This window comes from Paenibacillus sp. sgz302190 (assembly GCF_059820445.1).
In genome coordinates this window covers 1-230,686 of sequence record NZ_JBZYAO010000002.1, presented here as the reverse complement: position 1 = coordinate 230,686, position 230,686 = coordinate 1, and the positions used below count along the sequence as shown (strand labels likewise).

Annotated in this window: 203 protein-coding genes, 1 tRNA gene and 14 pseudogenes (1 of these 218 cut by a window edge); 62 read left to right on the top strand and 156 right to left on the bottom strand. The window is 48.3% G+C overall.

Translation table 11 applies throughout. From position 1 onward, the window contains the following. The 3 genes and pseudogenes from AC6RNO_RS04555 to AC6RNO_RS04545 all read right to left on the bottom strand — a co-directional run. Window positions 1–14 carry the start of an ATP-binding protein gene (locus AC6RNO_RS04555; RefSeq protein ID WP_497104761.1) on the bottom strand. The gene continues 3,043 nt to the left of window position 1, outside the view, so the window shows 14 of its 3,057 coding nt (coding positions 1–14); its start codon is at window positions 12–14; its stop codon lies beyond the left edge, outside the window. A 228-nt stretch (window positions 15–242) separates the two neighbouring features. Continuing rightward, a complete protein-coding gene (gene desA, locus AC6RNO_RS04550) occupies window positions 243–1,253 on the bottom strand; it encodes a Delta(5) desaturase DesA (protein ID WP_497104760.1) in 1,011 nt (336 codons plus the stop codon). A 218-nt stretch (window positions 1,254–1,471) separates the two neighbouring features. Continuing rightward, window positions 1,472–1,567, bottom strand: a pseudogene (locus AC6RNO_RS04545) (FAD-binding protein); the annotation flags it as partial. A gap of 588 nt (window positions 1,568–2,155) precedes the next feature. On the opposite strand from AC6RNO_RS04545, the gene AC6RNO_RS04540 reads away from it, so the two are divergent. Then, window positions 2,156–5,365: a glycoside hydrolase family 38 N-terminal domain-containing protein gene (locus tag AC6RNO_RS04540; RefSeq protein WP_497104759.1), complete on the top strand. Its 3,210-nt coding sequence runs from the start codon at window positions 2,156–2,158 to the stop codon at window positions 5,363–5,365. Window positions 5,366–6,509: 1,144 nt separating this feature from the next. On the opposite strand, the gene AC6RNO_RS04535 is transcribed toward AC6RNO_RS04540, so the two are convergent. From AC6RNO_RS04535 to AC6RNO_RS04520, 4 genes are all read right to left on the bottom strand, one after another. Continuing rightward, entirely contained in the window at window positions 6,510–8,012 is a 1,503-nt protein-coding gene (locus AC6RNO_RS04535; RefSeq protein ID WP_497104758.1) for an extracellular solute-binding protein, read from the bottom strand. 31 nt (window positions 8,013–8,043) lie between these two features. Next, complete coding sequence (locus tag AC6RNO_RS04530) at window positions 8,044–8,922, bottom strand: ABC transporter permease subunit (RefSeq protein ID WP_497104757.1); 879 nt, start codon at window positions 8,920–8,922, stop codon at window positions 8,044–8,046. 19 nt (window positions 8,923–8,941) lie between these two features. Beyond that, window positions 8,942–9,844 (bottom strand): ABC transporter permease, encoded by a 903-nt coding sequence (locus tag AC6RNO_RS04525; protein ID WP_488435161.1) that lies wholly within the window; start codon window positions 9,842–9,844, stop codon window positions 8,942–8,944. A gap of 213 nt (window positions 9,845–10,057) precedes the next feature. Further along, window positions 10,058–11,638 (bottom strand): family 43 glycosylhydrolase, encoded by a 1,581-nt coding sequence (locus AC6RNO_RS04520; RefSeq protein ID WP_497104756.1) that lies wholly within the window; start codon window positions 11,636–11,638, stop codon window positions 10,058–10,060. 829 nt (window positions 11,639–12,467) lie between these two features. Between AC6RNO_RS04520 and AC6RNO_RS04515 the strand changes: the two genes are divergently transcribed. Next, window positions 12,468–13,190 (top strand): hypothetical protein, encoded by a 723-nt coding sequence (locus AC6RNO_RS04515; protein WP_497104755.1) that lies wholly within the window; start codon window positions 12,468–12,470, stop codon window positions 13,188–13,190. Window positions 13,191–13,265: 75 nt separating this feature from the next. Next, a complete protein-coding gene (locus AC6RNO_RS04510; protein WP_497104754.1) occupies window positions 13,266–13,604 on the top strand; it encodes a hypothetical protein in 339 nt (112 codons plus the stop codon). Window positions 13,605–14,031: 427 nt separating this feature from the next. On the opposite strand, the gene AC6RNO_RS04505 is transcribed toward AC6RNO_RS04510, so the two are convergent. The 3 genes from AC6RNO_RS04505 to AC6RNO_RS04495 all read right to left on the bottom strand — a co-directional run bounded on the left by AC6RNO_RS04505 (window position 14,032) and on the right by AC6RNO_RS04495 (window position 17,239). After that, the gene (locus AC6RNO_RS04505) at window positions 14,032–14,385 is read right to left on the bottom strand and encodes a transposase (protein WP_497104753.1); all 354 of its coding nucleotides are present in this window, start codon (window positions 14,383–14,385) and stop codon (window positions 14,032–14,034) included. Window positions 14,386–14,397: 12 nt separating this feature from the next. Continuing rightward, window positions 14,398–14,619 (bottom strand): transposase, encoded by a 222-nt coding sequence (locus AC6RNO_RS04500; protein WP_497104752.1) that lies wholly within the window; start codon window positions 14,617–14,619, stop codon window positions 14,398–14,400. A gap of 367 nt (window positions 14,620–14,986) precedes the next feature. Beyond that, window positions 14,987–17,239, bottom strand: coding sequence for a helix-turn-helix domain-containing protein (locus AC6RNO_RS04495; RefSeq protein ID WP_497104751.1), 2,253 nt, complete (start codon window positions 17,237–17,239; stop codon window positions 14,987–14,989). A 256-nt stretch (window positions 17,240–17,495) separates the two neighbouring features. Between AC6RNO_RS04495 and AC6RNO_RS04490 the strand changes: the two genes are divergently transcribed. From AC6RNO_RS04490 to AC6RNO_RS04475, 4 genes are all read left to right on the top strand, one after another. Next, window positions 17,496–18,797 carry a DUF6385 domain-containing protein gene (locus tag AC6RNO_RS04490; protein ID WP_497104750.1) on the top strand — a complete coding sequence of 434 codons (1,302 nt, stop codon included), beginning with the start codon at window positions 17,496–17,498 and terminating at the stop codon, window positions 18,795–18,797. Window positions 18,798–18,878: 81 nt separating this feature from the next. Beyond that, on the top strand, window positions 18,879–20,417 hold the full coding sequence (locus tag AC6RNO_RS04485; RefSeq protein WP_497104749.1) for a tetratricopeptide repeat protein: 1,539 nt from the start codon (window positions 18,879–18,881) through the stop codon (window positions 20,415–20,417). Continuing rightward, on the top strand, window positions 20,410–22,278 hold the full coding sequence (locus tag AC6RNO_RS04480; RefSeq protein ID WP_497104748.1) for a glycosyltransferase: 1,869 nt from the start codon (window positions 20,410–20,412) through the stop codon (window positions 22,276–22,278). The genes AC6RNO_RS04485 and AC6RNO_RS04480 overlap by 8 nt, the downstream gene beginning before the upstream one ends. 2 nt (window positions 22,279–22,280) lie before the next feature. Beyond that, on the top strand, window positions 22,281–24,149 hold the full coding sequence (locus AC6RNO_RS04475; RefSeq protein WP_497104747.1) for a glycosyltransferase: 1,869 nt from the start codon (window positions 22,281–22,283) through the stop codon (window positions 24,147–24,149). Window positions 24,150–24,195: 46 nt separating this feature from the next. Here AC6RNO_RS04475 and AC6RNO_RS04470 read toward each other — a convergent pair whose 3' ends face one another. From AC6RNO_RS04470 to AC6RNO_RS04425, 10 genes are all read right to left on the bottom strand, one after another. Then, complete coding sequence (locus tag AC6RNO_RS04470; protein WP_474682450.1) at window positions 24,196–24,525, bottom strand: DUF6385 domain-containing protein; 330 nt, start codon at window positions 24,523–24,525, stop codon at window positions 24,196–24,198. Between the two features lie 7 nt (window positions 24,526–24,532). Then, the gene (locus AC6RNO_RS04465; RefSeq protein WP_474682449.1) at window positions 24,533–24,685 is read right to left on the bottom strand and encodes a hypothetical protein; all 153 of its coding nucleotides are present in this window, start codon (window positions 24,683–24,685) and stop codon (window positions 24,533–24,535) included. 116 nt (window positions 24,686–24,801) lie between these two features. Beyond that, window positions 24,802–26,568, bottom strand: coding sequence for a methyl-accepting chemotaxis protein (locus AC6RNO_RS04460; RefSeq protein ID WP_497104746.1), 1,767 nt, complete (start codon window positions 26,566–26,568; stop codon window positions 24,802–24,804). Between the two features lie 120 nt (window positions 26,569–26,688). Next, the gene (locus tag AC6RNO_RS04455) at window positions 26,689–27,300 is read right to left on the bottom strand and encodes an alpha/beta hydrolase (protein ID WP_474682447.1); all 612 of its coding nucleotides are present in this window, start codon (window positions 27,298–27,300) and stop codon (window positions 26,689–26,691) included. Next, window positions 27,297–28,253 (bottom strand): VOC family protein, encoded by a 957-nt coding sequence (locus tag AC6RNO_RS04450; RefSeq protein ID WP_497104745.1) that lies wholly within the window; start codon window positions 28,251–28,253, stop codon window positions 27,297–27,299. The genes AC6RNO_RS04455 and AC6RNO_RS04450 overlap by 4 nt, the downstream gene beginning before the upstream one ends. A gap of 89 nt (window positions 28,254–28,342) precedes the next feature. After that, on the bottom strand, window positions 28,343–28,786 hold the full coding sequence (locus AC6RNO_RS04445) for a MarR family transcriptional regulator (RefSeq protein ID WP_497104744.1): 444 nt from the start codon (window positions 28,784–28,786) through the stop codon (window positions 28,343–28,345). 124 nt (window positions 28,787–28,910) lie between these two features. Next, complete coding sequence (locus AC6RNO_RS04440; protein WP_474682444.1) at window positions 28,911–29,543, bottom strand: hypothetical protein; 633 nt, start codon at window positions 29,541–29,543, stop codon at window positions 28,911–28,913. A gap of 108 nt (window positions 29,544–29,651) precedes the next feature. Continuing rightward, window positions 29,652–30,038, bottom strand: a complete 387-nt coding sequence (locus tag AC6RNO_RS04435; RefSeq protein WP_474682443.1) for a response regulator — start codon at window positions 30,036–30,038, stop codon at window positions 29,652–29,654. 23 nt (window positions 30,039–30,061) lie between these two features. Then, window positions 30,062–31,387: an ATP-binding protein gene (locus AC6RNO_RS04430; RefSeq protein ID WP_497104743.1), complete on the bottom strand. Its 1,326-nt coding sequence runs from the start codon at window positions 31,385–31,387 to the stop codon at window positions 30,062–30,064. 20 nt (window positions 31,388–31,407) lie between these two features. Then, window positions 31,408–32,448 carry an HD-GYP domain-containing protein gene (locus tag AC6RNO_RS04425; protein WP_474682441.1) on the bottom strand — a complete coding sequence of 347 codons (1,041 nt, stop codon included), beginning with the start codon at window positions 32,446–32,448 and terminating at the stop codon, window positions 31,408–31,410. A 969-nt stretch (window positions 32,449–33,417) separates the two neighbouring features. Here AC6RNO_RS04425 and AC6RNO_RS04420 point away from each other — a divergent pair. From AC6RNO_RS04420 to AC6RNO_RS04410, 3 genes are all read left to right on the top strand, one after another. Continuing rightward, window positions 33,418–33,957 carry an NAD(P)H-dependent oxidoreductase gene (locus AC6RNO_RS04420; protein WP_474682440.1) on the top strand — a complete coding sequence of 180 codons (540 nt, stop codon included), beginning with the start codon at window positions 33,418–33,420 and terminating at the stop codon, window positions 33,955–33,957. Between the two features lie 22 nt (window positions 33,958–33,979). After that, window positions 33,980–34,384, top strand: coding sequence for a hypothetical protein (locus tag AC6RNO_RS04415; RefSeq protein ID WP_497104742.1), 405 nt, complete (start codon window positions 33,980–33,982; stop codon window positions 34,382–34,384). Window positions 34,385–34,569: 185 nt separating this feature from the next. Beyond that, window positions 34,570–35,280 (top strand): gamma-glutamyl-gamma-aminobutyrate hydrolase family protein, encoded by a 711-nt coding sequence (locus tag AC6RNO_RS04410; protein WP_497104741.1) that lies wholly within the window; start codon window positions 34,570–34,572, stop codon window positions 35,278–35,280. A gap of 295 nt (window positions 35,281–35,575) precedes the next feature. Here AC6RNO_RS04410 and AC6RNO_RS04405 read toward each other — a convergent pair whose 3' ends face one another. From AC6RNO_RS04405 to AC6RNO_RS04360, 10 genes are all read right to left on the bottom strand, one after another. Then, a complete protein-coding gene (locus AC6RNO_RS04405) occupies window positions 35,576–36,334 on the bottom strand; it encodes a cyclase family protein (RefSeq protein ID WP_497104839.1) in 759 nt (252 codons plus the stop codon). Between the two features lie 582 nt (window positions 36,335–36,916). Continuing rightward, window positions 36,917–38,236: a glycoside hydrolase family 125 protein gene (locus tag AC6RNO_RS04400; protein WP_474682437.1), complete on the bottom strand. Its 1,320-nt coding sequence runs from the start codon at window positions 38,234–38,236 to the stop codon at window positions 36,917–36,919. 25 nt (window positions 38,237–38,261) lie between these two features. After that, a complete protein-coding gene (locus tag AC6RNO_RS04395; protein ID WP_497104740.1) occupies window positions 38,262–41,432 on the bottom strand; it encodes a glycoside hydrolase family 38 N-terminal domain-containing protein in 3,171 nt (1,056 codons plus the stop codon). A gap of 33 nt (window positions 41,433–41,465) precedes the next feature. After that, entirely contained in the window at window positions 41,466–42,383 is a 918-nt protein-coding gene (locus AC6RNO_RS04390; protein ID WP_497104739.1) for an ABC transporter permease subunit, read from the bottom strand. Between the two features lie 29 nt (window positions 42,384–42,412). Further along, window positions 42,413–43,345, bottom strand: a complete 933-nt coding sequence (locus tag AC6RNO_RS04385; protein ID WP_497104838.1) for an ABC transporter permease subunit — start codon at window positions 43,343–43,345, stop codon at window positions 42,413–42,415. A 112-nt stretch (window positions 43,346–43,457) separates the two neighbouring features. Further along, entirely contained in the window at window positions 43,458–44,978 is a 1,521-nt protein-coding gene (locus AC6RNO_RS04380) for an extracellular solute-binding protein (RefSeq protein ID WP_497104738.1), read from the bottom strand. Window positions 44,979–45,099: 121 nt separating this feature from the next. Then, window positions 45,100–46,620: a response regulator gene (locus tag AC6RNO_RS04375; RefSeq protein ID WP_474682433.1), complete on the bottom strand. Its 1,521-nt coding sequence runs from the start codon at window positions 46,618–46,620 to the stop codon at window positions 45,100–45,102. Further along, complete coding sequence (locus AC6RNO_RS04370; protein ID WP_497104737.1) at window positions 46,613–48,397, bottom strand: histidine kinase; 1,785 nt, start codon at window positions 48,395–48,397, stop codon at window positions 46,613–46,615. The genes AC6RNO_RS04375 and AC6RNO_RS04370 overlap by 8 nt, the downstream gene beginning before the upstream one ends. Window positions 48,398–48,531: 134 nt before the next feature. Beyond that, window positions 48,532–51,321, bottom strand: a complete 2,790-nt coding sequence (locus tag AC6RNO_RS04365; RefSeq protein WP_497104736.1) for an endo-beta-N-acetylglucosaminidase — start codon at window positions 51,319–51,321, stop codon at window positions 48,532–48,534. 561 nt (window positions 51,322–51,882) lie between these two features. Further along, the gene (locus AC6RNO_RS04360) at window positions 51,883–52,152 is read right to left on the bottom strand and encodes a hypothetical protein (RefSeq protein WP_497104735.1); all 270 of its coding nucleotides are present in this window, start codon (window positions 52,150–52,152) and stop codon (window positions 51,883–51,885) included. Between the two features lie 177 nt (window positions 52,153–52,329). Here AC6RNO_RS04360 and AC6RNO_RS04355 point away from each other — a divergent pair, with 177 nt between their 5' ends. After that, entirely contained in the window at window positions 52,330–53,379 is a 1,050-nt protein-coding gene (locus AC6RNO_RS04355) for an Atu2307/SP_0267 family LLM class monooxygenase (RefSeq protein ID WP_497104837.1), read from the top strand. A gap of 100 nt (window positions 53,380–53,479) precedes the next feature. Here AC6RNO_RS04355 and AC6RNO_RS04350 read toward each other — a convergent pair whose 3' ends face one another. From AC6RNO_RS04350 to AC6RNO_RS04335, 4 genes are read right to left on the bottom strand one after another with little or no spacing between them, the layout of a single operon-like run. After that, the gene (locus AC6RNO_RS04350) at window positions 53,480–54,631 is read right to left on the bottom strand and encodes a hypothetical protein (RefSeq protein WP_474682429.1); all 1,152 of its coding nucleotides are present in this window, start codon (window positions 54,629–54,631) and stop codon (window positions 53,480–53,482) included. Window positions 54,632–54,646: 15 nt separating this feature from the next. Then, the gene (locus tag AC6RNO_RS04345; protein WP_488435081.1) at window positions 54,647–55,273 is read right to left on the bottom strand and encodes a hypothetical protein; all 627 of its coding nucleotides are present in this window, start codon (window positions 55,271–55,273) and stop codon (window positions 54,647–54,649) included. 9 nt (window positions 55,274–55,282) lie between these two features. Beyond that, window positions 55,283–56,056, bottom strand: coding sequence for a hypothetical protein (locus AC6RNO_RS04340; RefSeq protein WP_474682427.1), 774 nt, complete (start codon window positions 56,054–56,056; stop codon window positions 55,283–55,285). A 7-nt stretch (window positions 56,057–56,063) separates the two neighbouring features. Further along, entirely contained in the window at window positions 56,064–57,221 is a 1,158-nt protein-coding gene (locus AC6RNO_RS04335; protein WP_497104734.1) for an SPFH domain-containing protein, read from the bottom strand. A gap of 426 nt (window positions 57,222–57,647) precedes the next feature. Here AC6RNO_RS04335 and AC6RNO_RS04330 point away from each other — a divergent pair, with 426 nt between their 5' ends. Beyond that, window positions 57,648–58,106, top strand: coding sequence for a MarR family winged helix-turn-helix transcriptional regulator (locus tag AC6RNO_RS04330; RefSeq protein ID WP_474682425.1), 459 nt, complete (start codon window positions 57,648–57,650; stop codon window positions 58,104–58,106). A gap of 100 nt (window positions 58,107–58,206) precedes the next feature. Continuing rightward, window positions 58,207–58,944: an NADPH-dependent oxidoreductase gene (locus tag AC6RNO_RS04325; protein WP_474682424.1), complete on the top strand. Its 738-nt coding sequence runs from the start codon at window positions 58,207–58,209 to the stop codon at window positions 58,942–58,944. Between the two features lie 689 nt (window positions 58,945–59,633). On the opposite strand, the pseudogene AC6RNO_RS04320 reads toward AC6RNO_RS04325, so the two are convergent. Further along, window positions 59,634–60,459: pseudogene (locus AC6RNO_RS04320) on the bottom strand (helix-turn-helix transcriptional regulator). A gap of 182 nt (window positions 60,460–60,641) precedes the next feature. Between AC6RNO_RS04320 and AC6RNO_RS04315 the strand changes: the two are divergent. The 6 genes and pseudogenes from AC6RNO_RS04315 to AC6RNO_RS04290 all read left to right on the top strand — a co-directional run bounded on the left by AC6RNO_RS04315 (window position 60,642) and on the right by AC6RNO_RS04290 (window position 67,341). Beyond that, the gene (locus AC6RNO_RS04315) at window positions 60,642–61,391 is read left to right on the top strand and encodes an SDR family oxidoreductase (protein ID WP_474682422.1); all 750 of its coding nucleotides are present in this window, start codon (window positions 60,642–60,644) and stop codon (window positions 61,389–61,391) included. 85 nt (window positions 61,392–61,476) lie between these two features. Further along, window positions 61,477–62,169 carry a response regulator transcription factor gene (locus AC6RNO_RS04310; RefSeq protein ID WP_474682421.1) on the top strand — a complete coding sequence of 231 codons (693 nt, stop codon included), beginning with the start codon at window positions 61,477–61,479 and terminating at the stop codon, window positions 62,167–62,169. Next, on the top strand, window positions 62,166–63,170 hold the full coding sequence (locus AC6RNO_RS04305; protein ID WP_474682420.1) for a sensor histidine kinase: 1,005 nt from the start codon (window positions 62,166–62,168) through the stop codon (window positions 63,168–63,170). Before AC6RNO_RS04310 ends, AC6RNO_RS04305 begins: the two co-directional genes overlap by 4 nt. A gap of 99 nt (window positions 63,171–63,269) precedes the next feature. Next, window positions 63,270–64,068 (top strand): annotated as a pseudogene (locus AC6RNO_RS04300) (ABC transporter ATP-binding protein). Beyond that, window positions 64,022–65,959 carry an FtsX-like permease family protein gene (locus AC6RNO_RS04295; protein WP_497104733.1) on the top strand — a complete coding sequence of 646 codons (1,938 nt, stop codon included), beginning with the start codon at window positions 64,022–64,024 and terminating at the stop codon, window positions 65,957–65,959. The pseudogene AC6RNO_RS04300 and the gene AC6RNO_RS04295 overlap by 47 nt, the downstream one beginning before the upstream one ends. Window positions 65,960–66,138: 179 nt before the next feature. Further along, window positions 66,139–67,341, top strand: a complete 1,203-nt coding sequence (locus tag AC6RNO_RS04290; protein WP_497104732.1) for an MFS transporter — start codon at window positions 66,139–66,141, stop codon at window positions 67,339–67,341. A 138-nt stretch (window positions 67,342–67,479) separates the two neighbouring features. Here the strand turns inward: AC6RNO_RS04290 and AC6RNO_RS04285 are convergent, their stop codons facing one another. From AC6RNO_RS04285 to AC6RNO_RS04265, 5 genes are all read right to left on the bottom strand, one after another. Then, complete coding sequence (locus tag AC6RNO_RS04285; protein WP_474682553.1) at window positions 67,480–67,821, bottom strand: zinc ribbon domain-containing protein YjdM; 342 nt, start codon at window positions 67,819–67,821, stop codon at window positions 67,480–67,482. 109 nt (window positions 67,822–67,930) lie between these two features. After that, window positions 67,931–69,178, bottom strand: coding sequence for an MFS transporter (locus AC6RNO_RS04280; RefSeq protein WP_497104731.1), 1,248 nt, complete (start codon window positions 69,176–69,178; stop codon window positions 67,931–67,933). 157 nt (window positions 69,179–69,335) lie between these two features. After that, window positions 69,336–69,809 carry a MarR family transcriptional regulator gene (locus tag AC6RNO_RS04275; protein WP_497104730.1) on the bottom strand — a complete coding sequence of 158 codons (474 nt, stop codon included), beginning with the start codon at window positions 69,807–69,809 and terminating at the stop codon, window positions 69,336–69,338. A gap of 176 nt (window positions 69,810–69,985) precedes the next feature. Continuing rightward, complete coding sequence (locus AC6RNO_RS04270; RefSeq protein ID WP_497104729.1) at window positions 69,986–71,545, bottom strand: malate:quinone oxidoreductase; 1,560 nt, start codon at window positions 71,543–71,545, stop codon at window positions 69,986–69,988. Window positions 71,546–71,768: 223 nt separating this feature from the next. Beyond that, window positions 71,769–72,338 carry an isochorismatase family protein gene (locus AC6RNO_RS04265; RefSeq protein ID WP_497104728.1) on the bottom strand — a complete coding sequence of 190 codons (570 nt, stop codon included), beginning with the start codon at window positions 72,336–72,338 and terminating at the stop codon, window positions 71,769–71,771. Window positions 72,339–72,670: 332 nt separating this feature from the next. Between AC6RNO_RS04265 and AC6RNO_RS04260 the strand changes: the two genes are divergently transcribed. Beyond that, the gene (locus AC6RNO_RS04260; RefSeq protein ID WP_497104727.1) at window positions 72,671–73,498 is read left to right on the top strand and encodes a peptidoglycan-binding protein; all 828 of its coding nucleotides are present in this window, start codon (window positions 72,671–72,673) and stop codon (window positions 73,496–73,498) included. Window positions 73,499–73,635: 137 nt separating this feature from the next. On the opposite strand, the gene AC6RNO_RS04255 is transcribed toward AC6RNO_RS04260, so the two are convergent. From AC6RNO_RS04255 to AC6RNO_RS04245, 3 genes are read right to left on the bottom strand one after another with little or no spacing between them, the layout of a single operon-like run. Next, on the bottom strand, window positions 73,636–74,037 hold the full coding sequence (locus AC6RNO_RS04255; protein WP_474682412.1) for an aspartyl protease family protein: 402 nt from the start codon (window positions 74,035–74,037) through the stop codon (window positions 73,636–73,638). Then, on the bottom strand, window positions 74,034–74,282 hold the full coding sequence (locus AC6RNO_RS04250; RefSeq protein WP_474682411.1) for a hypothetical protein: 249 nt from the start codon (window positions 74,280–74,282) through the stop codon (window positions 74,034–74,036). The genes AC6RNO_RS04255 and AC6RNO_RS04250 overlap by 4 nt, the downstream gene beginning before the upstream one ends. A gap of 46 nt (window positions 74,283–74,328) precedes the next feature. After that, the gene (locus tag AC6RNO_RS04245) at window positions 74,329–74,520 is read right to left on the bottom strand and encodes a hypothetical protein (protein WP_474682410.1); all 192 of its coding nucleotides are present in this window, start codon (window positions 74,518–74,520) and stop codon (window positions 74,329–74,331) included. A gap of 50 nt (window positions 74,521–74,570) precedes the next feature. On the opposite strand from AC6RNO_RS04245, the gene AC6RNO_RS04240 reads away from it, so the two are divergent. After that, complete coding sequence (locus tag AC6RNO_RS04240) at window positions 74,571–74,966, top strand: hypothetical protein (RefSeq protein WP_497104726.1); 396 nt, start codon at window positions 74,571–74,573, stop codon at window positions 74,964–74,966. A gap of 80 nt (window positions 74,967–75,046) precedes the next feature. On the opposite strand, the gene AC6RNO_RS04235 is transcribed toward AC6RNO_RS04240, so the two are convergent. Then, window positions 75,047–76,498: a serine hydrolase gene (locus tag AC6RNO_RS04235; protein ID WP_497104725.1), complete on the bottom strand. Its 1,452-nt coding sequence runs from the start codon at window positions 76,496–76,498 to the stop codon at window positions 75,047–75,049. Between the two features lie 100 nt (window positions 76,499–76,598). Here AC6RNO_RS04235 and AC6RNO_RS04230 point away from each other — a divergent pair, with 100 nt between their 5' ends. Beyond that, window positions 76,599–77,333, top strand: coding sequence for a TetR/AcrR family transcriptional regulator C-terminal domain-containing protein (locus AC6RNO_RS04230; protein ID WP_497104724.1), 735 nt, complete (start codon window positions 76,599–76,601; stop codon window positions 77,331–77,333). 102 nt (window positions 77,334–77,435) lie between these two features. Here AC6RNO_RS04230 and AC6RNO_RS04225 read toward each other — a convergent pair whose 3' ends face one another. Together AC6RNO_RS04225 and AC6RNO_RS04220 are read right to left on the bottom strand one after the other, a co-directional pair. Then, a complete protein-coding gene (locus tag AC6RNO_RS04225) occupies window positions 77,436–77,858 on the bottom strand; it encodes a VOC family protein (protein WP_474682406.1) in 423 nt (140 codons plus the stop codon). A gap of 2 nt (window positions 77,859–77,860) precedes the next feature. Beyond that, the gene (locus tag AC6RNO_RS04220; RefSeq protein ID WP_474682405.1) at window positions 77,861–78,235 is read right to left on the bottom strand and encodes a MerR family transcriptional regulator; all 375 of its coding nucleotides are present in this window, start codon (window positions 78,233–78,235) and stop codon (window positions 77,861–77,863) included. Window positions 78,236–78,337: 102 nt separating this feature from the next. On the opposite strand from AC6RNO_RS04220, the gene AC6RNO_RS04215 reads away from it, so the two are divergent. Beyond that, complete coding sequence (locus AC6RNO_RS04215; RefSeq protein ID WP_497104723.1) at window positions 78,338–79,219, top strand: NAD-dependent epimerase/dehydratase family protein; 882 nt, start codon at window positions 78,338–78,340, stop codon at window positions 79,217–79,219. Window positions 79,220–79,302: 83 nt separating this feature from the next. Here the strand turns inward: AC6RNO_RS04215 and AC6RNO_RS04210 are convergent, their stop codons facing one another. The 3 genes from AC6RNO_RS04210 to AC6RNO_RS04200 all read right to left on the bottom strand — a co-directional run bounded on the left by AC6RNO_RS04210 (window position 79,303) and on the right by AC6RNO_RS04200 (window position 81,859). After that, window positions 79,303–80,733: a M56 family metallopeptidase gene (locus AC6RNO_RS04210; protein ID WP_497104722.1), complete on the bottom strand. Its 1,431-nt coding sequence runs from the start codon at window positions 80,731–80,733 to the stop codon at window positions 79,303–79,305. Window positions 80,734–80,805: 72 nt separating this feature from the next. Next, the gene (locus AC6RNO_RS04205; RefSeq protein ID WP_474682552.1) at window positions 80,806–81,138 is read right to left on the bottom strand and encodes a BlaI/MecI/CopY family transcriptional regulator; all 333 of its coding nucleotides are present in this window, start codon (window positions 81,136–81,138) and stop codon (window positions 80,806–80,808) included. 205 nt (window positions 81,139–81,343) lie between these two features. Further along, on the bottom strand, window positions 81,344–81,859 hold the full coding sequence (locus AC6RNO_RS04200) for a MerR family transcriptional regulator (RefSeq protein WP_497104721.1): 516 nt from the start codon (window positions 81,857–81,859) through the stop codon (window positions 81,344–81,346). Window positions 81,860–82,038: 179 nt separating this feature from the next. Between AC6RNO_RS04200 and AC6RNO_RS04195 the strand changes: the two genes are divergently transcribed. Next, window positions 82,039–82,905: an SDR family NAD(P)-dependent oxidoreductase gene (locus AC6RNO_RS04195; protein WP_497104720.1), complete on the top strand. Its 867-nt coding sequence runs from the start codon at window positions 82,039–82,041 to the stop codon at window positions 82,903–82,905. 46 nt (window positions 82,906–82,951) lie between these two features. On the opposite strand, the gene AC6RNO_RS04190 is transcribed toward AC6RNO_RS04195, so the two are convergent. Together AC6RNO_RS04190 and AC6RNO_RS04185 are read right to left on the bottom strand one after the other, a co-directional pair. Continuing rightward, a complete protein-coding gene (locus AC6RNO_RS04190) occupies window positions 82,952–83,596 on the bottom strand; it encodes a response regulator transcription factor (protein ID WP_488435096.1) in 645 nt (214 codons plus the stop codon). A gap of 13 nt (window positions 83,597–83,609) precedes the next feature. Beyond that, window positions 83,610–85,781, bottom strand: coding sequence for an ATP-binding protein (locus tag AC6RNO_RS04185; RefSeq protein WP_497104719.1), 2,172 nt, complete (start codon window positions 85,779–85,781; stop codon window positions 83,610–83,612). 226 nt (window positions 85,782–86,007) lie between these two features. Here AC6RNO_RS04185 and AC6RNO_RS04180 point away from each other — a divergent pair, with 226 nt between their 5' ends. Further along, window positions 86,008–86,568, top strand: coding sequence for a hypothetical protein (locus AC6RNO_RS04180; RefSeq protein ID WP_497104718.1), 561 nt, complete (start codon window positions 86,008–86,010; stop codon window positions 86,566–86,568). 126 nt (window positions 86,569–86,694) lie between these two features. On the opposite strand, the gene AC6RNO_RS04175 is transcribed toward AC6RNO_RS04180, so the two are convergent. Both AC6RNO_RS04175 and AC6RNO_RS04170 read right to left on the bottom strand, forming a co-directional pair. Further along, complete coding sequence (locus tag AC6RNO_RS04175; protein ID WP_497104717.1) at window positions 86,695–87,993, bottom strand: MFS transporter; 1,299 nt, start codon at window positions 87,991–87,993, stop codon at window positions 86,695–86,697. Beyond that, complete coding sequence (locus tag AC6RNO_RS04170) at window positions 87,974–88,660, bottom strand: ArsR/SmtB family transcription factor (protein WP_474682396.1); 687 nt, start codon at window positions 88,658–88,660, stop codon at window positions 87,974–87,976. The genes AC6RNO_RS04175 and AC6RNO_RS04170 overlap by 20 nt, the downstream gene beginning before the upstream one ends. A gap of 288 nt (window positions 88,661–88,948) precedes the next feature. Between AC6RNO_RS04170 and AC6RNO_RS04165 the strand changes: the two genes are divergently transcribed. Next, complete coding sequence (locus AC6RNO_RS04165; RefSeq protein WP_497104716.1) at window positions 88,949–89,626, top strand: 4Fe-4S cluster-binding domain-containing protein; 678 nt, start codon at window positions 88,949–88,951, stop codon at window positions 89,624–89,626. Between the two features lie 14 nt (window positions 89,627–89,640). Beyond that, window positions 89,641–91,575 (top strand): anaerobic ribonucleoside-triphosphate reductase, encoded by a 1,935-nt coding sequence (gene nrdD / locus AC6RNO_RS04160; protein WP_497104715.1) that lies wholly within the window; start codon window positions 89,641–89,643, stop codon window positions 91,573–91,575. 416 nt (window positions 91,576–91,991) lie between these two features. Here nrdD and AC6RNO_RS04155 read toward each other — a convergent pair. Next, window positions 91,992–92,162: pseudogene (locus AC6RNO_RS04155) on the bottom strand (YciI family protein); the annotation flags it as partial. A gap of 421 nt (window positions 92,163–92,583) precedes the next feature. Between AC6RNO_RS04155 and AC6RNO_RS04150 the strand changes: the two are divergent. Together AC6RNO_RS04150 and AC6RNO_RS04145 are read left to right on the top strand one after the other, a co-directional pair. Next, complete coding sequence (locus tag AC6RNO_RS04150; RefSeq protein ID WP_474682393.1) at window positions 92,584–92,823, top strand: hypothetical protein; 240 nt, start codon at window positions 92,584–92,586, stop codon at window positions 92,821–92,823. A 75-nt stretch (window positions 92,824–92,898) separates the two neighbouring features. After that, window positions 92,899–94,318 (top strand): annotated as a pseudogene (locus AC6RNO_RS04145) (MDR family MFS transporter). A gap of 113 nt (window positions 94,319–94,431) precedes the next feature. Here AC6RNO_RS04145 and AC6RNO_RS04140 read toward each other — a convergent pair. Then, window positions 94,432–96,975: a winged helix-turn-helix domain-containing protein gene (locus tag AC6RNO_RS04140; protein ID WP_497104714.1), complete on the bottom strand. Its 2,544-nt coding sequence runs from the start codon at window positions 96,973–96,975 to the stop codon at window positions 94,432–94,434. 238 nt (window positions 96,976–97,213) lie between these two features. On the opposite strand from AC6RNO_RS04140, the gene AC6RNO_RS04135 reads away from it, so the two are divergent. Beyond that, window positions 97,214–97,603 carry a hypothetical protein gene (locus tag AC6RNO_RS04135; RefSeq protein WP_474682390.1) on the top strand — a complete coding sequence of 130 codons (390 nt, stop codon included), beginning with the start codon at window positions 97,214–97,216 and terminating at the stop codon, window positions 97,601–97,603. Window positions 97,604–97,673: 70 nt separating this feature from the next. After that, a pseudogene (locus tag AC6RNO_RS04130) lies at window positions 97,674–97,889 on the top strand (zinc-binding alcohol dehydrogenase family protein); the annotation flags it as partial. 395 nt (window positions 97,890–98,284) lie between these two features. Here AC6RNO_RS04130 and AC6RNO_RS04125 read toward each other — a convergent pair. The 3 genes from AC6RNO_RS04125 to AC6RNO_RS04115 form a co-directional block, all read right to left on the bottom strand. Beyond that, window positions 98,285–98,626 (bottom strand): helix-turn-helix domain-containing protein, encoded by a 342-nt coding sequence (locus AC6RNO_RS04125; RefSeq protein WP_497104713.1) that lies wholly within the window; start codon window positions 98,624–98,626, stop codon window positions 98,285–98,287. Window positions 98,627–99,713: 1,087 nt separating this feature from the next. Then, window positions 99,714–101,393 carry an AIPR family protein gene (locus AC6RNO_RS04120; protein ID WP_497104712.1) on the bottom strand — a complete coding sequence of 560 codons (1,680 nt, stop codon included), beginning with the start codon at window positions 101,391–101,393 and terminating at the stop codon, window positions 99,714–99,716. 352 nt (window positions 101,394–101,745) lie between these two features. Next, window positions 101,746–103,125, bottom strand: coding sequence for an aminotransferase class I/II-fold pyridoxal phosphate-dependent enzyme (locus AC6RNO_RS04115; protein ID WP_497104711.1), 1,380 nt, complete (start codon window positions 103,123–103,125; stop codon window positions 101,746–101,748). A 177-nt stretch (window positions 103,126–103,302) separates the two neighbouring features. Here AC6RNO_RS04115 and AC6RNO_RS04110 point away from each other — a divergent pair. Next, window positions 103,303–104,168: pseudogene (locus tag AC6RNO_RS04110) on the top strand (DMT family transporter). Window positions 104,169–104,328: 160 nt separating this feature from the next. On the opposite strand, the gene AC6RNO_RS04105 reads toward AC6RNO_RS04110, so the two are convergent. The 3 genes from AC6RNO_RS04105 to AC6RNO_RS04095 all read right to left on the bottom strand — a co-directional run bounded on the left by AC6RNO_RS04105 (window position 104,329) and on the right by AC6RNO_RS04095 (window position 107,936). Beyond that, complete coding sequence (locus tag AC6RNO_RS04105) at window positions 104,329–106,161, bottom strand: stalk domain-containing protein (RefSeq protein WP_497104710.1); 1,833 nt, start codon at window positions 106,159–106,161, stop codon at window positions 104,329–104,331. 311 nt (window positions 106,162–106,472) lie between these two features. After that, complete coding sequence (locus tag AC6RNO_RS04100; RefSeq protein WP_497104709.1) at window positions 106,473–106,931, bottom strand: MarR family transcriptional regulator; 459 nt, start codon at window positions 106,929–106,931, stop codon at window positions 106,473–106,475. Between the two features lie 324 nt (window positions 106,932–107,255). Further along, window positions 107,256–107,936: a TetR/AcrR family transcriptional regulator gene (locus AC6RNO_RS04095; protein ID WP_474682387.1), complete on the bottom strand. Its 681-nt coding sequence runs from the start codon at window positions 107,934–107,936 to the stop codon at window positions 107,256–107,258. A gap of 140 nt (window positions 107,937–108,076) precedes the next feature. Here AC6RNO_RS04095 and AC6RNO_RS04090 point away from each other — a divergent pair, with 140 nt between their 5' ends. Further along, entirely contained in the window at window positions 108,077–109,429 is a 1,353-nt protein-coding gene (locus tag AC6RNO_RS04090; RefSeq protein WP_497104836.1) for an MATE family efflux transporter, read from the top strand. Window positions 109,430–109,757: 328 nt separating this feature from the next. Here AC6RNO_RS04090 and AC6RNO_RS04085 read toward each other — a convergent pair whose 3' ends face one another. Next, complete coding sequence (locus AC6RNO_RS04085; protein ID WP_474682386.1) at window positions 109,758–110,399, bottom strand: DJ-1/PfpI family protein; 642 nt, start codon at window positions 110,397–110,399, stop codon at window positions 109,758–109,760. 191 nt (window positions 110,400–110,590) lie between these two features. Then, complete coding sequence (locus AC6RNO_RS04080) at window positions 110,591–111,184, bottom strand: TetR family transcriptional regulator C-terminal domain-containing protein (RefSeq protein WP_497104708.1); 594 nt, start codon at window positions 111,182–111,184, stop codon at window positions 110,591–110,593. A 78-nt stretch (window positions 111,185–111,262) separates the two neighbouring features. On the opposite strand from AC6RNO_RS04080, the gene AC6RNO_RS04075 reads away from it, so the two are divergent. Together AC6RNO_RS04075 and AC6RNO_RS04070 are read left to right on the top strand one after the other, a co-directional pair. Beyond that, complete coding sequence (locus AC6RNO_RS04075) at window positions 111,263–111,712, top strand: DUF2306 domain-containing protein (protein WP_488435106.1); 450 nt, start codon at window positions 111,263–111,265, stop codon at window positions 111,710–111,712. 212 nt (window positions 111,713–111,924) lie between these two features. After that, entirely contained in the window at window positions 111,925–112,041 is a 117-nt protein-coding gene (locus AC6RNO_RS04070; protein ID WP_488435107.1) for an NAD(P)H-binding protein, read from the top strand. A gap of 22 nt (window positions 112,042–112,063) precedes the next feature. Here the strand turns inward: AC6RNO_RS04070 and AC6RNO_RS04065 are convergent, their stop codons facing one another. The 12 genes and pseudogenes from AC6RNO_RS04065 to AC6RNO_RS04010 form a co-directional block, all read right to left on the bottom strand. Then, a complete protein-coding gene (locus tag AC6RNO_RS04065) occupies window positions 112,064–112,873 on the bottom strand; it encodes an SDR family NAD(P)-dependent oxidoreductase (RefSeq protein WP_497104707.1) in 810 nt (269 codons plus the stop codon). Then, complete coding sequence (locus AC6RNO_RS04060; RefSeq protein WP_497104706.1) at window positions 112,870–113,514, bottom strand: NAD(P)H-binding protein; 645 nt, start codon at window positions 113,512–113,514, stop codon at window positions 112,870–112,872. Before AC6RNO_RS04060 ends, AC6RNO_RS04065 begins: the two co-directional genes overlap by 4 nt. A gap of 112 nt (window positions 113,515–113,626) precedes the next feature. Next, window positions 113,627–114,646, bottom strand: coding sequence for a DJ-1/PfpI family protein (locus tag AC6RNO_RS04055; protein WP_497104705.1), 1,020 nt, complete (start codon window positions 114,644–114,646; stop codon window positions 113,627–113,629). Window positions 114,647–114,882: 236 nt separating this feature from the next. Next, window positions 114,883–117,918 carry a winged helix-turn-helix domain-containing protein gene (locus tag AC6RNO_RS04050; RefSeq protein ID WP_497104704.1) on the bottom strand — a complete coding sequence of 1,012 codons (3,036 nt, stop codon included), beginning with the start codon at window positions 117,916–117,918 and terminating at the stop codon, window positions 114,883–114,885. 5 nt (window positions 117,919–117,923) lie between these two features. Beyond that, window positions 117,924–119,150: a histidine kinase gene (locus AC6RNO_RS04045; RefSeq protein ID WP_497104703.1), complete on the bottom strand. Its 1,227-nt coding sequence runs from the start codon at window positions 119,148–119,150 to the stop codon at window positions 117,924–117,926. A gap of 350 nt (window positions 119,151–119,500) precedes the next feature. Continuing rightward, window positions 119,501–120,085: a TetR family C-terminal domain-containing protein gene (locus tag AC6RNO_RS04040; RefSeq protein ID WP_497104702.1), complete on the bottom strand. Its 585-nt coding sequence runs from the start codon at window positions 120,083–120,085 to the stop codon at window positions 119,501–119,503. Window positions 120,086–120,128: 43 nt separating this feature from the next. Beyond that, a complete protein-coding gene (locus tag AC6RNO_RS04035) occupies window positions 120,129–120,908 on the bottom strand; it encodes a DNA alkylation repair protein (RefSeq protein ID WP_497104701.1) in 780 nt (259 codons plus the stop codon). A 12-nt stretch (window positions 120,909–120,920) separates the two neighbouring features. Next, complete coding sequence (locus AC6RNO_RS04030; RefSeq protein ID WP_474682375.1) at window positions 120,921–121,349, bottom strand: VOC family protein; 429 nt, start codon at window positions 121,347–121,349, stop codon at window positions 120,921–120,923. Window positions 121,350–121,843: 494 nt separating this feature from the next. After that, entirely contained in the window at window positions 121,844–126,118 is a 4,275-nt protein-coding gene (locus AC6RNO_RS04025) for an S-layer homology domain-containing protein (RefSeq protein WP_497104700.1), read from the bottom strand. Window positions 126,119–126,539: 421 nt separating this feature from the next. Further along, entirely contained in the window at window positions 126,540–129,056 is a 2,517-nt protein-coding gene (locus AC6RNO_RS04020; RefSeq protein WP_497104699.1) for a winged helix-turn-helix domain-containing protein, read from the bottom strand. Between the two features lie 469 nt (window positions 129,057–129,525). Continuing rightward, window positions 129,526–129,634 (bottom strand): annotated as a pseudogene (locus tag AC6RNO_RS04015) (TetR/AcrR family transcriptional regulator); the annotation flags it as partial. A gap of 33 nt (window positions 129,635–129,667) precedes the next feature. Beyond that, on the bottom strand, window positions 129,668–130,015 hold the full coding sequence (locus tag AC6RNO_RS04010; RefSeq protein ID WP_474682372.1) for a winged helix-turn-helix transcriptional regulator: 348 nt from the start codon (window positions 130,013–130,015) through the stop codon (window positions 129,668–129,670). 158 nt (window positions 130,016–130,173) lie between these two features. Here AC6RNO_RS04010 and AC6RNO_RS04005 point away from each other — a divergent pair, with 158 nt between their 5' ends. Next, window positions 130,174–131,370, top strand: coding sequence for an MFS transporter (locus AC6RNO_RS04005; RefSeq protein ID WP_474682371.1), 1,197 nt, complete (start codon window positions 130,174–130,176; stop codon window positions 131,368–131,370). Between the two features lie 172 nt (window positions 131,371–131,542). Here the strand turns inward: AC6RNO_RS04005 and AC6RNO_RS04000 are convergent, their stop codons facing one another. The 8 genes from AC6RNO_RS04000 to AC6RNO_RS03965 form a co-directional block, all read right to left on the bottom strand. After that, window positions 131,543–133,819 carry a preprotein translocase subunit SecA gene (locus tag AC6RNO_RS04000; RefSeq protein ID WP_497104835.1) on the bottom strand — a complete coding sequence of 759 codons (2,277 nt, stop codon included), beginning with the start codon at window positions 133,817–133,819 and terminating at the stop codon, window positions 131,543–131,545. 57 nt (window positions 133,820–133,876) lie between these two features. Then, a complete protein-coding gene (locus tag AC6RNO_RS03995; RefSeq protein WP_488435118.1) occupies window positions 133,877–134,593 on the bottom strand; it encodes an ABC transporter permease in 717 nt (238 codons plus the stop codon). Then, complete coding sequence (locus tag AC6RNO_RS03990) at window positions 134,590–135,435, bottom strand: ATP-binding cassette domain-containing protein (protein ID WP_497104698.1); 846 nt, start codon at window positions 135,433–135,435, stop codon at window positions 134,590–134,592. Before AC6RNO_RS03990 ends, AC6RNO_RS03995 begins: the two co-directional genes overlap by 4 nt. 138 nt (window positions 135,436–135,573) lie before the next feature. After that, on the bottom strand, window positions 135,574–136,509 hold the full coding sequence (locus AC6RNO_RS03985; protein WP_497104697.1) for a LytTR family transcriptional regulator DNA-binding domain-containing protein: 936 nt from the start codon (window positions 136,507–136,509) through the stop codon (window positions 135,574–135,576). A 275-nt stretch (window positions 136,510–136,784) separates the two neighbouring features. Further along, entirely contained in the window at window positions 136,785–137,249 is a 465-nt protein-coding gene (locus AC6RNO_RS03980) for a DUF8821 family protein (RefSeq protein ID WP_474682367.1), read from the bottom strand. Window positions 137,250–137,306: 57 nt separating this feature from the next. Continuing rightward, entirely contained in the window at window positions 137,307–137,729 is a 423-nt protein-coding gene (locus AC6RNO_RS03975) for an SRPBCC family protein (RefSeq protein WP_474682366.1), read from the bottom strand. Next, window positions 137,726–138,055, bottom strand: a complete 330-nt coding sequence (locus AC6RNO_RS03970) for an ArsR/SmtB family transcription factor (protein WP_474682365.1) — start codon at window positions 138,053–138,055, stop codon at window positions 137,726–137,728. The genes AC6RNO_RS03975 and AC6RNO_RS03970 overlap by 4 nt, the downstream gene beginning before the upstream one ends. A gap of 408 nt (window positions 138,056–138,463) precedes the next feature. Continuing rightward, window positions 138,464–139,243, bottom strand: a complete 780-nt coding sequence (locus AC6RNO_RS03965) for a nuclear transport factor 2 family protein (RefSeq protein ID WP_497104696.1) — start codon at window positions 139,241–139,243, stop codon at window positions 138,464–138,466. A 195-nt stretch (window positions 139,244–139,438) separates the two neighbouring features. Here AC6RNO_RS03965 and AC6RNO_RS03960 point away from each other — a divergent pair, with 195 nt between their 5' ends. Continuing rightward, window positions 139,439–140,044 (top strand): TetR/AcrR family transcriptional regulator, encoded by a 606-nt coding sequence (locus AC6RNO_RS03960; RefSeq protein WP_474682363.1) that lies wholly within the window; start codon window positions 139,439–139,441, stop codon window positions 140,042–140,044. 405 nt (window positions 140,045–140,449) lie between these two features. Here the strand turns inward: AC6RNO_RS03960 and AC6RNO_RS03955 are convergent. Beyond that, a pseudogene (locus AC6RNO_RS03955) lies at window positions 140,450–140,629 on the bottom strand (DNA-3-methyladenine glycosylase); the annotation flags it as partial. Window positions 140,630–140,852: 223 nt separating this feature from the next. On the opposite strand from AC6RNO_RS03955, the gene AC6RNO_RS03950 reads away from it, so the two are divergent. Next, window positions 140,853–141,419: a DUF4062 domain-containing protein gene (locus AC6RNO_RS03950; protein ID WP_497104695.1), complete on the top strand. Its 567-nt coding sequence runs from the start codon at window positions 140,853–140,855 to the stop codon at window positions 141,417–141,419. Here the strand turns inward: AC6RNO_RS03950 and AC6RNO_RS03945 are convergent. From AC6RNO_RS03945 to AC6RNO_RS03925, 5 genes and pseudogenes are all read right to left on the bottom strand, one after another. Then, a pseudogene (locus AC6RNO_RS03945) lies at window positions 141,390–141,615 on the bottom strand (DUF8821 family protein); the annotation flags it as partial. The gene AC6RNO_RS03950 and the pseudogene AC6RNO_RS03945 overlap by 30 nt on opposite strands. Before the next feature lie 109 nt (window positions 141,616–141,724). Then, window positions 141,725–142,063 (bottom strand): DoxX family protein, encoded by a 339-nt coding sequence (locus tag AC6RNO_RS03940; RefSeq protein ID WP_497104694.1) that lies wholly within the window; start codon window positions 142,061–142,063, stop codon window positions 141,725–141,727. Window positions 142,064–142,110: 47 nt separating this feature from the next. Next, window positions 142,111–142,536 carry a MarR family winged helix-turn-helix transcriptional regulator gene (locus AC6RNO_RS03935; protein ID WP_474682354.1) on the bottom strand — a complete coding sequence of 142 codons (426 nt, stop codon included), beginning with the start codon at window positions 142,534–142,536 and terminating at the stop codon, window positions 142,111–142,113. Between the two features lie 168 nt (window positions 142,537–142,704). Beyond that, window positions 142,705–143,664: a DsbA family oxidoreductase gene (locus AC6RNO_RS03930; protein ID WP_474682353.1), complete on the bottom strand. Its 960-nt coding sequence runs from the start codon at window positions 143,662–143,664 to the stop codon at window positions 142,705–142,707. Window positions 143,665–143,761: 97 nt separating this feature from the next. Further along, window positions 143,762–144,174: pseudogene (locus tag AC6RNO_RS03925) on the bottom strand (NADPH-dependent FMN reductase). Between the two features lie 148 nt (window positions 144,175–144,322). On the opposite strand from AC6RNO_RS03925, the gene AC6RNO_RS03920 reads away from it, so the two are divergent. Beyond that, window positions 144,323–144,655 carry a winged helix-turn-helix transcriptional regulator gene (locus AC6RNO_RS03920; RefSeq protein WP_497104693.1) on the top strand — a complete coding sequence of 111 codons (333 nt, stop codon included), beginning with the start codon at window positions 144,323–144,325 and terminating at the stop codon, window positions 144,653–144,655. Window positions 144,656–144,985: 330 nt separating this feature from the next. Here the strand turns inward: AC6RNO_RS03920 and AC6RNO_RS03915 are convergent. The 3 genes and pseudogenes from AC6RNO_RS03915 to AC6RNO_RS03905 all read right to left on the bottom strand — a co-directional run. Then, a pseudogene (locus tag AC6RNO_RS03915) lies at window positions 144,986–145,141 on the bottom strand (IS66 family transposase); the annotation flags it as partial. A gap of 51 nt (window positions 145,142–145,192) precedes the next feature. Continuing rightward, window positions 145,193–145,495, bottom strand: a complete 303-nt coding sequence (locus AC6RNO_RS03910; protein WP_474682351.1) for a hypothetical protein — start codon at window positions 145,493–145,495, stop codon at window positions 145,193–145,195. A 425-nt stretch (window positions 145,496–145,920) separates the two neighbouring features. After that, the gene (locus AC6RNO_RS03905) at window positions 145,921–146,223 is read right to left on the bottom strand and encodes a hypothetical protein (protein ID WP_497104692.1); all 303 of its coding nucleotides are present in this window, start codon (window positions 146,221–146,223) and stop codon (window positions 145,921–145,923) included. A gap of 152 nt (window positions 146,224–146,375) precedes the next feature. Here AC6RNO_RS03905 and AC6RNO_RS03900 point away from each other — a divergent pair, with 152 nt between their 5' ends. Beyond that, a complete protein-coding gene (locus AC6RNO_RS03900) occupies window positions 146,376–146,549 on the top strand; it encodes an Arc family DNA-binding protein (RefSeq protein WP_497104691.1) in 174 nt (57 codons plus the stop codon). A 740-nt stretch (window positions 146,550–147,289) separates the two neighbouring features. Here AC6RNO_RS03900 and AC6RNO_RS03895 read toward each other — a convergent pair. From AC6RNO_RS03895 to AC6RNO_RS03880, 4 genes are all read right to left on the bottom strand, one after another. Continuing rightward, entirely contained in the window at window positions 147,290–147,760 is a 471-nt protein-coding gene (locus AC6RNO_RS03895; RefSeq protein WP_497104690.1) for a hypothetical protein, read from the bottom strand. A 17-nt stretch (window positions 147,761–147,777) separates the two neighbouring features. Further along, entirely contained in the window at window positions 147,778–148,170 is a 393-nt protein-coding gene (locus AC6RNO_RS03890; protein WP_497104689.1) for a hypothetical protein, read from the bottom strand. Window positions 148,171–148,194: 24 nt separating this feature from the next. Further along, window positions 148,195–149,172, bottom strand: a complete 978-nt coding sequence (locus AC6RNO_RS03885; RefSeq protein ID WP_497104688.1) for a hypothetical protein — start codon at window positions 149,170–149,172, stop codon at window positions 148,195–148,197. 243 nt (window positions 149,173–149,415) lie between these two features. Further along, window positions 149,416–149,724, bottom strand: a complete 309-nt coding sequence (locus AC6RNO_RS03880; protein WP_497104687.1) for a hypothetical protein — start codon at window positions 149,722–149,724, stop codon at window positions 149,416–149,418. Between the two features lie 145 nt (window positions 149,725–149,869). Between AC6RNO_RS03880 and AC6RNO_RS03875 the strand changes: the two genes are divergently transcribed. After that, entirely contained in the window at window positions 149,870–150,043 is a 174-nt protein-coding gene (locus AC6RNO_RS03875) for an Arc family DNA-binding protein (protein ID WP_497104686.1), read from the top strand. 311 nt (window positions 150,044–150,354) lie between these two features. Here AC6RNO_RS03875 and AC6RNO_RS03870 read toward each other — a convergent pair whose 3' ends face one another. From AC6RNO_RS03870 to AC6RNO_RS03860, 3 genes are read right to left on the bottom strand one after another with little or no spacing between them, the layout of a single operon-like run. Continuing rightward, a complete protein-coding gene (locus AC6RNO_RS03870) occupies window positions 150,355–153,438 on the bottom strand; it encodes a type I restriction endonuclease subunit R, EcoR124 family (RefSeq protein WP_497104685.1) in 3,084 nt (1,027 codons plus the stop codon). A gap of 17 nt (window positions 153,439–153,455) precedes the next feature. Continuing rightward, window positions 153,456–154,721 carry a restriction endonuclease subunit S gene (locus AC6RNO_RS03865; protein WP_497104684.1) on the bottom strand — a complete coding sequence of 422 codons (1,266 nt, stop codon included), beginning with the start codon at window positions 154,719–154,721 and terminating at the stop codon, window positions 153,456–153,458. Then, window positions 154,721–157,282 (bottom strand): type I restriction-modification system subunit M, encoded by a 2,562-nt coding sequence (locus tag AC6RNO_RS03860; RefSeq protein WP_497104683.1) that lies wholly within the window; start codon window positions 157,280–157,282, stop codon window positions 154,721–154,723. Before AC6RNO_RS03860 ends, AC6RNO_RS03865 begins: the two co-directional genes overlap by 1 nt. Before the next feature lie 671 nt (window positions 157,283–157,953). On the opposite strand from AC6RNO_RS03860, the gene AC6RNO_RS03855 reads away from it, so the two are divergent. Both AC6RNO_RS03855 and AC6RNO_RS03850 read left to right on the top strand, forming a co-directional pair. Further along, entirely contained in the window at window positions 157,954–158,226 is a 273-nt protein-coding gene (locus tag AC6RNO_RS03855; protein WP_497104682.1) for a hypothetical protein, read from the top strand. Window positions 158,227–158,301: 75 nt separating this feature from the next. Further along, complete coding sequence (locus AC6RNO_RS03850; RefSeq protein WP_497104681.1) at window positions 158,302–158,940, top strand: hypothetical protein; 639 nt, start codon at window positions 158,302–158,304, stop codon at window positions 158,938–158,940. 375 nt (window positions 158,941–159,315) lie between these two features. On the opposite strand, the gene AC6RNO_RS03845 is transcribed toward AC6RNO_RS03850, so the two are convergent. The 5 genes from AC6RNO_RS03845 to AC6RNO_RS03825 form a co-directional block, all read right to left on the bottom strand. Continuing rightward, window positions 159,316–159,594 (bottom strand): hypothetical protein, encoded by a 279-nt coding sequence (locus AC6RNO_RS03845; RefSeq protein WP_497104680.1) that lies wholly within the window; start codon window positions 159,592–159,594, stop codon window positions 159,316–159,318. 42 nt (window positions 159,595–159,636) lie between these two features. Further along, window positions 159,637–161,193 (bottom strand): tetratricopeptide repeat protein, encoded by a 1,557-nt coding sequence (locus AC6RNO_RS03840; protein WP_497104679.1) that lies wholly within the window; start codon window positions 161,191–161,193, stop codon window positions 159,637–159,639. Between the two features lie 180 nt (window positions 161,194–161,373). After that, window positions 161,374–161,730, bottom strand: a complete 357-nt coding sequence (locus AC6RNO_RS03835) for a GIY-YIG nuclease family protein (protein ID WP_497104678.1) — start codon at window positions 161,728–161,730, stop codon at window positions 161,374–161,376. A gap of 120 nt (window positions 161,731–161,850) precedes the next feature. Continuing rightward, complete coding sequence (locus AC6RNO_RS03830; protein WP_497104677.1) at window positions 161,851–163,152, bottom strand: DEAD/DEAH box helicase; 1,302 nt, start codon at window positions 163,150–163,152, stop codon at window positions 161,851–161,853. 906 nt (window positions 163,153–164,058) lie between these two features. Next, window positions 164,059–164,265: a DUF2642 domain-containing protein gene (locus AC6RNO_RS03825; protein WP_497104676.1), complete on the bottom strand. Its 207-nt coding sequence runs from the start codon at window positions 164,263–164,265 to the stop codon at window positions 164,059–164,061. 88 nt (window positions 164,266–164,353) lie between these two features. Between AC6RNO_RS03825 and AC6RNO_RS03820 the strand changes: the two genes are divergently transcribed. Then, a complete protein-coding gene (locus AC6RNO_RS03820; protein ID WP_497104675.1) occupies window positions 164,354–164,620 on the top strand; it encodes a thiamine pyrophosphate-dependent enzyme in 267 nt (88 codons plus the stop codon). A 115-nt stretch (window positions 164,621–164,735) separates the two neighbouring features. Here AC6RNO_RS03820 and AC6RNO_RS03815 read toward each other — a convergent pair whose 3' ends face one another. From AC6RNO_RS03815 to AC6RNO_RS03790, 6 genes are all read right to left on the bottom strand, one after another. Then, complete coding sequence (locus tag AC6RNO_RS03815) at window positions 164,736–165,158, bottom strand: DoxX family protein (RefSeq protein ID WP_497104674.1); 423 nt, start codon at window positions 165,156–165,158, stop codon at window positions 164,736–164,738. A 169-nt stretch (window positions 165,159–165,327) separates the two neighbouring features. After that, a complete protein-coding gene (locus tag AC6RNO_RS03810) occupies window positions 165,328–165,996 on the bottom strand; it encodes a response regulator (protein ID WP_497104673.1) in 669 nt (222 codons plus the stop codon). Further along, a complete protein-coding gene (locus AC6RNO_RS03805) occupies window positions 165,993–167,219 on the bottom strand; it encodes a histidine kinase (protein WP_497104672.1) in 1,227 nt (408 codons plus the stop codon). The genes AC6RNO_RS03810 and AC6RNO_RS03805 overlap by 4 nt, the downstream gene beginning before the upstream one ends. Window positions 167,220–167,365: 146 nt before the next feature. After that, the gene (rlmH, locus tag AC6RNO_RS03800; protein WP_474682336.1) at window positions 167,366–167,845 is read right to left on the bottom strand and encodes a 23S rRNA (pseudouridine(1915)-N(3))-methyltransferase RlmH; all 480 of its coding nucleotides are present in this window, start codon (window positions 167,843–167,845) and stop codon (window positions 167,366–167,368) included. Between the two features lie 120 nt (window positions 167,846–167,965). Next, the gene (locus AC6RNO_RS03795; protein ID WP_497104671.1) at window positions 167,966–168,133 is read right to left on the bottom strand and encodes a CxxH/CxxC protein; all 168 of its coding nucleotides are present in this window, start codon (window positions 168,131–168,133) and stop codon (window positions 167,966–167,968) included. A gap of 238 nt (window positions 168,134–168,371) precedes the next feature. Next, window positions 168,372–169,586, bottom strand: coding sequence for a S1C family serine protease (locus AC6RNO_RS03790; protein WP_474682334.1), 1,215 nt, complete (start codon window positions 169,584–169,586; stop codon window positions 168,372–168,374). Between the two features lie 143 nt (window positions 169,587–169,729). Here AC6RNO_RS03790 and AC6RNO_RS03785 point away from each other — a divergent pair, with 143 nt between their 5' ends. Further along, window positions 169,730–169,945, top strand: a complete 216-nt coding sequence (locus tag AC6RNO_RS03785; RefSeq protein WP_474682333.1) for a hypothetical protein — start codon at window positions 169,730–169,732, stop codon at window positions 169,943–169,945. On the opposite strand, the gene AC6RNO_RS03780 is transcribed toward AC6RNO_RS03785, so the two are convergent. The 6 genes from AC6RNO_RS03780 to AC6RNO_RS03755 all read right to left on the bottom strand — a co-directional run bounded on the left by AC6RNO_RS03780 (window position 169,914) and on the right by AC6RNO_RS03755 (window position 177,105). Further along, on the bottom strand, window positions 169,914–170,711 hold the full coding sequence (locus AC6RNO_RS03780; RefSeq protein ID WP_474682332.1) for an MBL fold metallo-hydrolase: 798 nt from the start codon (window positions 170,709–170,711) through the stop codon (window positions 169,914–169,916). The two genes, AC6RNO_RS03785 and AC6RNO_RS03780, sit on opposite strands and share 32 nt — an antisense overlap. 34 nt (window positions 170,712–170,745) lie before the next feature. Continuing rightward, a complete protein-coding gene (gene yycI, locus AC6RNO_RS03775) occupies window positions 170,746–171,561 on the bottom strand; it encodes a two-component system regulatory protein YycI (protein WP_474682331.1) in 816 nt (271 codons plus the stop codon). A 36-nt stretch (window positions 171,562–171,597) separates the two neighbouring features. Continuing rightward, on the bottom strand, window positions 171,598–172,884 hold the full coding sequence (locus AC6RNO_RS03770) for a YycH family regulatory protein (RefSeq protein WP_474682330.1): 1,287 nt from the start codon (window positions 172,882–172,884) through the stop codon (window positions 171,598–171,600). Beyond that, complete coding sequence (locus AC6RNO_RS03765) at window positions 172,881–174,635, bottom strand: ATP-binding protein (RefSeq protein ID WP_474682549.1); 1,755 nt, start codon at window positions 174,633–174,635, stop codon at window positions 172,881–172,883. Before AC6RNO_RS03765 ends, AC6RNO_RS03770 begins: the two co-directional genes overlap by 4 nt. Window positions 174,636–174,712: 77 nt before the next feature. Then, window positions 174,713–175,432, bottom strand: a complete 720-nt coding sequence (gene yycF, locus AC6RNO_RS03760; protein ID WP_474682329.1) for a response regulator YycF — start codon at window positions 175,430–175,432, stop codon at window positions 174,713–174,715. A gap of 131 nt (window positions 175,433–175,563) precedes the next feature. Further along, entirely contained in the window at window positions 175,564–177,105 is a 1,542-nt protein-coding gene (locus AC6RNO_RS03755; RefSeq protein WP_474682328.1) for a peptidoglycan DD-metalloendopeptidase family protein, read from the bottom strand. Between the two features lie 853 nt (window positions 177,106–177,958). On the opposite strand from AC6RNO_RS03755, the gene AC6RNO_RS03750 reads away from it, so the two are divergent. Continuing rightward, complete coding sequence (locus tag AC6RNO_RS03750; protein WP_488435140.1) at window positions 177,959–178,237, top strand: hypothetical protein; 279 nt, start codon at window positions 177,959–177,961, stop codon at window positions 178,235–178,237. 247 nt (window positions 178,238–178,484) lie between these two features. Further along, entirely contained in the window at window positions 178,485–178,763 is a 279-nt protein-coding gene (locus AC6RNO_RS03745) for a hypothetical protein (protein ID WP_474682326.1), read from the top strand. Here AC6RNO_RS03745 and AC6RNO_RS03740 read toward each other — a convergent pair. The 8 genes and pseudogenes from AC6RNO_RS03740 to AC6RNO_RS03705 all read right to left on the bottom strand — a co-directional run bounded on the left by AC6RNO_RS03740 (window position 178,750) and on the right by AC6RNO_RS03705 (window position 186,974). After that, window positions 178,750–179,379 (bottom strand): hypothetical protein, encoded by a 630-nt coding sequence (locus AC6RNO_RS03740; protein WP_497104670.1) that lies wholly within the window; start codon window positions 179,377–179,379, stop codon window positions 178,750–178,752. The genes AC6RNO_RS03745 and AC6RNO_RS03740 overlap by 14 nt on opposite strands. Window positions 179,380–179,510: 131 nt before the next feature. Then, the gene (locus tag AC6RNO_RS03735; protein WP_474682324.1) at window positions 179,511–180,797 is read right to left on the bottom strand and encodes an adenylosuccinate synthase; all 1,287 of its coding nucleotides are present in this window, start codon (window positions 180,795–180,797) and stop codon (window positions 179,511–179,513) included. A 469-nt stretch (window positions 180,798–181,266) separates the two neighbouring features. After that, the gene (gene dnaB / locus AC6RNO_RS03730; RefSeq protein WP_474682323.1) at window positions 181,267–182,634 is read right to left on the bottom strand and encodes a replicative DNA helicase; all 1,368 of its coding nucleotides are present in this window, start codon (window positions 182,632–182,634) and stop codon (window positions 181,267–181,269) included. A gap of 50 nt (window positions 182,635–182,684) precedes the next feature. Continuing rightward, the gene (gene rplI, locus AC6RNO_RS03725) at window positions 182,685–183,131 is read right to left on the bottom strand and encodes a 50S ribosomal protein L9 (protein WP_497104669.1); all 447 of its coding nucleotides are present in this window, start codon (window positions 183,129–183,131) and stop codon (window positions 182,685–182,687) included. Continuing rightward, a complete protein-coding gene (locus AC6RNO_RS03720; RefSeq protein WP_474682321.1) occupies window positions 183,128–185,089 on the bottom strand; it encodes a DHH family phosphoesterase in 1,962 nt (653 codons plus the stop codon). Before AC6RNO_RS03720 ends, rplI begins: the two co-directional genes overlap by 4 nt. Window positions 185,090–185,107: 18 nt before the next feature. Then, the gene (locus tag AC6RNO_RS03715; protein WP_474682320.1) at window positions 185,108–186,022 is read right to left on the bottom strand and encodes a DUF2232 domain-containing protein; all 915 of its coding nucleotides are present in this window, start codon (window positions 186,020–186,022) and stop codon (window positions 185,108–185,110) included. Window positions 186,023–186,028: 6 nt separating this feature from the next. After that, window positions 186,029–186,109: pseudogene (locus AC6RNO_RS03710) on the bottom strand (MazG-like family protein); the annotation flags it as partial. Between the two features lie 277 nt (window positions 186,110–186,386). After that, window positions 186,387–186,974 carry an NAD(P)H-dependent oxidoreductase gene (locus tag AC6RNO_RS03705; protein ID WP_497104668.1) on the bottom strand — a complete coding sequence of 196 codons (588 nt, stop codon included), beginning with the start codon at window positions 186,972–186,974 and terminating at the stop codon, window positions 186,387–186,389. Window positions 186,975–187,095: 121 nt separating this feature from the next. Between AC6RNO_RS03705 and AC6RNO_RS03700 the strand changes: the two genes are divergently transcribed. Together AC6RNO_RS03700 and AC6RNO_RS03695 are read left to right on the top strand one after the other, a co-directional pair. Next, the gene (locus AC6RNO_RS03700; RefSeq protein ID WP_497104667.1) at window positions 187,096–187,530 is read left to right on the top strand and encodes a MarR family transcriptional regulator; all 435 of its coding nucleotides are present in this window, start codon (window positions 187,096–187,098) and stop codon (window positions 187,528–187,530) included. 141 nt (window positions 187,531–187,671) lie between these two features. Next, entirely contained in the window at window positions 187,672–188,655 is a 984-nt protein-coding gene (locus tag AC6RNO_RS03695) for an iron chelate uptake ABC transporter family permease subunit (protein WP_497104666.1), read from the top strand. Between the two features lie 886 nt (window positions 188,656–189,541). On the opposite strand, the pseudogene AC6RNO_RS03690 reads toward AC6RNO_RS03695, so the two are convergent. The 9 genes and pseudogenes from AC6RNO_RS03690 to AC6RNO_RS03650 form a co-directional block, all read right to left on the bottom strand. Next, window positions 189,542–190,414: pseudogene (locus AC6RNO_RS03690) on the bottom strand (TIGR02452 family protein). A gap of 284 nt (window positions 190,415–190,698) precedes the next feature. Beyond that, window positions 190,699–191,037, bottom strand: coding sequence for a cupin domain-containing protein (locus tag AC6RNO_RS03685; RefSeq protein WP_497104665.1), 339 nt, complete (start codon window positions 191,035–191,037; stop codon window positions 190,699–190,701). Between the two features lie 247 nt (window positions 191,038–191,284). Next, the gene (locus AC6RNO_RS03680; protein ID WP_497104664.1) at window positions 191,285–192,121 is read right to left on the bottom strand and encodes an ABC transporter permease subunit; all 837 of its coding nucleotides are present in this window, start codon (window positions 192,119–192,121) and stop codon (window positions 191,285–191,287) included. Next, on the bottom strand, window positions 192,121–193,005 hold the full coding sequence (locus tag AC6RNO_RS03675) for a carbohydrate ABC transporter permease (RefSeq protein WP_474682314.1): 885 nt from the start codon (window positions 193,003–193,005) through the stop codon (window positions 192,121–192,123). Before AC6RNO_RS03675 ends, AC6RNO_RS03680 begins: the two co-directional genes overlap by 1 nt. A gap of 86 nt (window positions 193,006–193,091) precedes the next feature. Next, on the bottom strand, window positions 193,092–194,417 hold the full coding sequence (locus AC6RNO_RS03670; RefSeq protein ID WP_474682313.1) for an ABC transporter substrate-binding protein: 1,326 nt from the start codon (window positions 194,415–194,417) through the stop codon (window positions 193,092–193,094). A gap of 214 nt (window positions 194,418–194,631) precedes the next feature. After that, window positions 194,632–195,933 carry an extracellular solute-binding protein gene (locus tag AC6RNO_RS03665; protein WP_497104663.1) on the bottom strand — a complete coding sequence of 434 codons (1,302 nt, stop codon included), beginning with the start codon at window positions 195,931–195,933 and terminating at the stop codon, window positions 194,632–194,634. After that, a complete protein-coding gene (locus AC6RNO_RS03660) occupies window positions 195,930–197,093 on the bottom strand; it encodes a response regulator (protein WP_497104662.1) in 1,164 nt (387 codons plus the stop codon). The genes AC6RNO_RS03665 and AC6RNO_RS03660 overlap by 4 nt, the downstream gene beginning before the upstream one ends. Next, complete coding sequence (locus AC6RNO_RS03655) at window positions 197,071–198,864, bottom strand: histidine kinase (RefSeq protein ID WP_497104661.1); 1,794 nt, start codon at window positions 198,862–198,864, stop codon at window positions 197,071–197,073. Before AC6RNO_RS03655 ends, AC6RNO_RS03660 begins: the two co-directional genes overlap by 23 nt. A 359-nt stretch (window positions 198,865–199,223) precedes the next feature. Beyond that, window positions 199,224–199,586, bottom strand: coding sequence for a winged helix-turn-helix transcriptional regulator (locus AC6RNO_RS03650; RefSeq protein ID WP_474682309.1), 363 nt, complete (start codon window positions 199,584–199,586; stop codon window positions 199,224–199,226). Window positions 199,587–199,724: 138 nt separating this feature from the next. Here AC6RNO_RS03650 and AC6RNO_RS03645 point away from each other — a divergent pair, with 138 nt between their 5' ends. Both AC6RNO_RS03645 and AC6RNO_RS03640 read left to right on the top strand, forming a co-directional pair. After that, window positions 199,725–200,954: an MFS transporter gene (locus tag AC6RNO_RS03645; RefSeq protein WP_497104660.1), complete on the top strand. Its 1,230-nt coding sequence runs from the start codon at window positions 199,725–199,727 to the stop codon at window positions 200,952–200,954. Between the two features lie 20 nt (window positions 200,955–200,974). Then, on the top strand, window positions 200,975–201,817 hold the full coding sequence (locus AC6RNO_RS03640) for an aldo/keto reductase (RefSeq protein ID WP_497104659.1): 843 nt from the start codon (window positions 200,975–200,977) through the stop codon (window positions 201,815–201,817). 117 nt (window positions 201,818–201,934) lie between these two features. Here AC6RNO_RS03640 and rpsR read toward each other — a convergent pair whose 3' ends face one another. From rpsR to rpsF, 3 genes are read right to left on the bottom strand one after another with little or no spacing between them, the layout of a single operon-like run. Then, on the bottom strand, window positions 201,935–202,219 hold the full coding sequence (gene rpsR, locus AC6RNO_RS03635; RefSeq protein WP_188176009.1) for a 30S ribosomal protein S18: 285 nt from the start codon (window positions 202,217–202,219) through the stop codon (window positions 201,935–201,937). Window positions 202,220–202,240: 21 nt separating this feature from the next. Then, entirely contained in the window at window positions 202,241–202,729 is a 489-nt protein-coding gene (gene ssb, locus AC6RNO_RS03630; protein ID WP_497104658.1) for a single-stranded DNA-binding protein, read from the bottom strand. 35 nt (window positions 202,730–202,764) lie between these two features. Beyond that, complete coding sequence (gene rpsF / locus AC6RNO_RS03625) at window positions 202,765–203,052, bottom strand: 30S ribosomal protein S6 (protein ID WP_474682305.1); 288 nt, start codon at window positions 203,050–203,052, stop codon at window positions 202,765–202,767. Window positions 203,053–203,280: 228 nt separating this feature from the next. On the opposite strand from rpsF, the gene AC6RNO_RS03620 reads away from it, so the two are divergent. Together AC6RNO_RS03620 and AC6RNO_RS03615 are read left to right on the top strand one after the other, a co-directional pair. Beyond that, the gene (locus AC6RNO_RS03620) at window positions 203,281–203,469 is read left to right on the top strand and encodes a YjzC family protein (protein WP_474682304.1); all 189 of its coding nucleotides are present in this window, start codon (window positions 203,281–203,283) and stop codon (window positions 203,467–203,469) included. Window positions 203,470–203,497: 28 nt separating this feature from the next. Then, entirely contained in the window at window positions 203,498–203,761 is a 264-nt protein-coding gene (locus AC6RNO_RS03615) for a hypothetical protein (protein ID WP_474682303.1), read from the top strand. A 48-nt stretch (window positions 203,762–203,809) separates the two neighbouring features. Here AC6RNO_RS03615 and AC6RNO_RS03610 read toward each other — a convergent pair whose 3' ends face one another. The 8 genes from AC6RNO_RS03610 to AC6RNO_RS03575 all read right to left on the bottom strand — a co-directional run bounded on the left by AC6RNO_RS03610 (window position 203,810) and on the right by AC6RNO_RS03575 (window position 208,388). Next, window positions 203,810–204,229 (bottom strand): hypothetical protein, encoded by a 420-nt coding sequence (locus AC6RNO_RS03610; RefSeq protein ID WP_497104657.1) that lies wholly within the window; start codon window positions 204,227–204,229, stop codon window positions 203,810–203,812. A gap of 131 nt (window positions 204,230–204,360) precedes the next feature. Then, the gene (locus AC6RNO_RS03605) at window positions 204,361–205,143 is read right to left on the bottom strand and encodes a PhzF family phenazine biosynthesis isomerase (RefSeq protein WP_497104656.1); all 783 of its coding nucleotides are present in this window, start codon (window positions 205,141–205,143) and stop codon (window positions 204,361–204,363) included. A 126-nt stretch (window positions 205,144–205,269) separates the two neighbouring features. After that, window positions 205,270–206,049 carry a helix-turn-helix domain-containing protein gene (locus AC6RNO_RS03600; RefSeq protein WP_497104655.1) on the bottom strand — a complete coding sequence of 260 codons (780 nt, stop codon included), beginning with the start codon at window positions 206,047–206,049 and terminating at the stop codon, window positions 205,270–205,272. A gap of 23 nt (window positions 206,050–206,072) precedes the next feature. Further along, window positions 206,073–206,648 carry a LysE family transporter gene (locus AC6RNO_RS03595; RefSeq protein ID WP_497104654.1) on the bottom strand — a complete coding sequence of 192 codons (576 nt, stop codon included), beginning with the start codon at window positions 206,646–206,648 and terminating at the stop codon, window positions 206,073–206,075. A gap of 215 nt (window positions 206,649–206,863) precedes the next feature. Beyond that, window positions 206,864–206,951, bottom strand: a tRNA-Ser gene (locus AC6RNO_RS03590). Window positions 206,952–207,033: 82 nt separating this feature from the next. Continuing rightward, window positions 207,034–207,258 carry a DUF951 domain-containing protein gene (locus AC6RNO_RS03585; protein ID WP_474682300.1) on the bottom strand — a complete coding sequence of 75 codons (225 nt, stop codon included), beginning with the start codon at window positions 207,256–207,258 and terminating at the stop codon, window positions 207,034–207,036. Between the two features lie 2 nt (window positions 207,259–207,260). Beyond that, window positions 207,261–208,133: a mechanosensitive ion channel family protein gene (locus AC6RNO_RS03580; protein WP_474682299.1), complete on the bottom strand. Its 873-nt coding sequence runs from the start codon at window positions 208,131–208,133 to the stop codon at window positions 207,261–207,263. Between the two features lie 18 nt (window positions 208,134–208,151). After that, window positions 208,152–208,388 (bottom strand): putative Se/S carrier protein, encoded by a 237-nt coding sequence (locus AC6RNO_RS03575; protein WP_474682548.1) that lies wholly within the window; start codon window positions 208,386–208,388, stop codon window positions 208,152–208,154. 98 nt (window positions 208,389–208,486) lie between these two features. On the opposite strand from AC6RNO_RS03575, the gene yyaC reads away from it, so the two are divergent. Then, window positions 208,487–209,107, top strand: a complete 621-nt coding sequence (gene yyaC / locus AC6RNO_RS03570; protein WP_474682298.1) for a spore protease YyaC — start codon at window positions 208,487–208,489, stop codon at window positions 209,105–209,107. Here yyaC and AC6RNO_RS03565 read toward each other — a convergent pair. From AC6RNO_RS03565 to rpmH, 12 genes are all read right to left on the bottom strand, one after another. After that, on the bottom strand, window positions 209,082–209,573 hold the full coding sequence (locus AC6RNO_RS03565; protein WP_474682297.1) for a DUF4446 family protein: 492 nt from the start codon (window positions 209,571–209,573) through the stop codon (window positions 209,082–209,084). The genes yyaC and AC6RNO_RS03565 overlap by 26 nt on opposite strands. Window positions 209,574–209,593: 20 nt before the next feature. Continuing rightward, a complete protein-coding gene (locus tag AC6RNO_RS03560; protein WP_497104653.1) occupies window positions 209,594–210,751 on the bottom strand; it encodes an aminotransferase class V-fold PLP-dependent enzyme in 1,158 nt (385 codons plus the stop codon). An 82-nt stretch (window positions 210,752–210,833) separates the two neighbouring features. After that, window positions 210,834–211,706, bottom strand: a complete 873-nt coding sequence (locus AC6RNO_RS03555; RefSeq protein ID WP_474682295.1) for a ParB/RepB/Spo0J family partition protein — start codon at window positions 211,704–211,706, stop codon at window positions 210,834–210,836. Then, a complete protein-coding gene (locus AC6RNO_RS03550) occupies window positions 211,703–212,461 on the bottom strand; it encodes a ParA family protein (protein ID WP_474682294.1) in 759 nt (252 codons plus the stop codon). Before AC6RNO_RS03550 ends, AC6RNO_RS03555 begins: the two co-directional genes overlap by 4 nt. Window positions 212,462–212,692: 231 nt before the next feature. Further along, complete coding sequence (gene noc / locus AC6RNO_RS03545) at window positions 212,693–213,508, bottom strand: nucleoid occlusion protein (protein ID WP_474682293.1); 816 nt, start codon at window positions 213,506–213,508, stop codon at window positions 212,693–212,695. A gap of 170 nt (window positions 213,509–213,678) precedes the next feature. Next, the gene (gene rsmG / locus AC6RNO_RS03540; RefSeq protein ID WP_488435151.1) at window positions 213,679–214,407 is read right to left on the bottom strand and encodes a 16S rRNA (guanine(527)-N(7))-methyltransferase RsmG; all 729 of its coding nucleotides are present in this window, start codon (window positions 214,405–214,407) and stop codon (window positions 213,679–213,681) included. 3 nt (window positions 214,408–214,410) lie between these two features. Further along, window positions 214,411–216,300, bottom strand: a complete 1,890-nt coding sequence (mnmG, locus tag AC6RNO_RS03535; protein WP_488435152.1) for a tRNA uridine-5-carboxymethylaminomethyl(34) synthesis enzyme MnmG — start codon at window positions 216,298–216,300, stop codon at window positions 214,411–214,413. Window positions 216,301–216,356: 56 nt separating this feature from the next. Further along, complete coding sequence (gene mnmE, locus AC6RNO_RS03530) at window positions 216,357–217,733, bottom strand: tRNA uridine-5-carboxymethylaminomethyl(34) synthesis GTPase MnmE (protein ID WP_474682547.1); 1,377 nt, start codon at window positions 217,731–217,733, stop codon at window positions 216,357–216,359. A 74-nt stretch (window positions 217,734–217,807) separates the two neighbouring features. Next, window positions 217,808–218,425, bottom strand: a complete 618-nt coding sequence (gene jag / locus AC6RNO_RS03525; RefSeq protein ID WP_474682290.1) for an RNA-binding cell elongation regulator Jag/EloR — start codon at window positions 218,423–218,425, stop codon at window positions 217,808–217,810. Continuing rightward, on the bottom strand, window positions 218,422–219,177 hold the full coding sequence (gene yidC, locus AC6RNO_RS03520) for a membrane protein insertase YidC (RefSeq protein ID WP_474682289.1): 756 nt from the start codon (window positions 219,175–219,177) through the stop codon (window positions 218,422–218,424). The genes jag and yidC overlap by 4 nt, the downstream gene beginning before the upstream one ends. Window positions 219,178–219,248: 71 nt before the next feature. Next, window positions 219,249–219,608 carry a ribonuclease P protein component gene (gene rnpA, locus AC6RNO_RS03515; protein ID WP_474682288.1) on the bottom strand — a complete coding sequence of 120 codons (360 nt, stop codon included), beginning with the start codon at window positions 219,606–219,608 and terminating at the stop codon, window positions 219,249–219,251. Between the two features lie 139 nt (window positions 219,609–219,747). Next, window positions 219,748–219,882, bottom strand: coding sequence for a 50S ribosomal protein L34 (gene rpmH, locus AC6RNO_RS03510; protein ID WP_163947939.1), 135 nt, complete (start codon window positions 219,880–219,882; stop codon window positions 219,748–219,750). A 507-nt stretch (window positions 219,883–220,389) separates the two neighbouring features. Here rpmH and dnaA point away from each other — a divergent pair. The 8 genes from dnaA (at window position 220,390) to AC6RNO_RS03470 (ending at window position 230,363) form a co-directional block, all read left to right on the top strand. Next, window positions 220,390–221,757, top strand: coding sequence for a chromosomal replication initiator protein DnaA (dnaA, locus tag AC6RNO_RS03505; protein WP_474682287.1), 1,368 nt, complete (start codon window positions 220,390–220,392; stop codon window positions 221,755–221,757). Between the two features lie 197 nt (window positions 221,758–221,954). Further along, a complete protein-coding gene (dnaN, locus tag AC6RNO_RS03500; protein ID WP_488435153.1) occupies window positions 221,955–223,097 on the top strand; it encodes a DNA polymerase III subunit beta in 1,143 nt (380 codons plus the stop codon). 12 nt (window positions 223,098–223,109) lie between these two features. Then, the gene (yaaA, locus tag AC6RNO_RS03495) at window positions 223,110–223,325 is read left to right on the top strand and encodes a S4 domain-containing protein YaaA (protein WP_497104652.1); all 216 of its coding nucleotides are present in this window, start codon (window positions 223,110–223,112) and stop codon (window positions 223,323–223,325) included. Window positions 223,326–223,353: 28 nt separating this feature from the next. Beyond that, window positions 223,354–224,472, top strand: a complete 1,119-nt coding sequence (recF, locus tag AC6RNO_RS03490) for a DNA replication/repair protein RecF (protein WP_474682284.1) — start codon at window positions 223,354–223,356, stop codon at window positions 224,470–224,472. A gap of 5 nt (window positions 224,473–224,477) precedes the next feature. Beyond that, window positions 224,478–224,726 (top strand): extracellular matrix regulator RemB, encoded by a 249-nt coding sequence (remB, locus tag AC6RNO_RS03485; protein WP_474682283.1) that lies wholly within the window; start codon window positions 224,478–224,480, stop codon window positions 224,724–224,726. A 36-nt stretch (window positions 224,727–224,762) separates the two neighbouring features. Further along, window positions 224,763–226,679, top strand: coding sequence for a DNA topoisomerase (ATP-hydrolyzing) subunit B (gene gyrB / locus AC6RNO_RS03480; protein WP_497104651.1), 1,917 nt, complete (start codon window positions 224,763–224,765; stop codon window positions 226,677–226,679). Between the two features lie 51 nt (window positions 226,680–226,730). Continuing rightward, window positions 226,731–229,211, top strand: coding sequence for a DNA gyrase subunit A (gene gyrA / locus AC6RNO_RS03475; protein ID WP_488435157.1), 2,481 nt, complete (start codon window positions 226,731–226,733; stop codon window positions 229,209–229,211). 84 nt (window positions 229,212–229,295) lie between these two features. Continuing rightward, window positions 229,296–230,363 carry an HD-GYP domain-containing protein gene (locus AC6RNO_RS03470; RefSeq protein WP_474682280.1) on the top strand — a complete coding sequence of 356 codons (1,068 nt, stop codon included), beginning with the start codon at window positions 229,296–229,298 and terminating at the stop codon, window positions 230,361–230,363. The last annotated feature ends 323 nt before the right edge of the window (window positions 230,364–230,686 follow it).

Below are 230,686 nucleotides of genomic sequence, written 5' to 3'. Positions count from 1 at the left end.
CTGACGTTTCTCATCTATCGATCCCTCCGCAACCCCCTAATAAAACCGTTTACTTGCGTTCATTCTGAATTATACAGCATTTGCGGTCAATTAGTAGAAATATGCTATCGGTCGCCTCAATGCTCGCCCATAACACTTATCCACAATTTTATGCACACTTTGTCCACAGCCAACGCAAATCATAATTTCCTAAACAACAAAAAAACGGCCTCTTCCCGCTATCGCGAGATGGCCGTTCTTGCTTATTTGCCTGGCGCGGACGTCGAACGTCCGATATCTCTGAATCCGATGAACCGTTTCCTTTGCTCGCTCCAGACGCGGAACCGGAGAGAGCGCAAGCTGGTCCATAATGTAATCGTCTGAACATCTTGCAGAACGGGATTGCTGTTGTGAGCTTTTTCCAGATAATAGTTAGGAACCCGGGGGCTCAGATGGTGGATGTGATGAAAACCGATATTGCCTGTAATCCAGTGAAGGATCTTCGGCAGCTTGTAGAATGAGCTTCCCTGCAGGGCCGCTTTGACGTAGTCCCAATCTTCTTCTTTTTCAAAATACGTATCCTCAAACTGATGCTGCACGTAAAACAGCCAGATGCCGGCAGTGCCCGAGATCAAAAAGATCGGTCCTTGAACGAGCAGGAAATTTTGCCAGCCAATCAACCAGCAAAGCAAGCCTGCTGTTCCCGCTATGCCGATGTTGGTCACGTAGGTGTTGATCCGTTCTTTCAGCCCGGCGCGTTTGCGGTTAAATCTGTAGTCTATCAAAAAAATATAAACGGGACCCAGACCGAACATAAATAAAGGGTTGCGGTAAAGCCGATAGAAAAGCCTCCGCAGCGGTGACAGTGCGACATATTCTTCCACCGTCAACGTCCAAATATCCCCCGTCCCCCGCTTATTCAAGTTGCTGCTGGTCGCGTGATGAACGGAATGCGTGTGTTTCCATTGATGATAGGGGCAACAGGTCAAAATACCGGTTAGCGTACCGACAATTTCATTGGCCATCCTGCTTTTAAAGAACGACCTGTGACAGCAGTCATGAAAAATAATAAATATCCGTATCAAAAAACCGCTGGCCGGAATAGTAAAAACCAAAGTAAGCCAATAGGAGATTGATAGACTCCAGTAGGCAGCATACCAAAGCAAAAAAAAGGGCGCAATGGTATTTAAAATCTGCCAAACGCTAGATTTGAAATGCGGTCTTTCGTAAGGAGCAATGTCTTTCCGCCAATGATCCTGTTCCTGGTGGTTCATCTTGTTGTCTTCTTCCTCTCTTCGTATCCATAATTTTTGCAGCTAATGGATTCCGAATCGAGTGAAGTAGATTCATGCCCATCTCCGTCTATACGTAAGATTAACTGAAATGGTTTCAAAAATACAAACACCAAATTAAGGTTTGATTAAGCGAAACTATTCAAAATGAAATCGGAATTCACCCCGATGGCGGCTTTGCTTCCTTCCGCTGCCGCAATATCGAACAAAATCACATTTCTCCTTGCTCTGCCCAATACAAGAGCAGCATTCAAGCCTGCCGGACCTCCACCAATAATAGCACAATCGATTGACATAGCGTTCTCTCCTTTTATTTTGGATATAAAAGATATTTGAAATCCTTAATACAAACAAAAAAATTTGCTTATTGCTTTAAACACCATTAATTAAAGACTCAATTTGTCTGTAATTTTAGCAAGCGGCTGTGAATAAGTCAAGGGTAGATCGGCTAATCTCCTGCACGAAGAATTCCTGCAAAAATACATGAATTTGCGTCCTTAATCGCTGGCCACGAAGAATTCCTGCAAAAGTGCAGGCTTTTCAGCGGGGATAGGGGCTCAGGTTCACTTTCAACGAAAATTCCTGCACTTTTGCAGGCTTTTCGCCAAAACAAGCCAATTTCGGAGAAAAAACCTGCACTTTCGCAGGTTTTTCCCCGCGTTTCGCGGATTCCGGCCGGCACGTTCGCGGCTATGCGCCTCTCGACGTTGACCAGGGGGCCGGAGCGTGCCTGGCATAATCATTAGGGCGCATAGTACGCTGCGGCATTAATCCGTACGGAATGTTCCTTGCTCCTTAAGGAAGCAAGTTGGGGATTGGGGTTGTTCGGCCGAAGGGCTTCCAGTATGATGAACGTAAATTTCAGTAAAACAGGAGGCAATCCTATGTTTTGGACTGTTGAAAAGCTCCAGGCGCGAATCCGGGAGCTGGAACCGTTTCGCTATCGCGATGCTTTTGCCATCGAGCCGTTGAAAATGAAAACCGACGCCGACGGGGCCGTCGGAACCTACCCCGACGACGGCGGGGAGTGGGAGGAAGTGCGGCTTGGCTTCCGGTGGCAAGGGCGCGACGAATACCGCTGGCTCGCCGCAGACGCCGCCGTTCCCGCGGCCTGGTCAGGCAAGCCGGTCGTCGCGCTGCTGGATCTCGGCCAAAGCGGAGGGAACGGGAACAGCGGCTTCGAAGCGCTGCTGTTTGTGGACGGCCGGCCGTACCAGGGGGTGGACAACAACCACCGCGAGGCTTTTTTGCCGGACGATGCTCCCGGGCGCACGGTCCGGCTGCGGCTGCGCCTCTGGTCGGGACTCGGCGGGTACCGGAGCGCCGAGATTCAGGAGCATCGGCTGCAGCAGGCGGCGCTGGCCTGGCTCGATGAATCGGCCGACGACCTGTACTACACCGCCAAAGCCGCTCTCGAAACGGCGATGCAGCTGACGGGCAGCGAGCCGGAACGGCACGATCTGCTCCGCCTCGTCGATCGGGCGTTCCTGCGGATCGACTGGTCGCGTCCGGGGAGCGGCGGGTTTTACGCCTCGCTGGCGGAGGCCGCGGCACAGCTGCGCAGCGGGCTGGCCGATAAGCCGAAGCGCCACGCGGTTACGGTCCGCTGCATCGGCCACACCCACATCGACGTGGCGTGGCTGTGGCGGCTGCGGCATACGCGTGAGAAGGCCGCGCGTTCTTTTTCCACGGTTCTGCGGCTTATGGAGCGGTATCCGGAGTACGTTTTTTTGCAAACGCAGCCGCAGCTTTACGAATATATCCAAGCGGATTATCCCGAGCTGTATGCCGAGATTCGCGCCAGGGCGGCAGAAGGCCGCTGGGAACCGGGCGGCGCCATGTGGCTTGAGGCCGACTGCAATCTCACGAACGGGGAATCCCTGGTTCGGCACCTGCTCTATGGCGAGCGCTTTTTCCGGAAAGAGTTCGGGACCGAGTGCAAATACCTCTGGCTGCCCGACGTTTTCGGGTACAGTTGGGCGCTGCCGCAAATTTTGCGCAAAGCCGGTATTGAAGCTTTTATGACGACCAAAATCAGCTGGAACCAGTACAATCGGATGCCCAACGACACTTTTTACTGGAGAGGGATCGACGGCAGCGAAATTCTCACCCATTTCATCACAACGCCGAATCCGGGCGACAGTGACGGGCTTGGAGCCTTTTACTATACGTACAACGGCGCAATTACGCCCAAAACTGTGCAGGGCATATGGGACGCCTACCGGGATAAAGAGCTGAACCGCGAGCTGCTGCTCGCTTACGGCTATGGAGACGGCGGCGGAGGCGTCAACCGCGAAATGCTGGAGATGCGCAGGCGCTTGGCCGACATGCCGGGGCTGCCTCATGTTACGACAGGCCGGGCGGACGCTTATTTCCGCGACTTGGCGGAGAGGGTGGCCGCTTCGGACAGCTACGTGCACACATGGGACGGCGAACTGTACCTTGAGCTGCACAGGGGCACGTATACGAGTCAGGCGTTCATCAAACGAATGAACCGCAAGCTGGAGCTGCTGTACCGGGAAGCCGAATGGCTGAGTGTGCTGGGGGCTCTGCAGGCCGGATGGGGATCGTATCCCGCGGAGGAGCTGTATGAGGGTTGGAAAATCATTTTGCGCAATCAGTTTCACGATATTATCCCCGGCTCGTCGATCCGCGAGGTGTACGAGGATGCGCGGGAGGAATATGCGCAAGCCTGGCAGCTTGGCCTCGCCGCCCGGCAGCGGGCGATCGACAGCTTGACGGCAGCGGGGCCCGGGCAAAAGGGCGGCGGCGGGGAATGGACCGTGTGCAACGGTTCCTCCTGGCCGCGCACGGATCTGGCCGTCATTCCGGCTCTTGCCGGGATGGAGGCGGGACGCTGGACAGACGCGGCCGGATGCGCGCTTGCCGCCGAGCGGATCGGCACGGACTGGCACGTTCTCGTCCGGGAAGTGCCTCCTATGGGGCTGGCGCTGATCCGGTTTGAGCCGGACGGTCCGGGTCCAGGTTCGGATTCGGGTCTGAGCGAGCCGAGCGAGGTTCAGCCTCCGGCCATTGTCCCTTTTGCGGCGGATGGGAATCAGTTGGAAACTCCCTTTTATACGTTGGAATGGAACGCATTCGGACAATTGACGCGCTTGCATGACAAAATAGCGGGCCGCGAAGTGTTTCCGGCGGGGACGGCGGCCAATGTGCTGCAGGTGTTCGAGGATAAGCCCAAAAGCCGGCATGAAGCGTGGGACATCGATCTGTACTATATGCAAAAACAGCGCACCGTTACGGAACTGCGGGCCGTCCGCGCCGTTCATCTCGGCTCGCTGCAAGCGATCGTCGAATTCGAATGGACCTACATGGATTCGACGATCCGCCAGCGCCTGATTGCGTATGCCCACAGCCGCCGTCTTGATTTTGTGACCGAAGCGGACTGGCACGAGCAGCGGCAGCTGCTGAAGGCGGCATTTCCCGTCGATATTCGCGCGACCGAAGCGACTTACGACATTCAATTCGGCAACGTGAAGCGGCCGACGCACTGGAACACGAGCTGGGATTATGCTCGTTTCGAAACGGTCGGCCATCAATGGGCCGATTTGGCGGAAGCCGGATACGGCGTCAGTCTGCTGAACGACTGCAAGTACGGCTACGACATCAAGGACAACGTGATGCGCCTGTCCCTGATCAAATCGGCCCTTGTGCCGGACGATCAAGCCGATCAAGGAGCGCATGCGTTCACGTATTCGCTCCTGCCGCATGCCGGCGATTGGCGCGACGGCGGCACGGTGCACGAGGCGTGGGCGCTGAACGCCCCGCTCAGCGCCTACCCCGGCGCGCCGAAGCAAGGAGCGTCGTTCGCTTGCTTCCGGCTGTCGGCCCCCGAGCGCGTCATGATCGACGCCGTGAAAAAAGGCGAGGACAGCCGGGACGTCATCCTCCGGCTGCACGAATACGCCGGCGCACGCGGCGAAGTGGGGCTCGCCTCGGACTGGCCGATCGCCGAGTGGCAGGAAACCGACCTGCTGGAACGCCCGGTCGGGGAATGCCGGGAGGGCGGCGAACTGCGCTTTGCGCTCTCGCCTTACGAAATCCGAACGTTTCGGATTCGTTTCCTTGAACGGTAGCAAATGGCGCATTGCGCGGTCGGGAACAATGCGGCGCATATAGAGCAGTTGCAGGCGGGCTTGCCTTGCGGCCTTGCGGCCGGGGTTGGTGCGCTCCGGCCCGCAGTGCGGCAAACGCACCAGTCAGTCGGGGGTGTCTGAGGCGATACTAATTCAGCGCCGCCGCATGGCTGCGATCAACTCCCGATCGTTCGGATGCGGGAGACGAACGCGCCTCCAGGGGCGCTGATGTATGCTGCGGCGTTTTGGAAACCGCCGAAAAGCCCCGCAGCAGCATAATTTTCGTGCCCCGGGCAGCTCCGACGCCAGCAAAGCCTGCAATTGTGCAGGCTGCCCGATAAAATCGCGACACTCAGTCAGGGCTATGGGAAACAGTGGGGCCCTAATTTGAGGGACAGTCGCTTTTTCTGGGCACGCACCTCTCCTTGTGAGGTCGCGGAACTGAACAAAATGGGCAATGAGACATCGTGGTAGGGAAAACCTGCAAAAGTACAGGTTTTTTCTCTGAAATTGGCCTATTTTGGCGAAAAACCTGCAAAAGTGCAGGAATTTTCGCTGAATGTGCACCTGAGCCCATGTCCCCGCTGAAAAGCCTGCACAATTGCAGGAATTATTCGTGGTCAGCGATCAAGGACGCAAATTCATGTATTTTTGCAGGTTTTCTTCGTTCAGCCGGGCAGATTGTAGTTATCGCCTCTGATGCGGAGGGGTTTTTCAAAAGCCTGCAATTGTGCAGGAATTGCCAAGCGCGGCACCGCCAGTTCCAGCAAGTGAGTTTTCCGACGGTCACCAAGACATCGTTCGTAACTGCTACGTTCGCCAAACATGCTGACATTCTCGCCCGACACGATACACGATACAAAATACCGTTCGCGACCGACCCCCTGACGGCATTTCCACCCACGCGTGACACGCGGACAAAAAAGGGCTGACCCCTCGCAGCTAAAAGCTGCTATGGAAGGTCAGTCCTTTTTCTTCTAAACACACGCTTTAGCGCTCCCAGCCCGGCCCTGGCCAGTGCGGGTCGCGGCGCTCCACACGGTACCACTACAGGTGCCGAAGGCGACGCTTTCGTCCTCCGGCCCTGCGCCGCGGTTTGCCGTCACTCTGACTGCAGCGCAACTCCGCGCGGCGTACTGGGAGCTTATTTTTGTTGCTTGTTGTAATCGGCGGTATACTCTTCGATCAGTTTGTCTCCGCCGTCTTTCCGCCATTTGTCGATCGCATCTTTCCAGCCCTTGTCGTCCAGTTCGCCGAGCGCGTATTTGGTTACAGCATCCGTGATGCTTTTGGTCAAATCCCTGCCCTTCTGATTGTTCGTTTCCGACAGCAGGGAAGCGCTCAGATCGACGACGGCGATGCCTTTGTTGTCCGCCATGGTTTTGTCGATTTTTTCTTCAAGCGGCGTTTTCGTCCCGGCCAGGCCGGTTCCCGGCGTATCCCATTTGAAGTTGAGCACATCGCCGATTCCGGCTGAACCTGCGGTTTTCACGCCCTTGCCGTTATCGACCGTATAATCGGTGCCTTCGATGCCCCATTTCAGCAGCGTTTGCATCTGCTCGTCGCCCAGCTTATCGAGGAAAGCGACAATCTGTTTGACTTTCGCTTCGGTCGTTTCTTTCTTTTTCGGGATGACCAGCATCGAATCGTAACCGAGCGTCGCTCTGACCCGCTGTCCCTTGGGGCCGTCAAAATTTTGCGCCACGTCGACGGCGACTTTCGGATTTTTCTTCATCATATCGAGGTGGCGGGTTGAGGCGTCATCCAGAACCGAGAAGTAGATGCCGGCTTTTTCCTGATTAAAGTAGTCGTATTTCTTGGCAATCGGGAAGTCAGGGCTGATCAGCTTTTCGGAAACCATTTTCTTGTACGTGTTCAAAGCGGTCTGGTATTCGGGGAACAGAAAATCCGGCGTAACTTTGCCGTCCAGCAGCCCCCATCCGTTAGGCCCGCCCGCATATATCGTCAGCTGCTTGAGCAGCTCCATCGTGCTGTCTTCCTGGATGCCGAACGTATCGTTTTTGCCGTTTTTGTCCGGGTCGCCCTGTGTAAACGCTTTAGCTGCGTTGTAAATATCGTCCACCGTCTTCGGTGTCTGCAGCCCCAAGTTGTCCAGCCAGTCTTTCCGGAAAATCATCCCGTAGCGCGCCAGCACCCGCTCCCGCGGAATCCCGAACAGTTGGCCGTTGACGCTGGCGTTCCGCTTGGCCACCTCGCTCATTTTGCTTAACGATTTCGTATCTTTAATAAACGGAGTGAGCTCCCAGAACACGCCGGACATCTGGGCGTTCAGCTGCGCGGACTCTTTGACCCGGCGAAGCAGCATCAAATCCGGCATGTTGCCCGAGGCGATCGTCGCGCTGACTTTGTCGTCGTAGGTCGTGGCCGGGACCCAGGTAATATCCAGCTTCGTGTTCGTGTACTCTTCGATTTTTTTAATGGCCGGCGAATCTTTTTTCGGCGGCTCCGCCAGCTGTTGAATCATCATCACGCTCAGCTTCAGCGGCTCTTGCGACGCAGTGGCCGTCGAGCTTGCCGCCGGAGATTCCGGCTTGGAGCTGCAAGCAGCGAGCATGGAAGCCGTCATACAGGTCAGACAGAGAACCGATATCAGCTTGCGGGATTTTCCGGTTGCCGTTAATTTCATAAGAATACCCTCCTGAATTGAAAGTAGTTATTTATTCCTTCACCGACCCGAGCAATGCGCCTTTGGCAAAATGCTTTTGCAAAAACGGGTACACGATCAAGATCGGCAGCGTGGACAGGATAATGACGGCCATTTTAATCGTTTCCGCCGGAGGCGGCACATAATCGCCGCTGAACTGCGTGGAATCGCCGATTCCCCCCTGCGACAAAATAACGATTTGCCGGAGCCAGACCTGAATCGGCCACAGCGAATTATCGTTAATATACAATACCGCGTTAAAATAAGCGTTCCAGTGCCCTACCGCATAAAACAAGGCGAGCGAGGCGAGAACCGGTGCGGATAAAGGAAGCACGATTTTGAACAAAATGCCCGGATCGCTGCAGCCGTCAATTCTGGCCGCCTCCTCCAGCCCATCGGGAAGCTGCTGGAAAAAAGTGCGCATAATAATCAGGTTAAAAGCGCTGATCAAGCCGGGAATAATCAGGGACGCGACGCTGTCGAGCAGCCCGGTCCATTTGACGATCAGATAGGTCGGAATCATCCCTCCGCTGAACAGCATCGAGAACACGACCAGCTTCATGACCAGCTTGCCGCCGGGCAGCCCCCTCTGGGCGAGCGGGTAGGCCATCAAAGCCGTAAACAGCAGATTCGTTAGCGTGCCGGCAATCGTAATGAAGATCGATACGCCCAAGCTCGACAAAATCAGGTTGGTGGACAAAATGTACCGGTAGCCGTCCAGAGAGAACTTCGTCGGAAACAGCACGAACCCGCTGCTGATCAGCTCTTCCGGGGCGGTCAGCGAGGCTGCCAAAATATATAGGAACGGCAGGACGCAGACGGCCGCCACAATCAGCAGAATGACCGTATTGATGCCGTCTGCGATTTTGCCTGAAATCGATTTGTCCGCCATTACAATCTCCCCTTTCCCGTTAGTAAATACCTTCCTCGCCAAACTTTTTGCTTACATAGTTCGCACCCACGACGAGCACCAGCCCAACCGCCGATTTGAATACGCCGACCGCGGTGCTGTAGCTGAATTTCCCTTGCGAAATCCCCATATCGTACACGTACGTATCGAAAACTTCGCCGACTTCGCGGTTGAGCGGGTTGATCATCAGGAAAATTTGCTCGAAGCCCGAATCCATAAAATGCCCAAGCCGCAAAATCAGCAAAATAATAATCGTGCCGCGAATCGCAGGCAGCGTGATGTGCCACATCGACCTCCATCTGCCGGCCCCGTCTATGCGAGCCGCCTCATACAGTCCCGGATCGACGCCGGCCAGCGCCGCCAGAAAAATAATCGTACCCCAGCCCGTTTCTTTCCAAATCACCTGCGAGGTGATGACGGTTCGAAACCAGTCCTTGCTCATCAGGAAATTCACCGGCTCATGTCCGGCGCTCGCCAGAAAGTTGTTGACGATTCCGCCCTGCGACGAGAAGAACAAAAAACTGATGCCGACGACAACGACCCAAGATACGAAGTGGGGAATATAAATCAACGTTTGAATCAGGCGTTTTACCACGGCGAGCCTGAGTTCATTGAGCATCAACGCGATAATGATCGGCAGCGGAAAAAAGAACACAATGTTATATACCGCCAAAACGAACGTATTGCGGAACAGCATCCAGAACGCATCGTCGCCGAAAAACGTCCGGAAGTGCTTGAAGCCGACCCAGTTGCTTTTGGCAAACCCGAGAAAAGGCTGATAATCCTGGAAGGAAATCAATATCCCCCACATCGGCACATACTTATATACGATAAAATAAAGCAAGCCCGGCAGCAGCATGAGATAAAACCAATAGTATCTTTTCAGCAGGCGCGAGTATAACATTTTCTTCTTCGTTTGCGAGGGCGAGTAGGTTTCCGTTGAAACAGTCTGCACGTCGCATCCCTCCTTATCGGCTAGCGGATATATTCACTTTAAAATCGCGCCGCATTGCCGTCTACAATCCCCGAGGCACATATTGGCCGCAAGACACTGCCGGCCCGGGCAATCCCCTTGCGCACGCGCCGCGAATAATCCGTACGGAATATCCGATAATCATCAAGGAAGCTCATCGACCCGGAACCAGTCGAAGTCCGCATGGCCTCCGATTGCGGCACCTTCCCGATTCACGCAGAAAATGCCGACCTTGGCGCCGACCCATTTGCCCGGACTGGCCGGAACCGGCGCTCCCGCTTGCAGGTAGCTTTTGCCGTCCAGGCTGTAGCTGTAGGCGCATTCCGGTTCGCCGCCGGCCGGGCCGCTGACCGTTACCCGCAAATACAAACCGGAGGCGGGGAAGCGCTCCAGCCCGGCAGCCCACACCTCCTGCTCGGCTGCGGGAGCGCCGTGCCCTTGCATGAGGGACAAGCGGACGCCGTCCTCGCCGGCTTCTACGGCCAGGCAAGCGTATGCGATGCCGAAGACGATCAGCCCGGCTCTGTCGGCCGGCCCGGCAGCGGCGAGCTCCAGCTTCGCCGTGGCGGCAAAAGACGGCGCCGGTAATTTCTGCAGCAGCAGCTGCGGCGCATCGTAGAGCGTCCGCTTCCCTGCGGGCAGCGGCGCTGCGTAAAGACGCAGGCGGCCGGGCCGGGCCGCCAGCGAATGCCAGCCAGGCCCGGGGTTGGCCTGCCACTGCCACTGCAGGCCCAGCCTCGGCCCGGCAAAATCGTCCGAGGCGGCCGGCGCCTGCGGCGGATGGACTCCGCCCACATCCGGCTTCGTCCATTGCGCCACGGGCTCGCCGATCTCTCCCTCGCCCGCTCCCATTACCGGCCAATCGTCCGTCCAGCGCATGGGCTGCAAATGCAGGATGCGGCCGTATGCGCCGCGATCCTGAAAATGAAGAAACCACGACTCGCCCGACTCCAGCTCGATCCAGCCCCCTTGATGGGGTCCGTTCACATCCGTCGTCCCTTGGTGGAGAACGATTCGATCCTCATAAGGCCCCCATATGGAGGTCGAGCGGAGAACCGTCTGCCAACCGGGTTTCACGCCTCCGGCAGGTGCGAAGATGTAATAGTAGCCGTTGCGCTTGTACAGCTTCGGACCTTCAATGATCGGATGACGCTCCCTGCCGTCGAAAATGATCCGCCTCCCGCCCAGCAAGCTGCGGCCGTCCGGCGCCATTTCGATCAGCTGCAGTTGATCCTTGATGCCGCAGCGGCTGTGGGCAAACGCATGCACGAGATAGGCGCGGCCGTCCTCATCCCAGAACGGGCACGGGTCAATCCAGCCTTTTACCCCGTACACCAAATGCGGAGCCGTCCAGGGGCCTTGCGGATGCTCTGCCGTGCACATGAAAATGCCCTCGTCGGGCGTGGCGTAGTAGACCCAAAATCGGCCCTCCCGGTACCGGATGCTCGGCGCCCAGACGCCTGCGCCATGCTGCGGCAGATCGTAACCGGGCAAGTCCAGCCGTTCCAGCACATGGCCGAGGATGCTCCAATGGATCAAATCCCGCGAATGCAGCACGGGAAGGCCGGGTACATGCGAAAAACTCGAAGATACCATATAAAAATCGCGGCCGACTCGAATCACGTCAGGATCGGCGTAATCCGCATACAAAATCGGATTGCGGTACGTGCCGTCCTGCAAATCCGCTTTCCAAACCTGCTCGAACGGGGGTTCGGTCGTTTTCATAGCTTCGCTCCTCGCAATCGTAACTAGGGAGAATCGCAATCGTCGTCTCCCGCTTAATACCATATAGCCATAAAAGCGGCTCCCCTTCTATAATCCTTCCGGCAGAAGGTTCGCTGCCTTTCTTGCCGGATAATCCCCAAGGCAGGCGGGTGCTCCGCAAAGCAGAACTTTTCGGGCTGGAGGATGCTTCTCCGGCTTTACACCTTATTCCTTGTTTCTTCTTTGAGATCTGTGTTGGTGCTTTGCGTTTAGCAATGCGTCATGTGATATATCTTCCAAATAATGGTACAAAACAATCTTGAGAAAACTTTCGACTATTACACGAAGAGAGCAACACGTAGTGGTAATCACTCGTGTTGCTCTCTGTTCTACGCTCCCCATTGCGCTGTTCATGTGATCCGGTCAATCCAGGCACAGGAACTATCATGTTCGAAATTACTTTAACAAAGTCCTCTACGTAGATTTGTTCTTACTGTAGTCCGCATAATAGGGCTATCCTGAGTAAAGCTCCATTCATAGCGTCCTGGATTCCTTCAAAGGCTCAGCGTAAACCGGTTTGCTAGCGACAAAATGCCACAGTCCATTTACATTCCCTTCGTGACCAAGAACGATTGGACCTTCCAATAGACAAAAAAACGTCATTCCCCTCAATTCAAATCATAGCCTAATATAGTAAATTTATCCTATATGCAATTTTCTAATATAGGTGATACAATCATTTTAGTTTGTTCCAAATTATGTATTAAAAGGATTATTTATGATTCGCCGGCCGGCTATCATATAGCACAATACCTATTACTACACCTAAAATCATAGGAGGTTACAATTAATGAAATTTTTGAATAAGAAATTACTCTCTTTTGCATTAATACTAACAGTTGTATTTTCTATTTTTCCTATAAGTGCTTTTGCAACAAATGACGGTACAATTGTAGCTGAATCAAGTGGTGTCATGCAGAAAAATGTAGCGACCTCATCATCAGCAGCTTTGAATTTATTGGCAAGTGATACTGTAGCCGTTGTTACTATTACCGCAAGCACATCAAGTACAGGAAGTTCTTTCTCGACGGATGGACATGCTTGGATTACAGTTGAAAATGTATCGTCTTCTAATATTACTGTTGGTCAGCTATCGTCTATTGCTCCCCACAAAACAGTAACGGTTGGTACATGGGGTAATAAATCTGAGCACACTGGTCTTTGGTACAATCTAGAAGGGTACATCAAGTCCAAAAAAAGCGATGCCTATGCTACTAGGGCTTCCCTTGCTTGGAATGTAAACGCTGCTGGATTACAAACACTAACAAATTATATTAAAAATCATGATGAGTGGGCCCTTAATAACAATTGCAGCTCTTTTGCAAAAGGTCTTTGGAATAGTATTTCAGATGTTAAAGTTGGTAACGGAATATTTATAAATACTCCAAAAGATCTTTATGATTCAATTAAAAGTAACGTAGGCTACTCCACTACTATACCAATTCCTTGGGACTATGCTGTTTACTATGCTCAAGGGACAGGCACACCTAAAAAAAGTGTAGATTACAATTAATAATACAAAGAAAAGATCGTGAGAGAAAAGCCTCATGATCTTTTCTACAATACTATGGTTAACGGGTGATCTCTAATGAGTAACAGGCTTGTCCGATGCATTTACTCGATTATGACAATTTATAAACAAACGGTTAACCCAGAATTCATCTTAATAAGAAACGTAAATATTATTGGTGAAAACGTGCTTATTGAAGGATATTTCATAGGTTCTTCTTTTGAATATAGAGGATATGCAATTAATAATACAGGGAATAAGATATATCTTAGGATAAAAGGAGGCCCTGTATCTCTAAAAAGAGCAGGAGAATTCCGCATAAAATTTGTTAGCAAGGTAAAAGTTAACGAAGTATTTTTGGTAGGAAAAAACAAGGATTCTGCACGTTTAATTTGGCCTATTCAAAAAAATGAGTGACAATGCTATAGTTTAGTAATGGAAGAGAGGTGGATATAAATAATGGTTTTTAAAAAGCTTACTTTTTGGCTTTCTGCAGCCAGCATTTTAATTTGTCTAAGTGACTTTCTTGGAAGTAACTTAGCTAATATTATCCTTGTCCGATTGAATCCAGTTATCGATGCGTTGAAATTTAATACTTGGATCCTCGATACTCATAGTGCAAAAAACACAGATAATAGTGTCTTTATACCTCTTAGATTCCCGGCCTATTTAATTCACTTTGGAACATTCTTTTTGTTAGGTATAGTCTTAGACTATATCATTCTCTTAGTCAAGCGGCGATTATCTAAGCAACAATTATAAGCGGCCTGGCCATCTGTGGAAGTTAGCAAACCTGGCTCTTCCAGGTGTAGACCTCGCCGCAAAGTGATGTATGTTGGCTGCTTCAGTTAGTATCCGTAACGCAGAGTGAGCACATCTGCTTGATTTTTTGATTATAATCTGTAAATAAACCCGGAATCTGAACATAGAGTTTTTCAAGATAATAAATCAGTGCGATGATTTTATCGGTGTCATATCCACGATCAGCCATAACGTTCTTGCCCTCGACGTCAAGGGTTTGCAGGATCTTGTATCCCGCCACACAATCGTTGATGTTGCATGCCGTCACTTTGTATTTCTGGGGGTTGCCGAGTGTGTCCACCACCGCGTGAATCTTGGAGGTTAAGCCTCCTCGTGACCGTCCGGCGGCTTGAAATTGCTGCCCCCTTTTGCCCCCGCAACGTGCTGGTGAACCCACCCAATGGAGGCATCAACCATAGCGCTTTCCGAATTGGGAGCTGCGGAGGACATTCCGCATCCTATCGAATATTCCCGCCTGTTCCCACCAGCGGAATCGCGTGTACACCGATTGCCGTGTTCCATAATAATCAGGCAAATCGCGCCAAGGTGCTTCCAAACGGATGACCCAAAGCATGGCGTTTAGCCTGGCGGTTGTCCTTTGCCTGACCTCCTCCTTGTGTCTTCCGTTCAAGCGACAACAGCTCTTTTATTCGATTCCATTTATCGTCTCGTAGTTCGTATCGTCTTTTCATACGAAAAGTTTGCCAGATTATTAGGCTGGTTAATAGTTTGAAAACACCCCCTAGCAAAAGCTTAAAAATAACGAAAAAGACCCGTTTTCACGGAAACTTTTCTAAGCACGTTGTTTTGCAAATAGCGGGGCGTTTGAAAAAGTTGTCCGTCCGAGTCACCTCCACATGCTCGGCAATCGAACGGGGTCATCTGCATCAGCTCGCGATCGATTCTTCCCGGATGTGATCGTGAAGGGATCGGCACGTAGGTGGCCATCCCTCCTGTTCCCCTTGCGCCCGCGCCAAAAAAACCCGAAAGGGCTCGGGTTATAAAGGGCGGTAATTTTTCCGGTATTCGCCGGGAGTCGTACCTTCTATTTTTTTAAAATACCGGATGAAATTTTGCGGATTCTGGTACCGCAGCCTTTCTGCGATTTCGGCAATTTTCATATCCGTTTCCAGCAGCCATTGTTTGGACTGATTCAGCCGGTACTGGGACAAATAATCGCTGAAATTGACGCCGGACTCCTTGCGGAACACCGTTTTCAAATAGTTCGGATGGTAATTCAGGCGCGACGCGCAAACGTCCAGCGTAAGCTCGGATTCGAATTCGCGGTGGATAATGTCCTTCATCTGATCGGAAATGTTTTTGTTCCGCGTATTCCATTTTCTGCTCATCAGCGTCACCATCGGCTCCATGACCGTGCTCATAAACCATTGTTCCGTTTCGGGAACGGTTTTCAAATCGTTCAGCTGCTCGAACAGCTGCCGGTCGTCGTTCAAGGACAGCTTGAGCGTCTCGCCCGAGCTTTGAATTTCGCGGATCAGGTCGACGAGCAGGCGGAAAAGGATCATTTGATATTCCTGGTGGCGAATATTTTCGCGAATCGTCATTGTCAAAAACTCGCGGAGCAGTTGGCGCGCCTTTTCCAAGTCCGGCACCATCAGGGCGTCGATCATCTGCTTCTCGATCCATTCGGGGAACATCGCATGAATACGCTGATCCGGCAGCACATCCTCCACATGCAAAATCGCTCCCTCGCCAAAGCGAATCCGGTATTTCAGCGCTTCCAGACTTTCCCGGTAGGCTTGCGCACAATACGTCAGGCTGGGATGAAACCGGCTGATGCCGATGCTGACGCTCAACTGCAAAATCGTCTTCACCGTAGACTGGATCGTCTCCGCCCAGACGTACACCCCGTTTTTCGCCGCTTCCGGCGAGTCCGCCCTGTTTTTCAGCAGCGTCACCTGATTCCCGCTTAACACGACCGGATCCAGGCGAGTATCCGCCGGAATCAACTCGGATACGATATTGTTGACGGCAAACATCAATAAATCGCGGTCGGTATCGCGGAATCGCGTGCCGGCGAGCGAGTCGATCTGCACAGTGACAATGCAAAAAGCACCTGCGCCCAAATCATACTGAAACGCCTCGGCTCTGTCCTGAATCTCCTTGGAACCAAGCTCTCCCATCAACAGTTTCCTTACAAAAAACTCCTTCAACTGCTTCGTTTGCCCTTGAATCTGCTCCAGCAGCTTCGACTGCGACGTCTTCAGCGAACGTATATGGTCGCCGATGACCTGCAGCTCATCCGTCGACTTCGCTCTGCCTTCGCTGCCTCCGCTGCCGGCCGCCTCGAACATCATGCGAATCGGCCTGTACATCTTTCGGGAGCCCATCAGTGACACCGCCAGCAGGAGGGCAAAAACGGCCGAACACACCAGCACCGTGTACCAGCCGATAGCCCGGGATTCCTTCGTAATTTGAGCAATGGAAACAACCGAAACATAAATCCAATCGTTATAGGTGGAAGTCCGGTATGTAACCCCGATGGATTGATGTTCGATCCGAATCGTTTCGAAGCCATCCGTTGCGCGAACGTCCTGCAAATGTTTCACAATCCGGCCCATCAGTTCGGGCGTAAACGTAGGGTTGGCCGCTTCGGTCAAAATGCGGTAATCCGCATCCAAAATGATCGTCTCGGCTTCCTCGTTGCTTTCGGGGAGCAGCTTTTTCAGCCTGCTTTCCGGTATCGTCACGGCGATGACGCCTAACGGGTTCGTTAATGTATTGATCGGCAATTTTTTCACGAGCTGAATGCTGGCCGACGCCTCGTCCGTCATCCAGCGGGACAGCACGGGCATCTCCGCCAATTTTGACAGCGGTTGCAAATCCTCTTCAGGCAGTGATTCCATAAAGCCGTTATTGTCCAAATACCATCTTCCGGCGAAGCTGGCCATCCGTATATCTTGTATGCCTGCGTCATAGGACTGGAGCTTGTGGAGACCTTCGTTCAGGTCGTTCACTTTCTGGAAATCTTTTGCCGTCAGCTGCATTCCTATCGATTGATTCAATAACGGGCTATTGATAAATTGAAGGATCGACCGGTCGATAGTTTGCAGAAGCTGTTCCACTTGAAGCTGTGTCTGCGCAAGCACCTGCATGTTTCCGTGAATGACCTTTTCCTGAATAATTCCCCCCGCCTTCCAATAAGACAGGCAGCCCAGAGAAACGACCGGGATCGTAACCAGAATCATACTGAAAACGATCAGTCTGCGTAAATACTTCGATTTCAACATGACAGTCCCTCACTTTGCAAGTGGCATCCATCCGCGGAGTAATCCTCATTATATAGAACCGGAACCGGGCTTTCAAATGAAGCCCGTACGTTCAAGATTACTGTTGCTAATGATGAACGTCTATAATCATCAGGGCAGATTATCCCCGCAGAGCGCTTTAAAAAGGGCTGTTTTAAGGCAAGTCTATGATGGTTGCTATCCATATCAAGGATACGAGAGCAAGTATAAAATATATAGAAGAAAGGAGGGAAAATTCATGCCTAACTTTGCAGCATATAATCTGGACCCCAATCAATTGCAAACCTTGATTTTCGGAAGCGACGGGACCAATACCCTTGCAATCAATACGGATAGTACCGGCCGCATTAACATAGGTGCTGTGAATACGGTAACTGCTGTGCTGGGAGCTACTATCACCGGCGGGACCGTTTCGGCTACTATCGTTGGCGGGACGCTTAGCGCAGTCGAAGCCGTTACTATCGTTGGCGGTACGCTTAGCGCAGTCGAAGCCGTTACTATCGTTGGCGGTACGCTTAGCGCAGTCGAAGCCGTTACTATCGTTGGCGGTACGCTTAGCGCAGTCGAAGCCGTTACTATCGTTGGCGGTACGCTTAGCGCAGTCGAAGCCGTTACTATCGTTGGCGGTACGCTTAGCGCAGTCGAAGCCGTTACTATCGTTGGCGGTACGCTTAGCGCAGTCGAAGCCGTTACTATCGTTGGCGGTACGCTTAGCGCAGTCGAAGCCGTTACTATCGTTGGCGGTACGCTTAGCGCAGTCGAAGCCGTTACTATCGTCGGTGGGACTGTTTCCGCTACGATCCTTGGCGGCACTGTCTCGGCTACAATCCTTGGCGGCACGCTCAGTGCGGTCGAAGCTGTTACTATCGTTGGCGGCACGCTTAGCGCGGTCGAAGCCGTTACGATCGTCGGCGGGACCGTTTCCGCTACGATCCTTGGCGGCACTGTCTCGGCCACAGTCCTTGGCGGCACGCTTGACGCTATATCGGCTGCTACCATTGTCGGCGGCACGCTCAATGCTGTGCAAGCTGCTACTATCGTCGGCGGCACGCTCAGCGCAGTCGAAGCCGTTACCATCGTCGGCGGCACACTCAGCGCGGTCGAAGCCGTTACCATCGTTGGCGGAACGCTCAGCGCAGTCGAAGCCGTTACTATCGTCGGCGGTACGATTTCCGCTACTCTCTTGGGCGGAACCATCACAACCATATCTCAAAACAACTTCAACCAATTCAACGCACTGGGCTTTACGGTCAGCTCAACTTCCTACACGCCAGTTCCCGCAGCCTCGCTTATGCAAAACACGTACCCATACAAAGTCTACTCTTACTTGGTTTATAACAATGCAGGCGCCGTTACCGTCGATGCCCGTGTTGAAATCAGTTCTGACGGATCGCGTTGGCTTGTCGACTCAACTATTACCGGCTTGTTGACAGGAGGCATTCTGACGCCAATTCGATTTGCTAAATATACCCGGATATCTCTGGCAACAGAGGCAGTCGGTTCCGCTACTGTAGACGTTTATCTCGATGCACAAGTATAAATCGAATTCATAAAATGGAGGATGACGACTGTTATCCTCTTCTTTTTTTGTACGCGAAAAAGTTGAAAATGGAGTTGTTGCATGGTGACCGAACTTGCCATTGTGCTGCTGCACGTTGACAGCGAAAAGCCGGCTGCTACCCCGGACCCGGACGGGCGGCCGCCGGTAATTGCTTTTGATCCGGATCATGGCCATACATGGCAAAAGGTAAAAGAGCAAATCGCCCGATCGGGCGCGGCAAAAATTTTCGTCCAATTTTCCAATGAAACCATTGCCATTCCGCAGCACGGCTGGACATATATCGAATGGCCCTCCCGCCAATACCGCCGGTTATACGACGCCGGTGATCTTATCGCATCGGCCTCCCCGCTGGCCTGCATCCCGCTTTCCCCGCTCCTTGCCCTGCCCGATCTTCATATCGAGACACGGGAAATCCGCGACGGCGAGCATGGATGGGCGGATGCCCGGCTGCTCTATTATTTTGATGCCAATAATTGGATCAAATTGGAAAATAAACTAGAAAAAGACGACGAAGACGCAGGCCGTCTGTTTGCCCTCTCCTGCTTGTACGACAAAACAAACCGCATCGAAGAAGCCTATGCGACTAGCCGGAAGGCTTTGTCCCTGAATGCCGCAGGCCCCGCCCCGGCGGAACAGGGCTGCGATACCGCAAGGCTGTGGCTGGCGCACGGCCTGCATGCGGCGCAATGCGGCCTCCACGAAGAAGCTGCCGCCGCCTTCCGCATGTCCGATGCCGAACGGCGCAGCATGGAGCCGCTGTATGGCTGGGCCGATGAGCGCATGCGGCAAGGTTGGACCGGCGATGAAGCGACCGCCCCCATCGAACAGTGGCTGGAGCATGATCCGGATAAAAAGGAGCGGCTCATTTTTCTTTTGCATAAGATCGGCAGGTATGAAAAAGCTTTGAAAATGCTCGAATCCGCGAAAAACACGGCCCCTCCGCTTATCCATATCCGCTTTGCGTGCTTGATCCGGGCCGGGCGATTGTCCGAAGCCGTCCTGCTAATCCGCGGCATGGATGACGGCTACCGCAGGGCGTTCCCGCAGGACGACCTGATGTGCAAGCTGCTGCTCGCCGATGACAAAGCCGCCATGACCATGCTCGCCGATGCCCTCGCGCCACATGAGCTCCAAACGCTGCTGGAGCGCACGGTCGAGCTGCGCCTGTTCGAGCGCGCCGAGCAGCTGCGGCCCTTTCTCGCAAACCCGCTATCGCTCGCCTTCGCCCTGTTCGACTACGGCTACGTCATGCGGGCTGCCGCTTATTTTCTGCAAGCTTTGAAAGACAATGCCCTCGACCCGGCGGGATACCGCTGTTTGGCGGAAATTTTGTATTACCGGGGGGCCTATGAGCAGGCATCGGGGATGTTCGAGTATTTGCTCGCCCAAAAGCCCGATGACGCATCGCTGCGAACGGCTTTGGCTCTGGCCTGCTTGCGGCAAAGCGAGGCGCTGCTGAGCGAATCGATGTCGATTTTTCCGTCTTCCGTCTTTTTGCGGGAGGAAGCGGATAAAGTTGCGGCAGGCATACGAAAAATGGAGCAAAGCGCAGCCATCACCCGTTGGAGATGGGCGGAAAGGGCGAATTTCCATGAATAAGCCGCTGATTTCCCTCTGCATGATCGTCAAAAACGAGGAGGATGTCATCGCCCGCTGCCTGGAGAGCGCCCGGGATGCGGCGGACGAAATGATCGTCATCGATACCGGGTCAACGGACCGTACGGTGGAAATTGCACGAAACAGCGGGGCTGCCGTCCATATTCGCGAGTGGCGGCGGGATTTTGCCTATGCCCGCAACGAATCGATCGAACTTGCCGCCGGGGAATGGATTTTGATGCTTGACGCCGATGAAGTGCTGGAAGAGCAGCACGGGAAGCTGCTGCGCCACATGGTCGCGAATTCGCCTCATGCGGACGGATTTTTTGTGCGGATCGTCAATTTTATCGGTACGGAGGCCAAACACGCGGGATCTTCAGTATCCGCTTCGCTCCGTTTGTTTCGCAATAAGCCCGGCTACCGTTACGAGGGGCGCATACACGAGCAGATCGTGCAGCCGATTCTGAACGCGAATCCGGCGGCACAGCTCATCTACTCCGATATTCAGGTGAATCACGGCGGCTACCTGCCCGAGGTGGTGCAAAAGAAAAACAAAGTTCAACGCAATATGGATCTGCTGCTGCAGGAATTGGAGGGCACCGACAACGAAAGCTTTCACCGCTACAATCTCGGTGTGGAGTACATGCGGGCAGGCGACTATGCGCGGGCTTTGGAGCAATTCATCTTGTCCCGAACGGTCGTGGACTGGCGCATCTCCAGCTTCGGGCATGTCGTCGTGCTTCGCGAGGCGAACTGTCTGCAAGCTCTAGGCCGCTGGGAAGAGGCGGTTGCATTGCTGAGCAAAGCGGGGGACGTTTTGCGCGATTTTCCCGATTTGTTCCTGACGCTCGGCAGAATTCACTACCAGCAGCGCCAGTGGGAATCTGCGGCGGAAGCTTTCCGCAAAGCGATCGACATCGGCGAGGCTCCGCCGAACTATACGTCCGCCAACGGCGCAGGAACGTACAATGCCAGTTTCCATCTGGGCAAAACTTTGGAACAGTTGGAAGACTACGACGGCGCCATAGAGTGGTACGCGAATGCGTTAAGGCTGAACTCCGGCCTGATTTCGCCATTTTTGCGGCTGATCAGCCTGCTGGCCCGACTGCACGATGCGGACGGCCTCACGGACAAAATGGATCGGCTGTTTCGAATGGCCACGCCGAAAACATGGTGGAGCATCGCGCTGGCCTATTACCAGCTTGGCTTGTACGCGCAGGCGGCGCGCATTTTGAAGGGCAAGACGCTGCCTCTGGACAAAAAGGAGGAGCGCCAACTGCTGCTGCTGCGCTGCCAGCTGCTCGTCGCCGACCGCAATCGCGGGCATAAAGAAACCGCAGCGGCCGTCCACCGCAAGCTTGCGGCCCGAAAATCATTCTATGCGGCGCTTGCCCGCAACGACGACCAATCCGCCGCGAATTGGTTGGATCGTATGAAGTCGGAGCCGGAGCGAAGTTCGGCCCGGACGGACTCCGCGCCCAATCAGACGCGAGAGCTTATGCTGAACCTCCACGCCTATCTGCTGCACGAGCAAGGGCAGACCGACATTCCGCTGCATTTGGAAGCGGCCGCATACAGCGCTTTATGGAGCGAGTTGTATTTTCTGTATATGCTGGCGGCCAAAGAGCATCTATTTGCCCTTCAGCAGCGCGTTCAGGCCTACTGGCGGCGGCTGCTGGCCGTTCTGCCGGACCCTGTCCAGCGTTTAAAAGGCCGTTACGAGCTGGTCAAAACGGTGCATGTAAGGATTTACCATATTATTCAAAATGACAACAGCGGCCACCCCTATGTCGCCCTTTGGAACGATGTCAGGCCCCGGCTGCTGACGCTGATTGACGATTTGCTCATGGAGGAGGTGAATTGACGATGCCGACCGTGGTGTCATTGTGCATGATTGTCCGCAACGAAGAGGAGCACATCGGAGCGTGTCTGGATGCGGCCCAACCGTATGTCGACGAAATGATCGTCGTCGATACCGGGTCGCAGGACCGGACCGCCGCCATCGCGGAGCTGCACGGCGCCAAACTGTACCGGATGAAGTGGAACGACCACTTCGCCGAAGCGCGCAACTATGCGATGAAGCGGGCATCCGGCAGCTGGATTCTGGTGCTCGATGCCGACGAGCGCCTGCATCCCGCCGATCCCGAACTGTTCAGGCGCTGCATCGCCGATGAAGCCGTCGGCGGCTATCTGGTGACGATACGGCATCACCGTTCCGACCTCCCTGACGATTACGAGACGGACTCCGTATGCCGGCTGTTCCGCAACCTTCCCGGCCTCGCCTACAGGGGCCGCGTGCATGAGGATATCGGCATGGCGCTGTCCTCCCGCTATCCGGAGCTGGCCATCGTCCGCTCGGAGCTGGTCGTCTCGCACTACGGCTACTTGCGCCGGGTAGCGCAAGCCAAAGACAAAGCCGCCCGCAACCGCAAGCTGCTGGAGCGGGCCGTTCGCGAAGAGAACGATCCATATTACTACCGGTATGCGACCGGTGTGGAATCGTTCTTGCAAGAGCAGTACCCCGAAGCGGCCAGCGAGCTGGCCCCGCTTCTGCCGCTCGTTCCCCCGTCCGCCGGATACGCCGCGGACCTTGCATATAAGCTGGCCTACGCGAATTGGCGGTCGGGCCAGACTGAAGCGGCGCTCCGGGCAGCGGAGATGGGAATCGTCCGCGATCCGCTGCAGGCGGATCTGCAGGAGCTGCACGGCGTCCTGCTGCTGGAAAGCGGACGCCCCGAAGAGGCCCGCCACCGCTTGGCCCGTTTCGCCGCAGCGGCTTCCTTTTCCGATGACCGGCAGCGCGGCCGGCTGCATTACTGGCAGGGGCTCGTTCACGCCCAACTGGGCAATTGGCGGGAAGCGGCAGCCTGCTTGGAACGCTGCCTGCACAGCGGCTTGTACCGGGAGCAGGCGCTGCCCCGGTGGCTGGATCTTGCCCTGCTCGTCCACCCGATCGCGGAGGTGTTGTCCAAACTTGAAGCGGCGCTGCACGGCGTCAAGACTGCCGACGTCCTTGCCGCTCTGGGGCGCTATGCGGTGAAGTGGGGGCTTGGGGGCGATCTGCTGCCCTTGCTTGAATCGGCGGAGCGGGCGGAGGAAGCCGCCGGCTCCAGGGAGCTCTCGTTTCTTCGTGCCGTCATGATGGCACAGACGGGCGAGACGGAGGCCGCGGACGGCATCCTCCAGCAGCTTATCCGCGACAAGCCGGAAAGGCATGTCATTCTCTATTTATGGGCGCTGCACAATATCGGAGCGGAATCGCAGGTTCAGCTGAACCTGCTGTACGGCTTCCCCGACACCGAGCCCGGGTTTGCCGCGTTCGCCGATCTGCTGCTTCGCGGGGAGCCTGTGCCGGAGGCCCTCGAACCGCTGGCGGAGCAGGCCGCCTATGCGATGCTGACGATGGGGGCCTGGTCCGGCTTTCTGCTCGTCTGGCAGCATGCCCGGGCCGACGACGTTCCACGAGCCTGGCGTCCGGCCGTGTACCGCTCCCCGGCGCCGGTGCGCGCCGCCGTCTGGCACAAATGGGCCTCCCGCATCGGCGAAGACCGGCACGGCCAGCGCTTGTTTGCCGCTCAGTTGGCCTATTCGCTCGGCAACAAGGAAGCATGCAAACGTCTCTTCGAACAGTTGAAGCGGGACCTGCCGCAGCGCCTCGAACCCCGCATCGGCTTATACGGCTTGTACGCCGGCTCGGACGAATGGGCGCCATTCCTTTTTGGGGCCGACCTGTGATTCCAGCATCTGCGGCAGGACAGCCCGGCGCCAGAGGACCGGTTAACTAACCGGCCGTCTGCGCCTGAAAATATATATCCAGCGTCGTCGGCTGGTCCGGTTCCTTCGATTTGACGCTGAAGCGCGTATATTTCAGATACCGGATCGGCACGACGGCCAGCGTGGAGCCGGGCGCAACGGTCATCTGCGAATCCAGCATAAAGTCCGATCCGTTCGGACTGATCTCGACCTTTACTTCGCTCGGATGATGCCCGCGGTTCACAACCGCGTACGAATAAATGCCCAGCAGGGAAGAATTGACCGATAGCGAGGGCTTCCACTCATTCCCCGTCTTGACATGAAGACGTTTCTGATCGATAAACTTCTTCGACTGCACTTGAATCTTAACGTTCCGGGTACAGCATCGTTTGCGCCGCCCGGACAACTTCAGTTTGCCGCATTTGGAACAGCAAGGAATCCGTTTCTTGCAGCAGTGACGGCGTTTTGCCGTTTTTATTTTGCATCGGCAGCAGCAGCAGGGCGGCTTTTTGCAGCAAGCGGACTTGTTTGGCACAGACATCCCGGGCCCTCCGTTCTTACCGGATAATTCCCAACATATTCGGGGCGGGCATATGCCGCAACGGCTTTTTACCGGGGCGGGCCAAAGAATAGGCTACACTTTGATTTGCCGAATCGACTCCCGCATTTCGCGCGTCAACCCGCTTAGCTCGGCGGCAAAATCGGCAATGTCCCGCGCCGTCTTCAACTGCTCGTTCGCAAGTTCGCTGATTTGCTCCGAACGGTCCGAGGAAGACCTTGCAATATCCGCGATGCCTGTCATGCCGGCCGTCACTTCCTCGCCTCCTGCCGATATTTGCTCTGTCGATGCCGAGATATCGTAGATTTGCCCGGCGATATGGCGGAATCCTTCCAGAATGCCGGCAAAAAAAGCATCGGCTTCGCCGGACTGTGCCGTCCCTGACTGGATTTCTTTCATCCCCTGATCCATCGATATCCCAATCCGCTGCGATTCCAGATATATGTTTTGCAGCAAGCTGCCGATCGCCTGAGCCGATCCGGCGGCATTATCCGCCAGCTTGCGCACTTCGCCGGCGACGACCGCAAACCCGGCCCCGTGCTCTCCCGCTCTGGCCGCTTCAATCGAGGCGTTCAGCGCCAGCAGCTTGGTCTGTTCCGCAATGTCCGCGATGGACGAAAGCGCGATGCCGATTTCCTGGGAATGCCCTTTCAATACGGACACACGGTCGATCGCTTCTTCCGTTGCGGAAGCGATGGTTCGCATTTGCCGATGGATGCCTTGAACGATCGACTTGCCGGCTTCCGCGTCCTGCAAAGCCTGTGCCGAAGCATCGGATGCCGTGAGCGACGCCTCCGATATTCGCTGAATGGCGGCCGTCATTTCTTCTATGGATCGCGCTTGTTCATCCGTGCTTGCTTGCTGCGCGCCGGCGCCTTCCGCAACGGCCTGCACCAGCTCATTGACATGGGTGTTCAAACCAAGCATGTGACGAGCTTCCCGGGCAAACCGCTCGGTCGACTCCGCGAACCGGTCAGAGGTATGCGCAACTTTGGAAACAATACCGCCCAGTATTTCATTCATATTGTTCGACATTTTGAAAACAGCCTGATACACGGCTCCAATCTCATCGACAGACCGGACGGAATGCTCCGACAGCAACCTGTTTGCTTCGGCCAGCTCACCTACGGCCATGCGCTCCGCCCCCGCAACGATTTGGCGCAAGGGGCGCAATGCGCGCGATACGAAAAAAACGATCCAGCCAAGTCCAAGCAGAGTCAACATTAGCATAAGCGCATAGAGAAACAGATTGCTTTTGATAACGCTGCCGGCGATGCTTTCCGTGACTTTCGCATCCGTATCGATGCCCAGCACCGCAATGACAGTTCCGTCGGCGCGTTTGACCGGCGCATAGGTCGAAATGTATTTGCCGTATTTCGGGTTATCGATCAGCGGCGAGCTGGCGGTTGTCCCTTGCTGCAGCGCTTTCACCGCATTCTCCGGTATATCCGTCACCTCATTGATCGGTGAAGCGCTGTCGGAATCCTTCGGTTGGCCGTCGATCAGGATCAGCGGCTGACCCTTTTCGTCGATGCGCGCCAAATATACATACAACGCTCCGATTTGCGTGCGGTACCGGTCTAATTCCTGACGGATCGACCAATACAGCTCGTTTTCCTGCGGGTTCTTCAAAAATTGTCCAAGCCTGTCCGTATCGATCTGCCGGGCGTAGCTGTCCGACATCCGTATCCCGTAGCTGGAGATAGCTTCCGTCGCGGCTTTTTCCGCATTGCTTACCTCCATAATCATGTAACCGGCCGAAACTGCACAGATGACGGTTATCACCGCCAAAACAATACGCCAAATCAATCGTTCCCGAATCCATCTCACAGAGCGAAACATAACCCGACCTCATCCTTTTTTAATTTTCGATGTATTTCGACATTTCACCGCGCTTTCCCTGCGTTATTCAAGCCAAAAAAAACGGACGGGCTCCAGGCCCATCCGGTCTTGCAATACTATTCATCCGGCGAAATGAAGCCGGTACCAGGCTGCCGCCGCTTCGACCTCGGCATGTGTCAGCCGGTGCCCCTGCTGCTCCCACTTCACGTCTACGGCTGCTCCGGCTTTCTCCAATATGTTTTTCAGCTCCTCGGTTTCCTGAGGGGAGCAGATCGGGTCGTTCAGCCCCGCTCCGATGAAGCAGGGGATTCCCGTCAAATCCGGCAGCCGGACGCCGCGCCGCGGCACCATCGGATGATGCAATATCGCGCCCCTGAACGAACGCTCGCAGTGGAACAAAAGGCTCCCGGCAATATTCGCGCCGTTGGAATAACCGACCGCTACGAGGTTGTCGCGGGAAAACCCGTACTCCTCGGCAGCCTGGTCGAGAAAATCGTGCAGTTCCTTCGTCCGGAGCAGCAGATCCTCCTCGTCAAAAACCCCCTCGGCAAGCCGCTTAAAGAAACGCGGCATGCCATTTTCCAGAACATTGCCCCGAACACTCAGCACCGGAGAAGCCGGCGCAATCTGTGCGGCAAGCGGCAGCAAATCGCGCTCCGTGCCCCCGGTTCCATGCAGCAGCACTAGCACCGGGGCGGCCGGATCCGCCCCTTTTTGAAAAATATGCCTCATGATTGGTCCTCCTTCAGCACCCGCACCTGAATGGGCGGCAAGTTTTTCTCGATTTGAGCGCGGTTCGCTTCGAACCATTCGGGCAGCATCAGCTTTTCGCCCAGCGCCTCAGGCTGCTCGTCGCGCGCGAATCCCGGCGGGTCAGTGGCGATTTCGAAAAGCACCCCGCCTTCCTCGCGGAAATAGATCGCGTTGAAATACTGCCGGTCGATGACCGGTGTCGGATGAAATCCGCTTTGTTCCACATGGCTTCTCCACAGCAGTTGATCCGCATCGTCTTTCGCCCGCCATGCGATGTGATGGACCGTGCCGGACCCGCCCGCGCCAAGCGCCATTGCGGTGACGTTCACGTCGATGACGTTGCCCAAATCCCCGGCGGCTTTAAAACGGGCGTAGGCGCCTTCTTGCCCCACTTTTACAAGACCCATAACATGGACGAGCAGATTCGCCGTTTTTTCCGGTTCCGTACTGTAAAGGACTGCTCCTCCGAAACCTTTGATCGCTTTGTCCACGGGGATGCCTCCGAACGCCCACCCACTCTGCGGCCCTTCCTCGCGCTCAACAATTTCAAGCTGCAAGCCCTCGCTGTCGCTGAACTGCAGGGAAGTCTCGCCGAATCTCACCGTTTTGTCAACGCTGATGTTGAATTTCGCCAGGCGCTCCTCCCAAAAAAGGAGCGAACCCGCCGGCACCGCGTACGAGGTGATCCCGACCTGGCCGGCTCCGATGCGCCCCTTGCGGGACGTCGCCCACGGGAAAAACGTAATCGCCGTGCCCGGACTGCCGGACTCGTTGCCGAAATACAGATGATAAACTTCCGGCGCATCGAAGTTGATCGTTTTTTTGACCAGCCGGAGTCCCAACACCCCGGAATAAAAATCGACGGTTCCCTGCGCGTCTTTGACAAAAGCGGTAATGTGATGGATACCTGTAGTTTGCTGAATTGAGTTCATTTGAAATATCCTCCTAAATGTTTAAGAATCTTAATATTAAGATATGGGGGTGAAAAAGGAAGCAGCCGCATTCAAAAGATGAAAACCAGCTACTTATACGTTGTCTCCGCGTACTTCCCCAGCTTCTTGAGCAGTTGTCCGGCGACCTTCTTCTCTTCCTGAGTAAGTCCGTCAACAGCCTTGTCAATGACGTCGGCATGCTTCGGAAATACTTCTTCGATAAAAGCGCAGCCTTCATCGGTAATTTCGGCATAAATCAGCCGCCGGTCATCGGTCGAAGCCTTGCGTTTCACGAACTGCCTCTTCTCGAGCTTATCGACGACATAAGTAATGTTGCCGCTGCTCATGAGCACTTTGCTCCCGATTTGCTGCAGAGGCTGCGCCCCCTTGTGGTACAGCATCTCAAGCACCCCGAATTCGGTGCGGGTGAGGCCGTTCTTCCGAATATCCCGGTCCGCGTGTGCGTTGACCCATTGGCTCGCTCTGGCGAGCGCAATATAGAGATTTAGCGAATCCTCTTTCGCATTCAGCATTCGGATCGTCACTTCCTTGCCATTCATTTATCTTCATATAAAATATCTTAAATTTAAGATACTTTATTTTCAGCTAATTGTCAACACCCAAAAAGCTGCTTTTGCAAGCAGCCGGGGTTTTCGCTTATATTCCCTTCGGATTTGCCGCTCCGGCTCGGGTAAACCTCTCCAGCAGCCAGACCAAAATCCACGCGGCGATCGTGACAGCAACCGTCGTTATCATCGTGCCTCCTGCATGCAGGAGCAGTGCCGGAATCCAGACGATGCTCAGGAGCAAATGCACCTTGCGCATCAGCGGGTTGCGGGCTTTTCTGATCATCCATCCGTACCCTGCCAGCGCCAGAAGTATGAGGAACGAAGCCAGGCCGGTATAAATTTTGTCATCCTGCAGCTTGGTAATTAAATAATAGACGCCATGCACGACGACAAGCACCAGGGCGGTCCATCCCACAAACTTATGTACGTTGTACAGGAGTTTCCCCAGCTTTTTGACGGGAATAGAGGAAGAAGTCAGCTTCTTTTTAAAACGCAGCCACGAAAAACTGACAGCCCCGCAAATAACGGCGATAGTGCCCATCAGTTTAAAAGGTTCCAGTTCTTCTTTCCGTCCGCCTCTCGGGGGCATTCCTCCTCCTCCTCCGTCAGGCGGGGCCGGGTGAGAACTGTGGGACATGGCATAAAACGAATAGGCGATCAAAATCAAGCTTGCAATGATCACAATAACAGCCGGAATAGCTGCAGTTTTGCTGCGTGTCATTTGGGTTCCCTCTCTCTTCAATTTGCTTTTTCCCTATACTATCATCGCTGCCTGAGTATTTTATGAGTGCAAACTGAAAGTTCACTGAGAGAACGCCGGACAACCCGCCTACTGACCCCCGCCCCGGCCATCGTTCTTTAAAAACACCTGCATCTTCTCCAGCAGCCGGCTCCATTCCACAGGCTTCGTATCGAAGTCGTCGCAGCCCGCCTCGAAAGCCCGTTCCCGATCGCTGGCCATCGCATGAGCGGTTAGCGCAATGATCGGGATGCCTTTCGTTTCCGGGGACTCCTTCAACAGCCGGATCGCATTCCAGCCGTCCACTACGGGCAGGCTCAAATCCATAAGAATAAGATCCGGAGACTCCGTCCTCGCCGCGTCAATGCCCTGCTGCCCGTCCACCGCTATAACAACGTCATAGCCTTTGCGCGATAACCGGCGGGACAACATGTCCCGGTTCAACTCATTATCTTCGACTAACAAAATTTTATGCATCGTCCGCTTCCTTTTCGCTTGGTTTAGCCGCTTGCCGCCCGGCGCTCCGGGATATGCTTGTCCAGTACGGAAATGAACTTGTCCCTATTGACCGGCTTAATCAAAAATTCCGATGCGCCGAGCGCGTAGCCGAGATTCTTGTCATCGGTCATGGACATCACGATGACAGGGATGCCGGACAATTCGGGATCGTTTTTGAGCATGGTCAATACGGACCAGCCATCCATTCCCGGCATCACCACATCCAGAGAGATGAGCGCAGGACGCAGTTCCTTGGCCAGGCGCAATCCTTCCCGCCCGTTATGGGCGAGGGCCGCCCTGTAGCCCTCTTTGCCGAGCACGCGCCCCATCAGTTGGAGCATAGCCGGGTCGTCATCAATGACCAATACGGTTTTGCCGTCCTCCCGCGGCAGAGGGCTCAAGTCGGACAACGGCTCGCCCATGCCGTCCTCTTGCCGCTCCAATGCGGGCAGCCAGGCGGTGAAGGCGGTGCCTTGGCCGAACTCGCTTTCGACGGCAATGCGGCCGCCCATCATTTGGCTCAGCTTCTGGCTGATCGCCAGCCCCAGCCCGGTGCCTCCGTATTTCCGGGTCGTCGACGAATCGGCCTGCTTAAAGGCTTGGAACAAGCCTTTCATCTGGTCCGGAGTCATGCCGATCCCCGTATCCTCGATGCTGAACGCATATCCCGGACGGCCGTTCCCGATTTCATGGCGGACAGCCAGCCGGATTGTGCCATTTTTCGTAAATTTGGCGGCGTTGCTCAGCAGATTAAACAAAATCTGCCTCAGTTTCGTAACGTCCGTCCTCATCTCTCCCTGGGGAAAATCGACTTCCAGCCGGTTGCCCCTAGCCTCCACCAGCGGATTGATCGTAGTCACCACTTCGCGGATCAGCGTCGGAATGTCGCATACCTCCACATAGAGATCCGTTTTGCCCGCTTCAATCTTGGAAAGATCCAAAATATCGTTAATCAGCGCCAATAGATGTTTGCCGGATTGATGGATTTTGTTCAAATCATCCGCGAAAGCCTGCTCGCCCAAATCTTCGGCGTCTTCTTTCAGCATTTCACTGTACCCGATAATGGCATTGAGCGGAGTGCGCAGCTCGTGGCTCATATTGGCCAGAAACTGGCTTTTGATCAAGTTCGCCTCAATCGCTTCATCGCGGGCTTTGGACAGTTCCGCCGTCCGCTCTTTGACCAATTCCTCCAACTGGTCGTTCAATGACCGCAGTTCCTGGTTCACTTTGCAGATTTCGCGCGTTTTTTGCTCGGCAATCCGTTCCGCTTCTTGGCGCGCCGTCTTTTCCCGCTCCAACTGCCTGCGAAGAACTTCAATTTCCTCCATCTATTTCACTTCCGCTTTCGTCAAGATAAACCGGATCTACTGATAACGCTCAAAAATGCGTCCACGACTTGCGGGTCAAAATGAAACCCCCGCTGCTTCCGAATCTCCGCCAAAGCTTCCTCCTCCGTCCAGGCCCGCTTATAAGGGCGTTCATGGGTGAGCGCATCGTAAAAATCGGCAATCGCCACAATGCGCCCGGCCAGCGGAATATTTTCTCCGCTCAGCCCGTACGGATACCCTGTGCCGTCCCACTTTTCATGATGCGACAAGGCGATCGTCCGGGCCAGCTGCAGGACGGGAAATTGGCTTCCTTCCAGAATGCTCGCTCCGATCGTCGTATGGGTTTTCATCTGTTCGAACTCTTCGGGAGTGAATTTGCCCGGCTTCAACAATACTTCATCGGGAATCCCGATTTTCCCCAAATCGTGCAGAGGAGTAGCCCGCTCAATGAGCCAGACCTCGTATTCGGGCAAACCGAGAACCGCGGCAATGTCCTTGGCCATTTTGCCGACTCGCTGCGTATGCTGTCCGGTCTGATCGTCGCGAAACTCGGAAGTTCGTCCCAGAAGTTGGAGGATTTCCACCTTAGCTTGGTCCAGCTCCAGGGTCCGCTCCTGAACCCGCTGCTCGAGCAGTTGGTTCTGGGCATGCATTTGCAAGTGGTAGTACCGCGTTTTCAGCAAATTATTAATGCGTAGAACGACTTCCGCCTTGTCGAGCGGCTTCGTAAGAAAATCGTTCGCACCCAGATGCAGCGCTTCCTGCCGGGCCTCCTGGGTCACATCGGCGGTAAGCACCACTTTGGGCAAATAATTGACCTCATGGGTGATTTCCTTTAGACGCCTGAGCACCTCGAACCCGTCCATTTCCGGCATATGCAAATCCAATAAAATAATATCCGGTTTGATATTGTTATATAAAATCTCCATTTGCTTGGGATCTGTCGTACAGTGCAAATTGGTGAAGCCTGCACGCCCCAGTATCCGCTCCAAGAGACTGATATTAAACTCCTGATCGTCGATAATCAGAAAATTGGCGCTTTTCATCCATATTTCGTCCATATATGTACTCCGTCCCCATTCGTGCGCAGTTGACTGATAATTGGAATTCATACTCTCACACACTGATTATAGGTGATAAGTAGGGTTTTTAACATACGTATATGACAAAGAAACTATGAAAAAATCGAATCGCGGCGAATCCTGTTAAAAACCGGCGAACGCTTACCGCCAAAGCCGGCGGTGCCGTTTGTTACTGCGGCTTGGCAGCTCGCAAAACCTGCGAAAACCCCCATGACGACGCGGACGTCACCCCATAGAATGACTGCGTCTATTTTCGTATAAAGTGAGCGAAAATGCAGCTCTTTGCTCGTTGGTACGCCGGCGACGAAATATTCCTGCTATTGTCAAATCGCCCGAGAAAGTCGCGACATTTTTGTTAGGGATAGGGGAACCAGTAGGGCGGGGCACTCTCCCGGTGTCGGTCGTGGAACCCCGTGTAATTGGGCAGAAGGCAGCTTGGCTGGGAGAAAACCTGCGAAAGTGCAGGTTTTTCCTATGGAATTGGCTTGTTTTTGCGAAAAACCTGCAAAAGTGCAGGAATTTTTGCTGAAAGTGACTCTGAGCCCATGTGTTCGGTGAAAAGCCTGCACTTTTGCAGGAATTGTTCGCGGCCAGCGATTACGGGCGCAAATTCATGTATTTTTGCAGGTTTTTTTCGTGCAGCCGGGCGGCGATTGCGGTTGTTATCGCCTCGCGACGCGGGGGTTTCTCTCGCTTAGGCCCGTTTATGCACAGTCGCAGGCTTTTCGCCGAACGAGCCATTTTCACGGAAAAACCCTGCACTTTCGGGCACTTCCAAGCACTTTCGGGGACTTTCGCAGGTTTCTGCGCGCTGCCACTAATGCCCGGCTCCGTCGGACGCGGGCGGGTTTTCCGACAGGTTCAGCCGAAGCTCGGTTGGCCCGAAGCGTGTTATTTCTCCTCCATTTGGGAACAAATAAAACAAAGAACTTTAAAGGAGATCCGCGGATGAAAATATATATTGTCTACGACAGCGAAAACGGCCATACCGAAGCTTTGGCCCGCTCCATTTCCGAAGGAGCCCGCCAGGTGGAAGCTGCCGAAGTGTTCATCTATCATGTGAATGACGCGAACGTTGAGGATTTGGAGCATATGGATGCCATTATTTGGGGATGCCCGGGCCATTTCGGAACGATCAGCGCAGGATTGAAAACGTGGATCGACAAGCTGGGTTATTTGTGGGCGCAGGGCAAATTAATCGGCAAAATCGGAGCGGTCTTCTGCACTACAGCCACCGTGCACGGGGGGATCGAATCTACGATGATTAATTTGATTACGACCATGCTGCATCAAGGAATGATCATCGTGGGCTTGCCTGGAAATATAAAAGAAAACGCGCTGTACGGCTCTTATTATGGCGTGGGAGTCACATGCCCGGTGGAAACGTCCCTTGCAGACCCGCCCAATTTGCCTTCTGACAATGATTTGGCCCTGGGAAGAGCGCTCGGCAACCGCGTAGCGACGATCGCCCGAAAATTCACACAATGATCGAACGACAGGGGGGACAGCGATGTACATTGTTTTTTTCATCCTCATGATCGCCGCCTTGATTGTGTTGATCATCTTAAATATGAATGCAACGAAAAGCGCGAAAAATAAGCCTGACGTTCAACCTGACGTTCCAAAAGCCCGGGAAACCGCTGAAAAGTATATCCCGGCTGAAAAACAGGAACGGATAGAGCCGCCGCATGAAAAAATCCCCCCTGCGAAGCCGCTAGCCGCACCCGCAGGCGAGCACTCGGACAGCGATTACCGGCAAGCCTTGCTCAAGCTATCCGGGCACGCGCCGCCTGACGATACACCCGGCGAACTTGCCGATCAAGCGGCCGCGGCAGAATCCGCGGCGCCAAATACCGACGAAGCCTACCGCGAAGGCTTGCGCTCTTTTTCGCAGCGACAAGAAGAGAAGGACTAGCGGCCTTGACCGCAAGCACAGCCCGTTATAAAGGCACTATAGCCCAAATACCCTCTGCCCGGTCAGAGGTTATTTGTCGTTCCATCCCGCCGCCGGCGATTGAATTTCCATCCGCGGATGTTTTAATATTAGAAATAACTATGTTGCGTTGGCGACAGTTCATATTGAGGATTGAGGTGGCGAGAATGAGCAAGCCTTTCATTGCAGTGACCCCGTTGTTCGATAACCAAAAGGACAGCCTCTGGATGCTTCCTGGGTATTTGGATGGCATCGTGCGCGCCGGCGGCATTCCGGTCATGCTGCCTTTACATATTCAGCAGGATGAAATCGTCTCCCTGGCTGCGAAATTCGACGGCTTTCTTTTCACCGGCGGACAGGACGTTCACCCCAGCCTTTATGGCGAAGAAGTCCAAACGTACTGCGGAGAAACGCAGGCAGCAAGGGATGCGCTCGAAACCGCCTTGTTTCATGAAGTGTTGAAGCTGGATAAACCGGTTCTCGGAATTTGCAGAGGCTTGCAGTTCATGAACGTATTGCTGGGAGGGACGCTGTATCAGGACATTCAAACGCAGCATCCGTCATCGAAGCAAACAACACATAAGCAAGGGCACCCCTATAATGAGCCCTGTCATTCGGTCGAAATCATCGAGGACACGCCATTGTTTACCATTGTGAAGAGAAAATCGCTGGAAGTGAACAGCCTGCACCATCAGGCTATCAAAGACGTGTCCCCCCAATTAAGAACGTGTGCGGTATCCGAAGATGGCCTTGTCGAATCGGTCGTTATGCCCGGCAAAAAGTTTGTGCTTGGCGTACAATGGCACCCGGAATTTCTTTATGAGCGGGATGCCGCTTCATTGAGTATTTTCCAGGAATTCGTAAATCACTGCCAATGAGATAACCAGTGAGCCTAAAGCAGGGCTGACATCCAGGGTTTTCGTTCAAAAAGGACGGAGCGGCCTTGGATGTCAGCCCTGCTCGCTTTTTTCGTTTTAACAGACGGTGGAGTTTGAAGGCTTGTATAAATTTTAACTAGTCGATTTAGCCTGAAACGCTCCCGAACTCGAAGGTCGAATTGTTCTACGAGACGCTGGAAGCGCTGCTGAATCAAGCTTACAATCTGGAGCTGGCTTTTGCCGAGGAATGAGCCGTAGGCGGTCAAGCAGGTACTCCCTATTAATAAATTTAGTCTTATTCCTCTACGATTGCCACGGGACGAACCCAGCCGGCGCTCGCTTTTTCTACTTTTACCGGAAAGCAGCAGACCTTGAAGCCGAACGGCTTCGGAATGAGCTCCAAATTGGCCAACTTCTCAATTTGGCAATACTCCCTATCCTTGCCGATATAGTGCGCTGCCCAAAGAACGCCGTCCCTCGGCTTCTGTTTATATGATTCCGCCTGAAGGTTGAGCGGGATATCCCAGCCCCAGCCGTCGGTGCCGACTACCTTGATGCCTTGGTCCAGCAGCCATAACGTGGCTTCGGCCGATACGCCGGCGTGAAGAAACGCATAATGTTCGTGATACAGCCGCTTATCCGCATCGCTTCGGATGAGCACGATATCAAACGGCTTCAGTTTGTAGCCGATGCGGTTCAACTCCGCGGCGAGATCGTCCGGCGTTATCTCATAGCCGGGCGGCTTTGAGCTGAAATCGAGCAGCACGCCGTCGGAATAAAACCACTCTAGCGGCAGCTCGTCAATCGTTTTGGCCGGTTTGCCTTCCGAAGTCGGCCAGTAGTGCCAAGGTGCGTCGATATGCGTGCCGGAATGCGTGTTTAGCGTCACAGTTTCCGTCGCCCAAGCCTTGCTTTCCGGAAAATCGTCCGGCCTTAGGCCGAGCACCGCTGCCGCTTGCAGCGCGCCGTCACTATGGCTCGAATACTCGATCTTCGCCGCTATCGGCTCGCGGATGCGGGGACTTATCGGCACGCTCAAATCGATGAACTTCATCACGTTAACCCTCGTTTCTTGTTTAAAGTGTTGCGATTCATGCCCATTATACCATGTTGTACCAGTGGTATTTGTTATGGGTTTCGTCATGCTTAACCCAATGTTTCAGGAGTTACAATCGCTCGATTCCGCAACCCGCATTCACTTCCATTCCCATTGTCATCGTCCGGTGAATAGGCGCCCGCTTGCACGACCGGAGGGAACCACGGAATCGGGCATGCGGCTCATGGAAAATCGATCGTCATGCACCAGCATAAAGGATCGCTTCCCCCACAATGAGGGCAACAACCTCCCGTATATGTAATTCTAGCTGTATCTGAATGAAGCACACCATAGTCAGTAACCGGTTCGACGCCCGGGATCGGTTCGCCGTCCGGGATCTCCCGCACTTTCATGTCCGACCACTTTCCGCTCCAGGAACAGATACTGCATTTTAGAATCTCTTCCGAAGGGTTCAGCGCATTCCGGATGACGAGTATACATTCTCTACTGTAGGTATTACAAGAAGGACAATTGTGTTTTTTCATGATTGATCACCTCTCACACACTTAAATTAGCATGATTCGGTAATACCATCAATACTCACAGGATGCCCTCTTGCAGCGAGCGGCAGATCAGTTGGGCGAACAAGCTGTTGGACCAGGCGAACCAGCTGCGGGTGAACACGTTCGGATCATCGGCATGGAAACCTTCGTGCATGAATCCGGTTCCTCCGTCGGTAGCTTCCAGCATGGCGATCGCTTCCAGCTTTTCTTCCTTCGTCTCGGCCGTTATGCCCTGCATGGACAACGCCATATGCCAAATGTAGTTTTGCGGCGTGTGCGGACTGCCGATGCCCTTTGCCGCCTTGCCTTCGAAGTAATACGGATTTTCCTTGCTCAGCGCGAACCTCCTTGTATTCCGGTACACGGGGTCATCCGCGGAGACATAGCCCAGATACGGGATGGAGAGCAGCCCCGGTGTGCCCGCATCGTCCATCAGGCAGTAATTGCCGAAACCGTCCGTCTCATAGGCGTAGATTGGACCGAATGCGGGATGGCGGTAAATGCCGTACAACTTGATGCCGCGGTCGACAACGCGCTCAAGCTCCCGCAGTTCGGCCAGAAAATCCGCATCGCGGAATATCCATTCGGCAAACTCCTGCATGTGGCGCAAGGCTACGACAGCAAACATGTTCCCCGGAATGTTGTAGTGGAAATCGCAGGCGTCGTCGCTGGGACGGAAGCCGGACCAGATCATGCCGGTGTAGTTGACCGGCATGCCGAGGCCGCCATTTTGAAGCGAAGACTCCAAAATGCCGTCGCCCCGCGTGAAGCGGTACGGAGACAACTCGGCGTGCCGCTGTTCCCGCTTGAACAGATCGACGATCGTTCGCAGCGCGGTTTTGAAACCGGCGTCGAAAATATCGGTCAAGCCCGTCTCCTTCCAGTAAGCGTACGCCAGACGGACGACGAAGCACAATGAATCGATCTCAAACTTCCGCTCCCACACCCAGGGCGACATTTCGGGACGATCGCTCGCATCCCAGTGCCAGTCGTTAGCTGACTCATTAAAAGCGTTGGCATACGGATCGATCCCGATGTACTTGACGTGGCGCTTGATCAACCCGCCGATAATACGCTGGAGATCGGGGTCCTCCTTCGCGTAGGGAACATAGTGAATGACCTGCTCGACGGAATCGCGCAGCCAGCAGGCCGGAATGTCGCCGGTAATGACGAAGGTCGTGCCGTCATCCATCAGTTTCGTTGCCGTTTCCAGCGTATTTGGAAAACAATTTCTGAACAGCTCCGCCAGCTTCGGCCGGTGGGCCAGCTTTTCCTCCACCTCGGCCATTGCCTCCACAATGGACTGCGGCAGCGGCAGCTTCGGCAGCAGGATGCGGGGAAGTCTGAAACGCTCCAATTCAATCACGCCTTTCTTGTTTTTGTTATTTGAATTTGACGGTTTTGATCTCAAAAGGGGCAAAAGAAAGCTTTACCCGTCCACCCGCGCCGGACAGCGGCTGCAGCGGCTCCAAATCTTCCTCCAGCGCATTCGACAAATACGCTTCGGACCAGCCGGGCTTCCATCCCAGCTCCACCGTCTCCCGGCCCCCTGAAGATTCGTACAGACGAAGAACCGTCCCTTGTCCGTCTTCCGCCGGTTTCACCGTATCCAGCACGACATGAGTGCCGTTAAACGAGATGAGCGACCCTGCCGAAGGCAGGCTTCCCGCCTTCGGCAGGAGGCACGGTATGGCGGCAGGCGCGTGGTTCAATTCCGCCGCCTTGCGCAGCGTCAGCGCTTCGCGCCAGTCGCCCTGGTGCGGATAGAGTGAATAGGTGAAGCGGTGCTCTCCGAGATCGGCCGTCATATCCGGCCATTTCGGCGCGCGCAGCAGCGACAGGCGGATGACGCCGTCCCGAATGTCATAGCCGTATTTGCTGTCATTCAGCAGGCTGACGCCATACCCCCGCTCCGATACGTCCGCGAAGCGGTGGCCGCACACCTCATACTGCGCCCGATCCCAGCTCGTATTGCGATGGGTCGTCCTCTCCAGCGCGCCGAACGGGATTTCGTAGGTCGCCTTCTCCGCAACGACGTCAACCGGAAAGCCGACCTTCAGCAGCTTGTGGGCCTCGTTCCAAACGACATGCGTCTGAAAATCGATCCGCCGGTCGTGGCGGTACAGCCTCAGCTCCTGCGTAATTTCCGATTGTCCGATTCGCCAGCGAAAACGCAGCACATCCATGACAGAGCCTGCAACAAGCAATTCTTTTCCGAGCAGTTCCGCCTCCCCGGCAGGCTGTTCTTCGTACCGGCTGTCGATGTCCCAGGCATCCCACAAGGTCGGACGGTCATGGTAAAAATAAAACCGGTTGGCCCTGTGGCCGGGCTTGACGATTTCGCGTCCCGCCTCCTTGTCATACAGGCTGACGATTTCGCCCCGCGCATTAAAGCGGATTCGGTAGTACTCCGTCTCCCAGCCTTCATCCGCCGCTCCGCCCTTGCGGCACGGGCTGTTCGCCGCTGCCGGAGCGGGCTCCTTACCGCCGATCCAAAACGTTTTGTAACCGAAGGCCGGCACCTGCGGCACCATCACCCGGACTGTGCAGCCCTGCCCGTGCTCCGCCGGTACGATGTCCGCGTCAAGCGGGCGCCCCCGTTCGTCGAACGCCCCCAGCCCCGGAGCCGGAGCCACGTCGGTCCCGGTTCCTCGCCGGGGCCAGTGCTCCTCCGCGACTTCGACAATGGCATCCCGGGCCCAGCCCAAGCTGTTGAAGACGATGACGGCCTCAGCGCCTCCGCCTTCCGCTTCCGCCGCCGCCTCGCCGGCCAGCGCTTGCAGGCTCCGGTTCAAGACCTCCGTTCCAAGCCGGAATATTTCGTTGTATTCCTTCTGCGACGTCGCATAAGCCTCCGTAATCGCCGAGCCGGGAATAATATCGTGGAACTGGTTCAGCAAAATCAGCTTCCAGCCTTCCCTCAGCTTGCGCCGGCTGTCCTGCAGCTGTTCCGGGCTTACCAGCAGCGCTGAAAGCGCCTGCCACAGCTCGGCTTCGCGGTACAGGATTTCAGCTTTGCGGTTGTTCAGCTTGTTGCGCCCGTGCGTCGTGTAAGTTCCGCGGTGAAGCTCCAGATAAAGATCTCCCCGCCACTGCGGAAGCTGCGGCCGCGAATGTTCAATCCCGGCGAAGAAAGCAGCCGCGGTGCTGTAAGCCGCAGACGGCTGGCCCACCATCAGATGGGACCGGTCGATATACTCCAGCATCTCGCGGGTGACCCCGCCGCCGCCGTCCCCATGGCCGTACAGCAGCATCTGCTCATTATGGCTCGCTTTCTGACGGTACGACCGCCAATGGTCGTCCACATCTTTGGGCAGCGTATTTTCGTTGACGCCATGATTTAAGTAGGACAAGATCGGGGTTCCGTCGATGCCTACCCAGTGGAACAGGTCGTAAGGGAACGCATTCGTGTCATTCCAGCCCAGCTTGGTCGTCATGAAATAGTGAATGCCGCCGTGCTTCAAAATTTGCGGCAGGGAAGCGCAATAGCCGAAAGTATCCGGCAGCCATTCAATCCGGGAGACGGTGCCGAACTCCTCCCGGTAAAAGCTTTGGCCGTACAGCATTTGCCGCATCAGCGACTCCCCGCTCGGGATGTTCAAGTCCGGCTCGACCCACATGCCGCCGACCAGCTCCCAGCGCCCCTCCCTGATCCGCTCCTTCACTTTCCCATAGAGAGCCGGATCGTTTTCCTTCAAATAGGCAAACAGCTGCGGCTGGCTTTGCGCGTAGCGGTACTGCGGATATTCGTGCATCAGAGCGTTTACTGTGGCGAATGTCCGGCTTGTTTTGCGGACTGTCTCCCGCGCGGGCCACAACCAGGCGATGTCGATGTGGGATTGGCCGATCATATGGATAAATCCTTCGGTATTGCCGCCGACGGACGCCGTGCTTTCTCTCAGACGGTCTTCAAGCCGGGACACCGCGTCCCCTTGTCTGATCTCTTCCGCTGCAAGCCCGACGAACCCGTCCATCGCGCGATACAGCGCTTCAATCAGCCGAACGCGCCGTAAATCCTGCGCCGGCAGCAGAGCGGCGGAATCGCGAATGACCGTCGCCGTGTACATCAGGCTTTGCACCGGCCGGTTCGCGAGCACAAGCCGGCTGACGATCGACCGGATCGGCGGTTGGATAACCGCCTGCCGATTCAGAGGATCGACCGGCTCCGGAATCGGATCGTACAGCTCGATTTCGAGCTCGGGATTGCGCCCGGTCCGCTCCGGATCAAGCGCCGCGAACGTGTGGTTGCGGTCCAGCCCCTGCCACGATTCCCCGCCTACGCGCAGCAGCCCCTCCCCGCCGGACTCGAAAATGAGCCCGATTCCGACGTTCGGCCATTCGGCCGGAATCGCCGCCACGGCGCGAAAAAAATACGTTGTCCCCTGTACGCTCGGGAACTGACCGAACTTTTCGCTCCCCGCGAATTCCCGCATGCCGCTGTATTGCCCCGGCAACCGGTATTCCGCAGCCGTAATTTTCCATTCGTTCAGCTCGCGGCTGTCTTTCCATTGACACTCGGACAGCTCGCGTATAAACCGATTAATTCGTTCCATGCTCTTCCCCCCGCACCCGTCGGCGAATGAATCTTATTCTTTAACGGCGCCTACCGTGAGACCCTGTATAAAATAGCGCTGGAAAAACGGATAGGCAAAAATGATCGGCCCTGTCGCCAGAACGACCATCGCCATCCGCGAAGTATCCTGCGGCATCGACCGCAGCGCCTCCAGACTGAGCGAGCTGTTCTGCGAATTTTGCAAAATGAACTGCATGCTCGTCTCGATCCGCATCAGCATCGATTGCAGCGGCACCAGGTTCGGGTTATCGATATAAAGCAGCGCATTGAACCAATCGTTCCAATACCCGAGCGTGCTGAACAAAGCGATTGTCGCCAAACCCGGAATGGACAGCGGCAGCACCAGGCCAAGGAAAATGCGGAACTCCCCTGCCCCGTCGATTTTGCCGGATTCGATAATGGCATCCGGGACGCTGGTCATATAAAAAGTCCGCAAAATCATAATGTAAAAAGCGTTCACCGCCAGCGGCAGAATCAGGGACCACACGTTGTCCTTGAGTCCAAGAAACTGCGTGACGACAATGTATGTCGGGACAAGCCCCCCGTTAAAGAGCATCGTAAAAAATGCGAAAAACGAAAAGAACCGGCGGTATCTGAAGCTTTTGCGCGAAATCGCGTAAGCGTATAGCGAAATCAGCAGCAGGCTGACAAAGGTGCCCACAATCGTAATGAAAATGGTGACTCCGTACGACCGGAGCAGCATATCGCCCGATTGGAACACATATTTGTACGCCGCCAGACTCCACTTGGCCGGAAACGGCTTGTAACCGTCACGCGCCAGCGCGGCTTCGTCCGTAAATGAAAGCAGCACGACAAACACAAACGGAAACACGCAAATAACCGCGAACAAGACGGCAATCAGGTTAAACACGAAATTCCAGGGCGCAGACAACTGGTGAAAATTGCGCTTTTTGAGCATAGCAGGGGTCATCCCGTTCACTCCCTTCGGTTGCAGCCGGATCAGAACAAGGCGCTGTCTTTGTTAAATTTGCGCACGATATAGTTGGACGTTATGACCAGCACGAAGCCGACCGCCGACTGATACAGCCCCGCCGCCGTGCTCATGCCGATTTCGCCCGTCGATTTAAGACCGCGGTAGACATACGTATCGATAACGTTCGTAACACTGTACAGCGTCCCCGAGTTTCTGGGCACCTGGTAGAACAGCCCGAAGTCCGCATAAAAAATTTTGCCGATCGCCAGCAGCGTCATAATGGTCATAATCGGACCGAGCAGCGGCAGGGTAATGCTGCGGATTTGCTGAAATTTGCCCGCTCCGTCGATCATCGCCGCTTCGTAAAGCGATTTGTCGATCCCCATGATGGCCGCCAAATACACGACGCTGTTGTAGCCTACGGCTTTCCACAAATAAACCAGAATCAGGATGAGCGGCCAATAGCCGGATTCCGAATACCAAGTGACCGGCGCCATGCCGAAGAGCTTAAAAATCTGGTTCAGCAGCCCCCGCTCCGAACTGAGAAAGCTGAACGCAAAATAGCCGACGACCACCCAGGACAAAAAATAAGGAAGAAACATCCCCGTTTGATACAACTTGGCCAGTCGCTTGTTGACGATTTCGGAGAGCACGACCGCCATCAGCACCGACAATAGCAGACCGGCTACAATGAACGCCAGGTTGTAGAGCAGCGTATTGCGGGTAATGACATAAGAATCGTTTGTGCTAAACAGAAACTTGAAATTGTCCAAACCGACCCATTTGCTGTTGACGATGCTGGCCCAGAAGCCGTCCCTGCTGAACCGGTACTCCTTGAAAGCGATAACCGTACCGACCATCGGCAGGTAGGAAAATATAAGGAACCACAGCGCGCCGGGCAAAACCATGAGCAGCAACACTTTATTTTTGTACACATTTCTGATAAAAAGGCCGAGCATTCCCACGCTTTGTCCCTCCTGGGGAGCGGAATTCCGCTCTTCTATGAAAAAGAACCGGGCAGGAGGCTTTTCACTCGCTTCGCCCACACGGTTCATTGCCCGCTATACCGCGTTATTTCTTGTTTGCCGCTCTCCACGCGTCGACCTGCGACTGCGCTTCCGCCATAATTTTATCGAGTCCCGCATCCTTGAACTTCTTGTTCGCCTTCGGCAAATATTCATCCGGATCGACGGACCCGGTCATCAGCGAGGACCAGAACTCCTCCTTGACGTTCTGTACGGCGGCGATTTCATTTGTCACCTTGGAGGCGTCGAAGTTGAAGCCGAGCAGCGGAGCGTTGACTCCGGAGGCGTTGAACTTTTTGAATTCATCCCATTTGTTCTTGGGGTCGCCTTCATTCAGATAAGTAATCATGACGTTGCCCAGCGAAAAAGTCGGCATATCGTAGTTTTTGGCATCCGGCAAGTTTTTGATCTGATTGTCGCCGATTTTGGCATAGTGCACGCCTTCGATGCCCGAGTCGATCATATTGCGCAGCACCGGGTCCGTGTTGAGCAGGTTGAGAAATTCCATCGCCTTCTCCGGATGCTCCGAATTGGCGGAGATCGCCTGCATGGAGCCCATAACCGACCAGTTGAAAATGTAAGGCTTGCCCGCCGGCGTCGATACGACCGGATAGCCGTAGCTCGCCGACCACAGGTTGTCGGCCATCGGCTGCGTAGCGGCGCGGTCCGTGAACCATTTGCCGGATTTGTACAGATCGTCTACCGAGGTGACGGTAGCGACTTCCGGGGACATATAGCCCGCCTGGTAAAACTTGCGCACGGTTTGCAGCGCCGATTTCAGCTCCGGCGTTTCCAAAATGTTAACGACTTTATAGTCTTTGGTATCCATATAGACCGCCATCGGCATCTTTTCGATCACGTAATCGAAAGGCATAAGCGGCATAAAATCTTTGACCATGGCGTAAGGCGTAATATTCGGCTCCTTCTCTTTGATCGTTTTCAGCAGCGGCTCCAGACTGGCCATCGAATCGACCTTGGAAATGTCGAGGCTGTACTTGTCTAACAGCTGCTTGTTGAACCGCCACACTTCCTGTGCCGGAAGCTCCTTGTTCGCCGGTACGGCGTAGTTGTGCCCGTCGACCTTGGAGCCTTCAAGGAAGGCCGGGTCAATCGCTTTCTTGATGCCCTGGCCGTATTTCTCAAGAAGGTCATCCAGCTTCATGAATGCTCCTTTGCGGGCATTTTGCACGTAATCGAACGCCCAGGAGCAGGTGAACAAAATGTCCATCGGCGTACCCGAGGCGACCATCACCTGCATTTTTTGCGAGTAGTCGCCGAAGTCGATCATCTTCATCTCGATCGTGGCATTTATTTTCTCCTGCGTATACTTGTTGACTTCCACGAGCACTTTATCCAGGTCTTTCTGCGGCGCGCCGATGGTGTACCAGATCAACTTGACCGGCTTGCCGGAGCCGGCCGCCGCCGTGCTTTTGCCTGCCGAAGCGCTTCCCGCGGGTGAACTGTTCGCTGCGCTGCCGCCAGTATTTCCACTGCAAGCGCTAAGTGTGAATGAAAGCGTTAACAGTGATGTCAGCAGCAGTGACAAGCGTTTTCTTCTTTGTGCCATATTTGTGTACCCTCCCTTTTGATTGCCTACTACCACTGTAATAAATGAAAACCTTTTCAAATAGAAGTCAAACTAAATAAGTCGTTGTATAAAATAAACAAAAAAGCCCCAGCGGAAGACGCTAAAGGAGCTCCTTATATTCCGTAGGGGATACTCCTACGTATTTTTTGAATTGTTTATAAAAATATCCGATCTCCCAATACCCGGCGTTCCGGGCGATCTCATGGACTTTCAGATGCGTCGAACGCAGCTGCTCCTTCGCTTTCTCAATCCGGTAGCGGTTCAAGTATTCCGTGAAGGACTCGTTGACCTCCTTGTTGAATAACCGGCCGAGATACACCGGGTGTATGTTGTACAACGCTCCCAGTTTTTTGAGCGACAAGCCCTCGCTGTACGATTTATGAACAACATTCATCACCTGCTGAACTACCGGGCTTTTGATGTCGCGCTCCAGCAGGTCAATCGCCGCTGCCGCCGCTTCTTTCATCGCTTCGGCCAGTTCTCCGATCGATCCCGATTTTCTTATTTTCGCAGCGCACTTCCTGTAAAATTCCGGCTCGGCCGTATGGCGGATTTCCTTCACCTGCAAGTTCAGCAAAATCATCCATTCCACCGCCGCATCCCGCAGCGAGTCGGGGGATATTCCGGGCCGCGCTCCCATCCTCCGCACGAACGCTTCGATGCCCGCCAGCATTCCTTCCTTGTCTTTGGTCATAACAAGCTTGGCGAATTCGTTCCAGTCAAAAGAAAGATCAGACTCCATATCGCTCTGATAGAGCTTCAGTTCCGCGAAACGAAGCATGCTGCGTTCCGGGTGCATCATGAAATATTCCTGCGTCCGCTTCGCTTGCCTGTAGCTGTGCGATGCCCCGGCTGCGCCCTCCTCCACGCTGCCTGCCGACAGACGCAGCCCGCTTGCCGGGGGCAGCGCCTGCATCAGCAGGCCCAGCGTTTCTTCCGTCGCGGCAGCTAATTCCGAGGCATTGTCTCCACCCTGCAGCAGCACGATATCGCCGTCCAAATCCTGAAAGATGACCGGCCGATGGCGGTCCCGCATCCATCCCCGGACGGTTTCCGGGCAAGCGCCGCCGGGCTGCTCCGGGCGTAAAACCGCCGCCTGCACGAACGCCTTGCCGATGGGCAGATTCAGCAGCTCTGCGCGTTCAGCCAGCTCCTCCGGGCCGATCTGATTGCCTAGCCAGCGGTGTACGACATGGTCCCTCATGATCTCCTCGCTGTACGGGCTCGGCTTATGTTCCGTCCGCGAAATATTCAGCTTTTCCACGACCGCACCGAGCGTATCCCGGAATTCCTGCAAATTAATCGGCTTCAGCAAATAGTTCTCAATCCCGAGAGACAGCCCTTCTTTCACATAAGCAAATTCGTCATACCCGCTCAAAACAACCGCCTTAAGCTCAGGCAGCAGCCCGCGCGCGGACCGGATCAGATCCAAACCGTTCATGATCGGCATCGAGATATCCGTTATCAAAAGATCGACGGGCACGCTCTCCAGCTTCTTGAGCGCTTCTTGTCCGTTCTGCGCCTGTCCGACAATGGCCAGCCCAACCTCGTCCCAATCGATGATATCGTACAACCCCTCAATAATGAAAGGCTCGTCGTCCACAATAAATACGTTATACATAGTCTGGCGCCTCCTCACCCGGATCCGGGAACAATACGGTTACGACAGTTCCTTCCCCCAACTCGCTATGTACTTCAATGCCGTGCGGGCTGCCGTACAGCAGCCTCAGCCGCTCGTGAATGCTGCGCAGCCCGAACGATGTCATCCCTTCGGGATTTTCCAGCTCCTGCGCCAGTCTCTCCATCCGCTCCGGCGAAATTCCCCGCCCGTTGTCTTCAATCAGGATGCGAATATGGCCCTCTTCCTTCGTCACCGAAATCTGAATGCGGTTGTCGGTCCGCTCCGGGTTCATGCCATGCAAAATGTAGTTCTCCACAATCGGCTGCAGCGACATCTTGAGCATCTTGCGCTTCTCCAGCTCCTTGCCGCAATGCAGCTTATACGAAAATTTGTCCCTGTAGCGGATTCGAAACAATTCCAGGTACAGACGGCATGCCTCCAGCTCGTCCTTTAACGTATACACGGGCTTGGGCCGGGCGTAGCTTTTGAACAGGGCGGACAGGCTGTAGATCATCTCGCCTACATCCGCGGCTCCCTGGGAGATGGCCCGCATGCGGATGACCTCCAGTGTGTTGTAAAGAAAATGAGGATTGACTCTGGCTTCCAGCGCGGCGATTTCCGTATGTTTTTGCTTGATTTCAGCTTTGTACACCCGATCTATGTATGAATTCAACTCCTCAAGCATGTCGTTGAAGCTCCGGGAAATTTGTCCGAGCTCGTCTTCCTTCGAAACTGCGATTCTGGCTGTAAAATCTCCGTTCTTCACTTTTCTTGTAAAGCGAATAATGTTATGCGTCCGTTTGGCAAAGCTGCTTAAAAACAGGGATGGAAACAGCACCGCAAACAAGATGCATGCCAAGCCGATCATGATAATCGCGTTGCGCGCCCCCCGATATGTCGCAGCCAGTTCTGTGCCGGGCACTATACTGACGACGGTGAAGCCGCCCTGGCTGTGGGTCCGCGGGGTAATCATCATGCCGTCCCGCTCGCTTGGGGCATACGTTTGTCCGTACCGCTCGCCGGAAGTGTCGAACATGACGTCGCTGTTGGCCGAAAGCACCATGATGGCGCCCTTGTAGTCGTCTTTGTAATTAGCAATGCTGTTCCATACTGCGCCGGAATCGTAAAAAACGAGCAGTTGACCGGCATTCCGCAGCGAGAACTTGTTGTTGATCGGCGTGCGGACGGTGAACATGGGGCTTTGGGGCAAACCGATGCTTTTGCGCACCCAGATGTTAGGAAGCGATACTTGACCGCCTTCTCCCAAATACATGGCGTCGGGCACATACGAATGGGCCGCGCTCGCGGGTATAATCCGGAATTGCCCGTTCTTGTGATAGACGTACATGACCTGCTCGTTGGCGCTGTACAGCACAAGGCTAATAATATCAGGGTCGTCTTCCATCTGATTTCGAAAATATTTGACCGCCTCGGAGGCCGATTTGCTTTCGTTGAAAAACCGGTCCATTCTGTATCCGATATAGTCCTGATAAGGATGCTCCAACAAATACGCAGTATTGGCCGCCAGTCCGTCATCTCTGTATATATTTCGCACGATTGCCTGTACGGACTCGTACTTTTGCTCCATGTAATTGTTTACGCTTTCAACGGCCCGTTTCTGCACTTCCAACTGCCGCTCGACGGCCGATTGCGAAATGAGCTTGAATACGAGATAAGAGCACATAATGATCGTTGCAATAGCGATGACGGAGAACAAGAGGATGAATTTCGTAAACGCGTTGTTTTTTAAATATCTATGGTAAAGGGTCCATTTCATCGTCAATCGCCCCCTATTGCTGATATGAGTATATCATGAAAGTTAGAGCAGGCGTCTGCGCTTCGCCAAATTAGCAAAGATCAGACGCCCGAGTACGGTGAGCATGCTTTTGCAGCTATTTTAAACCGTTCAAGCTACTGCCTGAGATATACCCGCGCCGATTTGTTCCCGGCATAGTCCTCCAACACGACGTAGACGTTTGAGGCTGTCGAAGTAAAGCTCAGGCTTGCTTTGGTCGAGCGGCCCCGGACGATCATCGGCTTGCTGCCCGAGCTGTACGTCGTGGCAAAAGATTTTGCAATACCGTTCTCATAGACGTACAAATACCGCCAATCTCTCGTGTTAGGCATCGGCAGCTTGAGCGTATTCCCGCTCCACGACCAGGCCTCGGCGTACGGTTCGGCAATGACATCGATAAAACGGCCGCTGAGCGATATCGGATTGGTGCTCCCCGCCGTGATCGTGACCACGTAATCGTCGCCGTTCACGGGCATATTGGCAAATACCGCCGAAGTCGAACCTACGGGGACTACCGTTTGTTTGGCCACAGGCGCGGGAGTCGTAATCCAGTTCAACGATTTGACGCTTACCCGGATATCCCCGGCGGCCCCCGCGGGATTGGTCCAGGACACGGCAAATTCGCCATTTGCCTTGGAGTCCGCATGAATGCCGGAGACAGCGGCGTTCAGATCGTAAGCTGCCGTAGCGGCAGCGCCTTCCTTGCCGTCTGCGCCGACCGGGACGACCTTGACCGTTCCCGACTTGGCGGGCAGTTTTTTGATATAAAAACCTTCGTCGTATTTCCCGCCGACATAAACGTCGTTTACATAGACATTGTACTGCTTGACTTTGGCATAATCGGTATCCAGGTTCCATTTCACATACATTTCACCCGTGTCCGCGAACAGCCCGGTGATCGCCAAGCCTATCGGCGCCGCCGGCTTTGCTGCGGAACCGTCGGAAATTCCGATGTGCCCGATATTCATCTGATAGTTCGCAACCGTTCCCGCCCCCGGATCGAAAACCAGACCGAACGCGGCGATGGATTTGCCGGCATACGGGCTCAGATCCAATTCCTTCGTGACCCAGCCGTTCGTATGCTTGCCCGTATCCGGAACAGCGATCTTGACGACAGTGTTCGGATTGTCCGCCATAATCAAACCGACCTTCATGGCCGATGAATCGTCGGCTGACGGTTTGTTATACGTGACGGACAGTTTGGAATTTGCGTTGACGTTCAAATTCGTCTTGTACAGGCGCAGGAAATTTTCGGCATTCAGGCTGCCGTTGACTACGAGCGAGCTGCCGCCCCTGAACCCGCCGATTTGCCCATATTTGAAGCGATTGTTAGTGCCGGCAAACTTGTATTTTGGACCGTAGTCGTAATCAACGGTAAGCCTGCCGCCCGCCGTGTCCTGCCACCATTGCCATGTAACCGGAATGTCCTGCAGGCTCATGTTCGACCATTCGCTGTCACTGGAGACCGCCCCGTTTACATAATAGGACAGCCCGTGACCCGTATTGAAATCCGTGTAAAAATTCGTGCCGCCGATAACGGACCGTTCGGCCATAACCGACGCGATCCCCGGCCAGTTTCTGTTGTCGGCATAGACGTCGCTCACTGTATTCGCCGAAGGTTTCGTTGTATTTTTGGGGTTCAGGTTAGGGCCGGACCACCAAAGCTGTTCGCGCACCGTCGTCATCCACTGGTAGTCGTTTTCCGCTCTGTGTCTGCTCGGCCATGCAAGGCCCATGTCTTCGTCAAGGCCGGCATGCACAAAATCCGCCCCCAATGTCGCGATGCTCAAACGCGGCACCCCGTTGCTCAGCTTGCTGCTCAATTGCGCGCCGTTCGCAGCGCTCCACCTGTTCCCCCCAGCCTCAATACCGGCAAATCCTGTGTCGTAAATCGTATAATTTGTCCCGTAAGCGCCGTTCAAAGCGTTCAAATAGCTTGTAGCGCTATTAATCTGGGTGCTGCCCACGCCATAATCGAAGAAAAACGAATTTGCAACCCGCTCTTTTTTAGCTTTATCGTATAAAAATGAAATATTGTTATCGTTGAACGTTCTGGCAAACGTATTGGCGCCGTCGCTGGTACTCAAGGAATCGTACCACTGCACATACAGCCCGCTTTTTTGCAGCACTTTCTTGAAAGCGATATAGTCCGGAATATCCGCGGCTGCGACGTTAGGACCTTGCTCTTCCTGGTTGAAAAAATAGCCGTCGTACCCGAAATACCGGGCCATCTCAATCAGCTTTTCCGCCACCGGGAATTTGCCGCTTGCATCTTTGACGAGCATTTGTTTATACGTTTGTTGGCCGCGGTCATTATTCGAAAAGAAAATACAGGCCAGAGACAGCACGCCGTTCTTGTGCGCCGCATCGGTGTAGGTCGGATTCGGGATATTCAGGATGCCGAACTCGAACCATTTTTGCTGCCAATCCGACTGGGCCAAGTCGTCGTAGTAGGCGGGAGGCGTATAAGCGGTGGCGGTGCCGTGCCAGTAAGAATAATAATCGACATATTGCCAGAAGTTAAAATGGTACTGCGCAAATTTATTCGTATACGCCGCGTTCTCGATAAATGCATTTCCGTAATCGCCCGCTACGGTGATCAGCTTTGCATCCGGGTTCAACCCCGGATTGGCTTGTGTTGCAGCAAACGGTGCGTTGCGGGGCTGCAAGGGCACGCGGGACCGCAGCATTTGCGCCCCCGGATCGGTTATCGGACTCCAGTTCGCAATGTGACTGCCGGTATAGCCATGCACGCTCGGCTGGTTCGCACCTTGGGCGCTTTCTCCCGTAAAAGGCCACGTATCTCCGGCATGTGCGGTTAATGGCAGGCCCGCTGCAACCAGCATACATGCGGCCAACGCAGCGGCCATTTTTGCAAAAACATTTTTCCCGGTTCGCTTGTTCATGTTCTCACTCCCCATTTTTGAGAATCAGGACTGTTTCGACTGTTCTGATTGTTCCAACCGCCCGGACCGCGTTAGAGCCTCACGGCATCATTCATAATTGTCACTCCCCTCCTGCACGTCTGAAAAGCCTCTGCCATCCGCCAATCATCCGGCGATTGTAATAACCATAATTGATGTAAGCCTTTTCAAAAACGGTAGAAATTAAATATTCAATGTCCAAAATAAAGAAGATATCGCCGGGTTCAGCCTGATGGCGGCCACTAGGCAGTCCCCTTCCCTTTTTCGCTGCGCCTTACGGTGTGGTCAACGAGCAGGTGAAGTCGGATGCCACGGCGAGCACAGCCACTCTTCCCCGACCCACGCCTCTCCTGCACGGGTTGCGGAGCTGAAGTGGGGGCAAGGCGGCTTGGCATGAAAAAAAACTGCGATTGTACAGGTTTTCTTCGTAAACATGGTTCATTTTGACGAAAAGCCTGCGATTGTGCAGGAATTTTCGATAAAAATGAACCAGATCCTATGTTCTCGGCAAAAAGCCTGCACATTTGCAGGAATATGCCGAAGTCAGCGCATCAACCGAGCAAAAACTGTACTTTTGCAGGTTTTTTCGCGCCACCATAGCCAGGCAGATTGTGCGGCCGGTTCTGGCGTGTGGACTTCCGGACAGCCTGCAGCTTTCGCAGGTTTTTCGCGCTGCCAGGCCGCTTCATGATCGGCTGCCGCCACAGTAAATAAGAGGGTAAGCTTCGCTTCCCCTAAACCCAAAAACATATAAATCGAAAAAAGAGCGTACGTTCTACATTTGTAGAAAGTACACTCTTTTCGTTGCTTCAACCGCTAATTTTGCGCCGTATGAACCCGGAGCGAATGTAGACGGATCCCACCAGTAAAAATAAATCGTCGAAAAATATCGAAGCAATATTTGCTTACTAAACTTGAGAAACAATAAAAAAATAAGTAAACTGGAAATAATGGAGGAGGAGAATGAATATGACGGATCAAACAACGAATATGGAAATAGGGATCAGCACATTTTTGGAGGCAACGCCGGACCCGGTGACTGGGAAAGTGATCAGCCATGCCGAGCGGCTCCGCAACGCGGTTGAGGAAATCGTCCTGGCCGATCAGGTCGGCCTGGATGTATATGGAATCGGGGAGCATCATCGAGCCGATTACGCCGGCACTTCGCCCGCTGTCGTATTGGCGGCAGCGGCTTCCATGACCAAGCGGATCAGGCTCACAAGCGCCGTTACCGTGTTGTCCTCAGACGACCCGGTTCGCGTTTATCAAGCTTTTTCCACCCTTGACGGCATCTCGAATGGCCGGGCCGAAATTATGGCGGGCCGGGGGTCATTCATTGAATCTTTTCCGCTTTTCGGATACAGCCTGGAAGATTACGATGAATTGTTCGAAGAAAATCTGGAGCTGCTGCTGGCGATCAGAGCCTCGGAAAAGGTCACATGGCGCGGAGGGCATCGCCCCGCCATCAATAACCTCGGCGTCTATCCGCGCTCCGTTCAAAATCCGCTGCCGGTATGGATTGCAAGCGGCGGGAACCCGCAGTCGGCGATCCGGGCAGGCATGCTGGGGCTTCCGATCGCATTCGCCATCATCGGCGGAATGCCCGAGAGATTCGCTCCGTTAGTCGCTCTCTACAAGGAAGCGGCCGCGCGGGCCGGGCACAATCCCGACACGCTGGCGATTGCGACGCATTCGCACGGGTTTGTCGGCGAAACAACCGAGCAAGCCGCCGATATATTTTTCCCGTCGACGCAGGCCCAAATGAACGTCATCGGCCGCGAGCGGGGCTGGCCGCCTTATACCCGCGCCGCTTTTGACGCCGCTCGCAGCCTTCAGGGCGCCCTCTATGTCGGCGATCCCGAATTCGTCGCGGAAAAGATCGTTCTGCTGCGCAAAAACTTGGGCGTCACGCGCTTCTTCCTGCATGTGAACGTCGGCACGATGCCGCACCGCGAAGTTTTGCGCGCCATCGAACTGCTCGGCACCCGGGTCGCGCCCATCGTTCACAAGGAGCTTGCGCGCATCGAGGCAAAGGAATAACCGCGGAAACAGCCTGCCCCGCCTCCATCATGGACGCGGTGTCAGTCATACAAACAAAGCGCCCTTCCTGGTTTAGAAAGGGCGCTTTTGTTAACTTTCATCACATCGTGCTCTCGCGCATTTTACGGTTGATGGCTCGTTCTACGACCAGTTTGACGGTTTTGAAATTTTCCACGTCGGTCTCGGTTTCCGTCATTTCCTTTTTGGATTCGTAGTTGATGCACTTGAGATTTTTCATATTTTTCACCGCTTCTTCAAACTGATCGTAAGATAGCGGAGTTTTGGTATAACGGCTAGCAGTGCTTCGTGCAGTTTGAATTTGGTTATACCCCGGGGCGGTTTTGCTCAACGCGGCCCAAGTGACCGATTGAATGTAGTAGTTAACCTGGGGTCTGAGGTTGCCGGAAGGAATGTACATCACGTCACTTTCGCTGCCATCGTTATTGCTGGTTGTAACGGCAAAAAAGTTCAGACAATTGTAGTTGTTATGTCTTTCATCCGAGTTTTTGATTTTCGAATACAGGATTCTCGATGTGCTGTAATCGGTAAATTCTTCGCTAAACAATTCGATTTCCCCATTCATCTCGTAAAGCTCGGTGTCCGTCATGCAAATGTACTGTACCTGAAAAGATGCATACACCTCATGATCGCCGTATTTTCTCGAGGCTTTCTTAAGATTCGGTGATTTGATGTAATGAAGAGCGATTAGTTCGGTCTCGTCGACCCCCAGCAGCGTCCGGCAAAATCTCACGCCGTGGGCATGTATCGCCTGCTCTACAGTGCGTGCAGCTTGCTCATACGTAAGCTCCCTGGCGTTGTACTCGCCCAATTCTTCTTGATGCTTGGCAAGATCGGCTTGGTAGGCTTCAAGCTTATTTTCATACTCCAGATTGAATTTCTTCATAATCTTGTCATTCCAGCGAATAAACAAACCGTCGACTTTTTTCTTGCAAATAAAATAGACGACCAGCAGCAGAAACACGACGCCCCATAAAAGAATGGCGACTATATCGGAAATGCTGTTAACCAACTTGAGCGCCCAAATCAATACGCTTAAGATCAAAGCTGTCAGTATCCAGCATCTAACCGGTCTGTTGGCCAAACTATCAAAAAGCCGGTTTTTCTTCAAAACGGGCTCCGTTTGATGAAATGCAGGGACATCTGTCGTCAAACCATGCTTCAAATACGCCAGCTTTTCGGTCAAAGGGAGCTCGTCGAAAGAAACCTCCGACAAATTTTTCAATGTGCTCATAGAATCACCTTTCGTCTAAAGTGCCAACACGGAATCAAAGTAATTTCTATCGCTTTCGTCCAGCTTGACGATTTTCAAAATCTGGTGTACCTCTTCCGCATCCAGCTTGAAATTGTTCGCTTTCTCAAGCAGCAGCTTGCTGCTATCCCCTTGATGCATGTTGAACAAGTAATACTCGTAATAATCTCTCTTGATGACCGCCTGCAAAATGTAGTACAAGCCGTTGCCGCTGGACAGCACTTGGGCGCTGTTTAAATACGACTCCACCTTGCGGACTTGGTCCATGCGGAGTACACGCGGTTTTTTCCCCTCAAGCATGGCGAGCGCCATATAATAGAACACATTGGGGTCCGTACAGTCGTTCTCGGCCAGTTTTTTCAAAATGTCAAATGAAAACTCGTAATTTTGCGCATCGATATGGCACATAGCCAGGGAAACGGCGACGGGGATATTCCCCTTGTTATCCTCGAGAATTTGCTTGTAAGAGGTAATGTACTTGTGTTTGGTCTGGCTGTCCATCCTCGCCAAGGATGCAAGCGTTTTGGGAATATACGCGGTACCGCAAAATTCGCATACCTGGTTCAAATCCGCCGGCAGGTTCGCCCCGCAGTTGGGACACGTATTCACTAAAATTTTCGCCATAGCTGCCTCCTACTGAATTCCGGCTCTGTCCAACGCCTGGATCGCTTGCAAGATTTGAGAAGTCTTCCGATGTATTTCATTTACATGTTCCTGTTGAATGTTTTCCTGATTCCGATATTGGTCAAGCTGCCCCTTCAATTCCTCGCATGAATAAACCAGGTCCCACTCTGCGTCCGCCTGGCCGCTTCGCCCCAAAACGCCGAGCGCCCTTGATTTGACAGCCAGCTTATCGAACAATATTTTGGTTTTGCTGAAATCGAGACTTTGATACTGCCCGGCCAGTTGGTTATACGAAACGATAATACCGGACAAAGCTGCCGCGACATTCCGGGTGCCGGCCTTCTGTTCCGCTTGGCTATCCGCATCTTTTTTGCCGAGATTGCCCCAAAACAGGATCGATGCATACACCACAATATACAAGACGACCCCTAGCAACGTCTGCAAAATATAGCTGGCGCCTATCTCCGCTTGGCCCGCTGCCGGAGCGGATCTCATATATATTCCAATCAGGACGAGCTCAACGACAGCAAACAATTGGGTTGCCGTAAATAACGCCAGTTTATGGGGAAGTAAAACGGAGGAGGACCTTTTCGACATAAAAACATGATAAATGCTGACGACTTCAGCGGCCCCTATCAACATGACAACGAGCAGTACGCAAAAAGAGGCAAGTGAATGGAGCGTCAGCCCTGCGACAAAAATAAGGAACAACATGAGAAGCAGCACACAGGCGGCAACGGCGCTCGCAAGTATTTTAAAATACCGGTCCTTACTCAAGTCCATCCACTCCCTATCCTAGAGATGTGCCGCATTCATGGCAAAATTTTGCCCCGGCCTTCAGTTCCTGATTGCACTGCGGGCAGGAAATGGTGCCGATGGCGGTACCGCATTCCGAACAAAATTTGGCGTTCTCCTTGTTCTCCGCGCTGCATTGCGGACATTGCTTGGCCGATTGCGTTTTTTGGCCGCATTCCGCGCAAAATTTGGCATCCGCCGCGTTAACGGCGCTGCAATGCTTGCACGGAACGCCTCCCGCAGGCGCAGGCGCAGGCACCGGCTGCCGAAGCGTGTTGTTCGATATACCCGACATCACGTTTCCGACTTGCCCCATCATGCCAAGCCCAAGGCCTAATCCGAGACCGGCATTCGCCATTGCCGAAGTACCTTCATTTTGAGCAAAATTGTTCATGATCTCGAATTGTTTTTCCGTTGCATATCTGGCATCTCCAAGAATGTCGAATTCCGCTTTGCGCTGGAGAATTCCGTTGATAACCTCCATGTCTTCGTCCGGAAAATTAATAGAGTTGACGAAAAAGTTAACCAACTCTATGCCGAATGTGGAAAATCCCTCTTTCATATCTTCCATGCAAAGCTGCGCGATTTCCCTTTGTTTGGTGCGGATATCCAGGACGGATACTTGTTTCTCGATGATGTATTGGGCCAGAATCGTGTCGACGCTATTCAGGATGATGCCTTTGAAGCTAGAAAGTACATGCTGGACGGTAATAGTCGTTCCGCCTCTTTGCGTACCTATGAGCTGGGTCAGCAGAATGCTGTAGTCATCCACTCTTATCGTGTACTGCCCGTTCGCCCTTGTATTAATCCTGACTCGATACACCGGATCCACGATCTGAATCGGCGACTCGGTTCCCCACTTCAAGTTCATATTCAATGTTGTATTAATATAATAAACTTCGGCCGTAAAAGGAGTTTCGCTGCCGAACGGCAAGTTAATCAACTTGTCCAGCAAAGGGATATTTCCCGTTGACAAGGTATGGGTACCGGGCCCGAATACGTCCAAAGCTTTGCCCTCTTTGACGAAAATGGCAAGCTGTCCCTCGCCGACAACAAGCTGCGCGCCAAGAGACAAATCTTCACTGGGATATTTGTATGCCAACCAGTTTCCGTCTGCCGCTCCGTCGTACTTGACTCTATCGATTAACGCCACGCTAATCACTCCAATTATCAGCAAAATTTAACAGATTGCAACAATTTCATACTATCATAATAACTACTAAAGTACCATATTGCGGAAATAGAATCCCGGGTTGAAATAGCTCGAAATTACAAAGAATTTGTAATCCCCCGGCTTTATTCGGCCGACACCCCGCGATCCTTAGTTGACCGGACGGCAAAATCGGCCGTTCTGCAAAAGGTTCGAACGATTTGGACGCCGTCTTTGCATACCGGGACGAAATTTATGGATATAATATCGAGGACCCCGAGTCCGATTTTGTCAAAGCGGGTACTCGCAAGTCAACCAATGATGCGAAGCGATTTGAGCAATGCGAACGGCCATTTGGTATGAACTGGCTGAATTTAATTAATTGCAAATATCAACTATTGTATGATATCATGTGTTTGGGTGATAACGATGAACGCTGGCTCTCCATATGTCCAAGTCAGAGAAACTTTGCAGCAGTTGGTTCGCACATTCGGGTCCCTGCAAAAAGACGGCGCGCAAGGCTGCGGCATTTCGGTCGCTCATAGCCATATTTTGTATGAGTTAAGCAAACGGCCCAACATTTCGCTCAACGATCTCGCCCAATTGCTTGCGACGGACACCAGTTCGCTCAGCAGACAAGTGCAGCAGCTAGTGGAACTGGAACTGGTCGCACGGATACCCGATTCGAACGATCGGCGGTACGTGGTATTGTCCTTGACGCCTAAGGGCGAGCAGGAGCAGCAGCAAATCGCCGCGGCGGTGGAAGCGTGTCTGCAAAATCTTTTCAAGCACATACCGGCAAAAAAACATGAGCAGACCTTCGAAACGATGAAACTGCTCAGCGATGCGATTCGCAGCGGCCAAAGCTTAAAGGAGCCTCCTTCCTGATTGGGAGAGGTTCTCTCGAACAAATATTTGCAAAAATCAATTATTAAATCCGGTCATTTATTGATGATCGATAATACTGAATTGAAAGGAAGATAACCCAATGAACAACGTATACGAAACCTTAACGAATCACCGCTCCATTCGCAGTTACACCGATCAACCGGTCAGCGAGCAGGATTTAAAACTCATTATAGACTCCGTGCAGGCAGCCCCGTCCTCCATCAACGGACAGCAGGTGTCTGTCATCAGCATCCAGGATCGGGCTACAAAAGAAAAAATCGCCGAATTGGCCGGCAATCAAGCCTGGATCGCGCAAGCGCCTGTGTTCCTGGTGTTTTGCACGGATTATTACAGGGCCAAGATCGCGGCGGAATTGAACGGCGAACAACTGGCTATTACCGAAGGCGTGGAATCCATTTTAGTAGGAGCGACGGATGTTGGCCTGGCGATGGGCAATGCGATTGCCGTCGCCGAATCGCTAGGCCTCGGCATTGTGCCGATCGGAGGCGTGAGAAGGCAGCCGCTGGAGCTGATCGAGCTGCTGGGGCTTCCCGAGTACGTTTTCCCCGTAAGCGGGCTTGTCGTCGGACACCCTGCCGATCATTCCGCCAAAAAACCGCGTCTGCCGCAAGCGGCAGTCTGGCATAAAGAGCGGTACGACACGAACTTGAAGGATCTGATTCATGAATATGATCAGACGATTTCCGCTTACATGGAGAAGCGAACAAATGGAAAAGAAACCAGAAACTGGAGCCAAACCGTATCCTCCATCTACAACCGGATTTATTATCCGGATGTGAAACGGATGCTGGAGCAGCAAGGGTACGATTTCAAATAAAATTTGGAAGCAAAACTCGGCCGCTTGAGCGGAATACATTTACTTGGCCGCGTGTGGTCGGTCGACTGACCGCGGTCATACAGCGTGCACTGGGAGCTACGCGCATGGGGAAAACCTGCGCCCCCCATGACGCCGTGGACGTCACCCCACGGAATGAAAATAATTCAGGTCTACTGAGTCTATTTTCGTATAAAGGGCAGGTTTTTTTCCGTTAGCAGGGTTCATTTTGGCGAAAAGCCTGCAAAAATCAGGCTGCCCAAAAACCCCCGCATCAAAGGCGATAACCACAAACTGCCTGGCTGCAACGAAGAAAACCTGCAAAAATACATGAATTTACGTCCTTGGTCGCTGGCTACGAACAATTCCTGCAATTGTGCAGGCTTTTCAGCGGGAACATGGGCTCAGGTTCACTTTCAGCGAAAATTCCTGCACTTTTGCAGGCTTTTCCCCAAAATAAGCCAATTCCAGAGAAAATCCCTGCACTTTTGCAGGCTTTTTTCCTACCGCGATGTCTCCTGCTCATTTTGTTCAGTTCCGCGACCTCACAAGGATAGGTGCGCGCCCAGAAAAAGCGGCTGTCCCTCAAGTTAGGGGCTCGCTGTTTCCCATAGCCCTAACCGAGTATCGCCCCTTCCGCCGAGAACCTATGCGGAAGGGGCTTCCCCTTTTGGCGGGAAAGCCCCTCATTTTTACAATAAACCTTCTAATTGTTCGTTAGTTCCGGTATTTTCGATTGGCGTGTATACCCTCATCACGAAGTCGCCGCTTTCAGAGACGGCAAAAGTATTGTAGCGAAATGTCAGCCGGCCTGCTTCGGGATGAAGCATCACTTGTTCCCCTTCCGAATTCCCGGAAACGTCATGCCGTCCCCACCACTCCCTGAATTCCTCGCTGCTCTCGCATAGCTTGCTAACCAATTCCTGATACCACAGATCGTTCATGTGCAATGCATACCGGCTTCTGAAATGGGCCAGCAGCAGGGTTGCGACATTATCCCAGTTGGCGATGCGAGCTTTATTTTTCTCCAGCACGAAGACGCGCCAAAGCATATTTTTCTCGATTTCTTCTAGTTGTTGAAAGTCCCCCGCATAAAGTGCTTGCCATTTGGTTCCATGCGGAAACGTTCCAGCGTTTGTCGATGACATAGGCCGGGTAGGTTCCCAACCTGTCGAGAATCTGCTGCAGAGCCGGAGGAACGGATTCGTCAGCCGCTGCATTCGGAAGCAGAGAAGGGTTCGCCAGAACGAAAAGATGGTTGCGTTCGTCGTTGCTGAGCCGGAGTGCCCGGACCAGACTCTCCAGCACTTGCTCCGACACTTGAATATCCCGCCCCTGCTCCAGTGCGGTGTACCAGGGCAAGGAAATGCCCGATAAGCTTGCCACTTCCTCCCGCCTTAAGCCAGGCGTACGGCGACGCGAGGCTCCAACCTGCAGTCCCGCCTCATGCGGAGATAAACGTTCGCGGCGGGTTCGGAGGAAATCGGCCAGTTCTTTTCGTCTTCTTTCATTATTCATAACGATGCCACCTCACCTCTCCCATCGTAATAGAATTTATAGCAGTATCCCGAATAATACTATAAATGCAGACCTGTTTGTCAGTTACAACTCAAATTATAATCGACTTGTCGCCCGTAGTGAAGGAGGAACGGAGCCGAAGCCTAAAGCTGAAAAACATAACGAATAACGAGGGAGATTGTATGATAAAACCAGACCGGAACGAACGCAGCAGCACATTGAAAGGCAAGCGTGTTATCCTCCTTGGAGGAACGTCAGGAGTCGGATTCGCGACAGCCGAAGCCGCAGCGCGGGAAGGGGCGTCCGTAGTCGTAGTATCCAGCCGAAAAGAAAGAGTTGACGCGGCCATCTCGCGTCTTCCCCACGGCGCGGAAGGACATGCGGCCGATCTCGCGAATGAGGATCAGATTCGCGTATTATTCGACCAAATCGGCGAATTCGACCACTTGGTTTTCACGGCCGGCGAATCCTTGCAAGTCGAAAGCCTCAGCGCAATGGATGTGGACGCGGCGCGCCGGTGTTTCAACCTGCGGTACTGGGGGGCATTCATGGCCGCTAAGTACGGCAGTAAGAACATGAGACAGGGCGGCTCCATCACTTTGACTTCCGGCGCCGCCGGAGCCAGGCCGCAAAAAGGCTTGACGGTCGCGGCCAGCATATGCGGCGCTATTGAGGCACTGACCAGGGCGCTGGCCGTCGAGCTCGGCCCGCTGCGTGTCAACGCCGTTTGTCTCGGGCTCATGCGTACGGAACTGTGGGACGGCATTCCCGAACAAGACCGGAACGCGATGTATGAGAACGTCGGAAAAACCCTCCCTGTTGGCCGGGTGGGAGAACCGGAAGACGCAGCCGAGGCGTATCTGTACTTAATGCGCGAAAAATATTCCACCGGACAGATCGTAGTCGTAGACGGCGGTTCGACGCTGGTGTAACATTTGTGGTCTAAGATAGCGCTTGCCTGAGTTTTGCTATACACTGGGAATAAACTGCCGATTACAAAAAGTGTGGTGACTCCCAGTGTTCAAAATTATGCTGATTGAAGACGATATAACCCTGTTTCATGAAGTTAAAGAACGTCTCCTGAAGTGGACCTATGACGTATACGGAGTCCGGGATTTCAGCAAAGTGATCCATGAGTTTACTGAAATTAAGCCCGATCTCGTCATTATTGATATTCAGCTGCCCAAGTTTGACGGCTTCCATTGGTGCAGAATGATCCGCTCCCATTCCAATGTGCCAATCATCTTTCTGTCCTCGCGCGATCATCCGACCGATATGGTGATGTCCATGCAGCTCGGTGCAGACGATTTTATTCAGAAGCCGTTTCACTTTGAGGTGCTGATCGCCAAAATCCAGGCTACCCTCCGCCGTGTATACAATTACAACACAGAGCGGATTGAGCTTAGAACCTGGCGCGGGGCTGCCGTTGAATACGTCAAGAACACCATTGCCAATGAGAACGGCTCGCTCGAATTGACGAAGAATGAAATGCTCATTTTAAAAATACTCATCGAACAAAAAAATCGCATCGTGAGCCGGGAAGAGCTCATTAAGAGCCTGTGGGACAACGAGCACTTTGTCAGCGACAATACGTTGACCGTGAACGTCAACCGTCTGCGCAAAAAGCTGGATAACATCGGATTGGGCGCTTTTATCGAAACGAAGGTGGGACAAGGCTATATGGCTGCGGAAGAGGCTGCTTTTTTATGATCGGAAAATACGTCAGGGAACGGCTAAGCTGGATTGTCCTCTTCCTGTTTCTTCAACTGCTCGTTCTATTTATTGCCGCCGTAGATACGTCCCTCCCGTTCCTGCCGATCCTTTATATCGTCTTCCTTTCGGCGCTTATTTTTACGGTGTTTCTGTTCGTGAGGTACCATAAGGAAACGAAGTTTTATAAAAGCCTGGAATCTTGGGATGAAACTTGCGATTTAGCCGCCATAGCCGATCCGGAAAGTCCGTTTGAAAATATGGCGCTGGACATGCTCGCCCGGCAAACCGAGCGGTATAAGCAAGAATCCTCATTGCATCTGATCGAACTTGAACAAGAGAAGGACGAGCTCCTATCCTGGATTCATGAAGTGAAAACGCCGCTCACAACGATGCAATTAATGATCGAGCGCCTGGACGACGAGACGCTCAAGCCGCAACTGATGTACGAATGGCTTCGCATTCACCTTCTTCTTGACCGGCAGCTGCATCAGAGACGCATCCCTTTCATCAAAAATGATGTATTCATCGAGACGGCTGCGCTGGAACCGATCATCTACAAGGAAATCAAAGCGCTGCAGTCCTGGTGTATGCAAAAAGGCATCGGCTTTGACGTCTCGCTGCAAGTCCCGGAGGTGCTCACGGATGCGAAGTGGCTGGGCTTTATCGTCAGACAGCTGCTGACGAATGCCGTGAAATACAGTGATGCTTCCGACATTATCATTGAAAGCGAGATGAAGGACGGGCAAGTCAGGCTTCGCATTCAGGATTTCGGGCGCGGCATCGACCCCAAGGACCTGCCGCGGCTTTTTGACAAAGGATTTACGTCGACGGCTGTGCATACGGACAGCGCGGCAACCGGAATGGGACTCTATTTGACACGCAAAGCTGCCGACTCCCTGTTAATCCGCATCGATGTGGACTCCAAGCCTCAAACGGGCACCGCCTTCACGCTAACTTTTCCGAAAAAAAATGATTTTATAGACGTAAGAAGCATGTGACAAAATTGTCACATGCTTTTGCGCTTTGTTCGGCGAATCGAAGGAAAAGGGCGGGCCTGTTCGAGTATGATGAGAGCATGAGCTGAAGGAGTGATAGAAGTGGCGATTTTGGAAGCAAATAAAATTTATAAAAGCTACGGCAACAAATTCAATAAACAGGAAGTGCTGAAAGGCATCGACATTAGCGTGGAAAAAGGCGAGTTCGTCAGCATTATGGGCGCATCCGGCTCAGGGAAAACGACTCTCCTGAACGTGCTCTCTTCGATTGATCATGTCAGCCGCGGGAGCATCAAAATCGAAGGCAAGGAATTCACGGGAATGAAAGAGAAGGAACTCGCCGAATTCCGCAAGCGGCATCTCGGCTTTATTTTTCAGGAATATAATCTTCTGGATACGCTGACGGTGAAAGAAAACGTGCTGCTGCCATTGTCGATCCGGAACGTATCCAGGAAAGAAGCCGATCAGAAATTTCAAATCGTAGCGACAGAGCTCGGTATCTATGAACTCAAGGACAAATACCCGAATGAAATATCCGGCGGGCAGAAGCAGCGGACATCGGCCGCCCGCGCTTTTATTCATGAGCCCGGGATCATTTTTGCAGATGAACCGACAGGTGCGCTGGACTCGAAATCCGCTTCCGATCTGCTGCACAAGTTAAGCGAACTCAATCGGAAGATCACGGCAACGATCGTCATGGTTACGCATGATCCCGTGGCGGCCAGTTATTGCAGCAGAGTCGTTTTTATCAAAGACGGGCAGATTTACACGCAGTTGATCAAGGGCGAGGAATCCAGGCAAGCCTTCTTCAATGACATTATCAAGACGCAAGGCGTACTGGGCGGTGTCCAGGCATGAGCATTACCGACCTGATTTACCGCAATTTGAAAAAGAATCTTAAAAATTATTATTTGTACGTATTTGCGCTCATCTTTAGCGTCGCGCTCTATTTCGCCTTTGTCACCCTGCAATACGATCCGGCTATGGACGAGTACAAGGGATCTATAAAAGGCGCTGCCGCTCTCGGCGCGGCGTCGGTGCTGCTTGTTGCCATCGTGGCCATTTTCCTGCTGTATGCCAACAAAATCTTCATCAAGCGGCGCAGCAAGGAGATCGGGCTGTTTCAATTGATCGGATTGACCAAGGGAAAAATATTCCGGATCCTGAGCAGCGAGAACCTGATCCTGTATTTTGGTTCCATGCTGATCGGCATCTTCGTCGGGTTCTCCTCCTCGCGGCTCATCCTGATGATTTTATTCAAGGTGATAGGCGTGGACGCCAAAGCAGCCCTAAACTTTTCATCCTCCGCTATGATTCAGACTCTCATCGTATTCGCGGCCATCTATTTGCTTATTATGATGATGAATTTTATGTTCATTAGGAACCAGAGTATTTTGTCGTTGTTCCGCGTCGTATCCACCACCGAGAACAAAATCAAGCAAATGTCCCTGTTCGAAATGCTCATCGGACTGCTCGGGATTGGCTTTGTTTTGCTGGGGTATTATGTATCCACCAGATTATTCCGCGGCGATTTCGTAAATATGAACCAGTTGTTCCTTGCCATGATCTTGATTCTGGGATCCGTCATCATCGGAACGTATTTGTTTTATAAGGGTTCCGTCAGCTTTATATTCAATGCGATCCGTAAAAGCAAAGGCGGTTATTTATCGCTCAACGATGTGCTGTCCCTTTCGTCCATCATGTTCCGAATGAAATCAAACGCCCTGCTGCTGACGATTATAACAACCGTCTCTGCGCTTGCAATCGGATTGCTGTCCCTCAGCTTTATTTCTTACTATTCGGCGGAAAAGCTGTCCCGGCAAAGCGTGCCCAACCATTTTTCCGTCCTTTCCGCTGATGATGCCGTGAAATTCACCCAAGCGCTCGACAAGGAGCGTATCGCGTATAAGACAACCCGGCGGGACGTTATTCAGGTGAACGCCGATATATCTCAAATCTCCGAAGCAAAGCTGACCGAAATCGACAGAGATAGGATGATCATCCCTATCATCAGCGAGGATACGGTTCCGGGCGCGGATGTCACTCCTGAAGAGACGCTGTTTGCCGGTTCCAGCGACGCATTGATGCAATTTATGGCGATCAAGACAACAGGGCAGGTTGAACTTAAAGGAAAGTCGCAATCCATCAAGCAGAAACTAATCGGTGTAAAAAAAGACGCTGTCGTATCTTTGTATTTTTCGGGCGGCGTGCCGGCAGCGATTGTGGATCGTACGGTCTATGAGCGGTTAGCCGGGGATTTGAAGCCGGATATTCAAAAGAAAAGCTCCGTCTATTTCGGTATCGACATTGCCGATCCGTCGTTGCTTGACAAAGCAAGCAAAATCTTTAACGAACTGGGTTTCGGCGACAAACAGGGCTATTACTCCCAGCCGGAAATCGTTGCAAGTCAGAAGGGCACCATGGGGCTGATCATGTTCATCGTCGGATTCCTGGGGCTGACCTTCCTGATTACCTCGGGCTGCATTCTGTACTTCAAACAAATGGACGAAGGAGAAGAAGAGAAACCGAACTATACCATCTTGCGGAAGCTCGGATTCACCCAAGGAAATCTGCTCCGGGGCATTCAGATCAAGCAGCTCTTTAATTTCGGTATACCGTTAATCGTCGGACTGCTCCACAGCTATTTTGCCGTCAAATCCGGCTGGTTCTTCTTCGGTACCGAGCTATGGACGCCGATGGTGATCGTCATGCTGCTGTATACGGCGCTCTACTCCATCTTCGGGCTTTTGTCGGTGCTGTTCTACAAACGCATCATTAAAGAGTCGTTATAAATTGAAGGCCTTCCTAATATAAAGGAGGGCCTTTTCTTTTATGCGGACGTATGCACGGTTCATGTTAAGATTTTTGGAACTTTCGTCAAAATACTTGATTACTTGTTATGAAAGTTAAATAATATGGTACGGGCTGTTTAAAGCTTCAGCCAACACAGCAGAAAGGTGAAAATAACATCATGGAATTATCCCAAAGCACTACCATGAAACAAACCGCTAAAAAATCGTTCCCCATCTCGTTAATTTCTTTAACAATGGGAGCTTTTGCGATTGGAATGACTGAATTTGTCATCATGGGTCTTTTACCTAATGTGGCCGAAGATTTGAATGTCAGCATCTCGGCCGCAGGACAGCTCATTACGATGTATGCGCTTGGAGTAGCCGTAGGAGCCCCAATTCTGACGGTGCTTACCCACAAAATTCCGCAAAAGAAACTATTATGTCTATTGATGGTTTTATTTATCCTCGGCAATGTACTCTCCGTGATCGCCCCGAACTACGCCGTTCTGATGGGGGCTCGTGTGATCACGGCATTGACTCACGGGACTTTCTTCGGAGTCGGGGCCGTTATTGCCTCCGGCCTTGTCGCCCCGGACAAAAGGGCCGGAGCCGTATCTATCATGATGGCCGGTCTCACCATTGCGAATATTATCGGTGTCCCGTTGGGGACATTTATCGGCCAGCATTTGGGATGGCGCGCCTCGTTCGGGACGATTGCCGTTATGGGTGCCGTGACATTGGTCGGCATACTAATCTTCATACCGCAAATCCGGCAAGACAAGTCCGCCGGTATTGTTCAGCAGATTTCCGCCCTTGCGAATCCCAAGCTTCTTGTATTCCTGCTGATCACTGCGTTAGGCAATGCCGGCCTATTTGCCGTATTTACTTACATTACCCCGCTGCTTGTGCAAATTACCGGTTTTACCGAACATAACGTCACCTGGATCCTGGTTCTGTTCGGCTGCGGAGTGACCGCCGGCAACATGATCGGCGGCAAGCTGGCGGACTGGAAACTGATGCCTTCCATACTTGGAATTTACTTCATAACATGCGTCCTCCTTACTATGTTTACTTTTACCGTTCACAGCCCCGCTGCCGCGGTATTGACCATCTTCCTTTGGGGAGCCGCTTCCTTCGCCGTATTCCCGGGGATGCAGGTGCGTATTATGAGCTTAGCCCAGTCCGCGCCGGCATTAGCCTCTACCGCCAGTCATTCAGCCGGCAACCTTGGAAATGCAACAGGCGCTTTCATCGGAGGATCGGTTATAACCCAACTGTCCATCGCTTCCCTCCCTTGGGTCGGTGCCGTGCTTGTAGGACTTGCGCTGATTTTAGGAATTGCCTGCTATATCTCAGAACGTAAGCCTGCTGTTGGCGCGTAATTGATTTTTTATATGAAAGAGCCCCGGCTTCGCTTTTAGAAGCAGGGGCTTTTTGTGACTAGCATGTTTTTGAAGTGGAGGGCAGGGACTTTCCCAGGTTCTGCAACCTAAGGAAGTCCCTTCAACGAGAAGCCGAAGCTATATCTTTTTTACAAACTCCGATTTTAATTTCATTGCTCCGAACCCGTCAATTTTGCAGTCAATATCATGGTCGCCGTCAATCAGACGAATATTTTTTACTTTGGTGCCTATTTTGACGACCAACGACGTTCCTTTTACTTTCAGGTCTTTAATGACGGTAACTGAATCGCCATCGTGCAAAACATTGCCATTGGCATCTTTAACGATTTTTTCGTCTTCGCTATTTTCGGAACCGGATTCTAAGGTCCACTCATGAGCACATTCCGGGCACACCAACAAGCTTCCGTCCTCGTAAGTGTATTCTGAATTGCATTTCGGACAATTGGGCAAGTTTGACATCGTTTGACTTCTCCATTCGTTGTTTTATCTCTTAACATACTGCCACAGTCCGCCTTAGTCGGTCAAGCCGCCGCTTGTAACTGAAAAGGCGGCTGACTATTATTATACTCTACTGCCAACCAGCCTCATATGCCTGCGTACCCTTATACAAAACCAGTATTGCCGCTGCTATAAGAATCATCCCCATAAAAGCGGGTGCAGCATGACCAAGTGATACATAGATTTGACCTCCAACGATAGGCCCAATCATTCTTGCTAAAGCCTGAATAGATTGGCTGCCTCCTTGAATCCTTCCTTGTTCACTAGAACCAACAGACTTGGAGAGCATCCCATTGAATGAAGGCCCAAAGATCGAATCGCCAAAACCAAATATAAACATTCCAGCCATAAAAAGAGGATAGAATGAGAACAAAGCCGATGCTGCAATAAGACTGTAGCCTATAATCTCCGAAACCATTCCAAGAATTGCTATCTGTTTATCACTAAGTTTTATCAAAAGCTTTGGCATTATGAAACCTTGTGAAATGATGTCTTGGAAGCCCATAATTGAAAACATAAGTCCGATTAGTGCAGGCTTCCAACTGAAAGTATCCATTGTAAATTGTGAAAAAACCGCCTGTAAAGATCCGTTGGGTATCCAAAGTAAGAACGCCGAGACAAGCAGCCTTTTTAAGTTTTTCATGGAAAGTACGTTTGCAAGCTGTGTAAATGGATTCAGTCTTACAAAGGCAATCTCTTTCAGTCTATTGTTCTTGTCAAGGCTCTCAGGCATATATAAGATTCCATAAACAACATTCAATAAAGTTATGATTGCTCCGAAATACATGGGTGCAGAATAACCAAACTTGGCAAGTAATCCGCCTAGAGTTGGGCCAATGACGGTGCCTACACCTACAACCGCACTCACCCATCCAAAGTATTTGGTTCTCTGTTCCGGAGGAATGACGTCAGCAAAATATGCGAAGATAGTGCTTATGCTCCCGCCTGTTATACCTTCTATTACGCGCCCGGCAAATAGTACCCATAGAGCTCCTCCTACGCCAAAAACTAAGTACCCGATTGCGGAACCCAAAAGGCATATTAAGAGCAATGGACGACGGCCATATTTGTCGCTCAAAGCTCCAAGTACGGGAGCCGCAAAAAACACGCAGACTGCATAAACAGAGGTCAGCAGCGTAACAACTATAGCTTGTTCTCCCGGATTGCTTGTATAAGGCTGCACTAAGAATGGGACGACAGGTGCTATGATACTGAAGCCTATTCCGCAAAGAAACACAGAGATAAGACCGAATATTAAAGCGTGTTTATCTACGGTCTGTTCTGTGTTCTGTTCATGGTGTGATCTAGATATGGACATTTCAAATTCTCCCCTCAAAAGTTATGATTTTGATTCCTCGGAAACAAATTTATTGTATTGCGACTTTGTTTCCTTGTCAACAAAATAATAACAATAAAAATGCAGCCTGTTCTCAATAGAGCCCGGCTGCTTGTGGTTTCATTTTCATGATTCAAATTTATTCCGACTTAATATCTATACCCTGTTTCTTTATTTCTGCATCCAAATGCCTGCTATACTTTTCCATGAAGCTAAGCATACTGTCAAATTGTTCCTCGGTTATCTGCTCAAATACGGCTTTATCCCGCTCTTGAAACTCTTTGTGCAGTTCCTCATGGATTTTATAAATCACTTCCCCTTGCTCAGTAATCCTAAAATAGATTTCTTTCTTGTTATCCGGCTTCTGGTAGCTTTCGATAAAGCCTTTTTTTATGAGCTTCTTAGTTATTTTACTTATGGCACCGCGAGTCATATAAAAGGCCTCCGCAAGTTTTGTCACGTTGGAATCTGCATTTCTTCCAATGTATTCGATACAATGTACTTCAGAAGGCTTATAGCCCTTAAGACTGTCTTCCATCTTAAACTTATTAAGGTAAACCATCTTGTTTAATAAGTCCCTGAAACCCATTATGACCTGCTCTTCTTTGTTCACGGCCTGTCCTCCCAACCGTTGGTTTTTAAAATGGAATTGACCTTGTTCCTCGGTATATGCTATTCATAGGAATAAAAAACCTGTAGGCGGGAAGCCTGAAAAGGGGTGCACATCCACGTATGGTATAAAAGCGCCCGGATTTCCGGACGCTTCTAAGTTATATTTTATACTGTTTACTAGACAGGTTGCAGTTCATTGACTAGACCGAGATTCCGCGCTGTTGAAGTATGAATTTCGTTGATAAGCTCCGGGTTTTTCAACAATGACAAGCCATAAGAAGGAATCATTTCTTTTATTTTCGGTTCCCACGCTTTTATATGCTGCGGGAAGCATTTATTTATGACCTCAAGCATGACGGAAACGGCGGTAGAAGCCCCCGGAGAAGCGCCGAGCAATGCGGCTATCGAGCCATCAGCGGCACTAATCACTTCCGTACCGAATTGAAGCGTTCCTTTGCCGTCAGCAGTATCTTTGATAATTTGTACACGCTGGCCCGCTACCAGCAAGTCCCAATCCTCGCTTTTGGCGTTCGGGACGAATTCCCGTAAAGCTTCCATCCGCTTTTCTTTCGATAACATAACTTCTTTGATCAGGTATGTTGTTAATGACATGTTTTTGACGCCTGCGGCCATCATCGTTACGAGATTATGCGGTTTTACGGAAGTTATCAAATCGAACATCGAACCGAATTTCAAAAACTTTGGCGAAAAGCCGGCAAACGGCCCAAATAACAACGATTCTTTGTTATCGATAAATCTTGTGTCAAGATGCGGAACAGACATTGGAGGAGCGCCGACCGGAGCTTTGCCGTATACTTTGGCATGATGCCGCGCTACAATATCCGGTTTCTGACACACCATAAATACTCCGCTTACCGGAAATCCTCCAATACCCTTTCCTTCAGGAATATCGGATTTTTGCAGCAAATGGAGGCTTCCGCCCCCGCCGCCGATAAAGACGAATTTTGCAGTATGGCGTTCGACGGTGCCGGTATCGACATTCCGTATTTTCAAATCCCACAAGCCGTCGCTAGTACGTTTAATATCATCGACATTGTGTTTGAATTTTATATCGACGCTTTTACTCTTTAAGTGATCAAACAATAAGCGCGTTAAAGCGCCAAAGTTGACATCCGTCCCGGACTCGATTCTTGTTGCCGCTATAGGTGAATTCAATGTCCGGTCTTTCATCATAAGCGGGATCCATTCCATCAGTTTTTCCGGGTCATCGGAAAATTCCATTCCTTGAAACAGGGGATTGTTAGACAGTGCTTCAAACCGTTTTTTCAAAAATGTTACATCATTTTCGCCTTGTACAAAACTCATATGAGGCACCGGCGCGATAAAGTCCCGCGGATTACGTATCAGCTTGCTGTTTACAAGATAAGACCAAAACTGCTTTGAAACCTGATACTCTTCATTCACTTTTATAGCTTTGCTAATATCTACGGATCCGTCTGTTTTTTCGACGGTGTAGTTGAGCTCGCACAGTGAAGAATGCCCCGTTCCCGCATTATTCCATTCGTTAGAGCTTTCCTCTCCTGCGGTTGCGCGCCTCTCAAACACTGTAATTTTCCAGTCCGGCACTAATTCTTTCAGCAGTGACCCTAAAGTCGCACTCATGATTCCGGCACCAATTAAGATAACGTCTGTTTTGGTTTGTCTGTTGCTCATGTTTACCGTCCTTACACGCTGATATTTGAAGAAAAAATGAAGGCGTTCTTGCTTAGGCTCCACAGCAAGGCAGGGTGCGACCTAGTCACGCACCCTTTCTGCATTAATTATAACCTGATTATAGTGTAACACTATTAATTATTGATTAAGATATCTACTATTATATGATACTTATATGCTATTTAAAAGCAGGTAAATTTCAGCGATTGACAAAAAGAAGGTTGCTGAAGGCCTTACCCCTGCCCGGATCGTGAAAAAAGTCACAATCCCTAAACTAGGAATTGCCCTAATTTAAAGAGTCCACCCACGCGTCGACAGTGAATACATCGGCCTGAAGGGGGAACACCTTCTCGATTAGAACGCGATGAACCTCGGGGTCGGCATCGATACATGCGTCGGAAAGCACCGTAAGGGCAAAGTCTTTATCCGCCGCTTCCCGTAAAGTCGATAGAACGACTCCGCTTGTGGCGATACCGCTGAGAATGAGCGTGTCGATTTGGCTGGACCGAAGGATGACCTCAAGGTCACTCCCGGTGAACGCGCTAACTCGAAACTTTGTCACAATCGGCTCGTCCGGCCGGGGCTGCACGGATTCGTGAATTTGTATCGGCGTCTCCGTGGCCGCTGTTCCGGCCCGCTTGGAAATACCCACGAACATTTTGTTTCTAGGACTAATCTCGGGATAACCTGTGCGAAATGCGACCCGTACGTAAATAACCGGGATGGCGTGCCTGCGTGCGGCTTCAATGGCCTTTTGGAACGGAAGCAGTGCGTTCTCGTTTTCTACGAAACGCGATACGACGCTGTTTTGCATATCCATGACCAACAGCGCGCTTTTGCTCTGCGGATTTTGCATAGTGTGTATACTCCTTTCATAACGATTAAAGTCCGGCTGCCGGTTCAATAAATCATGTCTTGCCGGATTCATCGCAGTCATAGCTTTATAACACTATTGTACCAATTATCTAAATAGTCAACAAACAAAAAAAGCGACTTTTCTGGCCCTCATAATACCGGATTGGCGGAATGTCTTGAAAACGTGCTTCAAAATAAATTTACATATTATTGAATCTATTTTCACACAAAAATTACCATTTTGTAGTATGATAATGGAAGTAGATTGAAAGATTTCCAATCTACTTCCGTATATTCGGAGAAATGCCACAACAATTTGGGAGGGTGATATTGATGAAATTGAAGAGTAAATTATTCGTAGCGTTTGCGGTTTCGTGCACGACTGCTGTAGCGTTCGCTTCCAGTGCCTTCGCGGTAGCGGGTCATTCGAACGTCGCAGCCGTAGGTACAGCCAGTTCCAACAGTTTCTATGGCGTTAGCTACCAGTCCTCTTATTCGTTCGGACAAACACACGCGCAAATCGGTGTATTGAAGAACAACCTGAAAGCGTGGAGAGCCTTCGGCAGCAATGAAAGCCATTTCACAGGCGTTGCTAAAATTACAAGCACGGATAATTACTTTGACCAGACCACAAAGGACAACCTGATGGTGTTCCAGCGAGTGAAAGGCTTGAGCGCCGACGGCATCTACGGCGCGGGAAGCCGAAATGCCATGCATGCCGCAATAGGCTCCTCGCCGAAAGGATATGTACGCGTGGGCAATACATCCTACTATATTAACTATAATGATACGGCCAGCGGTCTTTCCGGAGACAGCACCTACAAGCTTGATCATAGCTACGTGACGAGTTCGGCGAAAACGACGCTCGATCAAGTTGCACTAAGCTTCTACAACGTATACAGCAAGAAGCTGGAAATTAACGACGCGAGCTTAATTGACGGCGCAGACACACCGGAGCACAGCAGCCATCAGGACGGAAAGTCGGTTGACATACGCAATTCGGGAATGTCGGCTGCCGAAGAGAAGAAATTCCTCGAAATTGCTGTTGCCAACTCGAGCGTTTCCAAGGTGCTTTTCTATAAAAACCATGGCTTGACCAGCACGAAGATTGAAGTTCGTGCCGACCATGCCGACCATTTCCACCTATCCACAGTTAACTAATCATCAGTTCAATAAAACAGCGGCAGTCTAGGACCTCATTTGCGTCCATGACTGCCGCTGATTCGATTCTTAGGAGGCTCAAAAGCTCCGGTTTCAGAGAGCTCACCGCCTCGGCAAAATGGGGGTTGCATAAAGGGTCATGAGGATTGAACTTGTTCCGCTGATTCAGGTAACCTCAGTTCCAGCTTGTCCATATCCACCACAAAACCGTTTACCCTCAAAATATCCAAGCCAAGCAAACCCTTATGAGATTTAGGCAGCATCCCTACATCGACTTCAATCTGCTTGATTTTCAGGGTATCAATGATAATTTCGTCCATGATTTTAGTATAAAACGGTACGGTTCCGCCAATCCCGTAAGCCTCGTAAACGGGGTCTCCATTTTCGTAGGTGACTCCGATCTGCTCCAGCACATCGGGGCTGAATATAGTGTGGGATGAGCCCGTATCCACGATAACATCTGCGATTTGCATCGTTTTCCCACGATAAGTTACAGAAAGCGTAATCGTTAGAAGATTTCCATCATAATGAATCTTCATATATTACGCCTCATCCTCACAAGCGGGTCGTTGCGTAGATAGATGATGCACTCCTCGTTAGAAGTATGATAAACAAGCTGTCGCGGCTTCACATTAAAGAATTCCCTGTTAGCATTCTTTTCTGGTATGACCCGAACAGGAGCCATTTCCGTTACGATTTTCTTCCCGTCTTCTTCTCGGTAGTCAAGAATGGACAGCAAAACAAATTGATTCGGAAACAGTTCTCTTACTTCCTGCCATTGCATCGCAACCCCTCCTTCATTCATTGCATCAGACGAACAATGGTTGATTTCATTTTACCATATTTAAGCTCAAGCCGGATTGTCTCAAACGTAATACTATTCTTTCTCCCAGCCCCCCTGCGGTTCGACGTTCTGTCTGCAACAGCAAGTTTTTGCCTCCGTAACGAGCTTGATTTTGCAGCAACGACCCATCTTCCAGGGCGATTTTACAAGTTCCGCTTTTTTCTGTTTGTATATCCATAACGCTTAATGTCCTCATCCCATAACATATAACAGGGAGGAGGGATTATATTGTCAAATAATGTGAAACCCAAAAAAGATCCTGTTTTATCGACAGGGGTTCTGTTTAGAAATGGCGGCACTGACACTGCTGCGACAATTATAGCTAATTTAAACAAATTTAGAACCAGGGCTGTAATTGTACAAGTTATCGACTGGACTAGCGGCAAACCAATTATTATTGTAAAAAGAAGGCGTACAATTCCACCGAACACAACCGTTAATGTTCTTGTGGCTATTAAACCTTCGATAACCCAATATGAAGTTAGAATAACTGTGCCTACAACTACTGATTTGGTGACTAATTGTTTCGGATTGGGCAGATCATCCAAAACCGGGGTAAAACTGCAGACAGGCAATAATGTCTTACAACAAAATTTAGTACGAATCGGATCGCCTGGTCGCTAACATTCTTATGAGGTAAAAAAGCTGGGTCATGGCCGCGGACTGCTAGATGACCTGGCTTTTTTTCGTATGTTAAATCATATTTATTGTTGTTGAAGCGCCGCGATCACATCGGCAACTAGCCGGTCGGCTCCAGCGATAAGACCATCCGGATGAGATGACATGCCCAATCGTACCACGACCAGATGCCGGGACGGTACGATTACAACATGCTGCCCCATATTGCCCATGGCGAAAAATGCATCATCGGGCACATGGGGCATCCCCCATGGAAGACCATACGGCGCTTTGCCACTCGCAGCAAGGTTAATCCAAAAGCCAGCTCCATAGCCGGTATCAAGCGTCTGCGAGGACGAGTATTTAACCCACCCTTTCGGCAGGATGCGGTCAGTACCTACCACGCCGTCGTTCAGGTACAAGAGCCCAAAACGAGCACAATCACGCGCAGATGCTAACATAGACATTGCACCGTTCGGCGTGCCGGTCGCATCAAACTCCAGCGTCACGTGTTTCATGCCGGTCGGCCCGAAAAGCTCACGCTGTGCAAACTGTCTGACATTTGAGGCCTGACCACCGACAGCGTCGCGGATAATGCGCGAGAGAAGTATGAAGTTGCCGTCGGTATAAGCCCATTCGGTTCCGGGCGCAGCAGCTAGTTTGGCCTTCTCGGCGAAGCCCGCCATGTCTCGCTCGAGAAATGCCATTCTGGACGCAGGATCGAATCCTGTACTGGTTTGTTTAAGAGCGAGTCCGCTTGTTTGCCGCAACAATTCATCTGTTGTGATCATGTGACGCGGATCGTTGTCATTTTGCCATGCTGCAATAGGTGCCGGTTGGTCGACATTCAGTTTTCCCTGCCGGACCAGAATGCCGATCAGCGCGTTGGTGACGGATTTTGTCGCCGAGAATCCCAATAATTGCGTGTCCACGCCTATGCCGGGAGCATAACGCTCGGCCACGATTTTTCCGTCTTTGACCACAACGATCGCTTGGGTACGAATATAAGGCGGTTGCTCACGCTCTGCAAAAGCTCGGTCGAGCGCGGCGGCAAGTTGTTCGTTCCTAGGCACAACCACGGCGGGTCCCGCTATTTCAGGAGCTAGCGAATCCGATGGGCCGGCTGTGGAACTAGAATCAGCAGTTGCAGCCAGAGTAACGTCCTCGGGTGTATGCACCAACATGCATCCCATCCCATCGCCGTACACCGCCTGTGTTTTATAAAGTCCTGCGATTGTCGTTGTTACATCCAGCTTTTCATGGTCAACGTTGATGTGAATCAAACTGCTGATGAGACTGATGGCCCCTTCAGGCTTGACCATGTCCGCGTAAACCTGGTTGGAATCCATGCCCGAAACAAAGGTTCCGGAACAAACTTCTTTGCTGGTATAACCCGAAGCAACCATCAACGGCTGATAAAGCACAAACCCTGAGCTAACGATCAGCGTTAAAACGGCCGCGATTGCCAGCAAAGTAAATCTGCGTTTTCTTTTACTTCTAAAAAGTATCGCCAGTGGGCTAATTTTGCGGAATTTCATTTCGCGATCAACTCCTCATACTCCAATGTATACGGCGTATACCTGTCAACTTTCCTGTGTTATAATATTGTTACACTTTTTCTTTCGGGGGCGTCGAACTGTGGTCCACAATAACAATGATCAAAAACTTGAAGGTACCCATAATCGGAAAGGCCCTGTCCGCCTTAGTCGAGAGGCTATCGTGGGGCTGGCATTGAATATTGCGGATACGGAAGGAATCGAAGCGGTCAGTTTTCGGCGGTTAGCCCACGATTTCGGCGTAACACCCATGGCAATCTATCGGCATGTGCGCAATAAGGATGACCTTTTAGACGCTATGACCGAACATATGCTGGCTTCTTTCGATACCTCGGCAGTAAATGAGGCGGATTGGCGGGAACAGGTGAGGGGGTTGCTTTACGCTCTGCGCCGGGTGCTGCTCGTGCACCCATCGGGCAGAAGCTTGCTGTCCAGGCGATCCCTGCCTTCTACGAACAGGCTCAAGATTTTCGATACTTCGATTGGCATCCTCCGCAGCGCCGGCTTCGAGCCCCAAGAAGCATTCTTGATTTTTGAACATTTGCTAAATCAAGTGGTGTCTCTGGTTGTAACGGGAGATGGTTTCGTACAAGGCTCGGAAGAAGAGCGCCGGGTATGGGGGGCTAAATTGCTGGAGTTCTATGGAGGCCTTCCGCAACAACAATATCCTTGGCTCGTTGAAGTTGCCCCTGATATTGCGGCTTGCGTCGATACGGATCGTCACTTCAAGTTCGGTACAGATCTCCTGTTGGCAGGAGTGGAGGCAATGGCGGCGTCCAAACAAGCAAAAAATCCCTCTTCAAAAGTACGGGAGTAGCTGCGTTGAACAGGCTTATCCGCTCTTGACCAGTCCCGCTGCCCTGCCCGATTCATCAAAAAAAGAGCAGCCTGCCGCCGCGGCAAACTGCTCCTTTCTTCGTTACTTCATTCGTTTAGAAATCGGATGATCTTCATTTAACTCCAGCAAATCCCACAAATTCCCGTATAAGTCCTTAAATACAGCAACCATTCCATATGGTTGTTCTTTAGGTTCTCTAACAAATTCTATTCCCCTTGAAACCATCTCATTATAATCTCTCCAAAAGTCATCGGTGTTTAAAAAGAGGAACACCCTACCACCCGTTTGATTCCCGATGAATGGTTCCTGTTCAGATTTCGATGCTTTTGCCAATAATATTGTAGTCCCAACCGAACCGGGGGGTGAAACTACTACCCATCGTTTATCTTGCTCGGGCTGATATGTATCTTCAACTAATGTAAAATTCAGCTTTTTTGTGTAAAACTCAATTGCCTCATCATAATCTTTTACAACTAGAGCGATATGAACAATGGATTGAATCATTTTTAACCCTCTGAGTTCTCTAGATTTTTGAAAAAAATGATTTTATGATCGATTTTCTCCAGCGTGTTTTCAAGTTCCTTCATTTGATCTATAACATTGCTGCGATAGGTCTCCATGAATTCCCGTCGTGCTGTTATGGTGGAGACTTCACTATTGTTCAAAGCGGCAAACTGCTGCATCTCCCGAATGGGCATCCCCATTGCCCGAAAGTATTTGATAACTTGAAACCATGCGATATCGGACTCCGAATACTGACGATATCCTTTTTCGTCCCGTTCGACACCGTTAATTAAACCGATTTGCTCATAGTATCGCAATGTGTGGATGCTTAATCCGGTCTCTTCAGAAACTTGTTTGCTTGAAAATTTATTTTTCATATTTTTATTATAACATTGATTCGAACTGTATTGCTATCGAGTGCACTCTATACTTTATCATTTCACTTGAAAGTAATGATTTCATATTAGGAGGTATTCATTATGCGTGTTTTTGTCACCGGAGCCACCGGATTCATCGGATCTGCTGTTGTTGACGGGCTCCTCGCTGCAGGGCATCAGGTCGTCGGGCTTGCCCGCTCCGACAAGGCTGCCTCGGCATTGAAAGCCGCCGGAGCAGAGGTGCATCGCGGTGCCCTAGATGACCTCGACAGCCTGCAAAATGGCGCTGCCGCTGCGGACGGCGTCATCCATCTTGCCTTCATTCACGACTTCTCGAACTATGCGGCCGCCGCCGAGACCGATAGGCAGGCGATCGAAGCCATCGGAGCAGCGCTTGAGGGCTCCGACAAACCATTCGTCGTCACCTCGGGGACGCTCATGCTCTCGCCGGGACGTCTCGGGACGGAAGAAGACACGCCGATCCATACACCGCGGCACTCCGAGAAGGCCGCGATCGCGCTGGTTGAGCGCGGGGTGCGATCTTCGGTCGTCCGTCTCGCACCGTCCGTGCACGGTCTTGGCGATCATGGCTTTGTCCCGGCGCTGATCGGCATTGCTCGCGACAAGGGCGTCTCCGCCTACATCGGCGACGGGTCCAACCGCTGGCCGGCTGTGCATCGCCTCGATGCGGCGCGCCTGTTCCGGCTGGCGTTGGAAGCCGCCCCGTCGGGTTCACGGCTGCACGGTGTCGGCGATGAGGGCGTGCCATTCCGCGACATCGCCGGCGTCATCGGCCGCCACCTGAACCTGCCGGTCGCCAGCATTTCCCGCGAAGAGGCAGAAGCCCACTTCGGCTGGCTCGGTTCCTTCGCGTCGGCCGACAACCCTGCGTCGAGTGCAAAGACACAGCAACTCCTGGGCTGGAAGCCGGTGCACCTCGCACTGATTCCGGACCTTGAAGAAGGTCACTACTTCAAGAGTTAAACCACCAAAAAATGTGATACAGGGCGATTTTCCGGTACTTGCCGGGGGATCGTCTTTTCCTTTGCTTTCGGATTTGCAGTGGCTTATGGAGCAGCTTGTGGTACAGGCTTAGGTGCAGTAACCGCGCTTTCTTGCGGTACAGGTTTTGGTTCTTGAGCCGCAGTGTTTCGCGGTCTACGCTCTGATACAGGAACTACAGCTTCTTGCGGTACAGGCTTTGGTTCTTGAACCGCAGTGTTTCCCGGTGCAGGCTCTGATACAGGAACTGTAGTTTCTTGTGGTTTAGGCATTTGTGCAGGAGCCGCAGCTGCTGCCGGTGTTGTTTCTGCGTTTATGGACTCCGACTTTGAACTCGCAGGTTCGCTGGAAGCGCTGGAAGCGCTGGAAGCGCTGGACTTCGTTCCAACCGCTGCATCAGGTGCCGAATTTTTATCCGGTTTAGGCGAACTTGGGTCGGAAGTTGCCACAGTCTTTTGATCGGATGCCGACGCATTCGACATTTGCGCCGGGGGCTGATCTATTTTTGCATTCGTCAAAGAACATCCGCTTATGAGTAGAATGGCAGCAAAACCAACGAACGACCAGCGATATGAATGACTTTGAAAATATTTGATCATGATAATTCTCCTTTTCAGCTGTGATTTGCCCCCTGATACATTGACATTGCCCGGCACCCTTACAGGAAGCGCATGTTTTTCTAACAACTGAATGAGCGTATAACCGTAATCCGAGCGTTTTTCCGGTTCGAGATAAGTAAGAGCCAGAGCATCGCTTGCGATCTCCTGGTCTTCGCGCATACGATGATAAGCGTACCAAAGAATCGGGTTAAACCAATGAATAATCAACAGGATCTGCATCAGCCAATTCATTCCGATATCATTGCGCTTACAATGTGCTAATTCATGCAGGAAGATGTGCCGGAGTTGCTCCTGCTGTAAACTGTCCAGGACGGCTTGCGCCATAACCAATCGGGTGTTCCAAAATCCAAACAACGTTGGCGAGGCCAGTTTGTTCGATACAACTAGAGTGACAGGTTTACGAACCGACATTAGCGTTTGGCAATGAGAGAACAACTGCAGGACCCCGATATCAGTTAACGGCGTCGTCTCTTTCGTTATTTTCGAGGCAAATTTCCGGTTGATCACAAACGTATACGCCCCGAATATGCCGGTCCCAAGAAGCCATATATACAAAGCGTACCGATAAAAAATGTTTGCAGTTGTTAATTCCGCAGCTACAGCTTCCCCGTCTGTGACTATCTGAGCCGTTGGATTGTCGTGAATGGTATGAGGGTAGGGTATCCAATTATAAATGCTTAACTCGCTCTCAATGCCCCAAGGCAGAAGCAGTCGTACAATCAATAACAGCCACATCAAGTAATGCCATCTGGGCTTCATTCGTTTATTCAGGATACGCTGTGTCAGCAGGATCAGCACGACCGTAACGGCACCCATGGCAGATACCGACAAAATCCAATTAAAAAGATGCACGAGGAGTTCGTCTATCCGGTTCACTTTCACCCTTTCCTTTCATGAATCAAAATGGAGTACTCCAGTAAACGTAAACTACCCGACTCGGCATATTTATCATTTCGTTTTATCTTCAAGGATGCTTTTCAGTTCTTTAATGTCTTCCGCCGATAGCTGCTCTTCCTTCAAATAATGAACAAGCATCGGCTTCAAAGCACCGCCATAAACCCTTTTTAGAAAGGATTGTGTTTCGGATTTCACACATTCACCCTCAGAAACTAATGGGAAATAAGCATAGACTCTGTTTTCTTGCGAAAACGATATCGCTTGCTTCTGGGTTAATCGGTTCAACAAGGTTCGAATCGTTTTGGGCTTCCACTCCGTCCGATCCTGCAGCGCCTCAATCACATCATTAGCCGTGCGGGGCGACTTGATCCATAGTATCTTCATGACTTCCCATTCTGCATCGGTTATGTGGGGTACGGTTTTCACATGCTCACCTCCTGTCCCGCTTTGGATTACAACCGTAATACAAACTTGATATTACATGTGTAATCCACATTTGTCAAGCTAGGGTGCTCACTCATGCGTTCCACAACGACATATGTACCTGAATTTGTGAAAAAGCAACAGGAGCTGCCGCGGCAGCTCCTTCTTAAGTCCTGAACATATTCCTAGCCGGTGATTTGTCCGCTTTGACCGATACGGAAAAATAACTCATCTCAACGGGAGAGACGGGCCTTGGTTTCGGTTCTCCCATCGTTTTCTTTGACATGCCGTTCTGGCTTTCATCCGACCAGTCCCGGCGGTATCTCCCCTCCTCCAGCTTCATGTCGATAAAATCGACGACCTGCTGCAGCGAGGCGATTTGACTGACGATATTTTCCCGGTGGCTCCTTAAGCGCTCCACCAAATCGGGATAATCCGCGGGATCGGTGTCGGCGGAAACCGCCAAAAACGGCCGCATTTCCTCCAGGGGCAATCCCGTTTTTTTCAAGCAGGATATCAACCGGATCGTATTGATGTCCACCTGCCGGTAGACGCGGTGCCCGTTGTCCTTCCGGTCCGCCCGGGGGATAAGCGAGATCTTTTCGTAATAACGGATCGTATCCTCGGAAATGCCGGTTTGCTCGGCGGTTTGCTTTATCGTAAAAGTTTGCTCTGCCTTCACCCTGCTCCCTCCCGGAAATTGCTTTTTTTGTGCATTATACATCTTGGAGCTGGCTTCAAGTCAAGTCTCTTATCTTTTGGACAAAAACTTTGTTTTCGCGCCTTGACTTGGAGCCGACTCCAAGTTCTACAATGTTCGCTATTAGGGGAAAATATCCCAACTTCAGGAGGAGACGTGCAATGACCACGAACCAACGCGAAAATATCGCACTGATTACGGGTGCAAGCGCCGGGATCGGGTTGGAATTAACCCGGAAATTACTGTCGGAGGACTGGCAGGTGGTCGCTTTGAACCGTTCAGACTTTCCGGCGGACGATATGAAAATCCAAAAAGCCGTCAAGAGCGGATGGGTTCGTATTTATAAAATAGCGGATCTCGCCGATTATTCCGGCTTGAGACGGACTTTGGAAGAGATCAAAGGTAAAGAGCAGCGGATCGATATTTTGTTCAACAACGCCGGTGGGAGCTTTCACGAGCTGAGCTATTCGAAGCAAGGGCGCGAGAGCCATTATGAGCTAATGACGGTCATTCCGTATATCATTCTGATGGAATTGAAGGAACTCCTAACAAACGGCCGCTTAAAAACGGTGATCAATACCTCATCTTCAGCGCTTAAATTTACGAAAGAGTTTAACATTGAAATCCTGGAGCGCCCCAAAACCTTCCGCAAGTTGATTGGTCCTTACGCCACCTCAAAGCTGGCGCTTTCGTTGTGGACTCAGGCCATCGCACCGCAGCTCGCCAAGGACGGCATCAAGATCCGCAGCGTTGACCCCGGCGGCAACAATACGCTAAGAAAAGGGAAAAAATCCGGGCTGCCAATTTTGGTTAAACCGCTTATGAAGCTGTTTTTCCCTCCGCCTACCCATGGCGCCAACCAGCTGTATGAGGGTGCTCTCGGGGAACACCGTGATGAGACCGGCGTTTTTTTGCTGAAAGGTCAGGTTGCAGATTTAAAATTTAAAGATCAAGCGCGGAACGTTTTGGAGAGGATTCATGCGATTTACAAACACGAATTTCTTGGTGACACCTCCCATCCGTCTTAAACGAATGAAGAGGTGTACGAAGTAGGGCCGCAAGGTCGAATTCAGTTTAATCCTCTCGGGACTTCTGAACCAAACGTTTCGCAGCATTGCGGTCCGTGACCTGAAGCTTATTTAAAATGTTCGACACATAGTTGGCCACCGTTTTATTGCTAATGTGCAGCCGGGCTGCGATCTGGGCATTGGTGTCGCCTTCCGCGACCCGCTCCAAAATTTCAATCTCACGTTTGGTGAGCTCCGCAAAGGTTGGATCATCCGCAGGTACGGTTTGGGCCTGAGAGAAGTAGCGCATCATCCGACCGGCGATATCCGAGCTGAACACAGCTCCGCCGCTGCCTACCATCCGTATGGATTGCAGCAGCTCATCCTCATCGGCGTCTTTCAGCATGTAGCCTTTGGCTCCGTACCGCATAGCGGTAAATACCGATTGATCATCTCTAAACATCGTCAAAATCAAAACCTCGATTGCCGGATGCCTTTCCTTGATCAGACGCGTCGCCTCAATACCGTTTATGCCGGGCATGCGAATATCCATAAGCACAAGGTCGGGCTGCAGCTGCGCAGCAAGTTCGAGTGCCTCTTCCCCGGATGCCGCCTCCCCGACGATTTCCAGATCGTCCGTGGTGCGCAGCAAATTCCGTACTCCGCTGCGAAATAACGGATGGTCTTCTGCAATGATAATTCTCAGTTTCATTCCCCTCCTCGTATCAAATCGGCAGCACGGCCAGCACGCGTGTACCGCCGCTCTCTATCCGTTCTATCAAGCAATTTCCGCCGAGCTCCGCGGCCCGCTCCCTCATGGAAACGAGCCCGATGCCTCCCTTGCCGGAAAACCGCTGCGCGTGAGACGGCTGCAGACCCTTGCCGTTATCCGTCACCTCCACCACCAATTGCTGCGCTGCCGACACATGCAGTTTGACAGTGCAAAGGGTCGCCTGACTATGCTTGAGCACATTGACCAAAGACTCCGTGACAATGCGGTAGGCAGCAACCTCCACCGCTGCCGGCAATTCCGGCAGCGGCGGCGGCTCGATCAGGCGGATATGGATCGGCATGGTGCCCTCTTCGTCGGCAAGCAGCTTTGCCGGCTTATTCAACTCGCTGATCCTCTCTTGGATCGCGCTGATCAAACCGAGCTCGTCCAGGGAAGGCGGGCGCAAGTCATGCACGAGCGTTCGAATTTCTTCCACCGTCGCGCGGATAACCTTCCGGAGATCGGCCAGCATCTCGATCGCAATCTCAGGCTGCTTGACCACATATTTCTCCGCCGTAGCAACATTTAACGCCAGCGCCGCAAGCCGGGGAGCGAGATCGTCGTGCAAATTTTTGCGGATTTGCCGACGCTCCTCCTCCCGCGCCAGCACCAGTGTTCCCCTGGATTCCTGCAAATCCTCGGCCAAAAGCTTCATCCCCAGCGTCATATTCACAATTTCGACGATTGGCCCTGCCTGATGCACCAGCACATCCAGAAACTTGTTATCTTCCGATGAAAAGGCTTCACCCGGAGAGCGCCTGGACAAGATGAACGTACCCAACTGCTTCCCGCGGTGAATGATAGGAAAAGGCAGCACCTCGTGGGTCGGCTCTCCGACCGCGGCGACGAGCGTATCCTGTCCTCCCACTCCGATCGTAATACCCGCATACGGCAAGCGCAGCGACTCCTTTACGGTAGCAGCAAGAGCCTCCAGCATCGCTTCCGGCGCAAGCGGTCTGACCAGTTGGCTTCCCAGTTCCAGCAAAACGGCATAAGGGTCGTCGTGCCGTCCTTTCATCATCAGGTTAACGAGCCTTTGCAGTTTTTCCTTCAGCGGTGCGAAGGCGACCGCCACCACCGCCGTAGCCGCCAAGGAGACGAACAAGTTATCCCTGGTCTCGAATAACTGGCTTAAATAAAAGACTGAGAAAATATAGATCGCGGCGACACAAAGGGATAATGCCCCATATACCAGCGTGCGGTTAACCAGCGGGTCGATGTCCCACAGCCGATGCCTGAGCACAGCCAAAGTCAGCGTAAACGGGATCGCTAGCAAGCTTAGATTAAGAAACGCGTTAAGATACACGTAGGTTAAGGCGCTTCCATCATTCAGGCGCGGATTAAACAAAATGCTCATCCCGACAAATCCGATCATGCCGATAGCGAGTCCATACACGACCCATTTGGTTTGCTGGCGCTGCGCCGGCGAGGATACTTTGCGAAACCGGTATATTTGCGAATAGATCAAAATCAGCGTTGAGGAAGTGTACCACAATAGCTCAAGGTAAGCGGAAATGTTGAATTCTCTCCAAATGCTGCCGTGGTTAATAAAGCTGCCTACACCAACAACCGTTATGACGATAAAAACCGCTACGGTCCATCTGGGCACGAACGAACCGTTCGGAAAGAGCAGGAATAGCAGCGATAATCCGATCCAACCGAAAGTGGCCACAAGTGTAAACCACCACTCCTGCAGGACGATGCCCTGAAAAGCGACCGAGGTAAGCGAAGGGAACGAGGTACCGAACGAGACCATGGCCCAAGCGGCCAGAACCGCCATCGGCTCGCGATAACCCTTCCAAAAAATGAGCAGCGCAGCGCCATAATAAACAAGGGTAAAAATAACGTCAATGCATACGAAGATGACGGCGTACGTCTCCAGGCTCATGTGAGTGGCTCCCTCGTTACCGAGAGGCATGGCCGGAACCCAGGCGCCGCAGCCGTTCATCATACATGTCGAAACAAGCCATTGGTAATATTTTGGTATGCCCGTCGTATACAGCACGACAGTTATCAGGCAAAATACGGCCACCAGAAGCTGCAAACAAAGCAGGATCCATTTTGTTGGCAGCCGGTTTGCCGGTTCATCCATCGGATCGGCGATCCGTGCCGGTGTTTGCGGCATAAGTCCCCTCCGCTTTTAACTAAAATCTACCTCTATTATAACGATCCTCCTGCGGCTTGAATATGCGAAATGCGCAATTTCCCGGCCAACTTCCCGGATTTCCCGAAAATGTCCCGTTCCGGTTTCCCTGAACATTGTGACGGCTCTCTCTGTTTCCCGTGCTGTTCCGCGGCTTATAATTAAGCGCATCGACGTTTTGATCAATGAAACAGGAGGCTGTATGGATATGAGTGAAAAACAAGTGATTCGATGGTTGGGCATGATTTGTTTACTGGCGGGAATCGTACGTATGGGGATGACGCCAAGCTCTCTGATCTGGGGGACGGATAGCGCGCCGGAACTGATCTTCGGATTCGTTGCCTGTATTTTGATGTCCGTCGGCACGATAGCCACGTACATGGTACAATCGAGAGAAACCGGTGTCATTGGATTTATTACCATACTTTCCATCATTATCGGCAATATCGTGACATCCTGCCTGGTCTGGTCTTCCATGGAGTCCGTCAAGCCGGAAATGAATCAAGACGGAATCATTTTCGCCGTTTCCCGTTCATTTGCTCTTTTCGGTTTTACAGGAGGCACGCTGGTGTTTACGTTTTTAACGTACAGGGCGAATGTGTTTCCCCGCTGGATCGCGGTACTGCTAGTACTGATGCTGGTCTCGATGGTACTGCCTGTCGAAGACAACAAATATTTTGCTTTCTTCTGGGGGCTAACGTATGTTGGGATGGGTTACGTCATTTGGACAGGCAAATTGAATTCGACGAAAGGGTACGCGGTTCGTTGATCCGGAAGGATAACATGTTCTTAGCCCTGACAGGAACGTTTAATTAAAAAAGGAGCAGCCTGCCGCGGCAAACTGCTCCTTATTTCGTTAAACTCTCGTATACGTTAAGTTTAGTAACTTTCTCCGTTAATTCATCGAGATTCTGTCTGACGCAGCTAATTTTTGTTTTTTTCGGGACCATATCACTACTGGAATTAGTAAAAGTGCGAGTCCACCACCGGAAAGCGAAAGCGTTGCGAAACTGGAATGTGCTGCAACCATACCGGATAATGCTCCCCCCAAAGCCCCTGCCAGCGCTATTAACACATCAATTGTTCCTTGAGTTTTTGCACGAGTTGCCGGATCAGTTGCATCTACTATAAGTGCGGTTCCACTGATCAAGCCCAAGTTCCAGCCGAGCCCCAACAAACCAAGAGCAATAATAAGGACCAACATAGAATCAACAGGCGCTAGAGCCGCAACAATGCCGGCAGCTAGCAGAACCCCACCCGATGCTATTGACATCGCTGCGCGACCGATCTTATCGACAAGAATGCCTGTAATGAGGGAAGGGAAATACATTGCGCCAATATGGATGCCTATTACTAATCCTACATCCCCTAAACTATGTCCGTGGTGCTTCATGTGTATAGGCGTCATTGTCATAATTGCGATCATAACGATTTGAGTTAAGATCATTACTGTTGCCCCGACAATTAAGCTTCTGTTGTTTTTTTTATGTGTATTCGTTTGTGCTGCTGTTGACTGACTCAATTCCGATTGTGCTCTAAATATTGCCTGTGCTACAACGAAGGGGTCCGGACGGAGGAAAATAATAAATACTGCTCCGGCTAGAATGTATGCTCCAGCAGCTAAAATAAATGGACCTGCAAGGGCCGGGACACCGATTGACGTTGCAAAATGGCCCGTTACATCAACCATGTTTGGGCCTGCAACCGCACCAAACGTAGTCGAAACCATTGCTGTGCTAATTGCTTTTGCTCGTTGGTTAGGCTTAGCCAAGTCTGTACCGGCATATCGTGCCTGCAAGTTTGTTGCAGTCCCTGCACCGTATATAAATAGAGAAGCGAACAAAAGAATAACACTGTTATTTACTGCGGCAAAGATTACCCCTATTGCCCCAATACCACCTGCCAAAAATCCGGCGGCAAGCCCCCACCGGCGCCCGTGAAGTTGTGAAAAACGGCCCACAAGAAAGGCTGCCAGAGCCGAGCCAAGAGTGAACAAGGCGGCAGGTACACCTGTTAAACTTTCCGTTCCCAACATGTCCTGGGCAAGAAGCGCGCCTACGGTTACCCCGGCAGCAAGGCCTGCGCCGCCAAATATTTGCGATATGACTACTATCAGTAAGGAGCGCTTAAATAATTGTTGCTGCATATCTGGAGAATCGACGTAATCTCGAATATTATGGGGTCCATGCTTCATCGCCTAGAACCACCTTTCTCTCTACATAACGCTTCCATTCGTGCACCCCTTCTTCTAAATGGGAGGCTTGTATGCCTTTGCTTTTCAAAATTTCAACTGCTTGTAAAGACATTAGACAATAAGGGCCACGGCAATACGCTACAATTTCTTTATCGATCGGTAAAGACGCCAGATGGTTCTCTAGTTCATCGATAGGCATAGATATAGCACCTGGAATATGGCCCATAGCATATTCATCCTCTGGCCGCACATCTAATAACAAAACTTCCCCTTTTTCCATCCGTTCCATAAGCTCTTCCAGAACAATTGGTTCCATGCTTGCATGATGTTGCAAAATTTCAGTTTTTAGCCGTTGTATTTCTATTAATTGCTTTTCGCTAAGCCGGTGCAAAGACACCATGAAGTCAGCGACAGACAGCCCCGCGATTTCATAAATTACAAAATTGCCTTTTTTGTTGAACCGAACCAACCTTGATTCATGCAGCGTTTGCAGGTGCTGCGATACATTTGCAACACTCATTCCGGTAATCTTCGCGAGTTGATCCACAGATTTAGGACCTTGGGCAAGTAAGTCAATCAGCTCCAACCGTTTTGGACTGGATAGGCATTTTCCAATACGAGCAAATTCCTGATATAGTTGATCTTTCCATTTTCGTTCTAAGTTCACAATCAAATCACCTCAACAATTCAATTGTTCTATTGAACTGTTATCATAATAAAGTAATGCCTTTGCAGTGTCAAGGTATATCATTAAACACCAGCTGATTCCTTACAAATTCCGTCAGGCCCTAACTTCGTTTAACAACTTCTCTCCCTTCTGAAGATGCTTTGAAGCAATTTTGTTTACCCTCTTACAAGTGACCTTCATCACATTTTAATACTATATATTGTGGTACGATTAAAATATATCAGTATATATAGTATTTCATTGTATATTTTTCGAAAGGAGTTAGCTATGCTGGTCTTCTACCCCAAGTTCATTCGCACCTTCGACGACTTGCCCGGACATCTTGCGTTACTGGTTCATGCCTGGAACGGTTGCAACATGCGCTGTTATGGGTGTCACAATTTTGATGAATTGATTGCAAAGAAACCGATAGGGCATTTAAGCAGTGATCAAGTCATTGACCGGATCCGAAAAAGTCATACAATGTTCGATGCATTATTGTTTAGCGGGGGCGAGTTTTTAATGAACGAACTCGACGAAATAATCAATTTCCTTGAACGGGCGCGCTCGAACTTCAATGGAAAGGTGGTGATATTTACAAATGGAACCTACCCCCACAAGTTACAACAATTGTTTGCTAGAAAACTCATCGATGGCGCACATGTCGACATGAAACTACCTTATCATTGTATGGATCCAGTGGTCGATCACGAGGTCTACAAAGCCATTCTAGGCGTCATTCCGTCGAAGCAATTTTGCGATAATATGTTGGAATCAGTAGAAACCGTTATTTGTCATAATAGCAAAGTAAGCCAGATTAGAACTGTACAATATCCCTTGTTAAGTGAAGGGTATTTTGATCAAATCCGAATTTATGTTGATCTGTTGAAAACGAAATATAACAGTAACGTTCCTTATTTTCTTAATCCATACCTTTCCCCTTATCAGACCATACAAACAAATTAAATGGAGGCGCTCCCATGTTCCGTCACACAGAAGACATTATCCATACGTTTACATCAAACTCAGAATCTAAGCAATCGGATTATTTAAAACGAGAAAATAGTAATTTTGTTTACTCGCTCCCGTTGCTTAGACACAATCTGACTAACTTTGCAGAAGAAGAATATCTTTTGCAGCGCATTTTGCCGGCCAAGCTAACCAAATTATATGAAGAAGGTGTTATTTACATACATGACAAACAGCTAAGTCCCTATTGTTTGAGCGTATCTTGCAAGGACATAGCTTTGAATGGAATTCCAACGTTGGCCAAAAATATGATGGCCTCGAAACCGACCCGCAAGCTGGAAACATTGCTTCGCCATTTTAGCAATATCATCGTACTTATGTCCCAACAAGTATCCGGTGCCGTTATGCTGTCACAAATGACCACTATTTCTGCGTCTTATTTGTATGTTGAGGAATTGTATCATGGGCGGCGCTTCACAGATGACGATCTCAAACAGTTGTTCCAAAGCCTTATCTGGGAATTGAATATGCCCCTGCGAGGCGGTTCCCAATCAGCCTTTACGAACATTACGCTTGAATTTGGAAAGCCGTCGGAAGAAATTAAAGAAGATTTCGTCGTGATCGGCGGCACAGCATTCGACATTCGTTATCAGGATATTCCGTCGGAATATTTTGACCGAATCAATAGAGCAATTATTGAAGTTATGAAACAAGGAACCGGAACCGGTCTGCCCTTTACGTTTCCATTGATCACAGTACCGATTGACGATTATTTCAATTACGATAATCCACTGTTTCTTGAGATGCTGGATAGCATGTATCAATGGGGCGGCGTATATTTCGAGAATTTCCGAACTACCCCATTTATGGATAAGCATTACCGTCTGCTTAATCCCTACCTGAAACCGCGTGATCCGGAGGCTAGTCGCAGCTTATGTTGCCGGCTGCAAATCGATTTGACCGTTCTATCTAAGGTAGGCAGCGGTATCTTTGGAAGTTCAACCGGCTCAACGGGTGCCGTGCAGGTTTTAAATTTGAACATGAACCGAGTATTGCTGGAATTCGGTCACGATGAAAATCTTATGTTTGCCCGCATAGAGGAGCTTTTGAACATTATGCAAGAAGGCCATATGGCAAAACGGAGTTGGATCGAACAAAACAAAGAGTTATATCCTACTTTTTTTGCGCTGAACAGGGATTTGGCGAATTACTTTAACGTATTTGGCGTTGCAGGCATGCACGAAGGATTGATTAACATTGGATATGCCGGTGGAATGAACAACGAAAGTGGAAAAGATCTGGCGCACCGAATTATGCAATTTATGACGGATAAAATCAATAGCTTTATCGTTAGAGATCGAGTCGCCTGCGGAATCGAATATGCTCCGGGGGAAAATGCAGCTATTAATCTTGCCAGACAAGATATGAAGTGGGCTAAAGAAAATCATCGTGATATTTTTGTACAAGGTGTTGGAGAAGACATCTATCTTACATCTGGTTGCATGCTCCCTTTCAGTGAAGATGATTTTCTCCGACAAGTTGAAAATAGCGCTGAATTTCAAAGTTACGCTACCTCAGGGAGTATTTTGCACCACTTCCTTGAAAGCAAACTCGAACCCAAACGTTTGGCTGCATATATCAAAAAAATATTCGACAAACCGATCCAATACATTACCTTAACTCCGACATTGACAAGTTGTCTTAGCTGCGGTCAACAAATTGTTGCAGAAGACGGTAAGAACATCGTTGAATGCCCCGTGTGCTGTAGCGACGATATCGCCACTTTTAGCCGAGTTATCGGTTACGTTAAAATGATCGCTCGTAAAAAATTACAAGTTGACAAAAATGGTTATTACAATGGGGAGCACAACTTTTGGAGTAATGCGCGCCGATTTGATTGGAACACTCGAAAACGACTCGCTAAAGAAAGTGACATTTCGATCTAGTAGGCCGTAAAAATACTCGGCGGCTGTGTTCTCAAAACCCATTTTACGATAAGTCTCATTGCTTCTTTTCCGTATCCTTGCCCTTTGATCTTAATGGTAATGCGTTTAATGCAAAGGGCATGATTCGGATCTAAAATGCCTGTCAAAATAATATATCCGAGTTTTTCGGAGATCCAGTATAGTAGACTGAATAACCATTTTTGATTGCTCCTTCCTGCACGACAATCTTTTCACAAGGTCTTCAATTTGATATTGTTATTGAATTATCCTGCCCTTAATCGCCGCGGCGTTTAACCGCCAACTTTTTGCCTGTTCTACTGACCATCACCGCTGAAACTCGTGCCAGTTCTCCTTGAATTATGGAACAATTTCAAAAACGGTGCCTTGGTTAAAATCAGCCACTTTCATAGAGCCATAAACCCTATCCGAATGCCACTGGAGCTTGGCTGCAGCCCATCTGCGGCAAGTAGCACCCCAGCCTTTGCCAATTCCTCGTTATACCTCAGCATGGCATCAAGCAGTTCCTGTCTGGGCATTACGCCCGCTTCCGAATCCGTTGTCGCTTTCACGATCATCATAAACCTCATGTTTAATCTCCTCCAAATTTTTAGTGGCCCTATTTTTCGTTCGATTCAAACCGCTTTGGCAGACCCGTATTTAAACAACGAATGAATGCGAGACAATTCGACACATCTAACGGAATTTATTTATATTAGATTATTTCTTTTCGGATTGATTTACCTTGTAGAGTTGACCGGCACGTTATCATAATCCCCAAATCCCATCTCGTCAAGAGAAAATGTGCGAATGAGCGACATAGCGGGGGATCCCCCCTTATGCTTTCGAAATAGGAATGAATTTCCGAGTATGAAGAACGATATCGCTTTTTCCAATTCATCCGGTTTCATGTAAAATTTTCCTCAGGCCGAAGGGAGATAAGGGATATGCACACAAAGGACAGAGCGCAATGAATTCAAGGTCATTACTAAAGACAGAAGGAGAAGCTGTATGCACAGAGTGGACAAAATCAGATTTATGCTCCTTTACGACGAAGTGCCTGAAGCACAATGTTACGGGTACATGGAGTTGAGTCAAGATGGCAATATGATCGCGCTCTACAATAGGTATGGTGAGGAAATAGACATGAATGGCGGACATGAATTTGTCAGGATACGGACGCTTGGCAAATTCGATGACGAAGACCGCGATCATTTTTATTCCTTGTTAGAAAGTGATGGTGTAGGATAATCTGCACGACAGGCTGGCAATTCGATATCAAGGCACTACGAAAACTCGGCTTAGTGAACAATCGGGAGGTAACAGATGGACAAAGGAGTTCAAAAGGTAAGAGCAATAAAAACAGGGGCGATGTTAACCGCTCTACTCATCGGTACATTTGTCGCGTTTCTTAACGAAAATTTACTTACCAATGCGTTTCCTGGATTGATGAGGGAATTTAACGTTGCTGCTTCGACCATACAATGGTTATCGACGGGTTATATGCTCGTGATCGGCGTACTGGTACCGGTGACCGCGTTACTGCAGCAATGGTTTACGACTCGCCAGATGTTTATGTCTGCGATGGCGCTATTTTTGACCGGTACCTGCTTGTGTGCAGTATCCCCGGGATTCGGAATCTTGCTGATGGGCAGGGTTGTTCAAGCTTGCGGGACAGGTTTATTGATCCCGTTGATGATGAATACGATTCTCGCCCTTTATCCTCCAGAACGCCGGGGTGCCGCCATGGGTCTCATGGGACTGGTCATCATGGTCGCCCCTGTCATCGGGCCGGCTTTGTCAGGTTTGATTATCGATACCTTTCACTGGCGATGGCTGTTCTATATGGTGATTCCTGTCGCACTGTTTTCGATTATTTATGCATTCATATACTTGAAGAATGTGACTGAACTGACCAAACCAAGGGTCGATCTTTTATCCATTGTGATGTCAACCATCGGTTTCGGCTGCGTAACCTACGGCTTCAGCCAAACAAATGTCTGGGCCCAGCCTGAGGGTTACGGGTCAATTGCCATAGGCAGCCTCTTCTTGATCTTGCTTGTATGGCGGCAGCTCACGATCAAAGAGCCGTTGATCGATCTTTCCGTATTCCGGCATCCCACGTATTCTCTTGTTGCGGTATTGGTTGCAATCCTGATGATGGTCCTATTCGCCACAACGATATTGCTACCGATCTATATGCAGGATGTGATGCAGTTGACAGCATTCGCGACAGGTTTACTTCTGATGCCAGGTTGCATTTTGAACGGGATGATGATGCCGGTGTCGGGGAAATTATTAGATAAATTCGGGCCGAGATTCGTAATTGTGCCCGGATTATTCTTGATCGCCATATCATTGTGGCTGTTTGCCGGCATCGACAGTGATACGACACAAGGCTCCGTTCTGTTCAATCATGTCCTTTTATTCTTAGGCATGTCGTTCGTCGTCATGCCGGCTCAGACGACAGGATTGAATCAACTTCCACGTCACCTGGTCCCCCATGGCACAGCCATATACAATACGCTCCAAGGTTGCAGGGGGAATTGGCATCGCATTATTCGTCGGCATCATGTCGTCCGGAGCCAATCGTTATCTTCACCATTCGCTCGATCCCACTGCGATGCATGAGAAGACACAGAGCATGGTTTCCGGTTTACAAACGGTTTTTTGGATTGAATTTATTTTTGCAATACTTATTTTGGTGCTGGGTTGGTTTATAAAAAAGTCACCTGATCATGATTGATTCATTACGAGGCATAGATTGAATCATAAGTTTACAACTGTGCAAGAAGCAAGGGGCTGTCTCATAAGGGTCGGCCTTTTATTTCGTTGTACCTTAGAACCGCTGTCTCAATCCTAATGCCGATGCTGCTTGACTCGTTGAATCGCTTGCGCCCGATTATGTACCCCTAACTTGCGATAAACGTTCTTCATATGGAACTTTACCGTGTCCAGCGTTACATTCATTTGAGCGGCTATCTCCTTATAAATCAATCCCTCTGCGAGCAAGACAAGCACCTTCTCTTCCTTCCCGGTCAAAGCCTCATTCGACAAAGACTTATTAGACTGACCGCTGCCTGCAGCTTCAAGAAGCAGATGGATATATTTCAAGGGCACCAATGGCATCGCAGCTTCTTGCTGTTCGTTCAGAAGCTCGGCCAGCATCTCGACCATCAGCGGACCTTCATCTAGGAAGCTGCGAATATAGCCCACCGGTTCCGAGAGCCTTAAGGCGTTCTTCAAGGGAGCAAATGCCTCTTGGGGATGATCGGATTGCCGAAGCACCATACTCTGCACGATCTTCAGCTTAATCCGGCTTCGCAGACGATTTTCCTTGTCAGCCAAACGTTCCAACTGCTCGAGCAATTGCAGTGCGTCCTCAATTCTGCTGTTCGCCGCGAGAACTCTTACCAGAACCAGGTACTCTTCGAAATGGCGGGGCGGAACCTCACCTAAATGTGACATCCCGCTTTGCTCCAACCAATCGTATGCCTTCTGACGCTGCTCTTGACTCAGGAACAGTTGAGCTTGCTCCGCCTTGACTCTCTTCTGAACGACTTGCCGATCGGGCGAATCGACGTTTGAGCCGAGCTGGCTAAGCCATTCGATCGCATGACTTTCTCTCCCCAGAGCATTTTGCAGCCAGGATGAAGCAAGACCAAGATGAATCCAAATCCATACGTTGGTCCGCAGGTCCTCTCGACTCATCGCTTGTCCGAGATACAACTCCGCCTCTTCCAACCGATTCCACTCATACAGAAGTAAGCAATAAGACAAATAAAGGTATCCGACGAATGGATAGTTTTTTTTCTTCTCCCACGTCTTCACCCACTTCAGCAGAAATTGTTCCACCTCATGAAGGTTGTTGTTTAACGAGAGAAGATTCATAAATCCTTCGTGCCCTTGATACCGTCTGCTTGAAGACTTCTGAAAGCCGCTGCCTTCCGGCAAATATTGATCCAACAGCTCGAAATATTTCGAAGTCAGCGACAAGTTCTGCTGCAAATAGGAGAAGATCCCGCATAAGTAATAGAGATTGCCCATTAATTGATTCCATTCAGGCTCAGGGATGAACGCCCTCATGGCTTCGAATCGCTTCTCCGCTTGCTCGGCCCTGCGCAACCCTCGATCCCATTCTCCATCCATCAATAATTTGGAGATATAGTACAATTCGAACGTCGGCTTGTGTTCGTAGCTGCTCTCAGGCAGGGAAGTAATCCATCTCAAGAGCACATTGCCCTTCAATTGCATGAGATCCGGCATGATGCGGTCGATGAGCCGGACGGCATCCTCTGCCTGCTGCGCTTTGATATAATGCTCCACGGCCTCTTCATAGAGCCCCTCATTCTCATGCCAAGCCGCGGCCCGATGATGGGATCGTCTCCACAGCTCCGGATGTTCTCTAGCGCTCAGTTGCTGCAAGAACTCGGACAGCAGATGGTGATACCGGAACCAATTGCGCTGATCGTCCAGCGGAATAATGAACAAATTCAGCTGCTCCAACCGTTCCAATTGGCCCTGGCTGTCGGCTTGTCCCGTTACCGCTGCGCACAGCTCCCCGTTCAGGCTGCTCAGAATGGAGGTTGCCAGCAGGAATTCCCGCAAGGAGTCCGATAAATGCGCAAAAACCTCTTCCAACAAAAAATCGGAGATTTGACGCTGGCGGCCGTTGAACTGGCGAATCGTATCGGCAATATTGCCGCTTCGTTTCAGTGAGATGGCCGCAAGCTGCAGTCCGCTCACCCAGCCTTCCGTCTGTTCGAACAACGCGACTATTTGCTTCTCCGTTAACGATAAGTCTGTCGTCTCTCGGAAGAAAACAAACCCCTCTTCCAGTTCGAATCGCATATCTTCGATTCGAATGACATTGATCTCCCCTTTGGCAAGCAGTCTGGCCGTAGGAAAGGGTAATTCGGTACGACTTGCTATATAGAGATGGACATGCGGAGGTAGATGATCGAGCATATATCGTATCGATTCGTTTACAGGCGCATTCTCAATGACATGGTAGTCGTCCAGAATAAGAACGAAATCACCGCTAATCGAGCTTAGCTCATTCAAGAACGCCGAAATGGCGGAATCAATGGAACCCGCCGACTCTTGCTCGAGTAAAAATTCAATCGCTTCCCCGAACCGCGGCAGCCTTTCTCGTATGGATGCCAAAACACAGCTCCAGAACGCGCTCCAATCGTTATCGTACTTATCTAGCGAGATCCAGGCAACCGGAGAGCGGCATTGCCTCGCCCATTCGCTTAACGCTGTCGTTTTGCCGTAGCCAGCTTGGGCGGATAGCAAAGTCAGCTTGGCCTCCATTCCTTCCTCCAGCTTGCGCATCAGTCGTGGTCGGGACACCAATGATTTTCGCGTAGGGGGAATAAGCAGGTTTGTACTTTTAATCATGATCAAGGCCTCCGCAAGCTGAATTAAACAAATACTATATTCGTTAATATTTCGATTTGTTGGGACATTTTTCCTCCATGCGGCTCAAAGGATACCTACCCGATTTTTAGCTTCGATCCACCCTAGCGGGTAGTTCAATTCGATTCCACATTGCTTTAAAATAAAGAGCAAGTCAGCAGGATCCACCTCTTGGATTTTTCGTTAATATTTGCAAGATTTAATTATTGGAGGGATATTTATGAAACTGTTTATTGTTATCAACCAGACCAAGTATCGATTCAATTTCAGTAACACTGAATGTGAAGCCGATGCCCAAGTAATCCAAGCCTATGGATCAACTATCCTGCCTAGCGTTAATTTTACGCACGGACAGCACAACGAAGGATGCGACATTCCGGAATGCAGCAGTTCAGGTTATTACGATGACCACCACATGACATTCAAGCGAGACGATAATTCATATATTACTTTTTGGCATAACGATGATACGAATGAGTTCAATTACTCCACAGACGGAGTCTTTGACACAGCTCCAGTCATTCCAGGTGACGCTACGAACTCCGGTTCCAAGAAGGCGATCTATATAATGAACGACGGAACGCTTCAAATCACAGATATTCATAAGTAAGTAAACAGAGGCGGGACGTTCCGCCTCTGTTTTCTTTGTGTTTCGTAAGTGTGGCCCAATACGTTGGTTTGATGAACGAATTGTAGCAAACATGCCAAGAAGTTTGGAATTCGCCGCCGCATTACAGCTCACTTCAATAACTGTATGGGAGGGCCTATTTGATCGTTTAAGAATTAGCCTAACGCAAATGAAAACAAAAGGCATACTTATTATCGGTGCAGCTGGAGGAGTAAGATCGATTGCCATTCAACTTGCCAAATTTGCAGGTTTGACTGTCATCAGTACTGTGTGTATAGACAAGAATAAGGCCCCTTGCCAATACGGGGCCTTTTTGTTATACAACTGTATGGTGCGGGCGAGACGAAATCACCCGAAATTTGCTGTTACTTGTGAACGGATACGACTCAGCTTAACGGGGCTATCGGCGAAAAATGCGAAATGAGCTTGCCGCGGCAGCTCTATTAATACTCAATACAGAATATTTTCAATGCTTCAAGCTTAAAACGTTTCATATCATTACAGCCAGGCTTGCCATGGAGCTACTACAGTCAAAATTCCTTGCGAACTTGCTTTCCATGCTTGTCCATTGAATGTAACAAGTCGGGGATTGTAACGATTGATCAAGAGTAGAAGTCCATGCTCAAAGCCATAATCCGGTTTCGGCTGTCTTAGGTTTCACTCTCAATTCAACTGATCATCCAGTATTGCATCGATGACTTTCAATATCCTCTTTTGCTCGCTTAAACTTCTGCTTCGGAGCCTATTCACAATTTCTGAGAGCGTAGACTCCCTTTCTTCTCCACTCACTGGCTGGACATAACTAAAGAACTCAACCATCGAAAGGTCAAGCGCATCCGTAATTTTAGCCAGCACCTCGACGGAACATACTTTTTCGGCACGCTCCAGCTTGCCAATGTAAGTTTCGTGTACCTCAGCCTTATTTGCAAGTTCCTCTTGGCTTAGTCCACGTAATTTTCGAAAGTGCCGAATGCCTTCTCCCACCATTTTCATCAAATCACTCACAGAAATCACCCTAAGCAAACCATAGACCAGCTATTCGGTTACTCCAAGAGACTATAGTGCTCATTTCAATAAAATATACCCCAAAGGGATTTATTTTGTTATAATAAGATTGACTCATTTATCCAAAATGACCAATAAGCTAACGTACTACGCCTCACCTTTACAATAAGTTGTAGTATGTCCAGTAACACCTTCGACAACCCGGAACTAAGAAAGGACGCTATATGGAACTACACATACATATCCGTTTAACAAATCCTCGCCTTTCGAACTGGGTGCATGAGATCAGGCCGATTTAGAAAAGCCAAAATTTCTGTAAATAGCCCATGAAGATTGAGCATTTCAAATGAAGTTTGATCCTATTTGTTTCACTAATAGTATTGATAGACAAATTCATAATCACATAAAGTACTATGAAACATTCCATCAACCCAAATATAGTTTCAAAAAGAAAGGAATGAGTCCCATTAGAGTACTCTGCATATTCCCTGACGACTCAACGACGGATATCTACATTTCTGAAATTGGAGAATTTCTTCGTCTTACAAAATTAGTAAATGGAATAACAATGGAAGGAATCACTTACGGTGTGGTCCATACAGAGCTAATTGTAGAAAAAGAATACTTCTACGTTTCTTTGCTATTGAAGCATCAGCATGCACCATAAACTAGCCAGTTGTGCCTCACCCAAGCCGATGGACTTGTAATACTCCCTGGTCACGTCCTCTATGTGCTTTAACCTTCAGGTGTTGATCCTCTGGAATGAATTCAAGCAAACACGAGATAAGTGCTTTTTCAACACGCTGATGGGAGCGAGGGAGGAAATGAATGAGTGAGAATATGCTACATAACGCCGCAAAGGAGAACGCCATAATGGCTGTTCTCCTTAAGTTTATACCAAGGATAAACATGCGGCTGTGATGGAGCGAATGGAGCAGGTAGAACGGGAATATTATGAATCGATTGGACTCGGTGGGGTATATGAGAAAGCATTTGGGAGCCAGTATCATTGATTAGTAACATCTTGGAGATAATCTACAAAATACGGCAAGTTAAGAGGCCCTTAGTTCAGGGCCTTTTATAGTGGTTAGGGTATTGTATTTACAATATCAGTACACTTTGTCCTATTTTTAAACAATACAGCCATTGTGTCCTGAGGGTACTTGTCGCCAATAACATCTTTTACTTCATGATAGTATTTATGAGTGTAATCAAATATAAGTTCCTTAGTTATAACATTAAAGTTAAAACTAACTTCCTTTAATCTGTTGCTATCTAGTTCCTTAAATACAAGCATTGAAATAATTCTATTCCCATGAACCGCAACACCATAATCCCTTCCTGACTTAGGAACTCCAGCCAAAATAGTCGAAAGTGCATCATCTACAAGTCTTTGTGCCTGCACACAGCGCCAAGTATAATGACCTGTAGTAGATCGATTAAATATTTGCTTATAGTACCCTTTTTCAATGTCATCCCATAACTTACTAATTTTACTTTTAAGTTGCACTACTGTATTCACACTGCCAGAAGAGCATGCTAAGGCAGTAGTGCTTTCATTTAAATCAAAAGAGTTTGCACTCTTCTCCAAAACTTCAGATCTTAATATATGATAGGTTATTCCATCAATTGCAAGTTCTGTCTTTATCCTATTCTGCTCTGGATCCAAAGAAACAAAATCTCGACTATCAATTTTATTTTGCTTGTTGTTACTTTTTGTAATCTGCTCACCAAAATCATCTTCCGATTCACCTATAGCAATTACTCTGATTGGAATATAAACTTGGTCCAATTTTTCTTTAGTCTTCTCGCCATATTTACCAATAGTACCCACTGTTTGTGCTCCATTAACAATACTGATATCCTCACAAACAAATTGACCGACATCTCTATCCGCTCCACCAAGCATGGTCTTTTCCGCTTTCTTACAAACCATAGTTACCCCATTGTTGAAATACCAGAATTTATCTGGTTCTTTCTCAATAGTTCTGCGTATTTCTTCGTTGACATCTGTGTCTCCTAATATGCCCCTTATATTTTTATTGAACAACCTAGATCTGTAATCCTCCCACCATTTTGCCACTTCCAAACCATTAACTTGCCCGTAGTACGCTAATCTTGGCTCTTGCACTCTCCCCCAAGATTTAATACTTATAGTTAAATCTATTGGTTCGCCAGAAAGTCCAACAGCTAGCGACGAATGAAGAGCTTTTTGGTGCAGCACATTAAGATATACTAATTCACTTGTGTCATTAATTTCATCTAAAAAATCATATAGTGTTCTACGCGAATGTTCAGACAGATCATTGGAACCTGTGTAGCAGAGAATCAATTGATAAGTTGTTTTTGAGTCACATACTGCTTTCGTAATAACTTCTTCAATTTTCCTAACTTTTTCGTTAAATCTGTCAAAAGAAAGATCAAATAAATCCTTTACTCCATCCACAAACTTCTTAACATCACCAGATTCAGGCTCACCTCTACCATTATGTATCCATTTCGATTGGACAAGATACAAAACCTTGTTTCTCTCATCGTAATAAACAGCATCTATTCCATTATCTTCTGAACCATCTGTAATAGTTCTTGCCGCTAAGGAGGACTCAATTTGTGCACAGTGTTGGAGAGAATATGCTGCGAGTGATCTAGTGAGGAGATAATTTTGTTTTTGTTCTTCTGGAGCAGCCGTGACATCACTAAGATCAATGATACCCCCATAAAGTTCTAATACTTTGCTCTTAATTTGATTAACATGAAGCATGCTCATCCTATTAATTTCCCCTTATGTTTTGTTGGTATATTTGTTACATAAGTTATTCGATAAAAAACTTCAATATCCTCCAAAACTTGCCATTGGCTATGATAAGGTTCAGCTTAATAGGTCTATCGGCTAAAAATCCGTCGCGGCATGTTACCGCCAACTTTCTTTGTGCTGTTTCATTAAGCCTTATAATATGCACGAAGACCACCGAATTAGTCATTAATCAGCAGCCTAGTTGTAGATGGTTCAACTATCGTCCCACCGTTAGCGCAACGCGGCTGCCGATCAATATCGACAGCCGCATTAATATTACTAATAGCAGTCATGAACCAACTACAGTAAAACAAGGATTTAGTTTTCATAACCGAAAGAATGGCTTAGGGGAACTGCTTCTTGTATATTGGGCACGTTCCAATTCCTCTGCAATGACGCGGATGCCCTCCTCAATGTCTTGCTCATCAGTCCTAATGATGCTGAGACGCAGCAAGTTAAGCTTGGGGAAAGATGAAAGGAACTGCCTATCGGTTGCCAATACATCCACGCCACGATTTTCCAATCGCTTGATCAAATCTTCTGTATCAATAAAATCCGGAAGGTGAATGGAAGCGAAGACTCCGCCGCTAGATTGAATGGTATATAGGCACTCTTTGGGCAATAATCGCTGCGAAAATTCCCTTAGATGTTTCATGCGATGATTGTACAAGGATTTCATTTCCTTCGCATGATGAGCATACATTCCGGACTTTATAAAAATTTCAAGCACCCCTTGTGAAAGCACTGAAGTGCTCAAATCCGCCGCATGTTTATGCAATTGGAGTAAAGGAATCAAAGAATCCGGTACTGCCGCCGCGGCCAGTCTTAATCCGGGCAGCATCACTTTGGAAAAACTTCGGAGATAGATGACATGACTGGCTCCATTATAGGCGCGAATCGGATCTGCTTTGCTGTTTGTTTCCATATCAGCAAGATAATCATCCTCAACGATGTACACGTCATAGGCTTTAGCGAGTTCTGCCAATCGCTGCTTGTCTTCCTGCGTGTAAGAAGTGCCTAACGGATTATGGAAGCGCGGGATTGTATAAAAAAACTTAATCATATTACTTTGAAAATGACGCTCCAAATTTACCCAATCTATCCCGCTAGAAGTTCTTTCGATGCCGATTACAGTTTGTTTTTGTGTCTTAAGCGCAGACAGCATTCCCCAGTAGGTGGGTTGTTCGACCAGAATGTTCGTTTTTCCGTTTGGAAAAGGCATCCCGGCCAGAAGATGAAGAGCCTGCTGAGCGCCTGAAAATATAAACACTTGCTCTACCGAAGGGAAGACCTGTTGCTGCTGAAAAAGCTTTACGATCTCCTGGCGAACAGAAAGTAAACCCTCTGGTTCAGGATAGGCGAATATAGACGTCTCAAATAATTCCATCGCTTTGTTCAAGCATTGACGAAAATCGTTTTGTGGTATCGACGTCGGATCGGGAGCAGCTGATGCAAAATCGATACGTTTTGTTTGTAACAAGGGAAGAAGGGCGTCTTTGGCTACGACAAAATAACCACTTTTCGGACGTGAATAAATGAGGTGTTGATGTTCAAGTTCCTGATAAACACCAATTATTGTGTTAATACTGCAACCAAATCTTTTGCTCTGCATACGAATTGAAGGAAGCTTCTGACCCGGGTTGAGAAGTCCATTGATTATGTCCGAACGGATGATTTGCTGAATGGATTCCTTTTTATTTTCCATAAACATGCCTCCAAAATAATCTAGCCACATCTGTACCCTTACAGATGAACGAATAATTAATATACATAGAATTTTGTATCTATTATAATACAAAAAAACATACAGATGTATGTTTAATAACTATTTTCGCACCATGACAAGCTTCAGGTATCGGATGGATCTTTTGAGGTGATTGTAATGAACAAAACAACAAGCGGCTGGATTAATGGTTTTCTGGGAGTGCTCATCTTCAGTGGCTCGCTGCCTGCAACACGGTTGGCTGTGATGGATTTTGATCCGTTGCTCCTCACCGTGTGCCGTGCAGCGATTGCCGGGGTGTTAGCAGGAGCACTGCTCCTCATCTTCAGGCAACAACGGCCTCTCCGAAGTGAAATTGTTCCGCTAATGTTAGTAGCACTCTGCGTAGTAGTGGGGTTCCCGCTGCTGACAGCTTTAGCGCTTCAATATGTCACATCTGCGCATTCCATTATCTACATTGGGCTTCTGCCGCTTTCAACAGCGATCTTCGGTGTATTGCGGGGCGGCGAACGCCCGCGATCAATCTTTTGGATTTTATCAGTTCTAGGCAGTTCCTTCGTAGTAGGATTCGCCTTAACACAAGGGGCTACATCTTCACCTGTCGGTGATGCGTTAATGCTGGCTTCTATTATCGTTTGCGGTTACGGTTATGCGGAAGGGGCAATCCTCTCACGGAGACTAGGGGGTGGCAGGTGATCTCTTGGGCGCTCGTATTATCGCTTCCCGTTATGTTGCTGCTCTCGTTTATTTACATGCCGGTTTCGTGGGAGGGTATCAGTGGTCCCGCACTTTGGAGCTTTGCTTATGTCTCCTTGTTCAGCATGTTCATCGGCTTCGTATTCTGGTATCGCGGACTCGCCCAAGGAGGTATAGCAGCGGTCGGGCAGTTACAACTCCTCCAGCCTTTCTTTGGCCTTTTACTTTCAGCTCTCGTTCTGCATGAGTCAATTGGTTGGCCTATCTTTATTGTAAATACTGGTGTCGTACTGTGCGTGGCGATTGCACGGCGATTTGCATCAAAATAGTAGTTATAACGGCTAAAAATGTGAAAGGAGCTTGCCGTGGCAGCTCCTTCCTGGTCATAGAAAACCCTTTATTCAGTTAACGTTCTCCGATATCTAGTTCGCTAGCTTGTTTCGCAAAACGCTCTCTATTTTGAGATAGATTGCGTCGCATATTCTGCGACTATTTCCCCGTTTGATTGTCGAGTTTGGCATCAAATTGGTTTAGAAATATGGATGGCGCACCAAGCGGATTATGAAAATCGAATTCAAGGGACTGAACAAAATTGCCTTTACCTGTAATCCGTAACAACATAGGCATTGGAACATGGCCATCCGGCTTCCAGATAGCAGATATTTTGTATCGGCCGAGCGGTATTTTATCCACACCGTGACCACCTGTTGGGAGTGCGTCTGCACGTGTCGTTATCATTTTGCCGACACTTCCGTCAAATGATGGTCCAACAGGCGTAAGCGTAACTTCCAAGTCTTCCATTTTGAATTGTGGCAAATTGTCGTCAAACGACCAAAAATCGGGATTGACTTCAATGTGCCCTACGACGTCTTTCAAGGTAAAATTGCGAATAGCCCCTGAACTTCCGGCAAATGGCTGGTCGACGTCCGATCTTAAATAAAATCTTTGTTCCTTGCCGTTATATTCGCGCGAGAAAGATGTAGACATTATCCAAGTCGTAGGGAGCTGCGCCAATTCGATCCGATAAAACCCATTCCCATCAGTCACAGCTTGCAAGTTGCTATCAGAAAACAATTGGTTATCTGCATTAATTGTAACCCCAGGTATTGGATTGCCTTGCGCGTTACGTAAAAAGCCTTTAACCACATAAGGCTCAGCTTCCCCTGCGGATGGTACGGGGGTCGGTTCAGGTTCCGGTATCGGAGTCGGTGTTGGAGCCGGGGACGGTTCCCCCGATTGCGGATCGGTTGTGCCTGGGGCGGCGTCCTCGATCTGAATGGTCCACACACTGCCGCTGCTGGAGAAGGCCACGTGATATCCGCTGCTCTCCGATACGAAGCGTAAAGGTACCATTGTGCGACCGCCAATGATCTGTGCGGGTACGTCTAGAGTAACCCCTTTTCCATTTACAATTGCATTTGTACTATCGATCGTCAATTCAATGGAATGCCCATTCTTTGTTCCGATCGCTTTGCGGACAGTTCCTTCTTCCACCCATTTTACCGAAAAGCCTAAGGTTTCAAACAACTGACGGAACGGGACAAGCGTTCGACCGTCTATCACAGTCGGCTGCGCCTCGTCAAAATGGAGTTCGTTCCCTTTGAAGAATACATGGATCGCAATATCTTTTGATCCATCCGAAGGTGCAGGGACCGGCGTCTGAACAGGGCCAGGCACTGGCGTCGGCGTTGGGTTAGGCGCGGGTGACGATGTTGGACTTGGTAGAGGAGCTGGCGTCCCTTCCGACGTCGTCGGTTTCTTATATTTGATTGGCTTGGAAGCAACCGTACCTTGCGGTGTTTCGATTTCTAACACGTAGGATTGCGTTTCCTTGATCGTACCGTTGTCGCTCGCGTACAGGTCGAAAGTGAGGTCGCCCTCAAACTCCCCGACAGGTTCTTTTACATCCTTCCGGAAGCCTGGATTCACAACCATACTTTCATGGGTGGTGCCGCTTCCCGTTGTTACCGTCTTTTCCTGTACGATGCCCAGCAGCCAGCCGGTGGTCACACGATTTGTTCTCCATACACCCTGATAATTATCCTTGCCATAGTCATCGGTGGAACGCAGCACCACGGCATTAATCGTTGTTTTCTTATTGAGGCTAAGCAACAGCCTGAAATGGCCATCCTTTTTTCCCTCCGGCGTGAAATCCGCGGGACCGACTACGTCAGAAGCCGTATCCAGCAGACTGAATTCCTTAATCTTTACGCCTTCAGGCGGCGTTTCTCCGAAGGCGCCCGCAATCCCAGTGAACGCGAGACAGCCTGCCAGAAGAAGTGATATTCCCGTAATTTGTTTTCCTTTACCGAATCTCATCATTTTATATCTCCTTTTTCAAAAATGCTTCGCACAGATTATCCCTTCGGCTTCGCCTCCGGTTTTGGGCCAACCGCCAGTTGTGCTTTTATTGCGGACTTTGCTTATTCCAATAACCTCCGTGTCATCAATTTACTTACTCATTCATTTTATCGCGGCAGTACTCCGGGTTCATGAGTCATGATTAGGAAATGCGCGGGATTATTTTAGGATGGCGCCGGGAATGCACTAGGAATATTCACGGCAAATTGTATTTCGTGATACATGTAGCCATCTACCTATTTGTTTAAAAAAATAAGCGAATCATAGCAAATTCATCGCTTTGACAGGTGCTGTTCGACGTTTTCAAAAGCACGGGTCAGCAGAGAGACAAACATGGCTTTTTCGGCATCTGACATCCCTTGAGTGATCAGTTCTTCAGATTTCGAGAAGGCATCACTCCGCTCATTCAGAAATTGTTTGGCTTTGGCCGTTACATCGATACGGAGGTTACGTCCGTCGGCAGGGTTGCTTTTGCGTGTGATAAATCCGGCCTTCTCCAGACCGTTCAATAAGTTTGTCACTGACGGGCCGCTTAAAGCCATTGTTTTTTCAAGATACTTCCGGTTGATCTCCATATGCTCTTCTAAGGATTGATGAATGTGACTCAAAAGAATCGCCTGCGAGGCATTCAAACCATGATCCGCCAGAAGTTGGTCGATGATTTCCCGAACCTTTTGTGCGATAAGCTTAATGTATAAACTATAGGGGTACATGTCGAAAATACTTTGCATAGGTTTCTCCTTGGATTCATGTAGATGTCTACATTATATTTTCGGTTTTTAATTTTGTCAACGCAAGCTTTCCCGTCATGATCATTCCATAAAAAAATGAAGAGCGCCCCCCATTCGCTATGGGCTGCGTTCTCCATTTAACTGGCAGCCGTTTAGCTAAAGCACATATGCCGCCATGCTCTTCCTGCGAAAAATGCAAGAGGAGCTGCCGCGGTGCATAATTGCCAACCTTTCAATGCCCGATCCGGGGGCTATGATCAAGCCTGCATAGCATGCCCCATCGAAGCCGCCCATCCAATAACCGGATGAGCGTTTTTTTACATTCTACTTCTCCTGCTCCTTTATCACCTGCTCAATCCCCAACAGAATCAGCTTCAAGCCGAACTCAAACGCCCTGTCGGTCCCCATCAGCTCGAACAGCCCGTTCGTGAACATCCTCCGGAACAGTCCCGCTTCCGTCTCGCTCATGGAATCCAGAAGGCGAATCATCTCCTCACCCGGATGCGCTTCCTGGTCCTTAAGGATAGCGGAGACATTACGCTCATGCTGATAATCGTCTAGAACGAAGTAGAAGACATAGTTCACAAGCGTAGTAACCACTTGCATTTTCTGCTCTTGCTCAAGCGGCGTCGATTCCACACAGAGCAGCATACGGTTGGTGAACCGGATGATATCCGGCTCGTGGGGCAGCGTCATCATCATGAGCTGCGTGGAGCAGGGATACCGGCTGAGCACACTCCTTACCGTTACCGCAAGCCCCGTCAATTGCTCCTTCCAGTCCCCCTCGGATTGGAACTCCTCCAGAATGATTTTCGATACCTGGTTGGCCAGACGCTGGTAGAGATTCTGCTTGCTCTTGAAGTACCAGTACAGAGAGGGAGCCTGAATCCCAAGCCGGTCGGCCAATCGTCTCAGACTGAATTTCTCGATGCCCTCCTCCCCCAGAAGCTCCCACGAGGCTTCAAGAATCTTATCCTCCGATATCTGAGGCTGCTGCTTTTTCATCGGTATCCACCCTTTTATCTAACAGTGTAAGTTTATGCTTTACAGGTTCATAAGTTCATGATATCATCTTACACTGTAAGATTCAATCTAACACCGTTAGACAGAAGACCAAAAAATAAATGAAGAAAGTAGTGACCCGCATGGATGCAGAAAACCTCCATTACTTTGAAAAAGCACCGGTCGCAAAAGCCGTAGCTCACTTCGCTGTACCGATGATGCTAGGCTCGTCAATGGGTGTCATCTATTCCATCTTGAACGCCTATTTCCTTGGTACACTGGGCAATACTGCCGTCTTAACCGCACTCGCACTCACCATGCCGTTATTTTCGGTCATTATGGCGCTAGGCAACTTGATTGGCATCGGTAGCGGTGCATTCATCTCCCGTTTGCTGGGAGAGAAAAAATATGATGATGTAAAGCATGTGTCTTCATTCGCTTTTTACAGCAGTTTAGTTCTCGGTCTTATCGTGATGGCCGTCGGCCTCCCGTTGATCGATCCAGTCCTCCATGGCCTGGGGGCAACGCCTGACTCCTTCGGATTTACGAAGGACTATGTCACGATTATGCTTATGGGTTCACCATTCGTCGTATTATTCTTCACGCTGGAGATTATCGTACGCTCGGAGGGAGCAGCAATCACGTCGATGATCGGTATGATTCTCAGTGTTGTCGTAAATATTATTCTCGATGCGCTAGTTATCTTCGTCTTCCATTGGGGTGTGATCGGGGTTGCGTCTGCTGCGGTCCTTTCTAACTTGGTTGCGAGCATATTCTACGCCTTCCATATGAGATATAAGAGCCAATTCTTAACCGTCTCCATAAAATGGTTCAAGGCTACCAAGGACATTCTGAGCAATGTATTCAAAATCGGAGTTCCCGTCTTTATTATGAGTATCTTCTTGGGTGCAATGTCGCTCATCTTTAACCGTTTTCTGGTCGAATATGGGGATCAGGCAGTAGCGGCTTACGGAATATCATCGCGTTTATTGCAATTTCCTGAATTTATTCTGATGGGCTTATGCGAGGGAGTCGTGCCGCTCATTGCCTTCTCTTTTACGGCGAATAAATTGCGCATGAAGATTACCATTGGATTCACGATCAAAGTGATTGTGGCGTTAGCCGTTGTGTTCGGCGTCATCGTCTATCTGATTTCCGACCACTTGATTGGTTTATTTACGAATGACCCGCAATTAATTGAAATGGGCAGCTACATTCTGCATGTGACGTTCTTATCCTTGTTCATTACAGGAATGACCACGTTGTTTACGGGGATTTTCCAAGCAACAGCGCAAGGAACCGCCGCGTTTATTATGTCTGTTATTCAAGGAATTACTCTAATTCCTGTGTTGTATATCGCCAATCGAATGAACGGCTTCTACGGGGTGGTCTGGTCGCTCGTCATTGCGGATGCCGTCGCGTTCCTTGTTGGAGCCATCATGCTGTATATTCTGCGGAACAAATTGCAGCCGGAATTGGATAATTTAGTGCAGTAGAATATATATAACACGCAAGAAGGCAGGATAAGAGCACTCCCCCGATCCTGCCTTTTTTAGGTACGTGGACGGGGAATAGGACTCACCCGCACTTGCGATACAGTTCTCAGTAACAGGCCAAACAGTGAGTTCGGGTTCGCCGCAAGTACACGCCTCAAGGAGTACCATCTATAGAGCGAAATTGAACAGCTGTTGAATCCTTTATCTTTACCCGCAAATACTCTGTCACCAACTCCTGTAGCGGAACAGATAGGTTACTTCTCGACACAGTGAAAAAAGTGCTCAACTCCGCACGGAGCCGGGGCGCAACACATGGATAGAACGCAAATTAACCAGCTATTGACTGCTCCTTCTTCCAAACGGTTCCTCGACGTTCGTGCTCAAAAATGCTCTCCAATTCGGTGGAGATTCGGGAACCCCAATTCCGTTCCGCCAAGTACATCGCAAGATCGATACCCGAGGTCACTCCGCCGCTGGACACCAAATTTCCGTCATCTACGACGCGAGCGCGAACAGGGATGGCCCCCAAAGATGGTAGTGCATCCATTCCGAGATGGTGCGTGACTGCGTGTCTGCCCTGCAGAAGACCCATCATGCCAAGGAGCGTCGAACCGCCGCATACCGTCGCCACGATCATGGCGGGGTTGGCCATCGCTTGCTGCATCAAGGGTTTAAGTGCGGATTCGGAAGCTTGCTTCAGCCACGCGAAGATAGAGCCAGGCCCGTCCCCTTGCATATCTCCCGCGCCTCCCGGTACCACGATAATGCCCGCTTCATTCGGATCCAGTTGCGCCGTAGCTTCAAGCTCCATCCCATACAACCCGCTTTTTACTTTTCTTTTGCCTTCTGCCGATACGAATTGGACGGGAGCTTCTCCTGTGGCCAGCAGTGAAGCACCTCCCAGCACTTCAAACGGTGCGATCACATCCAACATATCGAAACCTTCAAACAATACCACTTGGATTTTCAAGGTCTCCATCTCCTTACTGCGAATGTTAGGACCGGACCGTCCGGTCCGTACCCATAACCAATTGTACCCTAGATTTTTTCCCTTCGCCATACACTTTTTGTGTATGTTTTGTGAACCGATGAAAATGGAAAAGCAACATCCTTTATGGATGCCGCTTATCGCTTTGATAAGAACTCCCGCTTCAAATCCATTTACTGAATCATATAGCTTCTCAACAATCTCTCCATGTATTTCATATTTCGTTGAATGGGTTCGTTGCTGCCCGTCAGCCGGCTCGCCATGATGGCTCCTTCCATCGAATCGATCAGGAAGGAAGCCAAGTCGGCGGCATCCGTGCCCGAACGAAACTCCCCATTTCGAATGCCCTGCTCGATGATGGACTGCACGAACCGGACCATGCCGCCGTAGGCAACAGCCACCTTCTGTTGAAGCTCGGGAAATGTTCCGTCGCTCTCCACTGCCGTATTCAGCAACGGACAACCGCCAGGAATCGGAGGGTTGTCTACGGCATCCTGATAAATCGCCGAGATTTTCAGGAGTTTGTCGAAGGTCGTCCTCCCCTCGCGTTCCGCTTGCACGAAGAACTCCTGCAAAATCTGCCCGGCCCTCTCGAAGGCAGCCAGTACAATCGATTCCTTGGTTTCAAACCGTCGATAAATCGCCCCTTTAGGCAAGCCGGTTGCCTGCATAATTTCCTGAATCGATGTTTGAGCGATGCCTCGTGTATTAAACAAATGCAAGGCATGGTCTATGATCTTTTCCCGTATTTCGTCTGGTTTCCTCATGCTTCTTCCTCCTTCATCATGCGATCGGCGGCGGGGGGTTCCTTATATATTGTCACAAATCGCCCAAAGTTGTCCATTGTGTTCGCTGTCGTTTCGTTCATGTGGGTCGCTCATACGGTGACCAAAAATTTCGTATCGGATCCGGGTTTCAACCAATTGCTCGCCGCCAGAGGTGCTTTTACGGCCGATCGTCCGCTCTGGACATTCATGCTCCGGGCGCACATCGTTCTGGCTATCATCGCGCTGATTACGGGGCCGGTCGGCGCCATTCGTGCCATCAGGCAAAAAGCGATCGCCTGGCACAGATGGAATGGACGTATTTATGTCCTTTCGATTCTGCTTAATGTGATTCCGGGGTTGTACATGGCCTGGTTTGTCCCGGGAAGTCTGACGGTGGTAGGTTTCCTCGTGCTGAGCGGCCTCTGGCTGGTAACGACCTGGCTCGGCTACATCCATATTCGCCGAAAGAATGTCGCGCAGCATACGCGCTGGATCACACGCAGCTTTTCCTCACCTATGCGAATCTGATCATTCATCTTCTGCTGATGCTTGGCGAACACGGCCTCCATCTGTCGCACGAAGCTTCGTATGCGCTCGCCGTATGGGGCAGCTTGTCGCTCAATTTAGTGCTGGCCGAAATCGCGCTTCGCAAGAAGTGGCTGACTTGACCGACCTTCGGATCGGACGGTCCCGGTGACGAAACAACGCTATGTGCAACGTACAGAGGAGGTTAAACGCTTATGAGGCTCTTTATCGTGGGCGCAAACGGAGGGGTCGGCAGACAGATGGTCCAGCAAGCGCTTGCGAACGGCCACCAGGTGACGGCGTTCGTTCGCAAGCAAGGAGCTTTCTACTAGTCAACTGCATAAGTCATGTAATTCATAAAAGTTTTCCTATTCTTTGCTTGCACTCGTCCCATAACCACGCTGATAAAGTAGGATCGTCAAGCATCCTGTTCCCTTGTGCTTTTTGTTTCCGTACATAATAATCGCCATTAAGTTTCGTACTCGTTTCTGCCAAATAAACTAATGTTTCTGCTCCCTTTTCTGGTGTTGCAAGCAATGGCGAAAAGACTATCTTTAAAATATTCGCGTAAAAACCCATATATCGACCAAAATCAGAGCTGATGAGTCCAGGGTGAAAGTCCGCAAACTCAATTGAATATCGTCTGTGGTACTCCCTGAACAACATCCCAGTAATAAGTTTGCTTCGAGCATAAATCGCATGAGACCGCAACCCATTCGTCCTTTGCCAATCTCTCTTGTTTATGGACGCTCCTTTATGAGAACGAGAGGAGGTATTCACGATCCGTCCATTTTTTTTCAAAAGTGGGGTTAACATCAGAGTAAGTAGAAATGGAGACAATGTATTCACTTGAAAAATAGGTTCATTGCCATCCACGGTTAATCCACTCTCTGTAGGAATTCCTCCTGCATTATTCGCCAATACATCTACTCTTGAAAAATCATTTAGAAGTTGATTGGCTAGACTCCTTACACTGTTTAGATCAGTAAAGTCAGCAGTGTATGGCTTGACGCCTAACTCCTTGGCTATCCTCTCCGTTCGTTGGATTGATCTCCCCACCGGTATAACGTGAGCTCCGCATTCAAATAATTTTCTAGCCGCAGCAGCACCAACGCCTGAACTTGCACCAGTCACAACAATAATTTTTCCTTTTAATAAGGTCATCCGTTCCTCCCACATAGGACAGCACGCTGCTTAATAAACTTTCGATCAGTAACTGAGGTGAGGACAAAATCTGCAACACATGAACGAGAGATCGTCAATTTGGAAGGCGTCTTTAGAGAAGACGAAGCGACATATTTATTTTTATCGGTTTCATCAGTTAAAGATCCAAAATATGCAATAGTCCACTCGAGATTACTTTCGACCACAACTTTTTCTGCTGCGCTCAAATCTGCAAAATCTTTACGGAAAAAGGTATATCCTAGAAATTTAATGAAAATGTTTGCATTGCTTAATGATTCACCTGCGCCATAGCTCATCAACAGCGATAATCGTTTTATATTATTAACGTTCATAGCTTGCACGACCGAACTCATTGCACGATTTAAAATCTTTCCTCCATTACCCTTTACAACCAATCCGTTTCCTAACGCAGAAATAACCGCATCATGTCCCCTCATAGCATCCTGTAATTTATGTTGCTCTTCCAATATATTGCCGATTACAACCTTTAAATTGGAGTGACTTAGTTCAAGCCCATTCGTTCTTCGTACAAAAGCAGTCACTTCATGTTTATCAGATAGGGCTTGGTTAACAATAAGCCTACCTATGCCTCCGTTTGCACCTACCACTAATAGTTTCACTTGAATCTTCTCCTTCTTATTTAGAAGTTATCGTAGCTTTTATTTGCTTTTGCTACCGCATTAGATTAGAAGAGGTTTACAATCTAAGCCCCATCCACCTAAGAATACTTGTTTATGGAGATACTCGCTTACCCGACAATTTTGAAGAAATCATACCTGTCTTTGCTTTACCTTCTAGGGTATTACCGTTAATTGTCACATCAAAATTAAGGTTTAATTTCATGGGTTTCTTCACTTGTTGCTTCCACTTCAATCTGTTTCCGATAATCTCTGTATCTTCTAAGATAGAAACATCTGTTTCATCATCGTCTGCAGTAGCCGTGCCATGAAGTTTATTGTCTCTCACCTTTAAATCATAGGTCACATGAATTTTACCAATCGCAGTCGAGATTTCAACTTTCCACATGCCATCAATTTCTGATTGATGCTTGTTGCTCTCACCCATCTGATGGTTGGATTCCACCTCATCCTCGCCTGCATTCGAATGATAATCAACAGGTAAGGCGCCCGAATTCTTCCAAACAGTTCCTCGTTTCTCATACTGGAATAGTTTTTCCACTTCATGAGCGATCCTTGGACCAAACTCTCTTTCAACAACATAAATTGCAAGATCTAAGCCAGATGTTACTCCTGCGCCAGTAATTAAATCTCCATCGTCCACAACTCTAGCATGGACAGCATTTGCGCCACTTGCGGATAGTAAATCCATTCCCATATGATGTGTAACAACGTTCCTGCCTTCTAGTACACCTGTCATTGCCATCAACATAGAACCGCCACATACCGATGTCACTAAAATTCCCGGGTCGTTTATGGCTTTTTTTACAAGTTCCCCCAACTCTGTTTCAGAAGCATTTTTCAATTTCATTGGAATGGAATCGGGATCTCCCTCTATTAACGACCCTGCCGCACCTGGCAATAAAATAATTCCCTTCTTTGAAAGATCTAACTTTCCTTCAACTTCCATAGGGTAATTATTAACGCCACTTCGAATTAAATTGTGGCCATCGACACTTACAAACCGAACGTTAATTTCCTCTTTAGTTAATTGGCTCGCTGTAACAAATACTTCATAGGGGGCAACGACATCTAATAAATCAAACCCATCAAATAAAACGACTTGAATGTTCATTTTTACACCTCTCTTAATAATTTTTTTAATCAAACCGAATCACTCGGACCGGACCGTCCGGTTCGTTTTAATTATAACATGCTAATCATCAAATTTCCTTTAAAAATATGACTGCTTTTCAACATCTACACGGAGTACGATAATAACAGCCTTTTTGTTCTCTTCTCTTCGGTGTACAACAATATCTGGATAAAAAAATCCCCCGAATGGGGGAAATAGCTGAAAAAAAAGGGAGATCAACCGAGTATCATCCATTCCGCAGCGCGCTGCAGCGCCTGCACCCGGTTGCCCACCTCCATCTTTTTATACACATTTTTGATATGGGACTTTACGGTTTCACCTGTAATGTGAAGACGACGGGCAATTTCCTTGTTCGACAAGCCTTGGCTGATCAACTGCATAATCCTTATTTCCTGCAAGGTCAGGTTGTGCGGTTGTTGTTCCGCATCAGGGACGGCACGCAGAGCTTGAAGAAGCTGCTTGACATAAGCCGCAGAAACCGGGCGGGGATGTTTAAGCCCGCTTCCTTGCCGCAGCTTGAGGTAGCCTGCCAGCAGCTCCTCCATGCCGGTCCCTTCATCCATGAAGCTGCGGATGTACCCTTCCGGTTCCGAGAGCTGCAAAGCCATCTCCAATTGAGCGAACGCCGCCTCTATTCGGTCTAACCGCCGAAGTATGACGCTTTGCAGGATAAGCCCCTTGATGCGATCCCGGAGACGCTCCTCCTTGCTTAATAATTGATTCAACCGTTCCAGTAAATACAGCGCGTCTTCCAGCCTCCCGCACGCTGCAAGCACTCTCGCCACAACGAGATGCTCTTGCACCCGATAGAGCGAAACTTCATCCGTATGCGACAAACCGCATCTTTGCAGCCATTCCAGCGCATAGGAATGAGATCCTTGGCGCAGAGACAGACACGCTTGTTCCGCTTCGATATTTCGCATAAATAATTCATAGTCGGGAGAATCGATCTGCGCCTTCAACTGCTCAAGCAGCTCCGAAGCCCGGCCCGGGTTGCCCAGAGCCTGCTGAATCCGCGAAGCGCTGATCACGTTATGAATCATAATCCGCGCAAAGGGCTTAATATCCTGACGCGCTATCGCCCGACTCGCGTACCGATCCGCTTCTTCCAGCCGGTTCCACTCATACAGCAGCTTGCTGTAAGAAGCATACAAAAGACCGACAAAAGGATAGTTTTCTTTGTTTTCCCATACGGCAATCCATTTGGACAGGAAGGCATAACCCGCATGCAGATCGTTGATAAACGCCAAATGATCGTCAAACGAATCATATCCCTGATACCTGTTCCGCCCCATTGTTTGAAAGAAGCTGCCTTCCGGCATATGGCGTTCCGCCAGCTCGAAATATTCAGATGTACGCGCCAGGTCCTTCTGAAGATAGGAGATAATCGAACAGAAAAAGTAAATATTTCCTAGCGCCTTGTTCCATTCGGCGTCGCCCCATTGATCCCGCATCCCTTGAAAACGCACTGTCGCTTGACCCACTCTTCGGAAAGCGGCTTCCCATTCTCCAACGCCCAGCAATACCGATATATAGAACATTTCAATCATCGGCTTGTCCGCAAAGGCATTCTCCGGCAGCTTCGAGACCCATCTATGGAGTGCGACGCTTTTTGATTGCACTAACGTATGAAGATTTTTCTCAATGATCCGCACGGCATCTGGAAACTGTTCTCCTTCTATATAATGCTCTACCGCCTCTACGTCAAATCCGTAGTCCTCCAGCCATACGGCCGCCCGATGATGCGCCTGCATCCACTCTCGCCTGTCTTTCTTGAACAATAACTGCTGCAAAAAGTCGGCAAGCAAATGGTGATACCGATACCAGTTTCTATGCTCATCCAGCGGAATAATAAACAAATTCAGCTTCTCTAATCGTTCCAATTGCTCTTGGCTGTTCGATTGACCTGTTACAGCCTGACATAAGGAGTCGTTCATACGGTTCAGGACGGACGTTTGCAATAAAAAAGCAAGATCAGGCTCCGATTGATAACGAAGCACTTCTCCGAGCAAATAATCGGATATATGACGCTGCTGGCCGCCAAACCGATGAATCGTCTCGGCTATGTTCTCGCTCTGCTTTAGCGAGATTGCCGCTAGCTGCAAGCCGCTGACCCAACCTTCGGTTTGATCGAAAAGCTCTGTCACCTGCTCTTTGGTCAGCAATAAGTCGGCCGTATCGCAAAAAAAGACAATCCCCTCATCCAATTGAAACCGCAGATCGTGCACGAGAATCTGGTTGCATTCGCCTTTTGCCAAAAGACTGGACGTAGGTATGGCCAATTCGGTACGGCTTGCGATATAAAGATGAATATGGGACGGCAAGCGTTCAAGCAGATCGTATAAGGAACGGTGAATTTCAGGAAGTTCAATGAAATGATAATCGTCGATAACAATAGCCAATTCGCTGGGTAAGCGATGAAGCTCATTCAGCAATGCAGGGATTGTATGCTCCAAATACACGGAAGATTCTTTCTCAAGAGCATGGATCACCGTTTGGCCAAAACCCGGAACCCTCTCCTGAATGGAAGCGGTGATGCAGCTCCAAAACTGAATATAATCATTATCACTCTTATCCAGCGAGAGCCAGGCCGTAAGTGCCCCGCTTTGTCTGACCCATTCGCTTAACGCTGTCGTTTTCCCGTAACCGGCCTGCGCGGAAAGCAGCGTTAGCTTGCTCTCCATCCCTTCATTCAGCTTCCGTATGAGCTGCGGCCGGGATACCAGCGCTTTACGCACATGAGGGACGCGAAGCTTCGTGCTTGGAATCGCCTGGACTCCTTCTGCAGAACTCCGTTCCTGCTTCGCTGGTATCATTCGAGGGAGATGACCTTCTTCCTGCGAAGCAGCATTTCCCGGCTTTCTCAAGGGAGGTACATGTACGGTGATTTGCTGTTTTTTGCGGACCTTGGCAAGCGTTTGTGTCATTCGCTTGACGGTTACGGGTTTCATCAGGTAGTCCAATGCGTTCATATCAAAAGCTTGAACCGCATAATGGTCATATCCGGTTACAAAGACCACATCTATGGAAGCGTCAAGCTCAAACAGAAGGCTGGATAACCTCATCCCGTTAATTTCCGGCATGGAAATATCCAGAAATGCGATATCCAGCGGATTGGCCTTCGCATATTCATAAGCTTCCCATGGGTTCAGCGAAGTATGGCAAATTTCAATCCCGCCGATTTCGGATAATACCATTTCCAGACGTTCCACCGCTAATTCTTCATCATCCACGATCATCGCTCGCAGCATCCGCTTCATCCTCCATTCTGCTTGGCCGTGTATGCAGGAATATCGAAAATCACCTTTGTGCCTGTTCCTACCGCACTTTCAATTCGAATGTTTTGTCCATATAGTAGTTTGAGCCGTTGACTTATATTCCATAACCCGACGCCTTTCTTACCCGCGTTCGAGCACAGTATATCCTCCACCTGTCTTTCACTCATGCCGCAGCCATTGTCCTCAATCACAAAGCTGACTGCGCCGTCCGCTTCAGTCTTCATCGCTATTTTAATAGTTCCCCCGCGCAAATTGGACATCAGACCATGCCTTACGGCATTTTCCACCAGCGGCTGCAAGATCAACGGGGGAATCCGAGTATCCGGATTGGCGGTTACATCGTACTCGACAAACAATCTGGCGCCAAAACGCACCTTTTCGATATTGAGATACGCTTTGACGAGCTCCAGTTCATTTTCTATCGTGGTCAGGGAATCCAGTTGTTTGAAGTCGAAGCTTTTCCGCAAATATTGCGAAAACTCAAGCGTTAATTCCTCAGCCTTACGAGGTTCCTTGATACACAATACAGCAATGGAATTCAGCGTATTATAAAGGAAATGAGGTTTAATCTGGGAACGCAGAAAGGCGATTTCCGCATCTCTCGCCTCGGCCTGCAATTGCCGGTTTTTTTCCGTTACTTCTTTTATCATTTCTTTGATATATACGAAAAACAGCACAGATGCGACGGAAACGATCGTATATATAACCTGGGCCTGAAAAAAATGGAACGAAAACCCGTTCATCCAGACCCTTGTTACGCCACCGACCAGGCAATAGCAAAAAGACAGGATCAGCGCCAGGAGCAGTCTTTTGTTTTTCCCCGCCGCGGCAAAAAAGGGTTGGGCGTATAGGATTGCCGTCATGCTAATGAGCAAAGTCAGGATGGTCGAATAAACGCCGGAATCAACTCCAATATAAATCCGGTACAGGATGACTAGCGCGGATAAACTGACACCCGTTCTCCAGCCGCCATACAAGGTCCCAAGCAGCAAGGGAACGATTCGTATATCCATGCGAATACCGGAGGGTATATAGGTAGGGAAGGACATGCACAATAGGATCGACAATCCCCACAACACCGTCTGAATGATCGCTGCGTAATGATGTAATTTGGATTTTTCCGCCAAAAATACTTCGAAGGTGAATATTAACGTTGTTATCAGCGCAAGCTGCAGCAAGAAATCCTTCATGATCTCCAAATTCATAATGACTGTATCACCTTCGTCCAAATTAATGTAAGCCATTCCGAACAAGCCACGGGCTGCTGGACAGTATCTGCGGCTGTGACTTCTTCGTGCTTACAGCCCCACCCTCACGATGCGGCCCTGCCTTCAGCGAAACACTTACCACAATCATACCACGATTATGGAAAACATTGTCGTATTTTGTCACACAAAAATCCACCTAGAACCCGTCTCTAGGAGGATGAACATATACGGTTCAGCCTAACGGGTCTATCGGCGAAAAATGCGAAAGGAGCTGCCGCGGCGCGACAAGCTCCTAACCCGATTAATATGACCGCCCCCTAACTTCATCGCTTCAGATGAGTGAATCGTCATTGTTTTAGTACTTCCAAGAATACGCCAAGTACCTTCATAGTCTCATCCAGAGCATTAGGCTGCAAGGACTCGTTGGCAATCCAAAGCGCCGTCTCATTCAAACCACCCGAAATAAAATGGGTCATTGCATCAAGGGGAACCATCCGAAAGTATCCATGGTCGTGCATGATTCCAAGCTGCTCCCTCAATAAACGCATGGAATGGTTTTTATCCATCTCCCTCCATACTTCCCAGCCAAGAATTGCAGGGCCGTCGATTAGCATAATACGCCTATTTCGCTCTTCAACAGCAGCCATAATGAATGCGCGGCAACCTAAGTAGAGCTGCTGCCATACATCTTCACTTGCCGATGCCTCTTGCTCCACCCTTTCGGCAACCTCTCGCTGGACATCTTCAAGTACGATTCGAAACAATTCCTTCTTGCTGTGAAAATGATGATAGACCGCTCCCCGTGTCAGATTCGCCTCATGAACGATCGATTCCAGTGCCGCATCCGCATAACCGTATTCGGTAAAATGGGTTCTGGCGACATCGAGCAGCTTATGAATCGTTTCCGCAGTCGCTGCTTTGTTTCTTTTCATAATCGACTAGTTCTCCATTCGCATTACTTTGCATCCCAATTTCCTATAGCTCATCTAACATAGCCAACGCATCTGGATCTCCGGACTTCGCTGACGATCTTAAAGCGTGGCCAACCATGCTCCGGCCATGCTTCCACCCGGCACTCAGCTTGTTAGCCATCCAATTTATTGTGATCTGCTTGTAATCCTTTGTCAGATCATTCAAATGATTCGCTACTGACCTTCTGACATAGTCCGAACCGTCATCCAGCAATGGCTCAAGTAAAGAAAGATTTTGCACGGGATCACCATTCAACACTTCCATTCGCTTTGCCCATGGAAGACGAGGACGAGTCCCTTCACTGACTAAACGACGCACATGAAAATTAGGATCGAAAGCCCAAGTAGATAATGTTTCAAGACATTCCTCCGAATAGCGGAGGAGATACGGGCGGATGGCATATTCCGAGGTATGGCGTTTTGTAATCTCGTACAACGCGTCCATAGAAATCCGGAAATGATTAAGACCATATTGTTCCACGAAATAGGCGATCGGCATCAGGAAGTAACCCTCGGTGAACATCCCCTGCTCACTTTCATTCTCCGGGCCAAGGATTTTTAATAAGATATCCAATTGATCAGGATAATCCAGCGGTAATGCGCAATGCAGCTCTCCGGCGATCAACCGGACCCTTGCTTTCAACTCAAGTGGTTCTGTCTGTTCCGCTACTGCATTTACAAAACTGTCGACTGGGAAACCCGAGTAGTAGGGCTTGATTAGACTGGCTAGCCGTACAGCCAGCTCTCCTCCAAAATAGTTCTTCAAAGGTACATGTGCTCCCATGCAAGTATTCCCTTATTTCCATATCTCTTCGGAATATTGGGTACTAAAATCGTTTGAAGGTGGGATGACAGTAATGATATCGATCAATACCCCGTTGGGATCGGAGGTAATGAAATGCCGCTGTCCAAAATCCTCGCTCCGGATATCGAGCTCCAGTGGTAGCTTGGCTCCCCTAATGAGACGTTCGTATTCAGCATCAACATCGTCCACTTCGAAGTTAAGAATCAGCCCTCTTACTTTTGTCCGGTATGCGTCGGGAATGGTCGGATGAGAGGCGTCAAGAATAGCCAATTCGTACGGTATGTCATTGCCGGGCATTTTCAAGCTGATATACCAGTCCGCCTCAAACATCTTATTGAATCCAAAGTGATCCTTGTAAAATGCTGCCGTGGGAATAACTTGATCTGTTAAAATGACGGGATAACAACTGGATACTTTCATAATAATACCCCTCTCGGTTATGATAGTACCCAGTTTAACATACATACTGTATGTATGTAAAGTGGCCTCGGTCTAACTGCTTTGCTAGCCCCGTCTGTTTCACTCTCTGTATGCAAACTGAACCTTTGGTAGCCCTGCAACGATTACAGCGGGATGCCGAGAAGGGATTATTCGATGAACTTCTTGTGTGGAAAATTAATCGATTAGAAGCATAGTGGGCGTAATTCCCGAGTTGTGAGCAGACTTTTTCAGCCGCCGCCTGATAGGATTCCCAAGCCTCCTCCAACAAAAATACGAAATAATGCTGTTCCAGCTTAGCCAATTCGGACCGGAAGCTGCCGGCACCCCACACGGGACGCGTAAAATCTGCTGGCGGGTCAAACTTCACAGCAGCTTTATGATTTTCTGCACCGCGGCGCTCAATATTTTTCCCTTTTACACAAAAACAAGGCTGCTTTGAAATTGACTTCAAAGCAGCCTTGTTTGATTTTCCTTTACTTGCCCTTTTGCGCCAACATTTTCAGCAGCACCGTTACTGACTCTGCTCTTGTCGTTTTATCGCCCGGAGCAAATGCATTCGCGCCTTTACCTTCGATCATACTCAGCTTTTTCATGGCCCCAACTGCACCTTTCGCCCAGTCCGGAATGTCTCTGTCATCCGCAAAGCCTGTTGCCGTTGCAGCTTCAACGGACTGTCCCAGCGCTTTTGCGATCATCACTGCCATCTCCGAACGTGAAATTTCGGCGTCCGGTCGGAAAGTGCTGTCTTCATAGCCTGTAATGATGCCCGCTTGTACCGCTTGCGTGACAGCTTTCTGCGCCCACGCGCCAATCTTCGCCTTATCCGTGAACACCAGCGCCGCTCCCTCTCCTTGCGGTTTGAGTGCATTCATCAGCATCACCGCAAATTCCGCGCGCGTTACGGTTTTGTCAGGCTTGAACGTACCGTCTGGGTAGCCGCCAACGATGCCCATGCTGATCGCTTTCTTGATGCTCGCCTCAGCCCAGTGTCCAGCGATGTCGCTAAAGCTAATTGTTGGTTGCGTTCCTGGTGTTGGCACTGTTGGAACTTTATCTTCAGCGAATACCACATATTTCGTAAAGTGGTTAACTTTTATGGTGATAGTATTTCCTTTTACCTCGCCGCCGACTTCCACCCATATCTTCTTTATTTCGTCGTAGAAAAATACAGAAGGTTTTTGATTGCCCTTTAACCTTTTCGGATCGAAGGTAAAAGTCATTGTGATTTCCTGATTGAAGTTTTCCGGAAAGTTTTTTAGAATTTCGAATACCGGGCTGACCAGAGCATCCTTGCTTGTAAGCAGCTTTTGTGTGTCTGCCACTTTTTCTATCGTTATTTTCAATTCTTTTCCAGACGTACCGGCAGGAATTATAATTTTGACATCATCGCCCAGACTAACCTCACCAGATTTACCGATGGGAAGCGTTAGCGTACCGTCTGTCGAGATCACTGTATTGTTTGAGGACGTTAATGATGGAGTGCCGCCATTGCTAGAAGAGCCGCCCGTGTTGTTGGCCGTCCACTTTGCATACAGGGTCGTATCTGCCGTGATCGGAATGGTGAAATTGAACAGTGCCGTCAACCCGCTGTCGCTGTACCACCCGCCGAACGTGTACCCGCTTCTCGTAGGATCAGTTGGTTTTGTCGCCTTACTGTTATAGTTCGCTGGCTGGCTGCCCACCGCTGAACCGCCGTTACTTTTGAAGCTGACAGTATACGTGTTGATCGTCCACGTTGTGTATAGTGTCACGTTGGACGTGCCCATGATGAAAGACGACCCTTCGGTATAGCTCGTTCCGCGTCCATCCGCTTCCGTTTTCCAGCCTGCGAACGTATAGCCCGTCTTCACCAAATTTCCGGTGTTCCCATAAACCGAAACGGTAACTCCTTGCGCATATGAGCCACTATCAGTTGGCGCGTTGCCAGATATAGCGTCGTTGCCGTTATACGTCACCGTATACGCAGGAATCTCCGTTACGGTCCTCACCGTTACCGTATACGTTACCTTCGTTGTTCCATCCTGTGCAGTAACAATGACCTTCTTACCCGTTGCCAAAGTAGTCGCTACAGTTGTCCCATCTGCATCATATACTTCAAACGTTGCATTCGCTGCCGGGGTGATCGCTGCCTTGAGCGTAGCTAACGTTGTGCCGTATGGAATGTTCGTGATACTTTCATTCGCGGTTCCGCCTGTGCTTACCGTGCCTATCGTCGAGGTCAGCGTTGCGGCTGTGCTTAAGCCCACCGTTACCGTATACGTTACCTTCGTGGTTCCATCCTGTGCAGTAACAATGACCTTCTTACCCGTTGCCAAAGTAGTCGCTACAGTTGTTCCATCTGCATCATATACTTCAAACGTTGCATTCGCTGCCGGTATGATCGCTGCCTTGAGCGTAGCTAACGTTGTGCCGTATGGAATGTTCGTGATGTTTTCATTCGCGGTTCCGCCTGTGCTTACCGTGCCTATCGTCGAGGTCAGCGTTGAGGCTGTGCTTACGTTCACTGTTACCGTATAAGTTACCTTCGTGGTCCCGTCCTGTGCGGTAACAATGACCTTCTTGCCCGTTGCCAAAGTAGTCGCTACAGTTGTTCCATCTGCATCATATACTTCAAACGTTGCATTCGCTGCCGGTGTAATTGCTGCCTTGAAATCAGCGAACTCTGTGCCGTATGGAATGTTCGTGATACTTTCATTTGCGGTTCCGCCTGTGCTTACCGTGCCTATCGTCGAGGTCAGTGTTGCGGCTGTGCTCGCTGTGCTCAATGTCTGAACAGGTACCGCATCGCTCTTCGCCGATTCACCGGCCGCATTGAATGCGCTCACCGCAAACGTATAGGAACTGTTCGGTGCCAGCCCGCTCACCGTATAAGTGGCGCCAGTCACAGTGGCAATCGCCGTATTGCCTCCATCCTTGTAGAGGTGATAGCCAGTCGCTCCTGATACGGCATCCCAGGATAGCGTAGTCGATGTAGCTGTCGTGCTGCTGGATTGCAAATTCGCAGGTGCTCCGGGAGAGGTCAGTTGATATACACCGTACAGTCCCGCTGCATATAGCTTGCCGTTTGCCTCCAGGAGAGAATTCAGTTGACTCGGCGAACCACTTACCTGTTCCCATTCGCCGTTGCTGTACGACCATACGTCGTTATTGCCGTTATCCGTCCCGGCATACAGCGTACCGTTCACCTCGAGTAGGGCATTCACAGTACTCGGCGCATTATTACTGCCCGCCACCCTGGTCCATTCGGGTGTAGCCGAGGTCGTATCGTAGATCCATACGTCATCGCCTTCACCGTTAGCAGTTCCCGCATATAGCTTACTGTTCATATTAAGCAAAGTATGCACATTTTTCGGCGTATGGCTGATCGTCATACGGGTCCATTCGGGCGTAGCCACGTTCAAGTCATACGTCCAAACGTCGTTCCCACTGCCCCCTGTTCCCGCATACAACGTACCATTCACATTGACCAAGGCATTTACAAACATTGGTGCACTGCCTGCCGTCATCTGCGTCCATTCGGGCGAAGTCGCGGCAGTATCATACGTCCATATGTCATTGCTGCCGTTATTCGTCCCCGCATACAGCGTACCGCCCACATTGAGCAAGGCATACACATTGCTCGGCGCAAGACTGCTCGTCATCTGCGTCCATACGGGCGTATTCACGGTCGTGTCATAAATCCATACGTCATGGTCAGTGTCATCATTAGAAGTCCCTGCATATAGCTTACCATTGACATCGATCAAGGCATACACATAGCCCGGCGAGCCGCTCATCCGTGTCCATCCACCACTGGCCGTGTACGCCCACACGGCTTTAGTGTCATCATTTGTCCCTGCATACAGCGTGCCATTGACATTCAGCAAAGTGTTCGTATTGCCTGGCAAAACACCCATTTGTGTCCACGCGCCATTCCTGTACGTCCACACGTCTTTGTTTCCGTTTTTCGTCCCTGCATACAACGTCCCGTTGTCATCAAGCATAGCATATATGTTGCCCGGAGATCCGAACATTTGCGTACATGAAGTGCTCGTACATGTCCACATATCATCGGAGGTGGAACCAGTCCCTACATACAACGTGCCGCCCACATTGAGCAAGGTTCGCGCATAACGCGGCGAATTGGAAATAGGCGTCCATGTACTGCCACTGTACGTCCAGACAGTGTGGGTTCCGCCGAAAGTCGCCGCGTACAGCGTGCCGTTGACATCAACTAAAGAAACTACATTTGTTAACGTGTTAGGCCCACTTGGCGTGCTGCTCATCGGCGTCCATGCCCCGTTACTGTACGCCCAAATGCCATTGCTTAACGTCCCTGCATATAGTGTGCCATTTACATGAATTAAGGCTTGCACGTCAGTCGGCGTATTGCTGGTCGTCATCTGTGTCCATGCAGGCGTAGTCGCAGTAGTGTCGTAAGTCCATACATCTTTACTGTTGTTAATGCCACTAGAAGCCCCCGCATATAGCGTGCCGTTTACATCGATTAAGGAATACACATTGCCCGGCGAGCCGCTCATCTGTTTCCAACCGTCACTGGCCGTGTACGTCGACACGCCGTCACCCCAAGAACCCGCATACAACGTGCCGTCCGCATCAACAAGAAAGGTTCGCACACCTGCCGGTGAGCCTTCCATCTGCGTCCAAGTGCCATTCGTGTTCTGCCATACGTCATTGTTGAAGTTCCCTGTCCCTGCATACAACGTGCCGCCCACTTTGAACAAAGTTTGCACGTTGGACGGTTGCACAGATTGTCCCACCACTGGCCAAGTCGACGACGTTGGCGAATTCGCATGGGCAGCCTTGCCTCCCCCCATGAATGGAATGAGCATGAAGGCGAGCAGACATGCCAGAACGATCCTCCCAGGTCGGGAAAACCACATCTTGAGTCCTGATGTAGATAGCTTCATAAATTCGTATACACCTCTTCATTTGTCATTATGATTGCAACCGACGATGTAGCGATACAAGATTACTTGGGCCGACAAATACCGATATTTTCCTGGCCCGCTTGTCGATTAATGCCACTTTCTCCCCAATTCTATGACTTTCGTCCCAACAAAAAAATCCCCCATTGATGGGGGAGAGACGTTAAAATATTGGGGGATATACACGGTGCCAATATGTATTGTATAATCATGCTTTTCTTGAATTGCGATAACTGGCTCGCTACAGCCATTGGAATTCTTTTCCTTGCTTCAGTGCCTGTTCTCTGCTGTTCACATGAAGTTTTCTAAACATACTTTTCAGATGGCTCTTGACCGTTTCGGCTGTGATTTCAAGCTGCTCGGCGATCTGTTTATTGGATAGCCCCATGTCAATCATCCGAAGTATTTTTAATTCCTGTTTCGTGAGCAGGGCTCCCGAGCTTCCAGTCTCATGCCCAGAATCGGACATCAGCAGAAGCAATTCCCTGGCGTAGCGCAGGCTCGTAGACTTGCGGTTAGCGTTGATCTGCCTTTGCCCGATATATTCACGCAACAGCTCCGCCATCTTGGCCCCTTCATCCACGAAACTGCGGATGTATTTCCCCGGTTCCGCCAATTGGAGTGCCGCCTCCAGCTTCATGACAGCGTTCGTCATATCATCTTTTCGATAAAAAGCCATGCTTTGCAGGATAGCCACCTTAACCTTATCCCAGGTCCGATCAGCCTGATCGGCAAGCCGGTACAATTGTTCCAGCAGTTGCAAAGCTTCATCAATTTCCCCCTGTTCCATAAGCGCACTTGCCAAATACAGATATTCTTTGATTGGACCGGGCGGGATCGTATCGGTATGCTTGATGCCGCATGTTTGCAGCCAACCCTCATCGAAAGCACCGTTCGCAAGTGATAAATTTGCCTTCTCCGCTTCTATTCTCCTCATAAACATTCTTTTATCCACGGAATCGATCTTAGGTTTAACCCCCTCCAGCCATTCAAACGCTTTGGCCGAATCTCCTTTGGCCTGACAGATCCGCGCAGCATTGATAGTAGCGCTTAACAGAATAAGGGCATAGGGCTGCATGCACGTTGACTTCAGTACCCTCTCCGCATAAACTTCAGCCTCTTCCAAGCGGTTCCATTCATATAACAGCAAACTGTACGTATTGTAGAAAAAGCCAGCGTAGGGGTAATTGTCTCTATCTTCCCATACTTTGATCCATTTATAAAAGAATCTTTCCGCATCATGCAAATCATCGAAGAAGCTCAATAATGTGTCGAAATACATCGAATAGGAGTTCGCTTCAATCATCTGAATGTAGCTGCCCCCCGGCGTATGCCGATCAAATATCTCAAAATATTCATTCGCTCGTCGAAAGTCTCTTCGGTAAAACGAAACAGCCGCGGACAAAAAATGAACGTTTCCTGCGTAAGGTTTCCATTCCGGGTCTGACAGCTTGTCCTCCATCAGGCGAAGTCTCGCTTGTGCCGGCTCCAGTTCATTGGTCTCCACCATCACTTTGACATACAGAAACTGTATGCGCGGCTTTCCCGTAAAACAGGCTTCCGGCAGAGCACGCAACCATCGATACAGCACCCCTCTCTTCGCATGAAGACTTTGCAGATGCTTTTCGATCAGGGCACTTGCTTCGTGGTAATGCCCGTCCACAAACAGTTGCTCTACCGCTTCTTCCAGAAATCCGTGCGCCTCCAGCCAATGGGCTGCCTTGACATGCAACGCCTTCGACTGTCCCGCATATCTCTGCCGGAAAAGCCTCCGCAAAAACTCGGAAAACAAATGATGATAGCGATACCATTCCCGCTGATCGTCCAATGAAACAATGAACAAATTGCGCTGTTCCAGCATTTCCAGCAGCTCCTGACAATTCGCTTGTCCGGTAACCGCTTCGCACAACGAGCCGTTGATCCTGTCTACAATCGATGTTTCCAATAGAAAGGACTGAATCTCGCTCGGCTGGAGACTAAAAACCTCCTGAAACAGATAATCGGATATGCTGCGGTGCTCCCCGCTAAAGGCACGGATAAAATCTGAATAATTGCCGCTTCTTTGCAGCGAAATGGCCGCCAGATACAGTCCGCTAATCCATCCCTCCGTGCGGTCGACCAACAGAGCTATCTTTTCCCCCGGCAGCGGCAATCCCATGCAATCCTGAAAGTAACGAATTCCCTCTGCAAGTTGAAAGCGCAGCTCCTGAATCGTGATTTTCACCATTTGGCCTGTTATTTGCAGCCTTGCCGAAGGAAAAGGCATTTCAGCCCGGCTTGTTACATAGAGGTGGATGTGAGCGGGCAAATAGGCTAGAAAATACGCTACCGACGCGTGAATGGCGGCAAGATCAATCACGTGATAATCGTCCCAAACGATGACCAATTCATCCGAGCAGCCGTCGAGCTCGCGAATCACGGCTGAGATGAAGGGTTCAAACGCTCCCGATTTTAAGGATGGCAAATACGGGGTGACCGCTTCCGCAAATTGAGGGTGCTTACTATTGACGGCAGCGATCGTATAGTTCCAAAACTCAATCAGATCATTATCTTGAGGGCCCAAGGAAATCCATACGGCAGGTATGGCGGACTGCTGCAGCCACTGGCTCAAAGCTGTTGTTTTACCGTACCCCCCGGGAGCCGTTACGGATGTAAGTTTGCTCATTAATCCTTTATTTAATAGCTCGGTGATCGCCGCTCGCTCAACAAGGTCATCGCGCCGCGTTTGCGGGATATGAAGTTTGGTACTCAGAATCATGGATCGGCACCTCGAATTTGGCTGTTAAACTCTATTCTTTATTATATATGATTTCTGATCAAGGGTGGCTAAATAAAGAGAGCTGTGTATGATTTGAGTAGGTTGTGTCACGAAGGGATAAAAGCCTGGGAGATAAACTGTTAACGACAATTTATTTCCCAGGCTTTTTTATTTTTGCTGCATGTGGTAATTTTTAAGTCCTTAGCATGAGCCAACTTGTCCAATTGTAGTGGTTCAACATTTCTCCCGCATCCCCTTCTCCACCCGAGTGACCGGCTGTTAAAAACTCGCAGCAACAGGAAACCGGCGACGGATTGCATCCATCGCCGGAAGTTACTGGCTCTTCAATTACGCGTCGGCGCCCAACTGCCCTCGGCCCCCGTCAAACAGCTTATGGTATGGTTCAGCTTAACGAGTCTATCGGCTAAAAATGCAAAAGGAGCTGCCGCGGCGCATAATTGCCAACCTTTCAATGCCCGATCTGCTCCTTTATCACCTGTTCAATCCCCAGCAGAATCAGCTTCCAAGCCGAATTCAAACGCCACATCGGTCCCCATCAGCTCGAACAGCCCGTTCGTACATGCGGAGCTATGTCCATCTTACTGGTTCAATTAATATTTATTCAAAATTTGGTATTCGCCTTTGTCGAAGGTTTCCTCTAAATAATTTTCTCCCCATTCGCACAGTGCAAGCAAGATCGGTGCCATTGACATTCCAAATTCTGTAACCGAATACTCCACTTTTGGCGGGACTTGATTGTATATTTTTCGGATAATGATTCCGTCTTCTTCAAGTTCTCTTAATTGCTGGATCAGCATTTTCTGTGTTATCCCCTGAATCATCCGCTTTAGCTCGCTTGTTCTTCTGGATTCCTTTGTTAAATGATAAACAATGAGTGGTTTCCATTTCCCGCCAATGATACTCATCGCGACTTCAAGAGTACAGTAGTACGTTCTCATTCCTCACCCCCCTTTGTTTGCACAATTATTTCTTTTTGGTAACTATATCACTAAAAAGTCTGTACTTCTATTATTGACATTTTTAATTCATAATAGCAACCACAAGCCAATGAAAGCGGCAAAGTTAGGACATGAATCTCAATCAGGGGGAGTAAGTTATGGAGATGGCAAAATCAACCGGGGTACCTTTGAGCATACAGCAGAAGTTTCTGGTTTTTTCTTTAGTTTTACTGACATTCGTCACGGGTACAAGCGAATTTGTTATTGTCGGATTGCTGTCCAACGTTGCATCCGATTTGGAAATAACAATCTCTGCAGCTGGGGCGCTTGTATCCGGGTTTGCCTTTGCGGTTGCCGTCGGCACGCCTATCGTAACTGTTCTTGTCAGCCGATATCCTGCTTATTCGCTAATGCTGACATGCATGTTAATTTTTATTGCGGGCAATGTAACCAGTGCGCTTTCCTCGGTTTATCCTTTGCTTATGGGGGCAAGGGTGGTTACCGCCGTTGTATGCGGACTGATGCAGACGATAGCTACGACGGTTGCCAGCGAGACATTGCCTGCCGAGAAAAGAAGCACGGTCGTTTCGCTCATATTTGCCGGATTTACTATTGCAAGTGTGCTGGGTGTTCCGCTGGGTACCTGGATCGGGCAAGCAGGCGGCTGGAACATGGCTTTCTGGTTCACAGCTTTTTTAGGTGTGGTTGCCTTGGCGATGCTCTCGATTACACTTCCGAGAAACCTGAAAGGTGCCCAAAACTCATTAAAAAGCCAATTCGATTTATTGACACATCCCCGAATAGTATTGGCTTTTCTCGTCCCAACACTAACCATTGCCGCCACTTATGTCGTGTATACTTATATCACGCCTATATTGGAAAATGTGTTGCTTATCCCCGCCAGATATACAAGCCTTATTTTGCTGATATACGGGGTCGCTTCTATAATCAGCACATTGCTAGCTGGTAATATTGCTATTCGCAACGGATTGAGTAAATTAAGATTTGTTTTTATCATTCAAGCCATTATTCTTGCCTCTCTTTATTTCACATTACATTTTGCCGTTCTCGGATTGATAAATATCTTAATTATTGGTCTTGTCGTTTACTTATTTAACGTAACATTTCAACTGTACTTGATAGATTTGGCCGGGGAATACTCTCCTTCAGCCAAGGTGTTCGCCGCTTCTTTGTTTCCTGTATCTGTTAATTTAGGCATTGCTGCAGGATCTGCAATTGGAGGACTGGTTGCCACCAATATCGGGCTGCTCCATACCGGGTGGATGGGGGGCGTGCTGGCATTAGCTGCATCGATTCTTACTTTTATCAGCTATCGGTTTTATAGGGACAAATGACATTATTGTCGGCCATCTTCCTACATCCCAGTTTTTTCGCCGTCATTTGTGGTACGGTTCAGCTCAACGGGTCTATCGGCGAAAAATCCGCCTAGGTGTGAAGCGCGGCGGCATTGCTGGCCTCAAAAGCAACTTGTGTTTTCCAGTCCACAAGTTCTGCAATTCGTCCCAATCAAAATTTTTGCCACCCGAATATCGGCCTCAAAATATTGCGAATCCAAAAAGCAAATACAGTCATTGCGGTCCATGAGCTGCGCTTATTCTGGATGTATTGATCGTTTATTATATAAGTCCGAGTGGAGGTAGGGCTCTTCAGACCGAACTCTTCCCACTTCGACGGATCATTCGAACCTCCGAGCCTTACAAGCATATTCGCCGACTCGCTATTTATTTTAGCCGGAATTTGCTCGTAGGCTTGGGTGATTTGCGCATGAAATTCGTCGATCGGATTGCCGCTGGCAAGGCTCTCCAAGTGGATGCCTTCGCGGATGTAAGAAACGTATGCAAGATGGTCAGCCCAGAACTCGTCGATATAATAAAGCCGCACCCGCTGCTCCGAAGGGCTCATCGGCTTCTCGCCTTTCAAAATTCCGAGCCGTTCCTCGTATAGAATTCGCCTCTGATCCTCCACCATATCCGAATAACAGTTCAATTCTTGGCATATGTGGAAGTTTTGGCCCATAATAACACGCTGAATATGCGCGATTTTGCTGCGAAGCATCGGCTCTTCGAGAGCCTCATCCTGCCTGGGAGCGCGAATCGCTTTATTGATGCCGAACCGAAGCAACAACTCGTCCTCCAAGCTTATGAAAAATACGGAAGCTCCAGGGTCTCCTTGGCGGCCAGAACGCCCGCGCAGTTGGTCGTCGATCCGCACGCTTTCATTCACATGCGTACCAATCACGTACAATCCTCCCAGCATGGCAACAACTTCTGCTTGCGAGGGGTTGCCACCGCCGAGCCGAATGTCGACGCCGCGTCCCGCCATATTCGTAGACACCGTCACGGCGCCAATTTCTCCCGCTTTTGCGATGATATCGGCTTCTTCTGCGTCGTTTTTCGCATTCAGAACATGGCAAGGTACGCCGACAACCGCTAGCGCTTCCGCCAGCATGTCAGACTCCTCGACGCTTGACGCACCAATGAGAATTGGACGTCCCGTCGCATGGACGGACGAGATTTCGTGTACAAGCGCCTTAAGCTTGGCTTCTTTATGGGTATAAATCCGGTGCGGATGGTCGATCCGTATGTTTGGCCGGTTCGGTGGAATTTGCGCGACCTGCAGCACATAAATATCTTTGAATTCCATTGCAGAAGCTTGCGCGGTAGCCGTCATTCCGCAAATCTTCGGATACAGGCTAATGAAGTGTTGAAGGGTGATCATCCCGAGAATTTTCCCGCCGGCTTTCGACTGCAGCCCTTCTTTGGCCGCAAGCGCGGCTTGCAACCCGTCCGGCAAATACCTGTTCTCCGCCACGCGTCCGGTATATTCTTCAATCAGATCGATTTTACCGTCCCGTACGATGTAATCGACGTCTTTTTTTAATAACGATTCCACATGCAGCGCGCAATTCAATGACGTTAACAAATGACTGTTATGGCTATCGTACAAATTGCCGCATCCCAGCAGTGCCTCCGCTTTCGCTGAGCCTGCTTCATTCAAGTATACGTTCCGCTGGAACTCATCGAAGTCGTAATGCTCTGCTTGCTCAAGCTGCCGAGCCACTTCAGCGAAACGAATGCGATCGTCGCTGGAAGAACCCGACTCGCCGGTGATGACTAGCGGCACCCGCGCTTCGTCGAGAAGCAGTGAATCCGCTTCGTCGACGATGACGTAGTGGAAAGGACGATGCACGGTATCGGCCTCGTTTAGTGCGATCGTGTCGCGCAAATAATCGAATCCCGCCTCTTTAGCCGTAACATAGGTTATATCCTTGGCGTAAGCTTCCTGTTTCTCAAACAGGCTCATACCCGCTTGAACCGAGTCTACCGTTAACCCTAGGAAACGATAGATCGGGCCCATCCACTCCGCATCTCGATTTGCCAAATAATCGTTAAAAGTCAGCACATGAACGCCTTTGCCGGTAAGCGCATTTAGATAAGCAGGCATAACAGCAGAGAGCGTTTTTCCTTCACCGGTATGCTGCTCGATCACAAATCTCTCGTGCAGAGCGACGGCAGCCATGATCTGGACATCGTAAGGCTGTAATCCAAGCTTTCTCTTCGCTGCCTCGCAGACTAACGCATAAGCATCGACAAGCAGCTCATCCAAAGGCGTACCCGATTTTGCTTCTTTTTGCAGCCGGAGGGATTCCGCTTGAAGCTGCCCATCCTCCCATACTTCCAAATTCCGTTTCCTGATGAGATCCGCTTTGTCTTGATAGACTTTCAGCTTATTCCGGGTATCGCGGTCTTTGAATTTTTGCATCAACTTAACGGCTAAATTCATCGGCATTTGAACCCTCCTCGGTAGAAATACGCGATTCCATAGCGGCTGATTTTTTTCCTACTCATCCTTTAACCGTCGTTGATATAAAACAACAGACACAATCGTTAATACAACCGTCCATGCCAAAGTAATGAGGAGGGGTTTTAATAAGTCTCCCAACGTAAAGCCTATATTACGTGGAGCTAGCAAATGCACAAGCTGACTGCTTGGTACGTAATCCAGCACTTTGAAGATTGGATAATCATCCACAAGAAACGCTCCCCATGGTGCCCCAGAGAATACGATCGACACAGGAATTATAGATAATGACGCATCAAGCAACGTCTTGGAGAATAAACCGCATATCGTGCCGACTGCTATGTATAGAATAATCGAAAGAATGATTGCTGCCACAAACGCCCATATACTAGCTGGCTCATAGCCAAATAGATACGTAGCAATAGCCAGAACAACAGCAGACATTACAAAGACTAAAGTGCTTTTACCGATTAAAACATCCATGGTCGTGGCCGGAGTCATCATTAATGATCGTAAAGTGTTACGCTCCTTTTCTTCCGCAATCAAGCATGCTTGTGCGAAACATGTTAGGAACACAAACGAAAGATTAAGAACTGTAGCGAAAGATCCAGGCAAAGACGAGCCGGAGCCGGCAGCTCGAAGAAGAAGTGCAAGGATAATTGGGAAAATCAACATAATAGAGAGCGCATAATTGCGTGAAAACTCTTTGTAATCCTTCACAAATATCGCTCGAGCACGTTTTAATGAGATACTCATAGTAACTCACTTCCTGTCATTTTAATAAAGATATCACCTAGACTTGACTCTTTCGTTTCTAATCGATCAATGAACCCTCGTTTCATCCAATCAGCTATTTGATTAGCCGTTCCCTCACCTATCGGGAGCTCGTAGGCTTCCCCATTGATTAAGTCAACACAAACCACGTTTTCTCGATGCTGTCTTTTAAGTTCCTTGGGTGAACCGATGGTTTGGATTTGTCCTTGATACAAAATCGCTACACGGTTACACATCAATTCCGCCTCAACCATATCATGCGTAGTTAAAAAAATCGTTGTCCCTTTCTCATTTAAGTAGCGTAAGCCTTTATAAATATGTGCTGAGTTTACAGGATCTAAAGCCGAAGTAGGCTCATCTAAAAATAATAATTCCGGCTCATGGATAATCGCGCATGCCAACATGACACGCTGACGCATCCCTTTCGATAAGCGATTGACTTTCTTTTTGCGCTCTCCGCTTAAGTTTACAAACTGCAGCACCTTATCGATCGAAGATCTAGGAAGATCATATAACTTACGATACAGCTCTAGATTTTCCTCAATCGATAATCTCTCATATAGACCACTGTTATCCGTCAAAATGCCAAAGCGCATCTTCTGTGAAGACTGATGCATCATCTCCGCTGGCTGATTAAATACATTTGCCTGTCCACTTGTCGAATTTAACTGCGCAGTTAAAATCTTTATTAATGTCGTTTTTCCTGAACCACTCGGACCCAGGAAACCAAAAATTTCTCCTTTCGGAATGGAAAAGGACACGTCTGATAACGCATCCTTATTTCCAAATCTCTTTCGAATATGTTCTACTTGGATAACATCCACGAGCACCACTTCCTTAACGTTGGTGCCCTAAGCATATAATGATTGCATGCATACAGCCATCAAATACCGCCGAAATGTAGCTATTATCGCCTCAATGGTACCACCCAATGCTTGATTGGTTCGACATTACCCCGGAAATTAAATGTTAAGAAGTGCTTTTAATTCATGCAATTTTGAACGAGATAACGGAACCACGGCATCTTTACCTGTATGTAATCGCAAGCTGTAGCTATTCTTCGTCCATGTAATAATCTCTCTTACTTTTTGCAGATTAACGATGTAGGATCGATGACACCTAAAAAAACCGAAGTTTAACAATCTCCGCTCGAGCTCGGTTAGCGTCAAAGCACAGTCATAATTTTCTCCACCCACATGAACAAGGATCGAACCATCTATACTTTCTATAAAATCGATTTCAGGCGGATTAAACAAAATCACTTTGTCATTTCTTTTCGTATAAATCTTCTGCACGGTTATATTGGCCCGATCTTGTTCCTGCACTTCCTGCTTATCCTCTTCTGAGTCCCGAATATCCAATGGATGAAATCCGGATTCGTTCAATCGATAAATGGCATCACAGGAAATAAGGGCATCCTCTAAATTCGAAGTTAAAATTAAAATCTGCTTTTCTTTCGCAAGGTCATCTAAAATCCGTTTAAAATGACGACGATCTTGTTCTTCCAAGTAAAAATAGGGTTCCTCCAGTACAAGTGTAGGCTGATGCGCAAAAAAGACACGCAGCAATGTCACATACATCCTTTTCGATGAGCTTAGATCCTTAATTCTTACCTTCCGTTCTTCCTTTAAAGCAAAATAATTCATTAACAAAGCGACACGCTCATTCCTCTCCGTTACTTTAATTAGAAAAGCGATTAGCTCTTCCACCGTTAAACGCATATACTCGCTTTGCCCAGCTCGAAATAAATAATATTGGGAACGATTCACTAATTGATTCATTAAAAGCTGCTTTCGCTTCAAATCCGTTATAATGCCAATCGATTGGTTCGATGTCATATTTAATTCGATCTTCGGTAGAAATAATTCCCCATCATCATACATTGGTTGAAATTGCATACCGTCCTCCCGGTTAGTGCCGCTGTAGGATATATAAAACAATTATAATGTTGGGGTACTTTTTTGTCAGTAACGCTTCAAATCACAGATATTCATACGTAAGAAAACAGAGGCGGGACGCTCCGCCTCTGTTTTCTTTGTGTTTCCGTAAGTTTAGTTTTGACGTTTCCATTTCCCACCCTACCCGCTCCAGCTTCTTTAAGCGCCTCTACGCCCTTCCCCCACGAAAAATTTCGCCATTACTTATGGTATGGTTCAGCGTAACGGGTCTTACTTTAATATTGTCCTTTAATTACAAAAAACGAGCCCCGAATCGTTCCCGCTAGTTTAGACTTCTGCCTAGCAAACTTAAACTTCCCTTCTAACTCCTTTGGTACCTCCATCCCCTCCGAAAGCTTAAAACCAACGGCCCGCTTCTTAGGGTCATCAACCGTATACATGACATTGAGCCCAAGACCATCCTCATAAAAGACGTAGGTAAATTGGATATTTTCCACTTGAAAACGCGACGTTTCTAAAGGTTTGGCCGCAAACTCAATATTGCGTTCTTCTTTCAAAATTCGGTTCACATAATCAAGGCTCTCCTGACTTTCGCTAGCGGGTACAACCATAAATTCATGCTTGTATTTGTTCATAAAATAACGGGCTTCATTAGCACGCAAACCAGCAAGCGCTTCTGCTACAGGTGAAGACTCTAAACCAACCGTAGATACATTTTTGAAATCAACGATATAGGACATTTCCATCTCTCCTCTTATCTCTTTGTTTCCTAACAACAAGAAGGTAATCGAATGCGATTATTGTTCCAACACCTTTTCAAGCTCGCTGCACCATTTACCCCAGCCATACTTCGCCCCACCCAGTGCTGGTTCATTCGAGATTCCGGTTTGTTCGAGATGAAGGTTAACCTTCCCGTTCCCTAAGTCCTGCAACGTCCAGGTGACCGTATGCTTCTCCCCTCCACTGACCCAAGTATAGGATACCCGGTTGGGTGCATCCACGATCAGCACTTCGCCTTCAATAATTCCATCCCAATATTCGTTTGGCTGGGTGCGGAACTGAAAACGGTATCCGACGACAGGTTGAAAATCGTTCTCCATCGGCTGACCGGTGTGAATGTTGGCAACCCACTTGGCAAGCTTGCTTGAATCGGTTAAGGCGGACCAAAGCTTCTCGATCGATGTCGCGTACTGATAATCCAAGGATAATGTTAAACTCATTCTTCTTCCTCCTCCAAAAGTTGGTTCAAGCGCAACATATTCGTACTCCAGAACTTGCTGTAGTAAGCCACCCAATCTTGAATTTCTCTGAGCGGAGAGGCGTTTAGCCTCAATAGCGTTTCTCTGCCGACTTTTCGGTCAAGCACCAATCCGGCCTCTTTAAGGATGGTCAAATGCTTGGATACCGCTGTTCGGCCCATTTGAAACTGTGGCGTTAATTCATGAAGCGGTATCTCGTCCGCCTCTGCTAACAGACGAATCAGTCGGCGTCTAGTTGGATCTGAAATCGCGTCAAATACATCCCGCAACCGGTTGTTCTCGTCCATAACACCCTCTCCCAATTATTATTTTTATAGTAGTATCTATCGGTTGTACGAAGGAATAGCCGATAATTTCATCACCTCCCTCTACAGTTTGCGGCTCTTCGGACGAAGCGCCCACGAGGCGATATTTAGTGCAGCATAAGAAAGCGGAAGGATAAGATGAAACCCGTAATTGGACACCATTTGGTGACACTTTGATTATAGGACACCAATTGGTGTCGTGTCAACAACATTTTTAAATTCCACATGAAATATGTAAAGGCACCCGTTAGGGTGCCTAAAGAGATGATTTTATTAGGGGTTACGTGCAATTTCAACCTCTTTCTTCTGTTTCTGGTTACGTGAATGTTTAAAGCGACAACCATGATATATGCTTTCCCCTGTCTTTTCTACAATTGCGCTGCACCCACCTCAAAATCTACTGTTCAAATTCTTTCGTTTTTCTGCCGGCAGTATGGCCTCGATGACGTCCCAATGCTCGGCGGTCTTTCCATTCTCCACGCGGAACAAATCGTAGAAAGCGGTAGGCTGACCGTCAAAGAAACCTTCACTCACCGTAAGCACAAAATCGCCTTGTCCGATTACCTGATGGACATGAGTATATTGAAATTCAATATTTTTCTCCTTCAGCGCCTGCAAAGCAGCATGAAGACCGGAAAGACCGTCGGCAATATGTGGACTATGCTGAATGTAGTGATCGCCATCAAAGTAAGAGGCAAGCAGGTCCGGGTTCTTCCCAAGCAAGATGTTCTCAACATAGCTATTGACCAATACTTTGTTCGCATCCGTCTTGTTGATGTCCCTAATGGTGACCGGTCCGTCAATCATCGTATGATTGCTTGTCGTCTTTTCCGTCATCTCTTGCAGATTATCCCAATGTTCGACGATCAGCCCATTCTCAAAACGGAATATATCAATGCCGATTTTGGGGCCAAAAAAATCATATACGGAATGAAGTGCCACATAATCTCCGTCGACTATAGTACGCTTAATGCTTACCTTTGTACCCATTTCCTTTAAATGATCAAGTGCACCAAGCATGGCTTCACGACCATCGGGTAAGGCCTGGTTGTGCTGAATATATTGATCTGGATTCACATAAGCCATAATCGCTTCGGGGTTGCCGCTCTCTAAACTTTCCAACACGGCGATTGCCTTACGGACAAGCTCATTTTCATTGTTTACCGTCATTCGACTATCCTCCTTTAAGTTTATGGGCATTAGATAAATAATGAACATGGCGTTGTTTATTTATCTATCGCTCATTATAATGGAGGTTAATATAACGCTCAATATTCAATATTTTTCGTTTTGAAGGATAACAGACAGCTCATACAACTTTTGTCGCTTAACGGTTAAAATTTCATGTAGGGGAGAAAGAAAACAGTGAACAAGAAAACGGACCTTAGAATACTGCGCACGAAACAATCGATTCGAAATGCGTTTTATGAGCTTGTTCAGGAAAAAGGATATGAAGCGATAACGATCCAGGATATTGCCGATCAGGCTATGATCAATCGAAACACTTTTTATCTTCACTACCAAAATAAACCTGATTTATTGGATACATGTATGAATGAATTGTTGAGCGAATTAAAGGATACAGTCGTTCTTTGTCCCATCAGCATGAATCCTTTCAGTATTTCTATACTCGAGACAGTCATGCAAACTGTACTGGAACATATTTCGCGCAACACCACCTTTTACTATGCCATGTTAATTGAAGAGAATAGAATCTATCAGTTTCGAGCGAAAATGGAGAATATCATTAAAGATAAATTAAATGAGGGGTGGAATCCTGCTCAGGGAAATTCCCCTTTAGCGATATCCAAGGAATTGCTGCTCGAATACCTCATATCGTCTTTCATGGGGATTGTACTCTGGTGGATTAAAAACGATAACCCCCTTCCTGCAGATGAAGTTTCATCTCAGTTTAGTAGAATCGTTGCCTACGGGCATTTGAAAGCTGCCGGCATCACCGTCGAGGAATAATGTATGGTTATGAAATTCAACTTACGCTGCAAAAAACGCAAACCGACCTGTGGGCAGGTGTGTTTCCGGCATCTATCATGCACTGAATGAACAGCAGGAATCCCTACGCAGTTTGCTTGCCCAGTTGAAAAGCGGGGAACAAGCGAAATAGATCTACCGGAATATGTCAAGCTTATCTTCAGGAACATGTACGATCAGGTTGAATTGCTGTTGCAATTTCTCTCGCAATTGAAGCAACTGCTGGAACAGCAGAAGGGGGACGACGCGATTGAATCAAAAAGTTGAGCGCTCACGAATTGCTGCGCTTGCCGTCGTCACCATCGCTATTTCCGTCGATATGCTCGTATATGGACTCATTGTACCGTTCGTGCCGCAATATGCCGCCTCGCTGGGAGTATCGCACACTTTCGTCAACTTACCCGGTCCGTTCGTCAGCTCCTGCTCCTTCTTTACACTTTCGCGGCGCCTGTACATCCATTCTATTCCTTCACAAGGTTCAAGTGCCCGAATCAGAACACTTTCCGGATCACCTATCCCCCCACTCACCACGTTCAAGAGACAGTGGGTATGTATCAAATGAGTGTAAGCTCGTTAATTACCTGTTTAGTCCTCGGTTAATATACTTTCATTTTTCATTAAGCTATGAAATTGCCCTCAAACCTTTCTTTTCCATTCCTTTTGCACGAACTAAACCTCCTATTTGCCGTCTGGTGCAAGCTTGCCGCATGAAAACTCCAGTCAATTTTGACAAATAAAGTGAGAGAGTGGTAAATTCTTTTTATACTAATTCTTTAATTTGGGTGGGCCTATGAGAAAAAAATTGCAAATTTACATATCGTCTACTTTCTACGATCTTATTGAGGAAAGACATACCGCTGTTGAAGCCGTACTTCAAGCCGGTCATATCCCTGCTGGAATCGAGCAATATTTTAAGGAAAGTCCAATGAAAATTAGGAAGAGATGGATCGACGAGTCCGATGTATATATCCTGATTCTCGGAGGATTCTATGGTTTAACGCTTCCTGATGAATCCAAGAGCTATACGCATTGGGAATATGAGTATGCCGGAGAAGCGGGCAAACCTAGATTTGCTTTTGTTGTCACAGATGAAGCATTAAGACAAAAGCCATACGACTTCGCAGCAATTGAATACTATCAGAAGTTTCAAGAGTTTAAGCAATCGGTCATGGAACAAGTCCCTACCTATTATGTTGAAGATGTACGGCACATTACAATGGTACTTCGTGATCAATTGCCGGAGTATGCAGCAAGAGACGATTTGTATGGCTGGGTTTCCGGCAAGGATGTCCCGGACGTTCAAAAGCTGTTGGAAGAGAATGCAAGATTAAAGGCGGAGTTGGAGAAAAAGAAATGAAAGAGGGGCTGGCACAACCAGCCCCTTTCTTCCCCGAATAGTCCCCGCCAGCTTAGACTTCTGCCTGGCAAACTTAAACTTCCCTAACTCCGCAGACCTCCATCCCCTCAGAAAGCTTAAACTCGACGGCCCGCTTCTTAGGGTCATCAACCGTATACATGACATTAAGCCCAAGACCGACCTCATAGAAGAGATTAAGGAAAGTGGGCATCTGGTTGAGCTGGGATCTTGAACACTAAAAACGGTAGCACGAGATAGAAACCCATGAGTACAGTACTTAAAACATGAAATCACTAGCTTGCAGACTAAATCAAATGATTCATACTGACGACCACAGACAACAGGCAAAGTACGATAGCCGGTATTGCCTTTGGAAAAGGATCCTTAGCAATAACGAGAAGAATAAAGGTTGCGACAAACATTGTAGCCGCTAGTAAAAATCCTGCAATAACAGCCACTATTGGAAACCAAATGCCTACAAATAAACCGATTGCGGACGTGATCTCAATAAACCCTGTTAAAAAATTAAAGATGGGAGGCATGCCGAAACGGTTGAACTCATCTGCCATTTTACCGGAAATAATTTTACTCCCAGTAAACATAAAAAATAAGCCGACAATAACTTGCAAAATGATAATAACCAAGAAAATTCCTCATTTCTCGTAGTATTTTACATGCTATAGCATACATCTCACAATTCCTTAACACTCGCATACAGTTTTTCAAGTATAGTTTTCAATTCCTGAATTTCATCGTCACTTAAGTACCTTGTCACGTGCTTGTGTGCTTCGATGACAATCGGCAGGAGTTCTGATTTAAGTTTTATTCCTTTATTGCTCAGGTATAAGTTATGAGATCGTTTATCTGTATCATTTACAATCCGTTTGACGATCCCCTTCTTCTCGAGCGAGTGGATCATTCGAACAACCGTGCTCTGATCTCGGTCGATTGCTTCTGCAAGCTCTTTTTGAGTTGTTGGTCTATCTCCATCTAGAACACTGATAATACCCCATTGCTCTGGCGTCATCTCATAGGGCTTTAATTGCTTTGTAAAGTAATTGGTCATTTTAACATCCGTACGATGAATCAAAAACCCCGTTATATTGTACAATTCCATAATTTTCACCCATTTATAAAAGTATATGCCATAGCATATAAATTATCTGATATTACTCAATAAGTCAAGTTGGTCCATTTGACCATTCCTAAATTTTAGAAAGGAGCAACTGCCGCGGCATTCGCTCCTAACTTACAAAAGCACTTTATCTGATGCCTTACAAAGCATTTAAGCTTGAGAGCCGTTTGCGGGTAGGTCACTTACATCCCTATTCTTTTGAGCTACAACGTACAATTCGCCTAAAATGTGCTCGATATGATATGAATCTTCACGAAGCTCTGAAGCGATAAATTTTTCAACCTCACTGGACTCGACTCCGTATATCACTTCAATTTCCTTAGAAAACAAAAGATGGCTTTCCTCCATCAATTTCGCGAGAGGTCGTACCTTTGTAGGTTTAACTCGATGATTTATGATTTGTTCAAGCGCGTCCACGTAGGTATCCAATGTCCGCGCTCCGACAATCTTGATCCCTTTACCTTCTTCATCGACCATAATGATGGTTGGGAATCCTCTTACACCGAGTCTAGCTACTAAATCAAAGTCTTGTTCTAGCAAATCTTGTGCCTCTTCGAGTTCCGATTCTACAAAAACCTGTTTTCCATCCAGCCCAATTTGGTTGACGATTTCAATGAGTACCTGCTCTTCAGCAATATTCTGATTAAAAGCAAAAACAGCCTCTCTTGCTTTCCGCAAAAATCCATTCTCTTTCCCTTTATGCTTGTTCTGAATGGCTTTATATACTCTGGATGGCGGATAAGAAGAGCTTATTGGATTCGTACGCCACAATGTTCCGTCGATTGGCATACGTGAGTGTTGGCCCACTTCCTTCCAATGGTGTTCAACATCAGAAGGTTTTTGAATCCCGTTTGAAGAATCCCCGAACCCATGCCAGCTAGCCAATAATCCCCCCATAATAATACTTACATTGAAATACTGGCCATACTGCTGAGTGAATCGATTTAATACGGGTTCGAGCGCCCAACAATGAGAACAGATCGGATCTGTTACGTAATACAACGTTATTTTTTTAATTTGCTGATCCAGATCGAATTTTTGGATTGGATCTTCATCGACAACACCACAGACACCCGTTTCAAGATCACACATCATATTTTGATTGTTCATAATTTGCATCACTTTCAGAAGTTTATTTTTACCGATGGATGGTTTCAAACTTGCTTAACGGTTTGATCTATCCACCGGACTCAAGACAGACTACATGTTATCGCAATGTTTTAAGCGCACTGGACCAGGAAACAACTTGATCCAACATGGTTTCAATTGTGCCCTTGTGATGTGGGCCAGGTTTAAAGGTTCTCATTTCTTCAAAATCAGTGAATAGGTTAAGAGCAGGTTGCGTAGCTACTGTTGCGACTTGTGGTACAGACAAGGTCAGGCGAAGCTGCTGAGCTGCGGTGGTTCCTCCAGCTGAACCGTAGCTGACAATATTGGCAGCTTTATTGCGAAACTCCTGACTCAGATAATCGATTGCATTCTTCAAGGCAGAAGTGATGCCACGATTGTATTCTGGAGTAACGAAGATCTTTGATCAGCAATTGTCTTGACCCACTCAGCAACTTGCAAACTTACTCTACCTTGCCTTGTACTTCCTGTAATAATTCCAATTTTTGTCACGTCCAATAACTCCCCTAAAAAATTATTTTTTATAAGAGACATTTGTTAATGTCCTGTACATGGTATTATTATAATACTTAGATATATTTGAACAAGTACAATCATTTTTCTTACTAAGTATCAAAAAAATACTATTAGGAGAATCATCATGAAATACGATTTTAAACTTGATCAGCTGTGCCCAGCTACCTTCGCCTTTTCGGTGATCGGAGGAAAATGGAATTTACCGATATTGGCGATTTTGAGCGAAAATAACTGCATCAGATACAACGAATTAAAAAGACGTCTTCATGGTATCACAGGAACGACGTTAACCAACTGTCTAAAAGATCTCTGTGATTACGGGATCATTCATAGGGAACAATACAACGAGGTTCCTCCCCGTGTCGAATACTCACTCACTACTTCTGGGAAAGAGCTAGTGCCTTTAATTGAATCTGTTGTTGCCTGGGGACAGAAGAATATTAAAGTTACGGAGTAGGATGCCGATTTTGTTTACGAATAGCTGGCCGCAATTTGTATTGCGCGTGGGAACAGCTATTCATCACATATGTTCCCAATATCGAAGACAAACCGTTTTTCTTCAGACGGTCCTACACAAGTTTTTCGCTGGGAGCGTAAGCAGAAATGATCAAAAAAGGGTCCCTTGCTAACGTTGTATACGTGCTTGAAAAAATAGCCCCCACCTAGCAGTCAGATGGGAGCGAGTGTATGATGGATGGAGGTTACGTGAGATGGCAAGAGTCTGGTAGTGACGATGACAACGGCCTATTAGGCTCCAATGCTTGCGTCACCTTCAGATCTGCAAGCTGATTACGCTGTAAATAGTCGCGCTTGCCGCTGCTCCCCGTGGGGGATTCGCAAACCACCAATTTTTGCGCCCGATTGCAAATAGCCTGATCGACTGTTCACTACGATTGTTATCGATCTCTAGCCGCCCGTCCTTCAGGAACGCGGTCAGCGTATCCTTGCATAGTAAGCGTCCAGCACCGGCTGGTTAACGTCTGAAACCTTGAAGTTATGTTGTTAAAGTACGGTAATTTTCAATGATCCCCTTCGCTTCAAGTACCTTCCCTGAATTCTCATCAGAAGGCTTATACCCTTTTTTCAATAAGTCAGTGATATACAGTTTGTTATAAATAAAGCAAAAGACCAAACTGGAAACACCAAAAGTGCAACATGCTACAATGAATTGAATAATCGCCCATTTCCAGTCACCTCTAAAAATTGCCGGAAAAAACGAAAAAAAGAATGTAGTCCATGAAAATCCGACTTTACATTCTTTCACATTACCGTCCTGATTGCGTAAATTAATCATCATACCTATAACGCACCCTCTCTAAGTCACATTTAAGATTCATGCATCATCATAAATCCATTGTCCACTTGTTTCTATACCTACAAAGGGGTATTTTTTGTTAATCTTCTCTTCCCTTGAGATGAAGCAAGCCATCGGCGGATTCAGCTGTCATTTCTGGACTAAGTCTATGCCAAAGCTGAAAATTGACCCACAAAGATGACGACTTTATTGGAACTGTGCAGGTACTGCAGAACTTAATTTCTTTGTTAAATGTTGCGGAGAGTAAAAGACGGTTCTACCACAAGTTTTTCGCTGGGAGCGCAAGCAGAACTGATCAAAAAAGGGTCAGCTCAACGGGTCTATCGGCGAAAAATCCGCCGCGGCTTGGTTTTTATATGATACCGATATCCTCTTCGAATAACCTTCAAGAATCTTCTTATGTGTGTTTAGAATTTATCCTCATTTTCCATCACTACTGACAGTCTTCGATTTAAGCATACTCCATCTATCAATCCTTGCCTGTACATAATTTCAATGACTAGTGCCAATTGAGCTTGTTCTTTCTCTTCATAAGAAAATAGTATTGGGTGTTGGTCTATTGGAACATACTTAAAAATCTCTTTTAATAAGGATTGAAGTTCTTTAGATAATTCTTGATATCCCTCATCTTGCTTCAGAACGTTATTCCCAATTTCTTCTGTTCTCATGGCAATAAAATCACGCAAATAAGTTCTAAGACTCTTTATCAAACTCAACACTTCCCCTCAAAAAAGTGATATCAAAGTGAATGCTTGATATTAAACATTGTAAGGTGAGTTCACTTAGATGTCAATGTGAGCGTATATCCATCCCAATCATATTGGTATAATATTGACATCACTTTGGAGGGGTATTGGTTTTTATGGCCACAAATAAACGGGTCTTTACCTTACGATTAGAAGAAGAAAATTTTGAGAAAATCAAAATTATTGCGGATAAAAACAAACGTTCCATTGCCATGCAAATTGAATATCTCATCGAGCAACACATAGATGAATTTGAACGCAAGAACGGGATTATTCAAATTGAAAAGTAATACCAACCTCATTGAATCCTAAACTATAGTTTTTACATCAAAAAAACTGCCATCAATATCGTTAATTGCGATAGGGTGCTCACTATCCTGCCTGTTACTTTCTGCAAGCAAAAGTCCCCCTCCAAGTACCGGATCGTTCTGTGATACGCCGGCTTTTCGCCAAGTGCGCCCCACCCAAAACCCATGCTAGTCAACGCACTTTTGAAGGCTCTTGAGAGTTTTCCCCTAAAAAACGTCGCCGTTACTTACGGTATTGTTCACCACGTTGTCTGTAACAGCAAGTTTCTGAAATCAGAACAGGGCGCTCTTCTAAGCGCCCTGCCTTTTTCAAAATCTTATCCAATGAGACGGAGACTTAACCCAAAGTTGGGCTTTGGAATCGCCGTAAAAGCACCTTGGCTACTTCTTAAAATTGCTTGGGACTCTTGTTCGAGGGGAGTCAACATTTTTAGCTCTGTAAATTTCATGAATTACACGAGAACATAATCCTCTCATGTAAAGCCGATTGAACTCTCCTTCCGCCAAGACTATTAAAATGAGAGTTATTGAAACACATACGGACATCCACGATCTGCGAAGGGACGGAAACCACGCCTGTTGCGTCAGTCGAACACTTAGCCCTAATATGCTTGCCATAGTTTTTGGATCATTGGTTTATTTAATGAAGGCAAGGATAAAAATAGAGGGCACTTTCTGAGAAGTGTCCTCTTCCTGAGATTGAAGTTCAAGCCGAATTTATGCTAAAACCATCCAAAATGTTTCCCTAGTGCTAATCCAGCTGCCGATGTTCGTACAATATCCGCCAAAACGCCATAAAACTTCTTTGCCCGTTCTAAATTACCTTTTCTTACTTCTTCTTGAATTTGTTTCACATCACTAAGGGCATCATTTTTCTCTGGAGAATCGGGTAAAGAATTTACAAATTGGAGAACTGCTTCAAACTCCTTTGCAGCGATGCCTTGAGTTTCTATCGTAGATTGTTGCACATTATCACCCTGAAGGTTTACATTATCACCGAATTGTGCACCTGAAAAATTCCCAGATATAACTCTATGATTATTATTTGTCGTCAAGGTCATCTCACCTATCTTATTTGTATTACAAATATATTTATATTCGCCTTTCAATTCATTTATAAAAAACTGCCTGTTATCAATACTAATAATCACACTACCGTTTTTCTTCTCATCTAAATATCCTAAATCTATCAATTGCTTAAAGTTTTTTCCTAACTGATTATTAGGCCTTTCGAACTCTTCATTATGTGAACTTTTTTTTTAGCATCTTCTTTAAAGTCTTCAGTAAAATTAAAAATAAGAAAACTATGATCCAGATCATTACAAATTTCTTGTCCGCATATATGACATGTGGGCAAATCAAGCAAATCAAGCCCCTGATCCAAATCGCCAATGTGCGCCTTATGATTTTCTGGGCATAGATACATACGTGAAACCATAAGCTCAAATCCATTTTTAGACATTAGAAATCTAAAAACAAAGTCATATGTGGCCTCATATTTTATAGCTGAGAGTACGTTATCTACCGTAAAATCAATAACAGGAGGTGTTAATGTCACCCAATATTCCAATACAGCATTTATTTTGGATATTGGTTTAGACATAAATAACACCTCCCAATTTAAAATTCAACCCACAGATTCAACGGAATCTTGCAATTTATCCAAGTAACAGATTTTAAAAATTGCATCTACAATGTTATCAATAACTGCTTGAGTTACTATGGTAGATTTAAACTTAAAAATACCGGATTTTAGGTTGATTTCGAAAGTAACAGGAAACCCCAATCCCGTCACAATATCAGTAAATTCCTCTAAATGAACAACAACGTCCAGTTTATTATCTGTAGGTAACTGATTACTTGCAATAAACTCCTTAATTTTCTCGGTTAGCTCATCAGTTGCCAAATCAATAGAACCCCTTGCACTATTAAAACGAATACTTCCCAATGTCGCAGGAAGGCCAATGTGTTCCGAGGAGACAGTAGCTTGCATAAAGTTTTTAATTGCTATTGCATCCGTACTACTGACCTTTGTTAGCCTTTCAGATTCAACTTCTCCAGTATACTCAAGCAAATAGGTAGCATAAGCCGTAATTTTCTTCATTTGTGAACTTGAACAACGATATTCAATAATTTTATTATCAAAATGAACGACAATTGGTACAATATATGCATATTCATCGACTACAGAGTTATTCCAACCTTGCTTTCGAGTTGAATATTTTCTCTGCACTGTATTTATGTAAACAGTATTTCCATCTGCATATATTCCACAAATCTGAATAGAATCGTCTAATTGGACTCTCCAATTTATTCTCTCCGGCGCATCAACGGGTATTATTTCACGTTCAATTAGTCCTTTAATGAATTTTTCAGGAGTGTTGTTTTTATCGGGAAAGCTTGTCAAAGGTCTATCTATAACAAGCCCCGAAGCATTTGTCGAAAATGACGTTTGTTTTATAAGATAAATTAGGTCTTGTTCATGTCCAGAAGCTATGAGCAATGAAATAGTATTTTCAATACTTGCTCCTCTAACAACCTTGATATCTTTTATTTTTGCTAGTTGTCTTATTAATTTATCAGGAATACCTTGATATTTATGCATGAACGAGAGCCCCCAACTACTATTATGGCCCTAATTGGTTGATTCAATGGGGCCATTTATACTGGTTCTCCCTATTTTATACCATAAATCCAATAAAATCCATCACTAGTTTTTGAAAGATCGTTGCCGTCCATTATGGTAGGGTTCAACTTAACGGAGCTATCGGCGAAAAATCCGCCGTGGCTTGGTTTTTATATGATACCGATGTCCTCTTCGAATAACCTTCAAGAATCTCTTATCTGTTTAGAATTTATCCTCATTTTCCATCGCTACTGACAGTCTTCGATTTAAGCATACTCCATCTATCAATCCTTGCCTGTACATAATTTCAATGACTAGTGCCAATTGTGCTTGTTCTTTCTCTTCATAAGAAAATAGTATGGGGTGTTGGTCTATTGGAACATACTTAAAAATCTCTTTTAATAAGGATTGAAGTTCTTTAGATAATTCTTGATATCCCTCATCTTGCTTCAGAACGTTATTCCCAATTTCATCTGTTCTCATAGCAATAAAATCACGCAAATAAGTTCTAAGACTCTTTATCAAACCCAACACTTCCCCTCCAAAAGTGACATCAAAGTGAATGCTTGATATTAAACATTGTAAGGTGATTTCACTTAGATGTCAACGTGATCGTATATCCATTCCATTCATATTGGTATAATATTGACATCACTTTGAAGGGGTATTGGTTTTTATGGCCACAAATAAACGGGTCTTTACCTTACGATTAGAAGAAGAAAATTTTGAGAAAATCAAAATCATTGCGGATAAAAACAAACGTTCCATTGCCATGCAAATTGAATATCTCATCGAGCAACACATCGATGAATTTGAACGCGAGAACAGGATTATTAAAATTGAAAAGTAATATCAACCTCATTGAATCCTAAACTATTGTTTTTACATCGGTTCGACTAATGTTATTATCTACGAACTTTGGAAACACTCCATCATACCAACCTTTCCTTGAACTAAAATGTGGTCGTTCGCATTGTCTGTATAGCTTTCGGGTGTTGGCAATTGACCATAGTAATTTGCACAACGTCCTCAAGTTTGTGCTGTTACCGAGTGAAAGTTAAAAAAGCCAAGGAATGTATCTCCTCGACTCTTATAATTAAACATATTCTGTTTTTACTGGTTATTATTTGTTTTCACCGTCACTTCAAAGCTACCATCAAGTTAACTATATTTTTGCTTGATTTCAGCAATCCACGCTGGAAGTTTGGTAGTTAGCGTCATATTATGTCTTAACAAGCTGCCTGCCGTTTGATTAGTCGCCTTACTAAAATCAACGCTGCTAATGAGCTCATTGATGTAAGGAATAACATCAGGCTGTAAAATAGAATATGAATTCACTGATTTGCCAAGTAAATCACGATCTAGTCCCCACTCCACACAAAAATCAATCACCGCATTCTGCAGCTTGCTTGCTTTCCAAACTTCAAACGCCTCATCAAAGTTCAGACCGCTTGACAAGTTACCAGGCACAAGCTCCGTATCCACAAATTCCTTCAATAGCTGTGCTTGCTCGTATTCCCCCATATTACTCAACTCTTGAATTTGTTCGTAAATAATACGAAGCGTTTCGCTATCCACCGTTTGTACGCCGTTCGGTGAGGTAATTTTTGAACCAATCAGACTAAGAATATGATTCGCATCGATGACTTGTGTTCCCGCTAGCTTTGTTTTTCCAACAAGTGGAATAATCAGTGCTGGCGGAGGTGGAGTGCCTGGCTTCCAAGTTAAGTTTTTATATGCACCGACATACTGCAACCAAGTGTGCTCATCCATACCAAAAGCTACATCATTCCACTTAAATTCATAGTATTGCTCTACTAAATTTAGCTGTTCGGCAGCATTTTTAAAAGCAAGTATAAATGCTTCTTTTTTCTCTTCATCATGCTCAATTGTCTGCCATTCAGTAGGATCAGGTAAAGTCGGAATCAGGCCAGCAACTTTTACCGCTAATTTTTTTACAGCAGTTTCATAGGTATCAACAATGGCCTTACTGCTCTTACCGCCGCTTCCATACAGCTTCAAAGCTTGATCTACGATTTGTTCGGTAAGCCGTGGATATTGGAAGTTGATAATCGTTCCAAACTCTTTATTTGAGCCAAACACACGATTTGTTCGTGAATAAGCCTGAATCAAACCTTGAAGCTCAAGCGAACGGTCAACATAAAGCGTATTAAGACGCTTAGAGTCATAACCTGTCAGTAGTTGGTCTGCCACAATCACGAGGTCTATATTCTTGGGATTTCGTCCGCTACCGCCTCGAGTGGCACGCTCCACGACATCTTCAAAGTAAGCATCCTCGCCATGTTTTTTATCGCCAGCAACAAACTCAATACCCGTAAATGCAGCGTAGTCCTTAAACATACCTTTTACAATTTTAGGGTCTATTGGCGTAGGATCATTTTCGTTATCGAAGCTAAACGTCATAGCAACGTTTAACTTTTTCCCGCGATCTGTCAGTTGTTTCTTGAACTCATCATAATAAGCAATCACGCGGCTTTTATAGGCCACTGTTAAAATCGCATTAAATTCTCTACCTTGTGATTGTGAGTCCCAGTTACTTAGAATTTCTTCAACTACACGAGGGATATGCGTTTCATCTTGGTATGTAAGCAATCCTCGTTTTTGAGCTTGCTTTTCAACCTCAGCCTCTGACATTTCTTGAACTTGGCGTTCGATTTCTCTATCCGTCATTTCAGGATGTTCTTCCTTGATCTTCTCAGCCAGTTGCTCTCTTAAATCATCGTAGCTCTTGAACTCTCCCGTGTTGATATAGTCAACGTGAAAACCTAATACGTTTTTATCGGCAATCGCCTCGTCAATCGTATATTGATGCAACTTGGGTCCAAATAGCTTTTCAGTTGTATTGATGACTTCGCTTTTTTCATCGACCTTTCCTTTGATCTTATTTTCATCAAATAAAGGTGTTCCGGTAAAGCCATAGAAAAGTCCATTTTTCTTGAAATATCTCTTAATGGTTCCCATCATCTGACCCATTGTCGTACGGTGAGCTTCATCGATGATAAAAACGATTTTCTTGTCTGCTAAACTTTGATCGTGAGCTTCTTCCAGTTCCTTAACTAAAGCATTCAGTTTGAAGGTTGTCGTTACCACAATTCCATTTTTAGCTGACTTAAGTATCTTTTTTAGCTGGTAGGTGTGCTTCGTATCATCAACGGAAACAGACTCGTAAGCAGCATACGCTTTGAAGTTTTCACTGGTACGATTGTCTAGCTCACGTCGATCAACAAGGAAGACAACTTTGTCAAATCCTACTCTAGTCGATAAAAACAAAGCGGTCTTAAAACTCGTGATGGTCTTCCCTGAGCCAGTTGTATGCCAAACAAATCCGCCATGTGGAACTTTTTCATCATTGTCCCAACCAAAAGCAGCACCTTCGACAGATTGAAGGGCATACACTTGATATGGACGCATCAGCATATGACGCCTGTTTTCTTCGTCTTTCGCTTCATCAATCACCAAGTAATCGCCCACCATTTGATGAGCCATTGGAATCATCAAAAAATGCTCCACTACTTTTTGCCAGTTGTTAATCGGTTTGTTGTCTTTATCTGACCAATGAAAGACGAAGCTCGGGTTAAAATCGCCTGCTGTTTTGGGAGTAGCAAAATATCGAGTGGCAATTTCAGAAGTGATGACCATCATCTGCGAAAATGCCATGAAGTTATTACTGTATTCGCCGTCACGATAGTAGCGTATAAACTGTCCAAATGCCTCGTCCAGCGTTTTGTCCGTACGCTTTTGCTCGATATTGATTAAAGGCAGGCCGTTGATCAGTAAGACAATATCAAAACGGTTATTGTTTGGCGTCTGTACTTCTCTAGCAATCTTATAGCATGAGTCTCCGCCGCGCACTTCGGCTTTTTTAAAAATGGTCAATGTGATTTGCTTTCTTGTGACTTTTGGGTTGTCATCACGGTAAATGCCATCAATCTTTCCTTTGGATTCTTCAATGGCTAGAATCTTTGCTGCCTCGTAGCTGTTGCTGATCCGATTAACTTTTGCCATCACTTGTCTGAACTCGTTATCCGTTAATTCCACACCCTCCAGTTGGTCGGCATTAATCCGGTTGAGTTCGCCACGCCAGTGAGTAACCAAATCAGCAACGGTTACCTTTTGAATATTTCCATTCAAGAAGTCGGGCGCTTTCCATTTATATTTTTCTAGTTCTTTAACAAAATTCTCTTGAAACGTTTTCTCTGCCGCACTTTTGGGTGCATTGCTCATGACTTACGCCCCCCCCTCTAAACAAACATTTCATTTAGGTATGCTTTTTTAATATTTTGTAGTTTTTCTAACTTACGCTGATGAAGGGCGATGAGATGGTCAAGGCTCTTAAAAAAGTCCCCAATCTTGGTTTGTTCTGCATTACTTGGAAAGCGAATCGGAACATCTTCCACTTCATTCTTGTTAATCTTTTTAGGAAACGCAATGTGTAAAGTTCGTTTATAAATTTCATTTTTCATAGCTGGCGAATGGATACTTGCTCGTAAGAAATATGGATTAAGTTTCTTTTTCTTCAGCAGAGCAAGGCTTACGTAATAGCCAATAGGTTCGTCAGATTCAACTACATTTGCAGTCCCAATGTCTCCAATACGGGTCATTAAAATGTCTCCTTTTTCTGGACGAACCTTGAACTCATTTTCAAATGCCTCTTTTGAAATGTATTTTTCAGATTGAAGTGTTTTGATATTTTCAACCGAAAGAAACATTATTCCTTCGTTCTTATAGTCAGGAGTTTGATGCGTTCCGTCATAAACATCCGTTACTTCTGATAGCTTCTCTTGTTCCCAAGCTTGAGTAAACCCGGCAAATCTCCGTTTTGGCACGCGCTCACCTTCAGCGGGAAACATTTCAGAAAGATAAGCAGATTTTAATGCTTTTGTCTTTTCTAACTTACGCTGATGAAGGGTGATAAGGTTATCGAGATGGGCGAAAAGCTTACCGATATTACGTTGTTCCTCCCTTGAAACAGGATACAAAACAGTAGTTTTCGCAAGATTTGACCTGCTTATTGCTAAGACTTTTACACCTTGCATTAAAGGCAGTAATTGCCTGTGATATGCCGAAGAGTTCATATAGTAGCCTAAATAGTTTTCCTGCATATTTGCCTTTGGTCTGCACACTATGGTATGCAATCCTGATACCACATAATCATTGCCTATTCCCGCTATTTCAGTAGCTTTTCCAACGGTTTCGTCTTCTGCCGTGTCAGCTATTATAACATCTCCATTCTTAAGCAAATGGCTCTTGTACTTCCTAATATCCCCATTAGTGATATACGGTATTTCATCTTTTACTACATCCGTTACAGCACCATATTTGACAAGGATATCGCCATAATGAACACTCTTAATCACGCCAATATCATAGTTCAACTCAGCTCTTGAAAGAGTATTGTTTGGTATGGAGTAATCAAACATATCCACAAACTTACGCTGTTCCCAAGCTTGAGTATTTTGAAACTCCTTAAATCGCCTCTTTGGCACTAAATTTGTTTGTTCTGTCATTATCCCGCCACCATTTCACTCATCAAGGCTTCAAACGCTGATTCTAGGCCACGACTTTCTTTATCAATCGCTGACAACGTATCGGCATAGCGATTGTTCAACATTTGCAGCGTGCTCAATTCCGTTTTTAGCGGCTTCTCTACTAATCCAACAATAGCATCCACGGTGTTGCCGAACCATTTTTCATACATCAAGTTGTCGATTTCTTCGTTGGTCAACGTTAGGATACGTTCCTGCACAGCTTCTTTGAGTGCTTTTTCATCTTCTTTCATGGCTTTGCTCAGCGCTGCTTTATCAGCAAATAACTTCTCAACTTTACTCAGTAGGTTATATTCAACCGTTCCCTTGCTCGCCTTCTTCAACTCTGCTTTGACTAATTTGTTTTCAAAGGCTTCCCCGGTTTCATTCAAGATTTCGCCTAAAGCATTGGCTTCATCGCTGTCTTCAACTTTTGCAGCCTCAACCAAGTCTGACAGCTCTGTTTCAATCTCTTGAATGCAAATATTTTTTGATTCGATTTCTGCCAACTCATCACGATATAAACGTTTCGCAATCAAATCATTGGGTACAATACTGCCAACCCAGCCGTCTTGCTCCTCACGTTTTTTATCGCCAGTTCCTTTAGTTACCATATTGGGCTCGCGAGTGCGTCCTGCTGTATAGAAATCACTTAACGCAATGATTTCCGTATCATGTGTCAATGCATTCTTCCAAATTTCAGCCACAATCTGATAGCCGTCATAAATATCCATATATTCGAACCCCGATAAAATCACCTTGATTTCAACAAGCATTTCGTCCATTAGTTGAGTCAAATTGGTCGTATTAGCTACGTTTCGCAAAATCGCCCAGTATTTCTCAATATAGGCCTTAGCTTTGCTTTCGATTTCCTTCGACTTTTCAACAATGCGCGAGTCGCTCAATATCTCCATAGAAATTTCATCTACCGATTTCGTAAGCTCAACATAGCCGTCACGAATTTCTCGCAAAGATTGTCCCAAAACATCTGACACGATAGACTGCAAAATCTTCAAGTCGTCAATGTTGTTTCGAGGAATCCCGCCAAGGAGGTGAGCATCCACATCATGAGGAATTTCTTCGTCAATCGCCTCAATATAGCGAGGAATATTCAGGTTATACTGATTGTCAAGTATTTCCTCACGAGTTGCTAAATGACTATACCCTTCCTCTTCTCTACGTTCAACATACGTATCAACAATTTTAGCGATGTCTTTTTCTTGCAGGACGTTTTGTTTCCCAACTTTAATATAGCTGCGAGAAGCATCAATGATTAAGACTGGTTCGCCGATGTTTCGGTTCTTCTTCAAAATGATTATAACTACCGGGATACCTGTATTGGTAAATAAATTGCTTGGCAAGCCGATGATGGTATCAATACGGTTTTTATCAATCAATCGTTTACGAATTTCTCCTTCAGATGAACCACGGAACAGAACTCCGTGAGGCAAAACAATCGCCATCGTGCCGTCTTGACCTAAGTGGAATAATCCGTGTAAAAGAAATGCATAATCCCCTTTAGAGTCTGGTGGCAACACCCCGGCATCTTCAAACCGAGGGTCGCTGACCTTTAACCCTGCTTTGTTCCAATTCTTTGCAGAGTAGGGTGGATTCATCACCACCGCCTCAAATTGCACGCCTTCATTTGGACGTTCTGGGTCCTCTGGCCAGTCATGAGTAAGTGTATCGCCATTTTTAATCGTCATCTTTTCTGGACGAACACCATGAAGCAGCAAGTTCATACGAGTCAAGTTATAGGTTGCTGTATTTTTTTCTTGTCCGTAATAGCTCAAATTCTCCTGAACATCTTTATTCAGATGCTTCTTAACCGTTAAAAGCAGCGATCCCGAACCGACAGTCGGGTCATAGATTGACTTGATACCTGGCGTTTTCGCCGCAATTTGTGCCATGACTTCACTGACTTGTCGCGGTGTGTAGAACTCGCCTGCCTTCTTCCCTGACTCCATCGCAAACTGACCGATGAGATACTCATACGCATCACCCAATACATCGCCTTTTTGCAATGCCACCATGTTCAAGTCTGCAAACAGCAAAATCAGTGCCTTGACACTTTTGCTACGTTCGTTTAAGCTGCTGCCTAAAGCAGTATCCGTTAAATCAAGCGTAGAGCTTGAGAACAACCCTTTGAAGTCATCCGAATCGCCAGACACGGCAATCGTACGCTCGAAGTTATTCAAGCTATCCGTTACTTTTTGAACTTCAAAATCTCCTGAATTGATGTCTTTTAACCAAGTCTGATAGAGATGCTCAGGCGCAACATAATAACCTAGCGCAATTTGAAGCAATTTATCAAGCTGTTCGCCGTATTCTGCTTTTGCCTCTGTGTACGCCTTAACCAATTCGGATTCAGTCATATTTCCTAAACCGCTGCTCTCTTTGAATGCTTCTAACGTCTTATCACTCAAAAACTTGTAGAACATCAACCCAAGCATATAATCTTTGTAACGGCTGGCATCCATTGAACCACGCAGTTCATTCGCCCCGTCCCATAATCTGCGTTTAATCTCTTCGGATGTAATCACTTCGTATCCCCCATTGATTTTTTTATTTTTTCAGCTCAGTACTATCATCAAGCACCAAGGATATATCGCCAAATTTATTTGCCGTGAAAACTCAGCTCAAAGCCGAAATAAGCAGTTGAGGAATTCAAACTAGCATGAAACGAAGATGAACGTGGAAAAGCATCTGAAAATCCTGTATTGTTGTAAGTCCTACAATACAACAAGAGGATATGACAGATGCCATTTCAGTATATCAACTAAAGGCTTGGATTACCAGAGCTGCAACTTCATAATATCGTATATATGGATGCCCCGAGAAGTTCATCTGGAGGCATCGCTAGTAGCCTACAAACAAGCTTGCCCTAAGCGTTCCAAATCTCCCCAATCGCGATCTGACGGTGTCCTTCGATCTGATGTTGAGGTTATGAAGCATGCGCTCCATATATACACAAAAGGACATTAGTAAATAAACCGCTATCCAAAAAAGAAGATTCTAAGGAGTACCATCGGTAAGGGAAATTTTCCTGAACCCAATCTATAAAACTAGCCATATAGAAAAATATTCCTTAATCTGGTAAACTATATCAGATAACACCACAAGTGGGGGAGGATAGTATGCGTAAGGTTGTACTTACATGTTTGTCAGCACACCGCTAGGGAGTCGGGATTTATAATAATTGGAGGATAATTGAATGATAAATAATCAAAACAATTTTAAGCAGTACATTGACTGGTTCTTTAAGGTCGTATCAATTCTTTTAGCTGCTAGAGGATATTGGATGGTTATGCATAGTACCGAAATGGGGAGAGAAGCTTTTGGACTTTATATTTTAAATTCTAAAATAAGTGATGTCGATTCTTCAACATACCAAACGTTACTCCAATCATTTATACAGTCATATCAGTTTTCAGGAATAGCTTTTTTATCTATTGGACTATTAAGTCTATTAAGGAAAATTAAATAAATATTTACATATTATTGAAATTATAGTACGATTTATTATGTAAGAAATGGAAAAAGAAAAGGAGAAGATAGTATAATGAAAAAGCTATTGTTTAAAAGTCTTATCAGTGCATCAATTGTAGCTAGTGCAGTTGCAATTCCTGCATCCGCATTTGCTCAGACTTCGAATTTAACTCAGCAAGTACAACCAGATAAAACGGAATATATTACAGTTAATGGGCAACAAGTTCCTGTATTCTACTTTGATGACAACGAAAAAGCATTAAAATTCCAGGAACAACGACACCCGAAAACACTAGCCTCAAAATCTACGCCGTTATCATTCGCAGCAGCAGACAACAAGTTTAATTTCGGCTATGCGGGAACTGTGGACTATGACTTCACTAATACTTTTATGGCTAATAACACCGATGCCGAGCAAAGTATGTCTACAGCAATTACAAGGAATCACACGACAAAAATCAGTATATCTGCAACCGCAGAGTTTACTAAAGCTTTTAAAGCCACCTTCGGATACGAGATCCAGAACAGTTATCAATATGCCAACACATTTAATCTTAAAGTCCCCGCAAAGAAAAAAGGTCTAATAACAACTTTTAATCATGGTGATTATTATACAGCTCAGGTTAATAGTAAAGGTGTTTCTATAAACAGACCTACAGCAAATGAAGGATCGGAATTATATATTGTAAATTTGAATTTCCCTGAGACCTGAATTGTGCTGGCTATATAACATTTAGAAGGAGCTGCGTCGGCAGCTCCTATTTTATATGCTCTTTTAGCCTTCAGTAGCAGACTTGTCTTCCCAGAGCCCCTCCGACCAAACACAATGTGATTTCTTTTGGACATTGCGCGACTCAATGTTCCAGACGCTGATTCAATAATATCTAGATGGACAACAAATAAAAAATTCCTACTTTCTACATGTTATCCATTTATCCGACGACATTTATAATTACTACTAATTTTTAGCCGTCACTTGTGATACGGTTCAGCTTAACGGGTCTATCGGCGAAAATCCGCCGCGGCTTGGTTTTTTATAATACCGATATCCTTTTCGAATAACCTTCAAAAAACTCTTATGTATGGTTTAGAATTTATCCTCATTTTCCATCACTACTGACAATCTTCGATTTAAGAATACTCCATCTATCAATCCTTGCCTGTACATAATTTCAATGACTAGTGCCAATTGAGCTTGTTCTTTCTCTTCATAAGAAAATAGTATAGGGTGTTGGTCTATTGGAACATACTTAAAAACCTCTTTTAATAAGGATTGAAGTTCTTTAGATAATTCTTGATATCCCTCATCTTGCTTCAGAACGTTATTCCCAATTTCTTCTGTTCTCATAGCAATAAAATCACGCAAATAAGTTCTAAGACTCTTTATCGTAACATTCCGATGGCGGAACTATTCTGACTCAAATCTGTGTAACAACTCCAGTGCTTCTTCATGATCAGGCTCATGCTTTAATAACATTCTAGTGTAATTCAAAGCATCTTCTTCTAATTCTAACTCAAAGCAACAAATAGCCAGACAATAATATACAGTGGATACGATCTTCTCTTGATCTTCATGTATTGATATTTCTAAAAACCGTTTGGAGTCCCCGTACATTTCCATCTCAAACAGTAACAATCCAGCCTCAAGTGCGATGTCATAACGCTGCTCCATTACGTAGTACGACGCCCACATAAGCTGTATACCCCGAAAAATATCCTGCTTTTCCTCATCATTTGCATCTAGTAACAGGCTAGAAACCTGCTTCGTGCTCTGAATGAAGAACTCCGCGTCATATCCACCTAAACGCCAAAAACTTAATATTTGCTGAAGTTCCATGCTATCTAGATTGAGGTCTACCCATTCCTTCAAGCTAAAAAATTCGTCCGGACCAAAGCGCTCAATAAATCGACGATAAGCTAATCTTGTCTGCAAGTAGTCCATCGGTGTATCCATATTGATAATACAACCAATATTTATATTTTTATAATGATGCGGGGGAAATAACGCGAGGGCTCCGCTCTGTTCCATAACTTGCTGAATCGCATGGTAGTTTGCTGTTAAAGAAAAACTTCCATGTAGGATCAATTCCGGTGGTTCCGCGAATTTCCAGTTTTCAAGTAAATGATCCCCTTTGTCTGCTGTTATTAATAGAAATCCCTCCTGCGACAACTGGTTCAAACGTTCTAAACAAGTTAATCCGGCGACTGGAAATAAAAAATGCGAATCTTCCAATTGTTCCTGATATATGGCAATGACATCACGATAAGGATAAGTTTCTTGCTCATACTCCGGCGCCCGCCGATGCTTATAATGTAAAGATATTTGATCAAGTAATTCTGATGGTTTAAGTGAATCCTTAAGTTTAGGATACTCGATGAAAACGTCGGCTTCGTAAATTTTGCCTTCTGCCACATAAAGCAGCTCTTGCGGAATACTATCAAAAAAGTAGTTAGCTACAATGACAAAAGGCTGTTTTAAATCTCCTTTACTAATGGTTGCGTCTGATACAATCAAATTCAGAACCGTGTCATGAACAGCATCAAATCGTGCAAAATCGAGTATTCCTTTGGCAATAAAAGCTTGTAGAGCTGGATGATCCCTCCATGCCAACACATTGTTCATCGCCAAATCCGTCATGATATATCGAAACGAAGGTAACGTTATCCCTGCATAGTCAATCAACTGACATAACTCGTGTAACACATGGAAAGCAAAACGCCCCGCTCCTGCTCCAAGCTCCACAATAAGAACAGGCTCTGAGCTATCTTCCTTATTTGCCCGGTCTTGAAGAAAGCCGAATATCATTTCTGCATAGGCCGCAGCGATCATTGGATTGCACGTGATATATTGAGGAACTTGGTCGTTGTTCCAAGCCTTCAATCCTTCTTGTTCATAATATTCTCTCTGAATATTCCATATAGGTGCTTCACTAAATCGGTAACGTTGTTTATTATGAATTGTCATTTAAACGATTTCCTGTCCTCTGGAAGTTATTCGATTCCTGTATATTCATTTTCTCTAACTAACCTTTAATGCACTCCATGCCATAAACAACTTGCCGGGCTCACAAAGAGGATACCTCGCACTAATTAACAAAGAGCCCGATTAGGAGGGGCTCAAATTTGTTTTACGTATCATTTCTCCTTATTTGTATAACACTTTATCTATATTGTATCTGGCCTTGAGTTCATTAATAATAAATGTTTCATAAATTTCTCTATGAACGGGGTCCTCGACAATACAAACCTCGATTTTGGTAACTTCGCCCCTGTAATTTTTCATGATGGATACTGTATCTTCAAAATGTTTTTTGATTCGGGGTCTTAGCTTTCGTGCTTTGCCAACGAATAGGAGATCATCCCGATCATTGTAAAACATAAAAATCCCCGCTTTATCTCTTGAAATCAGGTGAAAATCCGTAAACCCATAAATATTGCTTAACTGAGGGTCTTTCTGTTTGTATATGGTGACATCCGGTGTTGGAATCGTTATTTGTATCATGTACATTCACTCCCTTTTTATTATTAATTCCTTATTGGTATAACCCATTATTAAAACTGCCTATGCTCCTGCTTGTCGCGGTCGTCATGACCCGCACTAGTTCTTTAAAAAGATGTTGATTTAGGACCGCCGTCTCCAGCGACGGCCGGAACCTCCGAAGGCTCCTTTTCTGCCGGCAGAGTCGTTTCGATTAGCGCCTTCGCGATGGCCGCGGGTGACACAATCCTCGGAAGATGTGACGCTGGTTCTGATCTCCCTAACTGCCGTCGGAGTCGATTCATTAATTGTCATCGGATACGGGTGATCCCCAATCACCGGAATCTTCTGCTTGGTCAGCTTCTCGATATCTTTCAGATAAGGAATCTCCTCGTACTCGCAAAACGAAATCGCTATCCCGCTTAATCCCGCTCGTCCGGTGCGGCCGATCCGATGCACATACGTCTCCGGGATATTCGGCAAATTGTAGTTAATGACGTGCGACAGCTCCTCAATGTCGATGCCTCGGGCCGCAATGTCTGTCGCCACCAGCATGCGAGTCACACCTTGCTTGAAGTTATTCAGTGCAGCTTGGCGGGCGTTCTGCGACTTATCGCCGTGAATCGCCTGCGCGGTAATCTTCGCCTTCGTCAAGCCCCTCACCAGCCTGTCCGCGCCATGCTTCGTACGGGTAAACACAAGCGCGGTCTCGATCGACTTGTCTTGTAGCAGGTCGATCAACAGCGGCAGCTTATTCGGCTTGTCCACAAAGTAGAGTGTCTGCTTGATCCGCTCCGCCGTCGAGGAAACGGGCGTAATTTCGATTTTCATTGGATTCGTCAGCAGCGAGTCTACCAGAGACGTGATCTCGGGCGGCATCGTCGCCGAAAAGAACAGCGTCTGTCGTTTGGCAGGTAACTTGGCGATAATCCTTCTCATGTCGTGAATGAAGCCCATATCTAGCATGCGGTCTGCTTCATCCAGCACGAGAATCTGCACGTGACGCAGATCGGCGAACCCTTGGTTCATCAGGTCGATTAGTCGGCCCGGCGTCGCTATCAGAACGTCCATGCCTTGCTCCAGCGCCTGCTCCTGTGCTTTTTGCGAGACGCCGCCTAAAATCACGGCACTTCGCAGATTCGAAAAGCGTCCGTAAGATTTAAAGTTGTCGGATATCTGAATGGCCAGCTCTCGCGTAGGCGTCAGGATCAGCGAACGAATGACGCGCTTGCCGCTCGGTCGCCCCTGCTGCGCGCTCAGTAGTTGGATAATTGGCAGCAAGAACGCCGCTGTCTTGCCGGTCCCCGTCTGAGCGCAGCCAAACAAATCACGGCCCGCCAGCACCGGCGGAATTGCCTGCTCCTGAATGGGAGTGGGCTGTGTATAATTTTCCTTGGCCAGCGCTTTAAGAATGGGGGGAATCAGTTTCAATTGTTCAAATGTCATAATATCTCCTTCGTCATGCCACCGTCGATGCGGAAGTTTCCCTTCTTGCATTATACACCAGATACGAGGTGGCGCACTGCTTTCTCTGTATCGGCAATTTCTACTTAAAATGTATAGACGGAATCCTTAAGAGCGACCCCTGGTTTTTGGGCTTCCCTGTTTATCATAAAAATTCGCCTCATTTGTGATAGGGCTCAGCTTAACGGGTCTATCGGCTAAAAACACAAAAGGAGCTGTCGCGCCGCGACAAGCTCCTAGAAATCCAGTTGATTAATGTAACACTGCTTTTTTGCTCCGCACTCCTTTCAATTCTCCGCCGATTCGACAATGATTATCGAACCATTCATTCGTAATGAGAAGCATTACCGGCGATTTTGAGAGCAAGGAAAGCTGAAAACATCTGTAATGAGAGCAAACGGAATTTCAATCGTGTTAAATGTCCGATCAACTCCGCTATAAATCCGCAAACGTACCCCATTTGGCCCTACGCTCAACAAACAGCCTGTAAATGATCCAATTAATGTGCGAACTACAACTACGCTACCTGCCAAGACTCGAGCCAATCTCCTTACCCTTCTTTGTGTAGTGGCAGATACTCTTCTTGAAGTTGTAACTTTTAATCCACTGGTCATTCTCTCAGCTCCCTAATCTAGGATTGATTTTCACAAGGAAGCTAATTTTTTGGGATACACTAAGCAATATCACCTCTCGCCGAAAAGCTTCCATATACATATAAATGTCAGGTCCACGAAGCTTGCGATGGATAAATGCTGATAAGCGTGGGAATTGATAAAACGGCCCATCGGAAGCCATTTACAAACGGATAAAAGCAAAAATTAAACGGCATGAGCCCTGTGAAATACCGAACTTGGGGTCACTTCAGGGTATTCCGGCTCTCGTCATTGCTTAGTTCTCATCTGCTTTTTCAAAATAAACGATTACACTTAATCGAATGTGATGCATTTTTCCATGAACTACAAGAGCTACGTGATCCATGAAAACATCATTCAAAGTACCTACTAATTTGCCGACAGTTGTCGTGATGACAATCATTAACCCAATGTGTTGGGTCAAATGCTCAGTAAATTTGGGTTCCACAGCTGTCGTGTACATAACATTTTTCGGTAATACCAGGGCTTCCTTGCGCTGTACGTCTTCATTCCGAAAATAGTGCGGACCTGGGATGGGGAGCGTTTTCCTTATGTATCCTCGACATCAACCCATCGTTGCGAATAATGGCACGCTTGCTTCTGAAAAAAACAAAATGATCGCGGCGGGTTTAAACCCCTATGGAGTGGAACTCACCAACCCCGACTTTTCCATGTTGGCCAACGCATACGGTATCAAAGGCATCAAAGTTCAACAACTCCAGGCTTTACCGGATGCCTTGCGCGAAATGTATTCAGATCATCAAACGGTGTTACTGGATGTCCACATTGCAGATCCTTCACCGATTGCCGCATTTTAATTCGTAGCCTGGAGGGAGCAAGCAAACATATAAAGCCTCTATTCCGTCATTTGGAATAGAGGCTTATATGTTTCACACTCCCGTTGTTTAATATCATGGCGGTCCCCAACGTTCTTCAGAAGACTTTGGGTTGAATGTTGGTCGCCATTACCCCTTTCTCACGGCTTTCGTTCATGCTTCTCTCCATTTTCAGCAGCAGAAAATATGACAACATAACGAATGTAAAGACCACGACTGACTTTATACTTCCCATGGGATTGCCGACAGCCATCTCGGACCAAAAAGCAGAAATACAATCTATAGTCAGGCCGGCATACGCCCACTCTTTCACCCTGTAATATTTAGGGACCAGCAGAACAATGATGCCAATAATTTTTGCCACTCCAAGAAGAGTCAGGAAGTAAGCCGGGTAGCCAAGAAGTTGCGTAGTTTCCATGAAAGTTTTAGGCGAATGACTAATCTCATTGAAGGCACTGATTACGAATCCTATTAGCGTGCAAGCCGTAATGATCCAGTAAGTGATTTTAATTTTTTTCATCTTGGTAAACTCCTCTTTTAGTTTTTTTGATTTCCTTCTTGTAATTTAATTCTAGCTGGAATTGGAAATGGGCAAAGCTGTGAAAAGTCATGAATTTACAAAGAAAAGGGCAGAACGTTTGTGCGCTAAAGCATGATGGATCTCATGCTCTATGCCAAAAGTCATGCCCTTATTGGATGAATGCTTGATGACGGACTGCAAAGAGTGCAGCCTGTGTTCTGTCTCGCAGACCAAGCTTGGCTATGAGGTTTGAAACGTGGTTTTTCACTGTGCCTTCCGTGATGACAAGTATTCCTGCAATCTCTTTATTATTTAACCCCTGACCCAATAAAGCGAGGATCTCATTCTCACGTTCGGTCAGAGCCGCTAAAGTGACAGATTCTGTGCTGAGGGAATCTCGTTTATCCATGTTCGATTTCGACATTTTTTTAAACTCATTCAGTAGCATGGACGTTAAATCGGATTGAAGCACCGTTCCTCCGTTATAAACTGTTTGAATGGCACTGACGATCGCCTCGGATGGCATATCCTTCAACAAATAGCCATGGACGCCTTTTTCCAAAACCCGCATAATTAACTCCACGTCATCGAAGGTTGTCAGAATTAGGATCTTTGTCTCAGGTAAATGCTTTAAGATCAACTGGGTTCCTTCGATGCCGTCCATTCCCGGCATTCGGATATCCATCAGCACCACGTCCGGCCGCCATTCCAGCGCTTTGGCATAGGCATCTCTCCCGTCAACTGCCGTTCCAACCACTTCCATACCCGGTTCAAGAGCGATTAGAGCAGCCAGACCCTCTCTCATGAGCCGCTGGTCATCTACGATCAAAATTTTCAATACTGGACACGCTCCCTTTCCACTGCAGAATAGGGAAATGCCCCTTCGACAGCAAATCCTTCGTTCCGATCCAGGTTAAATCGTACCTCCCCATTCCACTCCCTCGCCCTTTCCTGCAATCCGATTAAACCAAAACCCGGCTTCAGTTCATCAGGAACCACCCCGTCATTACGTATGCTCAGCGAAAATCCGCTCTCCGAATAGACCAATGACACGTTCACATTTTTGGCATGCCCGTGCTTCTGCGCATTTGTAAGGGATTCCTGAACCATGCGATAAGCCATTAACTGGAGGTTGCGGGGCAGATCCACGGGAACTCCCTTTTTTTCAAAAGTGGTTTGTACGCCGGTCAATTTTGTAAACTCGGTACTCAACTTTTCGAGGCTGTCATGCAGGGATATGCCCCCCGCAGGTTCATCTCTGATGGCCCTTACCGACAGCCGGATCTCCTGAAGGGACGATTTGATTAACTCTTCACAATCTAGGTAAATTTGCTGACTACGTGTGGAATCCAACCCGCTCAGCTTGCGGCCCAACTGCATTTGAACCAATAATGACGTTAATTTATGGCCTACCGTATCGTGGATATCCCGTGCAATGCGCACTCTTTCCCTGGTCGCTGCCCACTCTTCCGTTTGAAGCGCATACTCCTGCAGCTGCTCATGAGACTGCATCAACATGGCATGCAGCTGCATTGCACTCTCCCGAGCGCGTTGATAATACTGGATAACAGCACTTACGATACCCGCGAATATAATAAACGAACAGGAAACAAAATAGCCGCTTTTATCGAGCTGATGGTATAAATACCAATCCATACTGCCCATCGTTAAAACATACACAGCAAGCAGCAAGACACAGGTAATGACCAGCATCCGAGTGCTCTTGATTACCATTTGAATCGCCAGGGCGGTAATCCCTATGAATAAATGATTCGGGAATTCGCTACTTATATAAACATAGCCATAAGCAGCCGATACCAGGAAATCGATGAGGAGAACGTGAAGAAGCCAATTCTGCCGTCTCTTCCTATTGAAATAAAATAAATTAATCCAAAGGAACATCAACAGTGAAATCACAACAATGCCAAGTTTCCAAAAAATCGTAAAAGAATGTTCAAAATAAAAAACACCGGTTAAAGCTAAATCAAAAATGAGCTTTAAGCCGAAAAGTAGCTTCCATGACAGGGAGCTATTTCTTATGTTCTTAACTGCTTGGATCATGCACTTCCTCACCTCACTTTATACCCGAATTCCATTACAATCCCATATTAGCACATATCCTGTGAGCGACACGAAAAATAAACGTAGTATTGAATCCAGGTTATAAGTTGGTTGGGGCTGCTCTAAAGCATTCACGAACATTTGCGTCATTTATGATACGGTTCCCCCCGATTTATCCGCATGGCGCGATAAATCTGTTCCACCAGCACCAGCCGCATCAGCTGGTGCGGGAGCGTCATGCGGCCGAAGGACAGCCGCATGTCCGCCCGGCGGATCACCTCGTCCGAGAGGCCGAGGGAGCCGCCGATGACGAAGGCCACCTGGCTGCGCCCGTAGGTGGCCAGCTTGTCGAGCGAGCTTGCCAGCTGCTCGCTCGTCCACATCTCGCCGTCGATGGCCAGCGCCACGACGTACACATCCGGGCCGAGCTTGGCCAGCAGCCGCTCGCCCTCTTTCACCCGCACCTGCTGTTCCTCAGCAGGGCTCATATTCTCCGGTGCCTTCTCGTCAGGCACCTCCACCAATTGCACCTTGGCATAAGGGCCAAGGCGCTTTACGTATTCCGCGATCCCGTCCGTGAGATAGCGTTCTTTCAACTTCCCTACGGCAAGTACTTGTATATGCATGCCCGTTCCTCCCTCGTATAGTAGTTCACAATCGGGGTTTTGAATGAATTTCCAGTTCCCTCAGGAACTGGGGCCGACTTCCCGCGCCTCACATGGAAAAAAGGAGGGCTTTCGCCCTCCTCATACAACCAGAAACCGCGCTTTTTCCTTGCAATGCTCGCAATGCTCCGGGGCCTCCCACTGGGCGAATTGCGTTTTCTGCAGATCGACGATGTCCGGCGCTTCTTCATACTCATCCACGAATTGATCGATCGCGATTTCCAAATGATCTTTACAAACTACATACATGCAAGTACCTCTTTCATCCTCGAAATCTGTCGGGCGGAGCTGCCTTTCGTCGCATTTCTGCCGACGATGGCTTCTGCGTGTGACTCCGTCATTCTGATTATTATAGTCTTCCACTCTCTTTATCGGACAAACTTCTTATTTCGTGCAGTTGCTGTCGAAACCGGCCCGCAAGGAGTCTATCCGACGGAGTTGCTTTTGTGCATACCCAATGCCCATCACGGACAGTGCCCGCTCCCTGCTATTTGTCGCCCGCTTCAGCCAGCGTGAGGGTCACGTTCTGCTTCTTGCCGCCGCGGTAAAAGGTGACGTTGATTTTATCGCCAATGTGTTTCTCGCCATATAAATATTTGCGCAGTGTGATCGTGCTGTCAATTTTGCGGTCGTCCAGCTGCACAATGACATCCTGCGCTTTGAGCCCGGCATCCTTCGCAGGTCCGGACACTTCGAAGACGATAACTCCAGTTTTCACCTCTGCCGGCAGCTTTAATACATCCGTTCCGCTAAAAGACTGCAGCTCCTGTGTGGAAACCCCCAGCAGCGGACGCTTCACCTTATGCTCGGTAATCAAGCTGTCCAGCACCGGCTTCGCCGCGTTGATCGGAATCGCGAAGCCGAGCCCTTCCACACCCATATCCGCGATCTTCATGCTGTTGATGCCGATCACTTTGCCTTCCATATTCACGAGCGGGCCGCCGCTGTTCCCCTGGTTGATCGCCGCATCCGTCTGGATGACATCCATCTCCCAATCGTAATCGCCTTCACGCGAAAGCGATACCGGAATCGTCCGTTTGGGGGAAGAAATAATGCCCTGCGTCACCGTCGGCGAGAAACCGAGCCCTAACGGATTGCCGACGGCAATCGCCGTTTCTCCCGCCTGCAGTTTATCAGAGTCACCGAATTCGGCAATGACTTTGATATCCTTTCCATCCGCTTCCAGAACAGCCAAATCGGTGATTCGATCTTTGCCGACCAGCGTCGCTTTACGGTGCTCTCCCTGAGAGTTGACGATTTCGAACTGCGTGCCGTTATCTACGACGTGATGATTCGTTACAATGCGAACCTTGTCGCCGTTCCGTCCAAAAATAACCCCCGAGCCGATCCCTACACCGCTTTCCGTACTACCCTTGTCTTCCTTCTTCATGCTGATTACGCTGACGACAGCCGGTTTCACCTTTTCCATCGCCGCAACCGCCGGTTCGGTCTTAACCGCCTGAGGTTGAGTTTCTACCTGCGCAGCCGCAGGGACGGCCACAGCCGGACTCGCCTGTTCGCCTCTAGTAAAGCCTCCAAGCCACAGCACCACAAGCATCAACAGCGCACCGCCCAGCCCGGCCAAGAGAACGATATTCAGCTTTCGATCCGTCAACCCGGCAAAAACATTCGACCCCCTGGGCCTTGAGATGCGCTCCCTTTTGGTTTTGGTCGAAAAAAAATCATCATCAAACAAACTCATTACCGGATCCCTCCCCGCTGACGGCGATGCTCTTTTTTACAAAAAACAGGAATGTTTCGATCAAATGCTGCCTACAATATTAGTAAATCAAATCTTTCAATCAAATGCTAGGGAAAAAAGTAGCTGAAAAAGGAGAATGCCCCATGAACCGAATTCATTCCCATTTAGATGAAATCAATTGGATCGGCAAGCTGGCTGATCTCAAGGAAAGCCATTACCACCAATCGCTCGTGCTCTCCTCCCTTATTCAGGTGTTGATCGACAAAGGCATCATTACCGCGCAGGAACTGCAGCAAAAAACCATAGAGCTCGACGCCGCGCTCGCGCCTACTCCGAATCCAGGGACTCCCATTTCGTAGGCCGGTCAAAATATGTATCCATCAGCCGCAGCTGCGACTCCGGAGCCCGCTCTTGTAATATGTTATTCACCGTCAGCCTGGCTAAATCCATTAAGTTATGATCGCGGCTGAGGTGCGCCATGTATACGGATTTGGTTTTGCCCGACATGACGTCACAGAGCGCTTCCCCTGCGGCTTCGTTGGATAAATGCCCTTTGTCGCCAAGAATCCGCCGCTTGATGCTCCATGGATAGTGGCCCATGCGCAGCATTTCCACGTCATGATTCGTTTCCAGCACCATCGCGTCCGAATCCGTAATCTTTTCCTTCACCTTGGAGCTCATGTAGCCCAAATCCGTGACCACGCTCAGCTTCTGCTCGCCCTCATGGAAGCAGTAGCCCACCGGCTCGGCCGCATCGTGGGAAATACCGAACGATTCCACTTTCAGCGTCCCAAAGTCCAGCATGGCGCCCGTCTCCATAACCCGCTTGTTGTTTTCCGCGATTTCGCCGATTTGGCGGTCCAGCTCTTCCCAAGTTTTCTCGTTGGCATAGATAGGCAGGTCGTATTTGCGGGCCAGCGCGCCCAAGCCTTTGATATGATCCGAATGCTCGTGGGTTACGAGAATCGCATCGATTGCGCCCGCGGCCAAATCGCGTTCTTTCATCAGCTGCTCCATCTTCTTGGCGCTGAACCCTACGTCGATCAGCAGCTTGGTTTCCCCGTTATCCACCACCGTCGCATTGCCCGTCGAACCGCTCGACAGCACCGTAAACCTTACTCCCATGATTCTGCTCCTCTATATTACCTCTTTGTTAAAATTATTCCCCGGACTTATCCCCGGCTTGCTTGCTATCCTTGCCGCCGGACGCGTCCTGCGGGCCGAACGGCATCGTTTCCGCGCCTTTTTGCGGAGGCTCTACGGCGCCGTTAAACGCCTGCAAGTAATAAATATCGCCATTATCGATCGTCACCCGCCAATGCGGGAACATCGGCTGAGTCTGCGAATTGTAGGGCTGGCTGTGGTAGCCGAGCCGGACTTCCGTAATGATCGAGCCTTCGCTCAAATAGTTCTCGACCAGGCTGCGCACGGCCTGCAGCGCCGAGATCAGCTTCTGCTCTTTTTGTTCTACCCCTGATTCTACTTCAACGTACGCTTGTTGGTAACTGGTAATTTCTCCATTTTCTTCGTTCAGCTTCACATTCACGTCGAACATCGGCAGCTGCCCGTAGGTCTGATTGAAGCTGTACACGCCGTTCTTGCTCGTGACCGAATCGAGCTGGTACATCTCAAAATGCGGAATCCCTAAGCTCGCCTGAACTTCCTTGGTGATTCCTTTGCCGAGGATGTTGGCTCTGGTCAAAGGCGTTTTGACCGGCTTTTTCTCGTTCGGCTTCATATTCTCATCGAATTTCACCGTGATGACCCTGATCTGCGGAACGTCTGTCGGAAGATTTTCCGTCAGGCGAATATTTTTGCTGCGCAGCACCCGGTTCAGCTCTTCCACCGTTCCCGAGGCGTCGGAGGCCGTCTCAATCTGCTTGTAAATATTGGTTGCCCACAGCTGGAAGCCGAGAATCATATTCAGCGTCAAAAAAGTGAGTATCAATATGGTTTTGGCCCGGCTCCATTCCATGGCTCCACCTGCCTTCCCTTGTCGTCGCCGTTCTTTCTATTCGATAAAATCGTACGTCCCGTCACGCAGCTCAAGCACCCAAACCGGCGAAATCGTGAGCGTCTTTTCCAAAACCGTCGGCCGATAGGCCGGGAAAATAGAGACGATGCTCGTCCGGCGTTGATAATACTGAAGCTTGGCCTCCAAAGCGTCTCCCGCGATCAGCTCCGCATCCCGGCGCTGAGCCGTTTTCAGATCGGGCACAATCATCGATCGTTCGAAGCCGGATACGACCCCTTTTTGCACCTGAAGTTTCATCAGGCCGAAGCCTTCCTGCTTGCTTGTAATGATGGGAAAAGCCTCGTAATACTCTCGAAACAGAAACGTCTGGTTGTCAAAAGGCTGCAGCTGCGGCGTGCGGGCCACGACATATTTGCCGTCCCAGCCGATATGCTGGTTGACGAATTTGATGCCGGAGAGCAACTCTTCGCGCACCGTGCTTTTGCTTTCCACCGGAGCTATCGGGTCCGAATACGTAATCCAGCGCTTATCGCGGTTGATTTGGAAGCCCCGCTTGCTGTCCGTGTAAATCTCCGAGCCGTCCCGCTCCTTGAGGTTCCGCGAAATGCCCGGGTCGACGAAGAAGCTTTGCTTCAGCTGTTCCGCGGTCAGCAGGCTGTAATTCATCGTGTAGCTCGGCACCCGCAAAGATTTGACCGGGAGATAATAATCGCCGTTGGTCGTTTTGTACAAGTTCGTCTGATCGCCGTAAGCCGTGAAATTTTCGATATCCTTGCTCGTAAAATCGGCACTGACCACCTCGTATCCCACACTCGGGGAATCGGTGAAGAAAAAAGCCCGCACTTCCTCGTTAGCGCCTTTGGAAAAAATCCAAATCTTCGTGATCAAATCATTCTCGGCGGGTACTTCGCCCTCTATGCGAAGCATCGTTTGCAGCACACTGAAGGGCATGCCGTCTCTAAAACGGATCTCGACGCCCTGCTGCTTGGAACGCACGTCCTCCCAATTGATGTTCGCCAAGTACATCGTTGTTTTGCGGAATCCGTTGAATCTCCGCTGCTTGATATTGTCCAGCAGCTTCGTATAGTAATAGCTGTTCGGAAATAGCACTGAATGCTGCTGATTGCCCATGTGAACGATAATTTGGTCCGGAAACAGCATATCCTGAAGCTCCGCCTGCTTGCCGAGCGTCTCCGTTTGCACGTAATCGCTCTGCTGAATCGGCTCGATCTTCGGCGGATTGTAAGAGGCAAGCAGAAAGCTTTGATACAAGCTAAGCCCGATCAGCACGACGAGCACGATCGACTTTGCCCTTTCCATCATACCGCTTCACCCTCCTCCGGCTGAATCGGCAGTGTGAACACGACTTTGGTTCCTTGTCCAAGCTCCGATTCGAGATTGATCGTTCCTCCGTGCGCTTTGATTATTTCCCGGGCAATCGACAGCCCTAATCCGGTGCCGCCCATATTGCGCGACCTCGCTTTATCCACGCGGTAAAACCGCTCGAAAATGCGGGCCAGATCCTTTTTCGGAATGCCGATCCCGGTATCCTGAATCGTAATTTCCAGCACGTCTTTACTCGCCCGCCTTGCGCTTAAGCGAATCGCGCCTTCATCTCCCGTATATTTGATCGCGTTCGACATCAGATTGTCGAGCACCTGGTCAATCTTGTCGCGGTCCAGCAGCAGGCCGGTAACATCCGGCTCCACCTGAATAGCGATGCGGATTTTGCGCTGGCGCAGTTGAAAGGAGAACCGGTCGGCGACCTCGTCCAGCATCTCCGACACCATCGTCGGCTCTTTGCTCATCATCGATTGCTTGGAATCTAGCCTGGATAAATGCAGCAAATCCGTCACCAGCCGGATCATCCGCTCCGTTTCGCTGCGGGTTACGCTAATAAAACGCGAAGCCAGCTGAGGCTCTTCGATCGCTCCGTCATCCAGCGCTTCCAGGTAGCTCTTGATCGTCGTCAGCGGCGTGCGCAGCTCGTGCGAGACGTTCGCGACGAACTCTCGTCTGGCCTGCTCCAGCTTCTCCTGGTCGGTGACATCCTGCAGCACGGCGATGATTCCGTTCAGCTTCTCGCCCCTGCGGTGAATAGGAGTAAACGTAATCCGTACAGACAACTGCTCCTCATCGTCCGGAAGCTCGATATTGAGCAGCGTCGTATTCACTTCGCCCCGGATAAATGCATTGATCGTATCCATCGGGATGTGTAAAATATCGGAAATCTCCTTGCCGAGAGTCGCTTCTTCCTCTACCTGCAAAATCTGCTTCGCCCTGCGGTTCAGGACGATGATCCGGCCCAGATCGTCCGTCGCGATGACGCCGTCATTCATATTGGTCAAAATGGACGCCAGCTTCTCCTTCTCCTCTTCATTGAGGGATAGCGCTTCCTTGAGCCGGTCCATCATGAAATTGAACGTATGCCCCAGTTGGCCGATTTCATCATGGCCATGCACGAGAACCTGCTGATCGAAATTGCCTTCCGCGACAGCCGTAGCCTGCCTCGTAATCTCCTTGATCGGATTCGTGATCGTACTAGACAGTATAACCCCGAGAAAAGCCGTTAGGCCCAGCGCGATGAAAGTTCCCGAAATGAGGATGCGGTTGATCGAGCTGATCGTCTTGTATACCTCTTCCATCGAAGCGATAATATACACCGCGCCCAGAACCCGCACCCCGCTGCCCACGGGCTTGGCAATGACGACCTTGCGGACGCCGTCCTCATCGGTAAAAATCCGCTGGTTGTCCTTGATCCCTTGAAGCGCCCTTATCACCTCAGGCTGCGTGTTCTTTTGCTTCAAATGGCTCGGCACCGTCGTACCGACGACTTGACCGTTGGCGTCAATAATTTGAATCTCCGCATTGCTGATCGTGAACAGATTGCTTACGAATTCGTTCAAATCCGTGTACGTTTTTTTGCCTTCCGCATCCTTGCTTTCCTGATCCCCTGACAAATAAGGCCCCACAAAGCCGGACAACAGAGTGACCTGACTATTGCGGGAGGCCAGAAAATCATTTTTGAAATACGTCTCCACCGTCTTGTAAAAATACACGCCGATCAGCTGCATCGCAATAAGAATCAGCAGGACGTAAATAATAATCAGCTTCATTTGAATCGATTGAAAGAAGCGGATGCCTTTCATGCTCAGAAGCCACCGGCTTTCGGACTCCGCATCATATATCCAAGCCCTCTGCGGGTCATAATGTACTCCGGCCTGCTTGGGTCCGTCTCCAGCTTCTCGCGCAAACGTCTGATCGTCACATCGACGGTCCGCACATCGCCGAAATATTCAAAGCCCCAGACCGCCTGCAGCAAATGCTCGCGCGTCATCACTTTGCCCGAATTTTTCGCCAAATATTGAATAAGCTCAAACTCCCGGTGCGTCAAATCCAGGGGAGCCCCATCCTTATAGACCATATACATGTCGTTGTCGATAAAAAGCCCGTGAATCTTCATCCCGTTGCGCTGCGTATCCAGTTCCGGAGGAGCCGCTTGCGCTTTCGTCTGCCGCCGCAGATGCGCCTTCACCCGGGCCAGCAGCTCGCGCGTGCCGAAAGGCTTCGTCACATAATCGTCCGCCCCCATCTCCAGGCCAAGCACTTTATCGAGCTCGGTATCCTTGGCCGTCAGCATAATGATAGGCGTATTCAGCCTTGTGCGGACCTCCCGGCATACATCCATGCCGTCTTTCACCGGCAGCATCAGATCGAGCAAAATAAGATCGGGCTTTTCCGAAAATGCCAGCTCCACGGCGCTCCCGCCATCATAAGCGCAGATGACCTGATAGCCCTCTTTTTCCAAATTGAATTTTAAAATATCTGCAATCGGTTGTTCGTCATCTACAACGAGAATTTTGCCAAACAAACGTACCACCGCCTACTCTTGAAAATCAGCCCAAGCCCATGTCTTGCCTGCTTTCATTCATTTTACCATATCTTCATGCAAAAAGAGACAAGGCCTCCGTTTCAATCGGTTTGACCTCGTCTCTTGATCTATTAGCGATTCAAATATTTCAATGGATTTTGCAGCTCGCCGCTTTTGTGAATTTCGAAATGCAAATGCACGCCTGTAGAATCGCCTGTGCTGCCCATGATGCCAATCTTGTCGCCCTTCTCCACAATCGTTCCTTCCGTGGTGGTAACCTTGCTCATGTGCCCGTATAACGTCTCGTAGCCATTCAAATGATTAATGATGACATAATTGCCGTAATCCGATTTATAGCCGGTTTCAACGACCTTTCCGTTATCCGCAGCCATAATGCTCTTGTTGCCGGTAATGTCGATTCCTTTATGTAATTTGCCCCAGCGCATGCCGAACGTGCTTGAGATGCTTGGCGACAAGACAGGCCACGCGAACTTGCCGGACCCTTCGCCTTGAATAACTTTCGTCCCCTTGCGCACTTTGGCCGTCACAGGCTTGTCGATGATTTCTTCGTCAACCAGCTTCTCTTCCCGCAGCTTGCCGTCCACCTTCGTGACCTGAATCGTCACTTTCTTCAGCCCGTTTTTGCCGGGCGAGATCGGCACCGTCACTTCGGCGCGCATCGAATCGTCCTTGACGTATTCCGTATCGTATTGAATTTCCTGGTTCTGCACGATTTTCTCCGTCGTTTTTACCGACAGCGTAGGCTGCAGCACCGTCAGATCCAGCTTGTCGCCGATCTTGATTTTATCGTCGTGAATCCATGGATTCTTCTCATAAATGAATTGCTTCGTAATGCCGAATTTTTTGGCGATGCACCCGACGCAATCGCCTTCGACGACCGTGTACTGCGTAGGCTGCATATCGCCAGTTTGCAGTTTTTTGACGACATCGTCCGGGTTCGCCAGGTCTTTCGGATCGATCGAAATTTCCGCGAGCTGGACATTTTGAATAAATTCAACCTTCTCAAGCTCCGAAGGCGCCGTTGTGATATCCTCGCCCGCACTGGCGGACAACACGGCCACTTTCGCGGAATCTTTGGCTTTCGGGGCAAAAGGCGCTTTTACCCGCTCCAAAATTTGATCGGCCGTCTGCTGGTCCTTCACAATCGCGACCGTCTTGTCATCCACCTTCAGCTCGACGCCCGTCGGCTGCGGGATCAAAAGCTCGTTCAATTTGGCGATAACGCCGGCATCATCCGTTTTTTCCCTGAAAGCACTTTCAGGCTCCGGGACGATCCCACTCGTATCTAACACAACGTGTACGTTCGGAAAATTTTGCTGTACTTCCTCAGGTCTGTTCTTCTTATAATCATCAATAAGCTTGCTGTTGCTTACTACTCCTATTTCTTCGCCGTCCAGCTTAACATGGTAAACCTCGACCATGCCCGCCTGTACGTATTGATGTCCCACAATTGTGATTGCCCCTGCCAAAGCAATGGTGCCCGCTCCAAGAACAAAAGGCCATTTATGCCGCTTCATTACCGCCAGCGTCGTAGTTGTCGTCGTCGTGTCTTCCTGCTGTCTGTCTGATTCATTTCCGGTCAAGCTCTCTCGCTTAGCCTTGAATCTCTCGATGAGATCCTTGACAAAGCGCATACCCCTGAAACCTGTCATGATCTTCTCCCTTTAGACGGTTTTGCATCCGCAGATACATAAATTAACTTTGATTAGACATAATATCCAATGAAGATGTGCTTTCCTTTTGTTAAATTTACCACACTTTATCCGCCTATTTCAACACGTACCTCGACATCCGTCCCGTAGATGCGTGTCGAGACGTGCAAACGGCCGGGAAATCATGCCGCAAAGGCTCGTTTTATGCGCTGTTCGGGGGCCTGGTTAGCCGTGTGACCATACCGCAAAAACTTCACTCAGAGCGTGCTCCAAGCTGCGCTTTGGCGCATTGCGGTTGCAAGTTTGAGCCGCTTGCGGCGAACATTATTTCCCGGAAAATGAAATAAACCTTGATCATAGTCGTTCAATGATGAACGACTGCGTTCGGAGGCAGGTGTATTCACTGATCAGAATGGTGTTAGCGCACTGCAAAGGGCAAAAAATTTTGTTGTCGTTGGGTAATGTTTCCAATTGGATAATCGAAAGCAATGGGCTTGCTTCCGATTACTCCTGCAAATATACGAATTTACAACTGGAATTCGGGTTCTAACCCACCATGACCAATAACTCCTGTATTATCGCAGTATCGCAGGCTTTTACCTGAAACGTGCCTTTTTCATCGAAAACCATACGTCAGGCTACTGAGAAAGTCAAGACACTTTGTTCGTGCGGCCGGAGAGGGGCTAACTTGGGCACGCAACCTTTCACGAAGCGGCCTTGGCAAGCCGCACCGCACGCAGCTCCCAGCGCAGGGTGTTGCGCTGCATGACGACGAGCACGGCCGCTCTTCTCCACCCTACGTCTCTCCCTCTCCTGCACGGGTTGCGGAGCTGAGGTGGGGGCACGAGGTAGCTTGGCAGGGAGAAAACCTGCAAAAGTGCAGGCTTTTTTCGCAAAAGTGGTTCATTTCGGCGAAAAGCCTGCGATTGTACAGGAATTTTCGGTGAAATTAAACCTGAATCCATGTTCGCGGCGAAAAGCCTGCACTTTTGCAGGAATTTTGCATCTCCAGCGTATCGACCGAGCAAAAACTGTACTTTTGCAGGTTTTCTTCACGCAATCAGACAGATTGTATGGCCCACTCTGGCATTGTGGGTTTCTGGCAGCCTGGAAAGTGCAGGCTTTTTCATGAATCTAGTTGGTTTTGGCGAAAGGTCTGCGATTGTGAAGGAACTTTTGATGAACATGAGTCTGAGCCGATGAATTCGAGAACTCAGCAGACCTTAATTATTTTCATTCTATGGAGTGACGTCCTCGGCGTAGTGAAGTTTTTGCAGGGAATGTTCCGCTCCCGGCGTATCGACGAACAAGAAGCTACGCTTTGGCAGTTGCTAGACAAAAAAAGCTTTCCACACGGAAAGCGCTCAGGAGGGTCCATTATGGAAAAAAATTTAACCGCTACATTTCACAGCGTGGAAAGCCTCGAACATGCGGTTGACGAACTCAGACGCCAGGATGTGCTGCATCTGAATTTCGACCATGGCCACGCGCTCAAGGTCGAGTATCAGGCGAACTCTTTGGTGCAGAGCCTGGAAGCTTACCCGTCCCCGCACGTTTATACCCTGGAAGTGAGCGTCGAAAAATCCCGCTACCGGCAAGCCGAAGACACCATCGTCAAGCACGGCGGCATGCTGTACGGAGCCCCTAGTACTTATTGATAATCGCCATAAGCTGCTTGTACTCGTCGTCGTTCAAATAAGTTTTGAGCATCCGGTCGATCTCCTTCATCTCCTCAGCCGTGATGCCTTCCTCCAGCATGCCGGACAAACGCTGGACCTCGGGCTGCGGGAGCTTGGCGATGACGAGGGAGAACAGCTTCATTTTGTCTTCGCCGGACATCTGTTCCTTTTTCTTGGCGAACTCTTCCGTGGACAGGACGAGGTCCTTTTTAAGCGAGTCCGACTCGCTTTGCCCACGGCCCATGACCGCTACGGAGTCGTCCTTGGCGCTCGAGCCGCCCTGTGCGCCCTTCCCGCTTGCAGCCGCATCCGGCTGACCGGTTCCAGGCGTTGCAGCACCGCCGGCGGACGGGCTCGGGCCAGGCTGCGGAACGGAGACGCTCCCCCCGTCCTTCGGCTTCCCCAAATTCAGGTCTCCCGCCAGTTTGGAGGCGAAGTCCGATAGCGACACCTTTTTGCCCAAAGCGGGGATTTGCAACTGCCGGAATACTTCCTCTACATACAAGTTCACTATATACCACGTCGTAAAAATCGATATCGATGAAATCAGCACCGTGCCGATCATCAGTTTGCTAAGCCATTTCAACATTTTCATGCCCTTGCTTCACCTCTGCCGCGTTTTCATTACCTCCTTTCAGTATTGACGGTTTCCGTTCCATTAAATCCCATTCAAAAAAGAAATCCTCCAAGCCGAAAAAAACGGCCGGGAGGATTTTGCTTGCGGTTTTAGGAGTAAATCGGGCGAACCAGATTCGTTTGCTCACGGTTGCGGCCAACCGAGAAAATCGCGATCGGAATGCCGGTCAGTTGGGACACGCGCTCTACGTAATGTCTTGCATTTTCAGGCAGGTCGCTTAGCGAACGGGCATTCGAAACATCTTCCGTCCAGCCCGGAAGCTCCTCGTACACAGCCTCGCACTCCGAAATCGCCTTGAGGCTCGACGGATAATGCTCGATCAACTGGCCGCGGTACATGTAGCCTGTGCAAATTTTGACCGTTTCCAGCCCTGTCAGCACGTCGATCGAGTTCAAGGACAAGCCCGTGATGCCGCTCACGCGTCTTGCGTGGCGCACGACGACGCTGTCGAACCAGCCGACGCGGCGCGGACGGCCTGTGACCGTTCCGTACTCAAAGCCTTTTTCGCGAATCCAGTCCCCGATCTCATTGTTCAACTCCGTCGGGAACGGACCGTCGCCGACACGGGTCGTGTACGCTTTGGCAACGCCGATAATGTTGTGAATCTTCGTCGGGCCTACGCCCGAGCCGATGCAGACACCGCCTGCCGTCGGATTGGACGAAGTCACGTACGGGTAAGTGCCCTGGTCGATATCCAGCATAACACCTTGCGCGCCTTCGAACAGCACTCGGCGGCCTTGATCGATATATTCGTTCAATACGACCGAAGTATCCGTCACATATTTGCGAATAAATTCGGCATATTCCAAGTATTCTTTAAGAATCGGTTCCACATCCAGACCTTTGGAGCCGTACACCTGCTCGATGAGCACGTTCTTCTCGGCCACAATGCGGCGAAGCTTCGTCTCGAACTCCTCCGCGTCCATCAGGTCGGCGATGCGGATACCGTTGCGGGCTGCTTTATCCATATAGCAAGGACCGATCCCTTTGCGGGTCGTTCCGATTTTACTGTCGCCTTTGCGGTCTTCTTCCAAACCGTCCAGAACAATATGATACGGCATAATGACATGCGCGCGGTCACTGATTTTGAGATTTGTCGTAGTAAAGCCGTTATCGTGAATATAATTGATTTCTTCAATAAGCGCGGCGGGATTAATAACCATTCCGTTGCCGATCACACAAGCTTTATTTTGGTAAAAAATACCGGAAGGAATCATGGTCAGCTTATACTTCTTGCCGCCGATCAGGATCGTATGGCCTGCGTTGTTACCGCCTTGATAACGGGCAACAACCTCTGCCGACTCCGCCAAAAAATCCGTGATCTTCCCTTTACCTTCATCTCCCCATTGTGTACCGACAACAACAACCGTTGACATATGCACTTACCTCCGTACGGTGACAAGTCACCCATAATGAGCCGCTAAGGCTTTTTGTGCCCCGCAGGAAAGTTGGACTTCATTAAAGCGCTAAAGCGCCATTGCAACTTTCCGCCTGGCGATGCAGCATTCTCCCACGCAAGACCGCGACTTCGTCCGATCCGCGCAGACAACGCGGGCTGCCTCTTCGAGGAACCTGTCTCCCGGCATGTCAATAACCCCACACAACGAAGTGGGACCTTGAACATTCCTGATGTGTATGGGGGGAACCCCGAAAAGTCGGAAAAGACCTCCAGCCAATGCCTGCCCGATTTCCGCAGATTGACGATAAAGGTTTTTTCAACGTCTTAAGTGTAGCAGTCCCCCTAAGCAAAGTCAATGAAAAACGAACAATTACACAGGGCCCTGTATAATTGTTCGGATATTTGCAAAATCTATGAAGTTAACCTCTATGCTGCGGCAAAAATAATTAATGTCCGGCCGCCACCTCTTGATGAGTCCGATCCATATTTACGAATTTATTAAATTGCTTGAGAAACGCCAGCTCCACCGTTCCGACAGGACCGTTACGCTGCTTGGCGATGATGATTTCGATGATGTTTTTCTTCTCGGATTCCTTGTCATAGTAATCGTCCCGGTACAGGAACGCTACGATATCGGCGTCCTGCTCGATGGAGCCCGATTCCCGAAGGTCGGACATCATCGGGCGCTTGTCCTGCCGCTGCTCGACGCCCCGGCTGAGCTGCGAGAGCGCGATGACCGGCACGTTCAGCTCACGCGCGATCTGCTTCAGCGTACGGGAGATCTCGGAAACTTCCTGCTGACGGTTGTCGCCCTTGCCGCGGCCGGCAATGAGCTGCAGGTAGTCGATCAGGATCATCCCGAGCCCCTTCTCCTGCTGCAGGCGGCGGCACTTCGCGCGGATATCGGCGACGGTGATCGACGGCGTATCGTCGATGAAAATGTTCGCTTCCGACAGCGAACCGATCGCCATCGTCAGCTTCTCCCAGTCGTCGCCTTCGAGAAAGCCCGTGCGCATGCGGTTCGCGTCGACGTTGGCCTCCGCGCAGATCATCCGCTGCACGAGCTGGGCCGCGCCCATCTCCAGTGAGAAGATGGCGACGGTTTCCTTCGCCCGGACGCCGACGTTCTGCGCGACGTTCAGCGCGAACGCGGTTTTACCGACCGAAGGCCGGGCGGCCAGGATAATGAGGTCCGAGCGCTGGAAGCCGGACGTCATTTTGTCCAGATCCACGAAGCCCGAAGGGATTCCCGTGGATCCGCCCTTGTTCGAGTAGAGATGCTCGACTCGCTCGAACACTTCCATGAGCACGTCGCGAATCGAGACGAAGCCGCTGGAAGTGCGGCGCTGCGAGATCTCGAGGATGCGCGCCTCCGCCTCGCTGAGCAGGGCCCCCACGTCCTCCGAATTGGCGTAGCCGTTCGAGACGATCTGGGTGGCCGCGCGGATGAGGCGGCGAAGCATCGACTTCTCCTCGACGATGGCCGCGTAGTAGTCGACGTTCGCCGCCGTCGGCACCGCATTCGCGAGCTCGGAGAGGTACGTCACGCCGCCGACTTCTTCAAGCTGCTGCTTGTCCTGCAGCCGCGCAGTCAGCGTGATCAGGTCGACGGGCTCCTGATCCTCGGCGATCTCGACGATCGCCTCAAAAATCCGCTGATGCGCGCCGCGGTAGAAATCGTCGCTCGTTACCCGCTCCATGGCGGTAATCAGCGCATCGCCGTTAAGCAAAATAGCGCCGAGCACGGCCTGCTCGGCTTCTATATTTTGTGGAGGCACACGATCCATAAACATATTTTCCCCGCCCATGCTCATGGCACTCACATCTCCTTATGGTTTAACGCTCTCAGGTGCTGCTTGACCACTTACTGCTCTTCCGTTACCTGTACGCTCAGCGTAGCGGTTACTTCGCTGTGCAGCTTTACGGGAACTTTCGTAACGCCCAGTGTCCGAATCGGATCGTCAAGCACGATTTTGCGCTTGTCGATGGCGATTTTATGCTTTTCGAGCGCCTCTGCGATTTGCTTGCTTGTAATCGCGCCGAACAGACGTCCGCCCTCGCCGGCTTTCGCCTTGATTTGCACCGTCATTTCGTCCAGCTTCGCGCCAAGCTCCTGCGCGTCCCCTTTTTCCTGATCCTTGCGGCGCTGCTCCGCTTTTTTCTGATTGTCCAGCTGTTTGACCGCGCCTTGCGTAGCCGGCGCCGCCAATCCTTGGGCAATCAAGAAGTTATTTGCGTATCCTTCCGAAACTTCCTTGATCTCACCTTTTTTTCCTTGACCTTTCACGTCTTTCAACAATACGACCTTCATTCGAAAAGTCCCTCCTCTTCTTCCATATCATGAAGTACTTGCTTGAGCCGTTTCGTCGCTTCCTCCAAGGTGCACTCGATCTGGGTCGCGGCATTCGTCAAATGCCCGCCACCGCCGAGCCGCTCCATCACGACCTGGACGTTCATCTGGCCCAGCGACCGCGCGCTGATGCCGATGAGACCGTCCGGCCGCTCGCTGATAACGAAGGAAGCCATAATATTCGTCATATTCAACAATGTATCAGCAACCTGCGCAATCATCAACTGAGAATATTTACGTTTGGGCTCGGCGATCGCCAAAGCGATATGCTCGTAAATGATTTCCGTATGCTTGATGATCTCCGCTTTATCGATGTACGAATCGAGGTCTTCCTTGAGCAGCTGTTGAATCAGGCCGGAATCGGCTCCATTCCGGCGCAAATACGAAGCCGCCTCGAACGTTCTCGCCCCGGTGCGCAGGCTGAAGCTTTTCGTATCGACGACGATCCCCGCCAGCAGTACGGTAGCCTCAAGCACTTCCATCGTCAGTTTGTCGTGAATGTATTGCAGCAGCTCCGTCACCAGCTCGCAGGTGGAGGAAGCGTACGGCTCCATATACACGAGCGTCGCATCTTGAATGAACTCCTCGCTGCGGCGGTGGTGATCGACGACCACGACCCTGTGGGTCAGCTGCAGCAGCTTCGGCTCGGCAACCATCGATGCCTTGTGCGTGTCCACCACTACGGCCAGCGTGCGATGCGTCGTGATCTGCATCGCCTGCTCCGGCGTAATGAACCAGCGGTTCAGACGCTCGTCCGCGGAGATCGTTTCCATCAGCCGTTGGATTGACGGATTGTTGCCTTCCAGCACGATATAGCCTTCCTTGCCGATAACCTGAACCGCCTTGAGCACCCCTACGGCCGCGCCGATCGAATCCATGTCGGGAAAGCGGTGCCCCATAATAATCACTTTATCGCTTTCTTTCATCAAATCGCGAAGCGCATGGGAAATGACCCTAGCCCGTACGCGGGTCCGCTTCTCGACGGCGTTCGTCCGGCCACCGTAGAAGGACAGGCGCTGTCCCATTTTGACCGTAACCTGATCTCCGCCGCGGCCGAGCGACATGTCCAGACTCATCTGCGCCATTTGGCCGAGCTCGATCAAGTGCTCCGCGCCGGAGGCGATCCCCATGCTCAGCGTAAGCGGCAGCTTGTTCTCGATAGTCAAATCCCGAACATCGTCCAAAATCTCAAAACGCGTCTGCTCCAGATTACGCAGCCCTCTTTGATCCATAAGAATCAGAAAACGGTCGGAGGCGGTACGACGCAGATACAGGCTGCTTTTTTGCGCCCATTCCGTAATTTCGCCGGTGACCTTGGCAAGCATGATGCTTCGCGTCTGGTCGTCCATGCCTTGCGTCGCTTCATCCAGATTGTCCAGCATGACGATCCCGATGGCGATTTTCTCGTCCTCGTATTTTTTGACAAGGTTGGCATGTTCGGTAATTTCGCGCCAAAAGAGCAGCCGCTCCTCCGGACGAATCAGCACTTGATAAACGTTCTTCCCTACCGTCAGTTCGATCCTGTCGCTTTTGTCCTTCCTGTTCTTCAAATCCGGGAACAGCTCGAATATCGACTCTCCGATAACGGATTCCTGGTCCAGCATTTTCGCCACAAAAGAATTGTGCCATTCGATGCGCTTGTCTTCATTATATAAAATGACGCCTATCGGAAGGCCGCCCATGACTTCGTTGCCGGCTTTCTTCACCCGGTACGTAATCGTTCCGACATAAGCGTTCAAGTCTCTGCGAAACGCCGTTTCCGCTTGCAGCGTAAAGTAAGCCAGCACGCCGCAGACGATGAACGAAACGACGCCCAGCATCCACTGATACGCAAATACGATCGTAGTCAGCACCAGCAGCAGAACGAAAATCCATACGATGTGAAGACCATGCCACCGCTTTAAAAGGAATTTCGGCATTCGTCCTATCTCCTAATCCTATAAATTTTTCTTAAACTGTTCTCGGATTGGAAACGCAACATCAAATACCCCTAATAAGCTATATACAAATAAAAGCGGAGACATGAAACAAACCAGCACAATGACCGCGATCGGCGTGAAAAACCTCCATTTTTTTACGTGCGCGATGAAAAATAAAAAACCCAGCGCCTGCAGGGCGAACGCCAGCACGAGAAGCGGCAGCAAATTCATCAGCAACGTGGCGATAAGCGAGTTCGAAGTCGGACTCACGAACAAATCCATCACAAAAGCAAGCAGGTAGATCCATACGAACGATCTCGGCAGCATTCTCTCCCGCAGCGGGCGCAGCCCCGGAATCGCCTCTCCTGTTTTGTTCAGCAGCAGCCGGCTCAAACCGTGCGTCAAAAATGCATAAAACAAAGCAAACAAAATCAAATCAAGCGGGATCACCTGAACCATCAGATTGACGTACCAATCCTGGTCTTTGGGGAGCATTCCCCGGAAAGCCGGCGGCATGGTAGTCACATATTCGGCCATCATCTGCTTGAACTTGGCAATGGGATTCATCCCGAAGGCATAAGTGATGACCAGGCTCAAAAGCCCTTCGGCCAGCAGCGTGACCGTCCCCGCCGTCAGCACCGTTCGCGCCGCCGCTTTGCGCTTGTATAAGCTGCCCATAACCAGGACCGGCGGCAGGAAGAACAGGGATACCGATATGAGAAACAGCCCATGCCAGCCGGATAGCAAATACACGACGAGCAAACTTGCCGCATACGCGAGAACGAACTGCCTGGTGCTTAATTTCACGTACAGCATCACGACGGGAATCATAAGAAAACTAATCGTAAAAATAATAAAAGGAGTCATTAATGACAACAGGAACAGGACTGTTACCGCACTCCATAGCAGACCCTGCCAACTTCGCTTTCCCAACCGGGATCACCTCTTACGTAAATGTTCTTCCAAGGATGAGATGTCCCCATACCAATCTTCAAGCTGGTGACCCTCTTGCCGATGCTTTTACATTTTTTCTATGATGTACTCCATTATATCACAAATTGCGGCAAGTACAGAAAATCCCCGGGCCGTCCGGTCACAACGGGTCGGAGCTCTCTCCCCTCGGAACATTCTTCTCCTTCATATCCTACCACATTCGCCCCCGGCTGATGAATTTCTAACTAAAAAGCGGACTATGAGCCGCAGTCAACGACGGAAAAGCCCGGTCGATGACCGGGCAAACGATTCGCATCAATGGCGGTTTTGTCAAAACCGCGCGGAGAACATTCGCAGGCTTCTTTTATCTGGCTACCGTCTTGAAATAGCGATAAATTTTATTTAATTTCTCAGCATGCTTTCCTTTCGGACTTTCCATACTTCCAAACTCGAAAAACTTCACGTTCTTCATACCCACGTATTGAAACAGAGCCCTCTTCATTAATACTTTGTGAGCGTTATTTAACCAGAACAACGGATAATGGGCGGGCCCTTGCATCGTGGAAATGCAAACGACCGACTTCCCTTTCAAAAGCCCCTCCGGCAAAAGCCCGCCCTTCTCTTTGTAGGCGAAGCCCGAAGCGAACATTTGATCGATGTACCCGAGCAGCATCGCGGGAGGCCGCCCCCACCAGATCGGATACACAAATACAATTTTGTCGGCCCAAATGATTTGTTCCCGGTACTTGGCCAGATTGGGATCGGCATGCATATCCCTTCTGCGTTTGTGCTCGTTGAAAACAAGCACCGGGTTAAATCCCTCCTCATATAAATCCAGCACTTTTACTTCTTCTATATTAGGATTCTCGCTGCTCCCCTGAATGACTTTTTGCAAAAATGCATAGTTCAGGCTTTGATGATTAGGATGCGTATAAATAACGAGCGTTTTCATCGAACCACCTCTTTAGTTATCATTTGATAAGTAAATCGTAGCACACTTGTTTTTTAGTTGTCAAATGATAATTGTTTTTTGATAATTATTTTGTTATCGTGTCAAGTAAGAGGTGATCCCTGTGGACCAAAAAGTTTTTTTTCATAAATTTGTAGCTTTTACGACAGCCGTTCATCAAGTGACATATGAGATGACAAAAGATGTTAAATCCGACGCCATTACCCCCGTTCAGTATAGTATTCTCGAATATATTGCGGTCAGCCAGCCCGTTACGCTCAGTCAAATCAGCGATTGCATGCAAATGTCCATGCCGAATACGAGCCGCGAGCTGAAAAAATTGAGCGAAAAGCATCTGTGCGAAAAATTTGCCGATGCCGAAGACCGGCGCAAGCAATATATCCGCCTTTCCGAAGAAGGCGAGGCCCTGATGGGCCAAGCTTTTCAACGGATAGAAGCCCGTTTTTGGCAGCGGATCAAGGATTATTCCGAAGAAGAGCTGAACGAAATCGAGCGTGCTCTGGATGTGCTGCATGCCAAAGTGTTTCATAGCAAGTAATCACTGCGCCGCATGAAGAGACCGGGCTTTACGGCTGAAGAAAGGACTGCAACCGCCATGATCGCCCGTAGGCATTGTGACATCGGCGATTGGCGCGCCGTTCTTTATTTATTTGTCCCGCCGGCAAGGGGGTGCCAGGAAGTGAAAAAAGCTGTCATCCTCCTCCTGGCTTGCCTGGCGATGCTCGGTCTGGTCCTGATCTCCATCAGCGTCGGAGCTGTCCCCGTACCATTGCGCGATGTGGGAAGCGGCCTGCTGGACAGCTCCAGCCCGTCCTATTTCATCGTTCACGAGATTCGACTGCCCAGGGTGATCGTCGGCATTTTGGCAGGATTCGGACTCGCCGTGGCCGGGGCCATCCTGCAAAGCCTGATCCGCAATCCGCTGGCCAGCCCCGATGTTATCGGCATTACGAAGGGAGCCGGATTCGCTGCGGCGGCCGTCATCTTCCTGTTCCCGAAGTCGCCCGTGTACGTGCTTCCGCTTGCCGCGTTTGCCGGGGCTGTCGCCACCTTCTTCGCGCTGCTGGCTTTGAGCCGCAGGCTGTCGCTGTCGGCGTCCGCCCTTGCCCTGACCGGCGTTGCCATCGGCGCTCTGTTTCAGGCGGGCACGCAATATTTGATCGTGACGAATCCGACCAACGTCAACATGGCGCTGCTGTGGCTGTCGGGCAGCTTGTGGAGCCGCGGGTGGGGTCAGGTGCAGTACCTTCTGCCGGCTGCGGCGGTACTGCTTGCTCTTGCTTGGGGAAACTTCGCCAAGCTGAACGTGTTCCAACTCGGCGACGAAATCGGCGCCTCTCTCGGCTTGCGAATAGTGCGCGAGCGCTTTGGGCTGATCTTGCTCGCGGTGACGCTGGCCGGCGTCTCCGTGTCGGCGGTCGGAGCCATCGGGTTCGTCGGCCTCCTCGCTCCGCATATGGCACGGAGCCTCGTCGGAAGCCGCAATCAATGGCTCCTTCCGCTCGCCGCGGCGATCGGGGCGGATCTCATGCTGCTGGGCGATTGCCTCGGCCGGATAATCATCATCCCGCAGGAAGTTCCCGTAGGCATCATGACCGCGATCATCGGCACCCCTTACTTCATCTACCTGCTGCGCAGGGAACGAAAGCGGCGCACGGCATAAAAGCCGCACCGCGCTCTGGGATATCAGCGCATGGTGCGGCTTAGCGATATGGACACGGGCGGCGTCCGGGCCCGACACTTTGATTTGCAGTCAATCGCGACCAAAAAAACGCGCTATTCTTTGCAAAAGCAGGCTGCGGAACGTTCTCCGCAGCCTGCCCAAAAACCTACACACCAGAGTTAGTCTCACACAATCTGCCTGGTTGCTCGAAAAAACCTGCAAAAATACATCTTTTTGCTCGTTAATGTGCTGGTAGCGAAAAATTCCTGCAATTGTACATGCTTTTCGCCGCGAACATGAGCTCAGGTTCATTATCATCAAAAATTCCTGCACTTTCGCAGGCTTTTCATCAAAATGAACCATTTCCAGGGAAAAAACCTGCACTTTCGCAGGTTTTCCCCTATTAGTCTGCCTTGCGCCCCCACTTCAGCTCCCCAACCCGTGCAAAGGAGGTGCGGTTGGGGTGCGCCCTCTCCAGTTCCTCTACCCGTTGCTCTATCAACAATCTGATTCTGCAAGTTTTCTATACGTTTGTAGAGATGCGCTTCTCCGATGTACTGTTCCAACGTCCGGGAATTCTTCCAGCGGCTCGTTTAGGAACTAAGTCTTACATCGATTTTGACAACTCTCCCCCACCTCCGAAAAGATCGTGTTTTCAAAACGAAAACCTCTACATTTCCATACGATCGCCTTTGGTTGAAGGTGTGGATATAACAATAAATTCGTTATCCACATGTGAATCATTTCGGATTTGATGCGGCGTTCCGGCGTTAATCGCGTAATTGTTCAACTGCAGGAGCAAGCTGAAGTACGTGACCTATCGCTGCGGCAACCGATCTGGAACAACCCCCGATTGTTCCAAGAATCAAATTATTACGAATCAAATTCATAAAATCTCTCTTTTGAATAGGTTAAAGGTTCTCTTTTCATTGGACTTATCCAAAACCGCAAAAACAATATGATCAAATAATGTCCCATAACCTTCATCGACCAATACATGCTTAAACATTCCGGCAACATCGCTAGGGTTATTTTTAAAAACGCCGCATCCAAAAGCTCCTAGGATTAATGCTTTCTCTCTATGATTGGCCGCCACAGAAAGGATATACCGTATTCTCTCGAGCATGATGGGTCCGATCATCTTCACTTGCTGCGGTTCCCGCTCCCGTACAACTCCAGCATTAACTGCCGGTGCTGTAATCATAGAAACAAGATATGGGCTATTCAGCAGTTTTCCATCGTCGTCTCGGAACACGGGAACGTTAGGGGAATAAACCATATAATCCGAATAGAGACACGTTTTCAGATTCCGGTTATAGCTGTACATCTCATCCATTTGTGAGATGCAGGGGTACAATGCGGAGGATCGCGCCAGACTTTCTTCCTGAGCTTGACTACCTCCGAGGAACCCCCCGCCAGGGTTCTTCGCGGAAGCAAAATTAAGACACAACGTGTTTTACATTCCTTCCATCTGCACGAGTCTCTTCGCGGCGGCTAAAGTGGATTCATCCGTCACTTCGATCTTTGGAAGTGCTCTCCGTTCATGTTCTATTCTTGATGCCGCCCCTTGCCTAATTTCCTGCAATCCGTGAGGCGTATATAGCTTCGAGTTTCGAATGGCTGCCTCTACTTCATGTTTGATCGAGATTTCGTTCCCATCTGCGTCAAGATAGAAGCCTTTATCTAATATGTCTAACGTTGATTTGGCGATTTGCGATCTAATTTCTCTATTATTATCTGTCCGGTATAACTTTTCCATATTCAATCTGCCCTCACTTAGTTAATTGTTCTCCCAACTAGGGTTAAAGCGATAAAGTTCTGGGAGCGATGCCCGGCATCCTTACCATCTGTTATATTTAATTTGTTATTATCATTTTGTTAATATCTAATTGTTATTATATATCATTCAATTTCCCTGTCAATACGTGGAAACGGAAAAAGCCCGATTTCTCGAGCTTTTTAAGAGAGGTATTTATCTTGCAGCATTCCACGCTCGGTTTGGTCAACCCTTATAGGAACTTCTGGAGATGAAACCAGAAACCTCTACAGCTCCGTACGATCACCTTTGGTTGAAGGTGTGGATATCACAATAAATTCGTTATCCACATGTGAATCATTTCGGATTTGATGCGGCGTACCGGGGTTTATCGTGCAGCCGTCATGCTTCTGCAGCTTTATCTCCTGCCCATCTATCCACATCACCGCTTCGCCACTGAGCATGAAAAAGAATTGTTTAGCCTTGTGATGCACATGCTTCTTTTCGCTTGTTCCTGCCGGCATCCGCTCCTGAATAATGGTGCGTTCCGCACCCTGCTCCAGGAACCATCCATCGCAAGCTTCTCCCCAGATGTAGTGGTCCGCATTGGCTTTGTTTACTTTCATTCCAATCGCTCCCTTTTATCAAATTAAAACTCCGACTATACCGTGACCGTCTTCCATCGTCTGCAGAGTATAAAAGTCAAGGCGCCTTGTCGATCACCGGATTGAACGACCATTTATAAAACGTAATGCTATCTATGCTGATAGCCAGACATTGTACCTGCTTTAGATTGGTATCCTGATTGGTTCCTGTCCTTTCCCTTCCTTGTTCGATCGAGTTGCTTTTTCGACCTTTGTTGGATGTATCATATTATTTGATCGCTCCTTGCATAACTCCCTTGATGATATACCGTTGTCCGAACAAATAAGCAATCAGAATGGGCAAAATGGTGAGCAGGACTGCGGGAATCAGAAGTTCCCAGTTGTTCATGTAAGTTCCGTTAAAGACCTTCATTTTGACTGGCATCGTAAAATGCTCTTCATCCGTTAAAATGAGAGACGGCAGCAAATAATCATTCCAGATCCATAAAACATTCAATATGGCAATGGTCATGGAAGTCGGAGCGAGCATGGGCAGGACGACTTTGAAGAACGTTTTTCTGCGGGAGCAGCCGTCGATGAATGAAGCTTCTTCCAATTCGAGGGGAATCGACTTCATAAATCCATGATAAATGAATACCGATAACGCGCTACCAAATCCGATGTACAAAATGATCAATAAGGTTGTCGGCGCCATTTGGATCAGCTTCAATTTGGCCCCATAGATATACATCAGCGGAATCATGATGGATTGGAACGGAATGATCATAGAAGCAACCATCATCGCAAACAAAGTTTGATTGAATTTAGAAGCATTTCTCACCATGTAATAAGCCGCCATCGCTGAAAATATTAATATAAAAATAACGCTTGCTGCTGTAATCCATAAAGTGTTTTTAAATGAGACCAGGAAATTCATTTTCTCGATGACTTCGCCAAAATGAGCAAAATTCAAGCTATTCGGTAAGGAAAAAGGATTTTCCAGAATCTCTCCATTATTTTTGAACGAATTCACGATAACGAGAAAAAAGGGGAAAACAAAGGCTACAAACGCTATGATCAGAAATAAATAAGTCAAGGTTATGGAAGTGATTCTGCGAGTGTTCATTATGCCTCAACCTCCATTTTCTTGCTGAAATAAACCTGCAACCCTGTCACAACGGTTACAACAACAAAGAGAATAATCGCTTCCGCTTGTCCAACTCCGTAATTAGTTTCCATAAACGCTTTTTGCACGACCTGCATGGAAACCATCATCGTGCTGTTGAAAGGCCCGCCTTCCGTTAAAGAGAAGTTGATATCGTAAACCATAAAGGCGCTTTTCAATGTCAGGAATACAGTAACAACGAAGGAAGGGACCATCATCGGCAAAGTCATTTTCACTAATCGCTGCCAAGCATTAGCGCCATCTATCGTGGACGCTTCAATAATATCTTTCGGTACGCTGATTAACCCTGCAATAAAAATTATCATCATGTATCCGGCCGATTGCCAGATGGTTACAATAACCAATGCCCAGAAAGCCAAATGTTCATCGCCTAGCCAGCCTGAATGCAATAACCCGATACCCCATTTTTCCCCAATAATAGGTAACGACTGAACAAAGATGAATTTCCAGATGTACCCTAATACCAACCCTCCGATCAGGTTCGGCGTGAAGATCGAAGTTCTAAAGAAATTTTGGCCTCTTACTCCGGAAGTAACCAGATAGGCAAGAGCAAACCCAGCCACATTGACAAAAACGATCGTTGCCGCTACGAACTTAAGAGTGAGCCACAGCGATGCCCAGAACCGGGAATCTTTGAAGGCTAATACGTAATTATCGATTCCGGAAAACTGCATAGGACTTACCGGAGTCGCCATGTGCATCAAGGTGAGGTAAAATCCATAAGCGAATGGAATCAATAACGCAATGGAAAACGCAATCATCGTGGGGCCTGTGAAAAATATCTGGTTGCCGAATCGTTTGATTGCACTTTTTTCTTTCATCATAAGCTCTCTTCACATCCCAAAATGTAATTAACGATCAAATGGGTGAGCGTGATCCTCACCCATTTGATCAACATTCAAGTGTTCGATTATTTCTTGCTTGTGTAGTAGTTTTGAATAAACTTAACAAGATCTGCGCGGCTTTCTTTTTTGACGATATACTTTTGAACTTCCGGTCCAATAAGTTTGGAGTAGTCATCCCCGTTGATATAGTTGTTGGTGAACGACAATGTTTTGCCTTGTCTGATTGCATCCGCAATTGCCGAGCCAAGCGGATTGGTCACCTTATTCGGGTTGTTCTTGAAGGCGGAAATAATCTGAGATTTGTTTACCACGAAGTCTTGCCCTGCTTTATCGTATACGATCCAGTTCAGAAACTTTTTGGCCGCTTCCTGCTGGGCCGGAGTCGCTTTTTTATTGATGACCAGGCTTTGAGTCGGGCCGGCTTGGATTTTATTGTTTAACGGATTGTCAGGATTGTTGTCGACTGGAACCGGCAGGAATCCAAAAGAATCTCCGGCAGTTGCCTTCAACGAATCGAATGCCCAGTTTCCATTGAACAGGATGGCTGCCTCGCCTTTCCCTACCGATAAATGCGAGTCATCATAGACCTTGTCCAAAGGGCGATCTCCGTATTTGTTGTACTCTTTCGATATCAATAAATCCATCGTGTCGTAATAACCGTTCCAAACCGCATTGCTTGCCAGATCCAGCTTCCCCTCTTTCAATTGTGCTACGACGGAGTTCGGATCGGCTGCCTGGTTCAGGAATTGGGAGCTGTAGTGATTACCGACAGACCAGGCTTCCGTTTGATAAGCTACCGGGTATTTGACCCCGGAAGCTTTAATCTTATCCAACAGGTCCTTCAATTTGTCCCGCGTGTTGATGGAGAACGGATCGAAAGAACCGCCTACTGCTTTCTCAACAACTTTCTTGTTATAGACGAGACCGAATCCTTCGATAGCGAACGGAAAGCCAACCACTTTTCCACTTTCGTCTTTAATTCCATAGCTTGTTTCCCCGCTCCATTTCTCGTTCGTCAGATCGATGCCAAAGTCCTTGTGTTTGCCCAGTAATTGGTCAGGCCCCATCATAGCGATCGTTACGACTTCGCCTGACGTCGTCAGTTTATCCAACACACTGAGCGAGTCACCTACTGCTTGCGAGTAAGCTTTGACAGTTATGTTCGGATTCGCTGCCATGAAGTCTTTCGCCGCTTGCTCCCATTGAGAAGCGATTTCACCCTTGCCGTTCGTCATGATGACCGTCACTTTTTCTTCTTTTGAATCGGATGTGGTATTGTTCTTCGTCGCGGCCGGTGAATCAGTTGCAGAATGATTGGTTTTTGTTCCTCCGCAAGCCGCAAGCGTGACAGCAAGTAATACCGCAAGACTAGACACTAACGTTTTTCTCAATCTAAACCCCTCCAAGTTGTTTGTTGTACTTGACTAATTCTGGCGCCAGCAACGGCGTGTAAATGCTTTCACTTTAAGTTGAGAGCGCTCACATCCCCTGCTTCTTCATTATAGGAGGGGACCTAATTTCAGAAAACGTCGTGGATTGATCGGAAAAATAGTCGTAACTTGATAAAAAAACTCTGACCGAATGCTACGGTCAGAGCACTTTTGATTATTTCCTCATCGCCTTCACCCAGGATTTTTGAAATTCTTGCAACAATTGATCCTTAGTCAGCTGCTTGCCGACATAAGCTTGCATGGCAACTCCGAATTCATCCTGAGTGCCGGCCGGATACTTAAACCAATTCCATGTTAACGTTCTATTTTTACCCATATAAGTAAGAATATCATCCGCCAGTGGTCCTAAGTTATTGGAAGGGATATTTTCGAATGCCGGGATAAATTTAAGCTTGGCAAAGTAATATTTTCCGGTATCGGATGAGACCATCCAGTTTAAAAATCTTTTAGCCGCTTCTTTCTTTTCGTTGGAACTTTGCTTGTTAATGACCCAATAATTCGGAACAGAAATTGCAAGAACGTCATTACCCGGATCATCATTAATCGGGATGGGAAGGATGCCGACATTCATCTCGGGCGTGATTTGATCCAATATCGGTTGAATCCAGTTCCCCTGTTGGATCATCGCAGCTTTCCCCTGTGCGAATTCAGTTATTTGCGTATTGTAGTCGATTGTCAGTGGTTTATCGTCTCCATATTTAATAGTTAAGTCCAACAGTTTTATTAAATCGAGGAATACCGGATTCCCCTCAATACTTTGCGAACCCTGATACAGCGATTGAATAAAAGCATCAGGATCTTTCTGATGAGCGAATGCAATATTAAGCAGGTGAACACCCAATACCCATCTCTCCGCATAAGCATTAGCAAACGGCTTGATCCCGGCTGAATTTAGTTTTTTTACCGTTTCCGTTAATTCGGACAGGGTCTTCGGCAATCTCTCGATCCCTGCTTTTGCAAATAAACCCTTGTTGTATATGAACCCGTATCCTTCGATGTTAAAGGGCATGCCGAAAATTTTACCATCTATCGTTATTGGCATCAATGTGCCTGCCTTAGCACTCTGAACCCAGGGTTGGTCGGATAAATCCTCCAAATATGCTCTATAAAGCCTTGCCTCGCTATAACCTCCGTTAGCAAAAATGTCAGGGCCTTTGCCGGCTGCAAAACTGGCTCGCAGGTCAGCTCGATCATCCGACCCTCCTCCAACCGTTCGCAATTTCATTCGAACATGCGGATTTTCCTTCATGAATTCTTTTACCATTTGCTCCAACTGAGAGGATATTTCCACTTTGGGGTTCAATATCTCGAGTTCAATGTCTTTATCTCTCCCGGATGTTTGTAATTTGCTTCCTTCAATATCTTCATAGGGATCTTTCCTACTAATGCAAGAAGTAAGCATAATGGATAGCAAGGTTACCAACAATAACATTACAACATGCCCCTTTCGGATCATGCCTTATATCCTCCCTTCCGATACTCCATCGGAGTTACTCCTACCATGCGCTTAAATAGTTTCGAGAAGTATTTTTGATCTTGATAACCCAGCTTGGTAGAAATGGAGAACATGTTCTCATCCGTCTCGCAAAGCCATTTTTTCGCCTGTTCCACTCTTAAATGGATCAGATAATCAGAAAGAGTCATTCCCCTTTCTTGCTTGAACCGACGGGAAATGTGCTCGCGGCTTAGAAAAAAGCGCCGGGCCAGAACGTCAAGTCCTACTTCCTCGGTGAAATGATTGTTCACATAAGCGATCATATCCTGCATTCTTCTGCTGTCGTCAGATTCGCTTAGCTGATGTATCGTTCTAAAATCATTGAACTGAAAAGCTCTTTTTGCCTCTTCAAACGAATAGGCCAAGTCCTCCAGCTGACTAAACCCATATCCGCTGGCAAGACGTACAGGAATGTCAAAGAGATTCGTTATTAATTTTTCGATTTCTTGGAGTTTTCCTCTTGTGCTAATCATTACGCTGATATGGCGATCAGACGGAACGGAGAAGACGTTGCCCCACCCGCGTTCCATCAAATTATCCGATAGAAGCTTAATGTAACGGTCCGGGTGATGGGCCTGGTAAAAATACAATAAGGTCAAATCATAAGCTTCCGCTTGTGGAATGCTGGCCTCAAGTTCGTCCCGGTCAAAAGGCTGGCCTTCGCATGCAGAGGTAAAATTACGGTTTAAGCGTTCTCTTTTTACCTCATCGTAGATCCCTGACGCTTTGTCACCCCGTATCTCACTTTCGTTTTTCCAAGCCTGGATCGCACCCGCCAGAACAGTGTTGAGTGCTTCGGGTTCAACCGGTTTCATTAGATAATCGTATGTGCCATAATGGATCGCTTTCCGCATGTAAACATAGTCATCATGACCAGTGAGAATAATGACTTTCCCCAAATATTCGATTTCAGTCAACCATTCCAACAACTTGATGCCGTCAACCTTCGGCATTTTAATGTCGGTAATTAAAATCTCTGGCGGCAGTTGAGCGATTAATGCTTTTGCTTCTTCTCCGTTTGCAGCTTCGCTTATATCCCTAATACCGAGCTCTTCCCATCTCCCGAAATAGCGAATAATGTCCCGAGCGTTAGCTTCATCATCCACGAGCAAGATGTTCAATTTCTTCTTCCTCCTTGGTTTTTCGGGGAATGACCAAACGTACTTTAAAGCCGCGGGCGCCCTCCGAATATATTTCGAGACCTGCATCAAATCCGTAATTGAGAACTAGCCGTTCATGTATGTTTTTCAAACCGATATGATCATGGGAAGATCGGCTTTCATAGTCCGAATGAACAATTTTGGATCTAAGCGCTTCCAGCCCATCCACTGATAAGCCGGGACCATCGTTCTCGACCTCAATGACCATTTGATCTCCGTCCGCTCTGCCGCGGATGCCGAGTGTTGTTTCGTGCCAACCTTCCTCAAAGCAATGCTTAAAATAGTTTTCCACCAATGGCTGCAGGATCATAGCAGGAACCGAAACATCCATGACCGACTCCTCTATATCGATGTTGCAATTAAACGTTGTACGGAAGCGTTCCTTCTGAAGATTTAAATACGCATTTACATAATCAACTTCACTGCGTATGGTTGCCCAATTATCCGGACGGATCGTGTATCTCATCATTTTTGACAAAGAGGTGATAAGCTTGTACACTTCCGGAGAGCCGGAACGAACAGCAACCGCTCCAACGGACTGCAAGGCATTATTCAAAAAATGAGGATTGATTTGGGATTTGAGCGCACGAAATTGATTCGTTCTATTCTCAAGTTCCAAGCGATATTCCCGTTCGATATGAAGATTGATTCGGCTCATCATATCCTTAATATGCTTCTCCAGATGTCCGATCTCATCTTCTCTCGTATCATCAAATTGAATATGCAGATGCTCGCCTTCTATTTTCCGTACTTTGCGGCTAAGCAGCGTTATCGGACGTGTCACCTTGTACGAAATGATATTGATCATGAGTAAGCCGAGAATGACGACGCCAATACCCACAACAATGTTGATATAGGCGGTTTTTCGAACTCCGCTGAACAAATAGTCGCTGGTCGAAGTCTTGACCAAGCTCCATCCATCCAATATCCCCGAGAGCTTTTCCGAGAATTGAATGTCGCCTGTCTTTTTACCATCTTCTAAATTCTGAATAGAAGCAAGCGGTTTCCCTATCCACTCAGAGTTGGAGGAGTAAACAACATTACCTTCCGCATCCGTAAGCATTATGGACTCATTTCCTTCTCGAATAAAGCGATTGCAAATTCGGGAAATCTGTTCCAAATCGATATCCACCGTGACCAGACCAAGGAAGCGATTATTCAACACATCCACGATCTTATGATGAAAGGTAAGCACCATGGTTTTGTCCGATTGCGGTATATTGGGGACTCGATTATAATTTTCGATTTGATGAGGCCGTTCAATCAAATAAGTGTTCTTCGAATTTAAAAGTGCTTGAATGAAAGGCTTTTCGATGATCTCCGGCATCTGCTTACGAACGCTTACCATGGCATCGTATACCGTAAAGGAATCTCCACCCTTGGCGATATACACGCGCACCTGACGGATTTCTTTGCGCATCAGGTAGAACGTCTTCATGCCCTTGTCAATTTCAAACTGATTGGAATAAATCGAATCCTCGAAACCTCTTTCAAACACTCGGAACAAATCGGGATTCCTATATAAAATTAAAGGTAGATCGACCATATCTTGAACATAATTCATCAAATCTTCGCTCGTTTTTTGCAATTGCACCCTGCTGTTATTCAATTCCAACTTTTCGACATTCGCTTTGGTTTGCCAATAAATTAGAATGACTGAAATAAAGTAGGGGACAATGATAAATGCCACAAGCAATAATAATAGGCGGCTGTGTATACTCTTCATTTTCATTATGCCCCCTCCTTCTCTTGTTATTGTAAATGATTGCGAGGGGAAATGTTATTGTCGATTGATTCCAAAGCCAAGAAAGCACCTCGTGACCGAGATGCTACTCAACACCAATGTTCCATTCAATCTCATAATTATAAAAGAGTATGACCCTCAAGAAAAACGTCTCTAATTGATAAAAAAAAGGTCGTAAATTGATCATACGGGGATAAGCAGATAGAGGATGTGAATCTATTGGAAGTATAATCTCTATAAAGAGATTTGGCGATGCCTAAGAGAGAAGAATTTGGCATGGCAATCGATTTTCTTGATGAGATCGCCTTAAATCATATTGCCCTTATCTTTGCAGCTATGTCCGCTGGCTAGTGGTTTAACACGTTATCTTCCAAGACAGTAAACTTATCTCCGTACTCTTTAATAATATGCTGTTCTCCCCAAGCGCATAAAGAATCCAATATCGGTTTCAAGCCCCACCCGTATTCGCTGAGCTCATATTCCACTTTTGGAGGGACCTGATTGTAGCTAATTCGATTCACGATACCGTCCTCCTCCAGTTCTCTCAATTGCTGTGTCAGCATTTTTTGAGTGATCGCGGGCATAAGTCGTTTCAAATCGCTCGTCCTTTTTTTTCCGTGAGTTAAATGGCATAGAATAACGCATTTCCATTTTCCGCCAATCACTTCCAGTGTTGCTTCTACTGATATGTTGAATTTTTTATTTGTCACTGATTTTTGCCTCCAATTGTTCTACAGGTACTTGTAGGTACCTATATTACTTTAAAGTACGTACTATTCATTTTCATCCTAATCATTGATAATAACATTTACCGGCCGGATTTTACAATACCAGTAGGAGTGGAAGGAATGGTACTAGAGAAAAAGCGGAGCACCTTGGCACTGTTGGCGTTAGCCGTTAGCGCTTTTGCGATTGGTACAACCGAGTTTATCAGTGTAGGGCTGCTGCCTCTTATTGCTGAGGACCTGAACATATCTATTACAACAAGCGGGTTAACCGTTACTTTATATGCTTTGGGAGTAACTTTTGGGGCACCCGTTTTAACGTCTTTGACCGCCGGCGTCCCGCGCAAATCATTGCTGTTGTGGATTATGGTTGTTTTCATCGCCGGCAATGCCCTTGCCGCGGCTGCGAATGGAATCGTTGTACTGCTGGCTGCGCGCGTTATCTCGGCGTTGGCGCACGGTGTATTCATGTCGATTGGTTCCACCATCGCAGCCGATCTCGTGCCGGAAGACCGCAGAGCCAGCGCTATATCTACTATGTTCTCCGGTCTTACAGTTGCGACGGTTACCGGAGTGCCTTTGGGGACCTTGATCGGCCAGCAAATGGGTTGGCGGGCTGCTTTTATCGCCATTGCTGCAGTCGGCATCCTGGCTTTCATAGCCAACATGGTTCTTATTTCTGCCAATTTGCGCAAAGGCACGCAAACGCCGCTTCGCGACCAGCTCAAACTTGTCACTAACGGACGATTGCTGCTCGCTTTCTCCATTACTGCTCTCGGTTATGGTGGTACGTTTGTCGTCTTTACTTATTTATCCCCTCTACTTCACGACGTATCCGGTTTTAGCGAAAAAACGGCGGCCATCATCCTTTTTCTGTACGGAATAGCCATTGCCATCGGCAATGTAATCGGAGGCAAGGCTGCCAACAGCAAGCCTGTAACTGCTTTGTTTTATATGTTTGTTATACAGTCCGTTGTGCTTTTCCTGTTGGCGTTTACTGCGCCGTTCAAAATTGCCGGTTTAATCACCATTTTCATGATGGGCATGTTCGCATTTATGAATGTACCCGGTCTGCAAATATACGTGGTATTGCTGGCGGAACGGTTTGCGCCGAAGGCGAAAGATGTGGCCTCTGCCGTCAATATTGCCGCTTTCAACGCGGGTATTGCAATCGGGGCCTTCTTGGGCGGTGAAGTTACGGATACGATGGGACTGATTCACACAACGTGGGTAGGAGCATTGATGGTTTTGGGAGCCGTATTCCTGGCAGGCTGGGCCAGAGTTTTGGAAAAGAAAAGCATGAGCGAAACACCCGGACAATCAATCGAAAGCGGCTCAATGAAATCATGTTAAGAACAGGAGGCTTCCTTATTATGGCGAAACATTTAGAGGATACAGTAACGTTATACAACGGTGTAAAAATGCCCTGGCTCGGCCTTGGCGTGTTTAAAGTCGACGAAGGGCCCGCACTGGTACAAGCCGTAACTTCCGCCGTCAAGCATGGTTATCGCAGTATCGATACCGCCGCCATTTACGAGAATGAAAGAAGCGTCGGGGAAGGAATCCGCGCAGCCTTACAAGAGACAAATATCCCCAGAGACAGCCTCTTCGTAACTTCAAAAGTATGGAACGCCGATTTGGGGTACGAATCGACCTTGGCAGCTTATGAAGCAAGTTTGGAGAAGCTTGGTTTGGCTTATCTCGACCTATTCCTTATTCATTGGCCTGTAAAAGGCAAATATAAAGAAGCATGGAGAGCTTTGGAGGACCTGTATCGGAAAGGACGCGTCAGAGCCATAGGTGTAAGCAATTTTCAAATCCATCACCTTGAAGACCTGATGAGCGGCGCCGAAATTAAACCGGCGGTGAACCAGGTTGAGTATCACCCTCTTTTGACTCAAAAGGAGCTGCTCCGCTACAGCAAGGAGCAAGGTATTCAGTTGGAGGCTTGGTCTCCACTGATGCAAGGCGGGCTGTTAAACAATCCGGTGCTAATGAAGATCGCCGCAAAGTATGAAAAATCGGTTGCTCAAATCATTTTGCGTTGGGACTTGCAGCATGGTGTTATAACCATACCGAAATCTACAAAAGAGCATCGTATTATCGAAAATTCCGCTGTTTTCGATTTCGAGTTAGCCCAGGCAGATATGGACCGCATCGATGGATTGAATCAAAATGCACGGGTGGGTCCGGACCCGGACAACTTTGATTTTTAGTCAACCGACCAAAAGGCGCTATTCCTTGAACAAAAAACAGGCTGCGGAGAACGTTCTCCACAGCCTGCCTCATTGTACAAAAAAACAGCCGGTTTCCCGGCTGTTTTTGTCGTAAGCTTATTCCGTTGTGTAAGGAAGCAAAGCGATTGTACGAGCACGTTTGATCGCGATCGTCAAAGCGCGTTGATACTTCGCGGAAGTACCGGTTACACGGCGAGGAAGAATTTTTCCACGCTCGGAGATGAACTTTTTGAGAGTCTCGATATCTTTATAGTCAATGTGCTTGATTTTGTTAACTGTGAAGTAACAAACTTTACGGCGTTTGCCTTTACCGCCTTTGCCGCGAGGAGCAAATTTGCGATCGCCGCGGTCTTCACCGCCATCGTTTCTTTTGAAACTCATTCGTCTTCAGTCCTTTCTACTTTAGAATGGCAAATCATCATCGGAAATGTCGATCGGCTTTCCGTCATCGATAAAAGGATCCTGCTGTTCGCGCGACCCACCGTACCGGTTGCTGCCACCACCGCCGCCGCTGCTAAAGCCTGCATTCGGACCTGCTGCACCCTCTTCACGATTGCCGCCGCCAGCGTTGCTGGATTCCAGAAACCGCACGTTATCGGCAACAACCTCGGTTACGTACACTTTCTTGCCCTCGTTGTTGTCGTAGTTGCGAATCTGAATACGGCCCTCCACTGCTGCAAGGCGTCCTTTACGCAAATAATTCGCGCACGTCTCGGCCAACTGCCTCCACGTCACGATATTGATAAAGTCGGCTTCCCGCTCTCTCGTCTGCGAATTCGTGAAAGGGCGGTCTACAGCTAGTGTAAATTGGGTAACGGCTACTCCGGCTGGAGTATAGCGAAGCTCCGGATCTCTGGTCAACCTGCCGATTAGAATGACACGATTCAACATGGTCAATCCCCCCTGACGAAAATACTGGCATAAACTTAGGCTACGTCGTTAACGATTAAGTGACGAATAATTTCGTCCGTAATCTTAAATACGCGATCGAGTTCCGCTACAACTGCAGGTTCTGCGTTGAAATGTACAAGCACGTAGTGCCCGTCACGGAACTTGTTGATCTCATACGCAAGACGGCGTTTACCCATCAGGTCATGCTTGGTAATTTCGCCACCACCGTTGGTGATGATGCCTTGAAACTTCTCTACAGTAGCTTGAACTTGTTCTTGTTCAATGTCTGTACGAATGATGTACATCACTTCATATTTGCGCATGTATGTCACCTCCTTTTGGACTAAGCGGCTCCAAATCCGGCTGTAAAAGCTCGTTGGAGCAAGGAGCGAGAATTCTTATTCAAAACTCGCACCTAAATACTATAGCAAATTCGCCAACTTATTACAAGCTTTTCATTCAGGATGAAGCTGGCAGTTCAGAATGCACATGATTTTACCTCCCAAGGGTAATCTAAGTGCGAGTGACATATGAAAAGAGAGGTGAGCACAATGGGTGAATGGACACATTACAACCCGGGAGACCATGCGCCAAACGACGGGCAATACATCGAAATTGGCGAAAATGCTTTTCACATGGGCGTGAATAATCCGAAAATCGTTACCTTAAAAAAAGGCGATCCTTTTCCCGAGACAAGCAATCACAACCGAAAATGGAAACGCAAAGATATGAAGCAATAAACTCGCGATAAGCAAGGAGAATAGCGCCATGAGATTCTATACCTGGCTTTTTACTTTCATCGGTGCCGCCTTATGTCTGGTTCATTATTTGTTCCATGACTACGATAGCGTCTACATGATTTTTTATGCCTTGAGCATACCGGCGTGGTTCGCCCCTGTCGTTTCGAATATTTATGACATATCCGTGGCCGGAATGCTCTTGATCTACGCGCTTACGATCGTCTCATGGGGAGTTATAGGCTACGTCATCGACCGCCTTGCCACCGGCTACCGCCGTAAAAGCAAATATTAACGAAAACGCCACTACCTTGCAGCGACAGCAGGATGGTGGCGTTTCATTTTACTTCTTATATACTTTTTTCTCGGATATTTTGCCGTCGCTGCCGTAAATGACCTGAGCGTAATGACCTGGCTCGTCCGTTATGGCGAACTCATACGTTTTCTTGCCGTTCTCCTCTTTGACGAGTTTGCCGCCGGAGCCCGCCGTTTTAGCCAAATCATCATAGATGCTGGTTAAGCTGATAGCGTCAAACTGTTTTCTCGTAATGCCCGGTGGCGGCGCCTCGTTCTTGCCGCCGACAGCCGTGCCCCCGCCGGCGCTTGGAGATGCTGTCGCTGTGCCGCCTGTGGCAGCGGGAGCGCTCGCGGAAGGCTGGCCGGTCGGCGTAACGCCTGGGCTGGGCGTGCCTCCCCCTCCCTTTTTCGAGCATCCTGATGCCGCAAGCAGCACCGCTAATGCGACGAATAGTACCATCCTCATATTCCCAATCCTCCTTAAACCGATCATGCCCCTATTTTGCTTATTCGCGGCCCATTTTATTCCAAATTTCGATCAAGCATAAGAAGCTGTTTGCCCTTCTCTCCTATTCGATGCTATTAAGCGTTGTGGGCTTATTCCTTAATTTGAAGATCTGCAATGGAATATAAAACTGCTGATCCGCTGATGGTTACCCTGTCACCGACTAATCCGCAGTATAATGTTCCACCGCGCTTGGAAAGCTGTCTCGCCACCATTTCATTCTTGCCCAGACGTTTTGCCCAGAAAGGGATGAAATTACAATGTGCGGAACCGCACACAGGATCTTCATTCACATCTAATTTCGGGAAAAAAGCCCTTGAAACAAAATCGTACTTTTCACTTTTCGCGGTAATTAAAACACCCAAACCATCCGGTAACTTTTCCAGCTTAGAAAAATCAGGGGAAACATTTTGAACATCCTCTTCCTTTTCAAGTACAAACATTAAATCTCTGCCCAGATAGGTTTCGATAGGCTTTACACCAAGTGCTTCGACCATTTGCTCCGTTAATGTAAATTCTTCGGGCATTCTGCTAGGGAAATTCATTTGGTAATGTTCATTTTCTTTTAATACAACAAGTTCCCCGCTCATGGATTGAAACTTGATTCTATTCACATTCTTTTCGTAATAGTTGGCAATGACATACGCTGTTGCCATAGTAGCGTGTCCACAGAGGTCAATCTCTCCCCCCGGAGTAAACCATCTTAACCGATAGCCGTCTTCCTCTTTCACAGCAAATGCTGTTTCAGAAAGGTTATTTTCAGTTGCAATTTTTTGCATGGTTTCATCTGGAAGCCAGTTCTCCATAATACAGACAGCAGCTGGATTTCCCTCAAATAATTTCTCGGCAAACGCATCTACGATGTAACATTTCATTGTTGAATTAACCTCCTTATTTGTAACGCTCAAAAGGGCAAATAAAAAATCCTCTGAAGGCAGAGGATTAACGCTCTCTTTTCCATGTTTTATCCCTCTGTCCCTGTCCGGTAAACGGATCTAGGCTCAATTTATTATATGTGACATATATTCAAACGCTGTTGTTCCATATACGCTCTTAAAGTGTCTATTTAAATGGGTTAAATCAACAAAACCGCATGCAGCTACTGCTGAATAAATATCTCTATTTTTTTCGATTAACTGCTTTGCACGTTCGATTTTGCAGTTAAGAAAGTATTGGTAGGGTGAAATTCCAGTATAAGCCTTGAATAATCGGATAAATTGAAATTTCGATAAATGCAGCTCTTTACAAATCTCATCAAGCTTAAGTACATGTTCTAAGTTGGCATGAAGCATATCCTTTGCTTTTCTAATTAATACGTTATCTTTCTTGTCGTCTGTAGAAAGTTTGGTTTGAATAAGGCTATCTGTGAGGGATAAGAGCAATTCGCTGCACAACGCCTCATCATTTTCGCTTAATATGGCACGAGAAAGACTTAATATTCGTTGTTCAAGTTTATGATCATACACAATAGGAGTTGAGAAACGAACGATATCCTTTTTCTCTATAGCCTCTAATAGCAATTGTGGCTCAATATACAGCATGACATAATCAAGTCCCGCCTTATCATGTGCCATTCCGTCATGAGCTTGTTCTGGATTAAACAGCATAACTCCATTTTGATAGGATAATTGAAGACTTCCATCCAAGTTATAATGTTGAATACCTCTCAATGTTACACCTATTGCATACTCCTTGTGAGCGTGCTTTTTATATTTAAATTCAGTCATACTTGCTGATAACGCAGTAATGCCTGCCGATTTTTTGTAAACAAATTTGTCCATTTCACACCTCTGCATAAGATTATCTATATCCAGATCATGATGGCAGCATAAACTAAAAATAAGACCATCATTACATTAACAGTCTTACTATGCTTCTGCAAAAACTCCTTGAAGATTGTACCGAAAAGAATCCACGTAGTAAAAGCTGAAAATCCAATCAGAGTTATTGCTATGATACTTATCGTCATCACAAGGATCGAGCTATAGTGTGACATAATAAAAGTTGGAATTACTGTCATTGTAAACAGTACTACCTTTGGATTTAAGAACTGCATAAGGAAGCCAGACATAAAGGTAGCCGTTTGGTTTACTGTTGGTTTTGATGTATCCGTTTTATAAATTTGATAAGCGAGATAGAACATATAAACGCTACCGATAATCTGCATCATTATTAATATTCTCGGCATGATTGTTATAAGCATCGTGTTCAACGCAGCGGAAATAACAAGTAATAAACCAAAACCAATCGTTGCTCCATACGAATATTTCATTGCTTTTTTTGCCCCAAAATTATTCACGGTGGACAATATGACGATATTAGTAGGTCCTGGTGTAAAAGTAGCAATGATACAGTAAATCAAAAAAGATGTAATATCCATGAGAATGCTCCTTTCAAGCTCTTCTCATATCCTACATCTTTAAATGAAATGCCATATAGTACATTATTGCAGATATTGAGTTTCATCCGCGATAAGCCTAGCTGAGCGCTTCTTTTGAAGCCCGAATCAGTCAGGTACTTTTCCGCTTAAATTCCCCGTAAAAATGGACAAAAAAAGTGGCTCCACCCTAGAGCCACTTGAGTTCGTGTATATGACGGAAAGAGTGGGATTCGAACCCACGCACGCCTCGCGACGCCTAGCTGATTTCGAGTCAGCCCCCTTGGGCCTCTTGGGTACCTTTCCACAAAAGCGAGAACAGGATTTATTGTAACAAAAAAATCACGCTCTCGCAAGTACTTTTTTCAAATCAAATTTCACAAATTTATCAGCTGCTTGAATCGTCCTTCGTCTCGCCTTCCGCCGCAGATCGCAGCACCTTTTTCAGCTTGCTTTCGAACTTCGTTCTTGGCACCAGGACGCTGTGCTTGCAGCCTACGCATTTAATGCGGATATCCATCCCCATGCGGATAATCTCCATCTCATTCGTGCCGCACGGATGCGGCTTTTTCATCTGCACGATGTCTCCGAGCTGATATTGCTTTTTTTCCATAGTTATTCCGCCGCCTTCTCCGATCTTAAATACGTAACCATCTTCGGATACGGGATCTCGATTCCATTGGCATCCAGCTGCTTTTTGATTTCCGCATTCATCAATCGGGCTACTACCGGATGCGTATTCGGCCTGCATTCGGCAATGATACGCAATTTCAATTCCGTATTAGCGATCATTTGTACGCCCAGCACTTCCGGTTCTTTCACAATATCTTCCGATTGTTGATGGATCTTTTGGACCGTTTCTTTCAAAATCTCAACTGCCCTGTCGATATCCGATTCATAGGAAATGGCCACATCGACGACAGCTAACGAATTGTACATGGAAAAGTTCGTGACTTGCTTAATATTCCCGTTCGGAATGATATGAACCTCGCCGGTCCAGCTTTTGAGCCGGGTGACTCTGATGCCGATCTCCTCTACAGTCCCTTTGAACTGGTCGATCTGGATAACATCCCCCACCCCGAATTGATCTTCAAAAATAATAAAAAATCCCGTTATAACATCCTTCACCAAACTTTGCGCGCCGAACCCGATAGCAAGACCCAGGACGCCGGCCCCGGCCAGCAAAGGCCCCAAATTCACTCCTACTTGCCCTAGTATCAAGAGCAAAGCTATGAAATTAATCGTATAGGAAATTAAATTGTGTATGAGCTTGCCGATTGTGGTCGTCCTTCTGAGGTCAAATTTCAGCGGAGATTTCTCCCGCGCCTTCATCATATGCGAGATCGCTTTATCCGCGATTTTGACGACGATTCTCGCTGCGATGTAGATCAGCACAATTTTGACAACGATCCAAAATGCATTCTCGATCCATTCGGGTTTGCTGACCATATCCCTCAACCATTGAATGAATCCTGACGTTAAGGTCATTTATTGCCCCTCCCAGCTTCATTCCATGGTAACATATTTATCGTTCTTTTTAAAATAAATCCCCCGTATTTCTACCTTTTCCGAAACTATGATTTCTTTGACTCGCGGCAAAGATTCGCCCGGAAATTCAATAGATAACGCACAACCTGCCGTTACCTCCTTCGGCGTCGGCCGTATATCTATCTCTATCTCGGCATACTCTAGCAGCATCTCCGCCCTGAGCGCTTGCTGCGTAGAATCAAAGGCAAGCAGCATAACCGATGCATCCAAGGATATTCCCCCTTTACCTACGTATAAATTAGACTATCTCTCCATATACTAGTAAAAATAAGTCCAAGACTTGGAGGGATCCTATGAAGTTTCAATTTGGCTTTGAAGGTTCAAAAGATAAAGCGCTAGAACCTATAAAAATCCAGCATACCGACGCCGATACCCCTGCCCTTCTTTCCAAACATTTTCAAACGATTTTCAGCGGTTTGCCGGCCTATCAGCCTATCGTTATTATTTGTGTCGGAACGGACCGTTCCACCGGCGACTGCTTGGGGCCGCTCGTCGGTTCCCATCTGAGCAAAAGAGGGCTCCGTCCTCTCCATCTATTTGGCACTATTGACGAACCTGTGCATGCAATGAATTTGTCCGAAACCGTCGAGCGGATTCACAAACAGTTTCAGAACCCTTTCATCGTAGCAGTCGATGCATGCCTCGGGCAAGTATCCAGCGTCGGATGCATTCAGGTTGCTGACGGACCGCTTAAACCGGGCGCAGGAGTCAACAAGGACCTGCCTCCGGTCGGCGATATTCATGTTACCGGTATCGTTAATGTCGGCGGCTTTATGGAATATTTCGTGCTGCAGAACACACGCCTTAGCCTGGTCATGAATATGGCAAATGTCATTGGCGATGCTCTTTCTGCCGCTCTGCGCCGCGTTCAGCCTTACACGCCTTCTCCTACTGCTGTTTTAAAGTTTGACTAATGGCCTCTTTTTCCTCAGGGCTTAACGTATAGGCGGATTGCCCTCTCTGCAGCGGTTTGGCATACAAATAAGTTTGCTCCCGGCTATGAATACCTGTGATGATGACGCCGTCCTGATATTCGTTCAAAATGGCGATCGTAAAGCTCATATCGCTTCCGCCTTCCGCAAAAGCGTTGTACCGATGAATGCCTACTTTCGATTTCATGGTTTTCAATGTTTCCAGAATAGCTTCAACTTTGGCTGAAGTCGTTGTCGATTCGGCCTTTTGATCGTTCAATTTATGTTGCAGCTCGACCAGCAGGTCTTCCATATTTTCCGCCTTCGAACCGTTCATCATGAGCAGATATTGTTTTCTAAGCGCGGACAATTTCGTCCATAATACGATCAAGAGTACGAATAAAATAATGAGCAATGCGGCGATAATGACAAAAAACAGTCCACCTTGAATTCCAAACAAATCTCCCACGAAAATATCCCTCTTTCTGCTTATGCGTACTGCGAGCCGATCTCTTTTACAGCGTCGATAAGTGCTTCCACTTCCTCGTCCTTTGTAAAATACCCGATACTCGCCCGTACTGCTCCTGTTGCTAATGTTCCTGCTGCTTCATGCGCTAACGGCGAACAATGATAACCTGCCCGAACCGCAATTTGAAATGATTGATCCAGTATAAAAGCAACTTCGGAGGAGTCCGCCCCTTGAACATTAAAGGATACGATTCCTGTTTTATTTTGCCCCATTGCAGGTCCCAGAATCGTTACTCCTTTAATTCCCATCAGCCCCTCCATCAATTTCTGAGTCTGCCGCCACTCTTTTTCGTGTATCTTTTCTACCGTTTCCGAGAGTACAAATTTGACGCCTTCATTCAGCCCCGCAATTCCGACCGTATTTTGCGTACCTGCTTCATAGCGGTCGGGTCTAACCGTTGGCTGGGAGATGGATTCCGATTGACTGCCTGTCCCCCCATACATGAGAGGCTCAATATCCAATTCGGGATGGATGTATAACCCCCCTGTTCCCTGGGGCCCCAGAAGCCCTTTATGGCCCGGAAAAGCCAACATGTCGATTCTCATATTCTCCACATGAATAGGGAGCACTCCGGCGCTCTGAGCGGCGTCTACGAGCGTCCTGACTCCTCTCTTCCGGCACATCTCTCCGATCTCTGCAATAGGCATAATCGAGCCGAGCAGATTTGAGCTATGATTGACTACTACAAGCGAAGTGTTTGATTGGAACGCATTCTCCAAATACTCCAGCCGCAAATCCCCTGCTTCATCGTTTTTTAAATATGTAAGTTCAATTCCGAGCTTTTCCTTCAAATGTTCAAGCGGTCTTCTAACGGAATTATGTTCGATGCTGGTGCAGATTACATGATCCCCTGCGCGTACAAAACCATTAATCGCCTGATTCAATGCATGAGTCGTATTCAAGGCAAATGAGATATCATTCGGATTTTTGATGCCGAACAACTTCGCCAAATTCCTCCGCGTTTCAAACAAAACTCTGCTTGCCTGCACAGCCATTCGATGACTGCCTCTTCCGGGATTTGCCGCGAACTCGTGCATACATGTCGTCATCGCTTCTAATACGGCCGGCGGCTTGGGCCACGAAGAAGCTGCTTGATCAAAATAGATGACTTCCTTCATCTTTCAATCACCTCACAAATAATAGCATACCTTTAGTTTGTTCTTTCTGCTTGAAAGAAAACCATCGGCATGCTATCTAATTTTAAGAGATTTTGCCTTGAAGCAGTTCCAAAAGACGATTCAGATCATCTTTCGAATAATACAGAAGCTCGATTTTTCCTTTGTCTTGTTGATGCTTGATTTTCACCGTTGTCCGATACAAATCGCGAAGCTGATCTTCCGCCTGATGAATGTATGGGTCTCTTTGTTTGACCTTCTGCTTGTTCTTTTCTTTTTCTTGACCTGCTTGTTCTTCGAGCATTTTGATTGCTTCTTCTAAATCACGAACGCTCCACTGTTTGTTGATTGTCGTTTCCGCCAGTTCTTTTTTTACCTTATCATCTTTGACGCCTACAATCGCTCTTGCATGCCCCATCGATAATGTTCCACGTGAAACATATTGTTTGACTGATTCCGGCAGTTGAAGCAGCCGCAAAAAGTTTGCAATATGAGACCGGCTTTTGCCTACCTTAGCAGAGAGCTCTTCTTGAGTAAGATTGAATTGATCAATGATGCCTTGATACGCAGTGGCGATCTCCAAAGCGTTCAAATCCTCACGCTGGACATTTTCAATCAACGCAATTTCCATGACCTGCTGGTCGGAAAAAGTTCGTTCTACCGCCGGGATGGTCGGCAGCCCGCACATCTGTGAAGCTCTATAACGCCTCTCACCGGCTATAATCTCAAAACCTTTTAAAACCTTACGAACGATAATCGGTTGAATAACACCGTGTTCTTTAATAGAGTCCGCTAATTCCTTTATGCCATCTTCATTGAAATTTTTTCTGGGTTGATATGGATTCGCTCGAAGTTGGGAGAGAGGAATTTGAATGACCTTATCGTTGTCATCGATATGCAATGATGGCAGTAATGCATCCAAACCTTTACCTAATCCCTTACCTAAGCCTTTGCTCATACAGAGATCACTTCCTTCGCTAGCTCCAAATATACTTCCGCTCCTTTGGAACGAGGATCATAAGTGATAATCGATTGCCCGTGACTCGGCGCCTCACTTAAACGAACATTTCTTGGAATAATAGTTTGGTACACTTTTTGTTGAAAATACTTCTTTACTTCCTCAATAACTTGAATGCCAAGATTCGTTCTTGCGTCAAACATAGTTAATAGAACACCCTCTATTTGCAAACCGGTATTCAGATGCTTTTGGACCAAACGAACCGTATTCAAAAGCTGGCTAAGACCCTCAAGCGCATAATATTCACATTGAATTGGGATAATGACTGAATCCGCGGCTGTTAAAGAGTTGATCGTTAACAAACCTAGCGAAGGAGGACAATCAATAAGAATGTAGTCATACATATGCTTAACAAGTTGGAGAGACTTCTTAAGCCTTACTTCTCTGGAGATCGTAGGAACAAGCTCAATTTCAGCACCCGCAAGCTGGATCGTTGCCGGAATGATTTTGAGATTTTCAATATTCGTATCAGCCGTCGCGTCTTTGGGATGAACATCATTGATAAGCACATCGTATATACAATTAACGACATCCGCTTTATTGATGCCAATTCCACTTGTTGTATTTCCCTGCGGATCAATATCAACCAACAGCACTCTCTTGCCCAATGAGGCCAGAGAGGCTCCCAGGTTCACGGAAGTCGTAGTTTTGCCGACCCCGCCCTTCTGGTTCGTTATTGCAATTATTTTAGACAAAACCTGTTCACCTCTATCGCTTATGTTCCAGATGCCAAATACAGAATACTTCTATCTTACCATATCTTCCGAACTTATACCTTATCAATATGAAGCAAAATTTAACGGGTAAAATTAATTATAACAGATTCGGCAAAAGCAACGCCAACTCTGCGCAGTCATAGGGCAAAATCTTTTAAAAGAAACAAAAAAAACGGCTTGCGCCGTTTAGTTAAGCACCACAATTTCCCGTTATCGTTTAGGAATTTTAATTATAATTTCGTAATGGTCTTCATGATCTTTTTCAGATGTATTAATGTTGAGGCCGGAACTCGTTACCATTTCTACGGATTGACGAATTGTATTTAAGGCCAGCCGTACATCTTTCGTAAAAGATACCCGCCGAGACTTTTTCAGTTTCGCAGCTTCTTTCAGAAAGTTAATTTTTGCTTCGGTCTGCTTTACATTCAGCTCTTTAGCAATAATTTCCTCAAGAACTTTGACCTGCATTTCTTCCTGATCAAGAGACAGCAGAGCGCGTGCATGACGTTCGGATATTTTCCGTTCCATTAAAGCTGCTTTTACAGGTTCGCTTAAATGGAGCAGCCGAATTTTGTTTGCAATCGTGGACTGGCTTTTACCAAGACGCTGTGCGAGACTCTCTTGTGTCAAGTCATGCATTTCTATTAATTGCTGGTAAGCAGCAGCTTCCTCAATGGCGGTAAGACCTTCCCTTTGAAGGTTTTCAATTAAAGCAATTGAAGCTGCCTGGGAATCATTGAAATCCCGAACGATTGCCGGGATTGTATCCATACCCAGCTTTTTCACAGCACGGAGGCGCCGTTCACCGGCGATCAGTTCGAACGTATTATTTTTTACCCTGACAACAATAGGCTGAATCACACCGTGCGTGCGGATTGTTTGACATAGTTCGTCTATACGATCATCATCAAAAACCGTCCTCGGCTGGTACGGGCTAGGCGTGATGTTATTGACAGGTATATTCTTTACCTCATCTGTATTCGTTCGATCCGCAAGGCCAAATAGTTTTGATATTTGTTCTTTCATAGGAAAACTTACCACCAACTCTTCCCCGTAATATGACTGCCAGCAGCAGTAGTGCTAAACTGACGTAGGTTGACGAGAAATCTCATGTACTTACTAATTCTCCACAAATGATGAAGTTCCTGCCAATCAAATTATGAACGTTTCAATAATGTTTCACGTGGAACATCATACTAACCCTTAACGAGCGGACTTTTCAAAGGTACTCCCGCTTTTCGGGGATATTTGGCTGGCGTTGCGCCTATTTTCTCGATTTGCACGAAATGGCGGACAGATTGCTCTATCGGAAGCTCCATTCGATCAACCTTGATTAGCTTGCCTTTTAACTCTGACAAACTATATTTCGCTTCGGAAAATTCCTCTTCCACATCGGAACCTTTCATTGCTATAAAAGATCCGCCTTTTTTCACAAAAGGAAGACAAAACTCATTCAGTACGCTCAATCTGGCAACCGCACGAGCCGTCACAAGATCAAAATGATCGCGATAAGGAGCAAGTCTGGCAACATCCTCCGCCCTGCCGTGAACGCACTCCGCATGCTCAAGTCCTAATAGCGTAACGAGTTCCCGTAAAAAAGTAATCCGCTTATTCAGTGAGTCTACGATAGTAACTTGCAGATGCGGAAAAGCTATTTTCAAAGGAATACTCGGAAACCCGGCCCCCGAGCCAATATCGGCAATCGTGGAAACTTGTCCAACAGGAAAATAAAAAGAAAGAGAGAGAGAATCATAAAAATGTTTCATATATACTTGTTCTCTCTCCGTAATTGCAGTTAAGTTCATCTTTTCATTCCACTCGACAAGCGTTTTGTAGTACAGCTCAAACTGATCCAACTGCGCGGAAGTCAAAGCAACGTTATGTTCTTCTAAAAATCGAATAAAGTTTTGTTGAATAGCGTCCATCGATTATCCTCTTGCAGCAACGACTTTGTTATAGTGTTCCAAATAAACAAGCAGAATGGAAATATCCGCAGGTGTAACTCCGGAAATACGCGATGCCTGACCAATCGATACCGGGCGGATTTTCGCCAGCTTTTGCTTCGCTTCCGTAGCGATGCCATGAATTTCACTGTATTCGATGTCGTCCGGGATTTTCTTCTTCTCCATTTTGCGCAGACGATCTACTTGGGCCAACTGCTTCTCGATGTAGCCTGCGTATTTCACCTGGATTTCCACTTGCTCCTTCATTTCATCCGATAGCTCCAGCGGCGACGGCGACATCTGCTCAATGTGACGATACTCCACTTCCGGCCGGCGAAGCAATGAAAGCACATCAACCGCATTGTTCAAAACTACGCTGTTCAGGCTTTCCAAAATCGCTTGAACATGCGGTTCAGGCCTTACCTTCGACGTTTTCAAACGCCCGATTTCTTGCTCCACTAAGTCTTTTTTATGCAAAAAGGCTGTGTAGCGTTCGTCCGAGATCAGCCCGATCTCATGGCCGATTGGAGTCAGACGCAAGTCAGCATTGTCATGACGAAGCAGTAGACGGTATTCGGCCCGGGAAGTCAGCAGCCGGTAAGGCTCGCTTGTTCCTTTCGTCACCAAATCATCGATCAATACGCCGATGTAACCTTCCGAACGGTCGAGAATAACGGCATCCTTCTCCTGCACTTTACGCGCTGCGTTAATGCCAGCCATGATTCCCTGGCCCGCCGCCTCTTCATATCCGGAAGTCCCGTTAATTTGACCTGCCGTAAACAAACCGCTCACAAGCTTCGTTTCCAAAGACGGCTTCAGCTGTGTAGGAACTACCGCATCATACTCGATCGCGTAGCCCGTTCTCATCATTTCGACTTTCTCAAGCCCGGGGATCGAACGCAGAATGCCAAGCTGAACATCCTCCGGCATGCTGGTAGAAAGGCCTTGCACATAATACTCAGATGTATTTCTGCCTTCCGGCTCCAAGAAAATTTGATGCTTCGGCTTATCGCTAAAGCGAACTATTTTATCCTCAATCGAAGGGCAATAGCGCGGGCCGGTTCCTTCGATCGCACCGGAGAACATTGGCGCGCGGTGAAGGTTATCGTTAATGATCTTATGTGTGTCTTCTGAAGTGTACGTCAACCAGCAAGGAATCTGCTCGCCTGCACCCTCCTTCGTTTCATAGGAGAAAAATTTCGGCTCCGCGTCGCCCGGCTGAATTTCGGTTTTATCAAAATCGATGGAATCTTTATGAACGCGCGGCGGAGTTCCCGTTTTGAAGCGCACCAAGTCAAAGCCTAGCTTGCGCAGCGATTCGGACAGCTTTACAGAAGGCTGCTGGTTGTTAGGGCCGCTCTCATACATCAACTCCCCAATGATCACTTTCCCCCGCAGATAAGTTCCGGTTGTAAGAACTACCGCCTTGGCGTAATATTCCGCGCCGGTTTTTGTAATAACCCCTTTGCACACGCCGTCTTCAACGATAAGTTCTTCGGCCATACCTTGACGCAGCGTCAAGTTGTCCGTCGCCTCGATCGTTTCTTTCATCTTATGCTGGTACAAAAACTTATCGGCTTGAGCGCGGAGCGCATGAACAGCCGGTCCTTTGCCCGTATTCAACATTCTCATTTGAATGTAGGTTTTATCGATGTTTCTGCCCATTTCTCCGCCGAGCGCATCAATCTCCCGAACGACGTGGCCCTTTGCAGGACCACCAATAGATGGGTTGCAGGGCATAAAAGCAACCATATCCAAATTAATCGTAAGCAGCAGCGTATTGCAGCCCATTCGAGCGGAAGCAAGCGCGGCTTCGCAGCCGGCGTGTCCGGCTCCGATCACAATAACTTCATAATCACCAGCATGATATCCCATGGGGTTATGTCCCTCCCTCTTTTGTGAAAACGAATTATGAAAATAGCCTGATTTTATTATTTTCCCAAACAAAACTGCGTAAAAATCTGATCGATCAAAGATTCCCCGACCGAATCGCCGATAATTTCGCCTAACTGTTCCCAAGACGCGCGAATATCGATTTGAATCATATCGATCGGCACGTACTGCTCGTTAGCGTCAAGCGCATCCTGCAAGGAACTTTTCGCCTGTTTCAACAGCGCAATATGCCGAATGTTGCTGACATATGTCAAATCGCCTGCTTCCAGCTTCCCTTCAAAGAAAATGGCGGCAATCGCTTTTTCCAAGTCTTCGATTCCCCGGTTCTCGAACAGCGAAAGCTCCACCACTCGTTCTGCCGGGAAATAGGCATAAACCTGATCCAAGTCAATCTTTCTCGGCAGATCGATTTTATTCAAAATGACAATCGTCTGTTTTTCCGCCAGTTGTTTCATAAGCGCCAGCTCATCCACCTGCAAATCTTCGCTGCTGTTCAGCACCAGCAAAATAAGATCCGCCTCTGCGAGCGCGGTCTTGGAACGCTCCACCCCGATTTGCTCCACAATATCGGTAGTTTCGCGGATCCCCGCCGTATCCAGAAGCTTCAGCGGAATACCGCCCACATTCACAAATTCCTCGATCACATCTCTCGTCGTACCCGGAATGTCCGTAACGATCGCCCGGTTCTCCTGAGCCAGCTCGTTAAGCAGCGACGATTTTCCAACATTCGGCCTACCGACAATAGCTGTTTCAATACCCTCACGCAGAATTTTGCCCTGCTGTGCGGTATGAAGCAGCTTCTCAATCTCGCTCATGACCAGCGTACATTTAGTTTTGATAAAAGCATTCGTCATTTCCTCGACGTCATGCTCCGGATAGTCGATGTTTACTTCTACATGCGCCATCAGTTCAACAAGCTGGTGCCGCAGCAGCTTAATTTGCTTGGACAAATTGCCTTCCACTTGCTTCAAAGCAACTTTGAACGCCCGGTCCGACTTGGCGCGAATCAAATCGATCACTGCTTCCGCCTGCGTTAAATCTATACGACCGTTCAGAAAAGCGCGCTTCGTGAACTCTCCCGGCTCGGCAAGCCGTATTCCTTGCTGCAGCAGCAAGTCGAGCACTTTTTTCACGGCGACAATTCCGCCATGACAGTTAACCTCGACCACATCTTCCATCGTAAACGACCTGGGAGCTCTCATAAGCGTAACGAGAACTTCCTCCAATTTCTCCGCTGTGCCCGGCTCTACGATATGACCGTAATGAACCGTATGGGTTTGCGCTTCCGACAATTTCGTCTTCGAACGAAAGACCTTTTCCACGAACGGGACAGCATCTTCGCCGCTTACGCGAATCACCGAAATACCGCCTTCCCCAAGCGGAGTAGAAATAGCGGCAATCGTATCTTTCAACATCATCATACACCTCGGAAGAATTCCTCTTAATTAAAGAAAAAGCAATGACATGAACCAAGTCATTGCAATGATCGTTATTTTAGGGCGATAACCACTCTTCGGTTCGGTTCTTCGCCTTTACTGTAAGTTTTCACGGACGGATGATCTTGAAGTTCGGAATGAATAATTTTGCGTTCCTGCGCATTCATCGGCTCCAGTATGACTTCTTTCTTCGATTTCAACACGCGGCCAGCCAGTCTGACCGCCAGATCTTCCAGCGTCTTCTTCCGTCTCTCGCGGAAATTTTCCGCATCCAGAACAATCCGAATGTGCGAAGTCGAATAGCGATTCGCCACAATATTAATCAAATATTGCAGTGCGTCCAAAGTTTGCCCTCTTTTACCGATCAATATACCTAATTCAGGTCCGCTCATATTCAAGATGGTGCCTTCTCGATCTTTTTGCTGATCTATGGTGATGGAAATTTGCATCGTCTTGAAAATATCCTGTAAAAAAAGGGTCGCTTCTTCAAGCGCATCCGGGATCAATTCCAGCTCGACTTTACCTTCTTTCGAACCAATGAAACCGAACAGCCCTTTTGAGGGCTGCTCCAAAACATGAATATTCACACGATCTTCAGATACATTCCATTGTCGGAGTCCGGCTTTCACCGCATCTTCGATGGTTTTTCCAGTCACCACGATTTTTTTCATTTGGACAGGCCACCCTTATTTTTTTGAGATCCAGGAGAACCGTAAATAAAGTAAGACTGAACAATCGTGAAGATGTTGCCGTATATCCAGTAAAGCGGCAGCGCAGCCGCAAAGTTCATCGACATGACGAAAATCATGACCGGGAAAATAAACAGCAAGCTTTTCATCTGCTGGTTCATTTGCGAGGACATAAATTTTTGCTGCACGAACGTAGTTGCCGCGGCAATTAACGGAAGTATATACAGATGATCCGGCGAACCCAAATTCAGCCATAAAAAGGTATGTTCACGGATATGGTCATTTCTCATAATCGCTTGATACAGCGCTATCAGAATCGGCATTTGCACAATGATCGGGAAGCATCCGGCCAAAGGATTCACGCCATTTTGCTGGAACAGCTTCATGGTTTCTTCCTGCTGCTTTTTCGCGTCGTCCTTGTACTTTTCCTTCAGCTTTTTCATCTCAGGCTGCAAATCTTGCATCCGCTTGGAGCTTTTATATTGCTTAAGCGTCAACGGCAAAATAATAAGTCGGATAATAATCGTTACAACCAGGATGGACAGACCGTATTGACCCCATAAATGATCGGCGAACCAGTCAAGCGTTTCAGATAAAGGATATACGAAATACTTGGTAAAGAATCCGGCTGTAGCAGGATCGATCGGTGCTGTAGCAGCAGTATGTGGCGCGCAACCGGCAAGCAAAACGAGCATAGCTGCCATTGCGGCAAGCAAATAGATTCGACGAGTCAAAATGAGATCCTCCTATATATCTTTTCCAAGTTAAACTATACCACAACTTTCATCCGCAAGGAAATAAAACACTACTTTTTTACAGGCTCATTTCTTTTATTGGAAAAAGCTTTGCGGATTACGTGCGCGATACTCTTCTCCATCTCGTGATAATCCATCTCCGCCGCAGGCTTCCGGGCAATCAAAACATAGTCGTAATGAGGCACCATGCTCTCTTTTCTCAATCTTACGATTTCCTTGATCATTCTGCGCAAACGGTTGCGGACGACCGCATTGCCCACTTTTTTGCTGACCGATACGCCAAGGCGAAACTCCTCCAGCTTCGGCTGCGCCAAATAATATAGAACAAACTGATGGTTAGCCATCGACTTCCCGTAGCGGTACACTTTGCCGAAGTCTTCTCTTTTGGCCAATCTATATTTTTTTTCCACAAATAAGTACACTCCAGACAGGTAGCATCCAAGTTTATGCATCTGCAAATCACTATTCATATAGCCTTAACGAAAAAAAGCAAATTAAAACAGTTCGTTTTTTGCAAGCATAAAAAAAAGCCCCTTTCGGAGCCTCTCTTTACGCGCTAAGAACTTTTCTTCCTTTTAGACGACGAGCGCTCAGCACTTTACGGCCGTTCTTCGTGCTCATTCTTTTACGGAAGCCATGGTTTTTCTTGCGCTTTCTCGTATTAGGGTTAAACGTTGGACCCATCTATAGCACCTCCTTGATGAGGATATCCCATCCTACAAAATTTCTCTAACCATTAAACCATTTTCAGCGGGAAAAGTCAACTGGCACAGCGGGCTCCCGCAGGACTTCCCGTTTCCGAAAATTTTTCGCCAAAGTACAACCTGTGCATAATTTGCCGGGCGGAAAAAGCAAAGCTTGTCGAAAATTAACAAGGTATCAACAATATCTTGTGTTGTGAACAAAAGCTATGCACAACTTCTTGAAATTGTGGATAATATCAAACAATCCGTTGATTAACAGGTCATCTTTTGATAAGATAGTTATGTTTCTGTTGTGGATATACTCCAGTTACCCTCCGATTTATCAACAACCTGTGGATAAAATTGTGAACAATTTTCCCTCTTAAAGAATAAGTCATTTTAACCGATTCTTAATACTGTGGATAAAACGACAAATCCTATCCTTTTCTGACACCATTTCCTCTTGCTGGCCTTATGCCACGTTTGAATTTAGAAGGAGTGAATTACTGTGGAAGGCCATACTAACGATTTATGGCAGCAAGTTTTGTCTATTATACAAACAAAACTGAGTAAACCAAGTTTCGACACTTGGCTGAAATCAACCAAAGCAACCGTGTTCAATGACGCTTCGGTTGTTGTTTGCGCGCCCAACAATTTTGCCAGAGAGTGGCTGGAAAGCCGCTACACCAAGCTGATTGAGGGGACCATCTACGATTTCACCGGCAAACGCGTTGAAGTCAAGTTCGTCATCGAAACCGACGAGCAAAAAGCGCAGCCCGCAGCGGCCGCCACTGTCATACCTCCCAAGGGCCCGGCGATCACTTCGCAGGAAGAAACTTTTACGAATATGATGAACGCCAGATATACGTTCGATACGTTCGTCATCGGATCCGGGAACCGTTTCGCCCATGCGGCGTCGCTCGCTGTAGCCGAAGCGCCGGCCAAAGCTTACAATCCCCTCTTTTTATACGGGGGAGTCGGACTTGGCAAGACGCATTTGATGCATGCGATCGGCCACTATGTATTGGAGCACAATCCGAAGGCGCGCGTGCTTTATATTTCATCAGAGAAGTTCACGAACGAATTCATCAATACGGTCATTCTTCACAACCGCGGGGAAGATTTCCGCAATAAATACAGATCTATCGACGTGCTGCTCATTGACGATATTCAATTCCTCGCCGGCAAAGAAGGAACGCAGGAGGAATTTTTCCATACATTCAACGCCCTTCACGAAGAAGGCAAACAAATTATTATTTCCAGCGACCGTCCGCCCAAGGAAATTCCTACGCTGGAGGACCGGCTGCGCTCGCGCTTCGAATGGGGGCTGATCACCGACATTCAGCCGCCGGATCTGGAGACGCGGATCGCTATTTTGCGCAAAAAAGCGAAAGCCGAAAATCTCGAAATTCCCAACGAGGCCATGAATTACATAGCCAACCAGATCGATACGAACATTCGCGAGCTTGAAGGCGCATTGATTCGGGTAGTTGCCTATTCGTCTTTGATCAATCAGGATATCAGCGTTCATTTGGCGGCCGAAGCGTTGAAGGATATTATTCCGTCCAGCCGGCCTAAGGTCATCACGATTCAGGACATTCAGCAGCGGGTCGGCGAATTTTACGGATTAAAGCTGGAGGATTTCAAAGCGCGGAAGCGGACCAAGGCCGTTGCCTTCCCGCGGCAGGTCGCCATGTACTTGGCCAGGGAGCTGACGGACTTCTCTTTGCCGAAAATCGGCGAAAATTTCGGCGGCCGCGACCATACGACAGTCATCCACGCGCACGAGAAAATAACCGAATCGCTGAAAGCCGATCAGGAATTATATAAAATCATTCACAATTTGACCGAGAAGATTAAAAATCCGTCTTCCTAACAAGTTTTCCGAAATCATAAACAATAGCCTTAAGCCTATGCACAATCTATTCACATGTGGATAGGCTTGATTTTTGAACGATTGATCCACATATCCACATACTCAGGCGCCCTACTGCTATTACTAAAAATATTTAAAAAATGTTATTATGTATAAATATGCTTCGCATCGAAAAAAAGAACCGCAGGAGTGAACTTATGAAATTAACGATACTCAAAGATCAATTGATCGAATCCATTGGTCACGTTTCCAAGGCGATTTCAAGCAGAACGACCATTCCGATCCTTACGGGAATCAAAATAGATGCCAATGCAAGCGGAGTCACCTTAACCGCAAGCGATACCGACATTTCGATCCAAAGCTTTACCCCTACCGAAAACGGCACGATGAAAATTATCGAGCTTTTCCGATCGGGGAGCGTTGTGCTGCCGGCCAAATTTTTCGTGGAAATTATTCGCAAGCTGCCTTCGCAAATTATAGAAATCGAAGTCGGCCACCATTTCCAAACGACAATCCGCTCCGGCTCTTCCGAAATTCAGATAATGGGACTGGATCCTGAAGAGTATCCGCTGCTGCCGCAAATCGAAGAAAACAAAATGATCCGCCTGCCAAGCGATCTGTTGAAAACGATGATCAAGCAAACTTCTTTTGCCGTATCCACCAACGAGTCGACGCCGATTCTTACAGGCGTATTGTGGAGCATTACCGGCGACAAGCTGAAGTTTATTGCCTGCGACCGCCATCGATTGGCCAGCAGAGAAGTAACGATCGACAATGAAACGGCGCAAAACCTTCAAAATATTGTTATTTCCGGAAGAACGTTGGTTGAATTAAGCAAAATTTTGCCTGATCAAAACTCTCTTATCGATATTGTTATTTCGGACAATCAGGTTTTATTCAAAATTCATTCGATTCTTTTTTATTCCCGTATTTTGGACGGTACTTACCCTGATACTTCCAAGCTCATTCCCCAGTCTTTTCAAACGGAAATGGTCGTTCCGACCAAAGGGCTTGCGGAAGCGATCGACCGCGCCTACCTGCTTTCCAGAGAAGACAAATCGAATATTGTGAAAATGATCATGCGCGAGGACGAAACGATCGAAATTTCATCGACTTCCTCCGAGCTGGGCAAAGTTACCGAGCAAATTAATTTGCAGCGGATTACCGGAGAGCTGCTGCGCATCTCGTTTAACTCCAAATACATGCTGGACGCGCTGAAAGTACTCGACTCGGAGTTTATCCACATCGGATTTACCGGCGCTATGCAGCCAATTATCATCAAGCCGGAAGACGGATCGAATATTCTTCAACTGATTCTGCCTTACCGTACTACCAACTAAAGGAGATGCAGGATGAAACAAATCGGGATTCGCACCGAGTACATCACGCTCGGGCAATTTTTAAAGCTGGCCGACTGCATATCCACAGGTGGACAAGCCAAATTTTTTGTGCAGGAGACGAAAATCGAAGTGAACGGGCAGGCTGAAAACCGCAGAGGACGCAAGCTGGTACCGCATGATACGGTGTTTGTAGAGGGCTTCGGACAATTTGAAGTGGTAGGCTCCTGACAGCGCCGAGCACCCAGGAGGATGTGCCATGTTTTTAACCAAGCTGCATGTGAGTCACTACCGGAATTACGAACAGGTCGAACTGACGACCGACAGCAACGTCAATATCTTTGTCGGCCCCAACGCACAGGGTAAAACGAATCTGCTTGAATCGATCTATGTCCTTGCGATGACCAAATCGCACCGCACCCATCAGGACAAAGAACTGATCGGCTGGAATCAGGATCATACCCATTTGCACGCCGAGATCACCAAGCGCTACGGGAATTGCACGCTGGATCTCGCGATTTCGGGCAAAGGTAAAAAAGCGAGGATCAACGGGCTCGAACAAAAAAAGTTGAGCAATTTTATCGGAGCCCTGAATGTCGTCATGTTCGCCCCGGAAGATCTGGAAATCGTCAAGGGGACGCCCGGCGTCAGAAGGCGCTTTTTGGATATGGAGATCGGCCAGGTTCAGCCCTCCTATTTGTACGATTTGTCGCAATATCAAAAAATACTGCTGCAGCGCAACAATTATTTAAAGCAAACAGGCCCTTCCAAAGGCGCCCCCGATGCCATGCTGGACGTCTGGAACGAACAATTAGCGCAGTATGGTGTTAAAATTATGAAAAAGCGTCAAAACTTTATTAAGAAGCTGCAGCAATGGGCGGAAACGATTCACAGGGGAATTACCGACAACAATGAGGAGCTGCGAATTCGCTATTCCCCATCGTTCGAAATGCACGAGTTTGAAGATGAAACTGTTTTATTAGAACAATTTATGATAAAGTTAACACAGGTCAAAGAACAGGAATTCCGCAGAGGCGTAACCCTTGTCGGTCCTCATCGCGACGATCTTCTTTTCTTCATCAACGGCAAAGAAGCGCAGACATACGGTTCCCAGGGGCAGCAGCGGACGACGGCGCTATCGCTTAAACTGGCTGAGATTGAGCTCATTCACGAGGAAGTAGGCGAATATCCGCTGCTGCTGCTCGACGATGTGCTCTCCGAGCTGGATGAATACAGGCAAACCCAATTGATCCGGACGTTTCAACAAAAAGTGCAAACCTTTATTACGACGACAGGTCTGGATAGCGTTCATATGGATAAGCTGGACCATGCTTCCGTGTTCCATGTTTTGAAAGGAAATGTAAGCGGCAGGAGCTGATAAGTTTGTTTATTCATCTGGGTGGCGAGAAGATTATTAGAGCTTCCGAACTGATAGCTATTTTTGACATCTCAATCGAGAAGTCTTCCAAAATATCGAAGCAGTTTATTCAGCAGGCGAGCAAAAATAAACACATAGAGCACATCGGCGAGGAAGAATGCAAATCGCTCGTCGTTACGAAGAACAAAGTTTATTATTCTCCCATTTCATCCACCACTCTTAAGAAACGAGCTCATCAGTTGTTAACGAACTAACCGGTTTTGACTATAAAAAAGCAGGTGAAGCATAACATGTCTGTGAATCAAAATACGTATGATGAAAATCAGATTCAGGTACTGGAAGGCTTAGAGGCGGTTCGCAAACGGCCTGGTATGTATATCGGGTCAACCAGCTCCCGCGGTCTTCATCATCTCGTGTGGGAGGTTGTCGATAACAGTATCGACGAGGCTTTGGCCGGATTTTGTACGAAGATCGACGTCATCGTTCACAAAAACAACAGCATCACCGTTATCGATAACGGGCGGGGAATTCCGGTCGGCGAGAATGCCAAGCTGAAAAGACCGACGCTTGAAGTCGTGCTCACCGTTCTTCACGCCGGCGGTAAATTCGGCGGGGAGGATTCGGGATATAAAGTGTCAGGCGGTCTGCACGGAGTAGGTATCTCTGTCGTCAATGCGCTGTCCGAATCACTGATCGTCCAGGTTAAGCTTAAAGGTAAAATTCACCAGCAGGAGTACCGCCGCGGCACGCCGCAATACGATGTTAAAATCGTCGGCGAAACGGAAGAAACCGGAACTACGGTTACGTTTCAGCCGGACCCGGAAATTTTCAAGGAAACGACCGAATACGATTACGACATTCTCCAATCGAGAATTCGCGAGCTTGCATTTTTGAACAAAGGGATCGAAATCAACCTTCTGGATGAGCGTACGGACACAACCAACACTTTCATGTACGAGGGCGGCATTATCTCCTTTGTCGAGTATTTGAACCGCAACCGCGAGGCCGTCAACCAGACGCCGATCTATGTCGAAGGGGCGAAGGATAATATTTCGATCGAGATCGCGCTGCAGTATAACGACAGCTATACGGAGAATATTTACTCGTTTGCGAATAATATCAACACGCACGAAGGCGGAACTCACGAATCCGGCTTTAAAAGCGCGTTAACCCGGATTTTGAATGAGTATGCGCGCAAGAGCAACTCCATCAAAGAGAGCGATTCCAATCTTTCCGGCGACGATGTGCGCGAAGGTTTGGCAGCGATCATCTCCGTGAAAATTCCGGAGCCGCAATTCGAAGGACAGACGAAGACCAAGCTCGGAAACAGCGAGGTTCGCGGTATTGTCGAGTCTTTGTTTGCCGAGAAATTGCAGGAATTTATGGATGAGAACCCTGCCGTCGCCAAAAAAATTGTGGAAAAAGGCATCCAGGCGGCCAGAGCCCGGGAAGCCGCGCGTAAAGCCAGAGAGCTTACACGCCGTAAAAGCGCCCTGGAAGTCAGTTCGCTCCCGGGTAAACTCGCCGACTGCTCATCCAAGGATGCTTCCATCAGTGAAATTTACATCGTAGAAGGTGACTCCGCGGGAGGTTCGGCTAAGCAAGGGCGGGACCGCCACTTCCAGGCTATTCTTCCGCTGCGCGGTAAAATTTTGAACGTGGAAAAAGCGCGGTTGGACCGCATTTTGTCCAATACGGAAATTCGCGCGATGATTACGGCCTTCGGAACGGGCATCAGCGAAGATTTTGAAATTACGAAAGCCCGTTACCACAAAATCATTATTATGACCGATGCCGATGTCGACGGCGCTCACATTCGGACACTGCTCCTTACCTTCTTCTACAGATACATGAAAAAACTGATCGAATACGGTTATGTTTACATTGCCCAACCGCCGCTTTACAAGCTGGAACGCAATAAGACGGTGCGGTATGCCTACAACGACAAGCAGCGTGAAATCATTATGCAGGAATTTGGCGAAGGCGCAAAAGTGAACGTACAGCGTTACAAAGGTTTGGGCGAAATGAATCCGGAGCAGCTGTGGGAAACGACTATGGACCCGGAAATCCGTACGCTGTTGCAGGTGACGATCGACGACGCGATTGAGGCGGATGCGATTTTCGATGCGCTGATGGGTGACAATGTAGAACCTCGAAGAGATTTTATCGAAGAGCATGCGAAATACGTGAAAAACTTGGATTTCTAATTTCGACGTCTTAGGCGTTGCATATGATGTAAGCTTTCAGGAGGAACATTCATGAGCGAAGAATTACATTCGCAAGTCAAAGAAATCGATATCGGTACGGAAATGCGCACATCTTTCCTGGATTATGCGATGAGCATTATTGTCAGCCGCGCGCTGCCGGACGTCAGGGACGGTTTGAAGCCGGTTCATCGCCGTATCCTGTTTGCAATGTCCGAGCTGGGGATGTCCCCCGACAAGCCTTATAAAAAATCGGCCAGAATCGTCGGCGAAGTCATCGGTAAATATCATCCTCACGGGGATTCGGCCGTGTACGAGACGATGGTGCGGATGGCCCAGGACTTCTCCCTTCGCTACATGCTGGTAGACGGCCATGGCAACTTCGGTTCCATTGACGGAGACTTTGCCGCAGCGATGCGTTATACGGAGGCGCGTCTATCCAAAATCGCGATGGAACTGCTCCGCGACATCAACAAAGAGACGATCGACTTTGTGCCTAACTATGACGGCGAGGAGAGCGAGCCTGCGGTTCTGCCTGCCCGCTTTCCGAATTTGCTCGTCAACGGAAGCTCGGGTATCGCCGTCGGTATGGCTACGAACATTCCTCCGCACAATTTGGGCGAAGTCATCGAAGGCATTCAGATGCTGATCGACAATCCAAGCGCCAGCCCGCTTGAGCTGATGTCGGTTATCAAGGGGCCGGACTTCCCTACGGGCGGATATATTCTTGGCCGCGAAGGCATCAGACAGGCGTACTCCACAGGCCGCGGCTCTGTGACTATGCGCGCCAAAACGCTGATCGAGGAGAACAACAACAAAGCCAGAATTATCGTGAACGAACTGCCGTATCAGGTGAACAAAGCCAGGTTGATTGAAAAAATCGCTGAGCTCGTCCGTGAGAAAAAAATCGACGGCATTACCGACCTGCGCGACGAATCCGACCGCAACGGGATGCGGATCGTCATCGAGCTCCGGCGCGATGTAAATCCGAACGTCGTGCTTAACAATTTGTTTAAGCAGACGGCGCTGCAGTCCAACTTCGGCATCATTATGCTGGCGCTGGTGGACGGTCAGCCTCGCGTTCTGAATTTGCGCGAAATGCTTCACTACTACCTCAAGCATCAGCAGGAAGTGATTCGCCGCAGAACCGAGTATGATTTACGAAAAGCGGAAGCGCGTGCTCACATTCTCGAAGGTTTGCGGATTGCGCTTGACCATCTGGATCAGGTTATCGCATTGATTCGCTCGTCGCAGACGCCGGATGAAGCAAGAGAGGGCTTGATCAACACATTCAATCTGAGCTACGAGCAGGCTCAAGCCATTCTTGATATGCGCTTGCAGCGCTTAACCGGCTTGGAACGCGATAAGATCGAAGCGGAGTACGCGGAGCTCATGCAGAAGATTGCCGAATACAAAGCTATTCTTGCAGATGAGCAGCTTATTCTTGCAATCATTAGCGAAGAATTGAATGAAATCAAAGATAAATATGCGGACGATCGTCGTTCCGAAATTACAATCGGCGAGGAAAGCATCGAAGATGAAGACCTCATCCCTCGCGAAGATGTCGTCATTACGATTACGCATACCGGCTACATCAAGCGTCTGCCTGTATCTACCTACCGCAGCCAGAAGCGCGGGGGCCGCGGAGTCGTCGGCATGGATACCAAAGACGATGATTTTGTCGAACATTTGTTCGCGACAAATACACACCATTACCTCATGTTCTTCACGGACAAAGGCAAAGTGTATCGTTTAAAAGCATACGAGATCCCGGATCTCAGCAGAACTGCGCGGGGAACGCCGATCATCAACTTGATTCAAATCGAGCAAGGCGAAACGATCAACGCCGTAATCCCGGTTGAAGGCTTTGAGACGGATCAATACATCTTCTTTGCAACCAAGCAAGGTATTGTGAAGAAAACGCCGATAAACGATTACTCCAATATTCGCAAAGGCGGCCTAATCGCCATCAACCTGCGCGAAGACGACGATTTGATTGGCGTGAAATTGACTGACGGTAATCAGGGCATCATAATGGGCACCAAACTCGGCATGTCCATTCACTTCCCTGAGCAGGACGTTCGTTCGATGGGCAGATCCGCTACGGGCGTGAAAGGCATTCACTTGGATGAAGACGATGCCGTTATTGATATGGACGTCGTCCATGAGAATAACAGCGTCTTAATCGTAACTTCCAAAGGGTTCGGCAAGCGAACGCCTGTTGCCGAATACCGAATTCAGACACGCGGCGGAAAAGGAATCAAAACCTTGAACGTAACGGAGAAAAACGGCCCTGTGGTTGGGCTCAAAGTCGTTCAGGACGATGAAGACCTCATGATCATTACCGCGTCCGGCACCGTAATCCGGACAAGTATGTCCGGCATTTCAATCATGGGCCGCTACACGCAGGGCGTCCGTTTGATCAACATTCGCGAGGACGATGAGGTCGGAACGCTTGCCCGCGTTCAAAAAAATGAGGAACAAAACGATGAAGACGAAGAGGATAACAACGATTCGTCGGAAACTCAACAATAATTTTATTGGGATGGGGGCTTACAAACCCATCCCTTTTACTTTACAATATCAAGTAGATCAACTTTAGTAAGGTGAGTGAATATTGTGCCGACAGTAGCCGTTACTCAATTAAAAGATGGAGAAAAACTTGGCGATAACGTTGTAACGAAGCTGGGCAACACCCTTTTTTACAAAGGTAAGGTGCTTACGGAGAAAGACATAGAGATTTTAAAAGCGTTCCTTATCCAATCGGTGTGGATCGAGCCTCAGGCGGGCGCCGAGCCAGAGCCGGTTGCGGAAGAGGGTAAACCGGTTGAAAGTTCAACCGCCCATCCTTTTTTTATCGAATATCGAAATATGTTAGCTTTGCTGCGGCGCGTATTTCATCTTGTCAGCGGGGGGCAGACGATTCCCATTCTTGATATCCGCACAAGGCTGGAAGCTCTGATTCAACATATCGATGCCTATAAGGTGCTGACTTTTGCGCCCAAAACCCCCAACCTTCAGGACTACTTGTACCATAAAAGCATTATGGTCAGCTTAACCTCGTACTCATTAGCCAAATGGCACGGCTTACCTCAAAAAGAATTGATGCAAGTCGCCCTTGCCGGACTTTTGCACGATATCGGCAACGCGAAAATCGATTATTCCATTTTAGAAAAAAGACAAGCCTTGAGCCGTTCCGAAATGGACGAAATCAAGCAGCATACGCTGATCGGCTATAATGTGCTCAAAAATATGACGGCCATCAACGAGGGCGTAAAGCTTAGCGCACTTCAGCACCACGAACGTGAAGACGGGTCAGGCTACCCCTTAGGCGTCAAAGGCGACAAAATTCACATCTATGCCAAAATAGTCGCTATCGCAGACATTTTTCACGCTATGACAAACGATCGCTTCTACAAAATCGCCTTGTCTCCCTATTTGGTTTTGGAGCAGCTTTTTACTGAATCGTTCGGCAAAGTAGATCCGACGCTTGTTCAAGTGTTCATCAATAAGTCCACTCAAATTAGCAACGGAACGCTTGTAAAGCTCAGTGACAATCGTGTGGGCGAAATCGTGTTTTCCGATCGTGCCCATCCGACCCGGCCATGGGTGAACATCAATGGCACCATCGTCAACCTGGCTACGGAAAGAAGTCTGTTTATTCAGGACGTACTCGGTGCAATATAAAATAATAGATGTGAGAGCCTTATCGCTGATAGGGCTTTTTTCAATTGGAAAGCAATTTTTCAAAAAAAGCTTGCATTCGCAATCTATCTTTGATATATTACTCCTTGTCGCTTTTGAGACAGCGAGATTGCAAAAAAAGAATTTAAAAAAAATACTTGCAATCGAGTAGGCGAATGTGATATATTGATTAGGTCGCCTTCGAAAGACGGCGATGCGAACGAAAGAAATTGCTCTTTGAAAACTGAACAACGAGTGAAGAAGCAAGGTTGAGCAATCAACCAAAACAAGAGATTGCAAAATCTCGTCAGCTTTGAAATTGAGCT

Excerpts from the sequence above, each read along its gene's own strand:
- desA (WP_497104760.1), bottom strand. The coding sequence starts at position 1,253 with ATGAACCACCAGGAACAGGATCATTGGCGGAAAGACATTGCTCCTTAC.
- AC6RNO_RS04540 (WP_497104759.1), top strand. The coding sequence starts at position 2,156 with ATGTTTTGGACTGTTGAAAAGCTCCAGGCGCGAATCCGGGAGCTGGAA.
- AC6RNO_RS04535 (WP_497104758.1), bottom strand. The coding sequence starts at position 8,012 with ATGAAATTAACGGCAACCGGAAAATCCCGCAAGCTGATATCGGTTCTC.
- AC6RNO_RS04530 (WP_497104757.1), bottom strand. The coding sequence starts at position 8,922 with ATGGCGGACAAATCGATTTCAGGCAAAATCGCAGACGGCATCAATACG.
- AC6RNO_RS04525 (WP_488435161.1), bottom strand. The coding sequence starts at position 9,844 with ATGTTATACTCGCGCCTGCTGAAAAGATACTATTGGTTTTATCTCATG.
- AC6RNO_RS04520 (WP_497104756.1), bottom strand. The coding sequence starts at position 11,638 with ATGAAAACGACCGAACCCCCGTTCGAGCAGGTTTGGAAAGCGGATTTG.
- AC6RNO_RS04515 (WP_497104755.1), top strand. The coding sequence starts at position 12,468 with ATGAAATTTTTGAATAAGAAATTACTCTCTTTTGCATTAATACTAACA.
- AC6RNO_RS04510 (WP_497104754.1), top strand. The coding sequence starts at position 13,266 with ATGAGTAACAGGCTTGTCCGATGCATTTACTCGATTATGACAATTTAT.
- AC6RNO_RS04495 (WP_497104751.1), bottom strand. The coding sequence starts at position 17,239 with ATGTTGAAATCGAAGTATTTACGCAGACTGATCGTTTTCAGTATGATT.
- AC6RNO_RS04490 (WP_497104750.1), top strand. The coding sequence starts at position 17,496 with ATGCCTAACTTTGCAGCATATAATCTGGACCCCAATCAATTGCAAACC.
- AC6RNO_RS04485 (WP_497104749.1), top strand. The coding sequence starts at position 18,879 with ATGGTGACCGAACTTGCCATTGTGCTGCTGCACGTTGACAGCGAAAAG.
- AC6RNO_RS04480 (WP_497104748.1), top strand. The coding sequence starts at position 20,410 with ATGAATAAGCCGCTGATTTCCCTCTGCATGATCGTCAAAAACGAGGAG.
- AC6RNO_RS04475 (WP_497104747.1), top strand. The coding sequence starts at position 22,281 with ATGCCGACCGTGGTGTCATTGTGCATGATTGTCCGCAACGAAGAGGAG.
- AC6RNO_RS04460 (WP_497104746.1), bottom strand. The coding sequence starts at position 26,568 with ATGTTTCGCTCTGTGAGATGGATTCGGGAACGATTGATTTGGCGTATT.
- AC6RNO_RS04455 (WP_474682447.1), bottom strand. The coding sequence starts at position 27,300 with ATGAGGCATATTTTTCAAAAAGGGGCGGATCCGGCCGCCCCGGTGCTA.
- AC6RNO_RS04450 (WP_497104745.1), bottom strand. The coding sequence starts at position 28,253 with ATGAACTCAATTCAGCAAACTACAGGTATCCATCACATTACCGCTTTT.
- AC6RNO_RS04445 (WP_497104744.1), bottom strand. The coding sequence starts at position 28,786 with ATGCTGAATGCGAAAGAGGATTCGCTAAATCTCTATATTGCGCTCGCC.
- AC6RNO_RS04440 (WP_474682444.1), bottom strand. The coding sequence starts at position 29,543 with ATGACACGCAGCAAAACTGCAGCTATTCCGGCTGTTATTGTGATCATT.
- AC6RNO_RS04435 (WP_474682443.1), bottom strand. The coding sequence starts at position 30,038 with ATGCATAAAATTTTGTTAGTCGAAGATAATGAGTTGAACCGGGACATG.
- AC6RNO_RS04430 (WP_497104743.1), bottom strand. The coding sequence starts at position 31,387 with ATGGAGGAAATTGAAGTTCTTCGCAGGCAGTTGGAGCGGGAAAAGACG.
- AC6RNO_RS04425 (WP_474682441.1), bottom strand. The coding sequence starts at position 32,448 with ATGGACGAAATATGGATGAAAAGCGCCAATTTTCTGATTATCGACGAT.
- AC6RNO_RS04420 (WP_474682440.1), top strand. The coding sequence starts at position 33,418 with ATGAAAATATATATTGTCTACGACAGCGAAAACGGCCATACCGAAGCT.
- AC6RNO_RS04415 (WP_497104742.1), top strand. The coding sequence starts at position 33,980 with ATGTACATTGTTTTTTTCATCCTCATGATCGCCGCCTTGATTGTGTTG.
- AC6RNO_RS04410 (WP_497104741.1), top strand. The coding sequence starts at position 34,570 with ATGAGCAAGCCTTTCATTGCAGTGACCCCGTTGTTCGATAACCAAAAG.
- AC6RNO_RS04405 (WP_497104839.1), bottom strand. The coding sequence starts at position 36,334 with ATGAAGTTCATCGATTTGAGCGTGCCGATAAGTCCCCGCATCCGCGAG.
- AC6RNO_RS04395 (WP_497104740.1), bottom strand. The coding sequence starts at position 41,432 with ATGGAACGAATTAATCGGTTTATACGCGAGCTGTCCGAGTGTCAATGG.
- AC6RNO_RS04390 (WP_497104739.1), bottom strand. The coding sequence starts at position 42,383 with ATGACCCCTGCTATGCTCAAAAAGCGCAATTTTCACCAGTTGTCTGCG.
- AC6RNO_RS04385 (WP_497104838.1), bottom strand. The coding sequence starts at position 43,345 with ATGCTCGGCCTTTTTATCAGAAATGTGTACAAAAATAAAGTGTTGCTG.
- AC6RNO_RS04380 (WP_497104738.1), bottom strand. The coding sequence starts at position 44,978 with ATGGCACAAAGAAGAAAACGCTTGTCACTGCTGCTGACATCACTGTTA.
- AC6RNO_RS04375 (WP_474682433.1), bottom strand. The coding sequence starts at position 46,620 with ATGTATAACGTATTTATTGTGGACGACGAGCCTTTCATTATTGAGGGG.
- AC6RNO_RS04370 (WP_497104737.1), bottom strand. The coding sequence starts at position 48,397 with ATGAAATGGACCCTTTACCATAGATATTTAAAAAACAACGCGTTTACG.
- AC6RNO_RS04365 (WP_497104736.1), bottom strand. The coding sequence starts at position 51,321 with ATGAACAAGCGAACCGGGAAAAATGTTTTTGCAAAAATGGCCGCTGCG.
- AC6RNO_RS04355 (WP_497104837.1), top strand. The coding sequence starts at position 52,330 with ATGGAAATAGGGATCAGCACATTTTTGGAGGCAACGCCGGACCCGGTG.
- AC6RNO_RS04350 (WP_474682429.1), bottom strand. The coding sequence starts at position 54,631 with ATGAGCACATTGAAAAATTTGTCGGAGGTTTCTTTCGACGAGCTCCCT.
- AC6RNO_RS04345 (WP_488435081.1), bottom strand. The coding sequence starts at position 55,273 with ATGGCGAAAATTTTAGTGAATACGTGTCCCAACTGCGGGGCGAACCTG.
- AC6RNO_RS04340 (WP_474682427.1), bottom strand. The coding sequence starts at position 56,056 with ATGGACTTGAGTAAGGACCGGTATTTTAAAATACTTGCGAGCGCCGTT.
- AC6RNO_RS04330 (WP_474682425.1), top strand. The coding sequence starts at position 57,648 with ATGAACGCTGGCTCTCCATATGTCCAAGTCAGAGAAACTTTGCAGCAG.
- AC6RNO_RS04325 (WP_474682424.1), top strand. The coding sequence starts at position 58,207 with ATGAACAACGTATACGAAACCTTAACGAATCACCGCTCCATTCGCAGT.
- AC6RNO_RS04315 (WP_474682422.1), top strand. The coding sequence starts at position 60,642 with ATGATAAAACCAGACCGGAACGAACGCAGCAGCACATTGAAAGGCAAG.
- AC6RNO_RS04305 (WP_474682420.1), top strand. The coding sequence starts at position 62,166 with ATGATCGGAAAATACGTCAGGGAACGGCTAAGCTGGATTGTCCTCTTC.
- AC6RNO_RS04295 (WP_497104733.1), top strand. The coding sequence starts at position 64,022 with ATGAGCATTACCGACCTGATTTACCGCAATTTGAAAAAGAATCTTAAA.
- AC6RNO_RS04290 (WP_497104732.1), top strand. The coding sequence starts at position 66,139 with ATGGAATTATCCCAAAGCACTACCATGAAACAAACCGCTAAAAAATCG.
- AC6RNO_RS04285 (WP_474682553.1), bottom strand. The coding sequence starts at position 67,821 with ATGTCAAACTTGCCCAATTGTCCGAAATGCAATTCAGAATACACTTAC.
- AC6RNO_RS04280 (WP_497104731.1), bottom strand. The coding sequence starts at position 69,178 with ATGTCCATATCTAGATCACACCATGAACAGAACACAGAACAGACCGTA.
- AC6RNO_RS04265 (WP_497104728.1), bottom strand. The coding sequence starts at position 72,338 with ATGCAAAATCCGCAGAGCAAAAGCGCGCTGTTGGTCATGGATATGCAA.
- AC6RNO_RS04260 (WP_497104727.1), top strand. The coding sequence starts at position 72,671 with ATGAAATTGAAGAGTAAATTATTCGTAGCGTTTGCGGTTTCGTGCACG.
- AC6RNO_RS04255 (WP_474682412.1), bottom strand. The coding sequence starts at position 74,037 with ATGAAGATTCATTATGATGGAAATCTTCTAACGATTACGCTTTCTGTA.
- AC6RNO_RS04250 (WP_474682411.1), bottom strand. The coding sequence starts at position 74,282 with ATGCAATGGCAGGAAGTAAGAGAACTGTTTCCGAATCAATTTGTTTTG.
- AC6RNO_RS04245 (WP_474682410.1), bottom strand. The coding sequence starts at position 74,520 with ATGGATATACAAACAGAAAAAAGCGGAACTTGTAAAATCGCCCTGGAA.
- AC6RNO_RS04235 (WP_497104725.1), bottom strand. The coding sequence starts at position 76,498 with ATGAAATTCCGCAAAATTAGCCCACTGGCGATACTTTTTAGAAGTAAA.
- AC6RNO_RS04225 (WP_474682406.1), bottom strand. The coding sequence starts at position 77,858 with ATGATTCAATCCATTGTTCATATCGCTCTAGTTGTAAAAGATTATGAT.
- AC6RNO_RS04220 (WP_474682405.1), bottom strand. The coding sequence starts at position 78,235 with ATGAAAAATAAATTTTCAAGCAAACAAGTTTCTGAAGAGACCGGATTA.
- AC6RNO_RS04215 (WP_497104723.1), top strand. The coding sequence starts at position 78,338 with ATGCGTGTTTTTGTCACCGGAGCCACCGGATTCATCGGATCTGCTGTT.
- AC6RNO_RS04205 (WP_474682552.1), bottom strand. The coding sequence starts at position 81,138 with ATGAAGATACTATGGATCAAGTCGCCCCGCACGGCTAATGATGTGATT.
- AC6RNO_RS04195 (WP_497104720.1), top strand. The coding sequence starts at position 82,039 with ATGACCACGAACCAACGCGAAAATATCGCACTGATTACGGGTGCAAGC.
- AC6RNO_RS04190 (WP_488435096.1), bottom strand. The coding sequence starts at position 83,596 with ATGAAACTGAGAATTATCATTGCAGAAGACCATCCGTTATTTCGCAGC.
- AC6RNO_RS04185 (WP_497104719.1), bottom strand. The coding sequence starts at position 85,781 with ATGCCGCAAACACCGGCACGGATCGCCGATCCGATGGATGAACCGGCA.
- AC6RNO_RS04180 (WP_497104718.1), top strand. The coding sequence starts at position 86,008 with ATGAGTGAAAAACAAGTGATTCGATGGTTGGGCATGATTTGTTTACTG.
- AC6RNO_RS04175 (WP_497104717.1), bottom strand. The coding sequence starts at position 87,993 with ATGAAGCATGGACCCCATAATATTCGAGATTACGTCGATTCTCCAGAT.
- AC6RNO_RS04165 (WP_497104716.1), top strand. The coding sequence starts at position 88,949 with ATGCTGGTCTTCTACCCCAAGTTCATTCGCACCTTCGACGACTTGCCC.
- nrdD (WP_497104715.1), top strand. The coding sequence starts at position 89,641 with ATGTTCCGTCACACAGAAGACATTATCCATACGTTTACATCAAACTCA.
- AC6RNO_RS04150 (WP_474682393.1), top strand. The coding sequence starts at position 92,584 with ATGCACAGAGTGGACAAAATCAGATTTATGCTCCTTTACGACGAAGTG.
- AC6RNO_RS04140 (WP_497104714.1), bottom strand. The coding sequence starts at position 96,975 with ATGATTAAAAGTACAAACCTGCTTATTCCCCCTACGCGAAAATCATTG.
- AC6RNO_RS04135 (WP_474682390.1), top strand. The coding sequence starts at position 97,214 with ATGAAACTGTTTATTGTTATCAACCAGACCAAGTATCGATTCAATTTC.
- AC6RNO_RS04120 (WP_497104712.1), bottom strand. The coding sequence starts at position 101,393 with ATGAGCATGCTTCATGTTAATCAAATTAAGAGCAAAGTATTAGAACTT.
- AC6RNO_RS04115 (WP_497104711.1), bottom strand. The coding sequence starts at position 103,125 with ATGGAAAATAAAAAGGAATCCATTCAGCAAATCATCCGTTCGGACATA.
- AC6RNO_RS04105 (WP_497104710.1), bottom strand. The coding sequence starts at position 106,161 with ATGATGAGATTCGGTAAAGGAAAACAAATTACGGGAATATCACTTCTT.
- AC6RNO_RS04100 (WP_497104709.1), bottom strand. The coding sequence starts at position 106,931 with ATGCAAAGTATTTTCGACATGTACCCCTATAGTTTATACATTAAGCTT.
- AC6RNO_RS04095 (WP_474682387.1), bottom strand. The coding sequence starts at position 107,936 with ATGAAAAAGCAGCAGCCTCAGATATCGGAGGATAAGATTCTTGAAGCC.
- AC6RNO_RS04090 (WP_497104836.1), top strand. The coding sequence starts at position 108,077 with ATGGATGCAGAAAACCTCCATTACTTTGAAAAAGCACCGGTCGCAAAA.
- AC6RNO_RS04080 (WP_497104708.1), bottom strand. The coding sequence starts at position 111,184 with ATGAGGAAACCAGACGAAATACGGGAAAAGATCATAGACCATGCCTTG.
- AC6RNO_RS04070 (WP_488435107.1), top strand. The coding sequence starts at position 111,925 with ATGAGGCTCTTTATCGTGGGCGCAAACGGAGGGGTCGGCAGACAGATG.
- AC6RNO_RS04065 (WP_497104707.1), bottom strand. The coding sequence starts at position 112,873 with ATGACCTTATTAAAAGGAAAAATTATTGTTGTGACTGGTGCAAGTTCA.
- AC6RNO_RS04055 (WP_497104705.1), bottom strand. The coding sequence starts at position 114,646 with ATGAACATTCAAGTCGTTTTATTTGATGGGTTTGATTTATTAGATGTC.
- AC6RNO_RS04050 (WP_497104704.1), bottom strand. The coding sequence starts at position 117,918 with ATGCTGCGAGCGATGATCGTGGATGATGAAGAATTAGCGGTGGAACGT.
- AC6RNO_RS04045 (WP_497104703.1), bottom strand. The coding sequence starts at position 119,150 with ATGAATTTGGAGATCATGAAGGATTTCTTGCTGCAGCTTGCGCTGATA.
- AC6RNO_RS04040 (WP_497104702.1), bottom strand. The coding sequence starts at position 120,085 with ATGAAAAGAAACAAAGCAGCGACTGCGGAAACGATTCATAAGCTGCTC.
- AC6RNO_RS04035 (WP_497104701.1), bottom strand. The coding sequence starts at position 120,908 with ATGGGAGCACATGTACCTTTGAAGAACTATTTTGGAGGAGAGCTGGCT.
- AC6RNO_RS04030 (WP_474682375.1), bottom strand. The coding sequence starts at position 121,349 with ATGAAAGTATCCAGTTGTTATCCCGTCATTTTAACAGATCAAGTTATT.
- AC6RNO_RS04020 (WP_497104699.1), bottom strand. The coding sequence starts at position 129,056 with ATGATTCTGAGTACCAAACTTCATATCCCGCAAACGCGGCGCGATGAC.
- AC6RNO_RS04010 (WP_474682372.1), bottom strand. The coding sequence starts at position 130,015 with ATGAGAACGTACTACTGTACTCTTGAAGTCGCGATGAGTATCATTGGC.
- AC6RNO_RS04005 (WP_474682371.1), top strand. The coding sequence starts at position 130,174 with ATGGAGATGGCAAAATCAACCGGGGTACCTTTGAGCATACAGCAGAAG.
- AC6RNO_RS04000 (WP_497104835.1), bottom strand. The coding sequence starts at position 133,819 with ATGAATTTAGCCGTTAAGTTGATGCAAAAATTCAAAGACCGCGATACC.
- AC6RNO_RS03995 (WP_488435118.1), bottom strand. The coding sequence starts at position 134,593 with ATGAGTATCTCATTAAAACGTGCTCGAGCGATATTTGTGAAGGATTAC.
- AC6RNO_RS03985 (WP_497104697.1), bottom strand. The coding sequence starts at position 136,509 with ATGCAATTTCAACCAATGTATGATGATGGGGAATTATTTCTACCGAAG.
- AC6RNO_RS03980 (WP_474682367.1), bottom strand. The coding sequence starts at position 137,249 with ATGTCCTATATCGTTGATTTCAAAAATGTATCTACGGTTGGTTTAGAG.
- AC6RNO_RS03975 (WP_474682366.1), bottom strand. The coding sequence starts at position 137,729 with ATGAGTTTAACATTATCCTTGGATTATCAGTACGCGACATCGATCGAG.
- AC6RNO_RS03970 (WP_474682365.1), bottom strand. The coding sequence starts at position 138,055 with ATGGACGAGAACAACCGGTTGCGGGATGTATTTGACGCGATTTCAGAT.
- AC6RNO_RS03965 (WP_497104696.1), bottom strand. The coding sequence starts at position 139,243 with ATGACGGTAAACAATGAAAATGAGCTTGTCCGTAAGGCAATCGCCGTG.
- AC6RNO_RS03950 (WP_497104695.1), top strand. The coding sequence starts at position 140,853 with ATGAGAAAAAAATTGCAAATTTACATATCGTCTACTTTCTACGATCTT.
- AC6RNO_RS03935 (WP_474682354.1), bottom strand. The coding sequence starts at position 142,536 with ATGGAATTGTACAATATAACGGGGTTTTTGATTCATCGTACGGATGTT.
- AC6RNO_RS03930 (WP_474682353.1), bottom strand. The coding sequence starts at position 143,664 with ATGAACAATCAAAATATGATGTGTGATCTTGAAACGGGTGTCTGTGGT.
- AC6RNO_RS03920 (WP_497104693.1), top strand. The coding sequence starts at position 144,323 with ATGAAATACGATTTTAAACTTGATCAGCTGTGCCCAGCTACCTTCGCC.
- AC6RNO_RS03910 (WP_474682351.1), bottom strand. The coding sequence starts at position 145,495 with ATGATGATTAATTTACGCAATCAGGACGGTAATGTGAAAGAATGTAAA.
- AC6RNO_RS03900 (WP_497104691.1), top strand. The coding sequence starts at position 146,376 with ATGGCCACAAATAAACGGGTCTTTACCTTACGATTAGAAGAAGAAAAT.
- AC6RNO_RS03890 (WP_497104689.1), bottom strand. The coding sequence starts at position 148,170 with ATGTCTAAACCAATATCCAAAATAAATGCTGTATTGGAATATTGGGTG.
- AC6RNO_RS03885 (WP_497104688.1), bottom strand. The coding sequence starts at position 149,172 with ATGCATAAATATCAAGGTATTCCTGATAAATTAATAAGACAACTAGCA.
- AC6RNO_RS03875 (WP_497104686.1), top strand. The coding sequence starts at position 149,870 with ATGGCCACAAATAAACGGGTCTTTACCTTACGATTAGAAGAAGAAAAT.
- AC6RNO_RS03870 (WP_497104685.1), bottom strand. The coding sequence starts at position 153,438 with ATGAGCAATGCACCCAAAAGTGCGGCAGAGAAAACGTTTCAAGAGAAT.
- AC6RNO_RS03865 (WP_497104684.1), bottom strand. The coding sequence starts at position 154,721 with ATGACAGAACAAACAAATTTAGTGCCAAAGAGGCGATTTAAGGAGTTT.
- AC6RNO_RS03855 (WP_497104682.1), top strand. The coding sequence starts at position 157,954 with ATGATAAATAATCAAAACAATTTTAAGCAGTACATTGACTGGTTCTTT.
- AC6RNO_RS03850 (WP_497104681.1), top strand. The coding sequence starts at position 158,302 with ATGAAAAAGCTATTGTTTAAAAGTCTTATCAGTGCATCAATTGTAGCT.
- AC6RNO_RS03840 (WP_497104679.1), bottom strand. The coding sequence starts at position 161,193 with ATGACAATTCATAATAAACAACGTTACCGATTTAGTGAAGCACCTATA.
- AC6RNO_RS03835 (WP_497104678.1), bottom strand. The coding sequence starts at position 161,730 with ATGATACAAATAACGATTCCAACACCGGATGTCACCATATACAAACAG.
- AC6RNO_RS03830 (WP_497104677.1), bottom strand. The coding sequence starts at position 163,152 with ATGACATTTGAACAATTGAAACTGATTCCCCCCATTCTTAAAGCGCTG.
- AC6RNO_RS03825 (WP_497104676.1), bottom strand. The coding sequence starts at position 164,265 with ATGTACACGACAGCTGTGGAACCCAAATTTACTGAGCATTTGACCCAA.
- AC6RNO_RS03820 (WP_497104675.1), top strand. The coding sequence starts at position 164,354 with ATGTATCCTCGACATCAACCCATCGTTGCGAATAATGGCACGCTTGCT.
- AC6RNO_RS03815 (WP_497104674.1), bottom strand. The coding sequence starts at position 165,158 with ATGAAAAAAATTAAAATCACTTACTGGATCATTACGGCTTGCACGCTA.
- AC6RNO_RS03805 (WP_497104672.1), bottom strand. The coding sequence starts at position 167,219 with ATGATCCAAGCAGTTAAGAACATAAGAAATAGCTCCCTGTCATGGAAG.
- rlmH (WP_474682336.1), bottom strand. The coding sequence starts at position 167,845 with ATGCATATACAAGTACTTGCCGTAGGGAAGTTGAAAGAACGCTATCTC.
- AC6RNO_RS03795 (WP_497104671.1), bottom strand. The coding sequence starts at position 168,133 with ATGTATGTAGTTTGTAAAGATCATTTGGAAATCGCGATCGATCAATTC.
- AC6RNO_RS03790 (WP_474682334.1), bottom strand. The coding sequence starts at position 169,586 with ATGAGTTTGTTTGATGATGATTTTTTTTCGACCAAAACCAAAAGGGAG.
- AC6RNO_RS03785 (WP_474682333.1), top strand. The coding sequence starts at position 169,730 with ATGAACCGAATTCATTCCCATTTAGATGAAATCAATTGGATCGGCAAG.
- AC6RNO_RS03780 (WP_474682332.1), bottom strand. The coding sequence starts at position 170,711 with ATGGGAGTAAGGTTTACGGTGCTGTCGAGCGGTTCGACGGGCAATGCG.
- yycI (WP_474682331.1), bottom strand. The coding sequence starts at position 171,561 with ATGGAATGGAGCCGGGCCAAAACCATATTGATACTCACTTTTTTGACG.
- AC6RNO_RS03770 (WP_474682330.1), bottom strand. The coding sequence starts at position 172,884 with ATGATGGAAAGGGCAAAGTCGATCGTGCTCGTCGTGCTGATCGGGCTT.
- AC6RNO_RS03765 (WP_474682549.1), bottom strand. The coding sequence starts at position 174,635 with ATGCAGCTGATCGGCGTGTATTTTTACAAGACGGTGGAGACGTATTTC.
- AC6RNO_RS03755 (WP_474682328.1), bottom strand. The coding sequence starts at position 177,105 with ATGACAGGTTTCAGGGGTATGCGCTTTGTCAAGGATCTCATCGAGAGA.
- AC6RNO_RS03745 (WP_474682326.1), top strand. The coding sequence starts at position 178,485 with ATGGAAAAAAATTTAACCGCTACATTTCACAGCGTGGAAAGCCTCGAA.
- AC6RNO_RS03740 (WP_497104670.1), bottom strand. The coding sequence starts at position 179,379 with ATGAAAATGTTGAAATGGCTTAGCAAACTGATGATCGGCACGGTGCTG.
- AC6RNO_RS03735 (WP_474682324.1), bottom strand. The coding sequence starts at position 180,797 with ATGTCAACGGTTGTTGTTGTCGGTACACAATGGGGAGATGAAGGTAAA.
- dnaB (WP_474682323.1), bottom strand. The coding sequence starts at position 182,634 with ATGAGCATGGGCGGGGAAAATATGTTTATGGATCGTGTGCCTCCACAA.
- rplI (WP_497104669.1), bottom strand. The coding sequence starts at position 183,131 with ATGAAGGTCGTATTGTTGAAAGACGTGAAAGGTCAAGGAAAAAAAGGT.
- AC6RNO_RS03720 (WP_474682321.1), bottom strand. The coding sequence starts at position 185,089 with ATGCCGAAATTCCTTTTAAAGCGGTGGCATGGTCTTCACATCGTATGG.
- AC6RNO_RS03705 (WP_497104668.1), bottom strand. The coding sequence starts at position 186,974 with ATGAAAACGCTCGTTATTTATACGCATCCTAATCATCAAAGCCTGAAC.
- AC6RNO_RS03685 (WP_497104665.1), bottom strand. The coding sequence starts at position 191,037 with ATGAAAGTAAACAAAGCCAATGCGGACCACTACATCTGGGGAGAAGCT.
- AC6RNO_RS03680 (WP_497104664.1), bottom strand. The coding sequence starts at position 192,121 with ATGAACACTCGCAGAATCACTTCCATAACCTTGACTTATTTATTTCTG.
- AC6RNO_RS03675 (WP_474682314.1), bottom strand. The coding sequence starts at position 193,005 with ATGATGAAAGAAAAAAGTGCAATCAAACGATTCGGCAACCAGATATTT.
- AC6RNO_RS03665 (WP_497104663.1), bottom strand. The coding sequence starts at position 195,933 with ATGATCCGAAAGGGGCATGTTGTAATGTTATTGTTGGTAACCTTGCTA.
- AC6RNO_RS03655 (WP_497104661.1), bottom strand. The coding sequence starts at position 198,864 with ATGAAAATGAAGAGTATACACAGCCGCCTATTATTATTGCTTGTGGCA.
- AC6RNO_RS03645 (WP_497104660.1), top strand. The coding sequence starts at position 199,725 with ATGGTACTAGAGAAAAAGCGGAGCACCTTGGCACTGTTGGCGTTAGCC.
- AC6RNO_RS03640 (WP_497104659.1), top strand. The coding sequence starts at position 200,975 with ATGGCGAAACATTTAGAGGATACAGTAACGTTATACAACGGTGTAAAA.
- rpsR (WP_188176009.1), bottom strand. The coding sequence starts at position 202,219 with ATGAGTTTCAAAAGAAACGATGGCGGTGAAGACCGCGGCGATCGCAAA.
- ssb (WP_497104658.1), bottom strand. The coding sequence starts at position 202,729 with ATGTTGAATCGTGTCATTCTAATCGGCAGGTTGACCAGAGATCCGGAG.
- rpsF (WP_474682305.1), bottom strand. The coding sequence starts at position 203,052 with ATGCGCAAATATGAAGTGATGTACATCATTCGTACAGACATTGAACAA.
- AC6RNO_RS03620 (WP_474682304.1), top strand. The coding sequence starts at position 203,281 with ATGGGTGAATGGACACATTACAACCCGGGAGACCATGCGCCAAACGAC.
- AC6RNO_RS03615 (WP_474682303.1), top strand. The coding sequence starts at position 203,498 with ATGAGATTCTATACCTGGCTTTTTACTTTCATCGGTGCCGCCTTATGT.
- AC6RNO_RS03610 (WP_497104657.1), bottom strand. The coding sequence starts at position 204,229 with ATGAGGATGGTACTATTCGTCGCATTAGCGGTGCTGCTTGCGGCATCA.
- AC6RNO_RS03605 (WP_497104656.1), bottom strand. The coding sequence starts at position 205,143 with ATGAAATGTTACATCGTAGATGCGTTTGCCGAGAAATTATTTGAGGGA.
- AC6RNO_RS03600 (WP_497104655.1), bottom strand. The coding sequence starts at position 206,049 with ATGGACAAATTTGTTTACAAAAAATCGGCAGGCATTACTGCGTTATCA.
- AC6RNO_RS03595 (WP_497104654.1), bottom strand. The coding sequence starts at position 206,648 with ATGGATATTACATCTTTTTTGATTTACTGTATCATTGCTACTTTTACA.
- AC6RNO_RS03585 (WP_474682300.1), bottom strand. The coding sequence starts at position 207,258 with ATGGAAAAAAAGCAATATCAGCTCGGAGACATCGTGCAGATGAAAAAG.
- AC6RNO_RS03580 (WP_474682299.1), bottom strand. The coding sequence starts at position 208,133 with ATGACCTTAACGTCAGGATTCATTCAATGGTTGAGGGATATGGTCAGC.
- AC6RNO_RS03575 (WP_474682548.1), bottom strand. The coding sequence starts at position 208,388 with ATGCTGCTTGCCTTTGATTCTACGCAGCAAGCGCTCAGGGCGGAGATG.
- yyaC (WP_474682298.1), top strand. The coding sequence starts at position 208,487 with ATGAAGTTTCAATTTGGCTTTGAAGGTTCAAAAGATAAAGCGCTAGAA.
- AC6RNO_RS03560 (WP_497104653.1), bottom strand. The coding sequence starts at position 210,751 with ATGAAGGAAGTCATCTATTTTGATCAAGCAGCTTCTTCGTGGCCCAAG.
- AC6RNO_RS03555 (WP_474682295.1), bottom strand. The coding sequence starts at position 211,706 with ATGAGCAAAGGCTTAGGTAAGGGATTAGGTAAAGGTTTGGATGCATTA.
- noc (WP_474682293.1), bottom strand. The coding sequence starts at position 213,508 with ATGAAAGAACAAATATCAAAACTATTTGGCCTTGCGGATCGAACGAAT.
- rsmG (WP_488435151.1), bottom strand. The coding sequence starts at position 214,407 with ATGGACGCTATTCAACAAAACTTTATTCGATTTTTAGAAGAACATAAC.
- mnmG (WP_488435152.1), bottom strand. The coding sequence starts at position 216,300 with ATGGGATATCATGCTGGTGATTATGAAGTTATTGTGATCGGAGCCGGA.
- mnmE (WP_474682547.1), bottom strand. The coding sequence starts at position 217,733 with ATGTTGAAAGATACGATTGCCGCTATTTCTACTCCGCTTGGGGAAGGC.
- jag (WP_474682290.1), bottom strand. The coding sequence starts at position 218,425 with ATGAAAAAAATCGTGGTGACTGGAAAAACCATCGAAGATGCGGTGAAA.
- rpmH (WP_163947939.1), bottom strand. The coding sequence starts at position 219,882 with ATGGGTCCAACGTTTAACCCTAATACGAGAAAGCGCAAGAAAAACCAT.
- dnaN (WP_488435153.1), top strand. The coding sequence starts at position 221,955 with ATGAAATTAACGATACTCAAAGATCAATTGATCGAATCCATTGGTCAC.
- yaaA (WP_497104652.1), top strand. The coding sequence starts at position 223,110 with ATGAAACAAATCGGGATTCGCACCGAGTACATCACGCTCGGGCAATTT.
- recF (WP_474682284.1), top strand. The coding sequence starts at position 223,354 with ATGTTTTTAACCAAGCTGCATGTGAGTCACTACCGGAATTACGAACAG.
- gyrB (WP_497104651.1), top strand. The coding sequence starts at position 224,763 with ATGTCTGTGAATCAAAATACGTATGATGAAAATCAGATTCAGGTACTG.
- gyrA (WP_488435157.1), top strand. The coding sequence starts at position 226,731 with ATGAGCGAAGAATTACATTCGCAAGTCAAAGAAATCGATATCGGTACG.